Source organism: Dyadobacter ginsengisoli DSM 21015 (assembly GCF_059568735.1).
Genome location: NZ_JCANTY010000004.1, coordinates 634386 through 799379 on the forward strand (window position 1 = coordinate 634386; position 164994 = coordinate 799379).

The following is a 164994-nucleotide window of genomic DNA, read 5'->3' on the forward strand; positions in this document are numbered from 1 at the left end:
CCAAATGCCCACATCGGGATTTTTTTCTTCGGTCCCACCAAACCATGCAACGAGAAACTGCCCATCGTCGAGGCGTACCAAAGTGGATGCGTGACATTGAGGAAACGGCCTTTGATCGCCAAAAACAAACTCCTTGTCGCTGGCCAGCGAATCCGGCTCGCCTTCTGCCTTTTCGTTTGTTTTCGAACCGCAGGAAGTCATGACGATGGTGCCTAGCAGCAAAGTAGCCGCCAGCCAAACAGATTGTTTTTTGGATTGTAGCATGGATCTAAAAATAGGTTGAACGTTTTGCAGAAATACCCTTACAAAGTGAAAAGAGGCTATTATTTCAGCAACTTCTTCAATTCATTCATCACGGCAGCCGGAGAGTGTTCCTCGTACAGAATGCGGTAAACCGCTGTGGTGATGGGCAAATCAACGTGATAAGACTTATTGAGCTCACAAATACTTCTGGTGGCATAATAACCTTCGGCGATCATTTTCATCTCCAATTGAGCCGCTTTGACGCTATAACCCCGGCCGACCATATTCCCGAATAGCCGGTTGCGGCTGAACTGCGAATAAGCAGTCACCAGCAGGTCGCCGAGATATGCCGATGAACTCAGATTTCTCTCACGAGGATCCAGTGCAGTCACCAGGCTCCCGATTTCCTGCATGGCATTCGACACCAGCACCGCCTGAAAGTTATCGCCGTAGCCGAGCCCGTGCGTGATCCCACACGCGAGCGCGATGATATTTTTCATCACTGCGGCATATTCTACGCCATAAAGGTCTTCCAGCGGGTTGGCCGTGACATAACGGCAAGTCATCAGTTTCGCAAAGTCCTCCGCTGCCGGACATTCCGTCGATGCAATGGATAAATAGGACTGCTTTTCCAGGGCAACTTCTTCCGCATGGCAGGGCCCCGCTATTACACAGGTGTCTTTCAATGCAACGCCGAAAGCCTCGGCCACCCAGTCGGTCACCAGGATGTTCTTATCCGGGACCATACCCTTGATGGCGGAAACGACCCGCTTCCCCTGCAAATGCTTTGCGGAAAGGTGCTGTAATGATTCTTGAATAAATGCGGCTGGTACGGCCAAAATAACGTAATCGGCCCCCTTGACTGCGTCGATCGTCTTCTCAAATACTTTTACCTTTTTCGGCGAAAGTACGACATCGCTAAGGTATGTGGGATTGTGGTTAAATTTCCGGATGTGGTCGATATCCTTCTGATTTCTGAGCCACCAGCGGATCTGTACATGGTTTTGTTCACAAAGAATTTTGATCAAAGCTGTCGCCCAACTGCCGCCGCCGATCACCGCGATCTTAGTATGATTTAAAAAACTCATCCGGAAAACTTTTATATACTGTCGGGCTCCTCCAAATGTGCCAGATTAGCCTCGATAACGTCAGAATTTGCCGGAAATATGGGGCCAAAAAACGGGAAAATAAAAAATCCTTGCAGCAAAGCCGCAAGGATTTTCCTTTTTAACCTAAACTAAATCGAACTTATTACTTTTTTACAACGCATCAGTTCGGGTTTTCATTTGATTTTTTGCCATCTTTTTTCACATCTTCTTTCTTTTTTTCGACGAGGTCACCATTGTTCAGGTTTTTGGACACCGCAATGTAGGGTCCCGAGATAATTCTATCGCCTGGTTTCAGGCCAGAGAGTATTTCTATGTTCTCAATATCGCTGATCCCGGTCTTCACTTCTTTCATGACCGCCTTCCCATTTACGTCTGTGAAAACCACTTCTTTAATGACCTCCTGCTTTTTCGGCTTCTTATCGTCTTCATCCGTCGACTGGCCATTGTCCGTGCCTGGCCCGGATCCCGGAATCGGTTGCGGCGTATTGCCACGGGTGGTGACGGCCGCAATAGGCACCGAAACCACTCCGTTTTTCCTGTCGGTAATGATTTCTACCGACGCCGTCATCCCTGGTTTGAACGGATATACTTTCTTGGACCGCGTGGTCATCAGGTCTTTGAAGGAGTCATTCAGTATTTTCACCTTGACTTCAAACTCCGTTACAGCATCAGCGGACGCACTGGAGGCAGCAGTGGAAGAGGTAGAAAGCGATGCCAGCCCCGCGGCCGTATTAGCAATTTCTTTTACAATCCCCTTGAACTTCCTGCCCGTGGAGTTATATGCATCCACATCGATTTCCGCGGTATCCCCGAGCGAAACACGGACAATATCGTTTTCATTGACATTGACCCGTACCTCCATATTGGCCAGGTTCGCGATCCGCATCATCTCGGTTCCAGCCATTTGAGAAGTCCCTACCACCCGTTCACCCGCTTCCACATTCAGCAGTGAAACGATGCCGCTCACCGGCGCAAAAATGCTGGTCTTTCGAACGTTTTCAGCAGCATCCCGTAACCCTGCTTCCGCGCTCTTGATATTGAAAAGTGCTGCGGCAACGTTGGCCTTGGCGGACTCCACGTCCTGCTGTGCTACCCCAAAAGTGGATGAAAACTGTTCGAAATCGGCAGCAGAAATGACTTTGTCTGAAAAGAGCTTTTTGTTCCGTTCAAAATTGGCCTTTGCTTGGATCAGGCGGGCTTCGGCCTGTGCTACCATGGCCTTGGTTTGCTCATAGTTTGCCTTGCTGGAATTGACCGCTGCCTGCGCCCGGGCCATCTGCGATTCATAATTATCGGGACGGATCTTAAGGAGCAGTTGCCCTTTTACCACCGAGTCCCCCTCCGCCACATTCAATGCGATGATCTCTCCTGAAACATCCGGACTGAGCTTAACTTCCACCTCTGGCTGTATTTTCCCGGAAGCACTCACCCGTTCGATGATATCCGACTTCTTTACAACCGTATATTCCACTTCCGTTGCCTTAGGCTTGCCGATATAACCGGCCTGTTTGGCGCCGAATAAACCGCCGATGAGTAGCACTACAACGCCTGCTGTTATCCACCAGATTCGTGTCGAAGATTTACGTGCCATATATTTTTGATTACGATTTAAAATTAGTTGCTGATATGATGGGGATTTTAGAAGTCGGAGAGCGGGCGATTCATATAGAAATCAAGGATTTTGGTCCTGAAAACATAGTCATATTTGGTTTGCACCAGGTTCCCATTTGCCCTGTCGAGATTGGCCTTGGCGATATTGTATTCCACCGAATTGATTGCACCTACATCAAAGCGAACCTGCGATACGCGGAATGTTTCCTGCAATGCCTTCACCTGATTGGCCGTGGCAGAGTACCGTTTAGCCGCATTGGTCATGTCTATATACGCCTGCTCCACATTCTTACGGATAGTAAGTTGCACCTGCTGCGCCTGGTATTCATAGGTTTTTTGTTGCAGCTTGGCATTCGCGACATTGTATTTGACCCTGAAATTACTAAAGATCGGAATGGACAAATTCAGGTTAATGGCCGAGTTACGGTTGAAGTCGAGCTGATTAAAATAGCGGAAATTCTGCAATGTACCATTGGGTGTGGTAATCCGTTGCACCAGTGGAATCTGCTGGTTGTTCACCATTACAAAGTCTGTTTTCGAAATTACATCCACTGTTGTACTTCCCGAACCATCCGCGACATACCTTTCTTTGGGTGCTGCACTTGAAAAAGCGGTATACACCCCTCCATTGAGACTCAATGTCGGCAACCCCACTCCTTTGGCAAGATCCACGTTGATTTTCGCGGCATCGATACGGAGATTTGCAGCCTTCATCTGGGGCAGATTCCCGAGGGCAGTTTCATAAATTTCCTGGATCGTAGCGTCATAGGCCTGCAGGGTTGGATCCTTAACCTCGATCTTCACGACCTCGATCACTTCACTGCCGGGCATGTTCATGTATTGTTTCAGATTCAGCTTTGCCGTTTCCAGATTATTCTCGGCATTAACCAGCGACAATTCGTCGTTGGCAAGCTGCGCTTTCAGGTCGAGCAGGCTACTTTCCGCAGAGGTACCCGCTTCCACCAGTTTCGCCGTACGTTCAACCTGCAACAGAGAAGCATCTACCTGCCGGCGTGCTACTTCGATCAGCTCTTCATTGCTGATGACCTGCAGGTAGGACAATGCCACATTCAGCATGATGTCGTTCCGCGTCGCTTCCAGGTCTTTACTACTGGCCTGGTAATTGGCATTGTTGAACTTGATGTTGTTGCTGATCTGAAAACCGCTGAACAATGTGACCTGCCCGCCCAACTGATAATTATTGGAATTGACATTCTGTTGTACGAACTGGTTGGTGAAGGGGTCAATGTTACGACCAGAGCGGAATCCCTGGCTGGCAGTGAAACTGAAACTAGGCCAGCGCTGCCACTTGGATTGTTGATAAGTGTTCCCGTTGGTCTGCACCGTAATTTCCGATTGTTTGATCTGCGGATTGGTTTCGAGCGCGATCCGGATGCAGTCTTCAAGTGAATAGGTGTGCGCCGGCTGATCGACATTTTTCTGCGCCAAGGCCGTTTCCGGCATAAAATTTCCCCAAATCAGTGCAAATGCAAGCGCAGAATAGCGTAACGATTTAAACATAAGCGGTTCAGAGTTAGATGATCAATATTACTGTTTACGTCCAAACCCAACCATCCATTTGGTACGGACGGTTGCATTTCCGGGGTAAAGGGCGATTTATATCAGCTGCTTTAAATCAATGAAAAAACAGGTAACCAAGCCAGATTCCCGCGATCACACCGATCACATCGGCAATCAGGCCCGCTACAATAGCATACCTGGTGTTTTTGATCCCTACTGATCCGAAGTAAAGGGCAACGATGTATAAGGTAGTGTCAGCAGAGCCCTGAAAGATGCACACCAGCCTCCCGACAAACGAATCCGGTCCAAATTCCTTCATCGCATCTATCATTAACGCCCGTGCTCCGCTACCACTCAGAGGCTTCATCAATGCGACGGGTAATGCATCTGTAAAATCCGTATTCACGCCAGTAATGGCAAAAAACCATTTCAATCCATCGATCAGGTAATCCATTGCCCCGCAGCTCCTGAAAGCGCTGATCGCGACCAGCAACCCGACGAGGTAGGGTATAATGGTAACCGAAGTAGTAAAGCCGTTCTTCGCGCCTTCAATAAACGCTTCAAATACATTGACCTTCTTGTACATACCCCAGGCCAGAAACCCGGCCACGACAAACAGCAACACGGAATTACCCGCCAGAATCGAAATCGTCTCAATTTGCTCCTTGGGTAGTCCTGATAGATACCAGAGGATCAATGCAATCATGGCTGTCACACTGCCGAGTCCCAGCATAACGGTACGGTTGAACAAGTTGATCTTCTGCCATGCCGCAGTGATGATCATACTCACCACGGTAGTTACATATGTCCCGACCACACAAGGAATGAACACATCGGAAGGGCTTTCGGCCCCGAGAATGGCCCGCTGGGCGATAATGGAAAGCGGGATGATCTGCAAGCCAGAAGTGTGGAGCACCAGGAACATGATCTGCGCATTGGATGCCGTGTCTTTGCTGGGATTGAGTTCCTGAAGACTTTGCATGGCTTTCAGGCCGAAAGGGGTCGCTGCATTGTCAAGGCCCAGGAAATTGGCCGAAAAATTCATGATCATCTGGCCGTTGGCCGGGTGGTCTTTAGGCACTTCGGGGAACAACTTGTTGAAAAAAGGCCCAATGAACCTTGCAATAACGTGGATGATACCTGCCTTCTCCCCTACATTGAGTATCCCCAGAAAGAATGCCATTACGCCTGTCAGCGGCAGCGCGATATCCATTACGGCCACTTTGGCCATTTCGAGCATCCCTTCTGTAATGGCTTTGAAAGTCTGTACATCACCTGTCAGAATGAATTGCAGAAAAGCTATCAGAAAGGCAATGACAAAAAAGGAGACGAAAATGTAATTTAAAGCCATATCGGATGGGTGGGTGCAAAGGCAGGTTTAGTAATGATTTTTTAATAAAGCCCTGAGTAAAATATTTCTTTTAATGCAATTAACAAAGGTATATTGCAAACAGGTAGCCCGATCAACAAACCTCAACGATTTTCTATGAAGCATTACAGCTTTTTACTTCTTTTGGCATTATTGTGCTGCAACAAACCTGAAAAAAGCAGCGAAAACAACACCGGCAGCGACGAACCCGGCAAAGCCATCAACGACACGATCCCGCTCACAAGGGAAAAAGTGGAAAATAGCCCGGTTGCCAGCTACAGTGAAAAAGTGAAGGATCCGCTGAACGACTGGCGCCTGGCCGTCGATATTTACGAAACGAAGCAGACCTTCAAGTTCCTGATGAAAATCGAATATATGGTGCAGGAAGCAGAGGATACGCTCACAATTCCCAATTTTGGTATCATGCCCAAAGTGGAAGTTCGGAAAGGGCCGGAAAAGGAGTCATGCGTTGTGGGCTTTCTTGACAAGCAAGGAGAATTCAAAGAATACAAGTTGATTGCTTTGAAGGATAAGCAACTGAAGATTTCAACTCTGAAATATTATGGACGGGCGCGGTATAAGGTTTCAAAAAAATAATCAGGCAGGTAAACTGTTCAGCCTGCCACTCTAAGAAAAGAAAAAGCCCGGAAAATTTCCGGGCCTGAATATCACTTGTGATAACAGCAGTTACGCCTTAAAAACCTCATCCATTTTTTCGCGGATAGTTAATAAACGCTTGCGATCGCCGCCGGAAACTTCCGCAGAAGCCCAGCCTGAGTACCCTATTTTCTGCAATGCCTTATTTACTTCGGGCCAGTTGCAATCGCCTTCCATAAACTCTACGTCGAAACCTTTCCAGAGCCCCAGGTCATTCTGTTTTTTCAAGCTGTATTCCTTCAAATGGAGCTTCAAAATACGTTTGTTCAGGGCTTCAATCCAAGAAACCGGCCAGCCGTAACGCAGTACATTTCCGATATCCATGTACCAGCCAACCATGGGGTGCTTAAAGTCATCAACGAACTTTGCTGCTTCCAATGGGCTCAGCAGAAACTGGTTCCAAACGTTTTCAATAGCTATTTTAACACCTGTCTTTTCAGCTATGGGAAGTAACTTGCGGATCTCGGCCTGAGAACGTTCATATGCTTCACCATAGGTAACACTGGCGTTCACCACCCCCGGTACTACGAGTACCGTGCTGCCACCATATTCCTTAGTATCCCACAATGCTTTTTCAATTGACTTGACGCATTCTTCCCGCTTCTTTGGATCAGGATCAGATAACGGCAGTTTCCAGTGCATTGAATTTACCGTTCCCGGAATCAGCAAACCGGTTTTATCTCTGGCCGCGAGCACCTCCTTCATGTCCAGTTTGTCGGGAGAATCGAGCTCAACACCATCATAACCTAGATCTTTCAGTAACTTAAACTTGTCCATTACTGACAAATCTTCCTTTACCATCCCCCACATCAGGCTCTTTTTCACCATCGGGCGGGCAAGCGGCGCAGCTTCAGCACTTGACAGTACCGAAGAACCCACCGCCACGGCTGATGCAGCCATGGCGGTGTTTTTCAGAAATTCTCTTCTTTGCATACAGGTATCAGGAGAAAGCGGTGATACCTGGTTTTGCCACCTCTACAACAGGTGGTTTCATATCGAAACTGTATGAATCCGGGCCCAGTTTTTCAGTAGAATTCAATGCTTCATCCCAGGTAACGCGCTTGCCGGTATAGGCAGCCATTCTGCCCATGATGGCCGTCAGGGTGCTGTGCGCCATGAATTCACCATCGTTGATCAGCTTGCCGCTACGGATAGACGCAAACAGTTCATTGTGCTCCGTCTGATACATATCGTTCTGTGCACCTTCATATTTCCACGGATTAGCACCGGTGATTTCGTGTACATTACGCGCACAGTTCACCATTGCACTTCCTTTGGTGCCGAGTGTCTGTACGAGGTAGCTGTTTTCGCAGTTGGCCTGCTGGCGTGAGTGGTGGAAGCCCTTCACCCCGTTGTCATAATCGTAAACCACCGAGAAGTGGTCGAAGATATTGCCGAACAATGAGTCGGTGCGAACCTGGCGGCCGCCTGTTCCTACCACAGACACCGGCAGTTTGCCGCCCATTGCCCAGGCCATCATGTCGATGCTATGTACAGCCTGTTCTACAATATGATCTCCGGCGAGCCAGGTATAGTAAGTCCAGTTGCGCAGTACATACTCCGCATCTGTCCAGCCTGCAACGCGCGGGAACGACCAAAGCGTACCGGTATCGTAGGTGTTGTAAATCGCTGTAATATCCCCTACCGCTCCGTCCAGGATTCTTGAGAAGCTGGCGCGTTTAGGTTCGTGGTAACGCCAGCAGAAGCCCGACATCAGAGATACATTCTTCTGTTTGGCCAGTTTTGCAGCGTCGAGTACTTTACGTACACCCGGTGCATCCACCGCAACCGGTTTTTCACAGAACACGTGCTTGCCTGCATTGATCGCAGCGGTAAGGTGCTCGGGACGGAAATGAGGAGGAGTTGCAAGCAACACTACATCCACACCTGAATCCAACACTTTTTTGAAAGCGTCGAAGCCAATGAATTTACGTCCTTCGTCCACTTTCACTTTCGGGCCGTGCACTTTCGTGAGGTTTTCCAGCGAAGCGTCCATTTTGTCCTTGAAAATATCCCCCATTGCCCACAACACAACGTTAGGATCTGCTTTCAAAGCCTGGTTGGCCGCACCGGATCCGCGTCCGCCGCAACCGATCAAACCTACTTTCAGGGTTTCGCTGTTCACACCTGCAAATGCACGATTGGGGTTCAGAATTGCAACAGTTGGTAGTGCGCTACCTGCCAATGCAATGCCTGCCATTTTCAGAACATCTCTTCGAGAAGTACTCATTGTCAATTAAGGATTAGGTGATAGAATGACTGATTTTTCGTTGATTTTTAAGTATAATGCCAGTGATTCAGGATCTTGGAAGCATTAAAGGTAAATAAAACCGCTATTTTTTCTGCTAATATAAACCAAAATTTCCATTTGCGTGCTCGACCACACACAAAAGTTATCAGATGTTAAATTGACAATTTATATACTTTTATATCTCCGAACCTCCCTTACAACGATATGATTCTTGAAAATCTTTTACTCATCATTTCCCTCCTGTTTGTAGTTTCCATGCTGACGATGCTCAGCAAAAAAATCGGCATCTCCTATCCCATTTTCCTGGTAATTGCCGGCCTGCTGATCAGCTTCATCCCCGGAATACCTCATTTCGAACTCGAACCCGACTGGGTGTTTCTGATATTCCTGCCGCCATTACTCTATGAAGCCGCCTGGAACACCTCCTGGAAAGACTTCTGGGCCTGGAGGCGGGCCATCGGGCTGCTTTCCATCGGGCTGGTCGTTTTCACTGCCACAGCAGTGGCTTATATCTCATACGCCATGATCCCCGGTTTCACCCTGGCCATGGGCTTTGTGTTGGGTGGCATTATCTCTCCTCCCGATGCCGTCGCGGCGACATCCGTCCTTCATGGTCTGAAAATCCCCAAACGGGTCGTAACCATTCTCGAAGGTGAAAGCCTGGTTAACGATGCTTCTTCGCTGATTGTGTTCCGGGTAGCGCTGGCAACCGTCGCGACCGGCAATTTTGTGCTGTGGAAAGCAGGGGTTGATTTCCTGACGGTAGCTACAATGGGTGTTGTGATCGGCCTGGCGATTGCCCACGTGCTTTATGTCGTGCATCGGTTTTTCCCCACAACACCGAGCATCGATACCGCGCTTACATTCATTTCGCCTTACCTCATGTACATCGCGGCGGAGCATTTTCACTACTCGGGTGTACTCGCGGTGGTCAGTGGTGGATTATTCCTCAGCTTTCGCGCGCATGAACTGTTTTCATACCAGTCCAGAATGCAGACCAATTACGTCTGGCAGACAGTAGTCTTCCTCCTAAATGGTATCGTATTCATTCTCATCGGTTTGCAACTCCCAGAGGTCATCAATGGCCTTCATGGCTATACCATTGCAGAAGTAGTAACCTATGCGGTCATTATCAGCGTCGTGACCATTCTGATCCGCATTATCTGGGTTTACCCCGCCACTTATCTGCCCCGCATGCTGTCCAAATCCATTCGCACAAAAGAACAACGTCCGAAATGGCAAACAGTTTTCATTGTGGCGTGGAGCGGTATGCGGGGCGTAGTCTCACTTGCCTCCGCACTGGCAGTCCCCCTAGTGGTGAGCGGAAACCCTTTTCCACATCGCAACCTGTTCCTGTTCATCACCTTCGTGGTCATCCTTTTCACTCTCGTGTTCCAGGGATTAAGCCTGCCTTATCTGATCAAATGGTTAAAAATCGAGGGTGATGGAGAAAACCTGGAAGAAGAAAATGCGATGATAAATTCGCGACTTGCCACCGTCAGCCTGGACTTTATGAAATCAAACTACGACGGTGAAATACAGGATTTCGAGCCATTTCGCTTGTTAAAAGAGCGATACGAAAAGATCGTCGACATGGCTGATTATAAACTGCTCCATTCGGACGACGATATGTCGGTCGACTACGTCCGGAAATACCGCGCCATGCTGCTGGAAATCATTGAAATAAAAAGAGAGGAGATCCTGAAACTAAGGCAGGAACGGGCCTGTTCTCACGAGTTGATCAAAGCCAAAGAACATGAATTGGACCTCGAAGAAGCCCGACTCCGCCGGTCTCCGTAAGGTCAGTTCCATTCGACCTCTACCACGTAGTCACGCAGATCGATGGTGGTAAACTTTTCGTTATTCTGCCGTTTCAGCGAGATTTTACCATTCTGGATCTTCCCTACCTGTTGCGCAATCACGTCCTTTTCATTTTTCTTGCGATAGATTGCCACCAGCGAATCCTGGCTGGTCACGTCTACTTCACAAGTCCGGCCTTTGGCGGTAACCAGCTTGGAGTTGTTGGGAAGATAAGGTGCTTTGGCCAGTGCGAGTGCACGTGAGGCCTGCGGTACGCCGTATCCGACGAAGTTATTACCATAAGGATACAAATGCGAAGATTTTTCGATCAATGCGATCAGGTCCTTGTTCGAAAGCATCGGATTGGCCTGTAAAAGACAGGCGGCAAAGCCCGTGATCACCGGCGCTGAAAGTGAAGTTCCGTACAGGGAAAAGCACGATACATTGGGTTTGACATACGACAAAAACTCCGGTCCTACGCTGCTGTATCCGATCCGGTTCCACAGCTTTCCGTTGGTCGCTCCCACAGAGAGCACGCCTTGTGCGTCGGCAGGAGCGGACACGATGCCCCAGCTTTTGTCGTCGCCTTCATTACCCGCCGACACGATCAGCGTGATACCCTTTTTGTCCGATGCGATCTGTGCTGCTTTGGTAATGGCGCTGGTTTTTCCATCCATTTGAGCAGGCAGGTAGTTTTCTTTGGGATCTGAGAATCCTTTGGCATAACCTAATGAAGTATTGATCAGGCGAACTCCCAGGCTGTCCATCCACTCCATGGCAGCGATCCAGTTATCTTCTTCGCCCCGGTATTCACGCATGGAATAATCGGTTCTGGCGAGGTAGAACTTTGCATTTGTGGCCATCCCATATTGTACCTGGTCCTGATAATCTATACCCGAAATAGCGGCCAGTACTTCGGTTCCGTGCATGTCGGAGAAAGACTCGGCAGTGCTGAACAGCAACTCGCCCGGCCGTCCGCGTTTTACGTAGTCACGGACACCCAATATTCTGTTGTTGGAAAAAACCTGGGAAAGGGATAACGACGAATCTGCGCCGTAAAAGCCCGCATCGATCACCCCGATCGTCACATCCTTGGCGGTAATGCCTTCTTTTAGGAATACATTGGCCTGTACCTGAGACATAACCGGTGCCATTTGCGCTTTCTCAATGGGATTCGTGCGGGTAATCACAAAACCGGGATCGATCATAACCACATCCTGAACAAAATCCAATTGCCGTACCTTCATCGCCTGTTCGCTCGTCAGGTTCGCAGATATCGCATTCAGCCATTTGGAGCGGTTTATGATGCTAACCGACTGCGCACGTAATGCTGTTTCGTATTCTTTTTTGATGGGAAGATCGGTTTCATCCGACAGTGTCAGCCCCAGTTTCTGCCGGTTTTCAAGCGTTAATGCCGACACCGCAGGGCTCGTATTCAAGTCTTTGTTTTTCAGATAAATCCAGTATTTCGGGCTTGCGGACAACACAAAAGGCACCAACGCAAACGCAAGCAGAAGCAGTCTTTTCATCAACGGCATTAGTTAGGTATTCTCAGTCAATTTGGTATTTCAAATACAATATTTGCTGCGAAAACCGCACTGGAAAGGTCTTTTCCCGTAGCGCAGTCTTTTAGAATTTTTGAACAAGATAAACGTAATTTTACAAATTAAATTACCTGATCTGAAAAAATACCCCTATGCGATATTCCCCCATCGACAAAAAGCTGTTTATCGAAAACAGACGCCGTTTGACTTCATTGCTCGCACCTAAATCGCTCGTTGTTCTGCATTCCAACGACATTATGCCCACAAATGCCGACGGCACCATGGGCTTCAAGCAAAACAGCGATTTGTTTTATCTTACCGGTGTCGATCAGGAGGAAACCGTTCTTGTGATTTCACCGGATCACCCCGATCCCAAGTTCCGGGAAGTCCTTTTCCTTCGTGAAACCAATGAGCTCATTGCCGTATGGGAAGGCGAAAAACTAACAAAAGAACAAGCTCGCGAAGTCACTGGTATCCAGAGCATTTACTGGACGCACCAATATGAAACTATTTTCGCCGGCATCGTTTTCGAAGCCAGCCAGGTTTACCTGAATACCAACGAGCACACCCGTAACGACTCCTACGTGCAGACGCGCGACGCCCGCTTCATTAGCGAATTCAAGGAAAAATATCCATTGCATACGCTCGCCCGGCTCGCTCCGCTCATGCATCAGTTGCGGGTCATCAAGCAGCCGGAAGAAGTTGTATTGCTGCAAAAGGCCTGCGACATTACCAAACTGGGATTTGACCGACTTTTGAAATTCGTTAAACCGGGTGTACACGAATTCGAAATCGAAGCAGAACTGCTTCACGAATTTGTCAGAAACCGCTCAAAAGGGTTTTCTTACCAGCCTATTATCGCTTCCGGTGCCAATGCCTGCGTGCTTCATTACATTCAGAACAACCAGCTGTGTAAGGAGGGCGACGTTCTCCTGCTCGACGTAGCCGCTGAATATGCCAATTATGCAGCCGACCTGACCCGCAGCATTCCGGTAAGCGGGCGATTCACAAAAAGGCAACGGGACGTGTACGACGCCGTACTCCGTGTCTTCAAAGCGGCAAAGGGCCTGCTGGTGCCTGGTAACATCTGGGACGACTACCACCAGGAAATTGGCCGGATCATGGAAAGCGAGCTGATCGGACTCGGGCTTATTACCAGGGAGGATATTGAAAAGCAGGACCCCGACTTGCCTGCATACAAAAAATACTTCCCGCATGGCACCTCGCATTTCCTGGGACTGGACGTTCACGATGTAGGTAACAAATATCGCCGCTTCGAACCCGGCATGGTTTTCACCTGTGAACCCGGCATTTATATCCGGGAGGAAGGCCTGGGTATCCGTCTTGAAAACGATATCCTGATCACTCCGGGTGGCAACACCGACCTGATGGCGCATATTCCGATCGAAGCAGAGGAAATTGAGGAGTTGATGAATGCATAGGAATGAGATCTGTTTCGTAATTTTATCGTTTACGAAAACACACACTGACGAATATGAAACAGAAATCCTCCATTGCGGAAGCCAGGCGTTACCTGGACAATGCGGAGGAGCTCCTTAGAGAAAAGGCCGTTAAAGAAGATTGTTATTACCAAAACGTCAAGTACGTAAAAATGGTCGGCATACTGCCTACGCTGGCGTACTATTGACATTGGATCAATATCTTGGCAAAAAGTCGAAAGGCGGGAAAGATGCCGATTGGTACAAACAAAAGCTTTCGAAGCTGGACAAGAAAATATTGAATTCGTTCCTGACAGCCTACCAGGTGCTTCACCTTGATTCGGCCAGCGACGGAGCGGGTAGCGCGGATCTTGCCAGAAGCGGTATGCCGGAAGCTGAAAAATTAATCGGCTGGATGAAAGTACGAACTGCCGCCTAAAACAAAATACATATCCAAAAGCCGGGGAGGTCGTTGATCTGCCCGGCTTTTAATTTCATAAAATTGCCAGATGGAACTGCTTCCCGAAGATGTTTACAAACTACTGGTTTCCTTTACACTCGGTGCGATCATCGGTGCGGAAAGGGAGTACAGAAGCAAGTCGGCCGGATTGAGGACGTTAATTCTCATCTCGGTAGGATCGACATTATTCACCATTCTGTCGATCAAAATCAGTTCTGATGCCGGACGCATTGCCGCCAACATCGTGACCGGTATCGGTTTCATCGGAGCCGGGATCATTTTCAGGGAAAACAGTCGGGTCGTCGGGATCACCACAGCCGCTATCGTGTGGGTCACGGCCGCAGTCGGAATGGGCATCGGGGCAGGATTTTACGAAGTGACCATCACCTGTTTTGTGATTTCGGGTATGTCACTCGTGATTTTGTCACCGGTACAAAGGCTGATCCGCAGAAAAAGTCAGATCCGGAACTATCGCCTGATGTGTGTTTATCAGAAAAAAACATTGCGGGTTTATGAAGATCTTTTTAAAGAATATAACCTGAAAATCCTCCGTGGCGAGCAAAGCCGCAGCGGCAACCACATCATCGGCAGCTGGACATTGCAGGGCTCTGAGAAAAAGCACGAGAAACTGACCCATCACTTGCTCAATGACACCGATATACTAGAATTCGATTTTTAACTTTCGGTTACTTATGAAATTAGTCTTTCATTAAAACTGACATCAATCATGCGTGTTGGTGAGTCCAAACCGCATCGAACAACGTTATAAATGAACAACCCGAAACTTTATAATGGCAAAGTGTCATTGTAACAATAATAACCCAGCACAGGAAAGGATTTGTGCCTGTTCGTTACGAATCCGAATGAAGTAACCCGCTATGTCCGATATTATCAAACAAAAACTCCTGGAGGTGATCACTCCGCATACATCCGGCACAGAAGCCGAGTGGTTGCAACAAAAAGGGTCCTCCGCGCCTCTCGAACTGATGACCGCATTCGTAGCGGCACCGAGGTGCTTACCCAAGAAAATCATTTCAACAAACCAAGAGACACAGGCTGCATTGGACCTCGAAATACGCGGTTTTTCGGTAGAAGGCTGGTCGCTCGTAAGATTGGCCCGGGTGTGGTTACTGACACAGCTCGATTCGTCGGACCAGGAAGAGTATGTGAAAAATATCGAAACCTTATTCGATACTGCCGAAATGAATGAGTTGGTGGCACTTTACTCCGCACTGCCCCTCCTCTCCTATCCTGAGAGGTGGCTTTTCAGAGCAACCGACGCAGTGCGTTCCAATATGGGTTTTGTTTTTGATGCCATTGCACTGCATAATCCCTATCCCGAGAAATATTTCAGCGAGCTCGCGTGGAACCAACTGGTACTCAAAACAATATTCAACGACAAGCCTATCCATTATATAGCAGGACTAAATAACCGGATGAATGAAAAGCTTGCCGTAACTTTGTCAGACTTCGCGCACGAGCGCTGGGCAGCCGGACGTAGCGTGCCCGCTCAGGTGTGGCGGTTAACCGGCAAGTACATAAACACAGCGTTGTTGGCTGATATGCAGCATTTGTTCGACTCGGAAAAAGAAGAAGATCGCCAGGCTGCCGCGTTAGCCTGCGGAGAAGCTATACTTCCGGCTGCGAATTACCTGCTTGCCAAGTATACCGATCTCGAAAAAGAAGTTAAATCCGGCGCATTGACCTGGGCCGACCTTGAACATTGACATTCTGACCATGTGCCTCAATCATAACGATACAACCCAAAACCCTTCGCACTTTGAAGACAGCGAAGCCGCAGGCCAGGCTCCCGCACACCGCGACATTGCCTGGGATGATTATAAAGACCTTATTAAAGGAATGCGTTTTTTCGATCCGCATATCCACATGGTATCCCGCACTACCGACGACTATCAGGCCATGAACCAGGCCGGTATCGTCGCGCTGATCGAACCGGCATTCTGGGTTGGGCAGCCGCGGACCGGGTTATCTACTTTTAAGGATTATTACAGCAGTCTGGTCGGCTGGGAACGTTTTCGTTCCTCCCAGTTTGGCATTAAGCATTATTGCACCATGGGTCTCAACTCGCGGGAAGCAAATAACGAACCGCTGGCGGAGCAGGTGATGGAAATCCTGCCCTTGTACATTTATAAAGAAGGCGTTGTTGGCGTGGGTGAAATTGGCTTTGACGATCAAACCCCTGCCGAAGAAAAATACTACCGGCTGCAACTCGAACTGGCCAAGGAGGCGAAATTGCCTGTGCAAATACACACGCCACACCGCGACAAAAAGAACGGTACCGAACGCAGCATGGCCATTGCATTGGAGCACGGCATCGACCCCTCATGGGTGATCGTGGACCATAACAATGAAGAAACCGTAAAAAGTGTGCTCGATCAGGGCTTCTGGGCGGCATTCACCATTTATCCTTTTACCAAAATGGGTAATGAACGCATGGTCAAAGTAGTGGAACAATACGGCCCCGAACGCATTATGGTCAATTCGGCGGCCGACTGGGGCATTTCGGATCCATTAGCGATCCCGAAAACTGCCGCACTCATGAAGATGCGTGGCATATCCGACGAGACGATCCGGTTAGTAACCTACCAGAATGCAATCGATGCATTTGGTAAAAGCGGACAGATCGACGTGACAGATTTCGAGTCAGGTTACGCGGTCAATCAATCCGAGAAATTCCATGGTAACAGCATTCTGAGAGGTGGCCAGCAACCTGCTCCGGTGAAGGATTTTTTAGTGATCAATTAAAGTGAGCAACCTCAAACCTTATTTGCAGCTAACCCGCCCTGCCAATCTCGTAACCGCCATAGCAGATATCCTGGCAGGTATGGCCATTGCTCAGTTCACATTCTCGGACTTGTCGCCCGCATGGCTGGTGTTATCCACACTGGGACTGTATGGCGGCGGCGTAGTAATGAACGATGTTTTTGATGCCCGACTGGATAGCGTCGAACGCCCGGAGAGGCCTATCCCGAGCGGTAAAGTTCCATTGCGGTCGGCCGCAACAATGGGTATTTCGCTGTTACTTCTGGGCATTGTCGCCGCAGGTGCATTCAGTTTGCAAAGCGGCATGATAGCCGTGGTAATTGCCATGCTTACGGTCCTTTACAACCGGTTTGCCAAACATCACGTCTTTTTCGGGCCACTGACGATGGGTATGTGCCGGGGCGGCAACCTGATCCTCGGGATGAGCGTTCTGCCCGAATCATATCAAAACTGGATTTTCATCGCTGTGTTTCCCATCATGTACATCGGTGCGATCACGCTGATCAGCCAGGATGAAGTCCATGGCGGCAAAAAACGTACCTTATATATAGCGGCATTTCTCTATCTCGCCGTACTGGTTGCCCAACTTGCCATTGCCCGGGAAAAAGCAAACATCCTTTTTACATTGCCATTCGTGCTACTGCATGCCTGGTTCATCTTTCGCCCGCTCTGGAACGCGATCCAGAATCCGATAGGTCCGCTGATCGGCAAAGCCGTAAAAGCAGGGGTTATCTCGCTTATTGTGATGAATGCGTCCTGGTGCGCTGCCTTCGGACTGCTGCCTGTGGCCGTTGCTGTACTGGCTTTGTTGCCGCTCTCGATGTACCTGGCCAAAGCCTTTGCGGTTACCTGAGCAAAAAGCCGGAGTAAGTAGAAGGGGAAAAGTGAAAGTTTTTAGTCTTTATATCAATGATTTTTGAATACGTTTGAACGGATCGCCCCGTCAAACGTTTTATAGTAGATACCCATTTGCGCGTTCAATGCTGAATTCAATGCAGACCATACAACAACGTTTCCAGGTGGAATACCATTATGCAGTATTCTTCACCCAACATTTATTTGACACCCAGAACCCGTTACTGAAAGATTTTTTTAGCCAATATACCGAGCAAGGCTTCCAACGGAAAGCGCTTGTGATCGTAGACGAGGGGTTTGAACAGACACAGCCGGATTTACGCCACCAGATCCGGGCGTATTTTGCTGACGCCGTTCAGCACATTCAGCTCGCACCGGAAATCATCGTGGTTCCTGGCGGGGAAGCTTGTAAAAATGATCCGGCGCAATTCGACCGTCTGGTGGAAGCGGTGGACACCTTCGGCATTGACCGTCATTCGTTTGTGATCGGCATCGGCGGCGGCGCGGTACTCGACCTGGTTGGCTATGCAGCGGCGGTGTCACACCGCGGTATTAAGCTGATCCGCATCCCAACGACCGTACTGTCACAGAACGACTCGGGCGTGGGTGTTAAGAACAGCATTAACTTCCATGGCAAAAAGAACTTCCTGGGCACATTTGCACCACCAGTGGCTGTTTTCAACGACCTCACTTACCTGCGTACGCTCGACGACCGCGACTGGCGGGGAGGTGTAGCAGAGGCTATCAAAGTGGCGCTTATTAAAGATGTTTCATTTTTTGAGTGGATCGAAGAACACGCGGAGGCGCTTGCCATGCGTGACGAGGAGGCCATGGCATATCTCATCCACCGCTGTGCCGAAATGCACACTGAACACATTGCAGGGGGAGACCCCTTCGAATTCGGGTCCTCCCGTCCGCTGGATTTCGGTCACTGGGCAGCGCATAAGCTCGAATACCTGACCGACTTCAAGGTGCGGCATGGCGAGGCTGTCGCGATCGGTATCGCGCTGGATTGCGTGTATGCTACTAAGATCGGGATGCTGCCGGAAGGCGATCTCAGCCGCATTCTGGATGTGCTGCACAAGCTTGGTTTTGAACTATATCACTCCAAACTGGCTGAAAACGATAAAATCAACCTGCGTAATGGCTTGCAGGAATTCAGGGAACACTTGGGAGGAAGGCTAACGATTATGTTGCTGGAAAGAATTGGCAAAGGTGTAGAAGTCCACGAGCTGAATGCCGACATTATCGCCGAATCCGTAGATTACCTTGAAAGCTCCAAAATAATCCCTGCATGATCACGCCTTACGGACATTTAACTTATTGCAGTAACATCCATCCCGGCGAGAAATGGGCAGGCCATTTTAAATCGCTGCGTGAAAATATTCCATACATACGCCAGCAACTGTCACCAGATCAACCCTTTGGACTGGGTCTGCGGGTAGCCAATGAAGCCTCCGTCGAACTAAACAAACCAGAGGTAATTTCGGAATTTAAAAGCTGGTTGAAAGAGCAGAATGTGTATGTTTTTGTGATCAATGGCTTTCCTTATGGCGGTTTTCACAATACCGTCGTGAAAGCAGACGTGCATACGCCCGACTGGACCACCGCTGACCGTCTTGCGTACACGATCCGTCTTTTCAATATTCTCGCAGAGCTACTGCCCGCCGATATGCACGGGGGAGTATCGACGCCCCCGTTATCCTACCGTCTCTGGTGGAAAACAGAAGCAGAAAAGCAGCAGGCCACCGAGACTGCCACGAACCATGTTCTGGAACTCCTCGATGAACTGATCCGCATTCACAAAACCACCGGTAAACTGTTGCACCTGGATATCGAGCCGGAACCGGACGGCATACTGGACAACACAACCGATTTTGTAAGCTGGTATGCCAACATCCTGCTGCCCAAAGGCATTATTTACCTGCTGGAAAAGTACGGAATGGGCGCTGGCGAAGCGCAGGAAACCATTCTGAGGCACGTCCAGTTCTGTTACGACATATGTCACGCCGCCGTCGGCTACGAAGATCCGGAAGACATTCTCGACTCCCTGAGTGAATTTGGTATTAAGGTCGGACGCATCCAGGTCAGTTCCGCATTGAAAGTTGATTTCAGAAGTGAGCGGGAAATCAAACGGAAAGCTATTGAGACATTCGATGAACCGGTTTACCTCCATCAGGTTGTAGCAAGGCACGAAGACGGTCATTTCACCCATTACCCGGATCTGAAAGAAGCTTTGACGGACTGGAATGAAACGCATGAAGAATGGCGCGTCCATTTTCATGTACCATTGTTTATCAATTCTTATGGTGTACTGGAATCCACGCAGGCCGACATCGTCAAAACCCTTGGAATCCATAAAGGCGCGCCATTCTCCTCATTCCTGGAAGTTGAGACATATACCTGGGGCGTACTCCCGGAAGACATACAAAAACCGATCGGCGAGTCTATTGTCCGCGAAATCGAATGGGTGAAGAAAGTGCTGAATTATGAATAAGACCGTCGTTATAGATATTGTTGCGTTAAGCGCAAACCTGATCGGAGAGCATACTCCATTCCTGACTGAATACTTAAAAAAAAGGCATTTAACTCCTATCAAACCCGTTTTACCGGCCGTTACCACCACTTCCCAAAGCACTTACCTGACGGGTAAATGGCCAGCGGAGAATGGCATCGTCGGCAATGGCTGGTACGACCGCGAAGATTCAGAGGTCAAATTCTGGAAACAGTCCAACAAACTGGTCCGGGGCGAAAAAATATGGGAAGCAGCGAAGAAACTGGATCCCGCATTCACTTGCTCAAAAATGTTCTGGTGGTATAATATGTACTCGTCGGCCGATTTTTCGGTAACTCCGCGGCCGCAATATCATGCCGATGGCGTCAAAGCACCGGATTGCTATGCGTACCCACCAGAATTGAGGGACGAACTACAGACCGAGCTGGGCCAGTTCCCGCTTTTCAATTTTTGGGGGCCTAATGCGAATATCAAGTCGACACAATGGATCGCAGATGCATCCATGTCTGTGGAAAAAAGGCATAATCCGACACTCACGCTGATTTACCTTCCGCATCTCGATTATTGTCTGCAAAAATTCGGGCCCGATTTTTCAAAAATCAGCAAGGAACTGGGCGAAATCGATGAAGTAATTGCCAAGCTTGTGCAATTCTACGAGGCCCGGAACGCGAAAATCATCCTGCTTTCCGAATACGGTATTAACCCCGTAAACAATCCGATCCATATCAACCGCATTCTCCGCAACGAAGGACTTATTTCAGTCAGAACGGAACGGTGGTACGAACTGTTGGATCCAGGTGTTTCAAAAGCATTTGCCGTCTCCGATCACCAGATCGCCCATATTTATCTGAATGATCCTTCGGTAAAAGAGCGGGTGATCACCCTCTTGCAAAAAACGCCTGGCATTGACCTGGTGCTCGACAGAGACGCGCAGAAGGCCCATCACATCGATCATGAGCGTTCAGGAGACATTGTGATAGTAGCAAGGCCGGACAGCTGGTTTACCTACTACTACTGGCTCGATGATGCCAAAGCCCCTGACTACGCACATTTGGTAGACATTCACCGCAAGCCGGGCTACGATCCGGTAGAGATGTTCATGGATCCCAAAAATCCGTTTATCAAGCTTCGCGCTGGCTACAAACTGGCACGTAAACTACTGGGATTCAGATATCTGATGGACGTAATCCCGCTTGATGCGACGCTCGTCAAAGGTTCACACGGCAGCGTGACTGTTTCGAAAGAATACTATCCGGTCTGCATTACGGACGAAGCCCAGGAGCAAGCCGAACTCAAAGCCATCGACGTCTATGACGTCATTTGGAAGCATCTGATTTAAAAGCATTTCCAAAACAAAACCACTTTCATGACGTTGTCTAAGAAAAAATTCAACGTCATGAAAGTCTCTTCATACTCACTACTCGTTCCTCTCATTCTGATCCTGGCTGCGCTGGCCTGCTCGTCTGATGATCCTAAAAGTCCGGAAGAGCCGCAGGAGCCTGAAAATACCGTCGGCGCCAGAGAAGCGTTTCCTTCCCTGACATTTAATATGCCCGTCGATCTTCAGCAGGTACCGGGTGACAGCAGCAGATTCTTCATCGTAGAAAAGGAGGGCATCATCAAAGTGTTCAGCAATGCAGCGAACGTAACAAACAGCACCATATTTCTGGATATCAAAAGCAAGGTTACGTCTGGCGGAGAAAGAGGCTTGCTGGGCCTGGCATTTCATCCCGATTTTAAAAACAACGGCTACTTTTTTGTAAACTATACTTCCGGCAACCCATTGAAGACCGTCATTGCGCGATACAAGGCTTCCTCGGCCAACTCGGCAGACACGGGCAGCGAGGCTGTGCTTTTTACATTTAATCAACCTTATGATAACCACAATGGCGGTTCCTTGCAATTCGGGAAAGATGGTTATCTCTACATTGCCACTGGCGATGGCGGCAGTGGCGGCGATCCGCAGAACAATGCGCAAAACCTGCGAAGCCATTTAGGCAAAATACTACGGGTGGACGTCAACGCTACGGACAAAAGCAACTATGGAATCCCCGCTGATAACCCATTTGTCGCAGGCACCGCGGGTAATCTCCCTGAAATTTATGCCTTCGGCCTTCGTAATCCCTGGCGGATCAGTTTTGACAGGGCCGATGATCGCTTGTTCGCGGGAGATGTAGGACAAAACGAACGGGAGGAAATAGATATCATTACCAAAGGCGGAAACTATGGCTGGCGGATTAAGGAGGGCGTCGATTGTTACAATCCGTCGTCAAACTGTAATCGGTCGGGGCTTATCGAACCCATTCATGATTATAGCCAAGGTAATGGGGATCGATCTATCACCGGCGGTTATGTGTACAGGGGATCGGCGATTCCGGCGCTGGCGGGCAGGTACATTTACGGCGATTATGTGAGCGGCCGCATTTGGGCGTTGGAAACCGAAGGCAACAGCAAAAAATCCAATACACTGCTGATGGAAAACATGGGCTCCATTTCTTCATTCGGGCAGGACAACAGCGGCGAAGTATATTATCTCAACTACTCCAACGGCAAGGTGATGAAGCTGGTTAACGGAAATTTAAATTGAAAAATTGACCGGCCGTCCTATCTTTGCCGGAAATTTTACCGGACTTGTCAGGTCTCCGGACCCATCAGGTCTCTAACCGTTCAAACTTAACAAAATGTCCAAGGTTCTTATCATTGGTGCAGGAGGTGTCGGTAGCGTAGTGGCACACAAATGCGCATTGAATAGCCACGTTTTCACCGAAATAATGCTCGCAAGCCGCACCAAGGCCAAATGCGATAAAATAGCCGCTGAAATCAAGGAAATGCATGGCGTGACGATCGAGACTGCCCAGGTGGATGCGGACATCGTCGCAGAAACTGTGTTGCTGATCAAACGTTTCCAGCCCAAAGTACTCATCAATGTAGCTTTGCCGTATCAGGACCTCACCATCATGGACGCCTGCCTCGAAACCGGCGTGCATTACCTGGACACCGCGAACTACGAGCCTAAGGACGTTGCCAAGTTTGAATACAGCTGGCAGTGGGCGTACCAGGAGCGTTTCAAGGAAGCTGGATTGATGGCCGTGCTCGGTTGCGGCTTCGACCCGGGCGCTACACAGGTTTTTACGGCTTATGCAGCCAAACATCATTTCGATGAGATGCATTATCTGGATATCATCGACTGCAATGCAGGTGATCACGGTAAGGCCTTTGCGACGAACTTCAATCCTGAAATCAACATCCGCGAGATCACTCAGCCAGGGCGTTACTGGGAAAACGGCGAATGGGTGGAAATCCCCGCGATGTCCATTCATAAACCGATCGACTACCCGGGCATCGGACCGAAAGAAAGCTATGTTCTTTACCACGAAGAACTCGAATCACTGGTAAAGAACTTCCCTACATTGAAACGGGCACGTTTCTGGATGACATTCGGGCAGGCTTATATTACCCACCTGAATGTGCTTGAAAATGTGGGTATGACCAGCATTAAGCCGATCAAATTCAATGGAATGGACATTGTTCCGCTTGAATTCCTGAAAGCCGTACTTCCCGCACCCGATACTTTGGGCGAGAATTATTCAGGACAGACCTCTATCGGATGCCAGATCAAAGGCATGAAGAACGGAGAAGAAACAACTTATTACGTTTGGAACAACTGTGATCACGCGGCGTGCTATCGCGAAGTTCGCGCGCAGGCTGTAAGTTATACCACAGGCGTACCCGCGATGATCGGCGCCATGCTGATGCTTACCAACGAAGAATGGATGAAACCAGGCGTTTATAATGTAGAAGAACTAAACCCTGATCCGTTTATGGACCTGCTGAACAAGCACGGCCTTCCATGGCATGAGCAAGTGAATCTCGAACTTCCACATGAATATTGACTGTAAATAAGAAAGGCGGTTGAAACCGCCTTTCTTATTTACAATGCTATCCCTCCATCGTTATCACCGCCCGGGTGCAAACCCCTCCTATCGGCGGATTAAACTTAGATACCTTCACAGTGACTTTTTCAACCAACGGGTAATGCTCCCGGATTTTCTCGATGACATTGAAACCAATGTGTTCAAGTAATTTGGCAGGCTCCCTCATAACGGTAGCCGTTAACTGATAGAGCGTTTCATAATTGACCGTTTCGCTCAGCTTGTCATGTTGCGCAGCCTGATAAAAGTCGGTAGATATGATAATGTCCAGGGCGTACTTATTACCGATGCGCTGCTCTTCTGGATAATAACCGTGGTATGCAAAAAACTCAAGTCCTTCGAGGCTGATCGTTCCCAATGTTCAAGATCAAATTTGGTCAAAAAATGAACCTCCCCCGGATTTCTTAGGCTGGGTGCTTTCTCTCGGCCTGTTGATACCCGTGGTCGAATCCCGCGCCTTTTCAGCGACTTTATGCATTTCTGCCAACGCTTCCGACGCTTCATCGGCAGCACTTTTAGCTGTCTCTCTGATCTTGTTGTACTGGACGGGCTCTTCCTGAACGGGCTCGGGTTCAGAAGTAAGCACGGGCTCTGGCTCCGGCGTAATTGCAGCCACTACCTCCTCAGGTTCCGACGCTGCTTCCGGCAGAATTTCCTCTTCTTCAACGATTACTTCTTCTTCAGTATCCACTACCTCGAATACTACTTCCGGCTTATCATCGGTCAATACCACATTTACTTCGGGTTCTGTAACCGTCTCCTCTGTTTTTACCGGCGTCTGATACACAATTTTCTTCGGAATCTCGATCTCCGCCACATGCTTCTTGATCTCCTCCATCTTGTTCAATACCGATTCCTTATCGTACTTCTGCTCAAACCGTTCTACCGTTTCCAGTGCACTGTTTGCAAGAGAGCTCAGCTGAACAATCAGGTTGTCCCGGAAGTTTTCTATGGCCCTGAAATCACGTTCCTGGATCTTAATCTCGCCCGCAAAATCCTCCCTGAATTTTGTCAGACGCTCTTCTGTCTGGCGGATAATCTGACCGGTCCGCTGCTCGGCTTCTGCTACCAGATCATTGGCTGCCACCCTGGATTCTTCTATTCTTTTCTCAGCTGCTTCGTTGGCCTCTTTCTCTATTAACTTACTGGTATCTTCTGCTGCTTTTAAGGTTCTGAATAAGGTTGATTCTATGTCTTTCAGCTTGCTCAATTCCTTTTCCGCATATTCCAGCTGCATCTTCAGCAAGTTATTTTCGCTTGAATACCGCTCCCATTCCTGAGACAAGGAGTTCAGGAAAGCATCTACTTCGTCCGGATCGTAACCTCTGAAAATCTTTTCAAAAGTATGCTTGCGTATGTCTATAGCGGATATTTTCATGATGCATTCTATGCTTTGATGCCTAGTTAAAAACGGTCGTGTAAGTTAAAGATATATGATTCATTTTTCAAAGTATTTACCAACATTACCATATTATAAGTATTCGGTCAGGAAACCTCCCAAACGGATATCATACGGTCGTCGCTACATGAAATCAATTGATTTTCAAAGCCCGTCCACAGCAGTTTATTGACCGACGTTCCGTGCCCGGCATGACGGGCTCTGTCTATTATTTTTTTCAGTTTAAATGTGGCTGCATCCCAGACTTTTATGGATTTGTCCATGCTGCAGGTAGCGAAGAGGGAGCGATCAGGGCTGAATGTAATATCGTTGATCGCATACATGTGCGCAGGTATGTCGCTGACGATGCCGTATGCATCATTGACGTCCCATATTTTCAGGTGCGCGTCCCGGCCAGTCGTAAACAGATATTTACCGTCCGGTGAATACTTAACGGAAAAGACTGAATTTGAATGTGCCTGAATCGTCTTTTTTAATTTAAAGCCGTCTAAATCGAAGACATGGACATTACAGTCGCTGTCGCCCGTCGCGAACTCATTGGTCCCGGTATTGACGGCAATGCTGCGCACACTTTTCCCCGCCAGCTTGATATGCTTTTGAACAGCGAAGGAGGGCACATCCACTACTGCGACAACCCCGTCACCCAATGCCACAAGTGCTTTGTCTCCCCAAAACTGAATATCGAAGATGGCTGCGCTGGTAATTTTTGAAGTTTTACTGATCCGGTTCTCAACGATATCCAGCATCTGCAACCCTTCATAATTCTGTCCGATCCAGAGTGCTTTCGTATCCGCATGAAGCGCAAGGGCATATACCGATGCACCTGCACGTGCGACGAGGTTTCCCAGATCCGGCCTGTTGAAATCCCATTGGATCACAAACCCATCGGCCCCCGCAGAATAGAATCCATTACCGGTCAGATCTGAAATAATTGTATAAACACTGTCCCTATGACCGGAAAAAGTATCTACTTTGCGAATATTCATCTTGTTAGTTTTGTGCCGGAACTAAAATATTTAAAATAGAAATTGTAAACAGAATTCACATGCCCCTCGTTCATTCCGAAAAGATTGAAGAAACCAGCACGCTGCTGCTTTGGAAACTGACGGAAACCGAAACAGAACTGCAAAATAACCTGGGTAATGGGTTCAATCAGCAGGAGTTGGATAAGATTTCTCATCCTCAAAAAAAGCGTGAATGGCTCGCCAGCAGAATGTTGATCAAGACATTGGCAGAGCAGTTCGGCATCAACTACGTAGGCATTCACAAAGACGAGCATGGCAAGGCATTCCTGATCGACAACGATTCTCATATATCCATCACACATACCTTTGAATTTGTCGCGGTGGCGATCAACCCTGCAGCCGCGATAGGCATCGATATGGAGAAAATAGATGCGAAACTCCAGAGAACTTCCCGGAAATATCTGTCATCCCCGGAATTCGATCACGCAGCGGACGAAATGAAGCCACTATGCATGTATTGGTGTGCAAAAGAAGCCCTGTATAAATTGTATGGCAAGAAAAAGATCAGCTTCAAGGACTCAATTTACATTGAACCCTTCCGAAATGGAGATTTACTGCTCCGTGGTAGACTGACGGACCAGCACCTGGTCGTACATTCCAACATTCATCTCAGGTGGTTCGATGGCCATTGCCTGGCCATTGCCCTTTAAGATCAGCTGCCCGGGATCTCATCCAAAGTCGACTTCAGTATTTTCTCGATCTCTCTGATCTTATCCTGCTCGCTGGTTTTCTCATAGGACAGGATGAGGTTTCTCAATACCCGCTGGACAATTTCCAGGTTGGTGCAAGGCTGATAAAAAATGTCTTTCGACTTGATATTCAACTGAGCGATGTAATGATCGATATCTGTTTTGGAAAAAATGATACCGCGGTTGAAGACATTGATATAGAACTGTGTCTTATCGTTTTTATAGGTCAGGACAAAAAGATTCGGCAAGTTCACGCCATACACCGGCAATCCGAGCTTTCTGGCAATGAGCAGGTAAATCACGCACAAAGTAATTGGATTCCCCCTTCTGCTTTCAAGTACGGCATTGATCATCGAGTTGGTCGGAGAATGAAAATTCTTGGTATTGGCCGCGAAATTCATCACTCCGAAAAATATGCTGTTGATCCGCTTCACCTGATCTACTGCATTCATCTCTTCCTGGAACTGGATCCAGATATCGTAATAAAGCTGCTCGATGGTGGTTTTCAGCTTCTCCATCGAAAGGTCCGGATAATGATAGGTAGCAATAATCCACATCCCCTCCAACAGGTCGAGCGCCCCCCCGTTTTTCCACGCCTGCAACCGTTCAATCATTATACCTAGCTGCAATTCGTGTATCAGTTCCTCGATTTTTCTTTGCACGATCGGGTTAAAACTCTCCTCCCATTCAGTCTCCAGAAAAGGTATCACAGTCCCTCCCAACGATAGTATCTTCCCTTCAACGTGCTGACTCACTTCATGATCCTCGTCATCAAGTAAGGATATCAGTGCCTTGATTTCTTTCTGGTTCATTTTCCTCAAATCTGCGTTTTACAACCAACGGATAAATAAAAACATTTTTTTTTTATGGACGTCAAATTTTCTACTTTTGCCCGGAAAAAAATGCCCCTTCCCAGGCATATTTTCAAGGGTAAGTATGGCAAATCTGCGTCATATCGCATAATTTCTGCTTACTTTCGGGGAATATCTATACCACCATATTTTTACAAACAAAGCACATAACGCATGAAAATTCTCGTTACCGGAGGGGCCGGATTTATCGGTTCCCATACCGTTGTGGAGTTAGACAAAGCGGGGTTTGAGCCTGTCATTGTCGACAATCTTTACAACTCCAATCTCAACGTTCTTGAAGGAATCAAAAAAATCACCGGCAAAACGTTTCCGTTTTATGAGATCGATTGCAATGACACCGACAAAGTAAGGGCCTTGTTCGAAAAGGAAAAGTTTGATGGTGTGATTCATTTCGCCGCTTACAAGGCTGTGGGTGAGTCTGTTGAAAAACCCCTGAATTATTACGAAAACAATCTGAACTCCCTGATGGTACTCCTCAGAGCAATGAAGGAGTTTAGTGTCGATAAATTTGTATTCTCTTCATCCTGCACGGTGTACGGCCAGCCCGAAACACTTCCTGTGACAGAAAGTACTCCCAGGTTACCGGCTAGCTCTCCTTATGGAAATACCAAGGCCATTGCCGAGGACATCATCCGTGACTATGTTCATTCCGGTCCGGGGCTCAAGGCGATTTCACTGCGATACTTCAATCCAATCGGAGCCCACGAATCTTCACTGATCGGAGAGCTGCCCAACGGCGTTCCCAGTAACCTCGTTCCGTTCATAACACAAACAGCCGCAGGGCTCCGCAAATCACTCACGGTTTTCGGCAACGACTACGATACGCCCGATGGCACCTGTATCCGCGACTTCATTCACGTGGTCGACCTCGCAAAGGCACACGTGAAGGCACTGGATCTGCTGGATTCGCAAACGGATAATAATTATTATGATGTATTTAACGTGGGAACAGGAGAAGGTTATACTGTTCTGCAATTGATTAATACTTTTGAGGAAGTGAACGGCGTCAAACTGAACTATACCATCGGGCCACGCCGCGAAGGAGACGTTGAGCAGATCTACGCACAATCTGACAAGGTCAATAAAGTGATGAAATGGCATGCCGAGAAAACCATGGCCGACGCATTGCGCGATGCATGGAACTGGCAACTAAAACTAACAGCTGAAAAATGAAAAAAATCTTGATTACGGGAGGAGCGGGTTTTATCGGCTCACATGTTGTACGCCGGTTTGTCAACTTTCACCCGGATTATCATATTTATAACCTCGACGCACTCACCTACGCTGGTAATCTCGAGAACCTCAGGGACATTGAGAACGCTCCGAACTATACATTTGTCAAGGGTGACATCGTCGATGCCGCATTCATCGACCAGCTGATCGGTGACAACGATTTTCACGGCATTATCCACCTGGCTGCCGAAAGCCACGTCGACAGATCCATTACCGACCCGATGTCCTTTGTGATGACCAATGTAGTCGGGACCGTGAACCTGCTTAATGCCGCAAAAAAAGCCTGGAAAGATGATTTTACCGGCCGCCGGTTTTATCACGTCTCGACAGACGAAGTATACGGTGAGTTGCATGACCCGGGTACATTCTTTGTCGAAACGACGAAGTACGATCCAAGATCGCCCTATTCCGCTTCAAAAGCATCGTCAGACCATTTCGTAAGGGCCTACCACAATACCTATAAGTTGCCGGTAGTGATCTCCAACTGTTCCAACAATTACGGTCCTAACCATTTCCCAGAGAAGCTGATTCCGCTGATGATCCATAATATCATCCAGAAAAAGCCGCTTCCCGTTTACGGTAAAGGTGAAAATATCAGGGACTGGCTATTTGTGGAAGATCACGCGATCGCGATTGACGTCATTTTCCACCAGGGTGTCAATGGCGACACCTATAATATCGGGGGACACAATGAATGGAAGAACATCGACCTGGTGCATTTGCTTTGCAGCATCATGGACCGGAAGCTGGGTCGTGCGGAAGGTGAAAGCGTTCAGCTCATCACTTACGTAAGCGACCGCGCCGGACACGACCTGCGCTACGCGATCGATGCCACCAAGCTATCCGAGGAACTCGGCTGGAAGCCATCATTGCAGTTTGCGGAAGGCCTGGAAAGAACAGTAGAATGGTACCTGACCAATCAGGACTGGCTCAATAATGTAACTTCCGGCACTTACCAGAAATATTATGACGAAATGTACCAGGACAGATAATCCGGTCATTTCTTACCCAATTGAAATTTTATGAAAGGCATTATATTAGCCGGAGGCTCCGGTACGAGGTTACATCCGCTTACATTGGCCGTCAGCAAACAGCTTATGCCTGTTTATGATAAACCAATGATATATTACCCGCTGTCGATTCTGATGCTGGCGGGTATCCGCGAAATCCTGATCATCTCGACACCACATGACTTGCCACATTTCGAGAAGTTGCTCGGAGACGGAAGCCGGCTTGGCTGCGAATTCAGTTACGCGGTACAACCCAGTCCTGATGGTCTCGCACAGGCATTCATCATCGGAGAAGAGTTCATTGGCCACGATAAGGTAGCATTGATCCTCGGGGACAATATCTTTTACGGATCAGGGCTCTCGAACCTGCTCCAGTCCAACAACAATCCCGATGGCGGCGTGATTTTTGCCTACCAGGTTCATGACCCCGAAAGATATGGCGTCGTAGAGTTTGACAAGTTCAACAACGTCCTTTCGATCGAAGAAAAACCGGAAACGCCTAAGTCGAACTATGCTGTTCCTGGTTTGTATTTCTATGACAATGATGTTGTGGAAATCGCCAAAACAATCCCTCCATCGCCCCGCGGTGAGCTTGAAATCACCGACGTCAACCGGGTTTACCTCGAACGCGGCAAACTTAAAGTGGGTGTTCTCAACCGCGGCACAGCCTGGCTGGATACAGGCACCTTCCAATCGCTCATGCAGGCCGGGCAGTTTGTCCAGGTCATCGAAGAACGTCAGGGCTTAAAAGTGGGCTGCATTGAGGAGATCGCCTACCGTATGGGCTTTATTAATGCAGAACAACTGCGTGAAATTGCCAAACCACTGGTAAAGAGTGGCTATGGCACTTATCTTGAACGCATTGTAGCTAATGTCTGACCGGCATTAGTATCGGGATTAGCATATATCATATTCGGATGAAGTTTTTGGTAGAGGAAATCGAAGAATATTCCGTAGCCCACACGGAAGAAGAGAATGCTCTGCTGAAGTCCCTGAGCAGGGAAACCTATGCCAACGTTCTCAGTCCCCGCATGCTCTCAGGACATTTACAGGGCAGATTTCTTTCCATGATTTCCAGGATGATCCGGCCCGACCGCATCCTGGAAATCGGCACCTACACGGGTTACTCGGGCATTTGCCTTTGCGAAGGACTCAATGCGGACGGCAGGCTGATCACGATCGATATCAACGAGGAGCTTGAAAACTTCACAAGACGTTATTTTGACCAGACCGCCTTCAAGGATCAGATCGATTATCGGATCGGTAATGCACTGGATATTATCCCAGCGCTGACCGACACATTTGATCTCGTTTTCATCGATGCAGATAAAATCAATTATTCTTCTTATTTTAACCTCTGTCTCGATAAAGTCCGTCCAGGCGGCTTCCTGATTGCGGATAATGTGCTGTGGAGCGGTAAAGTTGTTCAACAGTCCACCAAGACAGACAAAGACACGCAGGCATTGCTGGATTTCAACAGGATGGTACATGAAGATCCCCGGGTTTCCAACATACTTTTACCGATCCGGGATGGATTGATGATTCTTCAGAAATTATAATACTCAATAGTCAGCCGAGCATTTATTCTTATATGGCCAGAACTTTCATTAACAATATCACCTCTTTTACTCACGTTGTCCTGCTGCTATTAACCAGCGGTGCAGTTTCTGCTCAGACCCAACCGGAAATACCCGCAAGTGTTTCTTTCGGAGGCATTACCGTCAAATTTGACCGGGGCGCACAGAACGTTATCGAGGAAGACGTCAAAAGTCTGATGTCCAACAAAAAGTTCTGGGAAGAGAAAATGGACCGCGCTGTCCTGCACTTCCCGATCGTGGAAGGAATTTTAATGGACGAAGAAGTCCCCATCGACTTTAAATACCTGGCGGTTCAGGAAAGCTCTTTCCGTCCCGATGTCGTTTCGAGCTCCAATGCTGTGGGGTACTGGCAATTCAAGCCCGAAACTGCCCGTGAATTGAATCTGCGTGTTGATGGAGATGTCGACGAAAGAAAGAACATCAGCTCATCGACCCACGCGGCTGCATGGTATCTGAAAAAGAACAATCAGCAATTCAATAACTGGGTTACGACCTTGTACTCTTACTACCAGGGTGCGGGAGGTGTCAAAAAAGTAGTTCCTGCCAGTTGGGCCTATGCGCGTGAGGTCACGCTCACTGCGAAAACCGACCGGTACATGCTCCGCTTTTTTGCCCATAAAATTGCATTGGAATCCGGAATCGAACGGTACAAGTCGCCCAACAGCTTTATTCTGATGGAATCGGACTATGGGAAGGGGCAGTCCTTCGAGGAAATAGCCAGATCCCTGAATGTGCCTTTAACCGAGCTGAAAAATTATAACAAGTGGCTGAATGATGATAAAATTCCAGCCGATCGCGAATATCTGCTCACATTACCTGTACCCGTGGACCAGGTGGCTTCCGTTCGTGAGAAATTGTCATTACCCCCACGCCAGACTGCGGTAGCATCGGTGTACGAAGACACTGGCTTCCCCGTTTTGAAAAAGGCGGCAGTACAATTGACGGAGCCCAATTCCCCGACATTATACGATATCAATGGTCTGCCGGGTATCGAAGCTCGTGCCGGGGACAAGCCCAAAACACTTGCCAAAGCAGCGGGTGTCCGTGTCCCACGCTTCATGCGCTACAACGACCATCTGGCCGATATGCCATTAATCCCCGGACAGGTTTATTATCTTTCCCGAAAACATAAAAAAGCCGCCACGCCATTTCATACGGCACGTCCCGGCGATACCTGGCTAAGCGTTTCCCAGCAATATGGCGTCCGCCTGGTGAGCTTGCTAAAATATAACCGTACAACCAGCCGGAACTATCCGATCCAAACCGGGCAAGTTCTTTTCCTGACAAAAAAACGGCCCCGCAAACAGCCAATCGAAATCATCGCACCGCCACAACCAACCACCTTACCGGCCCGAAAGGATTCTGTCATAGCTGTGGTCCCTGGAAAAGCACCGGTTGCGAGTTCCACGCCCATCGCGTCTAATAGTACGATTCCTGATAAACCCGCCGGGCGGAAAAAGTATACTCCCGTGTTGGTTGAAAAGACCGAAAGTAGTGCTGAAAAAGAGGCAGAGCCTGCCACAGCCCCTGCCACCACACCTACGGCTAACACCCCCGCCAAATCTTCAACGGCCGCTGCGGGGATATACAAGCCTTCTGCACCAGCCGCCAATACCAATGATCGCGTGGTGATCATTACACAGGACGACACCAATGCATCATTCAAATCGACTGAGGAAGAAAAACCGAATTCGAAAGCTGCTGCACCGTCCAAAGTTGTTACGCCCAATGACACCAGGACTACCGCCTCCTCGGGCTCAGTTTACGCCCGGCAGCGTGCAGCCGCAGCAGAAAAGGCAGCCCGGGAAGCAGAAGCAGCAAAGGAAGCGACTGCAAAAAAGGAAACAGAACCGGCAAGTTGGAACAGTGCCAACAAAGAAATCGCTTCGGCTGCGCCCAGCTATCACACTGTGCAGTCGGGCGAAACCTATTTCAGCATCGCCAACAAATACAACCTTTCGCTGAAAGATCTGTTGAGCATTAACAACCGTACCGCTCAGAGCCGACTTGTAAGCGGGCAAAAACTGCTTGTTTCCAGGACAGGTGAAGAAGGAGCACATCCGAAAGAAGTAGCGGAAAGACCAGCCCCAAGCAAGGTAGCCGTCAGTCGCCCGGCGCCCGCCGAAACCTTCAAAACGCCCGAAGAAATCAAGGAGGAAACCCGCTTGTCTGCAACTCCCGGTTCGGAATTCCATGTGGTTCAAGGCGGACAGACTTACTACAGTATTTCCAAAGCCTACGGAATCTCCATCAGAGAATTGCTTTCATTGAATAATCTGAGCGATTCAGATCGTCTGAAGTCCGGGCAAAAGTTACGTGTAAGAAGGGCCGAAGGCCAGGAAAACGGAGCTGAAACGCAGCCGTCCGGAAGCCAGACACATACCGTTGCACCCGGTGAAACACTGTTCCGCATTGCTCAGACTTACCGGACCAATGTAGAAGATATCAAAAAATTAAACAATATGTCCGGAAACAGTGTTATGGTGGGACAAAAACTTAAAATACCTCAGCAATAAGCTGTTCCGTTATGATTCTGATTAAAAATACCTGTATTAGCGACGACATTGAAGACCAGCAGTTTGTCTGTAATCTCGACAAATGCAAGGGGGCATGTTGTGTGGAGGGGGATTCAGGCGCCCCGCTGGATGAGGATGAGCTTGCTATTCTCGATGAAATCTATCCGAAGGTAGAACCCTATCTTACCGAAGCCGGGAAGGCTGTTATTGCCAAAGAAGGCACCTACACCAAAGACTGGGACGGCGATTATGTCACCCCCATCATTAACGGCAAAGAATGCGTATATGCTATTTATGACAAAAAAGGCATTTTGAAATGTGCGATAGAAGAGGCCTATAATGACGGAAAAATCAGTTATAAAAAACCGATTTCGTGCCACCTGTATCCGATTCGCGTAACTAAATATGAACAGTACCACGCGCTTAACTACGATCGCTGGGAAATATGCAGCCCAGCTTGCAGTCTTGGACAAGAATTGAAGGTACCAGTCTATAAATTCCTCAAAGATCCTCTTATCCGTGCATACGGAGCTGATTGGTACCAGCAGCTATCGGATGAGATCGATGAGCGCCAGGCAGCCCGTGCAAACGAGAATGAAAAAGGGAAATGAATTTTTTAGTGATGTTTACGATGTTGTCAGGCAAATACCCAAGGGCCGGGCAACTTCCTACGGAGCCATCGCTGCTTACCTCGGTGCCAAGCGCGGCGCACGGATAGTTGGTTGGGCCATGGGCAATAGCTACACCCAGGATGACATTCCGGCCCACCGCGTTGTCAACAAACAAGGAGAACTAAGTGCCAGGCATCTCTTTGACACCCCCACTACCATGCAGGAACGTCTTGAAGAAGAAGGTATAAAAGTGGAAAATAATCATATTCAGAACTGGGAAGAATGCTTCTGGGACCCGGAAAAAGAATTACACTGACAACAAAAAATCCCGACGTTAAGAAGTCGGGATTTTTTGTTGTCAGCATTACTTACTGTAAAGAGATTTGTTTCGAATTGGTACTCTGAATATTTACTTCCTTCACCAATTTGTCTTTTTTGTGAATTAACTCAAAGTAGTAGGTTCCGTCGCTCATTTCGTCGAGATTGAATACGCGGCGATACTTGGAGTCTTTTTCATTAAACACTTCGGAGTAATATACTTTACCCCCTTTGTCTTTCAAAACTACGCGCAATCTGTCATTTTCATTTTTGTTAACTGATAGTTTTACTTTGTTTGTGTCGTTGATTTTGTATAGGGCCGCATCAAATTTAACGGCACTGGCAGTTTCTTTTTCTTCGCTGTTTTTCTTTTTGTCACCTGCAATGGATGCGAAAGACAATGTGAGCGCCAAAGCGCAGGTCAGGATGGAAACAATGGAGATTTTCATGGCTAATTTATTTTATGTTATGGCTGACCGTACAATTGCACGGTTGTACCTACATAAAAAAAGGATGTGCCAAACCCGGTTACTATAAACTTTCGTCTGGCACATCCGATATTCAAAACACTGAATATCACCCAAATAAAAACATTTTTACAGCCATTTTTTACACGTTTTCCGTTTATATGGTTCTGTTCAGAACCGAACGTTTTTATTTGAAAGCGAACGCCTTAAAGGTTGCATGGGCCTAAATTTTTCCTCTGCTTTCATTCGCTATTTTCTGAATCATCGGTAGCCTGCTTGCAGGTATCGGGTGCCGGTAATCCCAGAATGCCGACACGCAAACGATCTTCCATTCCCCGTTGATCTTTTCAAGCAGCCTCACTTCCTTGCTGTGATGGAAGTTCTTCTCCGATTTATCGCTATTGAACTGATCCCAGGTAAGATAAGCCACATCATCATCGTAAAATTTGAAGATCATGTTCTTGCGTTCCACAATTGGGTGGCTGGATACAGGTTCGGGATTATCGTTGATATATTTCCCAACCTGCTTGTTGATATCTGCCCAACCCACGTTGGAATCGAAGGTCCCATCATCATTGCTCCAAGCCTGGAATGCATAATCGGTTTGGGCATAGTTCGATTTCCACGCATTGAAATCCCTGGCGAAAAAAGACTTCGTTTCGTTTTCTATAACTGCTTTGATCGCTAGCTTCTCCTTCTCGAGATTGGCCTGGCGGGTGGCCTCCTCGTCTTTGGCTTTATCCTTGCACGAAACACATAATACAAGTGCCAACATAATGACTGACAGTGTTTTCATATTGCAAAAGTTTAGTTTGTTAAATAAATAACCGAACTCCATCTTTCAACAAAACATCCATCAGGTGGCATGAAAGACACGCCTGATTTTATCAGAAAGTTAATATTATTTTGGATATATGCAAGAAAAAGCCTGGGAAATGTGTAACCGTTTCCCAGGCTTTTGAATATTAAAATATTTCCAGGAATCTGCCGCCTGCTTATACCTGTGGCACGTAACGTTTTCCGGCACGGTCGTGCAGCAACCACAGCCCGAGGAAAGTAATCAACCCATTGATTATGAGCCTCTCAAAGCCAAATTTATATCCATTGAACCATTCAGCCGAGTGATCGTTGATGATATAGGTCAGAATGGGAGCCAGGACGCAGACAAAAGGAACGAACCGGTCCTTAACAGGTCGTTTCAGGAAGGCACCAAAGGAAAACAGCCCGAGCAGCGGCCCGTAAGTATAACCAGCCAGATCAAATACTGCCGTAATTACCTCTTTGCTGTTCATCCGGTTGAAGATTAGGATTACCAGGTAGAAAACCACCGAGAAACCTACGTGCACCCAAAACTTGATCGATGAACGCTTTTCCTCCGGCCGCTTTTCGATATTCATGAAATCGATACAGAATGCGGTTGTCAACGCGGTAAGGGCCGAATCCGAGCTGGCGTAAGTAGCGGCGGTAATACCCAAAAGGAATGTAATGCCTACTACCAGTCCCAGATGATTCAATGCGAGCATGGGATAGAAATCATCCGTTTTAGCTGTCACGGGTATGCCTTGCGCCTCAGCATATACGTAAAGCAGCGCACCCAGCGACAGAAAAAGGAAGTTAACAATCACCAGCACCACCACAAACCAGAACATATTTTTTTGCGCTTCGCCGATGTTTTTGCAGGTCAGGTTTTTCTGCATTAAGTCCTGATCGAGCCCTGTCATCACAATAGCGATGAACACGCCGGCAAAAAACTGCTTGAAGAAGTTTTTGGGATCATTGGTTTCCCAGTAAAAGATCTTCGAGTATCCGCTTTTCTGAACGCTGGTCCAGATATCACCAATTCCATTCAGATTCAGTTCCTTAGAAACAAGTATGATCGTCAGAATGACCGCTGTAATAAGGAAAAAGGTTTGCAGTGTATCCGTTACGATGATCGTTTTGACCCCGCCTTTGAATGTATAAATCCAGATGAGGAATATCGTGATCGCCACCGCTACCTCGAACGGAATGCCGAGCGGCTTGAACAAGGCAAGCTGCAAAACCTGTGCGGCCACATACAGGCGCACCGCAGAGCCCACTGTGCGCGAGAGCAGGAAAAAACCCGAACCCGTTTTATACGACCAGAAACCGAAACGCTGTTCGAGGTAAGAGTAGATCGAAATCAGATTCAACCGGTAATAGAGCGGCATCAGCACCGTACCTATCACAAAGTATCCGAGAATATACCCGATCACCACCTGGAAGTAGGAAAACTGGATACTCGCCACCGCCCCGGGAACCGAAACGAACGTGACACCCGATAACGAAGTACCGATCATACCGAACGCCACCAGATACCAGGGCGACTGCCGGTTGGCGGTAAAAAAGGTGTTCGTATCCGCGCCCCTGGATGTATAAATGGACACTGTGATGAGCATTCCGAAGTAAACTACCAGTATCAGCAGGGAGATGTAAGGGTTCATTAAAGTGGGTATTTGAGGATTCAGGAGTGGATTAAAAGGCGCTTAAAAGCTTCGGATAGTCTCCATTTTTAATTAGATTTGCTAATCAAACAGAAATTTGGTTGTTATGCAAGCGCTCACAGATACAGAGCTGGAAATTCTGGAAGAAACCGTAGATACCGACATTAAAAAGTTGGTAATCTACAATGACGACGTGAATACCTTCGATTGGGTGATCGATACGCTGGTCGAAGTTTGCGGCCACACGAGCGAACAAGCCGAACAATGCACGATCATTATCCATTATAAAGGCAAATGCTCCGTTAAAGAAGGATCTTTCGAAGAGCTGGCCGGGATGCGCAACGAAATATGCCGGAGGGGCATTTCAGCCGAGGTCCATTGAGCCGTCTCTCGCACTGCCAGCATCAACAAACGGGTTTTGATATCCTCTCAAACCCATCACTCAGCATCTTCTCATGAATTATCCCTCACGTCTTATTGAGGAAGCCGTTGCCGAAATTTCCCGTCTGCCGGGAATAGGCAAAAAAACCGCATTACGTCTGGCACTGCATTTGCTGAAAAGAGATGAGGAGCAAACGCGCTCACTGTCCGATGCGTTGCTGAACATGCGTACCAAAACCACCTATTGCACCCGCTGCCATAATATTGCCGACGATGTGCTCTGTAATATTTGCAGCAGTAATAAACGCGACCAGACGACCATTTGCGTCGTAGTGGACACCCGAGACGTACTGGCCATCGAATCTACGAATCAGTACCGTGGCCTGTACCATGTACTGGGAGGTATTATTTCACCGCTGGAGGGCATCGGTCCGTCGGATCTGGAAATCGATTCATTAATGTCGAGAATCGCAGGTGAGCAGGAAGGCCAAGAGGCGGTTCAGGAAGTAATATTGGCACTGAGCCCTACCATGGAAGGTGACACCACCGCTTTTTACCTGCAAAAAAAGTTGAAAGCCACGGGCGTCAAGATAAGTACAATTGCAAGGGGTATCCCCATTGGCGGAGACCTGGAATATGCGGACGAGATCACACTCGGTCGCAGCATTGTAAGCCGGGTGGTTTACGATTAACACTAAACACTTAATGTACTATTATGAATAGAACAGATTTTTTGCGGACACTCGCTGGCAGCGCACTCACTGTTGGCGCATTGGCTGAGCAATCGATTGCCGGAGCGCCGGCCGCAGGATTATCCAACACTATACTGGCGGAAACCGCTCCATTCAAGCAGGGACCGCTTCCTTATGACTTCGGCGCATTGGAGCCCAGCATAGACAAAATGACGATGGAGATCCATTACGGTAAGCACCACGCGGCTTATGTAAAAAACCTCAACGACGCCGTAAAAGGAACTGAATGGGAGAAAAAATCGCTCGAAGATATCATCAAGTCGATCAGCAAAGCTCCGATGGCCATTCGTAACAATGGTGGCGGGCACTGGAACCATACTTTCTTCTGGGAAGTAATGGGGCCAAAGAAAAGCGCTGCTCCGACTGGCGCTGTTGCCGATGCGATCAACGGTCAATTCGGTTCATTCGATAAGTTTAAAGAAGAATTCGGCAAGGCTGCCACTACCCGCTTCGGCTCAGGCTGGGCATGGCTTGTTGCCAAAGGCGGAAAACTGGTAATAGGCTCGACACCCAACCAGGACAACCCGCTAATGGACGTCTCCGATTTAAAAGGAACGCCCATCCTGGGCCTCGACGTGTGGGAGCACGCATATTATCTCCATTACCAAAACAAACGTCCGGATTACATTAAGGCATTCTGGGATGTGGTAAACTGGGATAAGGTGGCGGAAAATTTGAAGAAAGCTTAATGTCACGCTGAGCGCAGTCGAAGCGCATGCATGATGCGGTTTTACCGTATGGACTGCCTTCGACTTCGCTCAGGCTGACATTTCTTTTTTCTCAGTCCTTCCAATTCCTCCCTTTCTTCCCCAAAAGCCTAATTACAATAAGTCCCAATGACCTTATAAGCGTGCTGATAGCCCAGCTCACCCGCCTTGCTCAGATCAAGGCAGCCATCGTTGACCTCGCCCAGGCTGTTTTTGATGATTCCTCTCAGATAATACGCTTCCGGATAATCCGACCGCAGTTTAATGGAGCTCGTGAAATCCAGCACCGCGCCCATTTGGTCGCCCGATGCCGAACGGATCATGGCGCGTGAGAAATAGGCATTGGAATAGGTGGGGTTAAGCTCAACAGCGGTAGTAAGGTCGGCTAATGCACCTTTCAGTTCCCCTACTTTCGACTTCGCGATTGCGCGTACATAATATGCCTCCGCGCGCTCGTTCGTCAGGTTTTCAATCTTCACATTCAGCTGCACATGATCACGCAACTCATCCAGCTTCTCCTTATTGATCTTACCTGTGAAAGCATTCTTTTTAGGATCACCTGTATAGGCATTTTTCACTTCAATGGCTTTGGACAAATCGGCGATAGCCCCGCGGGGGTCGTTCAGTTTCCCTTTGGCAAATCCGCGACCGTAATAGGCATTGTAATTTTCGGGATCGAGCTGGATGGTTTTATCAAAATCAATGATAGCACCCTGGAAATCATCTACTTTATTTTTAGCAAATCCACGGTTGCTGTAATACTCGCTGTCATTGGGACTCAGCTCGATGGCACGGGTAAAATCGGCGGCAGCCCCCTGATAATCGCCCAGTTCCAGTTTTGCCAACCCCCTGCCTGCGTAAGCACCCGTGCGTTTCGGGCTCAGCTCAATCACACGCGTGAAATCGGCGAGGCTGCCCGCATATTCCTGCAAATCCTGTTTGCAATTTCCTCTTGCATATAATGCTGCTAACTCGTCGGGATTCAACGCCAACGCGTGGTCCAAATCGACGAGCGCATTTCTGTGGTTTCTCAATTTGGCATAACTCACGCCACGATTGTAGTATGCCTTAGGCTCTTCCGGGTTAAGTTCGATGGATTTGGAGTAATCTTCGATGGCCGAGCGGAAGTCTTCCTGCAAACTTTTGCTCACGCCACGGCTCTGGTAATAAAGTGCTTCCTTGGGATTCAGCTCGATGGCTTTATCGTAATCCTGCATTGCACCACGGTAATCTTTGAGGTTGGCCTTGGCAAGCCCGCGGTTGAAATAGCTGGGCGCATGCTCGGGACTCATGGAAATAACCGCGGTGTACGCCTGCATTGCGCCGTTGAAATCACCCGTACCGGCTTTGGTGTTACCGTCTTCGAAGTACTCGGCAGCTGAACGTTGGGCGAAAGCGGGGCAAGAGAAGGAAAGTGCAAGGAGAAATGAAATGCCAGTAAATTGAAGTCTCATGAATGTAAACCTTTTCCTCAAATCGATGTTTTTTAAATAGTGTATAAAAGTATTCAAATTCCGAGTCAGCATCAAAAAAAGAAAAGCCCTATTTTTGGAATGGTTCCCATCCACATCCATTCACCAGAACTACACCAATTATGTTTTCAACCACGAAAAAAATATCCCTTGCTTTACTACTGCTCGTCGCAGGGGCGGCAGTCTATTTTGTGTTTTTCAAATCACCAGAGCAGGAAAACAATGTAGTCTCGGAAATACCGGCAGCACAGGAATCCGTTTATCTGCCGCTAACGGACTTGACGGGCAACCGGGTGACAATGAGCGAGGACAAAATCGCTTTTGTAAATGTATGGGCTACCTGGTGCGGACCGTGTAATATGGAAATGCCAGGTATTCAGACGCTTTACAACAAATACAAGAACCACAACAAAATCGCATTCTACATTATTTCTGACGAGGATGCGGCAACTGTAAACCCATTTATCGCCCGGAAGGGCTATGATCTCCCTTTTTATCAATACGCCGGACCTTACCCGTCGATGCTGGACGGCAATGCAATCCCGAGGACCTACATCATATATAAGGGAAAGATCCTGGCCCAGGAAATCGGCGCGTCACAATGGGATCGGCCGGAAGTCGTCGATTTGATAGAAAAGCAGTTGGCCGATATATAGAAACAGAAACGGGGCCGGATAATCCGGCCCCGTTTTATATTTAAAGCTCAGTTTCGCTTATTCAACGATGAAGCTACCTTTCATCAGCGCGTAGTGGCCTGGGAAGCTGCAAATGAAAGTATAAGTTCCTTTTGCAGGAGCTGTAAATTCAATTGTATCGCTTTCTCCTCCGCCTACCAGTTTGGTATGTGCGATGATGCTTGCCTTTTCTGACGCAGGGATATATTCGGTCTCTCTCGCAGCAGCGGCCTTCGAACCGAATGCAGCTACATCAGTACCCGCCTTCAGGAGCACCCAGTTGTGGCCCATTGCGGCTTTCGCAAGTTTACCTGAGTGTGTCAGCGTCAGTTTCACTTTTTGACCGGCCTTCACTTTGATCTCTTTCAGGTCGAACTGCATTGCATCACTTCCCTTGATCACGATCGTCTTAGCTTGCTTTACATCGCTTGCCACTTCTTTGGCAGGTGACGTTTTAGCCGAAACAGGGCTCATTGTAACTGCTCCGAAAGCCAAAACAGAGGCAAGAAGCATTACGCCATACTTGGTCCTTTTCATATTCTGAGTATTAGTAAACTTGTTTATTTAAAATTAACCGGTGCAATTTACGACACGCGGTCTGAAAAATGCAATGCATTAACAATTGTTTGAACTTAAAAGAGAATCTTATACTGGTCCCGAACGGCCCGACCTACGCATATAACCGATAAAACCATCATATAGTGATTGATATCAACGGGATCCATAGGAAGTGGAAGCCTCCCCGACTTCGTCGACAATGCGAGCAACATCATCGAGAATAAAGTCCATAGCGCACTCTTCTGTCTGTTGGCCAGCCCCACGCACGAGATCAACAACGTAACCAGGATACAAAACGATTTGATGATCAACCCTACGTATTCGACCTTGAACCACGTGATACAGTAGAAAAGAAGTGCCCCTAGTCCGATGGTTGAGACAAATAGGTACAGGCCGCTATTGTAACGCATGATCAGGCACCAGGACGCCGTGACCAGGCACATCGCGCCGAGTGTCATTTCCCCCGCAGTCAACAACTCCTGGACCTCTCCCACACTTTCTACGCCCGCATAACGCAACAGATCAGCCAAGGCTACAAGTGAAATACTAACAAAGAATATGCCCCAGAGCCACCTGACCAAAACAGGTTGCTGTCTGAAATACCGGAAGAAGACAAATAAACTGGTGATCGCTAAAACGAGGTTGGAAAATATATGTGGATTCAGAAATATGTTCATAAACAGCCGCCATGTTGTCAAAAAAGCAATTTACAAATTCTACCTACATTTTGCTACTTCGTGCTTTTCGTCCTACTTTTACCGAAAAAACTGATTTACCAACATGAGCGTTTTAGTTAATAAAAACTCCAAGATTATAGTTCAGGGATTTACCGGTTCGGAGGGCTCGTTCCACGCCCAGCAAATGATTGAATACGGTACGAATGTCGTAGGTGGTGTTACACCTGGCAAAGGTGGGCTTTCTCATTTGGAAAGACCTGTTTTTAATACTGTTGACCTTGCCGTGCGCGCTACCGGTGCAGACGTTGCCATCATCTTTGTTCCACCGGCTTTCGCTGCTGACGCAATCATGGAGGCTGCTGATGCTGGTATCGGCGTTATCGTCTGTATCACCGAAGGGATTCCTACCAAGGACATGATGCAGGCAAAAGAATATATCAAGAATAAGAACTGCCGCCTGATCGGCCCTAACTGTCCGGGTGTTATCACCGCTGAAGAGTGTAAAGTAGGTATCATGCCTGGTTTTATCTTCAAAAAAGGAACGATCGGTCTGGTTTCAAAATCCGGAACACTTACTTACGAAGCGGTAGATCAGTTAACACGCGCCGGATTGGGCCAAACAACTGCAATCGGTATCGGTGGCGACCCTATCATCGGTACTACCACCAAAGAAGCGGTTGAACTGTTGATGAACGACGATGAAACTGAGGCGATCGTAATGATCGGCGAGATCGGCGGAAGCATGGAAGCCGATGCAGCCAATTACATAAAATCCACGGGCAACAAAAAACCGGTGGTAGGTTTTATCGCCGGACAAACTGCTCCGAAAGGACGTCGTATGGGTCACGCTGGTGCTATCATCGGCGGTGCTGACGATACCGCGGAAGCAAAAATCAGGATCATGAAGGAATCCGGTATCTTCGTTGCTGAATCACCTGCGCTCATTGGAGAAACAATGCTCCTTGCGCTCGGAAAGAAATAATGCATTGTCTGAACAAATAGATGATAAGAGGGCTGGGGTAACCCCGCCCTTTTTTGTACCGATGAAGTCCATCCTCTCAGCTTCTTTTTGGGCTTTCTTAGCAGCAGTAAACTTGTTCGGAGTATCTGCGTTTGGTGCTGCGAAAGTTTCACCGCCAGAGCAGTTCTTCCCCGTTTACAACTACCAGGACGACTGGCTCGTATACAATGAGCAGTACAAAAACTATGTCCCGTTCTCGCAGGGCGTCAATGAAGGCACCCGGTTTGCCAGCCTGTACATCGATCTCGTTAAAAACAGAAGATATTCGTTACTAATCCAGGCCGGGAATGAAAGCTACCTGTTTCTTGAAGGCGCATTGCAGAACAGAATCGCACCCGGGCAATGGCAGCAACTAAATCTGGATAGCCTGTACAAGGTGTATCGCAAAGACGAATTATTGCTTACGATTTACGGCAGCGCCGGTATTGATGATAAAACAGTACTAATTTGTAACAAAAAAAAACAGAATGAAATAGGCCGCTCCACAACCGCCCGGTCCAGTATCATCAACATCAAACCGATATCATTTTCGCCATTTGGCAACTTTGCGGGTATTACGTTGCTGCTTATCCTGATCCTAAATGCATGGATTTTCAATCTCAACCCGCTTTCCTTCATACGTTTGATAAATCCAATCGAATTTTTCAACAACGACCCCCGCGACCAGTTATCGAAAATCAACAAGCCTTATAGCAACACGGTGATCTTTCTCGTTGTCATCAGTTCGATGATGATGGGTTTCACAGTGATCTACTTTTCCGTGAACAGGCTCAATTTGTTTTCAGTCAGCACGATCTTGTCTGAAAAAGCGAACACATTACAAATACTCGGCGATTTCTGTGTACTCACCGTCATCTTCTTTTTACTCATCTACGCGAAATACGTCTTTATGGTCCTGGCAGGCAACATGCTGAATCTGGACAAACAGGTCGATATTATTTTTATTAAAATAGTACAATCATCTTACCTCTTCTACGCATTGATCTTCATGGTTATCTTCGCACTGAATTTCAATCATATCAACTGGCTTGAGGTAAGTCGGCCTTACCTGCTTTTGCCATTTCTGGTTTTTTACCTGGCCCGTTTTTTCGGACTTTATCTTGTAGCCAAGCCTACGGGCTCGTTGATTAATCTCTATTTATTTTCTTACCTTTGTGTCATTGAAATGATTCCGCTAATCGTGAGTATGAAGTTTGCTTTGTAGTCAGCACAGATGAAACGGGAATAAACTAATGAGGATTATACATGAGTGATACCATCAATTTTGATCAGGACAGACTAAAAAAAGTAACCAGTCTTTTAGTAAGTCAATCCCGACCAGCCGACGAGAATTCACCTTACTATGAATTAGCCAGAAAGTATAATATCAAAGTTGATTTCAGGCCATTCATACACATTGAAGGAGTCTCGTACAAAGACTTCCGCAAACAAAAAATCAACATTCTGGATCACACGGCCGTGATCTTCACCAGCCGTAATGCCATTGACCATTTCTTCCGCATTTGTAATGAAGGCCGGATCGAGGTTCCTGCTACCATGAAATACTTCTGTATTTCCGAGCAAACTGCCAACTACCTTCAGAAATACATCGTGATCCGCAAAAGAAAGATCTTTACAGGTACTAAAACAGCCGCGGAATTGATCGAACTAATGCGCAAGCACAAGAAAGAGAAGTTCCTGTATCCCTGCTCAGACGTCAGAAAGAACGACATCCCTGAATTCGCGGATACCGAAGAGTTTCATTTCGTAGAGGCCACGATGTATCAGACGGTATCTTCCGACCTTTCGGACCTGGAAGATGTATATTATGATATCATTGCATTTTTCAGCCCGTCAGGTATAAAATCTCTGTTTGAGAACTTCCCTGACTTTCAGCAGAACGATACCCGAATCGCCGCATTCGGATCAACGACCGCAAAGGCGGTAGAAGATGCAGGTCTCATGGTCGATATTCAGGCTCCATTGCCTAATGCCCCTTCGATGACAGGTGCACTTGACCTGTATATCAGAAAAGCCAACAATGTATAGTAAAGCCGGTTTATATGCTCAAAAGCCCTGGAAAAAATCCAGGGCTTTTTGATGTTTATGTCAATTTTTTTAAGCAATATGCGTTATGAATCTAAATCCGAAAGCATATCAGCGTGTTCCTTAAATCCATTCCAGCGGCATGACTTTGACCTTTACCTTTCGAAGTAACAGATATATCCGGCTAGTTGTCTTTTTGCTTCTTTCTCCCTTTTGCGCTATCGCTCAAAAAGACGCTCAGTTCAGCCTTTTTTCTCTGAATCAGCTTTATCTGAATCCTGCTGCCGCAGGTGCGGATGGTCTCACGAAATTCCAGTTGACGCACAGGACTCAATATGCTGGCTACCAGGGCAATAATCTCGATGATACGGGTGGTGCACTTTCGACCCAGCTATTCTCGTTCAGTATGCCTTTCAAGAATTTCGGGGTTGGATTTTACGCGCTGAATGACAAAAGCGGTCCAAGAACAGACCAGGATTTCAAAATCTCGGCTGCCTACCACATTCCGGTGGCCGGCGGGAAATTTCAGGTAGGAGCAAGCGCAGGTTTGTTCCGTCAGGCAATAGACTATGGTAAACTACGCGCCCGTGATCCCGATGATCCATTGATACAAACCGGTACGGTTTCTGAAATAAACCCTGATTTTTCTGTCGGCGCGCGATTTGAAAACGAAACATTTTATGCAGGAGTATCTCTAAATCATTTCCTGAAACCCAAGTATCAGTTGGGATCCGAAGCAGGTACCAACCCGCTCCCGAGAACATTGTACTTCAATGCAGGTGTGAATATCGAACTTGGTTATCTGCTGGATATCCAACCCATTGTTCTCGTCAAATCTGATATCAGCACCGTATCTGTTGAAGGCGGGGCCACGGTAACCTATAATAAGAGATATTGGATCGGCGGAACGTATCGTCAGCAAGATACTTATTTCATCATTATGGGCGGAGTTTATCTGTTACCGGACCAATCCCTCCGTTTGTCAGGCGCCTATGACCTGGTGATAGGTGGCGATAAGTCAAAAGCGCCCTCATCTTTCGAGGTGATGTTGTCATACGCTCTGCCTTCTCCGAAATTAGGCAAAAAATCGATCATCCGCACTCCCCGGTTCCGCTTCTGATGAGCACAATACGCCTCAAATAATATTAATATATTATCACTAAATTATTAAAATTCCAAGAATTCAATGTCAAATCGACGCTTTTTGCGAACCAGTTGGTAACTCTTGTGAATCAGTTTGCGAAACTTTGATTTATATTTGTAAAATGTTCGACTTCCATACCAATTGCATTATTCTTACGTTAAGTCGATAAACGCCTGATTTAGTAATTGATTCACAGCGGTTTCAGCAGCAAAATCTGCTGTCATTCGTCCCGGCAGGTGTTCACATTTTGTTTTATTTCAAGTATACTAGATATCATTCGTTGACGTTTTTAGGCTAGCATTTTATTATTCAAAATTTACAAAACCACTATGAATGTGAAAGTGTTCTATCGGGATGGAGTCAAAAGCCTGCTTTTGGTAGCCGCGCTGATGCTGATGCAAAGTTGCGGTTTCATCAAGAGCAAGTTTGGCAAAGGAGGAAAAGAGGAAAGCGGTATTTCAAACGGCGAAATTACCGCGACTGCCCGTAAAGGATTCAAACAGACCACTCCTGCCGGAATGGTTGTAATCCCCTCAGGTTCTTTTGTAATGGGCCAGGCTGATGAAGATATCGCTTCCTCCATGAACAATATGAACCGCAGAGTGACCATCAGTTCATTTTTCATGGATGACACCGAGATCACTAATAATGAATACCGCCAGTTTGTCAACGCATTGCTTGTTGATTCTGTGTCTGTATTGGGCGAGGAGGAAATTATGTCTAAATACTATCCCGATACAACTGTCTGGAAAAAAGACTTTGCATACTCAAACGGTGATCCCTTCGTAGAATATTACTACCAACACCCCGGTTTCGACACTTATCCTGTGGTCGGCGTAAGCTGGGTTGCAGCCAGCTACTTTTCGAAATGGCGTACTAACCTGCTCCACGATTTTCAGAATAAAGAAGGTCAGTTCAATTCGACAGGCTTCCGTTTGCCGACAGAGGCTGAATGGGAATGGGCTGCAAGAGGTGGACGTGCCGTTGCTAAATATCCATGGGGAAACCCTTATACTATGAATGCCAAAGGGTGTTTCTTAGCTAATTTCAAACCGCAACGCGGAAACTACGATGCAGACGGCTATCCTTATACCGGCCCTGCCAATGCATATAATCCTAACGATTTCGGCCTTTACAATATGGCTGGAAACGTAGCGGAGTGGACATCAGACGCATACACCGATAACGCGACAGCGATCGTATGGGATATGAACCCGCGGTACGACAGTCCGGATGAACCCCGAAAAGTGGTTAAAGGAGGTTCTTGGAAAGATATCGCTTATTACTTGCAAACCGGCACCCGGACTTTTGAATACGAAACTGAAACCCGCGCTTTTATTGGCTTCCGTTGTGTAATGGACAACGTCAACGATCGCGGTGGAGCACGTGCCCGTCGTCGCTAAAAATACTTTCACCTCAAAAGAAGCAGCGTCTATACTCTGCTTCTTTTTTACGGTCTCTACCCGAATCAATCTAACACTTTACTACTTATAATTTTTCACTGTAACCGATTTCAATTCGTATGGCTAAGAATAGCGGACCTAATTTTTTTTGGGATAAACTAGTACCAACAATATATAGTGCCGGTGCTGCCGTTGTAATTTTAGGAGCTTTGGCAAAAATTCAACACTGGGATTTCGGCGGCCCCCTTCTGACAGCGGGTCTTGGAACCGAGGTTCTCATCTTTTTGCTCTACGCATTGCAAACATTAACCCAATCCACTGATAAAGATCCAGACTGGACGCGGGTTTATCCTGAGCTTGCCGATGACTACTCGGGGCCAGCCATCACACGCGGCAGCGGACAAAGCAGCAACATTACAGCGAAACTGGATAACATGCTGGATAATGCTAAGATTTCACCTGAAGTTTTCGACAGCCTGGGCAAAGGATTCAGAAACCTTTCAGAAACTGTTGGCAAAATCAGCGACCTGACTGACGCTACTGTGGCTACTAATGATTACGCGAAAAACGTTAAAAGTGCTTCAACTGCGATCAATGATATGAACAAATCCTATGGCGTAGCCATCAATGCGATGAGTTCTATGGCCGATGCTACCAAGGATGCCCAATCGTACCGCGACCAATTCCAGCAGATCACCAAAAATATGGGTGCATTGAATGCAGTTTATGAACTGGAACTTCAGGACACCACCAAACACCTTAAGGCAATGAACGCATTCTATGGTAACCTGACGGCGGCTATGGAAAACATGGCTGACGCGACCAAAGAGTCACAGGTGTTTAAGAATGAAATGTCTCGACTTACCAGTAACATTTCTTCGCTCAACGGCATTTACGGCAACATGCTTACCGCTATGCGTGGTGGCAATGCCTAAACCTCTGGCAATGACTCTTTGATTCCACAGGATTAGAGAGTCATTGTTTTTAGTTAAATAATTCGATCACTGAAAACTGATTACACAACAATATGGCAGGTGGAAAAGAAACACCCCGTCAAAAGATGATTGGAATGATGTATCTGGTACTTACAGCGATGCTCGCATTGCAGGTAAGTTCAGCCATCATCGAAAAATTCATCCTTCTGAACAATTCCCTAGAACTATCATCAGGAGCAGCTGACAAAATAAATCAGGAAACCGTACTCAAAATCAAAGCCGCAGTAGAGAAATCGGGGAACCGGTCGGCTGATGTGGAGGTGATCAAACAGGCTGACGAAGTTCGTAAGCTTTCGTCCAGCATCTCAAATGAGTTGAACGCTTTGAAACAGGAAATCATTAAGAATGCCGGTGGCGGTTTTAATGAAGAAGGAGGCATTAAAAACCCTCAGGAAGAAGCAAAAGTAGCGGAATTGATGATCGGCGTAAGAAAAAATGGCAAAGCTTACCAATTGAAGCAAACATTGAATACTTATACCACATCTCTTAATAAGTACTCACCCAACCAGTTCAAGGGACTCGCTCTGGATGGCAGAGAAGATCCGGTTGCAAAAGGTAATAAAGACCAGAGAAACAAAGATTTCGCTGAGCTGAACTTCGAATCTACGCCGGTAGCAGCTGCTCTGGCAGTTTTAAGCCAGAAACAAACGGATATCCGTCGGATGGAAGGCGAAGTCCTGAATTACCTGGCAAGTAAAGTAGGTGCCGCTGATATCAAATTCGACCGTGTACTTGCAATGGTGAGCGCCGATGCAAAAACGGTTGTAGCAGGTACCAAATTCAAAGGACAAATGTTTATTGCCGCTTCGGCGTCGGGTATCACGCCGCGTATGAGCCTGAACGGTTCTCCCGTAAAAGTAGAAAACGGTGTCGGGTTGATCGAATTTACGGCCCAGGGTGGCGGTTACAATGCAGAAGGCCTTGCGAAACGAGAACTCAAAGGACAAATCACAATCCCTACTCCGTCGGGAAGAGATACTACCTATACGATGACTCAGGAGTACTTCGTAGTGAAGCCTTCCTATCAGATAGAGACTGGAACCTTACCTCCGTTGTACCTGGGTTGCGCGAATAAACTGAGCATTCAAAGCCCTGCACTTGGTCCGCTTTGGGCTCCAAGTTTCTCAACGGATGGTGGAGAGATCATTAACAGCCAGCAAAAAGGTAAATTCACTATTGTTCCCAGCAAAGCGCAGTTGAATATCACGGTAAGCAACGCTGGCAATGTATTGGGTTCTGAACCGTTTCGTGTGAACCGGGTTCCGAAACCATCCCTGGAAGTCAGGGTGAATGGTGCTGTTTTTGACGAGCGACGTGGAGCACCTGCCTCCGGTGCCAGAAGTATTCAGATTGTTGCTGTTCCTGACGAGAGCTTCAAAAACTTCTCACCTGAAGATGCCAAATTCCGAGTATCACAAGTCGAGATATCCTTGGCCCGCGGCCCAAGACGTATCAATGGCGTCACTTTGAATGGTGGTGGCGGTTCGATTTCGTCTCTGGCGCAGCAAGCACAACCTGGAGACAGATACGTAATTTCAATTCTGAAAGTAGAACGTCAGAATTTCAAAGGCGCTGTAAGTGAGGTTGAAATGGGTAACCAAACTCGTACTGTAACACTATACTAATCCAGGTCTTTTAGTCGTTGATTGGACAATACAACCTTATGCATGATATGAGAAGAATGAACGGAAAAACGATTGCATGGTCACTGCTTTCTTTATCCCTCGGAGCAACCGGTGCCTTTGCTCAGGAGAAAGAGGATTCGACTGCAAATCAGTTCTCGTCGCGACCGATCGCTGATGGGGATGTGATGATGAAAAGGACACTTTGGAGGCGGGTTGACCTCAAAGAAAAGCAGAACATCTCGATGTTCTCTAAAAACAATGAAATTACCCGCTATCTGTTGGATGCTGCCAAAGCCGGCTTGATCGATGCATTTGTGAATGATTCATGCGCTACCAAAATAACCGGAGATGAACTTCATAAACGTATTCTTATCCCCAACCAAACTGCCGGCCTCTCAGAGGAAGAAATAGCTGCCGGATTTGGGGATGCTGCTAAAAAAGAGGATGGTTGGGACTCAAAAGCGAAAACTGATCCCGCTAAGCAAGCAGCAACAGCTGATGATGGCTGGGGTAATGCAAAGAAAGATACTAAGAAAGAAGCCGCGGCAGAAGATGACGGATGGGGTCCACCTAAGAAGAAGTCATCCAAAAAAGGCGCAAAAACCGAAGTCGCTAAGGAAGAGCCACCGGTTGTGGAGCAACCCAAAGTGGACTCAACGGCGTTCAGCACACAGGTTGCTGCTTCCGAAGAGGAATATTTCCCCGATCAGCTAAGCATTCTGGAGGTAAAAGAGGACTGGGTTTTTGACAAGAAGAGATCCCGCCTGTACAACGACATTCAGACATTAACAATCGTTCTTCCATCCGACCAAACCGCAACAGGACTTGAATTGCCCGTTGCTTCATTCAAATGGAAAGATGTAGAAAGACTTTTCAGAAGCGATCCTAAGAAATATATCTGGTATAACACCCACAATACCGCTCAGAATAAAAATCTCGCAGATGCTTTCGATCTTCGTTTGTTCTACGGAAGGATCACCAAGTTCTCGAACGCCAATGACAAGGCATTTTTGGATATTTACAATGGCGAAAAAGAGGCCCTGATCAAATCCCTGAACTACGAACAGGAGCTGATGGAACTCGAACACGGACTTTGGGAATACTAAGAAATCAGAGATGATGATAAAAGCGAAAGAGCTCCCAAATTGGAAGCTCTTTCGCTTTTTAGCTACCTTCAAAAAATGTTGTGACGAGCATTTCATCTCTGTATCCTCATCGCAACATTTGTGATGTCTTACTTTTTCAATTTCAACTTCAGTTTGCCTGCTGATTTAACTTTCTGGTCTGTTAAGCCAAGTGCTGCTATAGTCTTCTCATAATTTTTCAAGTCGACTTCCGCGCTCATTCTGCCTAAGATCGTACCGGGAATAATTACGACACGCACATCTTGAAAAATCCTGACCGGTGCTTTATCCTGATCCTCGCTCCAGTTGGTGGGAATTAATTGCACAAAGAACGTTGACTGCTGAACTCCGTGGATGAATGTAAAACTACTTAACTTATCCCCGGGAAAGGTGACCACGCCTGGCATTGCCCAATAAACATCACCTGATTTCAGATACACTAGCACAGCGGATGACTTTAACAGTTCTTCCTCATCAGCCGACAAGTCAGGAATACCTGTAATGTAACTTCCATCCGCGTCTGTTGTATCTGTTCCGGTTGAAATGATCAATGCAGAGCTACCCGCACCGTCCTCACCATCTGCACCGGCAGGTCCAGCCGGGCCGGCGGCACCCGCTGGCCCGGCTGGACCAACATCACCCTTTTTTCCTTCGCAGCTTACTAACGCAACCATCAATGCTACACAGGCAAATAGTAATAATTTTTTAAACATAACTGTTAAAGTTTAGAAAGTGATAAAAGAAAGAACTGTACGAGTCAATACGCAGATAAATCCCAATATGACGAGATAGAGGCGTTTAACGCATAAATTATACAAAAAAAACTACTAATCCTTCGGCGTCTCTAAAGAATCGATCTGCGCTTCCAGTGTACGGTAATGCGTATATTCCTTTAACATAGCGGCGTTACCATCCGGCAGTTTCATCTCCACAGACCAATTCATAGAGGCTGCTAGTTGAAAAATCATTAATTGAACCTGATTGCCGGCAATTCGTGGCAGATCACTTTCCAACGCTTTATCATTCATCGTCTGCTTTGCTTCATTCAGAATGGCGGTATAGTCATCGCTATGAAACCTATTGAGCCAGCCTTGCTCTATATCGTAAAATTTATAATCGGTATCGATAGACAGAATCTCCGGTGCAGGGAAAAAATCGATTACCAGCTTCCGTTCACCGTCCGGACGGTGAAACTTCATTTTCCCAAAGTCGTAACCGACCAATACCTTTGCCTTAGCAATGATGAGGGCTTTCTTTTTATCATTAATCAGATTCCAGATATTCCTATCGTGCTGATAGTTGTAGATTTCTGTAAAATACCCCTCGGCCATCACCACCTTGAAAACCTTCTCAATCCGCTCAACCAGAACGGAAGCTTCGTGTGTGGACACATATTTCCTCGACTTTCTGTTCTGGAAATAAGTGTTTATGGCAGCCCCGGCCGCACCACCCGCTAAAAGCGCAATGATTAAAAAAAGTAGTACAGAGGAATCCATATCTCTATTTTTGTCCTGATTAAAATTCAAATAAAAACGGCACAATGCCAAATAGCCCAAAGAAATATCTGGTAACCGTAGCAGGTCCTACTGCGGTAGGGAAAACCGCCTTATCTATCCGGCTGGCCAGTACGCTAAATACCGAAATTATCTCCGCAGATTCCCGGCAGTTTTTCAGGGAACTAAATATCGGTACTGCTAAGCCTTCGCCGGAAGAACTGGCACAGGTACCGCACCATTTCATCAACTCGCATTCAATATCCGAATCATATAGTGCAGGCGACTTCGAACGGGATGCGCTAGCCCTATTGGATGAGCTTTTCCATCAATACGATATCGTTGTAATGACCGGAGGATCGGGCTTCTATGTCAAAGCCGTTACCGACGGGCTCGACGACCTTCCCCCGCCCCTACCCGGTTTACGGGACTCACTGACACACAAGCTGGCGGATCATGGCCTTCCGGCATTGCAGGATGAAGTTCGTCAGATCGATCCGGTATTTGCTGCTACTCCCGAAATTTCAAATCCGCAGCGCGTTTTACGGGCTCTGGAGGTTTTTTACACCTCGCGGATGCCCATCAGCCAGTTCAGGATAAAAAACACGCGTGTGCGGCCATTTAACATGATTAACATCGCGCTGGACAGAAACCGCGCGGAGCTATATGAACGAATCGATCAAAGAATGGATATGATGCTAGGTGAAGGCCTGATAGCAGAAGCCAAAAGTCTTATTGGGTTCAGGACTCATCATGCCCTGCAGACAGTTGGTTATAAAGAAGTGTATGGCTTTCTCGACGGGGAATACGACGAGCTTGAAATGATTAAGCTCTTAAAACAGAATTCGCGGCGATACGCAAAACGCCAACTAACCTGGTTCAGACATCAGGGAAATTTTGAGTGGTTTCATCCGGACGATTACGATCGCATTCTCGAATATGTCACCCAGCGATCCGGACAGGGATCGTAGGCATTTGATGGCGTGCAGCTATCAAATGCCTACGATAAAGATTAGTCTTCCAGTTCGCGGTAAGCCAGGATTCCTCCTAACACGTTTCTCACGTTGGCGAACCCTTGCGACTCCAGATATCTTGCCGCCTTTCCGCTTCTTGCGCCAGACCGGCAGTGGATAATGATTTCTTCATCCTTCAAAGCTTCCAGTTCATCCAAATGGTCGGGAAGCTCGCCAAGAGGTATCAGTATTGCGCCCAGGTTATCCTCTTCATACTCATGCTCCTCGCGGACATCATAAAAATGAAGGTCCTCGCCTTTTTCCAGACGTTCTTTCAGTTCTTCTACGGTAATATCCATATTTATTAAATTTGTAACGATTTGGTCTATTTTGAGATTAACATCTTTTGCACAAAAGAACGTTTCCCGTCCGTAGCTTTAATCATGTATATTCCCTGATTCAATGCCCCGAGCGGCACGGACTGTTGCCCTGCGGACGGCAAAACAGATTTGACCAGCGTACCCCTCGTATCATACACATCAATTTGCTTCAGTAATCTGCCCTTCCAGCGGATCTCGTCCCGGACAGGATTGGGATAGAAAATACTTTCTTTCTCCAAAGGTTCATTTCCTGTAACAATACTCTGCGCTTTTGCTCCGAGGTAAGGTCTGATCATGATCGTACCTTTCAAAGTGGTTTCTTTCGCCCATTCTGTCCCGAGGTTGTAATAAATCATATTTTTCCCCAGTATAGAATTTCTGTCAAACCCTACCGTCACTGGTTGGTCATTGATCTGAAGCCAACCGACATAAAAGGTATCGGGTACGGCGATAGGGCTACTGAACGCATAATCTACAAAACCATTCCGCATTACCGGGTATTTCACCGCGACTGACCTTTGCGCAATCAGTTGATCGGGTTTACCGTTCTTGTTACCAAAAATCTGTATCGTAAACCCCTGCCCCGAGATATCCTTATTAAAAGATACCATCGACATTCGTATTCCGCCGATCGTATCTGCCTTGCTGAGAACATACTGAACGGCCACACGTGCGAGTTTCTGATTCACCTGAACACCATATTCGGCACTACCATCATCATAGGCAAAGTAATCCGACAGTACCGCCCTGCCGACAATCGTATCGTTGGTTTTAAGATTAACACCTGGTATCGTGTCGGTGGTCGTGATAAAAAACTTGCTCACCAGACGCAGGCTGTCGATCTTGGATCCTGCATTAATGACGGGCAACTTCACCCTCAGCCCCAGCGGTTTCAATGATTCTACATAAATGGATCTCTGAACACTCCGCAAAAATTCGGTTCCTTTTTGTTCATCGGTCAGTGTGTAGGTGCTTGTGACGATATTAAAATTATTGAAATTATTTACGAGATCAGTTCTCATCGAGTCCGCCGTAGCAGCTTGCGGGTTCACCTGATATTGCCGCAACGGCATCGCTGTATATTTTTTCAAAAAATTAGAAACCGGTTTTCGCATAGCCACATCAAATAAGTATGGCTGCTTCACAGACCTCTTGGAATTCAGATACACGTAATCAAGATGCCACGTGTCGTAAGGTCCTGAACTTCTCCCGTAAGATCTGAACCGGAACTGGAATGCATCGTGGAAATAGTTGGGGTCTTTAATGGCGATGAATTGCTGATGAAACAATGTGTCCACCTTGTATCCTAGTCGTGTCCAGACAGGTACCCATTCTTTTGTCTTGCTATAAAACTCCAGTCCGAGAAAGTCACTGGAATCCGGTAGCTCTCCGAGCCCCTTGGCACCCCAATAAAAACTGAAATAAACTGAATCAGCCGCTACTTTACCGGCTAAATTGATAGGCTGCGATGTAAGCGTGTCGGTGTAACCTTGCGTGAGGGGATTAACTAGATTATACGGAGTACCATTGGCATTCAGGCCGTCAAATGTCGCTACATTCAGTGATGGATGCGAAATCGATAGCGTATTGTTAATGTAAACGCCACTTCCGGGAAGCCAATTTCTCGTATTAGGACTTAAGGACTTCGAAGTGGAGAAGTCGTCAAAAAAAGGCAGGTTAAGGGATGCCTCCGTCCGCAGATTATCATTTTTCCGGACTCCGCTTTCCGCATAGCCCTGGCGATCGATCGGAACAAGCCGTAATTGTGCTTTCACAGCCTGGCTTTGAACTATCCCCAGGAGAAAGATCCAGATAAAAAGTTTATGATTCAAAGAAAGCCTACTGCTCCGGTTGATTTTCATTATCACTTGATTCAGGCGCCTGTGGTGTAACCCACAAGTCTATTACATCTCCAATTCTTACCTTATTTCCGGCATCGGGATTCTGCCTCACTACCGAGCCAGCTGCCTGACCTTCTTCGGCCGGTATTTCCATTTGCTGCCCTACTTTAAGCCCGGCACCGACGATAGCGATCTTCGCCTCATCCAGAGGCATTCCGATAACTGATGGCGCCTCAAATTGGGCAGTACCAAGCCCTTCCCCCAATTCCAGATCAATTTTTGACCCCTTTGCAATGGGCTGCCCGGGCAGGATTTCTTTCCCATTATACATTTGTCTCAATACCGCGTTCTGCGCCATATCCGGGACGTAGGAAATATTTCCCTCTTCCAACCCTACACTTTTGAGCAGCATCTGCGCACTCCGGTGCGTCATATCGGTGAGCTTAGGCATCTTAATCAAAGGTGCCGTTCGCGAAACAACGGTTACATAAATCTTCCGGCCTTCTTTTACCTTCGAACCGGGTAGCGGATATTGAGAAATAATCGTCAAAGGAGGCACATTGGTCACAAACGTACAATCGACTTCATATCTCAGGTCACGATCGCCCAGAAAATCTTCCAGGTCCTGGACATTCTTTTTTTTCAGATCCGGAACGGTAATGGCTTCACCGTGATTGGTAGTAAACGGTAGGTAAACGAAGAAAAACCCCAGAAAAAGGACCAAAAGCAGCGAGACAATGATTCCGATATGAATGAAAAGGTCAGTCCTGGACTGTGTACTTATTTTGGCCATGAATATATTTGATGCGCTTTGGTATTATAAACGGGTAAAAATAAACGTAATATTCCAAGATGCAAACATGCTAAACTGCATATGAACCCAGAATTCTCTTGATATACTTACCCAGGATATCGAATTCCAGGTTAACCGAATCCCCGGCTTTCAACGAATGGAAGTTGGTAAAGTTGTAAGTATAGGGGATAATAGCCACGCGGAAAGTGTTTTCTCCCGAATTGAAAACGGTCAGACTGACACCGTTAATACATATGGATCCTTTTTCAACGGTGATGTTGCCCTTTGAGGCATCGTATTCAAAATCGAATAACCAGCTTCCGTCGCGTTCCTCTACTGAAATACACTTTGCCGTTTGATCGACATGCCCCTGTACAATGTGACCATCGAACCGTCCATTGGCTGGCATACAGCGCTCCAGATTCACCTTATTTCCTGGAATGAGCTCGCCAAGATTGGTTTTAAGCAGTGTTTCCTCAATGGCGGTCACATCGTATTCATCTCCGTTCACTGCTACTACTGTGAGACAAACACCGTTATGGCTCACACTCTGATCTATCTTGAATTCCCCGGCAATGGCCGACCGAAAAGTAAAGGTCTTATTCGTTCCCTGTTCTTCCACTTTAACTACTTCGCCGACTGATTCTACGATACCTGTAAACATTATTTCTGATGGATTGTTGAATACAAAGTTACAATTTCTCAACCGCTCTCCTATCTCACAAAATTCCCGGAACCTGTCATTATTCTTATCTGCTGCTTTTCTATTAAGCATTCTTTGCGAACTTTGCAGGAAATAAGCTCCCCTGGCATCGCAGCATGGCGCCGGTAATCCAAGTGTGTTAATGAAAAAAGTTCTTTTTATCGATCGTGACGGCACGATCATCGTCGAGCCTCCCACCGATTTTCAGGTAGATTCACTCGAAAAGCTCGAATTCTTGCCCAAAGCTATTTCCTCGTTAAGGAAGATTGCCGAAGAAACTGATTATGAACTGGTGATGGTGACCAATCAGGACGGGCTCGGAACCAACTCCTTTCCGGAGGATACTTTCTGGCCCGCACAGAACAAGATGGTCAACACACTGGCCGGAGAAAATATCCTTTTTTCCAATGTCCATATTGACCGTAGTTTTCCAGAAGACAATCTGCCTACCCGCAAGCCGGGTACGGGAATGCTTACTGCCTATTTTTCGGATGAATATGACCTGGCCAACAGTTATGTAATCGGGGATAGACTCACCGATGTGCAACTGGCCGTCAATCTCGGCGCAAAAGCAATTCTATTCCGCCCCGAGCTACCTGACAATGATCTTTCGAAAGAAATGAACGCGAGCACTGCGTTGGTTTCCGATGACTGGGATACAATTTATGAACATTTGAAATTGCCGTCACGGACCGCATTCGTTGAAAGAAACACCAAGGAGACGCAGATAAAAGTAGAACTTAATCTCGACGGCAGCGGCCGTTCGGACATTCACACCGGCCTTGGCTTCTTCGACCATATGCTCGATCAGTTGGCCAGGCATTCCGGTGCCGACCTTTCTATCCGTGTGGTGGGCGATCTGCATATCGATGAGCACCATACCATTGAAGACACGGCCCTTGCATTGGGCGAAGCATACCGGCAAGCGATTGGAGATAAGCGCGGTATCAGCCGCTACGGCTTCCTGTTGCCCATGGATGAAGCGCTGGCCCAGGTAGCAATCGATTTCTCCGGCCGGCCGTGGATCGTCTGGAATGCTGAATTCAAACGCGAAAAGATTGGCGAAATGCCCACGGAGATGTTCTTTCACTTCTTCAAGTCATTTTCAGACACTTCGCTATCTAATCTCAATATCAAAGTTGAAGGAGACAACGAACATCATAAGATCGAATCGATTTTCAAAGCCTTTGCGAAGGCGATTAAAATGGCGGTCAAACGTGACCTGAAAGCGCTCGATTTTATGCCGTCGACCAAAGGTGTGCTCTAATTTTTTCCGAACTGCGATCCGGGTCTGGCATTTTTTAGCTATTTTTGCGCACAGTATATCGCATTCTAATTGAATTCAATCATGACGATGACCATTATAATGATCGCTTTTTATGTAGTTCTGCTCACCAGCGCCTTCCTTGTGGGACGTTGGCTGGAGAACAATGAAAAAGCGTGGAAAACGAATAAGTAAGGGTTGTTTGATACGACCCTTTTTTATTTGTTCTTGTGATAGAATTAACATAAAATTCATCTGCAGGGTATAATAAACGGTGATCCTCCGAACGTTTAAAATGGGTTGCGTGTTACGCCTTTGCCCCAAAATTTGTTTTTCCCGTGCTCAGAACACTTTGTCTCATACTACTTACGGCCTTCCTCATCTGTAAAGCCACAGATGTAGCCAGCCTCCTGCTGGCCAAGGAAAAGTCATCTGTGGTTTGCGATACAGGAACCTGCGACAATGAAAAAACAGAGGTCGAAAAACTGAATGACGACCAGCTACTACATTCACATAGCGTCTATTTTGACCGCTCCGTCACATTGATACCGGTCAAAAGCTTATTCTTCTACACCGCGAATTTCGAAAAGGAAATTTACCGCAATCTGCTTTCTCCGCCTCCGGAGCTTATCTGATTTCTTCCCCAACATCCTTCCGAATGCATACCGTCGTAACACGATGCGATATTTCCGCATCCATACGCACGTGTCTGTCTATTATTCCATTCTTCTATTTAACCAGGAAATCATGATAAGGGCATATAATCAGTTATTTGAAAACAACAAAAAGTGGGCAGAGCAAACGACAAAGGAAAACCCGGAATTTTTCAGTAACCTGGCAAAGGGCCAGGCACCTAAATTCCTTTGGATAGGCTGCTCCGATAGCCGTGTTCCCGCCAATCAGCTCACCGGTACCCAGCCCGGCGACATCTTTGTACACCGGAACATCGCCAACATGGTGATTCACACCGACATCAGCATGCTGAGCGTGCTCGATTATTCCGTGAATGTACTGGGTGTGGAGCATATCCTTGTCTGCGGACATTATGGCTGCGGGGGCGTGATCACTGCCATGGGCAACAAGCAGGTGGGCCTCATCGACAACTGGCTGCGCCACATCAAAGACGTGTACCGCTTGCACGCACAGGAGCTGAATGCGATCGAAGATCCCAAAGCAAGGGCCGACCGCTTTGTCGAAATCAACGTTCAGGAGCAGGTACGCGACCTTGCCAAAACGACCATCGTACAAACCGCATGGGCGAATGGCAAACCACTCCAAGTGCACGGTGTCGTCTACGACATCAGCAATGGTATCCTGAAAGACATGGACGTTACGATTGACGCCTCCAATTTCGCCGACGACGTATACCGTCTTGAAATACCGCAGTTAGTCTGATCAGCGGTTCTGCATGCTGAGTAATCCAATTAATGATCCATTTTTGAATCAATCGTATGTCATTGAATAATAAAAGTCTGTTCGCCAATATCAAATACGATTTACCTGCCGGGCTCGTCGTATCCCTGGTAGCGCTGCCGTTATGCCTCGGTATTGCGCTAGCCTCAACCGGGCGCTCCGATCTTCTTTTTTCGGGTGTTATTGCCGGCATTATAGGCGGAATCGTAGTAGGCTCGCTGAGCGGCTCCTCCCTGGGTGTGGCAGGTCCGGCAGCGGGTCTGGTTGTGATTGTACTCAATGCGCTCGACACGCTGGGCAGCTTCGAGGCTTTTCTGCTCGCCGTCGTGCTTGCAGGAGTTTTGCAAATGATTGCCGGCTTGCTGAAAGCGGGCATCATCGGCTATTACTTCCCATCATCGGTGATCAAGGGAATGCTGGCAGCTATCGGTATTACACTTATTCTGAAAGAGATACCACACGCATTCGGTTACGATGCCGATTTCATGGGCGATGAGGCATTTGCTCAGAAAGATGGCCGTAATACTTTCACCGAGGTGTATTACTCACTTCGGTACAACAGCACCGGCGCTATCATCATTTCCATCGTTTCACTGGCATTGTTGATTCTGTTCGACAAGCCGTTCATGAAGAAAATACAGTTGTTCCGGTATATTCCCGGTGCACTGTTCGTGGTACTGATCGGCGTTATCCTGAACCTGGTATTCGGTTCGGTTGCACCTCATTGGGCATTAGCCGGTGAACACATGGTACAGCTTCCCGTTGCTTCGAGCGCCTCGGAGTTTTTCAGTTTCTTCAAAACACCGGATTTTTCCGCGATAACCAAGCCTGAGGTTTACACCGTAGCGCTAACGCTGGCCATCGTTGCCAGCCTTGAAACACTACTTTCAGTTGAAGCAACCGATCGCCTCGACCCGTTTAAACGGAGCACGCCAACGAATCGTGAGCTGATGGCGCAAGGCGCAGGTAACATGATATCCGGCCTGATTGGCGGATTGCCTATCACGCAGGTAATCGTTCGCAGTTCTGCCAATATCGACTCAGGTGGCCGTACCAGAATGAGTACCATCATCCATGGCATGATCCTTCTTATTTCAGCGGTGTTTATTGCTAAATTCCTCAACTATATTCCACTCGCATCGCTGGCAGCGATCCTGTTGATGGTGGGTTACAAGTTGTCCAAATTCTCTTTGTACAAAGGAATGTACAAGCTGGGTCTGGAACAGTTTATACCCTTCGTGGTGACCATTATTGCCATCCTGAGCACCGATTTGCTCAAAGGTATCGGTATAGGTATGGTTATCGCGATCTATTTTATTCTGAGAAAGAATTACAAGCATTCTTACCATTATATCAAAGAAGAGCACCGGAACGGCGAAGTGATCACGCTTTTGCTCTCGGAAGAAGTGACATTCCTGAACAAAGGAAGCATCAGCGCCACACTTGATAACCTCCCCGACGGCACGAAGGTCGTTATCGATGGCAGCAAGTCGATGAACATAGATTACGACGTGCTGGAAATCATCCAGGATTTCAAAAAGCACTCGGCCCCGCTTAGAAACATCTCTGTTGAAACCAAAGGTATTGGTGAGGTAGAGGCTGTCGGCGCTCATTGACACCAGGCAATAGCAAAGAAAAGGCCCGCTCCAAATGGTTGCGGGCCTTTCTGTTTTGTAATAAGTCGACAAGCAGGTTACTTATTTCCTCAGTTTTTCTGTTTTAACCGCTGGATCAGCATGTCGTTGAATGTACGTTCAGCTTTGTATAATTCAATCACCTGGCTAGCAGTAATTACCTTTAAAAACTTGTTCTGATATTCCTTTTCCAGATCCAGTTCCTTTTGCCTCAGTTCCTGAACTTCTTTCAGGTTATTCAGAACCTGTTCGTCGTTCTGTCCCTCGGCCTTTTTATCATTGATGATCTTACGCTGTGCCCTGTGGATCTCCCTTCGTTTTTGGGAATATTCATTGTAAATGGGCCAGAAACCGGTTGATTGCTCGGGCGTCAGATTCAGGCGGTTGGTAATAATAGCTACCTTGGCATCCTGTATTCTCTTGATCTCCTCTTCGGAGCGCCGTTGTGCATGGGCCGATGTAATGGCCCCAAACGTAAGGAGCAGGAGCGCAAAAGTGTTTCGATACCGTTTAATTACTAGTCGTAAGTTCATTTTTGGTCATGTGTTAGGGTCATATAGTCTCCTGAACTGAAATGGCTTCCTCCAATTGCTGACGGAGAATATTGTCATCCAGCCCATCCAGGTAATTGAGTACCGTTGAATCGGTATCGAACGCCTTCTGGACTACTTTATGTTCACTCAAATCATAATAACTGATATTCTGCTCTTCCAGATAATCAATAATAGAGGCGTCGCTAACACCGCTCAAAGGCTCCTTCCCCAGTGAACCCTGGCGTTCCGGAAAAGTTACCCATACCAGCACGAAAATAAGCGCCATTGCGGATACTAACGCCACAGATCGTTGCCACGACCAACTCACGAGGGGTTTACGAACTGGCTCCGCACGAATCCTGGCCTGGATCATTTGCGGCAGCTTGTCAAAATAACCTTCCGGCACGGTGAAGGGTGTCTCCCTTTTCAGGTCATCCAGCCGTATACGTTTTTTGTCCATGATTATTTATATTTCCTGTCTTGTGAAGGTTTGACCAAAGTAATAGCAAATAGTTTAATCGCTCCCATTCAAAAAATCTTCAATTTTTTTAGAAGCCCAATGATATGAGGCTTTTAGCGCACCCACCGATGTCCCGGTGATTTCCGAGATTTCTTCGTAAGGTAAATCCTCAAAATATCTCAGGTTAAAAACCAGTCTTTGCTTTTCCGGTAATTTTAATAATGCCTTTTGCAATTTGAGCTGAATGGCATCGCCGCTTAGCTCCGGGTCGGCTTCCAGTTTCTCGCTCAGCTCATTCTCGACGTCATAGATCGGAATGAAATACTTCCGCCGCTTTTTATTCAGAAAATTGATGGCCTCGTTACTCGCGATCCGGTAAAGCCAGGTATAAAGCTTAGCGTCTCCCCGAAAGTTTTCCAGGGCCGTCCATGCTTTGATAAAAACGTCCTGGGTAATGTCGTTAGCGTCGTCATGATCCACCACCATTTTCCGTACAAGCCAATATACTTTTTGCTGATACTTGCGCACCAGCTGGTTGAAAGCGTTCCTCCGCGTTTCGGGATTCTCAAAAAGGGATAATAATTCTTCGTCGGACATTTAATCAGTGTTAACCTGATCGTTACTTACAGGAAAATCTGCGGGACATGTTTTGTTGCCTGAACCCGAAGTCAACGCCAACCAATAATACTTTATTTTTCGGTTCAGGGCAAATAAATTGAGTCCTGCTATTGTAAAAACAATGTTCTCACAATAGCAGGACTCTGTCAATAACCGACACCTTCATGCCGGAAAAGCTCCAAGTTATTTTCTTGCAATCGCACGTTTGGCAGCTTCCACGATGTGCTTCGCTGTCAGACCGTACTTTTCAAGCAATTGCGCAGGCGTTCCGCTTTCTCCGAAGCTGTCATTCACAGCTACATATTCCTGTGGAGCCAGTCTGTGCTTCACTAGCACCTGCGCGATGCTGTCGCCCAAGCCACCAATGCGGTTGTGTTCTTCCGCAGTTACCACGCAACCTGTTTTTTCAACAGATTTCAACACTGCCTCTTCATCCAAGGGCTTAATGGTGTGGATGTTGATGATCTCTGCGTTGATACCCTCTGCTTCCAGCAATTCTCCTGCCTGAATCGCCTCCCAGACCATGTGTCCGGTTGCGAAGATACTCACGTCGGTACCTTCGTTAACCATCCATGCCTTGCCAATTTCAAATTTCTGGTCGGCATCGGTGAAAATAGGGATCACCGGACGTCCGAAACGCAGGTAAACAGGACCATCGTATTCAGCAATCGCGATCGTAGCCGCTTTAGTCTGGTTGTAGTCACAAGGGTTGATGACGGTCATGCCGGGAAGCATTTTCATCATACCAATGTCTTCCAGGATCTGGTGAGTCGCCCCATCCTCACCCAACGTAAGGCCCGCATGTGAAGCACAGATTTTTACATTTTTTCCGGAATAGGCAACGCTCTGACGGATCTGGTCATAAACGCGCCCTGTCGCGAAGTTAGCAAATGTAGTAGCGAAAGGGATTTTGCCTCCGATCGTCAGACCGGCTGAAATACCGATCATATTGGCTTCGGAAATACCGCATTGAACAAAACGCTCAGGGTTTTCCTTAATGAATGGCTCTAATTTCAATGAACCAACCAGGTCGGCACAAAGCGCCACGACGTTGGGGTTTTGCTGGCCCAGCACATGCATTCCGGCCCCGAAGCCTGAACGTGTATCTTTCTTCTCGGTGAAAGTGTATTTTTTCATTTTTTATGATTCTGTTTATGAAACCATGGGACTTATCAAACGTCCCGGTTCTGGTCTGTTAGTAATCTCCCAAAGTTTCTTCCAACTGAGCCAGTGCAGCTGCCAGTTGTTCGTCATTAGGCGCAACACCGTGCCATTTGTGGCTTCCCATCATGAAATCCACACCATAACCCATTCCGGTATGGAGCAATATCATAATTGGCCTGCCATGTCCCAAACGGCCTTTCGCTTCATAAAGCCCTTTCAGGATCGACGCCATGTCGTTACCTTCTTCGATGGAGATTACTTCCCAGCCAAATGCTTCATATTTCGCGCCCAGGTCGCGGTTGTTCATTACTTTAAGCGTAGGGCCGTCGATCTGCTGACCGTTCAGGTCAATGAATGCGATCAGGTTGTCGACTTCATGGTGTGGTGCGAAAGTAGCCGCTTCCCAAACCTGTCCTTCCTGCTGCTCGCCATCGCCCATCAGCACATATACTATTCCTTTGTCGTTGTTCAGTTTCTTGGATAATGCCGCCCCGATCGCCACCGACATACCTTGCCCCAGCGAACCGGATGCGATCCGAATGCCTTCGAGGTGTTCGTGCGTGGTAGGGTGCCCCTGCAAACGGGAATCCAGCTTACGGAAAGTAGCCAATTCGGAAACAGGGAAATAACCCTTCCGGGCCAGAACGCTGTACCATACAGGAGAAATGTGGCCATTCGAAAGGAAGAACAGATCTTCATCCTTACCGTCCATATCGAATACAACCTTGCCATCCTGCTCTTTAAGCTTCATACGCTCAAAATACAATGCTACCAACAAATCGGTGCATCCCAGAGATCCTCCCGGGTGACCCGACTGACAACCATGTACCATCCGTACGATGTCCCTGCGAACCTGGGAAGCAACTTTTTCTAATTGTTCAATTTCCATTTTTATTTATTTTCTATTGGACTGTCCTTAATCCGGTTACCCGAAGTGCGGGACCATTTAGGCGGCGTAAATGTCCTGCTATTCGGAATGGTAAAATGACTGATTATTATTCAGTTTTTCCAAGAATTTGATCAGTGTGTTTCGATGATTCCACTTTGGAAATAATCTCCTCTATGATCCCCTTTTTGTTGATGACGAAAGTTGTGCGGAGCACACCCATATAAGTGCGGCCAAATAATGTTTTTTCTCCCCAGACGCCGTAAGCTTCTACCATTTTATGCTCGGTGTCAGCCAGCAGGGGGAAGGGCAGGTTATGTTTTTTGATGAACCTTTGATGCGATTTCTCGCTGTCCGGGCTCACGCCAAAAACCTTGTACCCCTTTTTCAAAAGCAACTGATAGTTGTCACGGATATTGCAGGCCTGGTTGGTACAGGTAGGTGTGTTGTCCTTGGGATAAAAGTACAAAACCACTTTTTCTCCCTTTAAATCCGACAATTTTACTTCGTTTCCGTTCTGGTCTTTTACTGAAAATGCGGGTGCGGGGTCACCGACTTGAAGTCCCATAATCTATCGTTTGCGTTTTTTGGTTTTCTTACGGATAACAACCGGTTCAACCAATTCTGTTCGCAAGATAGTATTATTTCCGGCCCTATCCGTCACTTCCAGTACGAGTTCTCCCTCAAATGGCTGACCGTCATCGAGTTTCTCAGACCAGATATATCCTTTTTTGAAATCATAGTTCAGCAATACCCATTCACCATTGATAAGCGCCTTGAAATGGTCGATACCTGCCATCGGATCCCATATATATCCTCTTATGCGCTGCTTGCTATGCTCCACCAGCCTGATCTTTGGAGGAATGGTATCCACCTGCGTCACAAAAGTACCCAGTTCGCGGGTCTGGAAACGAATCAGGTCGTCCTCCCATTTCCCTCCCATAAAGCGGTAATCACCATTCACATAACGGTACACAAAAGTACGCGATTTGTCCTCTGGCACCTTTTCGGGCGCAAAAGTTACGTTAATGTAATCATTCAATGCAGTGCCCCGGTTATTAATGGTCAATGCATTGAAATTCCGTCGACCCATCAGAAACAGTGTGTCAAACAGGCTGGTATTCTGGAAATCTACCGACCATTTGGCCTCTTTGTATGACGAAGCAATTCCCGGAAGTACCTGACTACGCAGATAGGTTCTTACCGTCGAGTTCCCGATTTTCACTGAATCGGGACGGTACTGGCGGAGATCAGTAAGGAAAACGGCAGATTCGCCCGCATAAAAGTCAGGGGCCTTTTTTTCCTCCTTTCCCTGAATGTAATAGACAGCCGAAGGATTCTGGCTTCGGTAATATTTCGCTTTCACGACCAAAGTATTCTCCTGCACGTCGGTTTGTATCCATTCCGGATTCACCTCGGTGTTGAATATCGGCAGGGGAAGGTTTTGCGGTTCTCCTTTGATTGTAAATTCCAGCTCAGAGAAGTTCTCGTAGGAATCAGAAATTCTAATCCTAACCTCGTGACTCAGCGTGTCGGTAATGTTCAGCTTTCCCTTGTAAGCGCCGGTTTTATACAGGTTAAAATTATTGCCGTCGGGCACGTAGCATTTCAGAAAGCGCTGCCCGGTTTCCTGTTCGGTTTCGTAGTCGATCAGGTTGTTATAGTCACGTGTAGAAGTGTTAGGGAATATCTCCATATTGTACGAGAAAACTTCCTTCCCATCCATCCGGATTTCAATGCATTGCAAACCATACCTGAAACCGGTTCCGGTCATCTGATCGTGGGCGACCAGATCGATACCGATGATACCGGTGGCTGAAACCGGGTAAGGCAAACGATACGAACCATCTTTAAGCTTGACGGGGGCATACACCTTCCGGTCGAACTGTCCGTTCACCCGCCCGTTAATATCCAAGGGCCTGATCGCAAGGTTCACGAATTTGGGCGGCGTTACGTCTCTAATCTCAGCGAAACCGAAATACAGCGGATTCAAGTAATTGTCTTTCGAATCACGTATTTCAAAATGCAAATGCGGGCCGGCCGAGCCACCCGTATTACCCGATAGTGCGATCACCTCCCCCTTTTTGAACACATACTTGCCTGCCTCAGGAAAAAGGTCAATCTCAAAAGCCTGCTTTTTGTATTGCTCCTCGCGCACATAGTTAGCCAGCGGGTCGCTGAATTTCAATAAGTGCCCATACACCGTCGTCTGTCCGTTCAGATGACGCAGGTAAATCACATTTCCATAGCCGGTCCGCTGAACGGCCACTTTGTAAACATAGCCTTCCGCCGCCGCATAAACTGGCAGGCCTTCACGCTGCTGCGTGCGGATATCCAGACCCGCATGAAAGTGGTTGCTCCGCAGATCTCCCAACCCTCCCGCCAGCGAATTAGGCAATCCGGGACGAATAGGAAACTGGTAGTAGCCTTGGGGATAGGACTGTTTCTGCGCAAATGACATCATTCCAATGCCTGACAAACCCAATACAAACAGCCCGGAACGGGCGAATGCCCGAAAATACTTTCGCATGAAAAAGTGCATGAATAGGCGGTACAATGACCGGTGATATGAAGAGTATGGTTTACTTAACGTACAGTTCGAGCATCTTCTTGCCTTCTATCGAAGCGGTCAGCTTATCGCCGATCTGCACCGGACCGACCCCTTTCGGCGTTCCCGTGAAGATCAGATCTCCTTTTTTAAGCATGAAGAACCTGGAAACGAACGAAATCAGATAATTGATCCGGTAGATCATCATCGAAGAATTGCCATTCTGGCGGGTTTCACCATTGACATCGAGACTGAAATCGATATGCTGAATGTCTTCAAAGTCGGAAACAGGGACAAACTCGGACACCGGAGCCGACCCGTTGAATGCCTTGGCCAGCTCCCAGGGAAGGCCTTTCGCTTTTAGTTCCGATTGCAAATCCCGGGCGGTAAAATCGATACCGATACCGATTTCATCATAATACTTGTGGGCGAATTTTTCCTCTATATTCTTGCCGGTCCTGTTGATTTTCACAACGAGCTCCACCTCATAATGAACATCCTTTGAAAAATCCGGATAGAAGAAGGGCTCTCCCAGGCGAATCTGTGCGGTTTCGGGTTTCAGAAATATAACCGGGGATTCGGGTGTCTGGTTATTTAATTCGGCAATATGCTCCGCGTAATTCCGGCCTACACAAATAATTTTCATCAGGGGTCAATACTGTTTTAAATGGAATGAAAGTCAGTAACAAAGCTACTTACAAAGCCGGCAGCCTCGCAACATTTATCACAATTTTTCAGCCTGCACGGAGTTAAAATAGTAGCAGTTCATCTGCCAGGTTCACATTGAAAATATCCTCGCAAACATATAATTGTTATTTTTGAATCAACCATCGGGTCAATACATCGCTCACGCATGAAGAAGCAAATTCCCCTTTCACTTTACACAATCTGTATACTCTTTATCACCTCACTCCTGTTTTCCTGCGACACACTCCGCAGAACGCCCGAAAGAAATACCGGTTCACGAACCCGGAGTGCTCCCACACGCAGGCCCGTAGCAAAAGCACCAGCCCGTAAGCCAACCCCGTCGCGCGCAACCGCACCGGCAGCTTCCCGCTCGCGCCCCGTATCTGCGGGCGACATTCCCGAGGTCGTGCAGGTCGCCCGCACTTATACCGGGACCCCCTATCGCTCGGGCGGGAACGATAAGGGCGGCATCGACTGCTCAGGTCTGATCTGCTCGGTTTATTCAGAAATAGGGGTAAAAGTGCCCCGCATTTCCTGGCAACAATCCGAATTTGGCCAGGAGGTCAGCAAAATTGAAGATATCAAGCCCGGTGACTGGCTGTTTTTTGTACCTGAAGCGGGAAAAGAAGGCTATGTGTCCCACGCCGGCATCGTCACCGACGTAAAGGGCAGTCAGGAAATCATTTTTATCCACGCGTCCACTTCCAGAGGTGTACGGGAGGACAATCTGTTTTCCACCTATTTTAAAGGCCGGTTTGTAAAGGCTATGCGCCCCTTCTGAAATCTGCTGATAAAATATTGAGCGACAATGGGGGTGATGGCCATTCCGATTGTCTATTTTACGAGATTTACAGCCACTACTCAATTTCCTCTACATGATGCAAAAAACGATTGTCCCTCGTCCGGGTTTCATCGACCGGACGGCGACTATGCCAGGCAATCCGGCCATACCCATTTATATTTTCGCCACGGTTTTTGCCTCTTTTTGCGTCATCACCGGGTTGATCTGGGATATCTGCTGGCATATGAGCATTGGTCGCGATGGACTTTTATCACCGCCACACCTGGTTATTTACCTGGGAGCAGTCGTAGCCGGGTTATTTTCAGGTTATGAGATTCTTAGAAAAACGTTCTGGGGCAGCTCCTTTGAAAAGGCAGGCAGCGTTAGGATCTGGGGCTTTTTTTACAGCTCGCTGGGCGCATTATTCTGCGTCTGGGGCGCACTGTCTATGCTTACTTCAGCTCCGTTTGACGATTGGTGGCACAATACCTACGGCCTCGACGTTACCATTCTGTCGCCACCGCATACTGTACTGATCCTGGGGATCATAGGTATTCAGTTCGGGGCTATGATCAGCGTGATCGCCATCAAAAACCAGTTTAAAATCGCCGCCAACCTGGTCCACGCCTCAAGCAAATCGGCCGACACGACGTTATTCTGGCTTTTTGCATTGTCAGCAGGCTTTTTACTCACTATTTGGTACACATTGATCTCCGAAGAGTTGGGCCGGATGCAATCCCACCGTTCGAGCTTTTACATATTTGCCGGCGCGGCATTGCCCCTATTACTCATGTCGGTAGGAAAGGCTGTTTCCCACAAATGGACGATTACCGCCGTAACGGGCGTATACACCTTTCTGATGCTCGCCACGCTATGGATCATCCCGCTTTTCCCCGCCGAGCCGAAGCTTGGCCCGATCCTCAACCATATCGATCACTACCAGGGATTCCATTTCCCATTGCTGCTCATGATCCCCGCCATGGTCATCGATATCCTAAGACACCGCTTCGCCTACCTCAATGACTGGAAACTGACCGTTTTACTTGGGAGCGCGTTTCTTTTTGTATTCTTCCTGATTCAATGGTACTTCGGAGGTTTTCTCATGGAATCCCCATATGCCAGAAACTGGTTTTTCGGAAGTCATTACTGGTATTTCGGAAATGATCCAAACTGGCAATATCGTTACAAATTCGGCCCGTGGATGGAGGAAGAAACACCAGACATGATCAAAGGTCTGGGCATAGCGCTGCTGTTGACGCTGATTTCCACCCGGATCGGACTCGCCTGGGGCAACTGGATGCATAAAATTCAACGATGAAAAAGACTCTCCTTATATTTCTTCTGCTATTTATGAGCATCGCCTCCTACTCACACGTAGGGAGCGCCGGCGTTCAAATGCAGGCCCAGGCAGGGCCTTATAAAGTGCTGGTGAGCATTGTTCCGCCCGATGTCATTCCGGGAACGGCGCAAATAACAGTTTTTATTGAAAATGGCGCGGCAAAAAGGGTTGCTATCAGACCCGTTTACTTCTATTCCGGCGATAAAGGTGCCCCTTCATCCGACGAACTCACCGTCGTAGCCGGGCAAACGGGACAATTTCAAGGTTCAGTCTGGCTGATGGAGTGGGGCTCTTCCAGTGCCCAGATCCGCATTGAGGGCAACCAGGGTACCGGCGAGCTAATCGTGCCCATTGTAGCGGTGTCTACCGCGGAACGGAAAATGCCTGGCGAGCTGGGTATCGGACTTGGTGTTCTGGGCTTGTTGTTGTTCGTGTTGATGATTACCACCATTGGGGCCAGTGTGAGTGACGGGCTGTTGAAACCCGGAGAAGAGCTGAGTCCAGGTCAGAAACGTAAACGCCGGCTCAACATGGGAATTGCCGCTGTCGTATGCTCACTGGTCCTATACGGGGGCAGCAGTTGGTGGGACAGCTGGGCGGCAGAATACAAGGAGTGGCTGTATAAGCCGCTTAAAGCAAATGCATCTGTTGCGGAGGCTGATTCCCAGCGCATATTCAGGCTGCAAATCGACACCACCGGCTGGAACAAGCGCTTCAGGGGCAGCATGCTGAGCACGCTCGTACCTGACCACGGCAAGCTCATGCATACCTTCCTGGTACGGACACCGGGCCTCGATGCATTTGCGCATATCCACCCCGAGCGTAAAGACAGTCTTACATTTGACGCATTCCTTCCCGACTTACCTGCCGGCAAATATCTGGTGTACTCCGACATTGTACAATATTCCGGGTTTGCCGAGACCATTGTCGACACGCTGGACCTTCCTGGCCCCCAAGCTTACGCACCTTCTCAGAATAGCTCCCCGGTTGAAGACACTTATATTGTCACCGATCCGCTGGATATGCCGGGAAAGGTACCGATGGGCGAAAATGTCGTGATCTGCGGCAAGCCGGGCACCAAGACGGTTTTTAAAGACGGCTCCTATGCGATTTGGGAGGGAAAGCCGGACAAACCACTGGAAGCGGGAAAACCCTACCAGCTCAATTTTGAAATTTATAATCCGGATAATAGCCCTTGTTTTCCGGAGCCTTACCTGGGAATGTTGGGCCATGCGGTAGTGGTTCGTTCCGATGGTTCCGTTTACATCCACCTGCACCCCACCGGATCCTATTCCGTGGCAGCAGAAAAATCCTTCAAAAACCGGATTGCCGACACCGCCCGCATAGCCCGACGGCCTGAACCCGAAATATTCCGGGACAGTATCGACAAGCACCTGGCAAGGCTCAGGGCTATGCCGATGGTGGATCGCGAGATATTTCTGATGACAGAAATGGGCATGTACAATACAAGCGGCGGCGGCATGACAGATATGGAACACGGAACGCGCATTTCGTTCCCGTATTCATTTCCAAAAGAGGGACAATACCGTGTTTTTCTTCAGATCAAAAGAAATGAAAAAGTCCTGACCGGCGCCTTTGATATTAAGGTCGCCGATCCGGTCACATTATAAACCCCGTTAAAAAAGGGAGGCGATCTTTTCAAAAGAAAGATCTGTATAGTCATTTACGTACATGTTGCAAGGCGGCAGTTCGTCCTTTGAATGAGAACTCAGCACACCCACTACGCGCATCCCTGCATTCAATGCCGCGGAGACACCGGAAAATGAATCCTCAAATACCACACATTGATCCGGCGCCACACCCAGGTTTCTGGCCGATGTAAGATAAACCTCAGGGTCAGGCTTGTGTTTTTTCACATCTTCACTAGCCAGAACCGATCCCAGCAAATCACGGATAGGCACCTTACCGACGATCAGGTCGAGATTGGCACGGGGAGCCGAAGTGGCTACACCCAGGACCGCACCATTGGAAACCAGTTTGTGCATAAAAGCGACGATACCTGTAATTGGCTCCACGTAGGGTGCATACAGCTCCCGGAACAGCCCCTCCTTCTCTTCCTCCATCTCCAACAGTTCATCACCGCCCACCACCCTCTTCAAAAAATGGCTCAAAATGTAACTATTGCTTTTCCCATACATATGCTGGGCGAAATCCTCATCTGTGGGTTCAAGGTCCCGTTTTGAGAAAAAAGCTCTGAAGGCCCTGGAATGATAGGGGTTGGTATGACAAATCACCCCGTCCATGTCAAAAATCACTGCTATTTTGTCTTTCATCGGGCAAAGTTAACCATCAGAAAACTTCCTGAAAATGAAGTTTTGCACTTTTATCCGCGAGAGCACTTGAAATTAGTTTGACAAAAACAGGCAAACTTTCTGTTAACAAATGATCTTTTTTGCCCTATTCTATTAAATTTACAAGGAATGCCTCATACTATTTGTTTAAAACTTCCCTAACTTCAATAGTATCGCACGCTGTTCATCTCTTACCCCACCCAAGAATCCGGATATTTAATTGTAGTGTATGAATGAATTAGAACGAGCTGGCAATGGAGTCGATGGCCAGGCGCTTTCAAAGCCAAAAACACTCACCTCTCTCGAAGTATATGACCAATACGGGGCAATGGCCTATGGCATTATTTTGCAAATCTTACCACAAGTACATTTAGCCCAGGAAGTCCTGGTAAGTGTATTCGCCTCCCCGCAGCTGCAATCCTGTAACAGTTATCCTTTTACCTTTGCTGCCTGTATAATCAAGCTCGCGAGGAGTAAGGCAGTGGAGGCCAAAAGGAAACTGACAGCCCTCGCACCCGCCGGGACTGAGAGCGGAACCTCGGACGTGTCTCCCCAAAGCATTTTTGACCTGGCTTTTCGTCAGGGTTTTACACCCGAAGAAGTAGCGGGAAAACTGAATATATCAAAATCTGAGGTCCTGCGTTCCTTTCACGAGTTTTTCAAGTCCTATCGCACCGCATAAACTTTTACACGTTGAACAAACAGGAATTTATCGAGAGTGGCATTCTCGAATCGCATTTAATGGGGCTTTCCAGTGAGGGAGAGCAGGAACAGGTCGCAGAGGCAATGTTGTCTGACCGTGCGCTGTCGTCATATGCCGCGAAGCTGGAAGAAGATATCAAACATTACTTTGCCCAAGGCGCTGTACCTCCACCAGAAGCGGTGAGAGAAATTATTCTGCTGAGAAGTATCCGCGAGAAAAAAGGGCGCAGCTCCTACGACTCTGGTGAAACCGCCAAACCGGCTCAGTTCCTTGACGTGGAAGTGAACGATACGCACATGAAGGTCCACAAATTATGGCGGCCTGCATTTATTACTGTATTCATTCTTTCCAAAATCTTCCTGATCGCAGGTCTGTATTTTTATTTCAAATCGGTCAGCCAGCAGGAGGAGTTGCAGAAGATCAGGACGGAAATGCAGCGACGCGAATAAAGGTGATGATGCATTAGCAAAAAGCCGGAGGATCTGACGATCTCTCCGGCTTTTCATTTTCAGAAAACGCCTATCTGACTATTTCAGGAAAGCGCGCAGCATCCAGGCCATTTTCTCATGTTCTCTGAGCAAGCCTGTTACATAATCACTCGATCCAAGGTCTTTATAAGTATCTGCAAATTCGGTAACGAGGGTACGCAGGATACGGATGATCGTTTCGTGATCGTTCAGGAGGTTTTGTAACTGGGTCTTTTCTTCTGTGGTGTATTCGGGTTCGAGCAGATCGGTCAATTTAAGGATATCCACCAGACGGGCTTCTGAATAGTGTCCGATCGCCCGGATACGCTCCGCAATTTCATCCATGATCTCCTGCAATTGCTCGTACTGTCCTTCAAACAGCTTGTGCAATTCAAAAAAATTCATCCCACTGATGTTCCAGTGATAATTGCGGGTTTTGGTATAAAGTACAAACTCGTTGGCCAGCAGCTTATTGAGCTGAAAGGCAACGGCCTGGGTATGCTCATCCGATATTCCGATGTTTGTTTTCATGTGTTTTAAAGTGTTTGATTCTACGGTTTATGCCGCTTGTATACGTAACCAAAGCTAAATAGTAAAAAGTTGCCCCGCAACGCCAAAAAACACAAATTTCTGTCACTTCTCACCATTGGAAAATTTCAATGTGCTATATCGTTACCAACCACTTTCATGCCCGTATAGCTAAGAAAAGAATTGTACATTTGTTAACGCACTTTTCACATGAACGATCGCGGAAGGATCAGCAACCTGGAAGAAATGGCAGCAGAAGTATTTATTAAACTGGATAGAGTCGAGAACGACCTCAAAAACATGAGGACGGGATGGGGCAAACTCGGAGACCGGACAAAGTCGATAGAAGATGTTGTGCTTGATCTCTCGAACAGGCAGACCATGGTCGATGACAGCAATACTATTCTGAAACAAAGCTTGTTGGCATTGACACAGATCGCGAGGAAAAACTCCCGGGAAATCGATTCGAATGCAAGAAACACGCTTAACAAGGATGACCTCGCCAGGCTGTTTGAATACATGATGTTGCGATTTGATGGGATCGAGGAGCGCTTCAAAAGAATTGAGGAACGCATTGATCGGATAGAGATTGACTTAAAAGAGGTCCGACAAGAGCTCAATGCGCTAAAATAAAACCCGTAATAACCGATAACTTTTTCCCATACTTTTCTCAAATATGTTTCCTTTCCGCATCGGCCAGGGCTATGATGTTCATCAGTTGGTAGAAGACCGGCCTTTCTGGCTCGGAGGTATTTTGATCCCGCATACCCATGGTGCCAAGGGGCATTCGGATGCCGACGTGGTATGCCACGTCATTTGCGACGCGCTTCTGGGAGCCGCCAATCTCCGCAACATCGGCTACCATTTCTCCGATAAAGATCCACAATGGAAAGGCGTTGACAGTAAAGTACTGCTCGCCAAAGTTGTGGAGATGATCCGTGAAAAAGGATACGAAGTAGGGAATGTCGACGTCACGATCGTGTTGCAGAGCCCTAAGCTGAATCCACATATTCCGGCGATGAAGACTTGCCTTGCCGGAGTTATCCATATTTCAGAAGAAGCTATTTCGATCAAGGCCACCACATCCGAGCATTTGGGATTCGTAGGAAGGGAAGAGGGTATCGCCGCGCATTGTGTTGCTCTGATTTACAAGCCGGAACTGTTTCCCGGCAAAGCCTAGTCAACGATCCAGATCAATTTGATAAATCCGCATGAAAAAAATACTACTGTTCCTTTCCGTTTCCATTGGTACCACATTCAGCGCCTGCGCGCAGGAGTCCACCCCTTCCGTCACTCAACCTCTCGGATTTGAAGAATACGATCCTATTTCGACGCTCAAGGTGGCAGAACACCCGATCAAAAGAGCCAAATTCCCGTTTATCGACGTCCATAATCACCAGTACCAGATGCCGACTCAGGATTTGAAAGCACTGATACGACAGATGGATAGTCTTAACATGGCCATCATGGTCAATCTCAGCGGCAGGGGCTGGTCACAGGAATGGGCCGAAGGCACCGCTACATTGAGAGGTTCCCTGGAAAATGCGGCAAAGACTAACCCAAAGCGTATTGCCATATTTACGAACCTGCAATTCAAAGGCTTCGGGGAAAAAGACTGGTCTCAAAAGGCCGTTAAGCAGCTCGAAGAAGATGTTAAGATGGGTGCCAAGGGATTAAAAATATACAAAAGCCTGGGTTTCAGCGGCATCAAAGATGACAAGGGCAATCGTGTAGCGGTAAGTGATCCGCGACTGCAGCCCGTGTGGCAAAAATGCGGTGAGCTGGGAATACCTGTTCTGATCCATACCGCCGACGTCCCTTCGTTCTGGGATCCTATGGACCGGTATAACGAGCGCTGGCTCGAACTTAAAACACACCCAGGTCGTCGCCGGGGAGCCAATGACCCGATCCCATTCGACTCGCTGATCGCAGAGCAGCACCACATTTTTGCGAGTAATCCCAAAACTACCTTCATCAATGCACATATGGGCTGGTATCCCAACAACCTCAAAAAACTCGACAGCCTGATGATCGCTTTTCCGAATATGTATGTGGAAATCGGTGCGGTCATCGCTGAACTGGGGCGACAACCCCGTACTGCAAAGAAGTTTTTTGAAAAATATCAGGACAGGGTGTTATTCGGAAAAGACAGCTGGGTGCCCTCCGAATACGCCACATATTTTCGCGTATTGGAAACCGAAGATGAGTATTTCCCTTACCATAAAAAATACCACGCATTCTGGCGCATGTACGGAATGGGGCTTTCAGATGAAGTACTCAAAAAGCTGTATTACAAAAATGCATTGAAGATTATACCGGGATTGGATAGTGGCCTTTTCCCAAAATAGCCGCCGTCCAAACAATCCCTACCTGAATGCCTTGGCCTCCCTGACTACCGACCGGTATTCGGCTTTGCCAAGGCATTTTTTATAGTAATCTTTCGCTTTCGCCTTGTTACCGGCCCGGGCCGATATACGTGCGAGCCCCGCGTACGCGAATGCATGGTACTCTTTGGTATACTGATCATCATGCGGCGTTCTTAACGCAAGCAGGTATTCTTTCTGCGCCGCGGCATCATTTTTCATGTTTTTCTCTTCCAGGATACCTTGAAATGTCCGCCAGGCGGCCGGATAAAAGCCCGTGTTATGTTTGCGCAGCAGCTGTATACCTTCATTCGCCTGGTCGAATTTACCCGCGAGCAGCTGGGCTTCGACATTTTTCATCAGGTAAATAGGATTGCGCGGGTACAGATCAACCAGCTTTTCCATATAAAAAGCCGCTTTTTCAGGTCTTGCTTCATATTTGAGATAAATGTGCGAGATATAGTAGCACGATTCTGCCCGGGTAATAGTGCCTACCTTGGTGGCAGTATCGATCTGTTTCAAACCCAAAGCTTTATCACCATTCTTAAAGAACACGAGCAGAGGCTTCACGATCGGATGTTCTTCCGGGTATACCTCCACATAATAGTTATACATACCCGATGTAAAATAAAACTCGGGATTCTTGTTCAACAACTTGAACCCTTCCACGAATGCATTATATGCTTTCTTCCCCTCCCCTGCCGCATTCATCATTTCGCCGCGGTAATTGTAGATCATAGCCATATATCCCCGGGCTACCATCGTGTAAAAGACCGCCTCCGGATCGAGGCTGTTCTTCCCATACCTTTTATTGATCGCTTCCAGACATTGGTCGAGTTTCTGAATATATTCCTTGGATTTCGACGGGTTGTCCTTGATCGGTAAATACTTCCAATACAGAATGAAGGAATCGAGTATGTACGAGACCGGATGATTGGGATACTTCTTCTCTACCTGGTCGATGATCTGAACGGCCTCATCGAACTCATAGTTATAGATCTTGTCGAGGCTGTTTTGTATATGTTTTAACGAAACCGGGTCATTGAGGAGTTGTGCACGAAGCTGAGCAGAGCAAAAAAATGTCATGATCAGCAAACACAATGAACGAAGTGTAATTTGCATGGCTTTCACTATTAACTCAAAATGGTTTGGTGGTATCCCAACTGAACAGTAGCTTTGTTTATAACCCATAATTCGATGCATGGGTTTCGGGCCGTCACTTATTTTGGCCAAAAATGTCAACATTCAACTTCCTTTTCTGATCATATGATTCGCTATAAGCAGTTTACATTGGGTAACGGCCTTCAGGTATTCGTACACGAGGATTTTTCGACACCCATGGCTGCGGTTAATATTCTTTATAATGTCGGCTCCCGTGACGAGGATGAAGAACGTACCGGATTTGCACATTTGTTTGAACACCTGATGTTCGGAGGCTCCGGAAATATCCCAAGCTACGACATTCCAGTGCAGAACGTGGGCGGCGAAAACAATGCATTTACCTCACCCGATATCACCAATTATTATATCACCCTTCCCGCAGACAATGTGGAAACTGCGTTCTGGCTGGAATCGGACCGGATGCTTAGCCTTAGTTTCGACCCCAATGTGCTGGAAGTGCAACGGAAGGTAGTGATCGAAGAATTTAAGCAACGCTATCTCAATCAGCCGTATGGAGATATGTGGCTTAAATTACGGCCGCTTGCCTATCAAAAGCATCCTTACCGCTGGGCAACGATCGGAAAAGACATCGGCCACATCGAACGGGCGACCATGGACGATGTTCAGGCGTTTTTCTTCCGCTTTTACAGACCCAACAATGCGGTAATGGTCGTTGCAGGTGCAGTTTCATTCGAAAAAGTACAGGAGCTGGCCGAGAAATGGTTTGGCAATATTCCGTCCGGTCCGGCATACGTCCGCAATATCCCGAAAGAGCCTGTCCAGAGCGAAGCCAGACACCTGGAAATATCAGCTGCCGTGCCTCTGAATTCGCTGATCAAGGTATTCCATATGCCTGGCCGGTACGAGCAGGGTTTTTATGCAGCCGATTTACTCAGCGATGTTTTAGGCAGGGGAAAATCGTCTCGCCTATATCAGAAGCTACTCAAAGAACGGCCGCTCTTCAATAGCATTAATGCAAGTATCACATCGTCTCTCGATCCCGGTCTCCTTCTGATTAAAGGTAACCTGAACCCTGGCGTGACACTAGAAGAAGCCGATGAAGCGGTCAAAGAGATTTTACAGGAAGTCGTTGAATCGGGCGCTTCTGAGGGAGAAGTCACGAAGGTTAAAAATCAGTCGGAGGCTTCCCTTGCCTTCTCTGAAGTAGAAGTGCTGAACAGGGCGATGAATCTCGCATTTGCAGCCAATGCAGGGAATGTCGAATGGGCAAACGGCGATGCTGATATCATCAGAGAGCTTACTCCTTCCGATATTCATGCGGCAGCCAAGCGTATTTTGCGCCCGGACAATGCATCGACTCTTTACTACAGAACAGAAGCAAAATAACTGTCTCGATAAAGCAAAAGCCCTGCCCGATTATAATCGGGCAGGGCTTTTGCTTTATCTATATTTCAGCGGCTAATCCTCCGGCAGAAAAGTGAGATAGCTGAAATTCTGTTCATTGAATATTTCCTGCGAGAGTTCCTGTAATTGTCCCGCATTAATCTGCTCGATTTCTGCAAAGATCTCTGGCAACGAGTCCACTTTGCCGGTATCCAGAATACTTTTTGCCATCATCAGCATAAAACTCATGTTGCTTTCCTCCGACATCGCCAGCTGCCCCATCAATTGAACTTTGGTTTGGTGCAACTGCAGAACCGACAAAGGCACTTCCCGTATCCGTTTCAATTCCTTGTGAATAAGAGCGATGCTTTTGTTCAGCTGCTTTTTCTCGGTACCGAAGAAAATCCCCATAAACCCTGTGTCCAGGTAAGGGGTATAGTTCGCCTCAATGGAATAGACGAATCCGTATTTCTCTCGCAGCGACAGGTTAAATCTTGAATTCATGCCCGGCCCGCCCAGCAAATTCACCAACATAAAAAAAGGTAGACGACGATCGTCCAATAGCGCGTATGCCGGCTGTCCCATAGCGCATTGCGCCTGCTGGATCGCCCGCTCACGCTCCTGGTGTACCGGCGTATAAAGCAATGGAGCTTTTCTTTCTCTGCTTGTCTTTTTGAAAGGTACGTCGCCCAGGTATTTCTCCGCCATCCGAATGACTTTCGAGAATGGCAAACGGCTAACCGATGAAACTACAATGCGTTCAGTATCAATATTTTCATTAATAAATTCAAAGAGCTGTTCCCTGCCAAACGAGTTGACCGTATCCGCTGTGCCGAGGATGTTGCTCCCTAGTGCATGATCCGGAAAGATCAGCTGATCAAAGTCATCCTGGATCGCATCCTCAGGTGAATCGACATACATCGACATTTCTTCCAGGATCACATTCCGTTCCCGTTCGATCTGTTTGTCGGGAAACACGGAGTGGAAAGTAATATCTGCCAGCAGATCAATGGCTTTCTCGAAATGGTCATCGAGAACTGATGCATGGAAGCAAATTTTCTCTTTTGTGGTATAAGCGTTCAGCTCGCCACCTACATTTTCCAGTCTGTTGATGATGTGGTAAGAGCTTCTTTTTTCAGTGCCTTTAAAAGCCATATGCTCCCAGAAATGGGCAAGGCCCTGCTGGTGCGGCAATTCGTCGCGACTACCGATATCGAGCATAATGCCACAATGTGCTATTTGCGTATAAGGAACCTGCTTGTGTGCAATGCGGATCCCGTTCGCCAGCGTATGTACCTGATATTCTTCGGTTAGTGAAAGGGAGGTGGCTTTGGAGTTTCCCCGTTTGCGGACATTGTTTCTCTTCATTCCATTTTAACACAAAATACCCACCAATAATTTTCGGCGGTATCCACAAAAATACGGACTTTTGCCCGGAAACCCTTGCAGTTACCCTTATGCGCATTGGATTTGACGCCAAAAGAGCTTTTGCCAATAAAACGGGACTTGGAAATTACAGCCGCTTCGTCCTCGACGCATTGACTGCAAACCAACCTGATCTCGAATACCTGGCATTCACGCCCAAAAACACCCAAAAACTCTTTCCCGGATACCCCGAGGCTGCGATCCGATACCCCGAAACCTTCATTGATAAAAAGCTCTCTGCCTATTGGCGCTACGCACGTATCACACGACAGCTTCGCCACGAAAAGGTCGACGTATTTCATGGACTGAGCAATGAAATCCCGCAAGGTTTACGGCAAGCAGGTATTCGTTCCGTCGTAACGATCCATGACCTTATTTTTGAAAAACTTCCTTCGCTTTTCAAACCTGTCGACCGCGCCATTTACCGGCACAAATTCCAATCCGCGTGCACAAGGGCCGATTCGGTTATCGCGGTGAGCGACCAAACCCGAAGAGACCTCATTGAGCTGTACCATGTCGATGACAGCAAAATACAGGTGATCTACCAGGATTGTAACCCTGTATTCAAGCAATCGGTACCATCGGAAGAGCGTGTACAGGTTTGCGCCGGATACGGTATCGTCGGGCCGTTTATATTATGTGTAGGTACCATGGAGGAACGCAAAAATCAGCATCGGCTGGTGGAAGCTTTTGGTAGTCTGAAAAACCAGGATTTCACGCTGGTGCTCGTCGGAAAGCCCACGCCTTATTTACAAAAAATAACGGAAACCATCAGCCGGTTGGGTCTGCAAAAGCGGGTTAAATTGCTACACGATGTTTCTACGCCACATCTGCCCGCATTATACCAGGAAGCGGCATTGTTTGCCTACATATCCATTTACGAAGGTTTCGGAATACCGATCGTTGAAGCGTTGCACAGCGGAACTCCTGTGCTGGCGGCGAAGGGCTCATGCCTCGAAGAAGCCGGCGGGCCCGGCGGCTTGTATGCGGACCCTTTTCAAACAGAAAACATCAGCGAACAGCTTGAAAACCTCCTCACTGATGTTTCGCTTAGAAATTCTTTGGCAGAAGCCGGACAAATCCATGTAAAGCAATTCGCGGGAGCGAATATTGCTGGGCAGCTTGCGGCACTTTATCGCAGTCTGGGTTGATCGGGTATCTATTTCTCGCGGTATTGTTCGATAATCCGGAATAGTGCTTTCTGTTTTTCAAGATCGGGGAAGAAATCGAAGAGTTGGAGGTGGGCATCATAGTCCAGCGTCAACCCGATTTCAAGATTTACCAGTGCTTCCCGGTATTGTCCCGCGTGGATCTGGTACACGGCCATCCTGTAATACAAATCTGCTTCTTCGGCCATTTCGTCAATTGCAGCTTGCAACAGGTCACAAGCTCGCTCATAGTTGCCTTGTTCGAAAAGCACGTATGACCATTTGAGCCAGATATCCGGATTGGACGGTTCGATTTCCGCGGCTTTCTCAAATGCTTCGAATGCGGATACCACATTGCCCACCTTAAATTCGGTTTCTGCCAATGCGAGCCAGTAGTCTGGGTTGAGTTCAGTGATCTGGATCGCTTTTCTCAAAAATCCCACCGCTTCATACCATCTTCCCAGCTCACTGAAACAAATGCCTAGTCCGTACCAGCCATCATCCCATTGATTATCCAGTTTGACAGTTTGCCGGTAATATTTAATGGCGGTTTCAAACTCCCCGAGCTTTTCATAACAGGTTCCCAGGCAGCAGCATGTCTCGGGCTGCTCACCTTCCAGTTCGATTGCCCGGAGGTATTGCGCTTTGGCATCCTCATATTTTTCCAGGTTCATGTAGGAATTCCCCAACTGGAAAAAAGCAGAAGCGAAGTCATCCTTGATGAGCGTGGCATATTCATAAGCATGAACGGCGTCGCTATGGCGTTCGAGCTTGCTGAATGCAATTCCAAGATTATACCATGCATGGTGGGAGAACGGATCACGGTCAACCAGCTCATTGTAATAGCCCAGATGACTTTCCAACTGCCCCACAAGATCGAGACAATGGGCCAGTTCGTAAAGCGCGTTCTCGTTATTCAGGTTATTACGAAGCGATCTTTTGTAGTATTTGATCGCATCCTCGTATTTACCCCAGTTCTGATAAGTCTGGCCGATCTGAAAATAAATTTCATCTCTGTCCTCCACCCTTCCAAGCAGGTTCTCGAGTATTTCGATCGCTTCCTCGTATTCTCCCATCATGTTGGCTACTGCCACCTGCATGAAGGAAATTTCGATATCACCGGGATGAAAAAGCGAAGCGCGCTCCAATATTTCCAGCGCCATTTCATGTTCGCCCCTATTGGCGTGCAATTGCACCATGTTCAGCAGCAGGTCGAGCGAGTAGGGATAATCCGACAGCCCCATTTCACAAGCTTTGAAAGCTTTATCCCAGTCCCCTTTTTCTATGTAGTGTACTGTAACCCTTTCGTAAGTATCCAAATCAAAAAAGACCGGCTCGCTGGTTTTCAGCATTCTTTCAAACCTGAGCAGTGTCTCTTTCATATAGTCCTTCCTTTCTCCGAAATTTTTCTCCATCATACGAACCGCTAGGTTAGAATTGAGGGCTAACGCACCACTATTAATGAAAGAAAGTTATAAAATAATTCCCCGGATTTCAAATCCTCCCGAGCAAACTTTCACTAATCCGGGACACCGTTTCCTCAACAGACTGAAACTTAAAATTTAATGCATTTCTTATTTTGGCATTGTCGTAGGTAATTTTCCGGGCAGCCGACTGGGCCGTTTCCCTGGTAATCAATGGCTTGGTACCCAACAGCCAGGTCCTCACTGCCTCGATTCGCCATATCACGCCCGCCAGCCGGGGCCCTACCTCCAACGACGGCCTTTTACGGTTCATTTTGTCCGCTATGATGTTGAACAAATTACGGTACGAAATGCTCCCCGCATTGAGCAGAAACCGTTCTCCGGTAATATCTGAGCCGGTTAGCCGATATACAATTTCAGCCACATCAACGACATCCACATAGTTCGCGATGCCGTCCGTGTAAAATGGCTTTTCTCTATATACGTATCTGAAAATCTGTGTGCTGCTTTTATTCCAGTCGCCCTCACCCAGGATCAGTGTCGGGTTGACGATCACCGCATCCAACCCTTCGGCGATGCCTCTCCACACTTCCAGCTCAGCCAGGTGCTTGGTTTTTGCGTATTCAGAGTTTTCGGGCGAGTCTTCCCACCGCTGCTCTTCATTTAATACCACGTTCTGTCCTTTCTGCTGTTTCCTGGAATCCGGCCTGCCCACCGCGGCGATGCTACTCACGTGACAGAGCTTTTTAATCCGGTGGTTCAGGCACACGTTCACGACATTGGCCGTACCCTCTGCATTGACCTTATACATCATCTTGCGGTCGCGGGGCACAAACGATACCACTGCCGCCGTATGCACCACGTAGTCAACCCCTTCGATGGATTTTTCCAGAGACAAAATATCCAGTACGTCTCCTTCGACCCAGGTCAGCTTCGCATTCTCATCGGCCAAAAGGTGCCTGTCCGCTCCTGGGCGCACCAATGCAAATACTTCATGATTTTCCGCCAAAAATTTCCTGGCCACTGCACTTCCAACGAGTCCCGTCGCACCGGTTATGAGAACTTTCATGTAAACGAAACAAATTGTTCGGGTCAAAGTTCGGTTATTAGATCGGTTAAATAAAGATAAAAACTAGGCAGGCGTAAGTCCTGGTTCTGATTCTCAACCACTATGCCTCGCCAACAGGCAGTCATTAAGATGTACAAGGCGCAGATCAGCATCCGTACAGATTTAGATTTCCGTTTGTCAAAAACACGCCATTGCAAGCCTTTTTACTAATTTTACGCTCCGGCCACGCCGGGGGCGACAGCGCCTAGATGATTGAACAATATTCAAATCCCTGATTTCAAATGCCGATTTCAAACCCCAAAAGATATACCGTCACAGCAGCGCTTATTTACGCTAATGGCCCGATCCACATCGGCCATTTGGCGGGATGCTATATACCTGCTGATATATACGCTCGCTATCTCCGCTCTTCCGGCAAGGAGGTAGCGTTCATCAGCGGTACAGATGAGCACGGGGTTCCCATCACTATTCGCGCCAAAAAGGAGGGGCTCACTCCCCAGCAGGTGGTAGACAAGTATTATGCTCAGATCGACGCCTCATTCAAGGCCCTGGGGATTTCATTCGATATTTATTCCCGGACCAGCAAGCCTGTCCACCATGAGACGTCCCGTGAGATTTTCAGAGATCTCTACGACAAAAAGGTTTTTGTTGAAGAAACAACAGCGCAGTATTATGATGAAACCGCGCAACAATTTCTTGCAGACCGGTACATTATAGGCACCTGTCCGGTATGTGCGAATCCAAATGCTTACGGAGATCAATGTGAGCGCTGCGGCTCCACGCTCAGCCCGCTCGAATTGAAGGACCCGCGATCCACATTGTCGGGCGCGAAACCGGTTTTAAAGGCAACCAAGAACTGGTATCTCCCGCTGGATGCAATGCAGCCCGATATTGAAAAATATGTAAACAGCCATTCAGAGTGGAAAACGAATGTTTTCGGGCAATGCCAGTCGTGGCTCAAAGACGGACTGAAACCACGTGCAATGACCCGCGATCTGGATTGGGGTATCAAAGTTCCTGTTGAAGACACGGACGGCAAAGTACTATATGTGTGGTTTGAGGCGCCTATTGGTTATATTTCTGCCACCAAAGACTGGCTGATCCAGAAAAACGGGAGCGAAGAAGGCTGGAAAAAATGGTGGCAACCAAGCTCCGATGCTTCCCAAGGCGAAACAAAGCTGGTTCACTTCATTGGCAAAGACAACATCGTGTTTCACTGCATCATTTTCCCCGCGATGTTGATGGCCGAAGGAAATTACATTCTGGCTGATAATGTCCCTGCGAACGAGTTCATGAACCTCGAAGGTGATAAGATTTCGACTTCCCGCAATTGGGCCGTGTGGCTCCATGAGTACCTGGAAGAACTTCCGGACAAGCAGGATGTACTGCGGTATGTCCTGACAGCCAACGCACCGGAGACTAAAGACAGCGAATTTACCTGGAAAGATTTCCAGACAAGAAACAATAGCGAGCTGGTAGGTATCTATGGCAATTTCATCAATCGTGCTGTCGTCCTGACTCAGAAATTCTGTGAAGGCAAGGTACCAGCACGCGGAGAAATCCTAGAAATCGACCAGAATGCGCTGAACGAGCTGGCGGCATTCCCAACGAGGATTGCGGACGCAATGGAAAACTACCGGTTCCGTGAAGCGTTGTCTTTCATCATGGATCTAGCAAGAACCGGGAACAAATATCTTGCCGACACACAGCCCTGGCATGCAATCAAGACAGACCCGGCACGTGTCAATACGATACTCAATATTGCCCTGCAGATCTCCGCGACACTATCCATTGTATCAGCACCCGTCTTGCCTTTTACGGCAGCCAGGATTCAGGAGCAACTTGGCATATCCGGTAAAAACTGGCAGGACGCCGGTAACGCCGATCTTCTCCAACCCGGACAAGTTGTTTCGGAAGGAAAACTTTTATTTGAAAAAATAGAAGATCACGTCATTGAACAGCAGATTCAGAAACTTCATGACGCTAAGCGGCTGAACGAGCTCGAAGGAAAAGTGGTAGCACCTGTAAAAGCTGAAATTCAATATGATGACTTCGCCAAAATGGATATCCGGATCGCCACTATTCTGGAAGCGGAGAACGTTCCGAAGAGCAAGAAGCTCCTCAAATTACTTATAGACATCGGTTCCGAACAGCGCACCGTACTGAGCGGGATCTCCGAGCATTTCAAGGCTGATGAAGTAATAGGAAAGAAAGTTCTATACCTGGCCAATCTGGCACCCCGCAAGATGATGGGAATGGAAAGCCATGGAATGATACTGATGGCCGAAGATCGCGACGGCAGCCTGGCCTTCGTTCAACCGGGCAAAGAAGTGTGGGACGGCGGTACTGTTAACTAGAAGTTGTTGGTCCGGCTCTGCAAAGGTTTTGAAAACCTTTGCAGAGCCCATTCTTCCCTATTGAAATTCTTTCCGCACCTGGTCATAAATAGTATTGACCCGTTCGACGAGCACCTGACATTCTTTATCGCTCAGGTGGTCGATCGTGTTGCTTACCGCATTTGACACCACACGACCTTCTTCATTAACCTTTGCGCCTTTCTGTTTCACAACGGCCAGAATGCTTTCCCATTCTTTAACCAATCCGTCCGAAAAATATCTGGGCTCAATGATGTTGAAGTAGGCAGACTGCGATTTCAGCTTCTGCCGGAGTTTCGCCTGATCGCCATTCAGCTCGTCGACCAGCTTGGTAAGTTCAATAAAAGCAAAAATATTTGACTTTTTCATAACGTTGAGATTGAGGAGCAACAAGGATTTGCTTATGCAAGATACGGATATGGAGCTCCTTTTTCGACATCAGAATCAATCTTTACTGAATCTTAATGCATTCTATTGGAAGGATACAAGACTATATATAATTATTACTACACCCTTACAGAATCCTACTTTGTCCTGAACCCAAAATCCCTGTGCGGTGTGTAAATAGTACAAAAAAGAGCCTGACCACATCGGCGGTCAAGCTCCCATTTACTGATTTTTCACTACCAGCGGCCGATCTCCACTTTGCGATGATAGTCCCCCTGCTCATCTCCAAATGGGAGAAAAAGCACCAACTGACGAAGCGTATCGTCGTACTTAGCTGAAATATTATCTATATCAACTCCGTCGGGGATGACGAAGGTATTGATGAAACGGATTGTCTTCCACTGCTCTTCATCGGACAAATTCTCCTGTGAAAATATCGGCAACAAATGAAAAAGTTTAAGATTATTTGCATTTCTCTTTCCTTTCACGACCTCTAATTGCAGATCCTCAACCTCGATGCCTGGAATTTTCACAACTACTTCAAAACCGTCCGATCCTTTGTCAAGCTTTATAGCGGGCTCACTCATTCCACCATTTACAGTGTTGATAAAATCTATATTCATCAACATCTCCCGTGGTATTTTCAGTTTGCTTTCCATAGCTATCGCGTTTTAGGTTCACAAGTTTTATCTATTAACGAAAAACTGCGTGCCAAAGATCGCGTTCCAGCAAAAATCTAATGGTATCTGAGTGAGTTAAATCAATATTTATATTGAATATCAGCAAATTACAACAACGACTCCGCTATGTAGATAGTAAATATATTTCAATATCTTATCTAGTGCCAAAATTACAGTCCAACACTCCACAGTACGCCATTATGGCGCATTTTCACCCAGAAGCATGTCCGCCCCGATCCGAATGCCCCAGGTCTTTTGCCGGAGCAATAATATCCCTTACCCTTTGTTTGATCTCCTTGGCCTCAGGAAAACGCCCCTCCTTCTTCCTGTCCCATACAACCTGTTCATCGATGGAAATAGTATATCTGCCTGCAATCTCCGACGGCCTCAATTCTACGGCACGCACATCATCGGTAAAAGTTGTGAGTAGTTCCTGCGCTATCCAGGCTGCCCGCAGTAGCCAGCCACATTTGGGACAATATTCGATTTGTACGGATGGTTTCATTGCAAGTGATTTTATACGCTACAAAAATCATCAACGAAAGAAACAAATCAAAAAAGCCGCGAGGGATATCCCTCGCGGCTTTCGATCATAACCTAACCCTTTAATCTGATGAGAAAGCTTATAAAAGTCTTCCCTAACGCTTTACAAATGTACAGCGCTTAGTCAAAGTGTTTTAGAGTGAAAATCCCTGATTTAGTCGTCAGGTAAGGCTACAAAGTCGCTCCGGTATTTCTCCGTACGCCCTATGCGTAATTTTACGTGTTTTTGATACGGATATTAAATAACTAACTTAATATCAGTAAGTTACAAATAACCGTTAAATCAATTAAGGTCGGTTGCTTTGTCTAACGATTCCTACCGGTTTAAATTTACCTGTAATTGTTAAACCATAACTTTTCACGTAAATCATGCCAAAATACGACGGAACAGAAGGTAAGCTCATTTCAGCACGAGACGCCAAATTATTAACTTCAAGTCACCAAAACGTCAGGGAGCAAATTGTCAAGGACGGAAGAAACTATGTGGAAGCTGAATTCTTCGGACTGGAAACGTTCAACAGACTTCTAAAAGAATGTGGCGGCGATCCGGTTGGGTTCAGGGTTTATTACGGCCTGAGAGAGGAGAACCACGATGGAGAACGTCCTGTTGTAACTAGCGATGGTAAGGGGAAAACAACTCCTCGACTGATTATCGTCCCTGTTGATGCCAATGGTACGGACCTTTCGGGTATAGTACATGTGGGCGGCCACAAAGACATGCCTGCGCAAGGACAGGTCATGGTTGATGGTCCGATTTGCCCGCGTCTTTGCTAACATTCAAAACAATTGCCGATGCTCGAGATTTACTTCTCCTATATCAAAAGGCAGCCGGTCGTCAGCGCACCCGTTTTTCTAACCCTGCTGCCCATTTTTTTGATATGGCGAAAGAAAGCTTACCACGATCAGGTATTTTTAGTTCTATTGATTTATCTCATTTTGAAGTTCGGAGTCGATTTCGTGATGTTCGACTGGGCTTCCAGAAAAAAAAATACCGTTCTTTTATACAATCTGAGCATTCCGGTAAGGTATGTTCTGACGAGTTGGATGTACTATTACAAACTGGACTTTAAAATCCAGAAAATCTGGCTCATCATAAGCTTGCCCGTTTTTGTGGGTTTTTCTGTCTGGGATATTATCCAGACGAACCCATCGATGTGGGATCTGCATAACCACAACATGGTGTTGTATTCCACCACAGTTGAGAGTCTTTTGATGCTCTTCTGGATCATGCTTTACTTCTATAATACTATCCGCACACTAAAAATCCCGAACCTACTGAACTACCCGTTTTTTTGGATATGTTCGGGATTACTTTTATATTATTCCAGCTTCCTGTTTATTGCCCCCGTGTTGCATTACGCCTCGAAATGGGAACAGTGGATGGAAATTGGTTTTCTCTACTATATACCCTATGTTTTTGAAAGTGTGAGTATTATCCTTTTCAGCATCGGCATCTCGCAATATTCTGACAGATCGTATGCAAAACAATGACGAACTTAAACTAGTATTGCTTATTGCATCCATCGCAATGCTGATGATGGCATTCTTTGTCATCACTTTTGTGATGTATTACCAGAAAAAGAGATTCGAGGAGGAAAAGAAAATCAACGATATCGAGAAAAATTATAGCCGTCTGCTGCTCGACACGGCCCTCAATTCAGAAGAAACCGAACGCCGCCGCATTGCACAAGACCTCCACGATGATATCGGAACAATGCTATCACTCACCAAGTTAAGCCTCAACCAGCTCAGCAAACTGGTTGCAAAATCAGGTGATGAAAAAGAAGATACCATCATGAAAAAATCGCAGTCACTGGTGGAAGAGACGATCCTTCATGTACGACGCATTACGCGGGATCTCGTCCCTACCACACTGGAACGGTTTGGCTTGATGGAGGCCATCGAGGAATTCATACACAAGCTGGAAGAGGACAGCTCCCTGATCATCTCTTTTCAATCAAACACGGAAGAATTTCCCCGTCAGGGCCAAAAGCTCGAACTCACGCTTTACCGCATCATGCAGGAGCTGGTCAATAATGCAATAAAGCATGCAAACTGCACAAAAATTGATATTTCGCTGGAAATTGACGAAGAAATCATAGGTTTGCGGGTGACGGATAATGGAGTAGGCTTCGACCCGGAAAAGATCAAGGAAAGTAACCTGGCCGGGCTCGGCCTTTTAGGAATCGAGAGCCGGCTGGCTATTGTAAATGGAACAGTCCAATACGAACAACCCGCCAGAGGCGGTTCCAGTGCCATTGCGAGGATACCGGTTAGCCCCGTGTCCGGGAATAAACCTGAACCATTGCATCCATTCCGTAGGGAACGAGTGAATATTTAATGCTATGACAACCCTAAAACTAGGAATCGCCGACGACCACGAGTTATTCAGAAAGGGATTTATTTCTATGCTGAGTGGCATTCCTGATTTCGAATTTATATTGGAAGCGGCAAACGGCCAGGAATTGCTGGACCGCCTGCCGGCTAATACACCCGACATCGTATTTATGGATCTCCAAATGCCGGTAATGGACGGGATTCAGGCCACCGAAGCCGCGTTTGAACGCTTTCCCAATATCAAAGTGATCGTGGTGTCCATGTACAATGAAGACCGCTTTGTGATCCATATGCTTGAAAAGGGAGTACAAGGCTATCTGCTGAAGGATACCAGTCCGGATGAAGTGGAAAAGGCAATTCGTCGGGTACACGAGGAAGGATTTTATTATAACGACTTCGTTTCCAAAGCGATGCATCGTAAGATGGTAAATCGGCAGGTCAACAAGCATCCGTTCTTCCCCAACGCCTGTAATGTGGCGCTTTCATCGCGGGAGAAAGAAGTGCTCCAGTTGATTTGTGACGGTCTTTCCACAACTGAGATAGGAGACAAGCTCTTTATCAGCGTGAGAACTGTTGAAGGTCACCGGCTCAGGGTATTGGAAAAAACGGGCACCAAAAGTACCGCAGCAGCGGTAGCTTTCGCGTACAAGAATCAGCTTCTCAGTTAAACATTTCGCTTTCATACTTTCTCGTGGAAACCTTTCGGATTTATACTATATTTCCCGAAGCCATTCCGATATTTAGCTATGAAAGTCCTCATTGTTTGTACCAACCACAACACATACCCGGCCAAAACCTCTAAAACAGGCTTATGGTTGAGCGAACTCACTCATTTTTATGATGTGATGGTTAAAAGGCGGATCATGATGGATATCGTGAGTCCATTAGGAGGAGCCGTACCGATTGATGAAAGAAGCCTTGACCTGAAAGATGAATGCAATGCACGATATCTGGAAGATGCTGTTTTTCAAAACAAGCTTCAAAATTCCCTTAAACCGTCCCAGGTGAATTCTGCCGACTATCGGCTAATCTATTTCGCAGGAGGGCATGGCGCCATGTGGGACTTTCCGGAAAACACGGAACTGCAGGAAATTACCAAACGCATTTACGAAAAAAACGGAACCATTACTGCGGTCTGCCACGGAGTATGTGGATTGCTGAATGTCAAGCTATCCGATGGTTCGTTACTGATCAAAGACAAATACCTGACAGGTTACTCGAATGTCGAAGAAGCACTGGTCAGCTTCGTTAGCGAGGTCCCATTCTATCTGGAAGATCAACTGAAGGAGCGGGGTGCACACTACACCAAGGCGATGATACCCTTCGTCGAATTTATCGAAATGGATGAACGACTCATCACCGGCCAAAATCCACATTCCGCCCGTAAAGTGGCGTCCAAGGCACTGGAGGAGCTATTCGAAAAGTGAACAATCCCTTATTTCGCGTTTAGCTCACCAAATAAAGACCGGAAAGTAGGTAGAATGAGGTCCTTTTCAGACACGATCGGACCGGAAACACCCCAGTCGATATTAAGGTCCGGATCATTCCAGAGAATACCTGATTCGGAAGCCTTACTATACAGGTTGGTGCATTTGTAGCTAAAAACGGTGTCTTCCAAAGCCACAAAACCGTGTGCAAAGCCTTCGGGAATGTAAGCGATATTATTCTGTTCGCCGCTCAATTCAAATATTTCATGTTTGCCAAAAGTAAGTGAGTCAGGGCGGATATCCACAGCCACATCCAATACCCGTCCGGAAATTACGCGAACCAGTTTTCCCTGTGCAAATGGCGCGTTTTGAAAGTGTAACCCCCTCACAACGCCTTTCTTGGAAAAAGACTGATTGTCTTGAACAAACCTGACCGGCAAACCCAGCTTTTGAAACAACTCCTCATTATACGATTCAAAGAACATTCCCCGGTCATCTTCAAAAATCCTTGGAAAAATTTCAACTAAACCGGCAATGGAAGTTTCTCGAATCTGCATGGACATTTTCTTCTGTTGGTGGAGCAAAGTTTAATATTGGGGCAAATTTATGAATCTATTGATAGAGGTTGTAATTTCGGCGCAATATTTACAAAATCATGACTTATCAAGAGCTGTTCCGACAAATTTCCATTAAAAAATCCTATTTGTGCGTGGGTTTGGACACGGATATCCAAAAAATTCCGTCGCATTTGTTGAAAACGGATGATCCGGTTTTTGAGTTTAACAAACAGATCATCGACGCAACGGCAGACTTCTGCGTCTCTTACAAACCAAACATCGCGTTCTACGAAGCATTGGGACCAAAAGGTTGGGAAAGCCTTCAAAAAACAATCGAACACATCCCAAAGAGCCACTTTACGATCGCGGACGCCAAGCGCGGCGATATCGGGAACACATCAGGTTTGTATGCACGGGCCTTTTTCGATCCGGCCTCTTCCGGTCTTGATTTTGATTCCATTACGGTCGCTCCTTATATGGGCAGCGACTCCGTCACCCCGTTCCTCACATTCGAGGGGAAATGGGTAATCTTGCTTGCATTAACATCCAACCCCGGCAGCGCAGACTTTCAGCGACTCGATACAGAAGGGGTGGCATTATATGAAAACGTGCTGCGTACATCGCAAACCTGGGCTGGTGCAGAGCGCATGATGTACGTTGTTGGTGCTACGCAAGCCTCCGATTTTCAGAAAATAAGAGCCATTGTCCCCGATCACTTCCTGCTGGTTCCAGGTGTAGGTGCACAAGGAGGCAACCTGGAAGAAGTATCGCGGTTTGGTATGAATAAAAGCTGCGGCCTACTCGTCAACGCATCACGGAGCATTATCTACGCAAGCAACGACGTCGATTTCGCCCAAAAAGCCGGGCAGGAAGCAGCCGCACTTCAACAGGAAATGGCCACCTACCTCGACAAATACTGCCATTAATTTTCCGGCACAGTAAAATCATTCATTATTCAAATGCAACTCTCCGATCATTACCCCTATTCGATCCAAGGAATCGATCCAATCCAGCTAGTTGGCCAATTTGAAAGCCCGTTGTACGTTTACGACGGCGCTACCATCCGCCGAAAAGCCGCGGAGCTTCAGCACGCGTTTGCGGGCGTGAACATGAAGATCAAATACGCCTGCAAGGCCAACACCAACCTGGCAGTGCTTCGCCTGATGCGAGAAATAGGCGTAGAACTGGACGTGGTGTCTCCTGGCGAGTTCGAAATGGGCAGGATCGCTGGCTATGACGCCAATCAGATCACTTTTACCCCCAGTGGCGTGCCTTTTGAAGAAGTACAGGCCGCGGTAGAAGCCGGTGCAATTGTCAATATCGACAGCATTCCGTTGCTCGAATGGTTTGGTCAGACTTACGGAAACACCAAACCCTGCCTGATCCGAATCAAACCCAATGTGGCAGCCGGCGGGAATGCCAAGATCATGACGGCTCATGCCGATTCTAAATTCGGGATCTCAGTATTACTTCTGGATCAGATCCTGGAAGTCGTTAAGAAATACAATATCAGGGTGATAGGCCTCCACCAGCATACCGGATCCGATATTAAAGACGCAGAGCCATTTTTAAAGGTGGCCGACATCATTTTCGAAACAGCCAAACATTTCCCCGACCTCGAAATCATCGATCTTGGCGGGGGCTTCAAAGTTTCCTATTTGCCCGGCGACGCCATTACGGACATGGACCTGCTGGGTAAAAAAATATCAAAACGCTTCCAGACTTTTTGCCAGGAATATGGCCGTGAGTTACAGCTCTGGTTTGAACCAGGAAAATTTCTGGTGAGCGAATCCGGGTTTCTTTTTGTCAATACAACGGTCGTAAAGGAAGACCCCGCACGCCACTTCGTACATGTGGATTCCGGTTTGAATCATTTGATCCGTCCGATGATGTATGGTTCCTACCACCACATCCTCAACATTTCCAACCCCAAAGGCGCGTTAAAACATTATAATGTGGTTGGCTACATTTGCGAAACCGACACATTCGCCTCGGACCGCGAACTACCCGAAGTACGTCCCGGTGATGTGCTTGCTTTCCTGAATGCGGGTGCTTACGGCCTCACCATGAGCTCGAATTACAACGCCCGTTTCCGGCCGGCCGAAGTGCTGATCGACAATGGCGAAGCCCGTCTGGTCCGACGCCGGGAAACGATGGAAGACCTGCTCAGAACACAGACTGATATTTAAATACATTCCAAACGAATAACAAAAGCTGCACAGGGTTACCTATGCAGCTTTGCTGTTTTAATACCCATTCCTTTAGACCTAAAATTTCGGTACATTTATTTCCTAACCGACCATTCGATCCACTACTTATGAAACTCCTGTACACGACACTCATCATCCTGGGCGGCCTCGTTGGTTCCTGTCTTCATGCACAAGCTCAGGCAACTAACGCCACTTACGATTCGACATTAGCCAAAAAACTTAATGCCGATGATTACGGGATGAAAAAATACGTGATGGTTTTTCTAAAAACCGGCAGCGCGACAGGTTTATCCAAAAGCAGAACCGACAGCCTCTTCGCCGGCCATATGCAGAATATTAACCGCCTGGCGGAATCCGGTAAACTCGTGGTAGCAGGCCCCTTCCTCAAAAACGACAAGTATCGGGGCATATTTATCCTAAACGCGGCGTCGATCGAGGAAGGTAAACAACTCGTCGAAACCGACCCGGCAGTCCAGGCCAAACTTCTTGATGCCGAAATGTTGATGTGGTATGGCTCTGCCGCGCTCGGCGAAACGCTCGAAATCCACAAGAAGATCGAGAAGAAAACGATGTAAAACTTGCCATTTTGTCCGAAATACACCTCTTTTCTTATTTTTCAGGACAAAATTTCCGATTTGCCTGGTCGGCACACCATTTTTCATGGGGTATAGTATCATCAACCAAGCGGTCAACGCCATGAATTTTAACCAATATACCATTAAGGCGCAGGAGATCATCCAGCATGCAGCTCAGATGGCCCAGGGTAATCAGCAACAGGCTATTGAAACGGGTCATGTACTGAAGTCCATTCTGGAAGAAGATCCGAACACGTCACTTTTTTTACTGAATAAGCTCAATATCAGCGCGGATGTTCTCAACGAGCGGCTGCAAAAGATATTGGACGGCTATCCGCGGGTAAGCGGTGGCCAACCCTATCTGGGTAACGATATGGCCGCTGCCAGTGGCAAAGCGCAGAATTACCTGAAAGAATTCGGCGACGAATTTATCAGTATCGAATTGCTGATCCTGGGTATACTCAGCGGAAAAGATTCCACAGCTACCCTCATGAAGGATCTGGGATTCAAGGAAAAAGAACTAATCAATGCAATTAAAGAACTTAGAGGAAAGAATAACCCTGTGAAAGATCAAAATGCAGAAGCCAAATACCGCTCGCTCGAACGGTATAGCAAAAATTTAAATGAACTGGCCAAAGCCGGCAAAATCGACCCTGTAATCGGCCGGGATGAAGAAATCAGGCGGGTGTTGCAAATACTGAGCCGCCGGACCAAAAACAATCCTATTCTCCTCGGTGAGCCGGGTGTCGGTAAAACCGCCATTGTGGAAGGACTCGCTCAGCGTATCGTGCAGGGAGACGTTCCGGAAAACCTGAAATCCAAAACGATCGTATCGCTGGATATGGGTCTGCTGATCGCCGGAGCAAAGTACAAGGGAGAGTTTGAAGAACGTCTTAAGGCGGTGATCAAGGAAGTGACCGACTCAGAAGGCGAAATCGTACTGTTTATTGACGAAATCCATACGCTGATCGGTGCCGGTGGTGGCGGTGAAAGCGCGATGGACGCGGCAAACCTGCTCAAACCCGCCCTTGCGCGTGGCGAACTACACGCCATTGGAGCAACTACACTGAAAGAATATCAGAAATACGTAGAGAAGGACAAGGCGCTGGAACGCCGTTTCCAGGCGGTAATGGTGGACGAGCCTAACATTCCCGATGCGATCAGTATCCTTAGGGGCATCAAGGAAAAATATGAACTGCACCACGGTGTCCGTATTCAGGATGATGCTGTCATCGCCGCCGTGGAGCTTTCGAACCGTTACATCAGCGACCGGTTCCTGCCCGACAAGGCCATTGACCTCATGGATGAGGCCGCATCCAAACTCCGGCTCGAAATGGACAGTGTCCCAGAAGAGCTGGACGAGCTGAACCGCCGCGTTATGCAGCTGGAAATCGAGCGCGAAGCCATTCGCCGGGAAAACAACAAGGATAAGGAGACTGTACTGAACAAAGAAATCGCCGACCTGAGCGAGCGGCGCAATACATTGAAAGCGCAATGGGAAAACGAAAAAGGCAAGGTGAATGAAGTGCGGGCCCTGAAAGAGCAAAGCGAGCAACTTCGCCTCGAGGCCGAGCAGGCCGAGCGTACCGGCGATTTCGGCAAAGTTGCCGAGATCCGTTACGGCCGTATTCCGGATGTACAGGCTAAACTGGAGGAATTGCAGAAATCCGAAAATGCAGAAAGCCTGATGCAGGAAGAAATCACGCCCGAGGATATTGCGGAGGTCGTTGCTAAATGGACCGGAATTCCGGTGAGCAAGATGCTGCAAAGCGACCGTGAGAAACTGCTACAACTCGAAGAGCACCTGCATCAACGGGTAGCAGGGCAAAACGAGGCGATCGAGGTGGTTTCCGATGCGGTACGCCGGAGCCGCGCAGGTTTACAGGATGCAAAAAGGCCTATTGGCAGTTTCCTGTTCCTCGGACCAACCGGTGTTGGTAAAACCGAGCTTGCGAAAACCCTGGCCGAATACCTCTTCAATGATGAGAATGCCATGGTCCGGATTGATATGAGCGAATACCAGGAACGCCACTCCGTAAGCCGCCTGGTGGGAGCGCCTCCGGGATATGTCGGTTATGATGAAGGTGGACAGCTCACCGAAGCCGTAAGAAGAAAGCCGTACAGTGTAATCCTGCTCGATGAAATCGAAAAGGGCCATCCTGACGTTTGGAATATCCTCTTGCAGGTACTCGATGAAGGCCGATTGACTGATAACAAAGGCCGTGTTGCGAATTTCAAGAACACGATCATTATCATGACTTCGAACATTGGAAGTCATATCATCCAGGAAAAGTTCGCGGAGGACGAAGGCTGGAACCATACGCTCATCATTGAGGAAGCCAAGCAGGCGGTACTCGATCTGTTGAAAGCATCGGTAAGACCCGAATTCCTGAACCGGATCGACGAGATCGTTCTCTTCGAACCATTAACGCTGAAAAACATTCGAAAAATCGTGGATATCCAGTTCAAAGGCATTCAGAATATGCTGAAAGAACAGGGAATCACACTCGATGCGACGGATGAGGCTTTGACCAAGCTCGGCGAAGACGGTTTCGACCCTGCATTCGGTGCACGACCTTTGAAAAGAGTCATGCAAAGAAGGATCCTGAACGAATTGTCCAAAGGCATACTGAGCGGACAAGTCGCGAAAGATGCGGTGATTATGATGGAACTTGATTCCAAAGGTGAGTTGATTTTCGAAAACGTGGGCAGCGTAGAAATCTAGTCATCGCGGAATAATTATAATGAGAAGAGCAGCACCCACGCTGCTCTTTTTATTTTCCCCAGAATGGGATTTTGCCATTATCACTTTCCACAGGTGTGGAAAGCGTGCAACGCGTTTCTACTCCTTTCAACGCAAAGGCCCGCTCAATTTTTGGCATAGTTTTTGTACAATTCTATATCCAAATAATCTAACCCTATAATCCACACCTGAATCCATGGAACAATCACTCAATTCATTTAAAGTTGCCATACTGGTTGCCGATGGATTTGAGCAGGTTGAAATGACCTGCCCCAGAAAAGTCCTAAATCAGCACGGAGCTACTACGCATGTTATATCTCCAAATAAGGACATCGTAAAAGGATGGAACCACCTGGACTGGGGAGAAAAACATAAGGTAGACGTTCCGCTTGAAATGGTACGGGCAGAATATTACGATGCACTGCTGCTGCCTGGCGGTGTAATGGGCCTGGATGCATTACGAATCAATCAGAAAGCCATAGACTTTGTGCGGTCGTTCTTTTTTGCAGGAAAACCTGTCGCGGCCATTTGCCATGGTCCCCAAATCCTGATCGACGCCGACGTGGTATTGGGTCGTACGCTAACGTCGTACAGCGCGATCCGACATGACCTCGAAAATGCTGGGGCCATTTGGGTCGACCAGGAAGTAGTAACCAACAACGGACTGGTTACCAGCCGCACCACTGATGATCTTTCTGCGTTCGTTGATACGATGGTCAAGGAATTCAATATGGAGTTTCACCAGTAAGAGAGATTCAAACGCCTGACAAAGCATCCTTAACGGATGCTTTTTTGTTTCCATTTAAAACCAAAATTGTAATCTTTGCCGTTACCATTATTTTGCCTTCCCCGCATGACACTCATTTCGCTTCAAAACCTCGCTGTCCGCAAGTACGAAACCACGGTATTATCAGAAATAAACTGGAACATTGAACAAGGAGAAAACTGGGCGGTGATCGGTCCGAACGGTGCCGGCAAGACTGTGCTCCTGGAAATCATAGCAGGAAAATGGCCACTTCTTTCCGGAAAAATCGCCTATGGCTGGACAGAACCTCTGCGCGAAACTATTGAATTGGCCTCTAATGACTATTCTTTCAACCGCATTGTGAGTGCCGGGGCGGAGTATTATCAACAGCGTTTCCACGCATACGAATCGGAACGGGCGCCGACAGTGCGCGCCATTCTAACCGACCAACTTAGACCGGTAGGCACGGTCGACGACAAATCTGTAAAGCTGGAACCATCAAAGGTAAGCAGCCAGGACCTCGACCGCATTTCGGCGCTGCTCTCCATTACCCATTTGCTTGACCATCCTTTTGTGACCCTTTCGAATGGCGAAACAAGGCGTATGCTGCTGGCCAGGTCATTACTGAAACACCCAAAGGTGCTCATGCTCGACAATGCATTCAGTGGCCTGGACGTACATTCGCGCGAAGTATTACGCAATGCTTTGACAGAGCTCGCAAAACAGGGTGTTACGATCATTATGGCCACAACTGCCACTGAAATCCCACCTTGCATTACCCATGTCATGGAGTTGGAAAGCGGAAAGATAAGGGCGACCATGCCGGTCGGCAAGTTTCGGGATGCGGCACATTCACATCATCTCCCGCAGCCCGATCCCGTGAAACTCGCCCATTTCGGTCTTCCAGAATTCACGGATTTCGAATACGCCCTCGATCTTCGCAATATTCATATCCGATACCACGATCAGCTTATCCTGGATCATGTAAACTGGAAGATTGCCAAGGGGGAAAAATGGGCATTGTCGGGCCCGAACGGTTCCGGCAAATCTACCTTGCTGAGCATTATCACAGCTGATAATCCACAACGGTTCGCCAACGATTTCGATTTGTTCGATCAAAAACGGGGTGGTATCGGCGCATCAATCTGGGATATCAAACAGAAAATAGGTCACGTCTCTCCCGAACTTCATCTCTACTTCCCACGCAATACGACCGTTTTCAAAACCATCGCATCCGGCTTTTTTGACGCCACCGGCGTTTTCTTCAAGAAACTGACGGAGGCTCAGGTAGAACGCGTCCATGAAGTAGCCGAATTGCTTCATGTGCATGCGCTGATCGAGAAGGATTTTTCTCAACTTTCAAAAGGTCAGCAAAGAATGGTTCTGCTTGCGCGTGCCCTGGTCAAAAACCCGCCCTTGCTGATCCTCGACGAACCTTGCCAGGGACTGGACACCGATGCTATCGAATATTTCAAATCAGTCGTCAATGCGATTTGCGATACGGATCAGCGAACGTTGATCTACGTTTCGCATTATCCTCATGAGATTCCAAGCTGTGTAACGCATTATCTGAAACTGGAAAAAGGTAAAGTAGTATCCCCGTAGACTGTGGATACCGTCATATTGGGTCGCCGAACCTATGACAAGGTCCTCTCATTCGGCATCGACTTCCCGCGTCGCGATAAGGAGAGCTACATTATCACGCGTGCGCTCCGTAAGCAAGAAGGCAATGTCCGCTTTTATACAGGCAATCTCAAAAGGTTAGTGGAAAGTCTGAAACAGAAAGATGGCGGGACGGTCTTCGTCGACGGCGGTGCGGAGGTAGTGAATACGATGATGCAAGACGACCTGATCGACGAGTTTATCGTCTCCATTATCCCTGTGCTCCTCGGTGATGGAATACGTCTCTTCCAGGACAATCGTCCTGAGCAAAACTTGGAACTAGTAGGGTCACAGTCCTTTGAGAAAGGCCTGGTACAGCTGCATTACAAAAGAAAACGGCCTTAATTTGTTTATGATGGACCGGCCAGGTGCACAGGTCCACTATTTTCTCTCTTTTACAAACCCTCCTTTCAGGTTCATCACCAGGGAAAGCGAACTGCTTCCGAACCCGGGTGTGTATTGCGCCCGCCCGTAGCTGATTTCAAATCTCTTGATCCGCAGCCAAGCACCGACCGAAAACCCCGCCAGCGCTCCCTTTGTGGCGAGCCGGAGCTCCTGTCTTTTCAGGTGGTCGTACCCGAGCAGAATTCGGAAATTGGAATGTGCGAGAATTTCCGCACCTAATGCCATGTGCCGCCCCAGTTTCTCAGCTAATCCCACCTTTTTCGGTAACTTGTTCCCATTCAGATCGTAGGTATAAAACAGATTCGGATCATTGTACACCATATCAAAGCGATTCAGGTGATGAGCGGTCAGCGAAAACCGAATAGGCATGTATTCCGGCTTGAAGGTCACTCCGGCGCGTATGTCCATGGGTAGTGCAGGCGTGCTCCCGCCATTGTAGTTCTGTTTCAGAAATCCGAAATTCCTTGCCGCAAATCCGATCGTAAGATCCTGTCGGGGATGTTTAAAAACAGCTCCCCAATCAAATGCAACGCCCCAGGTTCGATAGGATTCAATCGAAGCCCCCACCAGCTTGACAGTCCCACCGAGCGTAAATGCTCCGAGGGTATGCCCATAACCTGCTGATAACCCATAGTCCGCAGCTCTGAATTCGCCGATCACATTGCCTATATCGTCGGTTTCCTGCATCGTGCCATAGTTGAGATATTGTAGCCCGACTGCCCACACACCGCCGGTTTTGTGGAGGCGGTTCGCATAGGCCAGGTTGACAAACTTCGTATCGGCCAGATAAGGCATCAGGTTCAGAGATACGTTGTTGATTTTCGAAGAATCAAGCAGCGAAGGGTTCTGGATAAACAGTGCAGCGTCATTACCTTGTGCGGTTATATGATTGGCCCCCAATGCGGTGCTGCGAGCCTGTGCAGGCAATTGTAGAAAATCGAGACGGGTCCTGCCGCCGGTCGATTGCGCCCACAGCATATTTCCCGAGAAAGAGAGCCATGCTGTCAGGAAAAGCACGCCCCAGCCAGTCGCCCTCATATACATCCAATAATTTCCCGAATCATTAAAATGACGCTATATTTATAACTCGTTCACCAGCAAATGTAACCATATCGCCTGTATTACATGGAATCAGTATCCGCCGCAACTTCAAAAAAAGAGCTTTTAGATCAAAAAAATGCTGAGGCCGAACTCGGCGGTGGTGAAAGCAGGATCCAGGCCCAGCACGCCAAAGGCAAACTCACAGCCCGGGAACGGATCGCCGTGTTGATGGACAAGGGATCATTTGAAGAAATAGGGCGGTTTGTCATGCACCGCAGCAAAGACTTCGGGTTGGACAAAGAACATTACCTGGGCGACGGCGTGGTGACAGGCTACGGTAAGGTCAATGGGCGCTTGGTATATGTATTTGCACAAGACTTCACGGTTTTCGGAGGCTCATTATCCGAAACCCACGCGGAGAAAATCTGTAAACTGATGGATCTCGCGATGAAGAACGGCGCACCGTTGATCGGCCTGAACGATTCGGGCGGCGCACGCATTCAGGAAGGCGTCTTGTCACTGGCAGGTTATGCCGATATTTTTTATAAAAATACACTCGCATCCGGCGTTATTCCGCAGATTTCTGCCGTCATGGGCCCCTGCGCAGGCGGAGCCGTGTATTCTCCCGCCATCACCGACTTTATTTTGATGGTAGAAAACACGAGCTACATGTTCGTGACCGGACCTAATGTCGTCAAAACCGTGACGCATGAAGAGGTAACATCAGAGGAACTTGGCGGCGCTATGACCCACGCCACCAAATCGGGTGTGACGCATTTTGTTTCTGCCAATGAAGTGGAATGTCTCCTGGCTATCAAAAAGCTGCTGAGCTACATGCCGCAAAACTGCGAAGACAATGCACCACGGTACCCCTACACTTTGGGCGACGAATCGCGCCCGGCACTGAACACCGTTATTCCTGAGAGCGCCAATCAGCCCTACGACATGAGGGAAGTCATTACCGAGCTTTCCGATCCCGACAGTTTTTTCGAGGTACATGAAAATTTCGCTGAGAACATTGTCGTGGGTTTTTCACGCATTGCCGGCCGCAGCATCGGCATTGTGGCCAATCAGCCGGCTGTCCTGGCCGGCGTGCTCGATATCCACGCCAGCCAGAAAGCAGCGCGGTTTGTCCGGTTTTGCGACAGTTTCAATATCCCATTACTCGTTCTGGAAGACGTCCCCGGCTTCCTCCCCGGCACTGACCAGGAATGGAACGCTATCATTACCAACGGAGCTAAATTGCTCTACGCATTCTGTGAAGCTACAGTCCCGCGCATCACGGTCATCACGCGCAAGGCCTACGGCGGCGCATACGACGTGATGAATTCCAAACACATCGGCGCAGATATGAACTTCGCCTGGCCCTCGGCGGAAATTGCGGTGATGGGTGCGAGCGGGGCGGCCGAAATTATTTTCAAACGCGAAATTGCGCAGGCCGAAAACCCGGCAGAAAAGTTGAAGGAAAAAGTCGACGAGTATACCACGAAATTCGCCAATCCCTACCGCGCCGCGCACCGGGGTTATATAGACGAAGTGATCTATCCCAATGAGACACGTGCGAAGCTGATCCGGGCATTCGAAATGCTCGAAAACAAGGTAGATGTAATGCCCCGTAAAAAGCACGGCAACATTCCGTTGTAACGAGCACGCAGCGCGTATTGCAACTTTATCAGATTTTTGGAGGCATTCCGTAGCCTTGCCGGATTAATGTGCGGTAATGCTCCGGAATGCTTTGCTACATTCTGAATATTATCATAATTTCACCGGCATTTAGTAATAAATTTTATTTTCCTAAAGAACCTTAACGAATGAAAGAAGAGAAAGGAACCTCCTCGTCGCGGCGCAGCTTTATCAAAGGCTCACTGGCGACGCTGGCCACGTTTTCTATCGTTCCTCGCCATGTGCTGGGGAAAGGCTACCTCGCGCCGAGCGACCAGCTCACCAAGGCCATCGTGGGAACAGGCTCCATGGGCCGCGGACACATTCCCTACGCCGGCACGAAAGTCGTTGCGCTTTGTGATGTGGACAAAAAACACCTGGCCACGGCAGTGAACATGGTTGACAAGGGTGTCAAAACCTTTTCCGATTACCGCGAACTGATCCAGCTCCCCGAAGTTGACATTGTGCACGTAGCTACTCCACCGCATTGGCACGGAATCATTGCGGCGGATGCCGCACGCGCCGGCAAAGACGTATGGTGTGAAAAGCCTATGACCCGGACGATTGGTGAAGGGAAACGTCTCCTGGAAGCGGTTCAGCAGCACGGAAGGATTTTCCGTCTCAATACCTGGTTCCGTTTCGAAGACAATTTCTACGGCATGAGAACACCCGTCAAACCTATTAAAAAGCTGGTTCAAAGCGGTTTACTGGGATGGCCATTAAAGGTAACTGTGAGCAAGCATACTGGTTTCGACTGGAAATTCTACTGGGTAGGAAAGACAAATAATGCGCCTCAACCTGTACCAGCCGACCTCGACTACGAAATGTGGCTGGGTCCTGCGCCTTACAAACCATATAGTGAACATCGTGTGCATCAGACGTTCCGCGGCTATTGGGACTATGACGGTGGCGGGCTCGGCGACATGGGCCAGCATTATATCGACCCTATTCAATATTTTCTCGGGAAAGACGACACCAGCCCGGTGAGTGTGGAAGTAGACGCTCCCCAGCAGCATACAGAAGCTGTTGGAACGTGGCGCCGGATCACCTATACTTATGCCGATGGCTGCCAGATCGTGCTCGATGGCGAAGCCAAAGACGAAAATGTGGCTTACATCGAGGGCCCGAAAGGAAAGCTCTACCCCAATTTCAAATCGGATGTTCCGGACCTGGAAAGGAAACTGGCCGCATTCCCCGACCCTGAACCACAGGTGACGGATTTTGTGGACGCTGTCAAAAACCGCAAGAAGTTTGCCCTGAATGAAGAAAACGGTCATCGTTCCTGTACGATCGTGAACATGGGTCTGATTGCCCTGCGTTTGGGACGCTCGTTGAAATTCGACCCCGACAAGCAGGAGTTTATCGACGATGAAGGCGCAAACCGCCTGGTTAACCAACCCATGCGCGGCCCCTGGACCATTTAAGAACTCAAAAAGCTAATACAAGCAGCTAGCTGCTCATAGCACCGGCATATCCGATGAAAAAAAGACTATATAATATCATGGCCTTCTGCCTGGCTACCTCGCAGCTCATGGCCCAAACCGATAATTCGCTTGACGCCAAAGTCAAGGCTGTATTGTCGAAGTTTCCTTCCCAAAATGAAGCGGGTTTAAAGAAAAACATGGAAGAACTGGCACAGCTCGGCAAGCCGGGACTAGTCCAGATCGCTTCCATGCTAACTCCTCTCGGCAAAGGCGACAATACAAAAATCCAGTATGCTTTGGGTGGCTTCACGTATTATGCTTCTCAGACTGGCAAGGAAGCATTGCGCAAAAATGCGGCCGAGGCTTACGGCGAAGCGCTTTCCAAAGTCAATGACCCCGATAGCAGGAACTTTCTGATTTACCAGCTGCAGACAGTCGGCAAAGACGAATCTGTCGATGTCTTAAAAAATTATCTGACTGACGAAAGACTGTCGGGCCCCGCAGCGCGCACACTTTCGCGTATAGGTTCCCCGGCTGCTGGCGCGGCGCTGTTGCAAAGTCTGAGCACCGCAGGCGGCGGCAGGCAGATCGCGATCACCGAAGCATTGGGTGACAGCCGGTACAAAGAGGCCGCTCCTGCCATTGAAAAAACGGCTGCCAACGAAGATCTGAACCTTCGCAAAGTAAGTCTTTATGCACTCTCGGAAATCGGCGCGGCTTCTTCGGAAGCTGTCCTCGCGGGTGCGGCGCAAAAAGCAGCATATGGTTATGATGAGACAGACGCAACGGCAGTGTACCTCAAATACCTGGCCCGCCTTGCAGATAATGGCAATGCAGCAGTTGCTGAAAAAGCAGCTCTGGCACTGATTAAAAGTACGCCTGACGTGAAGCAATCGGCAACGCGGTCTTCTGCTTTGAAGATCTATTCGGATATCAAGAAAAGGGAATCGGCACCTGTGCTGGTTAGCGCATTGCAAAGCAGCGATGCCCAGTACCGTGCGGCTGCATTAAAACTGGGGCAAAAATATCTCATGGCCGACGGCACCACGCCGTGGCTCAATGCATTGAAAAAAGCGAAGCCCGAAGTGCAAGCTGAGATCATTACCATGCTCGGCCGTGCCGAGTCCCGGGATGCACTGCCTGCCGTTCTCAAATCGCTTTCTTCCAAAGACAGTAAAGTGAAAACGGCAGCCATTTGGGCAGCAGGCAAAATCGGCCAGGAAACGAGTGTGCCGAAGCTGATACCGGTTCTGAAAACAGCTGATGCAGCTGAAATCGCCGTCGTCAAAAGCAGCCTGCTTACCATCAAAGGCGCGGGGCTAACCGATCAGGTAGCGGCAGCCATCCCTACCCTTCCTGCACCGGCACAGTCCGCAATGATTGACGTGCTGGCAGCCAGGGCAGCGAGCGCCAAGCTTCCCGTAGTTTCTGCTCAATTAAAAAATACGAACCCGGAGGTACGCAAATCGGCATTCGCGGCATTGAAATCGCTGGCTACGGCTAATGATCTGCCCCAATTGTATGTATTGCTCAACTCGGCTAATGCGCCTGAGGAAGTCACTGCCACGCAAATGGCGATCAGCACGGCCATCAAAGAAAATGGGGATGTAAACAGCCAGGGTGATGCGATCCTGAAACAAATGCAGGCATCTCCTGCTGACAAGCAACGTAACTACCTGTCTGTGCTCGCCAGCATAGGCGGCAAAAAAGCGCTGGCTTCCGTTGTATCGGCTTATGAAAACGGCGATGCGGCGATGAAAAAAGCTGCTATCGCAGCGTTGTCTGCATGGACAGACGCCAGCGCAGCCAATGAACTGATCGGAATTGCACGGAAAACTGCTGATTCCGATGATTTCAATGCAGCTATTTCAGGATATGTTTCGGCGGCTTCGAAAGCACAAAAAACACCTGCCAATAAAGTCATCATGCTTCGTGAAGCATTGGCCCTGGCAAAAACAGATGCGCAAAAGGAAGCTATACTGAAAGAACTTGCCAGAAATCGCACCTTCAATGCATTGTTGCTCGCAGGGAAATACCTGGATAATGCAGGCACACAACAAGCGGCTGCACAGGCTGTAATGAGCATCGCATTGGCTAACAAAAACCTGTATAGCGCCGAAATCCGCGACTTGCTGACCAAGACTGCGTCGGTGTTGAAAGGCCAGGACAGCGATTATCAGAAAGAATCGATCCGCAAGCATTTGTCGGAGCTGCCAACTGGTGAAGGTTTTGTGCCGCTCTTCAACGGAAAAGACCTTTCCGGATGGAAGGGCCTGGTGGAAAACCCCATTGCCCGTGGAAAAATGAGCGCAGATACCCTTGCATTCAAACAGAAAAAAGCGGACGACGCCGCATTCAAGGATTGGTATGCCAAAGACAGCGAACTCATCTTCTCCGGCCATGGCGATAATCTTTGTACGGTGAAACAATACGGCGACTTTGAAATGTATGTCGATTGGAAGATCCAGAAAGATGGTGACGCAGGCATTTACCTGCGCGGGTCGCCACAGGTGCAAATTTGGGACACTTCGCGCGTGAAAGTGGGTGCTCAGGTAGGCTCAGGAGGGCTTTACAATAACCAGAAAAACCCGAGCAAGCCTTCCAAAGTAGCGGATAATGCCATCGGCGAATGGAATACCTTCCACATCACCATGATAGGCGACCGCGTTTCCGTCGACCTGAATGGCGAGAATGTGGTAGATAATGTGATTCTGGAAAACTATTGGGACCGTAACCTGCCTATTTTCGCCAAAGAGCAGCTGGAATTGCAGGCACATGGCAACCAGATCCATTACCGCGACATTTACGTCCGCGAGATCCCACGTCCCGAATTCACATTGCCTGAAGCGGAAAAGAAAGATAATTTTAAAATGCTGTTCGATGGTACCAACATGTTTGAATGGGTTGGTAACAGAACAGATTACTTCATTCAAAATGGTGAATTGGTGGTTGACCCTAAAAAAGGAGGTAAAGGCAATCTGTATACCAAGGATGAATACAGTGACTTTGACTTCCGTTTTGAGTTCCAGCTAACTCCGGGCGCCAACAACGGGTTAGGAATCCGCACGCCGATGGAGGGTGACGCGGCTTACGCTGGAACCGAAATCCAGATACTGGACAATGACGCGGATATTTATAAGGATCTTCATGAATATCAGTATCACGGCTCAGCTTACGGCATTATCCCGGCCAAAAGAGGTTTCCTGAAACCAATAGGTGAGTGGAACTATGAGGAAGTCCGTGTACAAGGTTCCAAAATCAAGGTAACCCTGAATGGTACCGTCATTCTGGACGGCGACCTGGCCGAAGCCAGCAAGAACGGCACTGCCGACCATAAGGAGCATCCAGGCCTGAGCAGGACCAGCGGCCATCTCGGCTTCCTGGGACATGGATCGGAGCTGAAATTCAGAAACATAAGAATTAAAGACCTAAGCAAAGTCAGCCCGCCACCCACGGAGCCAGCTAAAAAGAAAACAAAAAAGAAAAAGTGAAAATAAATGCCCCGCCGATTGGCGGGGCATTTATTTTCCGAACATTTAGTATAAATTTGTACTGAAATTAGTATACAAATAAACTATCATGAAAAAACGCACACTCAAACCATACCCAGAGCCGGAAGAGAACACCGGTGCAACTTTCTCTGAGCCTTATGCCGCCTATTACAGTACCCACCCCGGCATCATTTTCAAATCTTCACTGCAACGCCCCGAAAGCCAAATGACCAGCTTCCAAAAGATCGATATGATCCGGAAGGGAATCAGTAAAAATGAATTCGAACGCTTCAAAGACAAAACCAAACTGGATTATGACCAGCTGGCGAATGCATTATCGGTAGCACGGGCGACCCTGATCAATAAAAAAGGGGATGACAAATTCAACCAGGCGTTGAGCGAAAGGATTATTAGCCTAGCCGACATTTACTCTTTCGGGTACGAAGTATTTGAAGACATAGACCGCTTCAACCAATGGATATTCAGGCCGAACCAGGCATTGGGAGGGCAGCGGCCTTTTGATTTTCTGGACAATCAGTTTGGCCGGGAAGAAGTAAGAAACCTGATCGGCCGGGTCGATTACGGCGTATACTCCTGAGAGCCGTCGCCTATGATCGTGTACAGAATCGGGCGTACCCGTTACGCTAACGACCTCGATGGCGAGGGAGCCCGCCTCTTTGGCGGTAGGTGGAATCATAAGCTCACACCGTGTATTTATACTTCTGAAAGCCGGGCCCTGGCCTTGCTGGAATATACCGCAAATGTCAATATCGACGACATTCCAAGAGCGCTTAGCATTACAGCATTTGAAATTGACGTCTCCTATATGCTCGAACTGCCCGTAAACATGCTACCGGGAGACTGGAGAAACGCACCAGCGCCAGCCGCCACCAGGGATTTCGGGACCGATTTACTTCGAAAGAACGACTATGGTATTCTTAAAATCCCATCGGTCGTCATGGAAGATGAGTTCAACTACCTGCTCAATCCTCAGTTCAGGAAAGCGACGGTGTATTCCATCCTATCGATCCGCGATTTCGTTTATGATGTTCGGCTTAAATTATAGAAAAAAATTAAAAAATGCCCTCTTGGATCAGTTAGTGCATTTTTATTTAGCTTTGATATAATGAACAGAAAATCAAGATAAGAAAAGTAAATCCGCCCAGTTTGACCCTTGATATGAAAATGTATTCGTGTTGCCAACTGACAGATCTATTTTCAAAATCAAACTTATGAAAACCAAGCATTTTCTACTCAACACGCTATTATTCACCTGCGCCGCCCTGAGTTCTCGGGCACAACACTCACTGACCCAGCTTTGGTCCACGGAAGCCACGTTGCCGGTGCCCGAGTCTGTCTTGTACAGTCCATCCGGTAAAGTCATCTATGTGGCTCAAATCGATGGGAAAGCCGGTGAAAAAGACGGCAAAGGTGGTATTGCCAAGGTAGGGCTGGATGGGAAAATCATCGCTCATGACTGGGTAGCGGGTCTTAATGCGCCGAAAGGAATGGGAATTGCTGGTTCGAAACTGTATGTGGCAGATCTCACCGAAGTGGTTGAAATCGACATAAAATCAGGAAAGATCCTGAAAAAACACGAAGTGGAAGGAGCAAAATTCCTGAACGACCTCACCATCGATTCTAAAGGCAGCATTTACGTTTCCGATTCGGACACCAAGAAAGTACACCTGATCGCCAACGGAAAAATCTCCACGTATTTTGAAGATCTGACACGTCCCAATGGCCTGCTCGCCGTGGGCAGCGACCTGTTGATCGCCGATAGCGGCACGCTTAAAAAACTAAGTCCTTCCAAACAGGTAACTGTAATTGCGGAAGGAATGGACAAGAGTACGGACGGCATCGAGCAAGTCAAACCGGGTGAGTACATTGTTTCTTCCTGGGCCGGAGTCGTTTACTATGTCAAGTCCGACGGAACTACTGAAAAATTGCTGGACACAAGCGCAGATAAAATCAATTCCGCGGATATTGGTTATGACGCTAAGAAGAAGATCGTATACATACCGACTTTCATGAAAAACAGTGTCGTAGCATATCAATTAAAGTAAATATATTTATAACATCTAAATCAATAAAAAACAGGCGTTTCATGGACATTTTTGTTGGGAGTCTTTCTTTTAAGTTAAAGGAAAGCGAGCTGCGTGAAGCTTTCGAAAAGTATGGCAAAGTGAGCTCGGCGAAAATTATCATTGACAAGATCACGCGTCAAAGTAAAGGTTTCGGGTTTGTCGAAATGCCAGATGAAATCGAGGCCAGAGCAGCTATTAATGCATTGAACGGTGCTGATATGTATGGCAGGCCACTGGTTGTGAATGAATCCCAAAAGAAAGAACCCAGAGGCGACAGCGGTGCTCCCCGGCCCGATTCACGCGGCAGGGAGGGCTTTAACCGGCCGAGACCGGGTGGAGATTCCGCAGGTAACAGAACAAATACGCAAGACAGAAATACCGGAAGGGATTATACCAGGCCGCAGACAGGTGACGACGATGAACCGGATGATGATGACTTGCCGGCAAAACCTGACCGTCCTGCCGGCAACGAGAGGAGCGCAAGCGGCGATCGTGGTTTCTCGGGTGGTGGCGGTTTCCGCAATGCCGACAAGCCACGCGACCGGGGACATGGTCACGATAAGCCACATGACCATAACCGCCACCAGGGAGGCCGACCTTCCAAGTTCGAAGACCGGTACAGTAAAAAAGGCGGCGGAGGTTCGAAAGATTTCGGGCGTCGCTATGATGAAGACAAAGATTGGTACTAACAATAGAAAAACGGCCTGCAAGCGAAACTTGCAGGCCGTTTTTCATTTCCTGAATATGAAATAAACCGCCAGTATCAGGAAGAGAAAGCCGACAAGGTGGTTCCATCGAAAGGTTTCTGTCTTGAAAAAGACCAGTGTGAAAAGGGTAAATATCACGAGAGTGATCACCTCCTGAATCACTTTCAGTTCCACCAGAGAAAACGGACCTCCGTTTTCCTTGAACCCGATCCTGTTAGCGGGGACCTGAAAACAGTATTCAAAAAGGGCTATTCCCCAACTAATGAGAATAACGGAGAACAGCCCTAATTTGCTAAACCAACCGAGCTCCTTGAATTTCAAATGCCCATACCATGCCATGGTCATGAATGCATTCGATAATATCAGAAGGCCGATGGTTATGAATGATTTCATGCGGTTGCTTTGATTTTGTTATCCCGGAAGAACAACACAAAAAGCACCAGCACCACTGCCGCGATGCCCGCCGGCACCATCCAGATGCTCGTCCAGTTTTTCACGTTGTCTACCGTGTACATATCGGCCACGATACCGGCGATCCATGAACCAATACCCATACCGATACCGTAAGTTGCGATAGAGATCAGCCCCTGTGCCGATGAACGGTATTTCTCTCCCGCTTTGCTGTCTGTGTAAATCTGGCCGGTTACAAAGAAGAAGTCGTAACAAACTCCGTGAAGGACAATCGCAAGATAAAGCAGCCACTCGCTGGACGCATCGCCATAACCAAAACCGATGAAGCGGATAATCCAGGCAATCAGACCCACCACAAGCATCCATTTAACGCCAAAACGGGCAAATGCAAATGGAATAAGCAACATGAACACCACCTCGGAAGCCTGCCCCAGCGACATCTTGTTCTCCACATTGGTCATTCCTGAATCCGTTAGCGATGGGTTGGCCATTGCATAATAAAATGACAGCGGGATGCATATCAGCAGTGAAGAGATGAAGAAAATCGCAAAAGAGCGGTCTTTAAATAATTTGAATGCATCCAAGCCAAGAATATCGGCAAATGTCGTGTGTGAGCTTGGCTTTGGAGGGGTATCAGGCAAAAAGAATGAATAAACCCCCAGGAATGCGGCAGAAAACATGGAAATTTTGAAGATAATGGCACTTCCACCGATGTTATAGTAGCCGATAATATTGGTTACCGCAATCCAGGCGATAGTACCCATTACCCGGATGGCGGGGAAATCCTTCTCTGAATTGGTCACCTGCTGCATGGCAATGGAAGTGGTGAGCGACATGGCGGGAGCAAAAGTGATGCAGTACAGCAATATCACCCAGAAAAATGTATCCGGATCTTTAATCTCCGCTAATACATAAAGGATTGCTGCCCCGGCAAGGCTCAGTATCCCCAATACCTTCTGTGCAGCAAAATAACGGTCGGCAATCATCCCCACAAAGAAAGGTGCGATGATCATTGCAATTGAAAAGGCAGCATAAGCATTCCCCACCTGGACGCCCGTCGCCCCCAGCTCAGTAAACATATACTTGCTCATTTGCCCATACCATGAGCCCCATATGAAATAGAGCAGGAACATCATGGCCATCAACTGAAAACGGGTCGAGTTTTTCATAAAAAAGGTATAGGAGATTTATTGATACAAAATTGGAAATATGGTGTCACTTCTTGATGATTTTCTGGAACTCGTTCAGTTTAAGCAGCGCCTCGATCGGCGAAAGTGTGTTGACATCCACCAGCGAAAGCTTTTCCTTGAGCTCTTCCAGGCGCGGGTCGGCCGGCTCGAAAATACTAAGCTGAAAATTGTTCTTGGGGATTTCCTTGACGCGTTTCTTGTGCTCATGCGCCACGTGGTCTTTTTCGAGATGGTGCATGATCTCACTTGCGCGCAGCACGATCGGTTGCGGCATCCCGGCAATCTGCGCTACATGGATACCGAAGCTGTGGGCACTTCCGCCGGGTTTGAGTTTCCGGAGAAAAACCACCTTATTATCTACCTCCTTCACCGCCACGTTGAAGTTTTTAATCCTCGGGAAATCTTCGGCAAGCTGGTTCAATTCGTGGTAGTGTGTGGCAAAAAGGGTCTTGGCCCGGCAATTCGACTGATTATGAAGATATTCCGTAATGGCCCAGGCAATGGAAACACCATCGTAGGTGCTTGTCCCCCGTCCGATTTCATCCATCAGCACCAGGCTCTTGTCGCTGAGGTTATTCAGGATACTGGCGGTCTCGGTCATTTCCACCATAAACGTACTTTCTCCACGGCTGAGATTATCGCTCGCGCCTACACGGGTGAAGACCTTATCCACCAACCCTACTACCGCCGATTTGGCCGGCACGAAGGATCCCATCTGAGCCATCAGCACGATCAAGGCTGTTTGCCGGAGCAATGCGGATTTACCGGCCATGTTGGGACCTGTGATGATGATGATCTGCTGGGTAGTGTCGTCGAGATAAACATCGTTCGGCACATAGCTTTCGCCGGTAGGAAGCTGCTGCTCGATCACCGGATGACGTCCGTCTTTGATGTCCAGCTCATTCCCTTCGCTGATCACCGGTTTCGCATATTTATTCTTCCGCGCTACCAGCGCGAAAGAGCTCAGTACGTCGAGCGCGGAGATCATCATTGCATTTTGCTGTATGGCAGCCACGTATTTTGAGGCCGTTTGTACAATCTCACTGAAGATTCTGAACTCGATGACGGCGATCCTGTCCTCCGCGTTCAGGATCTTCTCCTCGTACTCCTTGAGTTCCGGTGTAATGTAGCGCTCTGCATTCACCAGTGTCTGCTTTCTGATCCAGTCCGCAGGGACTTTGTTCTGGTGGGCGTGCGTTACTTCAAGATAATATCCGAAAACCTTGTTATATGCTATTTTCAGCGACCCGATCCCGGTTCGCTCAATCTCGCGGTTTTGTAGTCGGATGAGGTAGTCCTTTCCTTCGTAGGATATGCCGTGCAGTTCATCCAGCTCGGCGTCTACCCCACTTTTAATCATCCTGCCCTGGTTAGACAGCACGGGTGCGTCGTCACGGAGCTCGTTTTCGATTTTATCAACCAGTTCGTCACAAGCATCCAACTGCTCAGCAAATTTAGCGAGAATGCCCTCTGCTAACAGCTCCTTAACCGGAGCAATTTGTTTCAACGACTTTTTGAGCTGGACTAGTTCGCGCGGGTTGATACGTTTCACCGCCACTTTGGAAATAAGGCGTTCGAGGTCCCCTATCTGTTTGAAATATTGAACAAGGGACTCGTGCAATTCCTCGTGGCCCAGGAAATGAGCCACTGCGTCAAGACGCTCCTCGATGGGCGCTTTATCCTTCAATGGCAAGACCATCCATTTCCGCAACAGCCGCGCGCCCATTGGGGTGACGGTCTTATCCAGAATGTCGATCAATGGAACACCGCCCTCCTGCTGGGCGTGTACCAATTCAAGATTGCGAACCGTAAAACGGTCTAACCAAACATATTTCTCCTCTTCCAGCCTCGTAATGCGGCTGATATGCGCCGTCTCCTTATGTTCCGTTTCGCGCAGGTAATGCAGGATCACGCCTGCAGCAATTATTCCCATCGGCAAGGACTCAATGCCATACCCTTTTAAAGTCGTCGTTTGAAAATGACCGGTAAGCTGCTCATAACCATAGTCATAGCCGAAGCACCAGTCTTCCAGATGGAAAGTATGATATTTGCCTCCGAAAAGCTGCTGAAATTCCTGCTTATGCTTTTTGCAATAAAGCACTTCCGACGGTCCGAAGCCCTGCAACATCTTGTCGATGTAAGCAGCATTCCCCTGCGAAGCCATGAATTCGCCCGTCGAAATGTCGAGAAAAGCAATCCCGTAGAGATCGTCCGATGCCACATGCACTGCCGCGAGGTAATTATTCCTGCGGATATCCAGCACATTATCATTGAATGAAACACCAGGCGTAACTAATTCGGTAACACCGCGCTTTACAATGCCTTTGGCAGTTGCGGGATCTTCGAGCTGATCGCATATGGCCACACGCTCGCCAGCACGGACGAGCTTGGGAAGGTAGTTATCGAGTGAATGGTGAGGGAAACCGGCTAGTTCTTCGTGCGAGCCTCCGTTGTTCCGGCGCGTGAGCACGATGCCCAGAATCTTGGACGCCCTTACTGCATCCTCTCCAAAAGTCTCATAAAAATCGCCGACCCTGAAAAGCAAAAGCGCTCCCGGGTACTTCGTTTTGATCTGATTGTATTGTTTATTAAGCGGAGTTTCTTTGTGTGCCTTTGCCAATTATCAGCCTAATTTTAAGAACAGGATTTGTACAAAATTAAGCCTTCTCTCCGGTTTGGCAAGGCTGGCTGGATGTTTTATCGGCTGATCAAAAGCTCCTTTCGTAAAAAAGCTTTGCCTCTTCCGGCGTAACTTCCCATACGTCCCCGGGGTTAGGAAAATTTATTTTTATGTTCTTCAATGAAATTTTTCCGATAGCCCATCGCACAAGCCGGAGCGTTGGAAATCCTACACTCGCAGTCATCCGGCGCACCTGCCGGTTCTTACCTTCATGCAATGTAACCGACAGCCACGAAGTAGGTATGCTTTTGCGAAACCGGATTGGCGGGTTACGCTCCGGAAGCACTGGCTCCTCAATGACCGCTACTTTGGCAGGAAGCGTTTTATACTGCTTGCCATTGACAGAAATATTTACGCCCGTGCTTAACTGCATGCAGGCAGCTTCTGTCGCTTCGCCCTCTACCTGTACATAATATGTGCGTGTATGCTTATTACGAGGTTCCAGCAGCTTTGTTTTGAGGAAATTATCATTGGTCAGAAGCAACAACCCTTCACTATCCGCGTCCAGCCGTCCGACAGGGTAGACATCTTTTGGAAAATCGAAATCCAGATCTGCTATTGTTTGATGATCGCCTTCGCGTGTGAACTGTGAAAGCATTCCGAATGGCTTGTAAATAAGGAAGTAACGAAACAAAATGTATTAATTTTGAAGAAATAAAGATGGGGTCTATTTAATCAGCAAGCCCAGGTCAAGGGAAAATCCCGGAAGGACGTCTTCCCCGGAGAGCACGACATCGAACTCCTCCACGGACGCCGAGCCATCGCCTCTGAATACGTATGCCTTGCGATCGAAACGGTCAATCAACCAACCTAGCCTTGCGCCATTCGCGACGTATTCCTTCATTTTTTCCAGCAGATATTTCAAATCACCCGTCTTGGAGCGTATCTCTACAACAAAGTCGGGACAAACAGGTGCAAAACGCTCTTTTTCGGATTGTGACAGCTCGATCCATCTGTCCTTCCTGATCCAGGAAGCATCGGGAGACCTCACAGCGCCATTTGGTAAAGTGAAGCCCGTTGACGAATCAAATGCTTCACCAAGCCCAGACCGCTCATTCCAAACGAATAACAATCCGGAAACCCGGAGATTGAGATTACCACTAAAAGAACCCGTTGGGGACATAACTATAATATTTCCATTCGAGTCCCTTTCGAACTCCAGTGTGTCGTTTATCTGACAGAACTGAAAGAATTCTTCGTCACTCATCAGGTCACCCATTCTTAAAGTTACCGGCATTGAAATGTTCATAACACTCATTGAGTTTTCGCTTCTATCAAAAATAAGCAAATATCACCGCTATTGAAAGTACGTCAGGGACAGGTTGCTAACCAATTTCCAACCACACCGGGCAATGGTCCGAATGGACGGCATCGTTGAACTGCCGGCTTGCCACAATGCGATCTTTGAGAGTATCCGCCACAGAAATATAGTCAATACGCCACCCCTTGTTATTCCCCCTCGCCCCGGCGCGATAGGTCCACCAGGAATACTCCCGTAATGTCGGGTTTTTGAAGCGAAAAGCATCGGTATAGCCATTTCCAAACCATTGTGTCATCCAGGCACGCTCCTCGGGAAGGAAGCCCGACGATTTCCGGTTCCGCACCGGATCATGGATATCGATTTCGGTATGGGCTATATTATAGTCCCCGCAGATAATGAGGTTAGGCCGCTCTTTCCGCAGTTCATTAACCCATTCAAAGAAATCAGTAAGGAATTTCATTTTGACTCCCTGCCGTATTTCACCACTAGTTCCGGAAGGAAAGTAACAATTCAGCACAGTTATGTCACCGAAATCGGCTCGCAATACGCGGCCTTCCGAATCGTAAGCCGGGATCGAACAGCCGGCAATGACCTGATCAGGTTTGATTTTAGAAAAGATAGCTACTCCGCTGTATCCTTTTTTTTCCGCGGCATGCCATCCTGCGAGCTCATAGCCAAGCTCCCGAAAGCCGGATAAATCGACAACGTCCGGTGTCGCTTTAACTTCCTGAAAGCAAAGGATGTCCGCCGGTGTGGTTTGAAGCCAACCGAGCAGACCATTTTTTAATGCGGCACGGATGCCGTTGAGGTTATAAGTAAGTATTTGCATAAATGAGGGACGCCGTTCAATGCGGCTTAATAGAAAAGCACCTGTTTCCCGGTGTAAACCGACTCCCATTTGCCGGATTCACCGCGCGACATGATCCAAACGCGGTATTTCCCCTCCGGAAGCTTTGGTTTATACAGCGAATACTGGTAATTGTTACTGTAATATGTAGCTTTTTGTAAAAAATCGGAAACCGTATTCGGAACCCGGACTGCCGGAAGTACGATATTCCATTTATCAGATTCCAGGACGAAGTAAAATGTCCCTTTGGGCTCCGTCTTTGGTGTAACAAAGAACTTGAAATACTTCAGGTAGTGATTATTCTCTCCATTCCGGTATTGCGAAACTGCGTTGAAGTCCCCTTCAAACATTTGATTCTCAGAAGCTGTCTCCCGGATTAACGTCCGATGCCCTGGCATGTCGTAAAATTGGTAAAAATCCGTTAGCCCCTCCGATTCAAGACTTATAATCAGATCCCGCATCCTGGTCGGGTGATTCCAGAAAGGAATATCCGTAAACTTATCTCCGACCGAGAGAAAAGTGCTGTAATTTTTCCAAAAGTAGCTGTCTATAACGAGCTCATCATGCATTTTTCTGATCTGCTCGATTGAGAGATAGTAACTTACAAAATTCAAGATCAGGAAACCCGCCGCCCCCGTTGCAAGTACCAGGTTTTTCCACGGTTTCGAGTTTTTAGCCAAAAGCACCAGACACACATAGCAGGCAGCCAGCAAAACTACGCCAAAAGTCATATACCGACGGGAAAAGACAGTTCCACCGTACATGACATAGTTGTTGATCGGCCTGCTGATCACGAACATTACACCGGTACCCATCACAAACATCATTGCTCCCCATAAAAACCAGTCACTCCATACGGGCTTACGCCTTATAAGCAATCTCAAAGTCCAGATGGCAAACACCAATGCAATAGCTGCCCCAAGCAGCACACAAGCGATCAGATCCTGATGAAACAACGACACCAGCGGATGCCGGACATCAAAAAACAGCGCATTACCCCAAAACGAAAACACAAAAAGGATATTAAAAAAAGGATGATCCCAAACCTTCTCGCCCGGAGATGTAATGAAAACGTAATCGAAAAGAAAATAAAAAAGCAGGATTGAAACAGTGGCCAAAACCCACCATAGCAGGTCCTTGAAACGCTTTTGAAAAACCAGCATGACTATACCGATGAGCAAGGTGAGCATGCCGCTCCCACTTGTAAATGTGGTTAACAAGGCCGCCAGCAGTCCGATCCAGAAGCCCTTCCTGTCTTCCCTGGCCAAACCATATGCGGAAAGTAATGCGAAGAAAATCAGCGGCGTGTTCTGTAAAGCCGCAATCCCCCAGAAAGCATTTTCAAAATAGACCAGATTGAAAATGACATATGGGACTGGTATGAAATAATACCAGGATATGCGTTCCTTTTTCAAATTCAGGAACAGCAAATAGCAGATCCCGAACAGAAAAAGGTCTCCGATCAGGATCTGCGTTTTGATGTTCACCGTCCCTGTAAACAATATCATCACCAACATCACAATCCGCTCAAATCCGAACCTGTGCTGATTGACCTGCTCAAAAAGGATTTTCAAGTATTCAATGAAGCCATCCGCCCTCCGGAATTTCTCTACTGTTTCAAGTAAATTGAAATCATCCGTGTAGGGAATGTTGAGGGTATGCGCATCCAGGATAAGGAAAAAATAAAGAATCGGCGCAGTAAGTAATCCAATTCCCAGCCACTTCCGCCACGACTGTATTTTTTCAAAAAAAAATGTAGCGCTGAAAAGCAGGAGCATGGCTACAACTATGCTGTAATACTCAAACAAATGAGGATTCTCATAAAATGATTCCAAAACAGTGTGCAGTTGGAGTTTGGAGCTATTTATTCAGTTAGGTTTACCGCGTACCGGTAATCATCTGACTGGTTATTTCTTTTTCAAAAGTGATGTAGCCGGGGTAGTTGACCTGCTTACCGGCAATATCCAATGTTGGCCTGACTTTTACTACGAATTTTGCAGGTTTTGCATCCGATTTACCGGTCAACGCCAGAATCATATTGATAAATTGATCCCTGGTCTGATCGTTGGAAATTAACTGATATGCATTCGTTTTGAGGCTGACGGGCACCCGTGTCGGTGTTGTACCGGGCAGCACTTCGATCAACTGGCTTAAATATCCGTTAAAAATCTCACTTTCAGACAACAATACCCGGTATTCCAGCTGATTAATGGCCGCGCGTTTCCGGGTCGGATTTGTGATATCAACGTTGACCCGCAGATCCAACGGAACATTCTTTCTTAACAACCCCATTGCCAGTCCGGGATACCGCGCAAGATCGAAATCGTTAAAGCTCTTGATATTCTTAAATTCCCTCACATCAATGCCTGCGAGATAGACGCTGTCCACCGATGCGATGTTATATTTACAATCTCCAAAAGTCTTCGCTTCCGACACCTGCCGGCTCACTCCACAACCCGTCATTACGGCCGCAACCAGGGCGATTACGACCATCCAAATGTGTTTTTTCATTAGAATTCTATTTTGCGCAAGTTAAACAGTAGCTATCAGAACGCATACAAACAGGGAGGATTATTAGTTTATGGATTATTTTTTGCGTGCTTTAACCCAAGCATCTACATTTGCAGACTCTTATTTTCAACAATCAACACGATTATGGCCAGCTGGTATTTAGGAAAAATTCGGTATCAAAAAGAAGATGAAGCGGGAAGCTTGAAAACGATCAATGAGACGTATCTGGTAGATGCGATTTCATACACCGAGTCTGAAGCGAGGCTTTACAAGCAGATCGTCACGGGCGCCAGCGATTTCAGTGTGACTGCCATTACACGCATGCGTCTGGCCGACCTTTTCGCGTACGAGGAGGGTGAGCAGTGGTTCAAAGCGAAGGTTATTTACTTCTCTGTAGACGAGAAGAGCGGAAAGGAAAAGAAAATCGTCAATTACATGCTGGTGAATGCTGATGGAATCCAACAGGCACTTGACAGGATCAATGAGAGCATGCGTAATTTCCTGATCCCCTACGAGACAACCGATATCAATCTTACTCCTATTCTGGATGTGTTCCCTTATACCAAAGAGGAGGATGAACAGCAGGAAATTCCTGCCAACATGCGCCCACTCGCCGAAGTGATGGCCGAGCGCGCACAGACCGAAAATGCCTAAGAACAAAAGAGTCCGGTAGTTGGCCGGACTCTTTTGTCAATCATTTACCTTTAAAAGCTGGTAGCCTTTCATATTAGCCGTGTAAGGGTCTTTCCCGAAACTGGTCAGCTTTAATACCAGGTCTTTGGAATTGATTTCCGACAACAGCAGGTCGGACGGAAGCAAGTTCATGTAGTCAAACGAAACTGGCAAGCTAACCGCCCCTTCCACAAATTCGAGTCCATATAGCGGATACACGCTGAACGGGGTCCTGATCAGCCATATCTTCTCCTTACTTCCGGAAGTAGCATAGGTGAGGTCATATTCCGTACTGGCAAATCCAAATTCTTCACGCTTATTCTCGGTAGGCACACAGTAGGTCGTAAAATCGTCCTGCTGCTGCTTTTTGGTGTCCGCATCGGGCCTAAACTCTTTCACCGTTTCATTGACTTTCACTTTCTTCCCTGCTTCATCCACTCCGCAATAAATATATTTGCCATCCGCAAACCCGATGATGAAATCGAAAGCCTTCCCGCCTTGCCCGAAGCTGCTTTCCCTGACAAAGCACATGGCACCGCTCACCGGGTCCAGGTATACTTTAATGGTGCCGCTTGTTTTCTCAGCCTTGTTCTCGTAGTTGAAAATCATAGAATGGCTGAAATAGTACTGCCCTTTCTCAGGTTTCCATAATAGCGCCCGTTGTTTGTCCGCCGGTATCTTTTTCGCCGTCTGGCCAAAAGTCGCAACCGACATCATCCAAAGACATATCAACAGGACAGAAAATATGAAGTAACGTTTCATTTCATTGATTCATTAAATGATTGCAAGCTAGAAAGAGCGCATCGAAAAACCATGCCGCGGCTATATTTTCACAAATTCCACACGCCGGTTGCCTGCCTTACCTTCCAGCGTAGTGTTGGACGCAGCTGGCTCCGATTCCCCCTTTCCATCGGTCTGCATCCGGGAACCATCGATCCCAAAATCCGATACCAATGCTGCTTTCACCGCCTCCGCTCTCTTTTTTGATAAAGCAGTATTCTGGGCATCGTCCCCATCGGAGTCCGTATGCCCGATGATTTTCACTTTTACAGTCCCATTCTCGGTGAGCACCGCCGCGATCTCTTTCAGCGTTCCATAAGATTCGGGTCTGATACCCGCGGAATTCACATCAAACAATATCCCGGTTGTAGAAAACTTCCCCTCGGTGATCAGCTTGTTACGTGTGTCGGGTGCACCGACCGCTACTCTGAGATTCGAAACAAAATAGCGGTTGGCCTCTTCGTGATACCCATGATTGGAGAAAGCGATGAAATTGTATTTCCGTGTAGCATCGAATGCCCTCGGCAGGTCCCATACTTTAAAGTCGTCCACATACAGCCTAAGTCGCGTTTTCTGTCGCCAGAGCGAGACCCTTACCACATTATGTTCCGGTACATGAAAGGCAGGAAAACTCTTTTCATTTTTCATAATCGAACTCCCGTCCTCACCAAACACGTTAAATGCAGCAATGCCCTGACTTCCTCCGGCATCGCTCGGGTGCAGGCCCAGTTCCAGTCCATTCTTTTTGTCCCCGTCATACCACTTCCAGTTCGTAAACTCTTTCGCGGGGACCGGCACTTCCGCAATGACTGTCCGCAAGAAACCGGAATAGTAACTAAATTCCGAAGTAGTAGCCAGATTGAATTCCAATGTAAAATTTTCCGGTAATGCTGCCACAAATTCGGGATAAAAGACCCCTTCCGGCCCTAGCATCAACCACTTACCTTCCGTTCCCTCGATCGTCACGACTTCACCGGATGAATTGGTATTCCATTTCGCGGGAAAATCACCCACGGCGTCCTGCGAAAAATCTTCCACCGCTACGATCTTCTCTCCCGGAATAAAATCGAATTTGCTGTATGATTTCAGGCTGGGCTTTTCAAGACTGGCAGGAACGCTGTTCTCTCCGGCCTGGGTATTGTCCTCACCTTTGGTATTACCACCATTTTCTGACCGACCGTTGGCATTTGTCTTATCAGGATTATCGGCCGCTTTTTTCTCCTTTTTCTTAAATAAATTTCCAACTCCTTCTTCCAGGGAATCAAAACCTTTGTCAACAGCCTGATCAATTTTTCGATTGGCCCTGTTCTCCGCTTGCCGCTCTACCACCCGTCCGGGGTCATTAATCCTCACCTGGGCAAAAGACACACCTGAAACCGCCATCAGCAGTAACGCGCCATGTACAAAACTGTTCGTTAACTTCTCCATGTGCAGTAAATTTAAATGGGGTGATCACTATATTAAATTTACACATTTAAGCACAAGTCACTGACATTATTTGAGTTAGTGGTTGAATATACCGGAAAGGCCTCCTCTTAGGCCATTTGGAGCGAACATTGTAAATTGCACCGCATTTGTCACATCTACATGAGTCTTCAGTTTCAGAAAAAAAGCATTACGCTCAAGCCAGGCCGTCGCATTTACTTCTCTTCAGATTATCACCTCGGCGTACCCACCGCTTCCGCCAGTCGGGAACGGGAGAGGCTGATCGTCAACTGGCTGGAATCCATCCGGGCCGACGCGCAGGCGATCTTCCTGGTAGGAGACATCTTCGATTTCTGGTTTGAATACCGCCGAGCTGTTCCAAAGGGCTTTGTACGGCTGCTGGGAAAGCTGGCAGAGCTGGCTGACGCAGGTATCGAGCTGATTATTTTCACAGGCAACCACGATATGTGGATGTCGGGTTATCTGACCGAGGAGTTGGGTGCTGTAATTTATCGAAATCCCGTTAGTTTTACAATAACGTCGGAATCAGGTTCGAAACAGCTATTGGTAGGTCACGGCGATGGACTCGGGCCGGGTGATCACACCTACAAGTTTCTAAAAAAGGTCTTTGAAAACTCCTTCTTTCAATGGCTGTTCCGGATGGTCCATCCCGACGTGGGGATGTGGATCGCAACCGCCTGGTCGAGAAAAAGCCGCTTAGCCAATGTCAATAAGGGGGAAGAGCGGTTTCTGGGGGAGGATAACGAATGGCTTTTCATATACTGCCGGGAAGTTGAATCCACCACCCATCACGACTTCTATGTTTTCGGGCACAGGCATCTCACCCTCGACATGCACGTAGCCGAAAACGCCCGGTACATTAACCTGGGAGAATGGGTTACGCAGCAATACTACGCGACCTTCGACGGGAAGGATCTGGATCTCATCAAATTCGGGTTGGGAAACCAGTAATCAGTTACCGCTGCTATTCTTCTTGGCAGCATCAATTTCGCTTTGGCTAGGCGCGATAAAATCCTGTTTGGTGATGTTCTCCCGCGGTGTTGCATTAAGTTCCTTGCGCCAGTCCTTCTGTTTGAGATCCCCGTTTTTCACCGATTTGATAAACTTCGCCCACGCGAAAGGGTTCAGGAATGGGAAACTGGTTGCAAAACCTTTATTGGCTGCCGATTCACGCCCAAACATCAGCTGGTCCATGGAGTACCGATAATTTGTTTGCGCATTGTTAGGCATCTGTGCGGCCAATCGGTTGATATAGTCCGGGTCAGTGCTTTTAGCCAATGCATCGCGTTCGGCCTGATCCGGTAATTTAAGGGCAAGAAACGCCTTCTTGAATTCTTCTTCTGTCGAATAGGGATAGATGGTCACTCCAGAGAGCGTTACAACGTCCTCGCGAAGTGCTACAATAGCAGAGTACAGTTCTGAATTATAATTTCTGGGAACAATATGATATTGCTTTTTATAGCCGACGTAGCTAAAAACAATACTGTCGCCCGGGAAAACGGGAATCGTAAAGGATCCGTCACTTTTGGCCAGCGTTCCCCGCCCCGCATTCACAATGAAAATCGTTGCGCCCGGCAACCGCTCGGTCGTTTTGCCTCCTACGACTACGCCCGAGAAGATAATGGCCTTCTGCTCTCCCTGCGCAAACGCGTCCCGGAAACCCAACATCCCTGCAAATACCAGGAAAAATATCAAAAAACTACGTTTCATTCCTTCCAGATTATACCTCAGGAAAACCCTTCCTGTAAGCCTATGAGCACAATTACAACTTTCCGTTCCCTGTTTTACACTGATGTGTAAAAACCCATTCCTTCATATCAAACGACCCTTTGTAACCGGGGATTGCCCCGTGTTCCATACAAAGCCGTTTCACTCAGGAAAATAACTTTAAAAAAGTGACAATAAATGGGGCCGATAATAAAAGACCATCAAATCTGTCGAGAAAACCGCCATGCCCCGGAATACTACTACCCGAGTCTTTGATAGCAATACTTCTTTTAAACAAAGATTCCACCAGATCGCCGTAAGTACCAACCACCACGATGATAGCCCCGATACAGTACCATTTCCAAGGCTCGAAGGTACGGAAATAATGCCCCAGAGCAAACGCGATGACCGCCGCAAACAATGCGCTCCCTATCGCTCCTTCCCAGGACTTTTTAGGCGAAATCCGCTCAAACAGCTTTCTCTTCCCAAATTTCGTACCTGCAAAATATCCGCCGATGTCGGAAGCCCAAAGTAATAGCAGGCTACCTAAGACTATTTCATAATTATAATGCCCACCCCTCATCGCCATGACGATGATCAATGCGAAAGGCAGTGCTACGTAAATGATTCCCAGAAATGTAAAACCAATATTCGTAAATGGCTTGAGATCGTTCTTCTTGTAAAGCTTGATAAAAAATATCATCGACAGCAACGGGCTGATAATGAAGTAATTTTCAAACTTGACAATGTCCTGTTCTATCAGATACGCAAGCAACATCATGACTGTGCCACAGAAGGTACCATAATATGTGAGGGGCTGGTTTCCGTCCAGGCCAAGCAACTTATAAAATTCAAGCTGCGTCAGCGAACTGATAGCGCAAAAGAGCAACAGGAAAGTCCATTCACTGTAAACAATACAACCGATAATGACAAATACGCCTGCCAGCGCCGTGATGGTTCGTTGTTGTAAATTACTCAGACTGTTTAAGCGCGTCTTCATTCGTCAGTATAGTTTGGGCTTTCAACAGTTGGTCCGCGGGCACATGGACTTCACACATTCCAAAAATTGGATAGCTACTGTCCTGTTTGTTCACGATCACCGCTGCTATCCCATTCTGTTCCAAAATTTCCCGGGCAATCTCCGCCCGGATCATTTGTCCGCTCTGATAGGCCTTCGCCCAATTCTCATCCATTCTATCTATCTCTTTAATATTCTAATCTACAACTCATTGAAACGCTTCATCCCGGCTCCGCTCTTTCTGATTACCTGCAAGATTCCCAGAGAAACAACCAAAGAAGCCAATATCAACATCAGGGGCATTGATTTGGTCTCCTCGATATTGATTTTAATTGCTTTGATATTATGCAGGTACATCATCACCAGCACGAAACCATTGTTAACAAAGTGCGCCAGAACTGCGACCCAAAGGCTGCCGGTCCAATAATATAAATACCCGAACAGTGCCCCGAGCATCATTCTAGGCAAAAAACCGTAAAACTGAAAATGGATGGCGCTAAAAATAGCCGCTGCCAGCCATATTGCCACATGAACATTATTCAGGTGCTGTAACAGCTTGGTCTGAATCACCCCGCGGAAGAGCACTTCTTCCCCAAAAGCCGGCAAAAGGGTCACGACAAACAAGGCGATCAGCAGCTGGCCGAAATCCTTGTAGCTGGTAAGAAATGCAGTCATAACCGAAAGCTGATCTTCCTTTTCCCGCATCCATTTTTCAAGGCCCGACAAGGGATCCGGAAGGTCCATCGCCGCATTCCACTCAATAAACTTGCTGTTAACCGGGATAAAAGCAAGCACCAGCACAAACGCCAGCAGCCAGATATATAATGCAGGTACTTTGCCAGTACTGAACTGCCGGATGGATTTCCGCTCTATGTAAATCCAGAAAATCAGGGATGGCAGCAGGTAAGAAAAAAAGTGGACCGTGCCTTGCAGGATCATCAGCGCATTCCATCCGTTTTGGACTTTTTCAGGTTCGCTAAGTAATTGACCGAGGAGTGTTGCTACACCATCGGTGTCCGCCGAGAGGTAAATGGCCAGAATCATAACTGCCAAAATATTGCCCACGGCCATACCGATCAGTACAAAGCCTATTAAGACCAATAAACTGCCCCAGGTGCCAGGTACGCGGGAAACAACCAGATTCGGGTTACTATTTTGCATAATTGGTGTAAATTTACAGTTTATTATCAATTTATAAATAAGGGCTTCGTAAGTCAGCTTCCCACAGGGCTTTATCCCGGGAACGCTTTCATTGCGAAGTATGGATGAACCGAAAATGGTAAAAATTGGAAATATAGCGCTGAGTGACTTCCCGCTGCTGCTGGCACCCATGGAAGATGTAAGCGACCCTCCGTTTCGGGCTGTGTGCAAGGAAAACGGCGCTGACCTCATGTATACGGAGTTCGTATCTTCCGAAGGCCTTATCCGCGATGCGGCCAAGAGCGTTCAGAAGCTGGACATTTTCGAGTACGAGCGCCCGGTGGGAATCCAGTTGTTTGGCAGTGATGTCGAAACAATGGGCTCCTGTGCGGAAATAGCTTCGCGGGTCAATCCTGATCTCATCGACATCAACTACGGGTGCCCGGTTAAGAACGTGGCCTGCCGCGGAGCAGGTGCTGCCCTATTGCAGGATGTCCCGAAAATGGTCAAAATGACCGAATCCGTAATCAAGTCAACGCATTTGCCGGTTACGGTGAAGACAAGGCTGGGCTGGGATGACAATACTAAAAATATCGAGGAAGTGGCCGAGCGTCTTCAGGACATTGGCATCAAGGCCCTGTCTGTCCACGGGCGTACACGTGTGCAGATGTACAAGGGCTCCGCGGATTGGTCGCTTATAGCCAGGATCAAGGAGAACCCGCGGATTACCATCCCGATCTTTGGAAACGGAGATGTGGACAGCCCGGAAAAGGCGCTCGAATACCGGGATAAATATGGCGTAGACGGGATTATGATCGGCCGTGCGACGATTGGCAACCCCTGGATCTTCAATGAGATCAAACATTATATGAAGACCGGCGAAAAGCTCGCACCGCCCACGATGGAACAACGCGTAGATGTATGCCGCAGGCACCTTGAATTTTCCATTCGCTGGAAAGGACCTGTTGCCGGAGTATTTGAAATGCGCAGACATTACACCAACTATTTCAAAGGACTTGAACATTTCAAACCATACCGCATGAGACTGGTGGAAGCTATGACTTTTGAAGAACTGAACAGCATACTCAAAGAGGTTTCCAACGACTATAGCGAAGTGGTATGCTGAAAGTCAACGTCGGAAACAGTCCTGCCGGAGATTCTTCTCCAAGCCTGTCACAGGAAAAGACATTTGAAATCGACCACGGGAAAGAAGAATGGTCCGTTGACGGTACGACGTTTGATGGTGACATCGTAGCCATCGGACCGAACCGCTTCCACGTTATCTGGAAAAACAAATCCTACAATATCGAGATCGTTGATCAAAATGCCGCTGAAAAAACAGCGCATTTAGTGATCAACGGCCAGCATTATTATACCACTGCCAAGGATCACCTCGATCTGTTGCTCGAAGGAATGGGCATGCAGAATGGTTCCGCTCAAAAAATCAACAATGTAAAAGCGCCTATGCCTGGCCTGATACAGTCTATCGCGGTATCCGAAGGCGACCAAATCAGCAAGGGTGACAACCTGCTGGTGCTCGTTGCTATGAAAATGGAGAACGTGATCAAATCTTCCGGCAGTGGCGTGATCAAAACATTGAAAGTATCGCCCGGCCAGATTGTTGAAAAAAACCAGGTATTATTGGAGTTTCACTAAATTACTTGTGAATCTGAACTTCACACGCTTATTTTTACGGATCAAAACACCACATCATTACCATGCCGGAACCAAAATTCAAACGTTTATTACTCAAACTCAGCGGAGAAGCACTCAACGGGGGCGATAAAGCCCAGGTCATTGACTTTAACATTCTCGACAATTATGCCAAGGAAATCAGAAGGATTACCGAGGTAGGCGTTCAGGTTGCGATCGTAATTGGTGGTGGAAATATTTTCCGGGGAGCATCCGTAGAAAAATCCGGGATCGATCGTGTGCAGGGCGATCATATGGGAATGCTGGCAACAGTCATTAACGGCATGGCTATCCAGAGTTCTCTCGAAAAACATGGCGTGAATACACGGCTGATGTCGGCCATTAAAATGGAGCAGGTATGTGAGCCATTGATCCGGCGACGGGCTATCCGTCACCTCGAAAAAGGACGCGTGGTGATTTTCGGTGCGGGCACCGGAAACCCCTACTTCACAACGGACACCACTGCGGGGCTGCGCGCCATCGAATCAGAATCGGAAGTCGTTTTGAAGGGAACACGCGTCGACGGCGTTTACACTGCCGACCCGGAGAAGGATCCGACCGCTACGAAATATACCCAACTTACCTTTGACGAAGCGCTGGCTAAAAACCTCAAGATCATGGACCTTACCGCCTTCACGCTTTGCAAGGAAAATGACCTCCCGATCATTGTATTCGACATGAACAAGCCGGGGAACCTGTATGACCTGGTGATGGGCGAAGATGTAGGCACCCTGATATCGAACCAATAGAATTATACAGCTTACTATAAAACAATGGAAGAAATAGAATTATATCTGGATGACGCCAAGGATACCATGGAGGGCGCAATCAAACACCTGCTTATTGAATTGGGTAAAATCCGCGCCGGAAAAGCATCCCCTCAAATGCTGGAAGGTCTTCAGATCGAATACTATGGTTCAATGACTCCGCTGCAAAATGTAGCGACCATCAACACGCCCGATGCGAGAACCATCGCTATCAAACCTTTTGAGCGTAAGATCATCAATGATATCGAAAAAGCGATCCGTAACGGGAACCTGGGTTTTGCACCATCCAACGACGGAGAGATGATCCGGATTTCTGTGCCGCCATTGAACGAAGAACGCAGAAGAGAGCTTGTGAAGCGCGCAAAGAATGAGATTGAAACAGCCAAGATCAATGTCCGCAATATTCGTCAGGATGCGAACAATTCATTGAGAAAGCTAACTAAGGAAGGCGTTTCCGAGGATTTGGTCAAGGCCAGCGAGGACCGTGTGCAAAAACTTACCGACAGCTACATTGCGAAAGTCGAACAGATATTCTCCGCTAAGGAAAGGGAGATCATGGAAGTCTAAGACTGATTCCTGCTTTTAACCAACAAAAAACCCGCCGGATGCGGGTTTTTTGTTTTTGTAACTAGTTGCTTTTGCTGAACCCTTCAAATCCCCGGTGGTTCGACTCTTCGTACAAACGCTCCTTTGGCAGGTTGCGGAAGTAATCGTAAGTAATGCGCAAACCTTCCTCGCGCGATACTTTCGGTTCCCATCCGAGAATTTCCTTGGCCTTCGAAATATCCGGCTGACGCTGCTTCGGATCATCCTGGGGAAGCGGCTTGTAAACCACTTTCTGATCGGTACCGGTCAACTGGATGATCTCTTCGGCAAACTGTCCGATCGTGATCTCTTTCGGGTTACCAATATTCACCGGCAGGGAGTAGTCGCTTAAAAGCAGACGATAAATCCCTTCAACCAAATCATCTACATAGCAGAAAGAGCGGGTTTGTGAACCGTCACCGAAAACGGTAATGTCTTCACCCCGTAATGCCTGCCCAATAAACGCGGGCAATACCCGGCCATCATTGAGGCGCATTCTGGGCCCGTAAGTGTTGAAAATCCGGACAATGCGGGTTTCCAGGTTATGGTAACGGTGGTAAGCCATCGTGATCGCTTCCTGATAACGCTTTGCCTCGTCATAGCAACCTCTCGGACCGATCGGGTTTACGTGGCCCCAGTAGTCCTCGGTTTGCGGGTGCACAAGCGGGTCACCGTAAACTTCCGATGTAGATGCGATGATGAAACGAGCATTTTTAACACGGGCCAGCCCTAACAGATTATGTGTTCCCATCGCACCCACTTTAAGCGTTTGGATCGGTATTTTCAGATAATCGATCGGACTGGCGGGAGAGGCGAAATGCATGATATAATCCAGTTCGCCCGGCACATGCACAAATTTGGTCACGTCATGATGATTAAACTCAAAGTTTGGGTTTGGCATCAGGTGCTCGATATTGCGCATATCACCGGTGATCAGGTTATCCATTCCGATCACGTACATTCCCTCCTTTAAAAAACGCTCGCAGAGATGCGAACCCAGGAAACCAGCTGCTCCCGTAATTAAGACACGTTTCATTAAAATGAGATAAGTTAGAGTAAATACTTGTTATATGATCAGGCCGGCAGCACTTTCTCGCGGCCGATGCTGTAGTAGGTATACCCCATTTCGCGCATCTGCTCTAATTCATAAAGGTTTCTCCCGTCAAAAATCACTTTGTTTTTCAGCAGCTTACCCATTTTTTCGAATTCCGGAGTACGGAACTGGGGCCATTCGGTGAAAATCATCAACGCGTCGGCGTCGTCCAGCGCAGCATAAGGGGTGTGACAAAAAGTAACTTTGTCACCCAAAATGCCTTTCACATTGTTCATCGCCTCAGGATCGTAGGCTGTCACTTTCGCGCCCGCCGCCAGCAATGCATCGATATTTTCCAATGCCGGTGCTTCGCGGATATCATCCGTATAAGGTTTGAATGCCAGTCCCCACACTGCGATGGTCTTTCCTTTCAAACCATCTGAAAAATAACCATCAACCATAGGCAGCAATTTTTTCTTCTGATCATCATTGACATCCATTACAGACGTCAGAATGCGGAAATCATAGTTATAATCCTTGGAAGTTTTGGCCAATGCCTGCACATCCTTCGGAAAGCAACTTCCGCCATATCCGATTCCCGCAAACAGGAAGCGTTTTCCAATGCGGCTGTCCGTACCGATACCACGACGAATATCATCCACATTCGCACCTACCTTTTCGCAAAGATTGGCGATCTCGTTCATGAAGGTGATTTTCATCGCCAGGAATGAATTCGCCGCATATTTGGTCATTTCCGCCGAACGTTCGTCCATAAAGATAACCGGGTTACCCTGCCGAACCAGTGGTGCGTAAAGTTTTTCCATTACCTTTTTGGCTTTTTCCGAGGAAGTGCCCACCACCACACGGTCAGGTTTCATGAAATCTTCCACCGCTACTCCTTCTCTGAGGAATTCCGGATTGGAGACTACATCGAATTCTACCTTGGCATTCTTCGCGATTGCCGCCTGCACTTTTTCAGCGGTCCCAACCGGAACGGTACTCTTGTCGATGATGACCGTGTACTGATCAAGGATCGGGCCCAGGTCATCCGCAACTTTGAGAATGTATTTGAGATCGGCAGAGCCATCCTCACCCGGAGGTGTGGGCAACGCCAGGAAAATCACCTGAGCATCTTTGATCCCCTCGACCAGGTTTGTCGTGAATAACAACCGGCCTTCTGAAACGTTCCGGTCGAAAAGTACATCCAACCCCGGCTCGTAAATGGGTATTTCTCCTTTTTGAAGGCGTTCCACCTTTCTGACATCGATATCGACACATGTTACCTGGTTGCCTGTCTCGGCAAAGCAGGTACCTGTTACCAAACCTACGTATCCTGTTCCTACTACTGCAATTTTCATAAACGGTTAATTATTGTATAGCTGTTCGGCACTTATTTAATTAAAATCCGGAAATTGTACTTAACTAAGTCCAGTGCGTAAGGACGGTTGCAAAAGTAATTTTTTTAACCGAATGTCCGCCTGTGACGCCTGGATTTGTTCGTTAGTGGCTAGCGAAATTGTCGCTTTCTCATTATCATTGGGTAATCGCACAAATATAATCATCAACACCTATGGACACACCTAAATCAGAAGTGAACACCAACTCGTCCGACGAGATTTGTAACCTCATCAGAGAGACCGTCAAAGATTTTACTACGCTGCATATCAAGCCGCATATCCGGACCTGGGACGACCAGCAACATTTTCCGAAAGATATTTTCAAAGCACTGGGTGATCTCGGGCTCATGGGCATGCTCGTACCTGAAGCGTACGGAGGCCCCGGGCTTGGCTATCGCGAGTACGTTACAGCCATTATTGAGCTTGCCAAAACCGACCCTTCGGTAGCGCTATCCATGGCCGCACATAATTCTCTGTGTACGAACCACATATACATGTTCGGCAACGAAGAGCAAAAACAGAGATACCTGCCGGGTCTCGCTACCGGTAACCTCGTAGGCGCATGGGGCCTCACAGAGCCCAATACCGGGTCGGATGCGGGAAATATGCAAACAGTTGCAGTGAAAGACGGTGACTATTGGATCATCAATGGGTCTAAAAACTTTATTACCAACGGAAAAAGTGCCGATGTACTAGTCGTGATGACACGTACCGGCCAGCCTGGTGACAAGCACGGCGCCACCGCATTTATCATCGATAGCAATACACCGGGTTTCAGCGCAGGTCGAAAAGAAGATAAGCTCGGAATGCGCGCTTCCGAGACCGTGGAACTGCTATTTCAGGATTGTCGCGTACCCGACAGCCAGCGGCTCGGTGAAATGGGCGACGGATTTATCCAGTCCCTCAAAGTCCTCGACGGTGGCCGTATTTCCATTGCGGCGTTGGGCGTTGGCACGGCCTGGGGCGCGTACGAGGCTGCATTGGCCTATTCCAAAGAACGCAAACAGTTTGGCAAAGCCATATGCGATTTCCAAGCCATTGCCTTCAAACTGGCAGATATGTACACCGACGTTCAGGCGTCTTCACTGCTCACTTTCCATGCGGCTGCATTAAAAGATGCCGGCGAGAAAGTAACCCTCGCAAGCTCGGTCGCGAAATATCACTCATCTGAAACCGCCGTTCGCGTTGCCAACGAGGCAGTTCAGATATTCGGAGGTTATGGGTTTGTAAAGGATTATCCGGCAGAAAAGTTCTATCGCGACAGCAAGCTTTGTACGATCGGAGAAGGCACCAGTGAGATTCAGAAAATGGTTATTTCAAAGGAGATTTTGAGGAATTAAAGCCCCTTTTTAAAGATTGTCAAATACCTGAAAAACAAAAAATCGCAATTTTTTTGCTCGGCTGATAAATGATCTCTGCCGGTGGGGATGTCTCAGTTAATTTACTCCAAACAGGCACAGGTATCGCTACTTCCCGTCCCAAACAAACATAAAATGTTATGAGACGGACAATGCTTATTCTCATACTGCTGGCTACCGGCTATTCAAATGCCCGGAGCATCGCCTCCTTACCGGCCGCTCCGGTGATCACTTTTTCACCTGCTTCCAATCGCGTTGCATTGCTTACTATCAGTGAAAGATTCGATACCGCCGGATGTCACGATCCCAAACGTTATTCGCTGCATTCTTCCACCGATCTTGATTATCAAAATACTACCAATCCCACCCGAATTGGTAGGCATAGCTTTGTGAAGAGACTTTCAGCTTCTGGCGAGCAGGATATCGTCTTCCAGCTATACCTGATTTTTGATAAACCATTAAAAAATGGAAATTCCTATCATCTGCAAACAGACGGTATTAAAAACATCGACGGCAATGCTACGATCCTGGACATAATGTTTACATTCAGTGACGCCGATATCCGGGATAATGTAAAGGCTAATCAGGTAGGCTACCTGCCGGAAGGACCGAAACTAGGCAAATTAGGACGATTTCTGGGTGATGCCTGGTTTATGCCTGTCGACACGCTTTCGCCACCACCGTTCCAGGTCATCGGTGCGAATCAGCAGATCGTTTTCGAAGGGACTTGCCAGTATCTCAAATCAGATTCCGCATTCAGCGGGGAAAGTGTATTTGACATAGATTTCTCAGCATTACAAACACCCGGTAAATATCATTTATATGTTCCCGGCTATGGCCGGTCTGAAACATTTGTCATCGCCGCTGACTGCTACAATGAGCTTTATTTCAATACAGCCCGGGCATTGTATTACCAGCGTTCAGGAAAGATTGAAGCCGCACACGGCGGCACCTGGACTCGTGATGGCTTACCTTCCAAAACCGCGCAGATTCATGTTTCGCAGGTCAACTCCCCGCTTTATTCAACCTCCGATTATCCGCCCGGCACGGCGCTTCCTATGCAGGGTGGGTGGCTGGATGCGGGTGATTACGGCCGTTATGTTCCCACGGCGGCAAGCGCATTGTTCGTCATGTTTACCGCATTTGAGCTCTATCCTGAAAAATTTCCGGACAATCATCTCAATATCCCCGAAAGCGGCAACGGGATTCCCGACTGGCTGGATGAAGTCAAATACGAAACCGACTGGCTCATGCAGATGCAGGCTCCTGATGGCGGTGTCTATTTCCGCGTCACGCCCGCAACCTGGTCGCAGGGGTTGCCAGGTGAAGAAACCCACACGCTTTACATTTCCGAGAAAACCACGCAATCAACCGCCGTTTTTGCCGCTGCTATGGCTATGGCCGCCAGAAATTTCTCTAAATACAACACCGCCTATGCAGCCTCTTGCCTCGAAAGAGCTCGAAAAGCGTGGTTATTCCTAAAAAGTCACCTCGCCCCAACTCCGCCGGTGAGCGTCCCCGGCATTTCAGCTGGCCCTTATCCCGATCCCATCGACGCGGATAACCGTGCCTGGGCCGCTGCCGAACTGTATAAAACAACCGGCGAGACTCAATACAATACAGATTTCAACGAATGGTATAGCCAGATTCCTCACCAGTTCCACGCCACCATGAGCTGGCAGCAGCATACTTTTAAGGCAGCCTGGGCTTACGCAACAACTCAGTTTGAGGTCAATAATGCATTGGTCGACGAGTTTAAGAGCAAACTGAACAGCGAAGTACTGGTGAATTACTATAACCGAACGATGAAAATCCACGCATATCACGGCGCCTACCATCATTTCAAGGGCTACATAGGATATGGCTCGTTTGGAATGGCCCAGAGCTATGCCTTTGACTATATTCTGTTTGCGTCATTGCTCCAAAAACCCGAGTTGTTCAGTTATGCCAAAATCCAGCTGGATATTCCGCTAGGCAATAATCCGCTTTCGCAATGTTTCATTACCGGCGCCGGGACACATGCACCTCAGTTTCCCTTGCATTGGTCAACCGTGCCAGGAAAATACCCTAAGCCAGTACCAGGTGTGCCCGTATTCGGGCCGGCGGCTTCGTTGCTCATGAACCGGCCTTCAAGCTTTTTAATCCAGGATTCACTGAACCGTTACCCTTATGGCTACCGCAAAGAAGATCCCTACCCTGTGCTGCGCCGTTACACCGACACCCGCCAGGCAGTCGAAATGTCGGAATTTACGGTACAGGAAATAAGTGTTACAGCAGCGGTTTTTGCCTTTTTCAGTGCTATTATCTCGGATCCGCTACCAGTCCGTTTGTCGAGATTCGAAGTAAATGTAGCAGATTGCCGTGTCCGATTGCAGTGGAGTACCTCGGAGGAAATCAATGCGTCCAATTTTACTATTCAGAGGAGTGCCGATGGAAAAAGCTTCAATGAGATCGGTAGGATTAACGCAGCAGGCGATTCGCGGACGCAGCGAAATTACCATTTTGAAGATACTTCTCCAGGAATCACAAACTATTACCGTTTGAGGATCGTAGACAATGACGGAAAATCTGAAAACTCCGCCATTCGATACGTTAAACTGCCGTGCAGACAGTTTACCTGGTTTGTTATTCCAATAGGCAGGCATACTTACCGCATCGTCCCCGAGAACAGCCCCGACGAACCAGCCGGCTATACAGCCGAGATTTGCAACCAGCATGGAACAGTCATTCGAAGAACATTACCGGGTCAGCCTCTTGTGCTGGATACCTCGCTCCTGCCCACGGGTATGTACATTGTCCGCCTGCTCAGACACACCGGCGAATGGCTGGGGAGCCGCAGGTTACTTATCCCGTAATAAGCTAACCACTTATCCGGAAGATCGACCGGCGAGCCTTCATACTTTGCATTAGTCCGAGTAGGATAGGAATGCAGGGCGGTTATGTCTATTTTCGCAATAGACCTTAAACCGACTTGTTATGACCCCTTTTATCGTTCTGCTCGTACTGGTAGTCCTTACTATTCTGATGACCGTCAAGGTAGTACCACAGCAAAGTGCCTACGTCCTGGAACGTCTGGGTAAGTTCTACGCAGTCCTTCAACCCGGTGTCAACTTCATCATCCCTTTCTTCGACCGGATCGCATATAAATACACACTCAAAGAAGCTGCCGTCGACATTCCCGAGCAAATATGTATTACCCGCGATAATGTGCAGGTGCGTATGGACGGAGTCATTTTCATTCAGGTAATCGATCCCAAAAAAGCTGCTTACGGCATCGCTGACTATACTTTTGCTGTGATTCAGCTGGCTCAAACCACCATGCGGAGCGAAATAGGCAAGCTGGATCTCGATAAAACATTTGAAGAGCGCATGACCATTAACCGGGCCGTGGTGGAATCCATCGATGAAGCCGCTACCGGATGGGGTGTAAAAGTATTACGCTATGAAATCAAAAACATTACTCCGCCCCAGAGCGTACTCATTGCTATGGAAAAACAGATGCAGGCAGAACGTGAACGACGGGCGGTAATCCTCCAATCGGATGGGGAAAAACAGGCGGCGATCAATGTAGCTGAAGGACAAAAACAAAAAGTAGTGCTGGAATCGGAAGGCATCCGGCTCAGACAAATTAATGAGGCGGAAGGCGAGGCTTCCGCTTTGAAATCGGTTGCAGAAGCTACCGCGGAAAGTATCAGGCTCGTTGCCCGGGCAATTCGGGAAGAAGGAGGTTCCGAAGCCGTGCAATTAAAAGTGGCTGAAAATTATGTGGAACAATTCGGTAAAATAGCCAAAGCAGGGAATACCCTCATTCTGCCCGCTAACCTCGCCGATATGGGCTCCCTGATCGCCACGGCATTAACAGTTGTCAAATCTGAACCGAAGAAATAGTATGGATTTGTCAATGCCGCAAATATGGCTGATCGTCGGGCTGGTAATGCTGCTGGCTGAACTGGTAAGTGTCCTGCTGGTATTTGTTTTTTTTGCCACAGGCGCATTAATCACCTCTCTCCTCACCTCAATAGGGCTATTACCCACTACCGAGAGTCAGATTCTTGCATTTTCAGCCATTTCATTAATTTCATTGCTTGTCCTGAGAAAACATGTCCGCAAATTACTCGACCGCCGGGCTCATCCGGAATACAATGAATTCGTCGGGGAAACAGCGATGGTCATCCGCGATATCCCAGACGAGGGTGAAGGCCGCATCTATTACCGGGGCGCCGAGTGGAAGGCGATATCTGAGAGCCATCACTCCATCACCGCCGGAAGCAAGGTAGTCATCAAGAAAACAGACGGAATAGTCCTGATCGTGGAGGAATCCTGATTTCTAAAAAACTAAAGGCCGGAACATCATCCCGGCCTTTGATTTTTTTAACAAGTAAGTACTTATTTTTTCAATGCTTCCTCGACCGGCATTCCAATGTTCCCGCTGGCAGGCAGAATGTGCAGAAGCGAAGCAACCGTAGGCGCAATGTCGCATACCGAAGTCCGTTTCAGAGTCTCTCCTTTCTTTACACCCCAACCAAACATGACAAACGGTACCTGGGTATCGTAATTGTAAGGCGTTCCGTGCGAAGTTCCCGTTGAAGTCCCGTAGAACCAACCCGGTTGCGAGATGACTTGTAAATCGCCGCTCCGTTTTGCATTCACATTGTTTTTGTACAATTCCAGTTGATAGGTATTCAGGGGAGCCTTACCCATGTCCGTCAGGTCGAGCACATCGGCAATGCCCGGTACCGTCAGCGCGGCATCCCGTACAACACTGGCCACAGACGCTATGGTAACATTCTTTTTTCTCAACATGGCGTGATCCAGATACAACTGGTTATTGTCAGTCGCCACCACATATTTGTCTTTCCCGAATGCCTCATTCAATGCATCGGTCACGACAGTAGTCAACAATTTCCTATCCACCAGCCCGGCTGGGAGTTTGTGTTCCTTCGCGAATCCGGGAACATCTACCACGCCATGATCCGCGGTGAGGAAAACGGTATATTCACCTTTACCTACCCAGCCGTCCAGAAAATTGAACAAATCGGCAAATTCTCTGTCCAGCCGCAGGTAATCGTCCTGTTGCTCCATTGAATTGGGGCCTACACGATGCCCGATCTTGTCAGGTGATGAAAAGCTGATCGCCAGGAAATCGGTATCGGCTCCCTTTCCGAGCTTCTCGCCCTTGACAGCCTCAATGGCCATCTCTTTCGTGATCGTATTACCCCAGGGCGTATCTGTCACTATACCAAATGCATCACCCGACATCCCCATCAGCTCATACGGAAAAACAGGTTTTTTAGCACCGGGAAGCTTGCCCTCCCAGGCAACATCGTCGGGAGAACTTTGTACATAGGCTTCGGCAGGCAAGAGTAACTGCCAACCTTTTTTCAGGTATTCCGCGGGCATTTTTTTAGCATTGTAATCTTTCGCCCATTGTGGCAAATCGTCCATATAATAAGTACTGGTCACCCAGTTTCCGGTTTTGGAATCGAACCAGTACGCCGCGTTGGCCGCATGACCTGCGGGAAGGATCGAGCCACGGTCCTTGATGGCCACACCAATTGTTTTGGAACGGAAGTTAGTTGCAATACGAAGTTGATCGGTTACCGTGCTCACCAGCAAGTTCTTAGGAGACATTTTACCAACCGCAACATTGCTACTGCCCACGGTTTTGACCGTACTGTCCTCCACACAATAAACATCCTGCTTTGCAATGGGATCATACCACTCATTTCCGACTATTCCGTTAATCGCTGGAATGGAACCCGTGTACGCGGAGGCGTGTCCGGCAGCGGTGACTGTCAATGCATAGCTGTAATGATTGTTCCGGCAGTTGAACCCTTCATTCATCATACGTTTGAAACCTCCTTCGGTATATTGGTCATAATACCGATAGAGGTAATCGTAACGCATCTGATCGACCACGATTCCGACCACAAGTTTAGGACGGGCAAGCGCTGATGTTTTGACGGCAGCCTTTTTTGGAGTTTGCGCATAAATGGCCGTAGACGCCATCGCAGCCAACATCCAACAGGATAATTTTCTCACAGTTAAGGGATTTAGATAAAACAAAAAAACGCGGGACCGGTGAACCGGCCCGCAGGATCAAACAATTAAAGGTCTATTTTTTCAAAGCTTCCTCAATCGGGTTGCCCACATTACCGCTTGGAGGCAGAATATGTAACAATGCCGAGATGGTAGGTGCAATATCAGCAATGGTGGTTCGACGCAGCGTTTCTCCTTTATTGACACCCCATCCATAAAGCAAGAACGGTACATGCGTATCGTAGTTGTAAGGCGTACCATGGTCGGTGCCCGTAGATGACGATGAAGCAAACCAGCCCGGTTGCACCAGCACCTGCAGATCACCGCTGCGTTTGGCATTGATGTTATTTTTGAATAGCTCCAGTTGATAGGTGTTCAGCGGTGCACGTCCCATATCACGCAGGTTGATGAGATCCGCAACACCGTCCACGTCTAACAGCGCGTCACGCAACGTCTGGTGTACGTCAGCCACGGTGATCTTCTTCTCTTTCAGTTTTGCTTTGTTGAGGTACAACTGGTAATTCTCGAATGCCGAAATATATTCCGCCTCTCCATAAGTATCGTTCAATGCCTTCACGATCGTTCTCGTCAGTGTAGTCGCATTCATCAATCCGGCGGGCAGCTTATGCTCCTGCCAGAAGGCCGGGACGTCCATCGCACCATGGTCGGCAGTGAGAAAAACGGTGTAGTTGCCTTTTCCGGCCCAGCCGTCAAGAAAATTGAAGAAGTCGGCAAATTCCGCATCGAGTTTCAGATAATCATCCTCCTGTTCCACCGCATTGGGCCCAAACATATGACCAATGCGGTCCGGCGAAGAGAAGCTTACTGCCAGGAAATCGGTTTCCGCACCTTTACCCAGATTTTCACCTTTGATTGCGGCGATTGCCATTTCTTTGGTGATCGTATTGCCCCACGGCGAGGTGGTCAGGGGACCGTAGGCATCGCCAGCATTGCCGGTGAGGTCGTGCGGGAAGACAGGCTTGGTTGCGCTGGATAATTTGCCCTCCCAGGGTACATCGTCAGGGGAGCTTTGGGTATATTGTTCAATGGGTAAAAGCGTATTCCAGCCTTTCCCCATATACAGGGCCGGTTTTTTCTGGCTGTTATAATCGGCAGCCCATTGTGGTAATGCGTCCATGTAATAAGTACTGGTCACGAAATTGCCAGTCTTGGAATCAAACCAATAAGCACCAGAAGCCGCATGCCCGGCGGGCAGGATCGACGCCCTGTCCTTGATGGCGACGCCGATCGTCTTTGACCGGAAATTCGTTGCAATGCGCAACTGATCGGTAACTGTACTTACCAATAGATTTTTGGGAGACATTTTACCCACGGTAACGTTATTGCTGCCTACTGTCGCCACCGAATTATCGTCGGTACAATAAACGTTTTTGCTTTGCCCTGCATCATACCAATCATTCCCCACAATCCCATTGATACCCGGTATTGAACCGGTGTATACCGCAGAATGCCCAGCCGCCGTAACAGTCAGAGCATAGTGATAATGATTGTTCCGGCAGTTAAAGCCTTCATTCATCAGCCTTTTCAACCCGCCTTCCTTGTACTTATCATAGTAGCGGTAGAGATAGTCATAGCGCATTTGATCCACTACCATGCCCACTACCAATTTGGGTCTGGCTAACCTGGACGACGTGCCGGCGGGCTTGGGTTTGGTCTGACTGAAAACCGAATGGCTCAGTATCAGTCCTGCGAACAAAACACTGAGAAGCGGATGGGAGATTAATTTCATTGGAGAAGTTAATTGCAGCGGTAAAGCTCTTTGTAAATACTCGGCAAAGATAAAGATGTACTACGTTTAAAAGCAGAAAACCGGCGCGCTTTTCGCTACCGGCTTTCCTGCATAATGATCGGCACATGCTTTTATTTTTTCTCGCTGCCGCCTAACTGCGCAGGTGCGCCTGCCGCAGGCGCGGCTTTTTTGGCTTTTTCAAAATCACCCGCCTTGATGATCACAAGCTTATTATAATCGATGTGCTTGTTGAATGCCGCTTTGATCTGCTCAGGAGTGAGTGCTTCGACCTTTTTCTCAAAATCGGCATCCCATTGCATGGTCCGGTTCAGGTACAGATTGCTCGTCAACGTATTCGTCAGCGAAGCATCCTGCGACCTCGCTACCTGCCTCGACTGAAGGTATCCCGATTTGGCGGCTTTCAGCTCATCGGCGGTAAAGCCTTCCTTCATCACTCTGTCAATTTCTTCCTTGAACGCAGCTTCCAGCTTTTCCGCGTTCTGAGGCGCGTAAATAGCATAGGACATAAATGTACCGTTCTTATCCAGCGGGCTGGCCGAGAACTGCGAGCCTACGCCATAGCTCAACCCCTCTTTCTGGCGAATGCGAGTTGCCAGACGCGAGTTCAGGAAGCCTCCGCCCAACATGTAGTTACCCAAAATCAGCGCGGGGTAGTCGGGATCGGTATCCTGCAAAGGCATATTCAGACCCGCAATGAACATTGCGTTAGCCTTATCAGGCGTTTCCACCGATTTGTTTTCGGCTTTCACAGGCTGGTAGGGTGATGCGATGCGGGTAAAAGCTTTCGCGCTTTTCCAGTTCCCGAACTCGTCGTTCAGAATCTTCTGGATCTGGTCTTTGTCAAAATCCCCTACCACGGTGGCCGACGCGTTGTTCGCTCCGTAAAAGTCTTTGTGGAACTGACGGATCTGGTCGATGGTGGTTGCTTTGATACTCGCCACGTCTTCATCGAATGTACCGATATAACGGATATCCGTTTTAGGATAAGGTGAAACGATTCGACGGTACTGGTTGAAAGCAATGGCCTGTGGTTCGCTGCGTTGCGACTCAATGCCCGCGAGCTCTTCCTGTTTCAGTTTTTCAAACTCATTTTCATCGAACGACGGGGTTTTAAGTACTTCTGCAACGAGCTTCATTACCGCCGGCAGATTTTCTCGGGTCGTCTCGATACTCGCGCCAGCCTGGTTATTGGCTCCAAAAAAGCTTACCCTTGCCTTCAGATTATCAAACTCGTCTTTTACCTGCTGACGGGTCTTGGTTTTGGTCCCTTTATCCAGCATGGAACCTGTCAGGTCGGAGATCGTCGCTTTGCTTTGCAGGCTCTTCTCATCCCCGTACCGCAATGTAATACGGGCAGCTACCACATTCCCGCGGGTTTTCTTAGGCAATAATGCCGTTTCGATCGTATTGGCTTTTTCTACACGCGCTGTGCGGCTTTCCACATTGGCCGGTGACGGGTCAAATGCCTCTCCCTCAGCCACCACGGCTTCCCCTTTGTAATTCTTGACAAGATCCTCCACTTTGGGTGCCTCCGGAATCTCCGCCCGCACAGGATTAGACTCCGGCATAAAAGATCCGAGTGTCCTGTTCGATGGTTTGAAATAAAATTGCGCAACCCGGAAAACGTCTTCCGGTGTCACCTTCCGGATGTTATCGCGGAAGAGGAACGCCAGTCGCCAGTCGCCGGTAGCAATGGCTTCGCTGATACTTAGCCCGACCCTTTCCGAATTACGAAATTCCAGGTCCCAGTTTTTAAGGATCGTCGTTTTGGCCCTTTCCACATCTTCTTTCGAAGGTTTGAGGACGGCCGCGGAGTCGAGCGTGGCTACGAAAGCTTTTTTGGCTTCTTCCAGGGATTTCTCTTTAAGGATCTCGGCACCGAACAAGACAAAACCAGGGTCAAACAACTGAAAGCTGAAACCAAATTCCGAGGATGCCTTTTTAGTCTCCACCAGATTTTTGTAAAGTCTGCCGTTCGGCTCCGTCGTCAGCAGTTCGGTAAGGACTTCCATGGCCGGATAGTCCGCGTGAGAACCTGGCATGATATGATAGGCTGCCATCAGCATCTGCACATCCCCAGTTCTTTTCAATTCTACGAAGCGCTCGCCGTCCTGGGTAGGCTCTACTGTATAGGATTTCGGGAGCACCCGGGTGGGCTTTGGTATTTTGCCAAAATAGTCGTTGATCATCGCCAGTGTCTTACCCTCATCGATTTTCCCAGCGACTGTCAGCACCGCGTTGTCAGGTTGGTAGTACTTCCGGTAAAAGCCCTGAAGGTTTTCAATGGGCACCCGCTCAATGTCGGAACGGTTGCCAATAGTAGACTTCCCGTAGTTGTGCCACAAAAATGCACCGGAGATTACCCGCTCCATCAACACCCTGAACGGGCTGTTTTCCCCGGATTCAAACTCATTACGGACCACACTGAACTCGCTGTCGAGATCCTTCTTGGCGATAAATGAATTCACCATCCGGTCCGACTCCAGATCCAGTGCCCATTTGAGGTTTTCTTCAGTTGCTGAAAACGTTTCAAAATAGTTGGTTCGGTCGTACCAGGTCGTCCCATTGGGTCGTGCGCCGTGCTCGGTGAGCTCCTGCGGGATATTGGTGTGCTTTGGAGAGCCTTTGAAAACAAGGTGTTCGAGCAAATGCGCCATCCCTGTCTCGCCATAACCTTCGTGCCGGGAACCGACCAGATAAGTAACATTCACGGTGATCGTCGGCTTGGATGGGTCCGGGAACATTAGCACTTTTAGCCCGTTTTCCAGGCTGTATTCCGTAATCCCCTCAACAGAGGTCATTTTCGTAACTCCCTTCGGTAATTGTTGCGCATCGGCGGCTCCCGCCAGCATGACAGCCAGCATCACTCCGGCCCATGAACGACGCCCGAACAAATTTGTTCTTTCAGATTTCATGACCATACTAAAATGAATTAGTTTAGATTTACAATCCCTGAAAATAATGCAGATAATCCCATTTCGCAATGGGTTGGTGACAAATGGCAAAATAATACGCGATGCAACAAACACCCTTCCCTGTGTGTACCCATGTTCAGGCACACGCCCGGGAATCACTATACGGAATTCTTTCAGGCTATTCTTGGTTAAAAAACAGTCCCTCAATTCAAAGTAATGAATACGAGTAAAAGCATCCCATTCATTTTCACCCTGTTCACCGGTCTTCTGCTCCTGGGCTGCGTTGGGAATGGAATCCCGATTTCATCCAATACCAAATACCCGATTGAAGTGCTCTATGACAGCCAGCCGCTGGAACGTCCGTATTCCGAGATCGGGATTGTCGAAATTGGCAGCGAAGATTCACTGACGGAACGGCAGACGCAGGATAAGCGGATGATGTTCAGGGGTAACGACGCCAAAACCAAAGAACTGCTTACCGCGCGGCTGGTGATCAAGGCACAGAAGATCGGGGCGGACGCAATCATCAATGTCAAATATAAGTATTACACCAGCGTCAAGCAGGAAGGATACATGCTAAGCGGGCTGGCTGTGCGCTATCGCGGCGAATAACACTTCTAACAACATAATCCGAAACCATGCTCTTTACTGCCAAACTATCCGACATGCCCGTCGAAGCGGAATCGCGGGTCATCATTCGTTTCCAGGACTGCGATCCGCTGATGCATTTGAATAATTCCAAATATTTCGATTATTTCTTCAATGCACGGGAAGATCAGGTGTCAAAACTGTATGGTTTTAGTTTCGAAGCAATGTTTCGTGAATTGCGTACTAGCTGGGTTGTGTACCAGCATCAGATCGCGTACGTAAGACCTGCGCGTATCAGCGAATGGGTACGCATTACCTCGCGTGTGATCTACTTCAATGAGGATACGATGGTCACCGAATACTTTATGACCAACGATCTGCGGACTGAATTGAAAACCGTCCTCTGGACTACCTCCAAACATATCAGCATTGCCAACGGCCAGCGTGTACCCCATCCGCAGGAGGTTATGGATTACCTTTCCACTACCTGTGTTCCGGGGCTGGATTTCCATAGCCTGCATTTCAACGACCGCATTCATGCGATTAAGCAGGAACTGGCACTGGCTAACGTGTAGATTGCTTTTCCGAAAGTAATTTTTTTCCCGCAGTAGTGTCCTGTTTGGTGGAATCTGCCGGCAAAAAAGGAATTCTGACACCCGGCTTCGGCGCGCGCGCGAATCGGTTGAAACTGTGCGTGAACTGCATACTTACACCGCCCGTCGTAAAAGTACCATTGTTGAACATCAGGTTATTCTGAATGTTCCGGTTATAGGCCTTCACCCGAACCGAGCCCCGGCTGTTTAGCCAATATTCGAGGGTCCATTCACCAAGCAGCGTGCCCGCATCGTACTGTGACGCGCCGGTTTGAGACTGCGTGCCTGATGTAAAGCGCCCATCCCGCGTCACGCGGAAACGATCGTTCAGGAAACGGTAGGAAAACCGCAACTGCAGGTTGTTCAATGCATTCTGGTCCAGCGACAACCCCGAAACCCCCACTTCCAGGTTCTCATTGATCCCCGAGGCCCAGCGACTGATCTGGTTCGAAACCAGCTCGCTGATACTGCTTCCGAGGAAGTTCTGGCTCCCTACTGTAGCCAGGCTGGTTTCGGGCAATAACTGATTAACAACCAGCAAGCTGCTCACTTGCCGGCTCAATTCCTGTTCATCCGACTTCAGTTTATTCTGAAATGCTTCAAGCTGCCCCCGGTAAGTACTCAACGAAGGATTATCAAGGATTTTCAGGTCATACCGGATCGTAGGCGACATCAGCCGCTCGGACAACCCGATCGTAACTTCGACGGGATATCTCCTTGACAATGCATCACCACTATTGCCACCAAGATTGCTGGTATTGGGTAGCACGCCAGCCAGCGACACCATCTGGGTATAGCCTGCTTTGATGTCTAACTGCGCGCCATACGGGTCGCCAGACCACACGATCCTGCTGCCTGGCTTAATGCTGAATTTTTTGTTGATGATATTCTGAAGGGTAAAATTGTACTCGCCCTTTTCGATCTCATAGGTACCGGCCATGGTAAAATCACCCTGGGTATCGATGTTGAGATTCAGACGACCGCTGCCATTTCCCCGGAGTACATCACCAGTCTGCCGGTCGAAAATGATCTCGCAGGTAGCGTCTGGGGTCAGGTTGAAATTGAAATCCATTTTGATCCCACCGGCAATCTGGCGGCGGCCCGCTGAATCGACCGGCGCGGTGGAAGTACTGTCGGCCACAGGCATTTTACTTACAAACTGGATATAATCCTGCGTGGTTACTTCCGTGGCACCGTCCAGCGGGATATGAATTTTCGTGCCCTTGTTACTCGTCACATTGGCTTCGATATTAAGGTTATCGATGGGGCCGAACACGGCAACCGGGCCTGTGACATAGGCTGTTCCGTAAAAGGTATCGTTATCTTTCGCATTGGTGTTCAGGATCTTGAAATTACGCAGATCGGCATTAAAGCCCAGCGAAAAATACTTGAAGCCATCATGAAAAACCCCGCCCCGCAACGTCGCCGTATTGCCGTCGGCATCGGTAAGGAGTATGTTGTTCACCGTAATTTCGCTCTCGCTGAAATTGACCTTATCGCTGAAAGTGAACACTGACTGAAGGTAATCAAATTTCATCCTGCCCTTATCCACCATCAGTGAACCTTCCAAAACCGGAGCATCCACTACGCCCTTGATCAAAACGACTCCTTGCGCCGTTCCGCTGACTCCGGAAATAAGCCCTTCCGCAAAGGGTTCCAGGGCCTTGAAATCGATCTGATTGAAAATGGCTTTGAGATTCAGCGTATTGGTCGCTAGTTTGGGTCGGTAAGAGCCAACCAGATCGAAAACCCGTCGCGCATTCTTGCTCAGCTGCGCATCGATCTGCAATTCACTACTGGTTTGGTCCCAATCTCCCGTCCCCGACAAGTTACCAAATTCATACTGACCGTATCCCAGGCTTTCAATCGCAAAGCTCGCGTCCAGGATCACACTGTTATAAACATCTTTGACTTTGGCATTCCCGTCCATGATGCCTGCGAGCTTGGTATTGAATACGGGGTTCAGACTGGCCAGTTTGAAGTTCTTAATATCGAGGAAAAGGCTTTTGTCGGGAATTTCCGAGGCTGTACCGCTCAAAAATATCCGCTGTTTGCCACTCACCAGTCCGACGTTTGACATAGTAATATCACTGCCGACGATCGATATCAGACTTTCAGAAGGCACATTCCATTCTTCGTCCAGCAGGTATAACTTCGAGTTTTTGAACCCGATGTCCAGACCTGCCGGCAGAAAGCGGATTTCTCCTGCCAGATTCGCCCGGTTGGTGCTCTTCACCTGATGGATGGCCCCACCGAAATCGATATGATCGACATCCCAGGTACCTTCCAGCTCCATTTTCTCAGTCGGCACCATCTTGCTCAACTGCTGTTTATCCGAAGTCACCAGAATCGATGCGAGTACCTCCGCATTGTTTACGAACTTGGAAGTGGTCACATCTACTTCCGAGTCGATGAATTGATTCACTCCGTAACGCACGGTATCGGAGGATGCGTTGAGTGTCAGGAACGCAGTGTTGCCCATTTTAAAAGCTCCTTCTGCCCGCGCCCCTCTGGAGACATAGATATCGGGGCTCAGAAAGGCCAGGAAACGAGACAGGTTATGGGTCTCCACTGAATAATCGATCTCATACCGGTCTGAAACAGACTTTGATGGCTTCCGCTCGTAGTAGCTGTTGCGGCTGGCCTCATTATCGAAGAAATAAAGTTTATATTCTTCCAAAACCTGGCTAACGTCCTTCCACGCCCGGGTAGGAAGAAAATTCCCTTCCACATTAGCCGTTAAAAACTCACTTTCCAGGCGCAAACTTCGCTTGTCGGCTTTCTGACGGGATGAAAGAACAAGCGTATCGATCACCAGGTTACGCTCCTTGTTGGTCATAACCAGGTATGTATCCAGCAATTTCGCGTCCCCTGTCAGTTCATCCACCGTATTGCCGGTAACATTGACGTTCAGCTGTGTCCGTAATGTGATGGGATCCTGGCTGAATCCGAGCTCCCTCAAATTGGCCTTTTCGATTAATCCCCTGACATCGAATGTATTCTGCTGCTTGGAAAGGTCGAACTCCCCGTCCAGGCTGACTACCAGATTGCTATCCCGCGCGCTGACCAGGCCATTGAAATACTGGTTTTGCAAATTGCCTTTCAGGCGGATATTTTTATAATCATAGTTTCTGAAACCGATCCTTTTCACCAGCGCATTCATATCAGTGGAAGCCGACGCAAGTTCCAGGCCCTTCCCAAATATTTTACCTTCAAAATCGAGCTCCTGCCAGTTGTCCTCATCTTCCAGCAGCGTCCCCAATGCAAATGCAGATGTTTTGACTTCTCCCGAGTAAGTAGTTGTTTTAGCGTCAGCAATATGAAATACCAGGTCGCCTGCCACCTCTCCTAACTCCGACGACGCAGACGCATTCACCGCGAAGTCTTCAAGCGTACCTTTAAAAGTACCATCCAGCAATGTGTAGCCGAACTTCTGTAAGTCCTCATGCATATCCCATTCCGGATAGTATTGCACAAGATCCATCGGATCGACTTTCGACAATGATAACCGGATGTCCATCAAGACGCCTTCTATGGTCGGTAATCCTTTGAACCCTATGTCGCCGACCAGCCGGCTGTTTTTCCCGAAATGCAGGTCGGTGTCCGACAATATAAAATCGTCCACTTTCCCATTAAAATCTCCCGAGATCTGCCATGTCTCATTCAGGCCATCGATATAGCTGGAAAACAATCCGAGATCGCGCGAATCTACCTGGCTGCGTACCAGGTGTCCTTTCATTCGTATCTTATGGTTGAAATCCCCGAGCTCCCCGGAGCGGTTATAGTAGAAGATCACCTCGTCCTTCAGATGCGAATTGCCGATGCGCGCATCAAGCTCTTTCAATTCCATCTTTTTTTGGCAAAACAAAAATCGGGTATCCAGATCGTGCATTTCGAGCCCCGTCTGCTTGTCGATGGTTTTGAGGTTTTTGGCAAGAAACGAAATGGTGTCGCCTTGTACCAGAAAATTGTTGAGCTCACCGTAGAGATGGTTCAGCTTGAAATGCGAATAGTCGAATACCCGGTCCCCACGATCCCGAGGCCTGCGGGGATCATCATAACCAAATGTTCCATCGATCACCTTGGCCTTTCCGATGATAAACGGAGTGTTATTTTCAGGTGTACCGGGGGGCCGCGGAACAGCCGGGGCTGTCAGTTCATTGATCCGCGCGATGAAACCGTCGATATTCAGGTCTCCCGATTTCGGTACGATCACCAAATGGACATCGGGCTGGAATACATTGACTTCGTCCAGAAATATTTCCCTGGCCGAGTTTTCGATGATGTTATTGAGATTGAGATTAACGTCGATCCGGCCCACGTCGATCATGTCGGCGCCCGACGAGTCCTTTACCGACACGCCTTCCAATGATACGACGTCAAACCACTTGATATTGACTTTTTGGATAGAAACAGGGTAGCCCAACTTTCCGGAGACATTCTCGGTGAGATACCCTACTGCCCAGGTCTGCACCGATGGCAGCTGCAACGCCGTCGTAGCGATCCCAAGCGCCAAAAGCACGAAGATGAAAACTACAATCAGACCATTACCAAGCCCCTTCAGGAATTTTAACATATACAGCTTCGCAGCAGGATACTGCTTATCTTATTGTTAATGCTTAATTTTGCGAATATTTTCGGCAATATGAACATCCTCGCCATAGAATCGTCGTGCGACGAAACCTCCTCAGCTGTAATTACAAACGGGAATATCCGCTCCAATGTTGTTGCTACGCAACTCATCCACACCCTATATGGCGGTGTTGTCCCTGAACTTGCTTCGAGAGCTCACCAGCAACATATCCTGCCTGTGGTGGATAAAGCACTGAATGATGCAAAAATAGCAAAAAAAGACCTGGATGCCATTGCTTTCACGAAGGGACCCGGTTTGTTGGGCGCATTACTGGTGGGAACTTCCTTTGCCAAATCCATGGCGCTGGGCCTCAACATTCCATTGATAGAGATCAATCACATGCAGGCCCATGTGCTGGCGCACTTTATCGACGATCCCAAACCCGCATTCCCTTTCCTTTGTCTGACTGTGAGCGGAGGCCATACCCAGATTGTCAGGGTTACCGGCCCGTTACAGATGGAAATCATCGGAGAAACGCGCGACGACGCGGTTGGTGAGGCATTTGATAAAACCGCGAAGCTACTGGATCTGCCCTATCCTGGCGGCCCCCTGATCGACAAATATGCTGCCGCTGGAAACCCGCAGGCCTACCCGTTCCCGCTACCCGAAATGCCGGGACTTGACTTTTCTTTCAGCGGTATCAAGACTTCTTTCCTTTATTTTTTGCAAAAACAGGTTCGCGAGAACCCTGAATTTATCCGGGAAAACATAGCAGACATTTGTGCGAGCATTCAGCACACGCTGATAGACATCCTCCTTAAAAAGTTAAAAAAAGCGGCCCGCGAAACGGGTATCCGGGAAATTGCGATCGCTGGTGGCGTGTCTGCCAATTCCGGCTTACGCAGATCCTTGCAAGCGCTTGGCGATCAGCTGGGTTGGAATGTCTATATTCCCGCATTTGAATATTGCACAGATAACGCGGCGATGATTGCTATTGCAGCCCATTACAAGTTTCTGGCCGGGGAGTTCTGCGACCAGACGGTAAGCCCGCTGGCCCGCATGGAGTTTTAAAAGGCATGGATAAACCGGGAATTTATGAAACACTTTTGCTCAGCATTTGTATTTGTCGCTTTCCTCTTCTTTCACTATCATTTTATTGCGGCACAGACACCCCAACTGCTCCGTGAAGACCTGGCGATCAAACCGGTTTTCCGAATTACCGGCACGGACACCCAGACCCGGATTATCTATGATCCTTCCGACAAATCTTTTTACACCATCGCCTGGAATGGCGAACTATACCACCTCACAGCCACAACCACCGGAGGTTACCAGGTACAGAGACTTGCCTCGGCGGAAGATCACGGGATCAACTATCTGCAAGGGCTCGCTTTACACGACGGAACGCTGTATCTCGTTGGCAACGTTGTGATCAAACAAGGGATATCAGGCTATGGAAAAGGGGTAAAAGCTAAAATCAACAGCAGTAAGCCCATCTGGACCGAAGTGTTCAGGACCGCGGAGCATGCTTCCTCCAAAACACTTTACGATCACGCTTTCAGTGCGATCTGCTTTTCTCCGGATGGAAAAGACATGTATATTGCCAGCGGTTCCCGGACTGACCACGGAGAAGTCAAGGACAATGACGGACTATATCCGGGCCTTCGCGAAGTTGCCCTGACGAGCTGCATATTCAAGCTGCCGACAGATACAGAAAAACTGCTGTTACCAAACGACTCCGCCGCGCTTGCGCCTTACGTGCATGTACGAGGCGTTCGGAATGCATTCAGCCTGGCCTTTGCGGCTAACGGCGATCTGTTCAGTGTCGAAAATTCCGGCGACCGCGACGACCCCGAAGAAATGAACTGGATCAGAGTCGGCGGGCATTACGGCTTTCCGTGGGAAATGGGCGGAAATGATACACCTATGCAATTTGCGGGTTATAAAGCGGATGATGACAAACTCGTTAACCGGGCTTACACCGCCTATCAGATCGGTGCATTTCACGACGACAAACTGTATCCCCAAAAACCACAAAACCTCACCTACTACCACCCGATCAGGAATGCCGGACCGGATGCGGACAAATACCGGGATTCTGTTACCGGCAAAGTAGTGGATGCCAGCGATAATGGAACCTCAATCAGTACATTCACCGCGCACCGCTCGCCACTGGGCCTCGTTTTTGACACGCAATCGACTTTTAGTGGTGAGTATCAAGGGAAAGGCTTTGTACTGAGCTATCAGGAAGGTTCAGCCAACTATGGTCCCATGCAAGAAGCCGGAAGGGACCTACTAATGTTGAATTTGAAGAAAAACGCAGCAGGCGACAACTACACGCTAAATGCCTACCGTATTGCGGCGGGTTTTATAGAACCTACGGACGCAGAGATTGTCGACAATAAATTATATATACTTGAAGGCCAGGGCCAAATCTGGGAGGTTACATTTCCCAAGGAAGTCGTGACCGGAACGGAGCCCAGCCATGAACTTTTCAAAGTTTACCCCAATCCGATCCGCGGAAAGATGCAGATCGGAGGTCTTGGCAAGCAAATATCCATCGAGGTCACAGTAACAGACGTTGCTGGTCGGATTCTGATCCGTAAGCCTTGCAGCGTAACGAATGGAGGAACGGAACTGGATGTGTCGCAGCTCGGTGCAGGAACTTACTTTTTGAAAGTGGAATCACAATCCGGGAAGATGACTTCCAAATTTATTGTTAACCCATGAGATCACCTGTTTGCCTCTTGCCGGCGTTGTTTTTCCTGGCGATATTTTCCTGCAAGGATGCCGGGGCACCTACTCCGCCGGATACCGGCCACGATCCCGTGATAGAATTCACTGGATTTTCGCCATTGTCAGGAAAAAAGGGTACTATAATCACGTTACGCGGTAAACACTTCGGCAGTGACGTTTCCAGGATCTCACTGAAGATCAACGGGCTTGCCGCAGCTATTAAAGCTGCCGCGGACAGCACGATTACCGCTACGGTACCTGACCGATGCGGTTTGGGAAAACTGACATTAACCATGAACGGCAAAGAGCTGGTATCTGGCGAGGCATTCCGTTATCTGTACACTGCAACGGCTCATTATTTTTCAGGAAGCAGCCAGGGTTACGCCGACGGCTTACCCGCGTCTTCCAAATTTTTCCATAATTACAACATTGCTATTGCCGGTGACGGTGCTTTTTTCGTCGCCGATCAAATCAACTGCATGATCCGGCGCATTGAAAAGGACGGTACGGTTTCAACCGTTGCGGGCATTGAGCGGCAATCGGGCTACCAGGATGGGAAAAAGGGGACAGGCAAGATGATGTTCCCGATTGGTGTCGAATCTGCCCAGGACGGCTCCATTTATGTGGCCGACTACGACAATCATGCAATACGAAAAATTCTCCCGGACGGTACATTAACAACCCTCGCAGGCCACCCCGACCGGCCGGGCCTGACCGACGGTAACCTGACCACTGCCCGTTTCAAACGACCCTATGGCGTCAAACTGGATCAGGCCGGTGTTCTATGGGTTTGCGATGGCGAGAACAATGTGATCCGGAAGATCTCCCCGGACGGCCAGGTTACGACATTTGCCGGCAGCACGCAGGGTTATGCCGACGGCAAGTTGCGCGAAGCTCAATTCTATATGCCCGTGCATTTAACCCTGGACAAAAACGGCAATGCTTTCGTAGCCGATAAACATAACCATTGCATCCGCAAGATCAGCACCGACGGTATCGTCAGCACGGTTTCGGGCACCCCTACGCAAAACGGGCACAAGGATGGAAAAGCAGGTGAAGTCCTGTTCAACCAACCCAGTAGTGTGCAGGTCGACCAGCTCGGCAATATTTATGTAACCGACCTCTATAATCATTGTATCCGCATGGTATATCCCGACGGCTATGTAGTTACCCTTGCAGGAAAACCGGGTGCAACCGGTTATGCAGAAGGCGCCGGAGACCATGCGCTTTTTCACTATCCGCAGGGCTGCGTTCTGGACAAAGACGAAAATCTTTTTGTTACTGATTCATACAATGAACGCGTCCGTAAACTTGTGATTGAATAACAATGGCCATGACATTATCAGAAATATGGATTTACCCCATCAAATCACTCGGTGGGATCAGGCTTACAAACGCGCAGGCACAGGAAAAAGGCCTGCAGTATGACCGCCGCTGGATGATCATAGATGAGAAAAATGTTTTTATCACCCAGCGCGTATTCCCTAAAATGGCGCTCATCGATGTGGAAATACATGAACGCGGATTAAAAATTTTCCTGCGGACCGATCCCGGTGATTTTGTGACAGTACCATTCATTCCACGCTCGGCAAATCCTGTAACCGTGACTGTCTGGGATGACATTACCGATGCCGTTACGGTCACCGAGGAGGCGGATACCTGGCTCAGCAGGCAACTCGGGCTCAGTTTAAGCCTGGTGATGATGCCGGATTCGACAGCACGCAAAGCAGACCCGCGTTACGCGCATAACAACGAGAATGTCAGTTTTGCCGATGGATTTCCCTACCTGATCATTTCACAGGCCTCACTGGATGAACTCAACGGTCGCCTGGCTGAACCCATTACCATGCGGCGGTTCCGTCCTAATTTCGTCGTCAGTGGTACCCAACCTTTTGAGGAGGATACCTGGAAGAATATCGCCATTGGAGATCAACGGTTTGAGGTGGTAAAACCCTGCGCGAGGTGCGTCCTCACTACCATCGACCCGGAAACTGGTCAGAAAGGCGCTGAGCCCTTGAAAACACTCTCCGGATACCGACGATCAGGCAATAAAATACTGTTTGGACAGAATGTGGTATTGGTAAAAGGCGGAGGCGAAATCCGGGAAGGTGACCCGCTGATTGTGCTAGGCTAGAGCATAAAAAATGCCCCCTGAAGTATTTAACTTTTGGGGGCATCCAGAATGGTACTCTTTAATATAGCTGGTCCGTCTAAACTAGGCTTCGGTTTCGCTCGCCCCACTTGTCTGGAAGGGACTTTTCATGATTCCGCGCTCCGAATTGCGGATAAAATTGATAATCTCGTCGCGTTCATTGGAAGGAGCCATTTCGAGCTCGATCTTTTGAAGTGCTTCTGCATTGTTCAACCCCTTCATATAGATGTAGCGATAGATATTCTGGATATCGACGATCTTCTCGTTGCTATATCCCCTGCGGCGTAACCCCACCGAATTGATTCCAACGTAGGATATGGGTTCGCGGGCAGCTTTGGTAAAGGGCGGAACGTCTTTTCGCACCAGCGAAGCTCCAGAAACAAATGCATGAGCGCCAATCTTCACAAACTGATGGACCGCACTCAGCGCACTGACGATCGCCCAGTCACCCACATGTACGTGTCCGGCCATCTGCACATTGTTTCCGATAATGCAATTGCTTCCCACCCGGCAATCATGTGCTACGTGGGCATACGCCATGATCAGGCACTCCGAACCCACGACGGTTTTCCAATGCTCTTCCGTACCCCGGCTGATCGTCGCATACTCGCGGATCGTCGTATTGTCGCCTATGATGGTCAACGTGTACTCGTTATTGTATTTCAAATCCTGAGGAGTGGCTGAGATAACAGCGCCAGGAAAGATTTTACAGTTTTTTCCAATCCGCGCTCCGGAGTTGATTACAGCGTGTGAACCTATCCAGGATCCTTCCCCGATCTCTACATCGGCATGGATCATTGCAAAGGGTTCAATTTCTACATTCTGAGCAATCCTAGCGTCAGGATGGATATATGCTAATGATTGAGTCATTTTTTCTTTACCAGGCTTGCTATCATGTCCGCTTCACACACCAGCTGTCCGGCTACGTATCCCCGGCCACTCATTTTGACGATCCCTCTCTTCATTGGAGACGTAAATTCACATTTAAAGATAACTGTATCGCCGGGAAAAACGTTACGTCTGAAACGGCATGCATCGATCCCGATCAGGTATGGCCAGTAGTTATCCGGATCAGGGACACTGGATAACACCAGGATTCCGCCGGTCTGTGCCATCGCCTCCAGTTGTAAGACTCCGGGCATTACAGGGTTACCGGGAAAGTGTCCCAGGAAAAACTGCTCGTTGATCGTGACATTCTTAACTCCCACCACACTATTCTCGTCCAAAGCGATGATCTTATCGATCATCTGGAATGGATAACGGTGCGCCAAAAGCTGCCCTATCTGATTAATATCGAAGACCGGCGCCTTGTTCGGGTCATATTGCGGGATGTCGCCCTTTCCGGATTTGATCAGTTTCTTAATTTTCTTGGCCAATGCTACGTTCGCAGCATGTCCCGGACGCGCCGCGAGAATCTGCGCCTTGATCGGCCGTCCCACTAATGCGAGATCTCCTATAAGATCCAACAGCTTGTGGCGTGCCATTTCGTTGGAATAGTGCAGATCCACATTATTGAGAATTCCCTTTGTCTTGTCGACACTCACCTTCGGCTTATTCAATAACTGCGACAGGTGATCGAGTTCTCCGTCCCTCACCTCGCGATCTACGATCACGATGGCGTTCGTCAGGTCACCTCCCTTAATCAGGTTCTGCTTGTACAACGCTTCCAGTTCATGCAGAAAAACGAAAGTCCTGCACGCTGCGATATCTTCCTTAAAAAGGGTAATGTCATTCAGTGAAGCGTGTTGACTGCTGATGACGGTGGAGTTATAGTCCACCATAACGGTCAAACGGTAGTCGGAAAGCGGAAGCGCCACGAGTTCGGTATCCTTTTCCTTATTCTTATAATGTACGTATTCCGGAACTTCAAAATAGTTACGGTAGGCATTCTGTTCTTCGATACCGGCATCAAGCAATGCATCAACGAACTTGATCGAGCTGCCGTCCATGATCGGAGGCTCCGGGCCATCGAGCTGGATGAGCACGTTATCGATCTGCAATCCTACCAGGGCAGCAAGTGTATGTTCAACAGTATGGATCCTGGCGCCGTTCTGTTCGATGGTAGTACCCCTCGAAAGATCCACTACATTATCGACATCTGCATCCACGATCGGCTGGTCGGGTAAGTCAACACGCTGGAATTTATATCCGTGGTTGGCAGGTGCCGGCACAAACGTCATTGTGGCCACAACCCCTGTATGTAAACCCACTCCCGTTACGGATACAGATTTAGAAATGGTTTGTTGTTTTTCGTTCATTATATCTATTTCCTTTTCTACATAAGGTGCGATCAAGCCCGATGGGATGCATCACTGAAAATCGGAGGTTTCCTGTTTACGTTCCAGATCTTTCAGCCTTTCTTCCAGCTCGGGTAGCCTTCGCACCAACGCCATAGACCTTAGGTGTTCGTTCAGATCTCTGGCCGGGGAGCCCGAAAGCGACAGGCCTTCTTTTTTAATGGACTTTCCAAGTCCGCTCTGCGCCCCCAGTTTGGTATTGTTTGCGACCGTAATATGGCCAACCACCCCAACCTGACCTGCTATGACGCATTGTTCGCCGATGGTGGTAGAACCGGATACTCCGGACTGGGCCGCAATTACGGTATTTTTTCCAATCTCTACATTATGTGCGATCTGAACAAGGTTATCTATTTTCACACCTTCCCTGATAATGGTTGAGCCCATCGTCGCGCAATCGATTGTCGTGTTGGATCCAATACTCACATTGTCCTCGATGATCACATTGCCCAACTGCGGGATCCGCTTGTATGAGCCGTCGGCCTGCGGTGCAAATCCAAAACCGTCGCTGCCAATGACAGTATTGGCAAAAATGGTGCAGTTCTTTCCGATAATGGTGTTGTCGTAAATCCTGACACCAGGATGGACCACGGAATAGTCATCTATTTCGACATTATCTCCCAAATAAGCGTGGGGATAAATCTTAACTCCTTTTCCGATCACGCAGTTTTTACCGATGTAGGAAAAAGCACCACGATAACAATCTTCTCCGGTCTCGCTGTTTTCACCGATAAAACTCGGTTGCTCCACGCCCGACTTGCTGCCAGCCAATCTTTTTTGATATTCTTCAAGCAAAATGGTAAACGCGGTGTAGGCATTTTCGACGTAAATCAACGTCGCAGCAATCTCTTTTTTAGGAACAAATTCCTTATTTACAATTACAACTGAAGACTTCGTGGAGTAGACATAGGGCTCATATTTACTGTTGGCCAGAAAGGAAATACAACCCGGCAGCCCCTCTTCAATTTTTGCAGCCGAATTAATTATAATCTGATCATTTCCAACAACAGTTCCATCAAGCATTTGAGCAATCTCGCTGACAGTAAATTTCATATTTATTCGGCTAATTTCGGGTAATAGTGTTCGAGTACGTCGTACAAATTGTTAAATGGGCTTTCTTTTTATGGTCCTGATTAACCACGCAAAGATACATTTTTACCCCAACATACATAGTACTTGCGTACAATCTTAGTCAGGGCTTCGATGGTAGGAATATCGGACGCATCGGCTATATCCAGCAAATCCCCGTTTTTCATTTTTACTCGGATCGGGTCCTGTTCTTTGGCATATGCCCAGTTTGTCGTCTCACCTATAACAAGGAAATAATTCAGATCTGTCGACAGGATACCGGATTTTGACAGCTTTTCACGAAGTGGCATGAGTATCTCTTCTCCTGGCGGCACGTCATAAAAGCTGATTTTAAACAGGTTTCGGTTCAGAAGCATATCACACAATGTAGACAGGACAGGATCCGGATGGCTCTTCCATCCTTTTACAGATGCCCATACGTCATTATCGTCCAGTCCGTTGAATGACCCGAGCAAATCCGGCCTTTTATCAAAGTCTGTGAGCGTAAATCTGTTATTCAGAAAAAGCGCAAAATCCGGGGTGGCAAACAGTTGCTGCCCTTCGGCAGCCAGCTCACGCGCACGATACAGGATCTGTGTGAGCATGGCCTGCGCGCTCAGAAGCGTTTTGTGAAGGTATACCTGCCAATACATCAGCCGGCGTGCATGCAGGAAGTTCTCGATACTTAGAAGTCCTTTCTCTTCTACAACAAGCTGATCCTTGCTGATATCCAGCATTTTAATCAGACGATCGGCACCGATAGAACCCTCAACAACGCCTGTATAAAAACTGTCACGATTGAGGTAATCCATCCTGTCCATATCCAGCTGGCTGGATATCATCTGATGAAAGAATCTTCTGGGGTAGGTTCCCTCGAACATCTGGATTGCAATATCAAGCCTTCCATTCATCTGCCGGTTAAGGTCTTTCATCATTGCCAGCGTAATGGCCTCGTGCGGTACACCCGGAATAACCACACTTTCCAATACATGTGAAAAAGGGCCATGCCCGAGATCGTGAAGCAAAATGGCCGCCTGGGCACCTTCCCATTCAGGCTCCCAGATCATGTGCCCCTTTTCCTGCAAAACCCGAAGCGCCTGGCTCATGAGGTGCATGGCACCCAATGCATGATGGAATCGTGTGTGAAGCGCACCCGGGTATACGATATCAGCCAATCCAAGTTGCCTGATCCGTCTTAAACGCTGAAAATAGGGATGATCTACCAGATCGTAAAGGAGATCCGAGGTGATGGAAATGAACCCGTAAACCGGATCGTTGATGATTTTCCTTTTGTTCAAAGTATATTTTTTGGCAAAAGTAATAAAGAACCAACGGAGAAAAGAAGCTAATCTTGTGGTATTCGTTTGGAGATTTAAACTGATTCGCTAATTTTGCACTCCAAACAAGATTTGGGAACAGGGTCTTGCTTCCAAGCGTTTGTCCAGTCCGTTGATGCAACGGACGACCCGGTGTTCGCTTACGATTTGTAGACGACTGGTTCAATCCCAATATTAAATCGGGCCTATAGCTCATTCGGTTAGAGCAACTGACTCATAATCAGTAGGTGCCTGGTTCGATTCCAGGTGGGCCCACTTGAAAATCAAGGACTTAGCTGTAAAAGCTGAGTCCTTTTTCTTTTTGTTGCAATAAAAGTTGCAATAGTTTTTTGGACGGGGAGGCTGGCATACAAACTACCGAACCAGGACTTTTATGAGCATCTATTTTACTGCAAGCAATTTCAAATCTCGAGGCTTTTAGCGACAACTTATGTTAGTTAAGGAATTACAAACAACAGGTTGATATATCAGCAAATCACCCAAGCCCTCATGGGGTGCAAGAGGCCCCAGGCTCAAATTCCGTCATGTATATATTGATTATCAAGCACTTATATTGAAAACTATAAGTACTTTTAGTTACGTCGAACATTTTTATTGGAGGTTCTTTTAGATTTCTTGGATTTTGAAGGGTATAGATTTAAGTTTTCTCAGTTTTTTTAATCCAAATCTGCCCTCACATTTACGTCTGAACACCGCGGAATCCTGGTAGTTACATTTTTTTCCCCGCCCACATCCTAGGAGGCGCAAGCCAATAACCTCATCAGCTTCATTTTATGCTACAAGTTTTAGCTCCTGTTAGTAAGAAGCTAATGTAAAATTACCGCCAACATCTAGGGCTTTCTGCTGTGCGAATATTACGTGTTACTTCAGCCCGGTATGGTTGCTGATCCAAGACAGAAAAGCTGATGGTATATTCCAATGCTCGGTTGCCTTCGTTCAGTTGGAACTGTAGTCAAATAGCGATATGACGATAAATTCCGAGGCCAGCATAGCAGAAAACCCCTTGTTGTACGCCGTATGAGATTTTATTTTTCGTCTATGATTGTTTAAGATGCCAACCTGCAAAGGGTTTAACTGTCGCACAGTTTGGCCCCCATCCCTACCAGTTCCAGGAACACTAGTTTGCAGCATTGAGTTGCCGGATAATGAATCGATGTCCATCCAAGTAATTCCTGTTAAAGGAATTTTAAGCCGTCTCGACCACATCGTATCAGATTGGCCGGCATATTTGCCGATGTCGATATAAACAAACCTATTATCTGCGGAACCTTGAACAAAACTGCCCGACAATTTGGGAGGTTTATCTTTTGATCTATCACCTTTCACCTTAATTGTAAACGTAAAGGTTAAATCGTTGGATGTAGGAATTTGCTTTTGAACCGTTTCGTAATTGATACCGGCCCCCTTCTGCAGACCAAAAACTACGTTGGCGTGGGTTTGATAAGGATGATTTGAAGTGTTATTTCGGATTCCACTTTTTTTCGAAGAAATCAGTCATTTAAATGGCGTACATCGAGCAGGGCTTAATGCCGGTGGGGAATTTTGTTCCTTCTGCGGGAACCGCTGCTTGGCTTTATTCTATTGTTGAAGTTAAAAATAAAAGTTAAGATTTATTGTTCTGCCCTGGACTCAAGCTGGGATTTGTACAAATCATTAAACCCTTCCAAAGTCCATACGAAAGGCAACACTACCACGGGATCGGAGCGAATGGAGTGGGCGGTGTGATGACGTCCGGCTGCTTTGTGCAACTTGTGTCGTTTCTCTTAGGTGGATGGCTATACCAGAAGCAAATGAAAGTTATGCTTAAAGCTTGCAAGTTGGGAGCGGTAAATTAAAGTTAACAGCATTCGCCCGTGTCGTCGATTAGTTGCTTAGAACGCTTGAACATAACAGTGACAATCACCATTAAAAGTTGTATTATCTGAACAATCCTCCCATGCAACTCTGGGGGCACTTTGTGATTTTATACGCTAAGTATCATCAATTCTGAGGATAGTAACTCTCTCCACGATACCAAAGCCGTTGTAGGAGGCAAGCTATTTATAGCTGTCAAATTAGTAAGGAATCGATGTCGCGAATTTGCTACAAAAAGATCGTAATTTTTATGAAGCATCAGCTGAATGCAGTTTCATACCTTTTCGAGTCCGCATGGAATTGCAAACGAGGGGCTTGGTAGCTAATTGCATGCGACTTTAAACTTTAACTGAAAAGTATGAACCCGAAACCTTTACTCTTAACATTCCTCGCTTCCCTGCTATCCTTGTCACAGACCACGGATCCGGCAGCAGCCACTCATACCCATTCCTCCGCCACATTCCATCCAATTCCACCCAATGGATTGTCAGAAAATTCGCAACTGCCAGCAACCGATATCGACAAATTAAAACAAAGCGACTGGTATGCGACTGCCATGAAAAACATGCAGGAAGGCGAATACCATTTTAATAAAGTAGCAAACAGTAATACTTACAGCACCCCCAACCGGAAAAACAACCTCCGGTTTTATTATGATGAAAAGGGCTTTTCCGTCCAGCCACGCGCGACCCAGATACCTATCGGCGATTACGATATCACTACCGCGCCAGATCAAATCAAACACAAAACCCTTCCAGACTGGAAAATAGCCTTCAACCTGGATAAAAAACAGGTAGGCAAAGGCACCTGGCAGATCAATGGAAGCAAGGCCGAATACCAAACCGAGAATATCACCGTGCAGTATATCAACAACACGGAAGGTATGCGGCAAAATTTCATTGTTCAAAAGCCCTTGTCGGAAGATGAAGAGCTGAAACTGAATTTCAGTGTGCAGACCACATTGAAACAACGGTTGAGCAGCGACCGGCTGCAATTTGTGCATGAGCAGAGCGGTGTGGTTTTGAATTACGAACAATTAAAGGTTTGGGACGCCAATGGCAGGACACTGGCCGCAGCTTTTGAAAAAAATAAGGATGACTATGCGATTCATGTCCAAACAGCCGGTGCAGCATACCCCATCACCATTGACCCGATCAGCACTACGGCTGCCGCGATGACCGAAAGCAACCAGGCAAATGCCAATATGGGCTTTTCCGTAGCCAGTGCAGGGGATGT

At 47.9% G+C, this 164994-nt stretch carries 151 protein-coding genes, 1 tRNA gene and 2 pseudogenes (1 of these 154 cut by a window edge); 86 read left to right on the forward strand and 68 right to left on the reverse strand.

Translation table 11 applies throughout. The features are described 5' to 3' along the window. From BP71_RS17760 to BP71_RS17780, 5 genes are all read right to left on the reverse strand, one after another. Positions 1 to 264, reverse strand: the start of a protein-coding gene (locus tag BP71_RS17760; RefSeq protein ID WP_496381572.1) for a sialidase family protein. 849 nt of this gene lie to the left of the window's left edge; 264 of the gene's 1113 nt are visible here — the first part of the coding sequence; the start codon lies at positions 262 to 264; its stop codon lies off the left edge, out of view. 59 nt (positions 265 to 323) lie between these two features. Further along, positions 324 to 1331 carry an NAD(P)H-dependent glycerol-3-phosphate dehydrogenase gene (locus BP71_RS17765; protein ID WP_496381574.1) on the reverse strand — a complete coding sequence of 336 codons (1008 nt, stop codon included), beginning with the start codon at positions 1329 to 1331 and terminating at the stop codon, positions 324 to 326. Between the two features lie 181 nt (positions 1332 to 1512). Then, on the reverse strand, positions 1513 to 2943 hold the full coding sequence (locus tag BP71_RS17770) for an efflux RND transporter periplasmic adaptor subunit (protein ID WP_496381576.1): 1431 nt from the start codon (positions 2941 to 2943) through the stop codon (positions 1513 to 1515). Positions 2944 to 2990: 47 nt separating this feature from the next. Further along, complete coding sequence (locus tag BP71_RS17775; RefSeq protein ID WP_496381578.1) at positions 2991 to 4484, reverse strand: TolC family protein; 1494 nt, start codon at positions 4482 to 4484, stop codon at positions 2991 to 2993. A 115-nt stretch (positions 4485 to 4599) separates the two neighbouring features. Further along, the gene (locus BP71_RS17780; protein ID WP_496381580.1) at positions 4600 to 5835 is read right to left on the reverse strand and encodes a nucleoside recognition domain-containing protein; all 1236 of its coding nucleotides are present in this window, start codon (positions 5833 to 5835) and stop codon (positions 4600 to 4602) included. A 135-nt stretch (positions 5836 to 5970) separates the two neighbouring features. Between BP71_RS17780 and BP71_RS17785 the strand changes: the two genes are divergently transcribed. Further along, positions 5971 to 6450 (forward strand): hypothetical protein, encoded by a 480-nt coding sequence (locus BP71_RS17785; RefSeq protein WP_496381581.1) that lies wholly within the window; start codon positions 5971 to 5973, stop codon positions 6448 to 6450. A gap of 90 nt (positions 6451 to 6540) precedes the next feature. Here the strand turns inward: BP71_RS17785 and BP71_RS17790 are convergent, their stop codons facing one another. Further along, complete coding sequence (locus tag BP71_RS17790) at positions 6541 to 7443, reverse strand: TIM barrel protein (protein WP_496381583.1); 903 nt, start codon at positions 7441 to 7443, stop codon at positions 6541 to 6543. A gap of 7 nt (positions 7444 to 7450) precedes the next feature. Further along, positions 7451 to 8710: a Gfo/Idh/MocA family protein gene (locus BP71_RS17795; RefSeq protein WP_496381861.1), complete on the reverse strand. Its 1260-nt coding sequence runs from the start codon at positions 8708 to 8710 to the stop codon at positions 7451 to 7453. A gap of 255 nt (positions 8711 to 8965) precedes the next feature. Between BP71_RS17795 and BP71_RS17800 the strand changes: the two genes are divergently transcribed. Then, positions 8966 to 10561: a Na+/H+ antiporter gene (locus tag BP71_RS17800; RefSeq protein ID WP_496381585.1), complete on the forward strand. Its 1596-nt coding sequence runs from the start codon at positions 8966 to 8968 to the stop codon at positions 10559 to 10561. Positions 10562 to 10563: 2 nt separating this feature from the next. Here BP71_RS17800 and BP71_RS17805 read toward each other — a convergent pair whose 3' ends face one another. After that, complete coding sequence (locus tag BP71_RS17805) at positions 10564 to 12090, reverse strand: S8 family serine peptidase (protein ID WP_496381587.1); 1527 nt, start codon at positions 12088 to 12090, stop codon at positions 10564 to 10566. A gap of 167 nt (positions 12091 to 12257) precedes the next feature. On the opposite strand from BP71_RS17805, the gene BP71_RS17810 reads away from it, so the two are divergent. The 11 genes and pseudogenes from BP71_RS17810 to BP71_RS17860 all read left to right on the forward strand — a co-directional run bounded on the left by BP71_RS17810 (position 12258) and on the right by BP71_RS17860 (position 24051). After that, positions 12258 to 13547 (forward strand): aminopeptidase P family protein, encoded by a 1290-nt coding sequence (locus BP71_RS17810; protein WP_496381589.1) that lies wholly within the window; start codon positions 12258 to 12260, stop codon positions 13545 to 13547. A 53-nt stretch (positions 13548 to 13600) separates the two neighbouring features. Beyond that, positions 13601 to 13983: pseudogene (locus tag BP71_RS17815) on the forward strand (DUF5618 family protein). 70 nt (positions 13984 to 14053) lie between these two features. After that, positions 14054 to 14683 (forward strand): MgtC/SapB family protein, encoded by a 630-nt coding sequence (locus tag BP71_RS17820; RefSeq protein ID WP_496381591.1) that lies wholly within the window; start codon positions 14054 to 14056, stop codon positions 14681 to 14683. 199 nt (positions 14684 to 14882) lie between these two features. Further along, positions 14883 to 15731, forward strand: coding sequence for an EboA domain-containing protein (locus tag BP71_RS17825; RefSeq protein ID WP_496381593.1), 849 nt, complete (start codon positions 14883 to 14885; stop codon positions 15729 to 15731). 10 nt (positions 15732 to 15741) lie between these two features. Then, entirely contained in the window at positions 15742 to 16770 is a 1029-nt protein-coding gene (locus BP71_RS17830; RefSeq protein WP_496381863.1) for a TatD family hydrolase, read from the forward strand. 1 nt (position 16771) lies between these two features. Next, positions 16772 to 17641 (forward strand): UbiA-like protein EboC, encoded by an 870-nt coding sequence (gene eboC / locus BP71_RS17835; RefSeq protein WP_496381595.1) that lies wholly within the window; start codon positions 16772 to 16774, stop codon positions 17639 to 17641. 139 nt (positions 17642 to 17780) lie between these two features. Beyond that, positions 17781 to 18941, forward strand: a complete 1161-nt coding sequence (locus tag BP71_RS17840; protein WP_496381597.1) for a 3-dehydroquinate synthase — start codon at positions 17781 to 17783, stop codon at positions 18939 to 18941. After that, positions 18938 to 20140 (forward strand): metabolite traffic protein EboE, encoded by a 1203-nt coding sequence (eboE, locus tag BP71_RS17845; protein ID WP_496381599.1) that lies wholly within the window; start codon positions 18938 to 18940, stop codon positions 20138 to 20140. The genes BP71_RS17840 and eboE overlap by 4 nt, the downstream gene beginning before the upstream one ends. Continuing rightward, complete coding sequence (locus BP71_RS17850) at positions 20133 to 21497, forward strand: alkaline phosphatase family protein (RefSeq protein ID WP_496381601.1); 1365 nt, start codon at positions 20133 to 20135, stop codon at positions 21495 to 21497. The genes eboE and BP71_RS17850 overlap by 8 nt, the downstream gene beginning before the upstream one ends. A 57-nt stretch (positions 21498 to 21554) precedes the next feature. Continuing rightward, a complete protein-coding gene (locus tag BP71_RS17855) occupies positions 21555 to 22745 on the forward strand; it encodes a PQQ-dependent sugar dehydrogenase (protein WP_496381603.1) in 1191 nt (396 codons plus the stop codon). Between the two features lie 94 nt (positions 22746 to 22839). Beyond that, positions 22840 to 24051, forward strand: coding sequence for a saccharopine dehydrogenase family protein (locus BP71_RS17860; RefSeq protein WP_496381605.1), 1212 nt, complete (start codon positions 22840 to 22842; stop codon positions 24049 to 24051). Positions 24052 to 24097: 46 nt separating this feature from the next. On the opposite strand, the gene folB is transcribed toward BP71_RS17860, so the two are convergent. The 3 genes from folB to BP71_RS17875 all read right to left on the reverse strand — a co-directional run bounded on the left by folB (position 24098) and on the right by BP71_RS17875 (position 26475). Continuing rightward, positions 24098 to 24448 carry a dihydroneopterin aldolase gene (gene folB, locus BP71_RS17865; protein ID WP_295929867.1) on the reverse strand — a complete coding sequence of 117 codons (351 nt, stop codon included), beginning with the start codon at positions 24446 to 24448 and terminating at the stop codon, positions 24098 to 24100. 9 nt (positions 24449 to 24457) lie between these two features. Next, positions 24458 to 25468: a DivIVA domain-containing protein gene (locus tag BP71_RS17870; protein ID WP_496381607.1), complete on the reverse strand. Its 1011-nt coding sequence runs from the start codon at positions 25466 to 25468 to the stop codon at positions 24458 to 24460. 107 nt (positions 25469 to 25575) lie between these two features. Next, positions 25576 to 26475: a WD40 repeat domain-containing protein gene (locus tag BP71_RS17875; RefSeq protein ID WP_496381609.1), complete on the reverse strand. Its 900-nt coding sequence runs from the start codon at positions 26473 to 26475 to the stop codon at positions 25576 to 25578. A gap of 59 nt (positions 26476 to 26534) precedes the next feature. Between BP71_RS17875 and BP71_RS17880 the strand changes: the two genes are divergently transcribed. Then, positions 26535 to 27164 (forward strand): 4'-phosphopantetheinyl transferase family protein, encoded by a 630-nt coding sequence (locus tag BP71_RS17880; protein ID WP_496381611.1) that lies wholly within the window; start codon positions 26535 to 26537, stop codon positions 27162 to 27164. A gap of 2 nt (positions 27165 to 27166) precedes the next feature. Here BP71_RS17880 and BP71_RS17885 read toward each other — a convergent pair whose 3' ends face one another. Further along, positions 27167 to 28015, reverse strand: a complete 849-nt coding sequence (locus BP71_RS17885; RefSeq protein ID WP_496381613.1) for a transglutaminase-like domain-containing protein — start codon at positions 28013 to 28015, stop codon at positions 27167 to 27169. 213 nt (positions 28016 to 28228) lie between these two features. Here BP71_RS17885 and galE point away from each other — a divergent pair, with 213 nt between their 5' ends. From galE to BP71_RS17920, 7 genes are read left to right on the forward strand one after another with little or no spacing between them, the layout of a single operon-like run. Beyond that, on the forward strand, positions 28229 to 29248 hold the full coding sequence (gene galE, locus BP71_RS17890) for a UDP-glucose 4-epimerase GalE (protein ID WP_496381615.1): 1020 nt from the start codon (positions 28229 to 28231) through the stop codon (positions 29246 to 29248). Then, positions 29245 to 30300: a dTDP-glucose 4,6-dehydratase gene (gene rfbB, locus BP71_RS17895; protein ID WP_496381617.1), complete on the forward strand. Its 1056-nt coding sequence runs from the start codon at positions 29245 to 29247 to the stop codon at positions 30298 to 30300. Before galE ends, rfbB begins: the two co-directional genes overlap by 4 nt. 30 nt (positions 30301 to 30330) lie before the next feature. Further along, complete coding sequence (gene rfbA / locus BP71_RS17900) at positions 30331 to 31197, forward strand: glucose-1-phosphate thymidylyltransferase RfbA (RefSeq protein WP_496381619.1); 867 nt, start codon at positions 30331 to 30333, stop codon at positions 31195 to 31197. 38 nt (positions 31198 to 31235) lie between these two features. After that, positions 31236 to 31877 carry an O-methyltransferase gene (locus tag BP71_RS17905; protein WP_496381621.1) on the forward strand — a complete coding sequence of 214 codons (642 nt, stop codon included), beginning with the start codon at positions 31236 to 31238 and terminating at the stop codon, positions 31875 to 31877. Positions 31878 to 31909: 32 nt separating this feature from the next. Continuing rightward, complete coding sequence (locus tag BP71_RS17910; RefSeq protein ID WP_496381623.1) at positions 31910 to 34432, forward strand: LysM peptidoglycan-binding domain-containing protein; 2523 nt, start codon at positions 31910 to 31912, stop codon at positions 34430 to 34432. Between the two features lie 11 nt (positions 34433 to 34443). After that, the gene (locus tag BP71_RS17915; protein ID WP_496381625.1) at positions 34444 to 35043 is read left to right on the forward strand and encodes a DUF3109 family protein; all 600 of its coding nucleotides are present in this window, start codon (positions 34444 to 34446) and stop codon (positions 35041 to 35043) included. Then, entirely contained in the window at positions 35027 to 35359 is a 333-nt protein-coding gene (locus BP71_RS17920) for an MGMT family protein (RefSeq protein ID WP_496381627.1), read from the forward strand. The genes BP71_RS17915 and BP71_RS17920 overlap by 17 nt, the downstream gene beginning before the upstream one ends. A gap of 52 nt (positions 35360 to 35411) precedes the next feature. Here the strand turns inward: BP71_RS17920 and BP71_RS17925 are convergent, their stop codons facing one another. The 3 genes from BP71_RS17925 to BP71_RS17935 all read right to left on the reverse strand — a co-directional run bounded on the left by BP71_RS17925 (position 35412) and on the right by BP71_RS17935 (position 38290). After that, positions 35412 to 35810: a hypothetical protein gene (locus BP71_RS17925; protein ID WP_496381629.1), complete on the reverse strand. Its 399-nt coding sequence runs from the start codon at positions 35808 to 35810 to the stop codon at positions 35412 to 35414. Positions 35811 to 36051: 241 nt separating this feature from the next. Next, entirely contained in the window at positions 36052 to 36624 is a 573-nt protein-coding gene (locus tag BP71_RS17930; protein ID WP_496381631.1) for a hypothetical protein, read from the reverse strand. A gap of 199 nt (positions 36625 to 36823) precedes the next feature. Beyond that, positions 36824 to 38290 carry a sodium:solute symporter gene (locus BP71_RS17935; RefSeq protein WP_496381633.1) on the reverse strand — a complete coding sequence of 489 codons (1467 nt, stop codon included), beginning with the start codon at positions 38288 to 38290 and terminating at the stop codon, positions 36824 to 36826. Positions 38291 to 38396: 106 nt separating this feature from the next. Here BP71_RS17935 and BP71_RS17940 point away from each other — a divergent pair, with 106 nt between their 5' ends. From BP71_RS17940 to BP71_RS17950, 3 genes are all read left to right on the forward strand, one after another. Then, positions 38397 to 38672, forward strand: a complete 276-nt coding sequence (locus tag BP71_RS17940) for an ATP-dependent Clp protease adaptor ClpS (RefSeq protein ID WP_496381635.1) — start codon at positions 38397 to 38399, stop codon at positions 38670 to 38672. A gap of 73 nt (positions 38673 to 38745) precedes the next feature. After that, positions 38746 to 39363, forward strand: a complete 618-nt coding sequence (gene recR / locus BP71_RS17945) for a recombination mediator RecR (protein ID WP_496381637.1) — start codon at positions 38746 to 38748, stop codon at positions 39361 to 39363. A gap of 23 nt (positions 39364 to 39386) precedes the next feature. Further along, positions 39387 to 40112, forward strand: coding sequence for a superoxide dismutase (locus BP71_RS17950; protein ID WP_496381639.1), 726 nt, complete (start codon positions 39387 to 39389; stop codon positions 40110 to 40112). Positions 40113 to 40240: 128 nt separating this feature from the next. On the opposite strand, the gene BP71_RS17955 is transcribed toward BP71_RS17950, so the two are convergent. Continuing rightward, on the reverse strand, positions 40241 to 41584 hold the full coding sequence (locus BP71_RS17955; protein WP_496381641.1) for a tetratricopeptide repeat protein: 1344 nt from the start codon (positions 41582 to 41584) through the stop codon (positions 40241 to 40243). Between the two features lie 140 nt (positions 41585 to 41724). Here BP71_RS17955 and BP71_RS17960 point away from each other — a divergent pair, with 140 nt between their 5' ends. Continuing rightward, complete coding sequence (locus BP71_RS17960) at positions 41725 to 42258, forward strand: TlpA family protein disulfide reductase (protein ID WP_496381643.1); 534 nt, start codon at positions 41725 to 41727, stop codon at positions 42256 to 42258. Between the two features lie 57 nt (positions 42259 to 42315). Here BP71_RS17960 and azu read toward each other — a convergent pair whose 3' ends face one another. After that, positions 42316 to 42813 carry an azurin gene (gene azu / locus BP71_RS17965; RefSeq protein ID WP_496381645.1) on the reverse strand — a complete coding sequence of 166 codons (498 nt, stop codon included), beginning with the start codon at positions 42811 to 42813 and terminating at the stop codon, positions 42316 to 42318. Positions 42814 to 42908: 95 nt separating this feature from the next. Next, positions 42909 to 43511: a hypothetical protein gene (locus tag BP71_RS17970; protein WP_496381647.1), complete on the reverse strand. Its 603-nt coding sequence runs from the start codon at positions 43509 to 43511 to the stop codon at positions 42909 to 42911. Positions 43512 to 43614: 103 nt separating this feature from the next. On the opposite strand from BP71_RS17970, the gene sucD reads away from it, so the two are divergent. The 8 genes from sucD (at position 43615) to porN (ending at position 52830) form a co-directional block, all read left to right on the forward strand. After that, a complete protein-coding gene (gene sucD / locus BP71_RS17975; protein ID WP_250769337.1) occupies positions 43615 to 44493 on the forward strand; it encodes a succinate--CoA ligase subunit alpha in 879 nt (292 codons plus the stop codon). A gap of 61 nt (positions 44494 to 44554) precedes the next feature. After that, positions 44555 to 45736 (forward strand): DUF4271 domain-containing protein, encoded by a 1182-nt coding sequence (locus tag BP71_RS17980; RefSeq protein WP_496381649.1) that lies wholly within the window; start codon positions 44555 to 44557, stop codon positions 45734 to 45736. Between the two features lie 41 nt (positions 45737 to 45777). After that, positions 45778 to 46560: a uroporphyrinogen-III synthase gene (locus BP71_RS17985; RefSeq protein ID WP_496381651.1), complete on the forward strand. Its 783-nt coding sequence runs from the start codon at positions 45778 to 45780 to the stop codon at positions 46558 to 46560. Positions 46561 to 46699: 139 nt separating this feature from the next. Next, entirely contained in the window at positions 46700 to 47677 is a 978-nt protein-coding gene (locus BP71_RS17990) for a PorP/SprF family type IX secretion system membrane protein (protein ID WP_496381653.1), read from the forward strand. Positions 47678 to 48030: 353 nt separating this feature from the next. Beyond that, positions 48031 to 49104, forward strand: coding sequence for a T9SS ring complex lipoprotein PorK/GldK (gene porK / locus BP71_RS17995; RefSeq protein ID WP_496381655.1), 1074 nt, complete (start codon positions 48031 to 48033; stop codon positions 49102 to 49104). A gap of 119 nt (positions 49105 to 49223) precedes the next feature. Then, entirely contained in the window at positions 49224 to 50039 is an 816-nt protein-coding gene (porL, locus tag BP71_RS18000) for a type IX secretion system motor protein PorL/GldL (protein WP_496381657.1), read from the forward strand. Between the two features lie 92 nt (positions 50040 to 50131). Continuing rightward, positions 50132 to 51724 (forward strand): type IX secretion system motor protein PorM/GldM, encoded by a 1593-nt coding sequence (gene porM / locus BP71_RS18005; protein WP_496381659.1) that lies wholly within the window; start codon positions 50132 to 50134, stop codon positions 51722 to 51724. 38 nt (positions 51725 to 51762) lie between these two features. Continuing rightward, entirely contained in the window at positions 51763 to 52830 is a 1068-nt protein-coding gene (gene porN, locus BP71_RS18010) for a type IX secretion system ring subunit PorN/GldN (protein WP_496381661.1), read from the forward strand. Positions 52831 to 52958: 128 nt separating this feature from the next. Here the strand turns inward: porN and BP71_RS18015 are convergent, their stop codons facing one another. Together BP71_RS18015 and BP71_RS18020 are read right to left on the reverse strand one after the other, a co-directional pair. Continuing rightward, complete coding sequence (locus BP71_RS18015) at positions 52959 to 53561, reverse strand: hypothetical protein (RefSeq protein ID WP_496381663.1); 603 nt, start codon at positions 53559 to 53561, stop codon at positions 52959 to 52961. A gap of 114 nt (positions 53562 to 53675) precedes the next feature. Continuing rightward, positions 53676 to 54344: a DUF4230 domain-containing protein gene (locus BP71_RS18020; RefSeq protein ID WP_496381865.1), complete on the reverse strand. Its 669-nt coding sequence runs from the start codon at positions 54342 to 54344 to the stop codon at positions 53676 to 53678. Positions 54345 to 54388: 44 nt separating this feature from the next. Here BP71_RS18020 and miaA point away from each other — a divergent pair, with 44 nt between their 5' ends. After that, positions 54389 to 55312: a tRNA (adenosine(37)-N6)-dimethylallyltransferase MiaA gene (gene miaA, locus BP71_RS18025; protein ID WP_496381665.1), complete on the forward strand. Its 924-nt coding sequence runs from the start codon at positions 54389 to 54391 to the stop codon at positions 55310 to 55312. Between the two features lie 41 nt (positions 55313 to 55353). On the opposite strand, the gene BP71_RS18030 is transcribed toward miaA, so the two are convergent. The 4 genes from BP71_RS18030 to BP71_RS18045 form a co-directional block, all read right to left on the reverse strand. Beyond that, the gene (locus BP71_RS18030) at positions 55354 to 55653 is read right to left on the reverse strand and encodes a rhodanese-like domain-containing protein (RefSeq protein WP_295929924.1); all 300 of its coding nucleotides are present in this window, start codon (positions 55651 to 55653) and stop codon (positions 55354 to 55356) included. 26 nt (positions 55654 to 55679) lie between these two features. Further along, positions 55680 to 57449 carry a T9SS type A sorting domain-containing protein gene (locus BP71_RS18035; RefSeq protein ID WP_496381667.1) on the reverse strand — a complete coding sequence of 590 codons (1770 nt, stop codon included), beginning with the start codon at positions 57447 to 57449 and terminating at the stop codon, positions 55680 to 55682. Positions 57450 to 57513: 64 nt separating this feature from the next. After that, positions 57514 to 58308, reverse strand: coding sequence for a PASTA domain-containing protein (locus BP71_RS18040; protein ID WP_496381669.1), 795 nt, complete (start codon positions 58306 to 58308; stop codon positions 57514 to 57516). Between the two features lie 70 nt (positions 58309 to 58378). After that, positions 58379 to 58972: a riboflavin synthase gene (locus tag BP71_RS18045; protein WP_496381671.1), complete on the reverse strand. Its 594-nt coding sequence runs from the start codon at positions 58970 to 58972 to the stop codon at positions 58379 to 58381. Positions 58973 to 59153: 181 nt separating this feature from the next. Here BP71_RS18045 and hisB point away from each other — a divergent pair, with 181 nt between their 5' ends. From hisB to BP71_RS18065, 4 genes are all read left to right on the forward strand, one after another. Beyond that, positions 59154 to 60278, forward strand: a complete 1125-nt coding sequence (gene hisB / locus BP71_RS18050; protein WP_496381673.1) for a bifunctional histidinol-phosphatase/imidazoleglycerol-phosphate dehydratase HisB — start codon at positions 59154 to 59156, stop codon at positions 60276 to 60278. Positions 60279 to 60613: 335 nt separating this feature from the next. Beyond that, a complete protein-coding gene (locus BP71_RS18055) occupies positions 60614 to 60910 on the forward strand; it encodes a hypothetical protein (RefSeq protein ID WP_496381675.1) in 297 nt (98 codons plus the stop codon). Positions 60911 to 61022: 112 nt separating this feature from the next. Then, positions 61023 to 61670: a carbonate dehydratase gene (gene can, locus BP71_RS18060; protein WP_496381677.1), complete on the forward strand. Its 648-nt coding sequence runs from the start codon at positions 61023 to 61025 to the stop codon at positions 61668 to 61670. 56 nt (positions 61671 to 61726) lie between these two features. Further along, positions 61727 to 63304 (forward strand): SulP family inorganic anion transporter, encoded by a 1578-nt coding sequence (locus BP71_RS18065; RefSeq protein WP_496381679.1) that lies wholly within the window; start codon positions 61727 to 61729, stop codon positions 63302 to 63304. Positions 63305 to 63393: 89 nt separating this feature from the next. Here the strand turns inward: BP71_RS18065 and BP71_RS18070 are convergent, their stop codons facing one another. The 8 genes from BP71_RS18070 to BP71_RS18105 form a co-directional block, all read right to left on the reverse strand. Next, positions 63394 to 63855 carry a hypothetical protein gene (locus BP71_RS18070; protein ID WP_496381680.1) on the reverse strand — a complete coding sequence of 154 codons (462 nt, stop codon included), beginning with the start codon at positions 63853 to 63855 and terminating at the stop codon, positions 63394 to 63396. A gap of 19 nt (positions 63856 to 63874) precedes the next feature. Continuing rightward, positions 63875 to 64315 carry a hypothetical protein gene (locus BP71_RS18075; RefSeq protein ID WP_496381682.1) on the reverse strand — a complete coding sequence of 147 codons (441 nt, stop codon included), beginning with the start codon at positions 64313 to 64315 and terminating at the stop codon, positions 63875 to 63877. A gap of 54 nt (positions 64316 to 64369) precedes the next feature. After that, on the reverse strand, positions 64370 to 64912 hold the full coding sequence (locus BP71_RS18080) for a sigma-70 family RNA polymerase sigma factor (RefSeq protein ID WP_496381684.1): 543 nt from the start codon (positions 64910 to 64912) through the stop codon (positions 64370 to 64372). A 204-nt stretch (positions 64913 to 65116) separates the two neighbouring features. After that, positions 65117 to 66070: a transketolase family protein gene (locus tag BP71_RS18085; protein WP_496381686.1), complete on the reverse strand. Its 954-nt coding sequence runs from the start codon at positions 66068 to 66070 to the stop codon at positions 65117 to 65119. A 58-nt stretch (positions 66071 to 66128) separates the two neighbouring features. After that, the gene (locus BP71_RS18090) at positions 66129 to 66986 is read right to left on the reverse strand and encodes a transketolase (protein ID WP_496381688.1); all 858 of its coding nucleotides are present in this window, start codon (positions 66984 to 66986) and stop codon (positions 66129 to 66131) included. Positions 66987 to 67092: 106 nt separating this feature from the next. Next, complete coding sequence (gene bcp / locus BP71_RS18095) at positions 67093 to 67551, reverse strand: thioredoxin-dependent thiol peroxidase (protein ID WP_496381689.1); 459 nt, start codon at positions 67549 to 67551, stop codon at positions 67093 to 67095. A 3-nt stretch (positions 67552 to 67554) separates the two neighbouring features. Next, positions 67555 to 69513, reverse strand: coding sequence for a M23 family metallopeptidase (locus BP71_RS18100; RefSeq protein WP_496381691.1), 1959 nt, complete (start codon positions 69511 to 69513; stop codon positions 67555 to 67557). 52 nt (positions 69514 to 69565) lie between these two features. Beyond that, positions 69566 to 70177, reverse strand: a complete 612-nt coding sequence (locus tag BP71_RS18105) for a fumarylacetoacetate hydrolase family protein (protein WP_496381693.1) — start codon at positions 70175 to 70177, stop codon at positions 69566 to 69568. Positions 70178 to 70384: 207 nt separating this feature from the next. On the opposite strand from BP71_RS18105, the gene BP71_RS18110 reads away from it, so the two are divergent. From BP71_RS18110 to BP71_RS18120, 3 genes are all read left to right on the forward strand, one after another. Then, the gene (locus BP71_RS18110; protein ID WP_496381695.1) at positions 70385 to 70999 is read left to right on the forward strand and encodes a C40 family peptidase; all 615 of its coding nucleotides are present in this window, start codon (positions 70385 to 70387) and stop codon (positions 70997 to 70999) included. A 97-nt stretch (positions 71000 to 71096) separates the two neighbouring features. Beyond that, on the forward strand, positions 71097 to 72317 hold the full coding sequence (locus tag BP71_RS18115; protein WP_496381867.1) for a hypothetical protein: 1221 nt from the start codon (positions 71097 to 71099) through the stop codon (positions 72315 to 72317). Then, complete coding sequence (locus BP71_RS18120) at positions 72314 to 73969, forward strand: DUF8832 domain-containing protein (protein WP_496381696.1); 1656 nt, start codon at positions 72314 to 72316, stop codon at positions 73967 to 73969. The genes BP71_RS18115 and BP71_RS18120 overlap by 4 nt, the downstream gene beginning before the upstream one ends. 6 nt (positions 73970 to 73975) lie before the next feature. Here the strand turns inward: BP71_RS18120 and BP71_RS18125 are convergent, their stop codons facing one another. Next, a complete protein-coding gene (locus BP71_RS18125) occupies positions 73976 to 74632 on the reverse strand; it encodes an HAD family hydrolase (protein WP_496381698.1) in 657 nt (218 codons plus the stop codon). A 247-nt stretch (positions 74633 to 74879) separates the two neighbouring features. Between BP71_RS18125 and BP71_RS18130 the strand changes: the two genes are divergently transcribed. Together BP71_RS18130 and BP71_RS18135 are read left to right on the forward strand one after the other, a co-directional pair. After that, a complete protein-coding gene (locus BP71_RS18130) occupies positions 74880 to 75332 on the forward strand; it encodes an RNA polymerase sigma factor (RefSeq protein ID WP_496381700.1) in 453 nt (150 codons plus the stop codon). Between the two features lie 11 nt (positions 75333 to 75343). After that, a complete protein-coding gene (locus BP71_RS18135; RefSeq protein WP_496381702.1) occupies positions 75344 to 75802 on the forward strand; it encodes a hypothetical protein in 459 nt (152 codons plus the stop codon). Positions 75803 to 75880: 78 nt separating this feature from the next. Here the strand turns inward: BP71_RS18135 and BP71_RS18140 are convergent, their stop codons facing one another. Next, complete coding sequence (locus BP71_RS18140) at positions 75881 to 76351, reverse strand: Dps family protein (protein ID WP_496381704.1); 471 nt, start codon at positions 76349 to 76351, stop codon at positions 75881 to 75883. A gap of 207 nt (positions 76352 to 76558) precedes the next feature. Between BP71_RS18140 and BP71_RS18145 the strand changes: the two genes are divergently transcribed. From BP71_RS18145 to BP71_RS18155, 3 genes are read left to right on the forward strand one after another with little or no spacing between them, the layout of a single operon-like run. Further along, positions 76559 to 76981 (forward strand): hypothetical protein, encoded by a 423-nt coding sequence (locus BP71_RS18145; protein WP_496381706.1) that lies wholly within the window; start codon positions 76559 to 76561, stop codon positions 76979 to 76981. Between the two features lie 43 nt (positions 76982 to 77024). Beyond that, on the forward strand, positions 77025 to 77528 hold the full coding sequence (ispF, locus tag BP71_RS18150; protein ID WP_496381708.1) for a 2-C-methyl-D-erythritol 2,4-cyclodiphosphate synthase: 504 nt from the start codon (positions 77025 to 77027) through the stop codon (positions 77526 to 77528). 31 nt (positions 77529 to 77559) lie between these two features. Then, a complete protein-coding gene (locus BP71_RS18155) occupies positions 77560 to 78696 on the forward strand; it encodes an amidohydrolase family protein (RefSeq protein WP_496381710.1) in 1137 nt (378 codons plus the stop codon). Between the two features lie 18 nt (positions 78697 to 78714). On the opposite strand, the gene BP71_RS18160 is transcribed toward BP71_RS18155, so the two are convergent. Then, positions 78715 to 79833, reverse strand: a complete 1119-nt coding sequence (locus tag BP71_RS18160) for an ABC transporter substrate-binding protein (RefSeq protein WP_496381712.1) — start codon at positions 79831 to 79833, stop codon at positions 78715 to 78717. 144 nt (positions 79834 to 79977) lie between these two features. On the opposite strand from BP71_RS18160, the gene BP71_RS18165 reads away from it, so the two are divergent. After that, a complete protein-coding gene (locus tag BP71_RS18165) occupies positions 79978 to 81219 on the forward strand; it encodes a M16 family metallopeptidase (RefSeq protein WP_496381714.1) in 1242 nt (413 codons plus the stop codon). A 72-nt stretch (positions 81220 to 81291) separates the two neighbouring features. Here the strand turns inward: BP71_RS18165 and BP71_RS18170 are convergent, their stop codons facing one another. Beyond that, positions 81292 to 82584: a M16 family metallopeptidase gene (locus tag BP71_RS18170; protein ID WP_496381716.1), complete on the reverse strand. Its 1293-nt coding sequence runs from the start codon at positions 82582 to 82584 to the stop codon at positions 81292 to 81294. A gap of 89 nt (positions 82585 to 82673) precedes the next feature. Here BP71_RS18170 and BP71_RS18175 point away from each other — a divergent pair, with 89 nt between their 5' ends. Continuing rightward, positions 82674 to 83792, forward strand: a complete 1119-nt coding sequence (locus tag BP71_RS18175) for a glycosyltransferase family 4 protein (protein ID WP_496381718.1) — start codon at positions 82674 to 82676, stop codon at positions 83790 to 83792. 8 nt (positions 83793 to 83800) lie between these two features. On the opposite strand, the gene BP71_RS18180 is transcribed toward BP71_RS18175, so the two are convergent. Both BP71_RS18180 and BP71_RS18185 read right to left on the reverse strand, forming a co-directional pair. Beyond that, the gene (locus BP71_RS18180; protein ID WP_496381720.1) at positions 83801 to 85207 is read right to left on the reverse strand and encodes a tetratricopeptide repeat protein; all 1407 of its coding nucleotides are present in this window, start codon (positions 85205 to 85207) and stop codon (positions 83801 to 83803) included. Positions 85208 to 85283: 76 nt separating this feature from the next. Next, positions 85284 to 86282 carry an NAD-dependent epimerase/dehydratase family protein gene (locus BP71_RS18185; protein WP_496381722.1) on the reverse strand — a complete coding sequence of 333 codons (999 nt, stop codon included), beginning with the start codon at positions 86280 to 86282 and terminating at the stop codon, positions 85284 to 85286. A gap of 281 nt (positions 86283 to 86563) precedes the next feature. Between BP71_RS18185 and metG the strand changes: the two genes are divergently transcribed. Then, positions 86564 to 88639 (forward strand): methionine--tRNA ligase, encoded by a 2076-nt coding sequence (gene metG, locus BP71_RS18190; RefSeq protein WP_496381724.1) that lies wholly within the window; start codon positions 86564 to 86566, stop codon positions 88637 to 88639. A 57-nt stretch (positions 88640 to 88696) separates the two neighbouring features. On the opposite strand, the gene BP71_RS18195 is transcribed toward metG, so the two are convergent. The 3 genes from BP71_RS18195 to BP71_RS18205 form a co-directional block, all read right to left on the reverse strand. Beyond that, on the reverse strand, positions 88697 to 89026 hold the full coding sequence (locus BP71_RS18195) for a hypothetical protein (protein WP_496381726.1): 330 nt from the start codon (positions 89024 to 89026) through the stop codon (positions 88697 to 88699). Between the two features lie 254 nt (positions 89027 to 89280). Then, a complete protein-coding gene (locus tag BP71_RS18200; RefSeq protein WP_496381728.1) occupies positions 89281 to 89703 on the reverse strand; it encodes an Hsp20/alpha crystallin family protein in 423 nt (140 codons plus the stop codon). A gap of 232 nt (positions 89704 to 89935) precedes the next feature. Next, positions 89936 to 90229, reverse strand: coding sequence for an Rdx family protein (locus BP71_RS18205; RefSeq protein WP_496381730.1), 294 nt, complete (start codon positions 90227 to 90229; stop codon positions 89936 to 89938). A 407-nt stretch (positions 90230 to 90636) separates the two neighbouring features. Here BP71_RS18205 and BP71_RS18210 point away from each other — a divergent pair, with 407 nt between their 5' ends. From BP71_RS18210 to BP71_RS18230, 5 genes are all read left to right on the forward strand, one after another. Further along, entirely contained in the window at positions 90637 to 91041 is a 405-nt protein-coding gene (locus tag BP71_RS18210; protein ID WP_496381732.1) for a hypothetical protein, read from the forward strand. Positions 91042 to 91059: 18 nt separating this feature from the next. After that, positions 91060 to 91758 carry a hypothetical protein gene (locus tag BP71_RS18215; protein WP_496381733.1) on the forward strand — a complete coding sequence of 233 codons (699 nt, stop codon included), beginning with the start codon at positions 91060 to 91062 and terminating at the stop codon, positions 91756 to 91758. Next, complete coding sequence (locus BP71_RS18220) at positions 91745 to 92608, forward strand: sensor histidine kinase (protein ID WP_496381735.1); 864 nt, start codon at positions 91745 to 91747, stop codon at positions 92606 to 92608. Before BP71_RS18215 ends, BP71_RS18220 begins: the two co-directional genes overlap by 14 nt. A 4-nt stretch (positions 92609 to 92612) precedes the next feature. Beyond that, entirely contained in the window at positions 92613 to 93272 is a 660-nt protein-coding gene (locus BP71_RS18225) for a response regulator transcription factor (RefSeq protein ID WP_496381737.1), read from the forward strand. A 78-nt stretch (positions 93273 to 93350) separates the two neighbouring features. Next, on the forward strand, positions 93351 to 94031 hold the full coding sequence (locus tag BP71_RS18230) for a type 1 glutamine amidotransferase domain-containing protein (RefSeq protein ID WP_496381739.1): 681 nt from the start codon (positions 93351 to 93353) through the stop codon (positions 94029 to 94031). Positions 94032 to 94039: 8 nt separating this feature from the next. On the opposite strand, the gene rfbC is transcribed toward BP71_RS18230, so the two are convergent. Further along, entirely contained in the window at positions 94040 to 94588 is a 549-nt protein-coding gene (rfbC, locus tag BP71_RS18235; RefSeq protein ID WP_496381741.1) for a dTDP-4-dehydrorhamnose 3,5-epimerase, read from the reverse strand. Positions 94589 to 94686: 98 nt separating this feature from the next. Between rfbC and pyrF the strand changes: the two genes are divergently transcribed. The 7 genes from pyrF (at position 94687) to BP71_RS18270 (ending at position 102868) form a co-directional block, all read left to right on the forward strand. Further along, positions 94687 to 95514, forward strand: coding sequence for an orotidine-5'-phosphate decarboxylase (gene pyrF / locus BP71_RS18240; protein WP_496381743.1), 828 nt, complete (start codon positions 94687 to 94689; stop codon positions 95512 to 95514). Positions 95515 to 95547: 33 nt separating this feature from the next. Next, positions 95548 to 96777: a diaminopimelate decarboxylase gene (gene lysA, locus BP71_RS18245; RefSeq protein ID WP_496381745.1), complete on the forward strand. Its 1230-nt coding sequence runs from the start codon at positions 95548 to 95550 to the stop codon at positions 96775 to 96777. A 128-nt stretch (positions 96778 to 96905) separates the two neighbouring features. Further along, complete coding sequence (locus BP71_RS18250; RefSeq protein ID WP_496381747.1) at positions 96906 to 97373, forward strand: YciI family protein; 468 nt, start codon at positions 96906 to 96908, stop codon at positions 97371 to 97373. 121 nt (positions 97374 to 97494) lie between these two features. Beyond that, positions 97495 to 100098 carry an ATP-dependent chaperone ClpB gene (gene clpB / locus BP71_RS18255; protein WP_496381749.1) on the forward strand — a complete coding sequence of 868 codons (2604 nt, stop codon included), beginning with the start codon at positions 97495 to 97497 and terminating at the stop codon, positions 100096 to 100098. Between the two features lie 214 nt (positions 100099 to 100312). Continuing rightward, the gene (locus BP71_RS18260) at positions 100313 to 100864 is read left to right on the forward strand and encodes a type 1 glutamine amidotransferase domain-containing protein (protein WP_496381751.1); all 552 of its coding nucleotides are present in this window, start codon (positions 100313 to 100315) and stop codon (positions 100862 to 100864) included. A 105-nt stretch (positions 100865 to 100969) separates the two neighbouring features. Continuing rightward, positions 100970 to 102466, forward strand: a complete 1497-nt coding sequence (locus BP71_RS18265; RefSeq protein ID WP_496381752.1) for an ATP-binding cassette domain-containing protein — start codon at positions 100970 to 100972, stop codon at positions 102464 to 102466. 3 nt (positions 102467 to 102469) lie between these two features. Then, positions 102470 to 102868, forward strand: coding sequence for a dihydrofolate reductase family protein (locus BP71_RS18270; RefSeq protein WP_496381754.1), 399 nt, complete (start codon positions 102470 to 102472; stop codon positions 102866 to 102868). 36 nt (positions 102869 to 102904) lie between these two features. Here BP71_RS18270 and porQ read toward each other — a convergent pair whose 3' ends face one another. After that, the gene (porQ, locus tag BP71_RS18275) at positions 102905 to 103966 is read right to left on the reverse strand and encodes a type IX secretion system protein PorQ (protein WP_496381756.1); all 1062 of its coding nucleotides are present in this window, start codon (positions 103964 to 103966) and stop codon (positions 102905 to 102907) included. A gap of 87 nt (positions 103967 to 104053) precedes the next feature. Between porQ and BP71_RS18280 the strand changes: the two genes are divergently transcribed. From BP71_RS18280 to rbp, 7 genes are all read left to right on the forward strand, one after another. Beyond that, positions 104054 to 105613 carry an acyl-CoA carboxylase subunit beta gene (locus BP71_RS18280; RefSeq protein ID WP_496381758.1) on the forward strand — a complete coding sequence of 520 codons (1560 nt, stop codon included), beginning with the start codon at positions 104054 to 104056 and terminating at the stop codon, positions 105611 to 105613. Between the two features lie 167 nt (positions 105614 to 105780). Beyond that, positions 105781 to 107055 (forward strand): Gfo/Idh/MocA family oxidoreductase, encoded by a 1275-nt coding sequence (locus tag BP71_RS18285; protein WP_496381759.1) that lies wholly within the window; start codon positions 105781 to 105783, stop codon positions 107053 to 107055. Positions 107056 to 107108: 53 nt separating this feature from the next. After that, positions 107109 to 110546 (forward strand): 3-keto-alpha-glucoside-1,2-lyase-like domain-containing protein, encoded by a 3438-nt coding sequence (locus BP71_RS18290; RefSeq protein WP_496381761.1) that lies wholly within the window; start codon positions 107109 to 107111, stop codon positions 110544 to 110546. Between the two features lie 88 nt (positions 110547 to 110634). After that, on the forward strand, positions 110635 to 111144 hold the full coding sequence (locus BP71_RS18295; protein WP_496381763.1) for an Xre family toxin-antitoxin system antitoxin: 510 nt from the start codon (positions 110635 to 110637) through the stop codon (positions 111142 to 111144). 12 nt (positions 111145 to 111156) lie between these two features. Next, positions 111157 to 111612 carry an RES family NAD+ phosphorylase gene (locus BP71_RS18300; RefSeq protein ID WP_496381765.1) on the forward strand — a complete coding sequence of 152 codons (456 nt, stop codon included), beginning with the start codon at positions 111157 to 111159 and terminating at the stop codon, positions 111610 to 111612. Positions 111613 to 111778: 166 nt separating this feature from the next. Continuing rightward, positions 111779 to 112612 (forward strand): strictosidine synthase family protein, encoded by an 834-nt coding sequence (locus tag BP71_RS18305; protein ID WP_496381767.1) that lies wholly within the window; start codon positions 111779 to 111781, stop codon positions 112610 to 112612. Positions 112613 to 112653: 41 nt separating this feature from the next. Continuing rightward, the gene (gene rbp, locus BP71_RS18310) at positions 112654 to 113322 is read left to right on the forward strand and encodes an RNA-binding regulator (protein ID WP_496381769.1); all 669 of its coding nucleotides are present in this window, start codon (positions 112654 to 112656) and stop codon (positions 113320 to 113322) included. 42 nt (positions 113323 to 113364) lie between these two features. On the opposite strand, the gene BP71_RS18315 is transcribed toward rbp, so the two are convergent. The 8 genes from BP71_RS18315 to BP71_RS18350 all read right to left on the reverse strand — a co-directional run bounded on the left by BP71_RS18315 (position 113365) and on the right by BP71_RS18350 (position 122240). Then, positions 113365 to 113733 (reverse strand): DMT family protein, encoded by a 369-nt coding sequence (locus BP71_RS18315; protein ID WP_496381771.1) that lies wholly within the window; start codon positions 113731 to 113733, stop codon positions 113365 to 113367. Further along, positions 113730 to 114920: an MFS transporter gene (locus tag BP71_RS18320; RefSeq protein ID WP_496381773.1), complete on the reverse strand. Its 1191-nt coding sequence runs from the start codon at positions 114918 to 114920 to the stop codon at positions 113730 to 113732. The genes BP71_RS18315 and BP71_RS18320 overlap by 4 nt, the downstream gene beginning before the upstream one ends. Before the next feature lie 46 nt (positions 114921 to 114966). Beyond that, a complete protein-coding gene (mutS, locus tag BP71_RS18325) occupies positions 114967 to 117561 on the reverse strand; it encodes a DNA mismatch repair protein MutS (RefSeq protein ID WP_496381775.1) in 2595 nt (864 codons plus the stop codon). An 88-nt stretch (positions 117562 to 117649) separates the two neighbouring features. Continuing rightward, positions 117650 to 118255: a pseudouridine synthase gene (locus BP71_RS18330; protein ID WP_496381777.1), complete on the reverse strand. Its 606-nt coding sequence runs from the start codon at positions 118253 to 118255 to the stop codon at positions 117650 to 117652. A gap of 33 nt (positions 118256 to 118288) precedes the next feature. After that, a complete protein-coding gene (locus tag BP71_RS18335; protein ID WP_496381779.1) occupies positions 118289 to 118870 on the reverse strand; it encodes a Uma2 family endonuclease in 582 nt (193 codons plus the stop codon). Between the two features lie 76 nt (positions 118871 to 118946). Beyond that, entirely contained in the window at positions 118947 to 119711 is a 765-nt protein-coding gene (locus tag BP71_RS18340; RefSeq protein ID WP_496381780.1) for an exodeoxyribonuclease III, read from the reverse strand. A 26-nt stretch (positions 119712 to 119737) separates the two neighbouring features. Beyond that, complete coding sequence (locus tag BP71_RS18345; protein ID WP_496381782.1) at positions 119738 to 121564, reverse strand: hypothetical protein; 1827 nt, start codon at positions 121562 to 121564, stop codon at positions 119738 to 119740. A gap of 43 nt (positions 121565 to 121607) precedes the next feature. Next, positions 121608 to 122240 carry a hypothetical protein gene (locus tag BP71_RS18350; RefSeq protein ID WP_496381784.1) on the reverse strand — a complete coding sequence of 211 codons (633 nt, stop codon included), beginning with the start codon at positions 122238 to 122240 and terminating at the stop codon, positions 121608 to 121610. Between the two features lie 144 nt (positions 122241 to 122384). On the opposite strand from BP71_RS18350, the gene BP71_RS18355 reads away from it, so the two are divergent. Further along, on the forward strand, positions 122385 to 122894 hold the full coding sequence (locus BP71_RS18355; protein ID WP_496381786.1) for a DUF4494 domain-containing protein: 510 nt from the start codon (positions 122385 to 122387) through the stop codon (positions 122892 to 122894). Between the two features lie 36 nt (positions 122895 to 122930). Here the strand turns inward: BP71_RS18355 and BP71_RS18360 are convergent, their stop codons facing one another. Then, entirely contained in the window at positions 122931 to 123674 is a 744-nt protein-coding gene (locus BP71_RS18360) for a hypothetical protein (protein WP_496381788.1), read from the reverse strand. Between the two features lie 60 nt (positions 123675 to 123734). Then, positions 123735 to 125120 (reverse strand): OmpA family protein, encoded by a 1386-nt coding sequence (locus tag BP71_RS18365; protein WP_496381790.1) that lies wholly within the window; start codon positions 125118 to 125120, stop codon positions 123735 to 123737. A gap of 159 nt (positions 125121 to 125279) precedes the next feature. On the opposite strand from BP71_RS18365, the gene BP71_RS18370 reads away from it, so the two are divergent. Continuing rightward, the gene (locus BP71_RS18370) at positions 125280 to 126089 is read left to right on the forward strand and encodes a UDP-2,3-diacylglucosamine diphosphatase (RefSeq protein ID WP_496381792.1); all 810 of its coding nucleotides are present in this window, start codon (positions 125280 to 125282) and stop codon (positions 126087 to 126089) included. Here the strand turns inward: BP71_RS18370 and BP71_RS18375 are convergent, their stop codons facing one another. From BP71_RS18375 to BP71_RS18390, 4 genes are all read right to left on the reverse strand, one after another. Beyond that, the gene (locus BP71_RS18375; protein ID WP_496381794.1) at positions 126090 to 126848 is read right to left on the reverse strand and encodes a carboxypeptidase-like regulatory domain-containing protein; all 759 of its coding nucleotides are present in this window, start codon (positions 126846 to 126848) and stop codon (positions 126090 to 126092) included. Positions 126849 to 127011: 163 nt separating this feature from the next. After that, entirely contained in the window at positions 127012 to 127845 is an 834-nt protein-coding gene (locus tag BP71_RS18380) for a phosphatidate cytidylyltransferase (RefSeq protein ID WP_496381796.1), read from the reverse strand. Next, positions 127817 to 128038 carry a putative signal transducing protein gene (locus BP71_RS18385; protein WP_496381797.1) on the reverse strand — a complete coding sequence of 74 codons (222 nt, stop codon included), beginning with the start codon at positions 128036 to 128038 and terminating at the stop codon, positions 127817 to 127819. The genes BP71_RS18380 and BP71_RS18385 overlap by 29 nt, the downstream gene beginning before the upstream one ends. Positions 128039 to 128064: 26 nt before the next feature. Beyond that, positions 128065 to 129024, reverse strand: a complete 960-nt coding sequence (locus BP71_RS18390; protein WP_496381799.1) for a CPBP family intramembrane glutamic endopeptidase — start codon at positions 129022 to 129024, stop codon at positions 128065 to 128067. Between the two features lie 115 nt (positions 129025 to 129139). Here BP71_RS18390 and dusB point away from each other — a divergent pair, with 115 nt between their 5' ends. The 4 genes from dusB to frr all read left to right on the forward strand — a co-directional run bounded on the left by dusB (position 129140) and on the right by frr (position 132029). Then, positions 129140 to 130129 carry a tRNA dihydrouridine synthase DusB gene (gene dusB / locus BP71_RS18395; protein ID WP_496381869.1) on the forward strand — a complete coding sequence of 330 codons (990 nt, stop codon included), beginning with the start codon at positions 129140 to 129142 and terminating at the stop codon, positions 130127 to 130129. Beyond that, complete coding sequence (locus BP71_RS18400) at positions 130123 to 130659, forward strand: acyl-CoA carboxylase biotin carboxyl carrier protein subunit (RefSeq protein ID WP_496381801.1); 537 nt, start codon at positions 130123 to 130125, stop codon at positions 130657 to 130659. The genes dusB and BP71_RS18400 overlap by 7 nt, the downstream gene beginning before the upstream one ends. Positions 130660 to 130721: 62 nt before the next feature. Continuing rightward, positions 130722 to 131444 carry a UMP kinase gene (gene pyrH / locus BP71_RS18405; RefSeq protein WP_496381802.1) on the forward strand — a complete coding sequence of 241 codons (723 nt, stop codon included), beginning with the start codon at positions 130722 to 130724 and terminating at the stop codon, positions 131442 to 131444. A 24-nt stretch (positions 131445 to 131468) separates the two neighbouring features. Further along, positions 131469 to 132029: a ribosome recycling factor gene (frr, locus tag BP71_RS18410; protein ID WP_496381804.1), complete on the forward strand. Its 561-nt coding sequence runs from the start codon at positions 131469 to 131471 to the stop codon at positions 132027 to 132029. Positions 132030 to 132090: 61 nt separating this feature from the next. On the opposite strand, the gene BP71_RS18415 is transcribed toward frr, so the two are convergent. Then, entirely contained in the window at positions 132091 to 133083 is a 993-nt protein-coding gene (locus BP71_RS18415; RefSeq protein WP_496381806.1) for a UDP-glucuronic acid decarboxylase family protein, read from the reverse strand. Between the two features lie 38 nt (positions 133084 to 133121). Then, on the reverse strand, positions 133122 to 134438 hold the full coding sequence (locus BP71_RS18420; RefSeq protein WP_496381808.1) for a UDP-glucose dehydrogenase family protein: 1317 nt from the start codon (positions 134436 to 134438) through the stop codon (positions 133122 to 133124). 212 nt (positions 134439 to 134650) lie between these two features. On the opposite strand from BP71_RS18420, the gene BP71_RS18425 reads away from it, so the two are divergent. The 4 genes from BP71_RS18425 (at position 134651) to BP71_RS18440 (ending at position 140159) form a co-directional block, all read left to right on the forward strand. Continuing rightward, a complete protein-coding gene (locus BP71_RS18425) occupies positions 134651 to 135817 on the forward strand; it encodes an acyl-CoA dehydrogenase family protein (RefSeq protein WP_496381810.1) in 1167 nt (388 codons plus the stop codon). Between the two features lie 158 nt (positions 135818 to 135975). Then, positions 135976 to 138690 (forward strand): glycoside hydrolase family 9 protein, encoded by a 2715-nt coding sequence (locus BP71_RS18430; RefSeq protein ID WP_496381812.1) that lies wholly within the window; start codon positions 135976 to 135978, stop codon positions 138688 to 138690. A gap of 121 nt (positions 138691 to 138811) precedes the next feature. Beyond that, positions 138812 to 139723, forward strand: coding sequence for an SPFH domain-containing protein (locus BP71_RS18435; protein ID WP_496381814.1), 912 nt, complete (start codon positions 138812 to 138814; stop codon positions 139721 to 139723). Position 139724: 1 nt separating this feature from the next. Further along, positions 139725 to 140159, forward strand: coding sequence for an NfeD family protein (locus BP71_RS18440; RefSeq protein ID WP_496381816.1), 435 nt, complete (start codon positions 139725 to 139727; stop codon positions 140157 to 140159). Between the two features lie 62 nt (positions 140160 to 140221). On the opposite strand, the gene pafA (BP71_RS18445) is transcribed toward BP71_RS18440, so the two are convergent. The 3 genes from pafA (BP71_RS18445) to BP71_RS18455 all read right to left on the reverse strand — a co-directional run bounded on the left by pafA (BP71_RS18445) (position 140222) and on the right by BP71_RS18455 (position 146566). Next, positions 140222 to 141844 (reverse strand): alkaline phosphatase PafA, encoded by a 1623-nt coding sequence (gene pafA, locus BP71_RS18445; RefSeq protein WP_496381871.1) that lies wholly within the window; start codon positions 141842 to 141844, stop codon positions 140222 to 140224. Positions 141845 to 141950: 106 nt separating this feature from the next. Then, on the reverse strand, positions 141951 to 143624 hold the full coding sequence (pafA, locus tag BP71_RS18450) for an alkaline phosphatase PafA (RefSeq protein ID WP_496381818.1): 1674 nt from the start codon (positions 143622 to 143624) through the stop codon (positions 141951 to 141953). 131 nt (positions 143625 to 143755) lie between these two features. Next, positions 143756 to 146566, reverse strand: a complete 2811-nt coding sequence (locus BP71_RS18455) for a M16 family metallopeptidase (protein ID WP_496381820.1) — start codon at positions 146564 to 146566, stop codon at positions 143756 to 143758. A 210-nt stretch (positions 146567 to 146776) separates the two neighbouring features. On the opposite strand from BP71_RS18455, the gene BP71_RS18460 reads away from it, so the two are divergent. Further along, the gene (locus BP71_RS18460; RefSeq protein ID WP_496381822.1) at positions 146777 to 147172 is read left to right on the forward strand and encodes a hypothetical protein; all 396 of its coding nucleotides are present in this window, start codon (positions 146777 to 146779) and stop codon (positions 147170 to 147172) included. A gap of 26 nt (positions 147173 to 147198) precedes the next feature. Next, positions 147199 to 147723 carry an acyl-CoA thioesterase gene (locus BP71_RS18465; protein ID WP_496381824.1) on the forward strand — a complete coding sequence of 175 codons (525 nt, stop codon included), beginning with the start codon at positions 147199 to 147201 and terminating at the stop codon, positions 147721 to 147723. Here the strand turns inward: BP71_RS18465 and BP71_RS18470 are convergent. Beyond that, positions 147713 to 152317, reverse strand: coding sequence for a translocation/assembly module TamB domain-containing protein (locus BP71_RS18470; RefSeq protein ID WP_496381826.1), 4605 nt, complete (start codon positions 152315 to 152317; stop codon positions 147713 to 147715). The genes BP71_RS18465 and BP71_RS18470 overlap by 11 nt on opposite strands. A gap of 69 nt (positions 152318 to 152386) precedes the next feature. Here BP71_RS18470 and tsaD point away from each other — a divergent pair, with 69 nt between their 5' ends. Genes tsaD through BP71_RS18490 form a run of 4 tightly spaced genes read left to right on the forward strand, consistent with a single transcriptional unit; the run spans position 152387 to position 157184 of the window. Then, positions 152387 to 153385, forward strand: coding sequence for a tRNA (adenosine(37)-N6)-threonylcarbamoyltransferase complex transferase subunit TsaD (gene tsaD / locus BP71_RS18475; RefSeq protein WP_496381828.1), 999 nt, complete (start codon positions 152387 to 152389; stop codon positions 153383 to 153385). Positions 153386 to 153409: 24 nt separating this feature from the next. Continuing rightward, positions 153410 to 155044, forward strand: a complete 1635-nt coding sequence (locus BP71_RS18480; protein ID WP_496381830.1) for a T9SS type A sorting domain-containing protein — start codon at positions 153410 to 153412, stop codon at positions 155042 to 155044. Continuing rightward, positions 155041 to 156375 (forward strand): IPT/TIG domain-containing protein, encoded by a 1335-nt coding sequence (locus tag BP71_RS18485; protein WP_496381832.1) that lies wholly within the window; start codon positions 155041 to 155043, stop codon positions 156373 to 156375. The genes BP71_RS18480 and BP71_RS18485 overlap by 4 nt, the downstream gene beginning before the upstream one ends. A gap of 8 nt (positions 156376 to 156383) precedes the next feature. Continuing rightward, positions 156384 to 157184, forward strand: coding sequence for an MOSC domain-containing protein (locus BP71_RS18490; protein ID WP_496381834.1), 801 nt, complete (start codon positions 156384 to 156386; stop codon positions 157182 to 157184). Between the two features lie 81 nt (positions 157185 to 157265). Here BP71_RS18490 and lpxA read toward each other — a convergent pair whose 3' ends face one another. From lpxA to BP71_RS18510, 4 genes are all read right to left on the reverse strand, one after another. Continuing rightward, positions 157266 to 158072 carry an acyl-ACP--UDP-N-acetylglucosamine O-acyltransferase gene (gene lpxA, locus BP71_RS18495; protein ID WP_496381836.1) on the reverse strand — a complete coding sequence of 269 codons (807 nt, stop codon included), beginning with the start codon at positions 158070 to 158072 and terminating at the stop codon, positions 157266 to 157268. Next, positions 158069 to 159460 (reverse strand): bifunctional UDP-3-O-[3-hydroxymyristoyl] N-acetylglucosamine deacetylase/3-hydroxyacyl-ACP dehydratase, encoded by a 1392-nt coding sequence (locus BP71_RS18500; protein ID WP_496381837.1) that lies wholly within the window; start codon positions 159458 to 159460, stop codon positions 158069 to 158071. The genes lpxA and BP71_RS18500 overlap by 4 nt, the downstream gene beginning before the upstream one ends. Before the next feature lie 51 nt (positions 159461 to 159511). Then, entirely contained in the window at positions 159512 to 160552 is a 1041-nt protein-coding gene (lpxD, locus tag BP71_RS18505; RefSeq protein WP_496381839.1) for a UDP-3-O-(3-hydroxymyristoyl)glucosamine N-acyltransferase, read from the reverse strand. Between the two features lie 80 nt (positions 160553 to 160632). Beyond that, on the reverse strand, positions 160633 to 161865 hold the full coding sequence (locus BP71_RS18510) for an HD domain-containing protein (protein ID WP_496381841.1): 1233 nt from the start codon (positions 161863 to 161865) through the stop codon (positions 160633 to 160635). A 220-nt stretch (positions 161866 to 162085) separates the two neighbouring features. Between BP71_RS18510 and BP71_RS18515 the strand changes: the two genes are divergently transcribed. Continuing rightward, a tRNA-Ile gene (locus BP71_RS18515) sits at positions 162086 to 162159 on the forward strand. Between the two features lie 681 nt (positions 162160 to 162840). Here BP71_RS18515 and BP71_RS18520 read toward each other — a convergent pair. Continuing rightward, positions 162841 to 163398, reverse strand: a complete 558-nt coding sequence (locus BP71_RS18520; RefSeq protein ID WP_496381873.1) for a DUF5990 family protein — start codon at positions 163396 to 163398, stop codon at positions 162841 to 162843. 718 nt (positions 163399 to 164116) lie between these two features. Between BP71_RS18520 and BP71_RS18525 the strand changes: the two are divergent. Beyond that, a pseudogene (locus BP71_RS18525) lies at positions 164117 to 164994 on the forward strand (hypothetical protein); the annotation flags it as partial.

Excerpts from the sequence above, each read along its gene's own strand:
- BP71_RS17820 (WP_496381591.1), top strand. The coding sequence starts at position 14,054 with ATGGAACTGCTTCCCGAAGATGTTTACAAACTACTGGTTTCCTTTACA.
- BP71_RS17855 (WP_496381603.1), top strand. The coding sequence starts at position 21,555 with ATGAAAGTCTCTTCATACTCACTACTCGTTCCTCTCATTCTGATCCTG.
- BP71_RS18430 (WP_496381812.1), top strand. The coding sequence starts at position 135,976 with ATGAGACGGACAATGCTTATTCTCATACTGCTGGCTACCGGCTATTCA.
- BP71_RS18220 (WP_496381735.1), top strand. The coding sequence starts at position 91,745 with ATGCAAAACAATGACGAACTTAAACTAGTATTGCTTATTGCATCCATC.
- porL (WP_496381657.1), top strand. The coding sequence starts at position 49,224 with ATGGCTAAGAATAGCGGACCTAATTTTTTTTGGGATAAACTAGTACCA.
- BP71_RS18155 (WP_496381710.1), top strand. The coding sequence starts at position 77,560 with ATGAAAAAAATACTACTGTTCCTTTCCGTTTCCATTGGTACCACATTC.
- BP71_RS18195 (WP_496381726.1), bottom strand. The coding sequence starts at position 89,026 with ATGAAAAAGTCAAATATTTTTGCTTTTATTGAACTTACCAAGCTGGTC.
- BP71_RS18070 (WP_496381680.1), bottom strand. The coding sequence starts at position 63,855 with ATGAACTTACGACTAGTAATTAAACGGTATCGAAACACTTTTGCGCTC.
- pafA (WP_496381871.1), bottom strand. The coding sequence starts at position 141,844 with ATGGCGTCTACGGCCATTTATGCGCAAACTCCAAAAAAGGCTGCCGTC.
- BP71_RS18225 (WP_496381737.1), top strand. The coding sequence starts at position 92,613 with ATGACAACCCTAAAACTAGGAATCGCCGACGACCACGAGTTATTCAGA.
- BP71_RS18180 (WP_496381720.1), bottom strand. The coding sequence starts at position 85,207 with ATGATGGAGAAAAATTTCGGAGAAAGGAAGGACTATATGAAAGAGACA.
- ispF (WP_496381708.1), top strand. The coding sequence starts at position 77,025 with ATGTTTCCTTTCCGCATCGGCCAGGGCTATGATGTTCATCAGTTGGTA.
- BP71_RS18440 (WP_496381816.1), top strand. The coding sequence starts at position 139,725 with ATGGATTTGTCAATGCCGCAAATATGGCTGATCGTCGGGCTGGTAATG.
- azu (WP_496381645.1), bottom strand. The coding sequence starts at position 42,813 with ATGAAAAGGACCAAGTATGGCGTAATGCTTCTTGCCTCTGTTTTGGCT.
- BP71_RS17875 (WP_496381609.1), bottom strand. The coding sequence starts at position 26,475 with ATGAATATTCGCAAAGTAGATACTTTTTCCGGTCATAGGGACAGTGTT.
- BP71_RS18260 (WP_496381751.1), top strand. The coding sequence starts at position 100,313 with ATGGAACAATCACTCAATTCATTTAAAGTTGCCATACTGGTTGCCGAT.
- BP71_RS18175 (WP_496381718.1), top strand. The coding sequence starts at position 82,674 with ATGCGCATTGGATTTGACGCCAAAAGAGCTTTTGCCAATAAAACGGGA.
- BP71_RS18490 (WP_496381834.1), top strand. The coding sequence starts at position 156,384 with ATGACATTATCAGAAATATGGATTTACCCCATCAAATCACTCGGTGGG.
- rbp (WP_496381769.1), top strand. The coding sequence starts at position 112,654 with ATGGACATTTTTGTTGGGAGTCTTTCTTTTAAGTTAAAGGAAAGCGAG.
- BP71_RS18125 (WP_496381698.1), bottom strand. The coding sequence starts at position 74,632 with ATGAAAGACAAAATAGCAGTGATTTTTGACATGGACGGGGTGATTTGT.
- BP71_RS18205 (WP_496381730.1), bottom strand. The coding sequence starts at position 90,229 with ATGAAACCATCCGTACAAATCGAATATTGTCCCAAATGTGGCTGGCTA.
- pafA (WP_496381818.1), bottom strand. The coding sequence starts at position 143,624 with ATGAAATTAATCTCCCATCCGCTTCTCAGTGTTTTGTTCGCAGGACTG.
- BP71_RS18470 (WP_496381826.1), bottom strand. The coding sequence starts at position 152,317 with ATGTTAAAATTCCTGAAGGGGCTTGGTAATGGTCTGATTGTAGTTTTC.
- BP71_RS17950 (WP_496381639.1), top strand. The coding sequence starts at position 39,387 with ATGAATAGAACAGATTTTTTGCGGACACTCGCTGGCAGCGCACTCACT.
- BP71_RS18165 (WP_496381714.1), top strand. The coding sequence starts at position 79,978 with ATGATTCGCTATAAGCAGTTTACATTGGGTAACGGCCTTCAGGTATTC.
- BP71_RS18340 (WP_496381780.1), bottom strand. The coding sequence starts at position 119,711 with ATGCAAATACTTACTTATAACCTCAACGGCATCCGTGCCGCATTAAAA.
- lpxD (WP_496381839.1), bottom strand. The coding sequence starts at position 160,552 with ATGAAATTTACTGTCAGCGAGATTGCTCAAATGCTTGATGGAACTGTT.
- BP71_RS18015 (WP_496381663.1), bottom strand. The coding sequence starts at position 53,561 with ATGTTTAAAAAATTATTACTATTTGCCTGTGTAGCATTGATGGTTGCG.
- BP71_RS18420 (WP_496381808.1), bottom strand. The coding sequence starts at position 134,438 with ATGAAAATTGCAGTAGTAGGAACAGGATACGTAGGTTTGGTAACAGGT.
- BP71_RS17920 (WP_496381627.1), top strand. The coding sequence starts at position 35,027 with ATGAAAAAGGGAAATGAATTTTTTAGTGATGTTTACGATGTTGTCAGG.
- BP71_RS17970 (WP_496381647.1), bottom strand. The coding sequence starts at position 43,511 with ATGAACATATTTCTGAATCCACATATATTTTCCAACCTCGTTTTAGCG.
- pyrF (WP_496381743.1), top strand. The coding sequence starts at position 94,687 with ATGACTTATCAAGAGCTGTTCCGACAAATTTCCATTAAAAAATCCTAT.
- clpB (WP_496381749.1), top strand. The coding sequence starts at position 97,495 with ATGAATTTTAACCAATATACCATTAAGGCGCAGGAGATCATCCAGCAT.
- lysA (WP_496381745.1), top strand. The coding sequence starts at position 95,548 with ATGCAACTCTCCGATCATTACCCCTATTCGATCCAAGGAATCGATCCA.
- BP71_RS17860 (WP_496381605.1), top strand. The coding sequence starts at position 22,840 with ATGTCCAAGGTTCTTATCATTGGTGCAGGAGGTGTCGGTAGCGTAGTG.
- BP71_RS18065 (WP_496381679.1), top strand. The coding sequence starts at position 61,727 with ATGTCATTGAATAATAAAAGTCTGTTCGCCAATATCAAATACGATTTA.
- BP71_RS17795 (WP_496381861.1), bottom strand. The coding sequence starts at position 8,710 with ATGGCAGGCATTGCATTGGCAGGTAGCGCACTACCAACTGTTGCAATT.
- sucD (WP_250769337.1), top strand. The coding sequence starts at position 43,615 with ATGAGCGTTTTAGTTAATAAAAACTCCAAGATTATAGTTCAGGGATTT.
- BP71_RS17880 (WP_496381611.1), top strand. The coding sequence starts at position 26,535 with ATGCCCCTCGTTCATTCCGAAAAGATTGAAGAAACCAGCACGCTGCTG.
- BP71_RS17770 (WP_496381576.1), bottom strand. The coding sequence starts at position 2,943 with ATGGCACGTAAATCTTCGACACGAATCTGGTGGATAACAGCAGGCGTT.
- BP71_RS18115 (WP_496381867.1), top strand. The coding sequence starts at position 71,097 with ATGCAAAAAACGATTGTCCCTCGTCCGGGTTTCATCGACCGGACGGCG.
- BP71_RS17800 (WP_496381585.1), top strand. The coding sequence starts at position 8,966 with ATGATTCTTGAAAATCTTTTACTCATCATTTCCCTCCTGTTTGTAGTT.
- BP71_RS18320 (WP_496381773.1), bottom strand. The coding sequence starts at position 114,920 with ATGAAAAACTCGACCCGTTTTCAGTTGATGGCCATGATGTTCCTGCTC.
- BP71_RS18300 (WP_496381765.1), top strand. The coding sequence starts at position 111,157 with ATGATCGTGTACAGAATCGGGCGTACCCGTTACGCTAACGACCTCGAT.
- BP71_RS17785 (WP_496381581.1), top strand. The coding sequence starts at position 5,971 with ATGAAGCATTACAGCTTTTTACTTCTTTTGGCATTATTGTGCTGCAAC.
- BP71_RS18335 (WP_496381779.1), bottom strand. The coding sequence starts at position 118,870 with ATGAACATTTCAATGCCGGTAACTTTAAGAATGGGTGACCTGATGAGT.
- BP71_RS17840 (WP_496381597.1), top strand. The coding sequence starts at position 17,781 with ATGCAGACCATACAACAACGTTTCCAGGTGGAATACCATTATGCAGTA.
- BP71_RS18100 (WP_496381691.1), bottom strand. The coding sequence starts at position 69,513 with ATGCGAAAGTATTTTCGGGCATTCGCCCGTTCCGGGCTGTTTGTATTG.
- BP71_RS18385 (WP_496381797.1), bottom strand. The coding sequence starts at position 128,038 with ATGGATGAGAATTGGGCGAAGGCCTATCAGAGCGGACAAATGATCCGG.
- BP71_RS18480 (WP_496381830.1), top strand. The coding sequence starts at position 153,410 with ATGAAACACTTTTGCTCAGCATTTGTATTTGTCGCTTTCCTCTTCTTT.
- BP71_RS17985 (WP_496381651.1), top strand. The coding sequence starts at position 45,778 with ATGAGTGATACCATCAATTTTGATCAGGACAGACTAAAAAAAGTAACC.
- metG (WP_496381724.1), top strand. The coding sequence starts at position 86,564 with ATGCCGATTTCAAACCCCAAAAGATATACCGTCACAGCAGCGCTTATT.
- BP71_RS18090 (WP_496381688.1), bottom strand. The coding sequence starts at position 66,986 with ATGGAAATTGAACAATTAGAAAAAGTTGCTTCCCAGGTTCGCAGGGAC.
- BP71_RS17870 (WP_496381607.1), bottom strand. The coding sequence starts at position 25,468 with ATGAAAATATCCGCTATAGACATACGCAAGCATACTTTTGAAAAGATT.
- BP71_RS18355 (WP_496381786.1), top strand. The coding sequence starts at position 122,385 with ATGGCCAGCTGGTATTTAGGAAAAATTCGGTATCAAAAAGAAGATGAA.
- BP71_RS18455 (WP_496381820.1), bottom strand. The coding sequence starts at position 146,566 with ATGGTCATGAAATCTGAAAGAACAAATTTGTTCGGGCGTCGTTCATGG.
- rfbA (WP_496381619.1), top strand. The coding sequence starts at position 30,331 with ATGAAAGGCATTATATTAGCCGGAGGCTCCGGTACGAGGTTACATCCG.
- dusB (WP_496381869.1), top strand. The coding sequence starts at position 129,140 with ATGGTAAAAATTGGAAATATAGCGCTGAGTGACTTCCCGCTGCTGCTG.
- BP71_RS17905 (WP_496381621.1), top strand. The coding sequence starts at position 31,236 with ATGAAGTTTTTGGTAGAGGAAATCGAAGAATATTCCGTAGCCCACACG.
- BP71_RS17915 (WP_496381625.1), top strand. The coding sequence starts at position 34,444 with ATGATTCTGATTAAAAATACCTGTATTAGCGACGACATTGAAGACCAG.
- BP71_RS18215 (WP_496381733.1), top strand. The coding sequence starts at position 91,060 with ATGCTCGAGATTTACTTCTCCTATATCAAAAGGCAGCCGGTCGTCAGC.
- BP71_RS18030 (WP_295929924.1), bottom strand. The coding sequence starts at position 55,653 with ATGGATATTACCGTAGAAGAACTGAAAGAACGTCTGGAAAAAGGCGAG.
- hisB (WP_496381673.1), top strand. The coding sequence starts at position 59,154 with ATGAAAAAAGTTCTTTTTATCGATCGTGACGGCACGATCATCGTCGAG.
- BP71_RS18170 (WP_496381716.1), bottom strand. The coding sequence starts at position 82,584 with ATGAAGAGAAACAATGTCCGCAAACGGGGAAACTCCAAAGCCACCTCC.
- BP71_RS17925 (WP_496381629.1), bottom strand. The coding sequence starts at position 35,810 with ATGAAAATCTCCATTGTTTCCATCCTGACCTGCGCTTTGGCGCTCACA.
- BP71_RS18200 (WP_496381728.1), bottom strand. The coding sequence starts at position 89,703 with ATGGAAAGCAAACTGAAAATACCACGGGAGATGTTGATGAATATAGAT.
- BP71_RS18080 (WP_496381684.1), bottom strand. The coding sequence starts at position 64,912 with ATGTCCGACGAAGAATTATTATCCCTTTTTGAGAATCCCGAAACGCGG.
- BP71_RS18365 (WP_496381790.1), bottom strand. The coding sequence starts at position 125,120 with ATGGAGAAGTTAACGAACAGTTTTGTACATGGCGCGTTACTGCTGATG.
- BP71_RS18145 (WP_496381706.1), top strand. The coding sequence starts at position 76,559 with ATGAACGATCGCGGAAGGATCAGCAACCTGGAAGAAATGGCAGCAGAA.
- BP71_RS18185 (WP_496381722.1), bottom strand. The coding sequence starts at position 86,282 with ATGAAAGTTCTCATAACCGGTGCGACGGGACTCGTTGGAAGTGCAGTG.
- BP71_RS17775 (WP_496381578.1), bottom strand. The coding sequence starts at position 4,484 with ATGTTTAAATCGTTACGCTATTCTGCGCTTGCATTTGCACTGATTTGG.
- BP71_RS18110 (WP_496381695.1), top strand. The coding sequence starts at position 70,385 with ATGAAGAAGCAAATTCCCCTTTCACTTTACACAATCTGTATACTCTTT.
- rfbC (WP_496381741.1), bottom strand. The coding sequence starts at position 94,588 with ATGCAGATTCGAGAAACTTCCATTGCCGGTTTAGTTGAAATTTTTCCA.
- BP71_RS17765 (WP_496381574.1), bottom strand. The coding sequence starts at position 1,331 with ATGAGTTTTTTAAATCATACTAAGATCGCGGTGATCGGCGGCGGCAGT.
- BP71_RS17960 (WP_496381643.1), top strand. The coding sequence starts at position 41,725 with ATGTTTTCAACCACGAAAAAAATATCCCTTGCTTTACTACTGCTCGTC.
- bcp (WP_496381689.1), bottom strand. The coding sequence starts at position 67,551 with ATGGGACTTCAAGTCGGTGACCCCGCACCCGCATTTTCAGTAAAAGAC.
- BP71_RS17935 (WP_496381633.1), bottom strand. The coding sequence starts at position 38,290 with ATGAACCCTTACATCTCCCTGCTGATACTGGTAGTTTACTTCGGAATG.
- galE (WP_496381615.1), top strand. The coding sequence starts at position 28,229 with ATGAAAATTCTCGTTACCGGAGGGGCCGGATTTATCGGTTCCCATACC.
- BP71_RS18130 (WP_496381700.1), top strand. The coding sequence starts at position 74,880 with ATGAATGAATTAGAACGAGCTGGCAATGGAGTCGATGGCCAGGCGCTT.
- BP71_RS18305 (WP_496381767.1), top strand. The coding sequence starts at position 111,779 with ATGAAAACCAAGCATTTTCTACTCAACACGCTATTATTCACCTGCGCC.
- BP71_RS18230 (WP_496381739.1), top strand. The coding sequence starts at position 93,351 with ATGAAAGTCCTCATTGTTTGTACCAACCACAACACATACCCGGCCAAA.
- BP71_RS18295 (WP_496381763.1), top strand. The coding sequence starts at position 110,635 with ATGAAAAAACGCACACTCAAACCATACCCAGAGCCGGAAGAGAACACC.
- BP71_RS17790 (WP_496381583.1), bottom strand. The coding sequence starts at position 7,443 with ATGCAAAGAAGAGAATTTCTGAAAAACACCGCCATGGCTGCATCAGCC.
- BP71_RS18265 (WP_496381752.1), top strand. The coding sequence starts at position 100,970 with ATGACACTCATTTCGCTTCAAAACCTCGCTGTCCGCAAGTACGAAACC.
- BP71_RS18250 (WP_496381747.1), top strand. The coding sequence starts at position 96,906 with ATGAAACTCCTGTACACGACACTCATCATCCTGGGCGGCCTCGTTGGT.
- porM (WP_496381659.1), top strand. The coding sequence starts at position 50,132 with ATGGCAGGTGGAAAAGAAACACCCCGTCAAAAGATGATTGGAATGATG.
- BP71_RS18020 (WP_496381865.1), bottom strand. The coding sequence starts at position 54,344 with ATGGATTCCTCTGTACTACTTTTTTTAATCATTGCGCTTTTAGCGGGT.
- BP71_RS17780 (WP_496381580.1), bottom strand. The coding sequence starts at position 5,835 with ATGGCTTTAAATTACATTTTCGTCTCCTTTTTTGTCATTGCCTTTCTG.
- BP71_RS17955 (WP_496381641.1), bottom strand. The coding sequence starts at position 41,584 with ATGAGACTTCAATTTACTGGCATTTCATTTCTCCTTGCACTTTCCTTC.
- BP71_RS18500 (WP_496381837.1), bottom strand. The coding sequence starts at position 159,460 with ATGAACGAAAAACAACAAACCATTTCTAAATCTGTATCCGTAACGGGA.
- BP71_RS18210 (WP_496381732.1), top strand. The coding sequence starts at position 90,637 with ATGCCAAAATACGACGGAACAGAAGGTAAGCTCATTTCAGCACGAGAC.
- BP71_RS18280 (WP_496381758.1), top strand. The coding sequence starts at position 104,054 with ATGGAATCAGTATCCGCCGCAACTTCAAAAAAAGAGCTTTTAGATCAA.
- BP71_RS17805 (WP_496381587.1), bottom strand. The coding sequence starts at position 12,090 with ATGAAAAGACTGCTTCTGCTTGCGTTTGCGTTGGTGCCTTTTGTGTTG.
- tsaD (WP_496381828.1), top strand. The coding sequence starts at position 152,387 with ATGAACATCCTCGCCATAGAATCGTCGTGCGACGAAACCTCCTCAGCT.
- BP71_RS17930 (WP_496381631.1), bottom strand. The coding sequence starts at position 36,624 with ATGAAAACACTGTCAGTCATTATGTTGGCACTTGTATTATGTGTTTCG.
- miaA (WP_496381665.1), top strand. The coding sequence starts at position 54,389 with ATGCCAAATAGCCCAAAGAAATATCTGGTAACCGTAGCAGGTCCTACT.
- porN (WP_496381661.1), top strand. The coding sequence starts at position 51,763 with ATGCATGATATGAGAAGAATGAACGGAAAAACGATTGCATGGTCACTG.
- BP71_RS18045 (WP_496381671.1), bottom strand. The coding sequence starts at position 58,972 with ATGTTTACAGGTATCGTAGAATCAGTCGGCGAAGTAGTTAAAGTGGAA.
- BP71_RS18460 (WP_496381822.1), top strand. The coding sequence starts at position 146,777 with ATGAATACGAGTAAAAGCATCCCATTCATTTTCACCCTGTTCACCGGT.
- eboE (WP_496381599.1), top strand. The coding sequence starts at position 18,938 with ATGATCACGCCTTACGGACATTTAACTTATTGCAGTAACATCCATCCC.
- BP71_RS18105 (WP_496381693.1), bottom strand. The coding sequence starts at position 70,177 with ATGAAAATTATTTGTGTAGGCCGGAATTACGCGGAGCATATTGCCGAA.
- BP71_RS18120 (WP_496381696.1), top strand. The coding sequence starts at position 72,314 with ATGAAAAAGACTCTCCTTATATTTCTTCTGCTATTTATGAGCATCGCC.
- frr (WP_496381804.1), top strand. The coding sequence starts at position 131,469 with ATGGAAGAAATAGAATTATATCTGGATGACGCCAAGGATACCATGGAG.
- BP71_RS18375 (WP_496381794.1), bottom strand. The coding sequence starts at position 126,848 with ATGAAACGTAGTTTTTTGATATTTTTCCTGGTATTTGCAGGGATGTTG.
- BP71_RS18350 (WP_496381784.1), bottom strand. The coding sequence starts at position 122,240 with ATGAAAAAACACATTTGGATGGTCGTAATCGCCCTGGTTGCGGCCGTA.
- BP71_RS17810 (WP_496381589.1), top strand. The coding sequence starts at position 12,258 with ATGCGATATTCCCCCATCGACAAAAAGCTGTTTATCGAAAACAGACGC.
- BP71_RS17825 (WP_496381593.1), top strand. The coding sequence starts at position 14,883 with ATGTCCGATATTATCAAACAAAAACTCCTGGAGGTGATCACTCCGCAT.
- BP71_RS18285 (WP_496381759.1), top strand. The coding sequence starts at position 105,781 with ATGAAAGAAGAGAAAGGAACCTCCTCGTCGCGGCGCAGCTTTATCAAA.
- lpxA (WP_496381836.1), bottom strand. The coding sequence starts at position 158,072 with ATGACTCAATCATTAGCATATATCCATCCTGACGCTAGGATTGCTCAG.
- BP71_RS18435 (WP_496381814.1), top strand. The coding sequence starts at position 138,812 with ATGACCCCTTTTATCGTTCTGCTCGTACTGGTAGTCCTTACTATTCTG.
- BP71_RS18075 (WP_496381682.1), bottom strand. The coding sequence starts at position 64,315 with ATGGACAAAAAACGTATACGGCTGGATGACCTGAAAAGGGAGACACCC.
- porK (WP_496381655.1), top strand. The coding sequence starts at position 48,031 with ATGAATGTGAAAGTGTTCTATCGGGATGGAGTCAAAAGCCTGCTTTTG.
- BP71_RS18160 (WP_496381712.1), bottom strand. The coding sequence starts at position 79,833 with ATGCAAATTACACTTCGTTCATTGTGTTTGCTGATCATGACATTTTTT.
- BP71_RS18485 (WP_496381832.1), top strand. The coding sequence starts at position 155,041 with ATGAGATCACCTGTTTGCCTCTTGCCGGCGTTGTTTTTCCTGGCGATA.
- BP71_RS17910 (WP_496381623.1), top strand. The coding sequence starts at position 31,910 with ATGGCCAGAACTTTCATTAACAATATCACCTCTTTTACTCACGTTGTC.
- pyrH (WP_496381802.1), top strand. The coding sequence starts at position 130,722 with ATGCCGGAACCAAAATTCAAACGTTTATTACTCAAACTCAGCGGAGAA.
- BP71_RS17885 (WP_496381613.1), bottom strand. The coding sequence starts at position 28,015 with ATGAACCAGAAAGAAATCAAGGCACTGATATCCTTACTTGATGACGAG.
- BP71_RS18315 (WP_496381771.1), bottom strand. The coding sequence starts at position 113,733 with ATGAAATCATTCATAACCATCGGCCTTCTGATATTATCGAATGCATTC.
- BP71_RS18425 (WP_496381810.1), top strand. The coding sequence starts at position 134,651 with ATGGACACACCTAAATCAGAAGTGAACACCAACTCGTCCGACGAGATT.
- BP71_RS18040 (WP_496381669.1), bottom strand. The coding sequence starts at position 58,308 with ATGGCCAAAATAAGTACACAGTCCAGGACTGACCTTTTCATTCATATC.
- BP71_RS17830 (WP_496381863.1), top strand. The coding sequence starts at position 15,742 with ATGTGCCTCAATCATAACGATACAACCCAAAACCCTTCGCACTTTGAA.
- BP71_RS18415 (WP_496381806.1), bottom strand. The coding sequence starts at position 133,083 with ATGAAACGTGTCTTAATTACGGGAGCAGCTGGTTTCCTGGGTTCGCAT.
- porQ (WP_496381756.1), bottom strand. The coding sequence starts at position 103,966 with ATGAGGGCGACTGGCTGGGGCGTGCTTTTCCTGACAGCATGGCTCTCT.
- BP71_RS18290 (WP_496381761.1), top strand. The coding sequence starts at position 107,109 with ATGAAAAAAAGACTATATAATATCATGGCCTTCTGCCTGGCTACCTCG.
- BP71_RS17990 (WP_496381653.1), top strand. The coding sequence starts at position 46,700 with ATGACTTTGACCTTTACCTTTCGAAGTAACAGATATATCCGGCTAGTT.
- BP71_RS18085 (WP_496381686.1), bottom strand. The coding sequence starts at position 66,070 with ATGAAAAAATACACTTTCACCGAGAAGAAAGATACACGTTCAGGCTTC.
- BP71_RS18360 (WP_496381788.1), bottom strand. The coding sequence starts at position 123,674 with ATGAAACGTTACTTCATATTTTCTGTCCTGTTGATATGTCTTTGGATG.
- BP71_RS18370 (WP_496381792.1), top strand. The coding sequence starts at position 125,280 with ATGAGTCTTCAGTTTCAGAAAAAAAGCATTACGCTCAAGCCAGGCCGT.
- BP71_RS18140 (WP_496381704.1), bottom strand. The coding sequence starts at position 76,351 with ATGAAAACAAACATCGGAATATCGGATGAGCATACCCAGGCCGTTGCC.
- BP71_RS18465 (WP_496381824.1), top strand. The coding sequence starts at position 147,199 with ATGCTCTTTACTGCCAAACTATCCGACATGCCCGTCGAAGCGGAATCG.
- BP71_RS17940 (WP_496381635.1), top strand. The coding sequence starts at position 38,397 with ATGCAAGCGCTCACAGATACAGAGCTGGAAATTCTGGAAGAAACCGTA.
- BP71_RS17980 (WP_496381649.1), top strand. The coding sequence starts at position 44,555 with ATGAAGTCCATCCTCTCAGCTTCTTTTTGGGCTTTCTTAGCAGCAGTA.
- rfbB (WP_496381617.1), top strand. The coding sequence starts at position 29,245 with ATGAAAAAAATCTTGATTACGGGAGGAGCGGGTTTTATCGGCTCACAT.
- BP71_RS17850 (WP_496381601.1), top strand. The coding sequence starts at position 20,133 with ATGAATAAGACCGTCGTTATAGATATTGTTGCGTTAAGCGCAAACCTG.
- recR (WP_496381637.1), top strand. The coding sequence starts at position 38,746 with ATGAATTATCCCTCACGTCTTATTGAGGAAGCCGTTGCCGAAATTTCC.
- can (WP_496381677.1), top strand. The coding sequence starts at position 61,023 with ATGATAAGGGCATATAATCAGTTATTTGAAAACAACAAAAAGTGGGCA.
- BP71_RS18390 (WP_496381799.1), bottom strand. The coding sequence starts at position 129,024 with ATGCAAAATAGTAACCCGAATCTGGTTGTTTCCCGCGTACCTGGCACC.
- BP71_RS18380 (WP_496381796.1), bottom strand. The coding sequence starts at position 127,845 with ATGAAGACGCGCTTAAACAGTCTGAGTAATTTACAACAACGAACCATC.
- BP71_RS18400 (WP_496381801.1), top strand. The coding sequence starts at position 130,123 with ATGCTGAAAGTCAACGTCGGAAACAGTCCTGCCGGAGATTCTTCTCCA.